We start from the raw sequence: 230,686 nt of genomic DNA, 5'->3' as shown, positions 1-230,686 counted from the left end.
AAATTGGAAGTCTGGCACATCGCTATCGACGGAGACAGCTACCGGAATTTTAACGGCCTTCGAATACCGGTGAAAAGTCAGGTGAGCTGGAATCTTGAAGAGGGCGAATTTCTTTGGTTAAAACTTGAGATCACCGATCACCTGGTCAATGCCTCTCCCGATTTATAGGCTGGGATTATTTTTTCAGTTGCCGGTGGATGCCCCAGTCCAGTACTCTGGCCGGTACCAGATAGCGCACCAGTATCCAGTCACTGAAATAATTTTTGACAATAGCGTAGCGGGTTTTGGGGCGTTTCTTTTCGGAGATGGCCACTACCTTATTAGCAAATTCATCGGGATCCATTCCCCTCTTTCCGGTATTTAGGGTGATGGTGCGGAAATTCTCCAGGTACTTACCAAATATGGAATTCCGGAAGCGGTCGGGCACTCCGCTGCTACTATTCTTCTTCCAGATGGGCGTACGAATACTGCCCGGGGCAATGATGATTACATCGATCCCGAACGGGTAAAGTTCCCGGCGCCAGGAGTTGGATAATCCTTCCAGTGCGTGTTTGGAGCTGACGTAAGGCCCCAGATACGGATAAGCCACCTGCCCGGAAATGGAGCTGATATTAAGGATCCTTCCCGGCGGATGATCCGCATTTTCCACTGCTCCCAGCAGCGGCAAACAAGCCTTCGTCAGGCGCAGTACACCGTAGAGGTTGACGTCGAACTGATGGTGAAAATCCTCCGTATCGATCAGCATAAGGGGTGCACTCACCGCAACTCCGGCATTGTTGATCAGCAGATCGAGCCCTTTGCCGTCCAGGTGCCGGCGGACTACTTCGATTCCTTCCCGGATAGCTGATTCGTCGGTAACGTCGAATAGCAGTGGAACAAAATCGGGAAATTCACTGAGCAATCGTTCGCGATCACTCTCCCGGCGAATACTGCCGAATACTTTGTAGCCCCGCCGGTAATAGGCCTGCAGGAGATGGTAACCAATACCGGTGGACACGCCGGAAATCAATACGGATCTGGTCATGGTAAACGGAATTAATACGGTTTGCAATATAAATGCGAAAAGGTGAACAAGAGGAACCTTTACCCAATCCATTGGCTGTACTCCTTTTATTCACCTTTTCACTCCCGGCGCTTAGCCCCGCCGGTGCTTGATCTATCGCTACTTGATACCGACCTCAATCGGCATTTAGGCTTATTCGTAACTGTAACTAAAACTATACTGGCCGGATCCGACCTCCAGCAGCAGCTTATCGTCCATTTCCTCGACATTTTTCAGATCAGCATTTTCTCTGACCCCCTGGCCGTTGGCCTGTACGCCGGTAATCGTGGCTTTGGGCAATTCGATGATCGCGGCGGTATTCGGTGGTATGGTGACGTTGACCTGCAGTTGGCCATCTTTTAACGTCCAGCCGGAAGCGATCTCGCCGTAAGAGCTGTCAAAAGTAGCGCGGGCGAATTCCAGCCGTTCGTCCGGATGCGGCTGAATGCGGATCTGTTTGTAACCCGGCGCGCCGATCTCAATGCCGGCTACTACCCGGTACATCCAGTCGCCAATGGCTCCGTAGGCATAGTGGTTGAAAGAGTTCATGCCTTTATCCTGAAAAGTGCTGTCGGTTTTCTGGCCATCCCAACGTTCCCAGATAGTGGTGGCGCCCATCTTTACCGGATACAGCCAGGATGGGTATTCCTCCTGCAGCAGCAGGTCGTAACCCACATCGGTATAACCGTTATCGGAAAGGACGTGGCACAAATAAGGGGTTCCCAAAAATCCGGTGGATAAATGATTATTGCGTTTGCGGATATTGTTTACCAGGTGCTCAGCCGCTTTGGGCCGCAGCTCGTCGGATAACAGATCAAACATCAGGGCCAGTACGTAGGAAGTTTGCGAATCGGATGCAATCCGGCCCGAACCGGTTACGTAATTATCCTGAAAAACGGATTTGATCTTTTGGTACAGCTCGGCGTAGAATTTGGCGTCGGCATCTTTCCCCAGAACTTCGGCAGCCTGGGACAGCAACCTGGACGAATAGGCATAGAACATGGTGGCGATCATATCCGGATTGGTATATCCGTCCGGTTCGGTATGGCTGGTCATTTTAGGTTTGTAGTACAACCAATCCCCGAATACGCTGCCGCCGGTCCATAGGTAGCTGTCGCCGGATTTTTCGCGGATGTAATCCACGTATGCTTTCATGGAAGGGTACTGCGTGGCCAGTAGATCCTTATCGCCGTATACCAGATACATGGTCCAGGGAGCAATGGTGGCTACATCACCCCACCCGGCGGACACGCCGCCCTGACGCAAAGCGTTCGGGATCACAAACGGTACGCCGCCGTTATCCAGTTGATCGGCGCTCAGGTCCTTGAGCCACTTGGTGAAAAAGGCAGAAACATCCATGTTGAAAGCAGCCGTCCGGCAGAAAGCCTGGGCGTCGCCTGTCCATCCGAGGCGTTCGTCCCTTTGGGGGCAATCCGTGGGAACGTCCAGAAAATTGCCCTTCTGACCCCAGACAATATTGTGCTGCAGCTGATTGATCAGGGGATTAGAGCATTCAAAAGTTCCGGTCGGTTCCATGTCCGAGTGGATCACGACGGCGGTAATATTTTCCGGGCTCAGCTCTCCGGGGAATCCGTCAATTGCGATGTAGCGAAAGCCCATGAAGGTGAAACTTGGTTCGTAAACTTCCAGTCCGTCGCCCTTCAGCGTATAGGTCAGGGCCGCTTTTGCCGCCCGTAGGTTTTCGGTATAAAATTCGCCGTACTTATCCAGTACTTCGGCGTGGCGAATGGTGACGGTCGTACCGGCTGGCCCTTCCACTTTAAGCTTGATCCAGCCCACGAGGTTCTGCCCCAGATCCGCTACCAGGGTGCCCTTGGGCGTTTTCCAGACCTTTACCGGCTGGATCTCTTCGATCTTCCGTACGGATACAGTTTCGGTAGCGATCAGCACTTCCTTGGAGTGATCCGCGACGGTAACATCGTCCCAATCCTTCATATTAAAACCGGCTTCATTCCAGCCATTCATCTCTTTGCGGGCATCGTACGTTTCTCCGTTGTAAATACTGTTCAGAACAATGGGGCCCTCCTGACTGCTTTTCCAGCTTCCGTCGGTCACGATGGTTGCCTGCTGACCATTGGTATAGGTTACCTCGATCTGACAGATAGCGCCGACTGCCTTGCCGTAGATCGCCCAATTGTCCATCCAGCCGAGGGCACCGCGAAACCAGCCGTCACCGAGATGAATGCCTACGGCATTTTCTCCTCTCTGCACCAGATCGGTCACATCGAATACCTGGTATTGAATACGGTCGTGGTAGACGGTCCATCCGGGGGTGAACACTTCGTCCCCAACCTTCCGGCCATTCAGAAAAAGTTCGTACAAACCCCGGGCGGATACGTAGGCCCGGGCGCTGGCGATGTTGCGGTTCAGGCTGAAATCCTTGCGGAGTAAATAGGCCGGGCCGTCCTGCAGGGTATCCTGTTTAGGCTCGATCCATTCAGCCTGCCAGTCACTGGTGTTGAGCAATCCGGTTTCCCAGAATGCCGCTTCGCTCCAATCGCTTTCCTGCCCCTGGTTATCCCAGATCTTGACCTGCCAGTAATAACGCTGGCCCGACTCCAGGGCCGCTCCCGCATAGGGAACCAGCACGGATTGACCAGAATTTGTCTTGCCGCTGTTCCATACCAGGCTCTTCCGGTTGAACCGCATATCGGTGGCCACCCGGATGGCGTAAGCCGTTTGCATAATACCGTTTGCCCGGTCTTCCAGTTTCCAGCTCAGACGGGGCTTTGCCGCTTCTATCCCCATTGGATTGACCTTATGTTCACAGCTAAGGTCATAGACGGAAAGCGCCTGTAAGGGTAGGGTGAAAAAGCAGAGCCCGATCAGGGCTACTAAAGAAAGGTATCTCATGTAATAGTTGGTTTTTTCGCTTTGTTCAATATCAATTTGCCGGGAAAAGGTAATGAAAAAATCCCTAATTACTATCCAATACAGGATGGTTAGGCCTTTCCAAAACCTTAACTTTATTCGGTCTCACCGGCAGTTTTTACGCTCAGACCGGATTGTAAGATCTAAGCTCCCGGATAAAACGAAGCAAGATGAACCTTAATAAACTTTACCCGCTGATCACTTCCATTCTGTTGGCTTCCGTTTGGTACAGCTGCCAGCCGGAACCGGACGCTTCATCCGGTACCGACAACCATGCTGCGTATCTGGCCCTATCCCTGGAAGAGCGACAGGAAGCCCAAAATGCCACCGGATCATTCGAAACCGCCGAAGGCCTCAAGGCAACTTTATTCGCCGGAGAACCCATGGTAATAAACCCCACCAATATGGCCATCGATGAACGCGGCCGGGTCTGGGTCTGCGAATCCTACAACTATGCGGTGCCCGAAAAAGAGCAGACCGAAAAAGGGGGGCGTATTATTATCCTGACGGATACCGACGGCGATGGGCGGGCGGATGAGCGCAAAGTCTATTACCAGGGGGAAGATGTCCATCTCGCACTGGGGATCAATAAACTGGGTCGACATTTATACGTTAGCCGAAGTCCCAATTTGCTGGTCTTTACCGACCTGGATGGGGATGACCTGCCCGACCGCAAGGATACGCTGTTTACCGGCATGGGTAATCCGGGAGATCACTCGGCCCACGCCCTGGTCTTCGGACCGGACGGCCGCTTTTACTTCAATTACGGCAATGCCGGCAAACAGGTGCTCCTACCCGATGGTACTCCGGCGGTGGATTACCGGTCCGGCCGGCAAGTCGTCGCCAATGGACAACCATATCACGGCGGCATGATCTTTCGCTGCGAACCGGACGGCAGTAAGCTGGAAGTACTTGCACATAATTTTCGAAATAATTACGAAGTAGCCGTCGACGCTTTCGGCAGCCTGTGGCAGTCTGACAACGACGATGACGGCAACCGGAGCGTCCGGATCAATTACATCCAGGAATACGGAAATTACGGCTACCTGGACGAACGCACCGGTGCCCACTGGAGCGCAGTACGTACCGGCATGCACGATTCGATCCCCCAGCGCCACTGGCACCAGAATGATCCGGGCGTAGTCCCAAATATGCTGATCACCGGTGCGGGCTCGCCGGCCGGTATCACGGTCTACGAAGGGGAACTGTTGCCGGAACGATTCCGGGGGCAGCTCATCCACGCGGATGCCGGACCGAACGTAGTTCGCGCCTATCCCGTCCGTGCGCAGGGCGCAGGATACCGGGCAGAGACTTTACCGTTGCTGAAAAGCCCGTATGATCAGTGGTTCCGGCCGGTAGATGTGGCAACCGCTCCCGACGGTTCGCTGATGATCGCCGACTGGTACGATCCAATTGTAGGTGGCGCAGCGGCCGGAGACCACGAAAAGGGCCGGATCTTTCGCCTGGCCCCCACGGATACCTCCTACCGTTGGAGTGAGCCGGACCTGAGCACTATTCCCGGTGCGATCACCGGTTTGCAAAATCCCAATGAATCGGTACGTTATCTTGCCTGGCAGACTTTACACGAGGCCGGAGCGGAAGCGGAACCGGCACTGCTGGAACTCTGGAAGCAGCAGGACCGGACCCGGCATCGCGCCCGCGCGCTCTGGCTGCTGGGACAGCTACCGGGCAAAGGAAACGAATACGTCGGGGCGGCCATCCGGGACGCGGAAGAAATGATCCGGATCAGCGGGCTTCGGCTGGCCCGCCGGCTGGAAATGGACCTGCTACCGGTGGCCCGGCAACTCGTACGGGATCCCAGTCCAGCCGTACGCGCCGAACTGGCGATCGCACTCCGACATACGGACGGAACGGAGGCCGCAGCGATCTGGGCCGAATTGGCCGAACAATACGACGGCGCAGATCGCTGGTATCTGGAAGCGCTGGGTATCGGAGCGGATCCCCACTGGGAAACTTTTTTTTCGGCCTGGCTGGATCGGGTAGGAGAGGGATGGAAGCAGGCCGGTGGCCGGGACATCATTTGGCGGTCCCGCTCCCGGGCGGCCGCTCCCTTACTGGCGGACCTGATTGCCGATCCGCAAACCTCCGAAACGGAGCGTTTGCGGTATTTCCGGGCGTTTGATTACCATTCCGGAAAGGATAAAAATAAAGCCTTGCTCGGGTTACTGGAAGCAGATCATCCCCGACAGGACGCAATTGATGCACTGGTCCTGCAGCATCTGGAAACCGAAGACCTGGTGAGGAGTCCGGCGTTGAATAATGCCCTGCAAAGAACCCTGGATAATCTGAAAGGAGGCTGGCAGTACGTCGATCTGGTTGCCCGCTATCAACTCCGGGGACGGAAAGAGGAATTGTTGCAGATTGCCGCCAGTAGCGGTGAACCGGAAGCGGCGGCCCTGGCGGCCGGCGTGCTGATCGATCCGGCTACGTTCGATGGCATGGAATTGATAAAAGAAAGGATCTACACCGACGATGCTTCGGCGCCCGCACTGATCCGGGCCATCCGGGCTACCGGTCGCAAAAGTGCATTTGAATTACTTCAATCTATTGTACTGGACAGCACCCTGAGCCTGGAGACGCAAAAGGCAGCCGTTACGGCTATGAGTCAGACCTGGACCGGTGAAGATTATCTTCTGGCCAGTGTGCAGGATGAGGCCTTCCCGGATGCGCTCAAACCGATGGCGGCGAGTATTCTGTTTAGCGTTTACCGTACGTCCATCCACGAAGAGGCCGCCGCTTATCTGGACCGCCCCGCAAATATCCGGGAGGAAGAACTGCCGCCTATCCGCGTGCTGGCGGCAACGGTTGGGAATGCGGTTCGTGGTCGCGCATTATTTGAGAACCAGTGTCAGATCTGTCACCGGGTAAACGGCCAGGGCGTGCAATTTGGTCCGGATCTGTCCGATATCGGGAACAAACTGGACAAAGCCGGACTTTATCGCTCAATTCTCTATCCCAATGAAGGGGTTAATTACGGCTATGAAACCTATAAACTCAGCCTGCGCTCCGGCGGAGTAGTGGTCGGATTACTGGCCAGCGAAACGGAAACGGCCATGGACCTGAAAATTATGGGCGGAGATGTACAATCTTATCCCCGGTCGGATATTGCTGACCTGGAAAAGATGGATAATTCCCTGATGCCCAATATCTCGCTGGCCATGGAACAGGAAGAACTGATCGATCTGGTGGAGTACCTGGCGGCATTAGGCGTTGCAAACACACTCTAAAGAAAGGAATTTAGGAAGTTTTAATAATGTGAAGGCTAACATCATGACAACAAAAAAACGAAAAACACTATTCATCGCTCTATTAGTGGCGCTCTGGAGTACGATGATCGTACCCTCGATGGCGGCCCAGGAGTCTACCCGCCTTATTATCCGGGTGGACGATATGGGCTGTTCCCACGCGACCAATACCGGTATCGTCAAAACATTTGCCGACGGTATTGCTACCTCCGTGGAGATCATGGTACCCACTCCCTGGTACCCGGAGGCCATCGCTATGCTGGCGGAAATGCCGAACGTGGACGTCGGTATCCATCTGACCCTGACCAGCGAATGGACCAACGTCAAGTGGCGGCCGCTGACCGGTCCGTCCAGTATCACCGACGAACGCGGCTACTTTTACCCGATGATCTGGCCCAATGAACGTCTGGGTAAAGGTGCCGCGATCCAGGATCACGATTGGTCGATCGGAGATATGGAGCGGGAACTCCGGGCGCAGATCGAAATGGCCAAACGGGATATACCGCAGCTCTCTCATATGTCGGCGCATATGGGTTGCCTAAATATCAATGAAGAAACCAAAGCATTGTATAACCGACTGGGTAAGGAATACGGCCTGGATATATTTTTGGAGGACCACGAGGTGCAACGCATGCCCGGACTGGGAGATAATACACTGCCTCCCGAGCAGCGGGTAGTCAGGTTTATTGAAAACCTCAAAGGCCTGCAGCCCGGTACCTGGCTATTTGTGGAACATCCCGCAGATGATTTTCCCGAACAGCAGGCTATCGGCCACCCGGGCTACGAGCACGTGGCCCAGGACCGCTACGGGGTAATGCAAATGCTGACGGACAAGCGTGTAAAAAACGCTATCGCCGAGCTGGGTATTGAACTGGTCAGCTATGGTGATCTGAAAAAATAAACCTGGCAAAAATCTGAAAGGTCAGCGGAGCTTTTACAAACTCACCGGTTTTTGCTTCCGGGCGGATTCGTAGATAGCTTCCATGATCCGTACATCTTTCAGTCCTTCCTCTCCCGGAGTTTTGGGCTCGCGATCTTCCCGGACCGCACTGGCCATTTCATCCAGCATGGCGGCGAATTGGTTGGCCAATGGAAAGGAAAAATGCTGTTGGGGCCCTTCCGCGGGTTGGAAGGTCAGGTTGCGTTCGAAATAGTCGGTAGCCGGGTTCAGGCTCACGGTCCCTTCCGCTCCGTAGATGTGCATCAGTTTGCCCTGTGCTACCAGATAGCTGGTGGTACAGGTAGCTACGGCTTTGGAAGGAAACGCCATACTCCATTCCACGCCTTCCTCGACCGTTACTTCCGAACGGCCGCTGCCTTCCCGGAAACGGGCCATCACTTCGGTTGGTTCTTCGTCAAACATATACCGGGCTCCGTTCAGGGCGTAGATCCCAATATCGTACAGTGCACCGCCACCGGCGAGTTCTTTTTTAGCCCGCCACTGGTCGCGCGTATGATCCAGATTAAGCAGGCGGCCGTGATCGGAGGTGAAAAGCCGAACATCCCCGATCTGTCCCGGTTTCCCGTCTTTGCCCCGCACCAGCTCGATCGCTTTCAGATTGTAGGGATCGTACTGGGCCCGGTAACCGATCATCAGTTTTTTTCCGGCGGCCTTCCCGGCCTGGATCATAGCCTCACAATCTTCGACGGTAATGGCCATGGGTTTTTCGCAGAGCACGTGTTTACCGGCAGCAAAGGCGCGTTCGGTCATACTACGGTGCAGGGTGTTGGGAAGAATGATGTAGACCACATCGACGGTGTCGTCCAGAGCGATGCGGTCAAAATTATCGTAGTCATAGATATGATCGGAACTGATGCCGTAGGCCTTACCTACCTCCCGGGCTTTTTCAGTATTACCACTCACCAGCGCCGTCAATTTTGCTCCCTGGGTGTTGGCCAGATTCGGGATGATCTGATTGAGCGCATAAGCTCCCAGTCCGACAATCGCAAAGCCAATGCGTTCTTCGGGCGGCTTGGGCATGGGCACCAGAAGTTTCGGCACCGGCCGGCCCGTCAGTTTGGGATCGGGAATCGTATTGCTGAAGTTGCGGGTCGTTTCGGCGGTCGCATAAAGACCGGCGGTGGAAGCGGCGAGGTCGCCGGAATGACGTAAAAAGCCATGCAGAGAAGCGGGATAGAAGACCATATCTGTTATCTTTATTTTCTTTCCAGAACCGGAATTCTCGCAGCTGTGTTCGGGAAAAAAGGGCAGGACGTCCGGATGAGGAAATGTTATAAGGGCGTATTTTGACCAGTTAAATTGCGTGATCTTCCCGGCCGGTAAAGCCTGATCAGGTATCCGAGCGAAATCGTATCGGGTCGTTTTTTAACGAATTTCGCCTAGGATCAATCTAATTTTCGGGCATTTTACCGGTAAATGTCCTAATATGCAGGAAATTAAACGTACTAGCTATGAAGATCCAAGCAAGCTCTGTTCGTGGTAATTTTAAAGTGGTGAACGGCAACTGGGAGATCCTGGAGTTGAAATACGAAAAATGGTTTTCTACTAAAGCCAGTGCGCGTTATCGCAGTCAGGATATCCGGATCCAGGCCAAAGATTTCTGGGGAAGTAAATACATGATCCTTAAAAATAAAAAAGAGATCGGTGAAATTTCCTTCAACTGGAAAGGCCATGTGGTCATCAAGCTGACGGATACCGACGGTGTAGATCACGAATACGTGATGAAGGGTAAAGGCATGTGGAAACTGCGTTTTGAGATCTTTGATGAAAATGAAGATCTGGTTTTGAGCATGTTTTCCATAAACAAGTGGAATAAACTGAATCTGGATTACCGGATTGAAAAGACCGAACACGAACCGCCTTTCGATGAGCATGAATTTCTGCTCTATTGCGGTTATGCCGCCAATCTGTACGTGGCGAGAATGGGCGCTTCTTAAGCTCCTTATTCTACGAATTAAATAACGCCATGGCCGGCTCGCCGGCCATGGATATCTTTTTCTAGTCTGTCTGTTTCAAAAGACAAATGCTGATAGAAACAAGCGGCCCTGGGGTGTTGCCTTAAATCCGTAATTTTCGATAGAAATGAACGATACAGCACCTTAGAGGCTTTCACAACACCCAGATAGAATACTACCCTCATCTCCAGTCATCTCCGCAAATTGCGTATGAAAATTTTGCTTACTGCTGCCATTTCCGCTTTCCTCCTGGGTAGCCTGACCGCTCAGGACTTTCAATATGTAAATGCCTTCAACGGACTACTCGTGCGCGATGCGCCGGATATCACCGCCAGTCGTCTGGATAAACTTCCCTTTGCCGCCCGGGTGAACGTACTGGAAAACTCCGGCAAAGCCTACACACTTTTGGAAAATGGGAAAAAGATAAGCGGAGAATGGGTCAAAATAAAAGCTTATGATGACCGCCGTTTCCGGCAGATCACCGGTTATGTTTTTAACGCCTTTCTCACCCAAGAAAAGATTTTTCCTCTAAATCGGATCGACTTCGGCGGCCTTTCACTGGAAATGGAACATCTGGAGCTTTTCGATGACCTCGGCCCCAATGGTACCGATACGTTGCATTTCCTGTTGGAACCAGGCGAAAGCCCCGAAACCAAACGACTGCGGATCACGCGGAATATTTACCGGAAGATCGAGATCCTGCAGCGTTACGAAACTACCGTAACGATCATGGACGAAGGTCCGCACTGCGACCTGATTGAATGGGAACATTTCTATTCAGAATGGGAACCATTGACCTATCTGCCGTCTATCAATGCCTATCAGGTCCGGCAATACTCCGAAAGTGAAAGTAGAAAATTTATTGACGTCACTCCGGAAGAATTGCAACGGGCGGTACTCCAACATTGCGGTGAGCGGTGGGCTAAACTGATTCCTTCGGATCAATCCGTCGGGACCTATCCCAGCGGTATTGATATAAGCCGCATCTTTCTGAAGCTGGTGTTGACCGATCAAGACGGGCAGGTGTCCGAAAAGCTATTGATCTTCGAGTTACCGATGGGTTGTTAAACGACTTGCCGGGGCTACCAAAAATAAAACGGCACCCCCTTTGGCACGTTCCGACCTGCCGGTCCGGCAGCGATCTTACCAATGGAGATGCCGTAAGGCGTTGACCTTTATCCGATCACCCCATCCACTACTTTCTGGGCTTCCTGCTGCAACTGCTTCAGGTGGGCTTCTCCCTTAAAGCTTTCGGCGTAGATCTTATAAATATTTTCTGTTCCGGACGGACGGGCGGCAAACCAGCCGTTCGCCGTAGTCACTTTCAGGCCACCGATATCCGCTCCGTTTCCGGGGGCTTTGGTCAGAATGGCCTCGATCTTATCGCCGGCCAGTTCCGAAGATGTGATCTGATCCGGAGAAAGTTTTTTGAGTTTATCTTTTTGTTCCGGCGTGGCGGGCGCATCAATACGGTCGTAAACCGGCTCTCCGAATTCTTTGGTAAATCCTTTATAGATCTCTCCGGGATCCTTACCCGTCCGTGCGGTGATCTCGCCGGAAAGCAGGGCAGCGATCAAGCCGTCCTTATCGGTCGACCAGACCTTGCCTTGAAGATCTAGGAAAGATGCCCCGGCACTTTCTTCTCCGCCGAAGCCCAGCGATCCGTCAAACAGGCCGTCTACGAACCACTTGAAGCCCACCGGTACTTCCACCAGTTTCCGGCCCAACTTGGCCGCTACCCGGTCGATCATCTGGCTGCTCACCAGCGTTTTGCCGATGCCCGTATCCGGCCCCCAGTTCGGGCGGTTCTGGAACAGATAGTCGATCGCCACCGCCAGATAGTGGTTCGGTTGCATCAATCCGCTGCTCCGCGTAACGATCCCGTGCCGGTCGTGATCGGTATCACAGGCAAAAGCGACGGGAAAGCGGTCTTTCAACTGGATCAGTCGTTGCATGGCGTAACGGGAAGAAGGGTCCATCCGGATCTTTCCATCCCAGTCCAGTGACATAAAACGGAAAGTGTGGTCTACCTCTTTATCCACTACGGTCAGATTCAGCTTATAGCGATCGGCAATTCGTTCCCAGTACCGGACACCGGCACCGCCGAGTGGGTCTACGCCCATTTCGATACCGGAAGAGCGGAGCAATTCCATATCGATCACCTGATCGAGATCACCCGTGTAGGCATCCAGGTAGTCATAAAAATGGGTCGTATCGGCCTTGAGAGCTTTTTGGAGCGGCATGCGTTTCACCTGCCGCAGTCCATCTTCCAGCAATTCGTTGGCCTTGGCTTCGATCCAACCGGTCACGTTACTTTCGGCCGGTCCGCCGTTGGTCATATTGTATTTGAAGCCGCCGTCATCGGGCGGGTTGTGGGAAGGCGTAATCACAATGCCGTCGGCCAGCCCGCTGCTGCGGCCCCGGTTGTAAACAAGGATGGCGTGGCTCACCGCCGGGGTCGGCGTATAGTCATTATTATCGGCGATCATGATCACCACCCCGTTAGCGGCCAGTACTTCGATCGCGGAGGCCTGGGCCGGTTCGGAGAGGGCGTGGGAATCGATGCCCATGAACACGGGGCCGGTAATTCCTTCCTTCTCCCGGTAAAGACAAATAGCCTGCGTGGTGGCCAGGATGTGCTGTTCGTTGAACGATTTGTGTAAGGACGAGCCCCGGTGGCCGGACGTACCGAAGGCAACGCGCTGCTCGCGTACCGAAGGATCCGGCTGGTCCGTGAAATAAGAAGTAATGAGGCGTGGAATGTGGGTTAACTGATCAGGGTTGGCGGTCTTGCCTGCTTGTGGATGGACTCCCATAGAATTTATGTGTTTTTATGATAGTTGTCGGCAGCCTCTGGTCGCCAGTCGACGGTCAGCCTTATCACAAGGCTGACTGCTGACCACGGGCCGGGATCTGTCGAGATGTTCCAACATCGATAAAAATAGTCTCATTGATCGGGTTGCCCAAAAAAGCTATTAAGAATTTTTATAGGATCAGTTTTCTCCGGCCTGTATTTGCACTTTAAAATGGCCGTTACCGACCGGTAAAAGGATGAGGTCGCCGGGAACCTCATGGGCTTGCAGCCGCTCTGTGGTCCGGATGTCTCCCCCGGAAAAGATCACCTGATCATTCACGCGGATCTCGGGCCGTTCGAAACCGCTAAAGGGGATCTCGAGGATGGCGTCGGTATTGGGTGGGATCCGTACTTCCCATTCCAGCATCTGATCGGTCCGCCGGTATTCACTGGAGACAATGCCGCGAATGGATGTATACTGACCGCTGGCCGACGGGATCTGTTCCGTCAACTGTGGGCTCAGTATCCACCGGTCGCAGGCAACGGCATCCTCGGTGGGATTAATACCCAGCACCGAGCGGTAAAACCATTCGGAGATGGAACCGAACATTGGGTGATTGTGGGACGGACCGTTGTTTTGCCCACGCCAGGATTCCCAGAGGGTAGTGGCTCCGTTGGCAAGCATATTTCGCCAGCCGGGAAAGTCCGGTTGATTGGTTACTTCAAAGGCCAGATCATCCCGGTAATCCCGGCGGAAAACGTCGAGCATCATCTTGGTGCCGAAGATGCCGGTACTGAGATGGCCGTTCCAGGTGGTACGGATGGAATCTTCCAGCCGTTGCCAGGCCATTTCGCGCTCCTCTGTAGGCATGAAATCATACCAGAGCGCAACGGACTGAGCGGTCTGATTGCAATTGGCAAAACAGCCATTTTCGGGATTGTACTCCTCCACCAGGATCACATCGTGGATGGTGGTGGCCAGTTGCTCGTACTTTTCGGCATCCTCCGGGTGCTCCAGGATGCGGGCGAAGCGGGCCGTCAGTTGAACAATATGGTAATAAAAAGCGGTACTGGTAAAGGCTTCCGGTTTTTCATTGAGCAGTGCGTGGTCGCTGAGGCCGATATTGATCCGGTTGTTTTCCGCCACACTTTCCAGGAAGGCTACCAGTCTTTTGCAGGCCGGATAGTGGCGTTCCAGCAGTTGCCGGTCGCCGTAAAAGCGATACAGGAGGTCCTGCAGGAAGGGGAAAGCGAGTTGCCAGCCGATGGGCCCCGAACCGTCACCCAGCGTTTTTGAATCAATGCCTACATCCGGGGCGATCTCCGGCATACCTCCGAGGGGACGGACATCATCCGCAAAATCCTGAACGGCCTTTCGATAAAAATTGGCCATATCGTAATTGAAAATATAGGCCTCACCGGCGGTGACCATATCGCCTCCGTAGCCGAATTTTTCCCGGCCCGGGCAGTCGGACTCAATGCTGAATACGTTGCTCATAAACGTCCAGTCGCACACTTCCTGCAGTCGGTTGAAATCCTCGTTGCTGCACTGGAACTGCCCGGCTTGCGGCAGATTGGCGTTGAGGCGCAGGCCCTCTATGTCTTCGGTCCGGAGGTCACCGGGATAACCCCAGATCTGAACGTACCGGAAGCCATGGAAGGTAAAATGCTGCTGATAAACTTCTTCTTCCTGACCCCCGATGATGTAGTTGTCTTCCTGCCAGGCGGTAGGCGGCACACCCGGTCCGCCCTTCAGTCCAAAGGCCTCTTTGAGTTGGGTGGCTACGGTAGTCAGGCCGTTAACCGAACCATCCTCGTGCAGCAGTTCCCCGTAGCGCAGGCGGAGCGAATCCCCGGCTTCTCCCCGCACCTGCAGACGGATCCAACCGGCAAAATTCTGTCCGAAGTCCACTACGTGCACGCCCGGCGCCAATTGGGTCACCTTTTGGGCGGGAAGCCGTTTTGTGATCTCGATGGCCGGTTGTAGTTGCGGGACCAGCCTGCCGCCCGGAGCAGTAGTCGTTGAGGCAGCGGGCCAATTTTGGTCGTCAAAATCGGTAGCGGCCCAGTTGTCGATCTTCCGTCGCCCATCCTGGCGTTCTCCCAGATAGACATCATTGTAGAGGATCCAGCTATCGCCGTGTTTCCAGCTGTTATCCGAAACGATCACCTTTTTTTGACCGTCGGGGAAAGTGAGGTGAAGTTCGGCGATGAGTTTGGGTTGTCCGATGGTGAGGATCTCCCGGAGGTTCCAGCGGGCAAAGTGATCGATCGGCATGGGATTGTACCAGCCGTTGCCCAGCATCACGCCCAGGGTATTGGCCCCGGTATGAAGTTGCTCCCGGACGTCAAAGGTGGAATACAGTGTGCGTTCCCCGTAGTCGGTCCAGCCGGGATCGAGCACCGCGGCTCCGGTCTTTTCTCCGTTGAGATAGGCTTCGTAATAGCCCAGCCCGACGATATGGAGGCGGGCTTCGGACGGCATTTCCTCCAACTCGAAGTTTTTTCGGAAAAGAGGGGAGGGATGGTCCGCAAAAAAATCCGCCCGATCCTCAAAAGGTTCGGAACCGTCACTGATCCAGGACGCCTGCCAGCTGTCGGGCCCGGTTTCCCAACTGGCGATGGCACTGTAGGCAGAGGCCGCTTCCTGTTGGTCCCAGGTGCGTACCCGCCAGTAGTAGGTTTGATTGCCGGCCAGTGCCGGCCCCGCGTAATGGGCCTGGATCTCCCGGCCGGAATCCTGCCGTCCGCTGTCCCAGAGCAAATTCTCTTCGGCCAGCAGTGCGGTGGAATCCGTAGCTACCTGGATCTGCCAGCCGCTTTGGCGGACATCCTCTTTACCGGATTCCATCCACCAGGTAAAAAAGGGGGCTTCGACGGTGAGGCCCACGGGATTGGTTCGGTACATGCATTGCAGATGGGTCGGAGCTGAGGTGTCCATTCTGGATGAGGCGCAGGCCAACAGGCAGCAGCTGATGATCAGGGCTCCACTTAGGTTTTTCATTTTGTATTGTTCGGTGTGGCTTACCGCGATCGCGGTAAACTAAAGTTTATTCAAAACTAAAGGTAGTCGAAGGTGTATGGGAGGCTTTCATCTTAGCGAAACCTTCCCGTACCAGTTCCGGTTTTTCGGCGGACAGGTCCCGGGTCTCTCCCAAATCAGCCGAAAGATCGTAGAGGAGAGTATCCGGCTCCCGGCCGGGCTTCAGGCCCAGTTCGACCAATTTCCAGTCGCCCCAGCGCACGGCCTTTTTGCCGTCCTGTTCGTAGAATTCCCAGTAGACGTGATCGTGTTCCGGCTGTTCGTCACCCAGCAGCGTCGGAAGGAAAGAAATGCCGTCGGTCTCTTCCGGAATAGCGGTGCCGGCGATCTCGGCCAGCGTCGGCATGACGTCCCAGAAGGTAGATAGGTGATCACTCTCGGTTCCCGGGGCTACTTTGCCGGGCCAGCGCACGATCATAGGTACGCGGATGCCGCCTTCGTAGAGATCGCGTTTGGTACCCCGCAACGGTCCGTTGCTGTCGAAAAAGTCAACTTTTGCTCCGCCCTCTTCGTGCGGTCCGTTATCACTGGAAAAGATCACGATGGTGTTTTCGTCAATTCCGGCATTCTGTATCGCCTCGATGATCTGGCCGATATAAATGTCGAGATAGCTGATCAGGGCGGCGTGGGCCTTCTGGGCTTCCGGCCAGTCTTCCTGAGCGTACACGCCCAGTTTAGGTACTTCGATACCGACTTCATCGTAGTAGTGCGATTCATTATTGGCGTGGGGAGCGGTGAACGGTAGATAGAGGAAGAAGGAAGTGTCCCGGTGGGCGCGAATGAAATCGAGGGCCTTGTCCATAAATACATCCTGGGCAAAGGTGTTCTTTTCCAGCGCGATGCCGCCGACTCCTTTGGCGTAGGTTTCGGGAATAATGGTAACTACGTTGTCCAGCGAATCTTTAGTCTCGTTTTCCCACAGGTAATCCGGGTAGGAGTTGTGGGCGCGGATCTGGTTGAGGTAACCGTAAAAATAGTCGAAGCCCTGCCGGTTGGGAATGCCGGTACTGCCGGCTTCGCCCAGCCCCCATTTTCCGATGACGGCGGTCGCGTAGCCGGCGTCTTTCAGCATTTCTCCGATGGTCAGATCCTCCGGTAATAAGGGAACCACTCCGTTGCCGCGGATGCGGGCGTGGCCGGTATGTTTGCCGGTCATCAGAACACAACGGGAGGGGGCACACACGGTGCTCCCCGCGTAGTGCTGGGTAAATCGCATGCCATCTTCGGCCAGTCGCCGGAGATAAGGAGTTTTGATAGTTTCCTGTCCGTAGGGTTCGATATCGCCGTAGCCCAGATCATCGGCCAGGATATAGACGATGTTAGGTTTGCCGGGTTTTTCTCCGGATTCCGGTGTGGTCTCCGTTCCGCAGGAGGAGAACAGGAACAGTAACAGTATTGGCAACAGGTAGGCGGGAAGCCGATAGGTCTTCATTGCTCGAATTTTTAGGTTTGCGGGTTTACCGGTCACTAAAGTAAAGAAAGATCCGGCATTCATCATCCTGCTCATTCAGGTATTAAAGTGTCCGGCTCATCGGGACAAATTGCCCGTTCGGGGAAATATTCTTGCCGGGAGGTGCTTCGGTGCTGTAAATTACCGTTAGCATCCCAAAATAGAAAACAGATGAAGGTAAAGATCAGCAAGCTGCTGCTGGCGATCGCTTTGATGGCCCTGATAGTTTCCTGTAAAAAAGAAGATTCCGTACCGGATGATATTTCCCCGTCTGATGTTGCGGAAACGCTGGTATCCGGCGAATGGGTGATCACTTATTTTTTTGATTCGGACCAAGAGGAGACCAGCCACTTCAATGGTTATGTATTTCAATTCGCGGAAAGCGGTACGCTGACTGCTACAAAAGGTATGACTACGGTTACCGGGACGTGGTCCTCTGGAAATGACGACGGTCAGGCTAAAATCTATATCAGTTTCTCCACCCCGGAAGATTTTGAAGAACTCAGTGATGACTGGTACGTCCTGGAACGTACCAATTCCAAAATCAGACTCGAAGATGTCAGCGGCGGGAATGGCGGGACTGATCTACTGACCTTCGAAAAGAACTAAAACTTTTTAGGGTACTTTGGATTTTTGCGATCCCGAGTTTTCGGACACCGGAAGTTCGGGATCCTTTATTGGACGGATGCGGGTTGTTTGGGCAGACTGAACTTGAAAATACTACCCGTTTCTCCGGAAGTTTCCAGCCAGATCTTTCCGCCGTGCAAATCCACTATCCTTTTGCAAAGTGCCAGTCCCACACCACTGCCCATAAAGGATTTGGAGGCATTTAATTTTTTGAACATTTTAAATATGTCGGTCCAGTAGGCTTCCGGAATACCAAAGCCATTATCGGCAACGGATATTTCGTAAGCAAGTTCCTTATCGGTGATTGATACCATAATACGGGGGAGGTCTGACCGATTGTACTTCAATCCGTTGTCGATCAGGTTATAGAGGACCTTGTAGAGCATTTTTGGGTCGGCTTTTACCGGGAGCAGATCTTGGTAGCAGATCTCTCCATTGACTTCCTCCAGGCGAAATTTTAATTTTTCCCGGATACTGCCCAGCAGGTCATCGGTACGAACCGTCTCAAAGTGCAGGTTGGAACGGGTACTTTCGGCATTTTCCACGATCCCGTCCACAATTCCCCGCAGTTGCAGACTACCCATTTTTATAAAGTTGAGGTAATCCTGCACATCCTGCTCCTGCCGGCCTTTTAGTTTTCGCTCCAGTAATTCGGAAAAGCTAAAGATCGTCCGGATCGGGGTTTTGAGATCGTGCGAAGTGATATAGGTGTATCGCTCCAGAAATTCGTTGGACTGCTGGAGCTCCCTGGTGCGCAGCAGCAGGTGCTCGTTGGTTTCCCGCTGGCGGTCCTGAAATTCACTGCTCGCCTTGAGGAATTTCGAGACCAGGATCAAGAGACCGATCGTATTAAAACTCAGAATGATCAGATTACTCCAGATACTGACGGGGTCTTCGAATACCCGGGGGAAATACAGGGTCAGTTGGTAAGCCGCCAGTTGCAGTAATAGCAAATAGGAAATGATCAGAATGCGGTAAAGTCGCCTCTGGAACAGTATTAGAACGACCACGATGAATACAAACACGGTGTAATCCAGTTTCAGGTCATTGCCGTACATGACCATGATCGGGAGAAACAGCGTAGGGAATACCAGGGTGAGTACGATCTTGCCTATCCGGGGATAATCATAATAATTGAACAGCAGGGATCCGAAAGATAAAATGACGAATGCGATGGCAATGAGCGGGGTGTGGTTCGGACGAAAAAAGATGATGTCCAGTGTCAGTAGGATACAGGCGGTACCTACCAGGAAAAAGGCCCGATTAACCAGCCGGAGCTTGAATTCCTCCAAAAAACCGATGTTTTCCCGTACACCGATATTAGCGATCTTTTCGATCCAATATGATAGCGCATTAACCATTCGAGTAGTAAGAAGGTAGTACAAAAATTAGGCGAACAAAAATATATACCTAAACCGGCCCTGAGCTCTATCGAAGCAAATGTATCTAAGAACATATTTAAATTTCATCTTTTGGACTGCCCATACGGGCCCGTCCTGGGCAAATAATCATCTAATGAACCTCACTTTGGCATTTTTGAGCTCCGACTTCGCTGTAGGCCCCTAAAATCCCACAGCTCGTGTTGCTACGAAGCTCAAAAATACCTTCGTGAGAACCATTACCTGATCACTTTCGCCATCAAAAACGAATTTTAAAAATGTTCTAACTTCCCGAAGTTAATCAGGATTCTTTGGGAATAATGAACCGAAAAGTACTGCCGCCGGGTGCCGGATCTTCCAGCCAGATCTTACCGCCGTGCAACTCAATGATCTTTTTGCAGAGCGCCAAGCCCACACCGCTGCCGGAAAATTCCTGCACCCCGTGGAGCTTTTTGAACATTTTAAAGATATCCTGACTGTACCGGCTCTGGATCCCGATTCCGTTATCCGATACGGCAAATTCGTGTTCCTGTTCCCGTTCCGTATAGCTGATCGATACGCTAGGGGCCGGTGAGTCGTTGTATTTCAGTCCGTTATCGATCAGGTTAAAAAATACTTTTTGAAGCATCATTTTATCCGCACAGATTCCCGGTAGTCCCTCGTAAATGATCCGTCCGTTGATCTCCGATAATCGGATCTCCAGTTTGCGCTCGATGTCGCTGATCATCTCCCGGCAATCCACCTGTTCAACTTCCAGACTGGACCGGTTGCTCTGGGCATTTTCAATGATACCGTTCACGATACTGTTGATCTGCAGCGCTCCGGACCGGATAAAGGCAAGGTAGTCTTTGATATCCTCATTGTCCACCTCGCCCAGCTTTTTCTGCAACAATTCGGAAAAACTGTTGATGTTGCGGATTGGCGTTTTCAGATCGTGGGAGGTGATGTAAGTATAACTTTCCAGAAAATCATTGGCGCGCTGCAATTCCTCGGTGCGTTCCTGCAACTGGCGGTTCAGCATTTCTTTTTCGGTGATGTTCCTTTTCAGTTCCCGGTTCTTGAGATCGAGGTTTTCGGCATAAGTCTGCTGGTGATCCTGAAAAGCCTTACTGATGCGGATAAACTGATAGGTCAAAATAAAAAGCCCAAAAGTCGTACCGGTCAGCACGATGATACTGTCGAAGTAGTCGACATAAGCGGCATAGGGGCTCGTGAAATTGGAAATAAAATAAAAACTGAAGAACTGCAGGACGATCAGATAAAGGATATTTATGATCCGGATCCGGGAGTTGTCGTATAAGGTAAGTACCAGTACGATAAAGAACGAGATGGTATAATCCAGCTTTAGCGTAGGGCCGTAGAGATAAATTATACCGAGAAACAGGGTGGGGAAAAAGAAGCTCAGTACCAGGAAGGAGATCTTAAAATATCCGCGATGATTGAGCAGCAATAGGCCCACCGAAATAGCCATCAGGATCACCGGAACCAGGGTGACTTTGTTCTGCTGATTCCAAAACCCTTCTAAAATGAGTACCAGACAGAAGAAGGCGATCAGAAAGTAGGTTCGATTCAGTACCCGCTTCCGAAACCTGACCAGGTAGGATTCTCCATCTTTGATTCCCAGAAAGGTAACCTGATTGACCCAGTGAAGTAGTTGGTTTAACATAACCCTGGTTATGAAAATATGGTTGTACGGTGTCTTATGCGTGCTGCAAATGCACGCAGAAGGGGAGGATCTTTTGATCAGAGATATTCAGAAGCCGCTTTTTAACAGCATCTCTTAACATGGAGATATTGTGTGGAATGATCCGGCGAAATAGAACGGTTTCTTTTATGGGTAAAGGTTTTTTTACCGGATTTCCTGAAATTTGTTTCACGGTGAAAATACATTTATTTCCCGAAAACTGCTCCATTAGCTTTTAGCAATCTACCGACCGAAAGTAAGATTAAAGCCGATTTTAGAAATATATCGGAGAAGGAGACCGGTAGCAGCTACCGGCCTCCTGATCTTACCAATTTATCGGATGGTGACTTTCCGGTTATTCTTTTTGTTTTTCCGTCCGCTTTCGTTGATCTGAAACCGGCGATGCTGCTGTTTGCGTAGGTCCGGGCGATCCGGCAATTGGGGCCTGAGCCGGAATTGCCTTCTTTCCGCTTTGGTCGGATTCATTGGGCCGTAATGACGCTGGTCGTGCGGCATATCCGTGCTTACCGTAGTGATCCTCCGGGCCCAGGGGTTGTAGCGTTTGAGGTAGCCTTTCGGGGTAACCACAAAACCGATGTGTCTATCTCGCGTGATGCCTTTGATATCCGCTTTGGAAAAATTGTTGTTGTCGTATTTCTCCAGTTCCGCACCGTGGGTATGGATGTCACCGATCGTACGGGTACGGGCGGGAGCGGGAGCCTGGGCCGGGTTACTGGCATCTACGGTGCCTCTGGCCGGCCGGGAATAGCCGTAGTAATAACGGCCGTTGCGCTTAACCTCGTAGATAGTAGCGGCGTATTCCCGGTTTCGCTTAATGGAAACGGGATTGTACAGCCTGCCGAAATCTTTGGCCGCATCCGTTGGTGAGCGGAATAACTGGTAGGGAGCCTGCCCGTCCGGATCGGAGTAGGTAAACGGGTTCTGCAGAACGTAGGCATAGGGCGACCAGGCCGGATAGGCTGCCGCCAACGGATCGATACTTTGCCAGAGTGAATGCCGGGCGTCGTAATAACGGGCACCGTAGTAGTAGAGGTCCGCCGCCCGGTCCAGTTCTTTCCCGTTGAAGAGATAAGACTGTGCGATATCGGTACGCTGCTCTTCCACAAATACTTCCCCGAATGGAAAATATTCCACATGCTGGCGGACATCTCCGTTGTAATCGGTTACGTAGGTGCTGCTGCCCAGGTGATCACGGTGGAAAAAGAACTGTTCCACTTCCAGGAAGACCCCATTGCCGTAAAACCCGTAACCGGCCGGTACGTTGTCATTATTCAGGTCATTCCCCGCAAACCAGACCGGAGGGCCGGGAGGGCCGCTGGGATCCGGTGGTCCGGCCGGACTGGTCGGCCAACCCAGTGGCGGGTTCGTGTACGTACCGATGGAATCCGCCGGCAGTGGGCCACCGGTATATTCCGGTTGGGCGTAATAACCGGGAAGGGTAGGAGGTCCTGGAGGCACACCCAGTTGGGCGTAGTAGCTCCAGACGGTTTGTCGTAGTTGCTGGATGCGGGAAATGAAATTCTGATTGCCGGCCGTAATACCCCGCCCGAACCAGTATTTGTTATTGAATTTTCCGGTGCCGATCTTACTGAGCACGCGTTCTCCTTCAACATAATAGTGCTTGGTAAATCGATCTTTTTCGGCGGTGAGATAGGGACTCACGTAGGCGGTGTAATTGTCGCGATGGCTGATCAGTCCGGCCGGCGCTCCGTCCGTAAATACCCCGCGGATACCGCCGTGACTTTTGATGGCCCGTTCACTCTGAGCATCGTAAGTGTACTGGCTGATGTAACCGTCGTTGGAGACTCCCATGAGACGGTCTTCTTCATCCCAGAGAAGCTGCCGGTAGGTCGCGGATCCTTCCGTTTCCCGGAAACCGAGCAGGTTGCCGTTGCCGTCGGCTTGAAAATCGCGGGTGCCGATACTGCTGGGTACGTGGGGCTGGGGCCCTTCGTAGCGATATTCCCAGTCGAACGTACTGGCTTCCACGTCCCGGCCGTTCATCCGGTGGGTGCGGGTTTTTCGCCGGATATTGTGCAAATTGTCGTATTCCATCTGAAGGGAATAGTCTGCTTCACCGCCGGGTCCCCGCCAACTGCCGTCGGCCCGGATCAGCCGGTAAGCCGCATCGTACTGAAAATCATGACGGCTGCTGCCCCCAAGATTACCGCCGGGGGCGGAATTATTAAAACTTAAGACATTGTCCATGGCATCGTAGGTGTACCGGCCGTCCATAACCGCCTGCCCGCCGCCGTTGCGAACGGCCAGGTGCTCCAGCCGGCGGCGATCGGGTTCGTACTGATAGCTGGTACTGCTGCCGTTGCCGTATTGCAGGTAGACTTTGGCTTCAAATTTATCGTAGCCGATCTGGTCCACGATAGCGTAGGAACGCGTCCATTTTTCACTGTTAACGGAATGCAGGCGACCGGCCCGATTGTAGTGATAGTCGACCACCTCACCGTCCGGGTAGATCAATTGCTGGAGGCGCCCCCAGGTATCGTAGGTCGATTCCATAACGTAGGTGACCACATTGGCTTCGTTGACCAACAGCGTGCGAATGGATTTTTCAATTTCCCCCAGCGGACCGTAGAAATATTCCTCACCACCACTGGCATCCTCGCGGAACCAGACCCGGCCGGCCCGGTTGTGGGCAGCGTCGGGACCGCCGTAGTGCAACTGTACCCGGTTTTGAAAGTTTTTCGGATAGTCGATCTGGACCAGCCGTTCGTATTTATAACTGTAGCGGACGGCACCTTCGTCGGGGATGGTTTCGCGGATATTCTGGGTGACTTTTTCCAACAGGTTGTCTGCGGCATCAAAGGTGTAGGTCGTGAGGCCGCCGTCGGGTTGCCGGGTGCCGGTGCGGCGTCCGAAAGCATCGTAAGTATAGCGGGTCTCGTTGCCGTCATCATCGGCACTGACCGTCAGTTCGGAAAGTGCGTTGTACGAGAATTCGGTCCAGATCGGTCCGTCCGGGCTGTTTTGATTGATGGCCTGTACGCGTTCCCGGACATCCGTAAAGGTTTCCTGAAGATTGCCAATTGCGTCGGTGCGCCGGGTCAGAAAAGCCGTGCGCCCGGTACGGTCCTCAGCGATCTGATAATCAAATGTCGTTTCCGAACCGTCCGGAAGCCGGATCCGGGTCGGCCGGTCCAGGATATCGTAATCGGTATCGGTCGGCGGTACGGCATCTATCGCCACGTTGAGTTTGGGCCCCTGACTGACCGCCCCGAGGGTCGGATAATAATTGGACGTCATACGCCCAAAAGCATCGTAGGAATCGGCACCCGAAACGATGAGTTGCACCTGATCTTCCTGACCGGGCCCCTGGTAGATCGCCACGGCCTTTTTCGTCTGCACCACCCGCTCCAATCCATCTATAAACTGGTAGGTTTCGATATCGCTTTCGTGTTCGGGATCGTAGTGTCGGGTTTTGGCGTAGGGAACTTCCGCATCGGGATAATATTCGAAAGCGATAGTATATTCCTGTCCGGCCGCCAGTTCGTGCGGCCCGGTAACGCTAATGACTCGTCCGCGATCATCGAGCGTGTAAACGGTGCGCTGCCCGGTGATGTCAGTGCTTTCCAGCAACTGGCCGTTGGTGTAGTTATAAGCCCGGGTAGAGGTATAGCCGTAGCTGTCTTCGGTTTGCAGCAGATAGGTGTGTACTTCATCATCGTAAGTATAGGAGTAGCTCATCCGTTCGCCCCGGTAATTGGCCGGCCGCGTGAGTTGGGTCAGATTGCCGTAGTTATCGTAGTCAAGCTCGAATTCAGCTACACTGCCATCGGCCAGAAAGCGCCGGATTGCCAGGATGTCACCCTGGGCGCCTACCCTTGTTTCCCGGTGCCGGAGCAGACTCTGATTGCCGTATACTTTAATCGAGGCGGGCACATTTTTCAGGTATAAGTCCGGGAAATCGTGATAAGTGTAATCGGTTGTAAGCTGATCTTCCGGCGTATTATTTCCAAAATCCGTTACCGAAAGGATATTTCCCCAGCGGTCGTAAGTAAAATTCATCCGGCTTTGCAGTTGAGCGGTTGTATCGCCTTCGTAAAACAACTCGGTGGTGGTGATCCGGGCCGGAAAAGCGCTCCCGTCTTCGGCCTGGCCAAAATCAGCGGGAAGATCAATACCGGTGGCCGGGTTCAGCAAGCGGTAGGCATGCCGGGTTTCCGTGTACTTTCGGCCCGCGGCGTCGAGCATAAATTCCGCGAGTAAGAGGCCCTTCCTGTAATAATTGCTGTTGTCGTATTCCCGGACCTGCGTGCGGTATAAGGCATCGTTCTGTTCGGTGTCGAGCTGTTGTTCTTTGACGGTGCCGAAACCGTAAAATTCCCGCTCGTGCCGATCGTAATGTCCATTTTCGTAGACATAGCTCATGCTGATCCGCTCCGCTCCGTCGCCGGGAAGACCGTCCCGGAGATCGATGCGGCTCATGACCCACTGGTGGTAGGGCAGACCGTAGGTATTGCCGGCCGGAGCGTAGTCCAGTGTGAAGGAGCCGCCGAGTGGCCGGCGTACCTCACGCAGCAGATTGGTCCGGCCGATAGATGACGACTTTACCGATAGATTCCCATCCTGATCGGATCGCAGGTGATCCGGATAACCGTCTCCGTCAATATCCTCGATCTGGGTCAGCACCCGGCTGACGCCCTGCCCGATGGACGTGCTGGGATTGATGCAGAAGCGCACCAAAAAGATCGGTATGCACACCGTAAAAGCCGCATTTGCGGATTCGGCGGTAGCATCTCCCTCGTCGAGTTTTTCGGCACCCGGCCAGTTGAGTTCCGGTCCGAAACCGGTACCGGTGTTGAGCCGCACCAGTAGTCTCGGGTCATCGTAGCGAAGTAGATCCAGCAGTCCGTCTCCATTGACATCCTGAAAACCGGCCGTGGAATGATTGTCCGTGCGGGACATCCCCACGCCCGCGGCGAAACTGTTGTTGCTGATGTTGATCCCGACGCCTGCGCCGTAATCCATACTCACTCCGGCTCGGATCTCACTAAAATCCCAGGGCTCCGGCGGCCCGAAGCGATAGCCGAAATTGAGCGCTACCCTTCCGTCGCGGAACAACTTATCGGGCAATCCGTCACCGTTGATATCCAGCCAGGAATGCTCCGTCCAGTCGTTATCCTCCGTGAAATTGCCGCTGATACCGGCCGAGTTTTCGGCCGAGCGGTTGGCCGATTGCGATTTTTTTCCGGAATTGTTCACCTTCGCTTTGGTCCGCGAGCTGCGTTTCCGGGAGCCCTTACCGGCCGAGGCACCGGCATTGGAGGGGCTGGAATTGACGAATCCACCGCCGAGGGTCACGCCCGTAGCTTCACTTTTGGCAATGTGGGTTCCGAGGGTATGACTGATCGCCTGACTGCCCAGACCGCCGCTGGCATTGGAATATTGGATTTTCTTAGGGGTAATTACATCCGGGTAGTTATCGCCGTTAAAGTCTTCGACGTCGAGCAGGTTACAGGTCTCATTCCAAGCCTGACTGGCACCTAAACTTCCCGGCCCGGCGGATAGCCCTCCGGCTACTGCATTGATATTCGCCTTGGACATCAGGCTGGGTGCACGCGCGCCGGTACCGCCATTATCGGGTGGAGGGGCGAGGGAGATGTCATCTTCTCCCATGCGTGAGCTACTGATGCGGTCGGCCCGGAGATAAGTCCGTTCGTCGTATCCACGCCAGGAAGCGGTTTTCGGGTCGGAATACATGACGATGAATTTAGCTTTGGTTGGATCACCGACATCGCCCAGATCGTCCGGATCGTCAATTTCATCCAACTGGGAAGTATCGATCTCGATATCCGGCAGTTGGAGGTCGCCTTCCAGAATGGGCAAAGATGCACGATCGCGGTTGCCGTTGTAGACAAATTGACCCCAACCCCGGTACTGCGGCCCGAAGATCAGATCGTCTGTCGGCCGATTGGCGTAAATGCCTGCGGCTATCATTGTGGTATCGGTCTGACCGACGGCTACCACTTTTACCTGATTGAGATTAGCGCCGGTGGCTATTCGCCGACCAATATCGGGCCCCCAAACGTGGTATTCAAAGTATAAAGTATCACCGACATCGGCGGTAAATTCCAGTTTCTGGAGTGGCAGCAGCAAGCCGGCCGTAACCGGGGCATCCGTTTTGGCATACAGCCGCTGGTGACCTTTGGCGCTCAGACTGAGTTGTCCGTTATTGAATGGCCCGTAATTGGTAGCGGCTAATCCGCCCGCCGGCCGCAATTGATAATCGCCGCTATCCGGAGCGACCCAGATCTGGCTCTTTTCCCAAACATCCGTATACATCCGGTAGTCCACCGCCGGACAGTAGTCCAGCAGCGGTTTTCCATTCCCATCGATCACCACCGATCCGTCGGTGGCAGAGAGATAGTACATCCGCGGCATCCACTGAATGGCGGACCAGTCGATATTGGTGCCGGCTGAAAGCCGAAACGCGAGCTCTTCCCCTTCCAGTCCAAATAGCGAAGGGATCTCGATATTCAGATTGGCCACACTGTCCCAGGGAAAGGTATCTACACGGATGACCTCTTCGCTGCTCCCCTGCAAGCGCAGGATCGACAAGACTACATCATCGGAGGTAACGGGCTTTTGGAAATTCCCCTCGATGCGCAGATCACCAGTGGTCGGCAGGGCCGTCGTCTGGCAGGACGACAGCAAAAAATCCTCGGACGCCCGGTACCGGAAATCACGCTTCTCATTGGGATCCTGTTTGTTGGGATCCTGATTGAGGTAGGTGATCACCGGATCCCAGAATACTTCATCGTAAGCACCGTCGAAAACGGATTGGACCCGGAAATAAATGCGGTCCCCTTTTTGCACCGGAATATTACCGACCCCGGTGGGCGTCTTTGGAGTGAAATCATCACCGGCAATGGTCGTAGACCAGCGTTCCGTCGGGCCGTGCTGAATGGCTACCCGGACGCCGTCCTGTCGTCCGTAGGCTGTAGCATCCGGGCTGTTATCTTCTATCAGATTAACCGCGCCGCTGATGGCTACGATACCCGCGCAGGGCGCCTCCCAGGACCGCACTACATCGTGCAGCGGATTTTGATCGATCAACATTTCTACTTCCGCGGGGTCTATCTCAAAGAGGGTGTTATCCAGCGGAGCACTGGTGCCGATCGGGCTGGGGGTATCACCGCTATTATTAGTGAATACCGGATGCCCCGCTTCATTGAGGTGATTAAAATAAACCACCCCTTTGGAGACGATATCGATCAGATCATCTCCATTGAAATCGGAAAAATAGACCTCGGTGGTCGTGCGCTCGGAAGTGTGCTCGTAGCCGACAAATACCGGAGTGACATTGGCCTCAAAACCGACCGAGTTGAAGTTGGTCTTACTGACGCTGAAATTTTTAATACCCTGAATGGGGAATTTATCGCCGAAAGCCTGTTGTCCTCCCAGGTTGGGACGGTAAAACAGTTGATCATTCTGTCGAAAGACCTTGTCCGGCAATCCATCGCCGTTGATGTCTACCAGGGCGATCAGCCCCGTGGCGTCGGATTTACCGATCGCGAAATTTCCACCGACCGTATAATCCTTGGTCGCCAGACTACCCAGGGGACCGACCGTAGCCGCCGACCCACCACTGAAACTCGAGGAACCCGAACCGCCGAGCAGCGAGGTATTGCCCTGAAACAAGGGTAGGGGATTAATGAAGCTGACTTCAATGTTATCATTGGGTACCTGCCAGGCCTGCTCGTTTTTGAATGGCTGGTAATTTCCATCCTGCCGTACCTCATCGTAATAGCTGAATTCATGCTGGTAGAACAGTTCCCCGTTCCGGTCGTATTCGCCAATATTGCGCAGCAGGCTTTTGTAAAATGCACCCTGGGTGTAGCTAAGCTCATAGGTCCGCAGCACCTCATCGCCCCGCCGGACTTCAATACGCCGCAGCAGATCGGCGGTGACCTGTTTAAAGCCCAGTCGGGCATCCAGGGTTTTGTCCGTCCTTAAGGATTCGCCCAATTGGCGGTCCCGCAGGAAATGAATGCTGAAAGGCCCTTCCGCTTCCCCAAAGCCAGTGTAGGTAATGTGGTCCAGGTACAATTGCCGGCCATCTACGCTGCTGGAGGACAGCCCCGGATCACTGACTACTTCGTGGTAATAACGCATAAAATTGCCATTCAGATCCCGTACTTCCACCAGCGCCCAGCGGGCAATATTCCCGTTGTCATCGCGGAGAACGGCACCTTCTACCGGAGCCGCGGAAGCCGGATCGCCGCCGTAATGGCCCACCGTGCCGTCGGTGTAGGTGACGGACCACCAATAGTTATTCGGATGGTCACCGTGCCGGATAATGCGGGCAAAATCCCCTTCCACCCGGGGACGAAAGGTTTTTTCAGACTGCCGGTCCTGCAATTCGGCCCGGTGCGCTACCGGACTGAGTTGACCTCCTTCCAGCAAATAGGTCTCCGTTTCTTTTTCGGGATCGTAGCGCGGTACTCCCCAGCGGGTATCGATGTCGATAGCCGGGAGGTAGACATCCCAGTCCAGTCCCAGCCAACCGTTCCCGCTGCCGCTGCTGTAATCGATGCTTACATCGGGTTGCATCCCCTGCCGCCCGGGAGGCAGCTTCAGTGGAAAGTTGAGGTTGGCCGTACCCTGTTCGGAGGCCTGCGGGGCGTCGATGAGAATAATACCGGTTGCCGGGTTGGCTGCCTGCAGGTCCTGAATGCTGTTGGGGGTATAGGCCTGCGTCGTGGGGGCTTCGGGCAATAGATCGCTGTCCGTTTGCTGGCTGTCGTCGGGCGTAACCGCCGGAATTGCCGGGGAAAGTAGCGGCATCTCCTGTTTTGGATCGGTAACTACACGCTCCGGTTGCGGAAGCGCTTCGGGAAAAAAAACGGGTCCGTTCTCAGCCAGGAGCATCCACTGGAACAGACTGATGATTATGAGTGATAGGAACTTGGTTTTCATAGTATCGGGGATTATTGGACAATGAATGGGATGGTGAGTTGATCGTTTTGCGAGGAGAATCGGATCAGGTAAGTGCCTTTTCCGGAAAGTTGGGCACCGGTGTGGTAATAATCGCCGCCACGATGTTCGCGTTGCAGCAGCAAACGGCCGTCGGGAGAAAAGACACTCCAGTGCAGCTCAGCGGAATGTTCCAGGTGAACACGTGCCCGAAAATGACCGTCGGAACTGGGATTGGGAAATAACTCAACGCGGCGGAAATTGCCCCGGGGAGCGGGCTCCACCCGAAAACGCTGCCGGGAAATGCAGGCATTCCGGTCGATCAGTAAAATGTATTCGCCCGCCTGGGTAATGGAAATTTGCGGCGAATGGTGAGTTGTACCGTCCGGGAGCTGCCATGTATAGGTCAGGTCCGTTGTTGACGCCAAGGATGCATCCAGGAAAAGCGGCTGATCGGCGGGTAATTGGTAGACACCGGCGAGAGAAATTTCCGGCGCATCGGCGCTCTGGAAATAGAACGTTTCGCGATAATGCTTGCCGTCCGCATCGCTAAGTAACAGTTCATAAGCATCCGCCGGGAGATCCGGAATTTCCAGGATCTCCGCCGTCTGACCGGTCCATTCCACTACCAACTGATCGTTCCGGCGCAATTGGAACTGATAAGGTGCCCTGCCGCCAACAGCTTTCAGTCTGAGATTGCCATTCTCCGCCGGAAAACAATTTGGAGCGTCCATTTCGGCCTGAACGAATAATTCCGGTCCCGTAGCCAGCGTGAAAACATCCTGTCCCGAGCCATCGGTATCCCAACGAATGTCCCGGAAGTGCGCCCGGCCGTCGGCCCAGAGCCTGTACAGCGGATAATAATCGACGGAAGCGATGCCCCCGAAATTGCCCCGGGCGCTTCGATCTACGACCAGCCAGTAGGTTTCTTCCGGCCCGGCCGGGGTGCGCAGTTGGTGGGTATCAAACGCTAATGCTACAGACTGATCCGACCAGTTGCCGGTTACCTGTGCCTGCCATTGCCGCAGCAGGGTGGTGGGTTGCAGGACCTGCTTTTCGGCCGGCTCCAGGGGCGCGTTGTTATCCGCCCAAAGGAGAAAGTTTTGATCGGGGAGTATACGAATTCCGGAGGTGTTTTGATCTGTGATCTCGTCCAGGCCCACGGTCAGTAGCCCGGGAGCATAACTGCTGGTCGACTGCCGCTGGTACAGGCCGGAAAGATCATCCCGCCCGATACCGGTCACGCGATAGCGGAAATCATCGGAATTGGCCGGCGAAAGCAAGACCTGCCCGGAAGCATTCAGGTAATCCAGTTCCTGTTCGGGAGCCAGATGAGTGCCGTATTTGATGGAGAGGTAGGATGCTACGCGCTGTCGTTCTTCGGGAGACAAAACCCGCTCGTAGAGGATAATCTCGGGCATTTTTCCGGTGAAGCTGTTGACGGGTAGTTGCCGGTCGTGGGGTTTTCGGGCCAGTTGGAAACTGATTTCCGACTGGCTCGTGCCGGCCTCTTTTCCCCGGTGGTGCAGATAAGTGCTCACCCGGGGGTAGTTATGTTGGGGGTGGGAAAAGTTGAGGTATTCAAACTGTCGAAGGTCGGCCATTCGGTGGGTGGTCAGGATACCCTCGGTGATGCCCGCCCGGCTGAAACTCCAGATACTTTGCTCGTTGAAGGTATCGCGGGGCTGATAGGTGGTGAATAATGTCCATTTCTCCGGCTGAATGACGGTGGCCGGCAAGTTTAAGCCGGGAAATTCCCGATCAAAGGTGAAAGCAGGATTGAAATTGAGCCAACTTTCGGCATTTTCTTTTTGCCGGGATATGACTTCCCCGCTGAGTATATCTTTCCAGATGATCTCGCCGTCGGCGGTAGATTCGGCGGCGTACCAGAGTTTTGGAGTATGTACTCCTCCGGGATAGATGGCCTGGGCGAATAGCCCCGACTGCGCTAGGAGGCAGAAGAGGAAACACAGGAGGTAAGAGCCGACTGTAAATAGGAAACCCTGAACCTTGATGGACGGGTGTAAACAGGTATAGCATTTCATAATTGGGTCTTTGGCGAATGAAAAAGAACCGGGTGCAGATTGTTGAAGCGGTGGCCGCTTCCAGCCGGAGTTTAGTAGGGCTCAAAAGGAATGATCCAGCCTACCGTCACCTGGTATCCCTGAGTTTTGTTGCTGTTCTCGATGAAGTTAAAGCCGTTGGCGAGGGTTTCGATCACATCCTTCATACCCAGACTGTAGCGCGCTTCGATACAGAGGCCGAAGTCAAAATCATATCCCAGTCCGAGGTTGACATTGATATCGGTTTCTCCTTTAAGCACTTCGCGCAGACTTTGCTGGATCTGCAGGTCGGGACCCAGGTCCGGCATATTGGAGCGGTAATTGATGTTAGTGTTGGCGACGTTGAAGCCCACCTGGGGGCCGGCGTGAAAATGGAAACCGGCAAAGGGATATACCTTGAGCAGCACCCCCAGGTTGACATACTGATAATTAAAAGAGATGGTGTAATCTAGGTCATTGATATCCGTATAATTAAAATCACTGCCCTGCATGGCGAAGAGGACCTCCGGCTGTATCGCCGTGCGCGAACGGGGAAAACGGTGGTAGAAATACACCCCACCCACAAATCCGATCCGGGGCGCGGTCTCTACGGTGTAAGTTTCGGCGGCAAAAACGGGAGGAATGATGGTGGTGGCAATGCCGTCGATGGAATAATAATTGGCTCCGGCTTTGAAGCCGTAAAAATATTCGTCATCGATAGGTTGGGCAAATAGGCCCGTGGTGATCAGCAGCAGCAAACATAGGTGCCATGTTCTCAACATAGTATTTGGTTTTTGGTGGTTATACTCTTGCTCAGGAAATACAAAATTTACCAGGGGCCTCCGTTAGTTCTAGGAAACCGGCTTTTGCAAAGAGATGTATTTCCCGCAGTAGTTATATATCACCGATGATGTAAAAGTTACCAGTTATGTTGAAAAGGCCGTTTTCAAAATAGTTTTTAGGTATGTAGCGCCAACTTTCAGTCGACAAATTTCATCGGCTTGAATGTCTTGCCGAATTCCAATCAGCAGGTTTTATCCGATTGGAAGTCGAATCTACGTACCGACTGATGACTTTACAAATAGATGAATTTTCCAGAAATACTGCATATCACTTATGCTGTAAAAGATGAAAACTATGTTGAAACGGAGGATTTTGTCATCGAATCAGTAAAGGCTGACTCATTTTTTTAGCTAGATGGCACTGACTCGCAATGTGTTGATCGACAGGATCTTCTTGCCCGGAATGAAATCGGATAAGCTCCTTGACACCATTTCAGCGCTGAATACTCCGGATCGCTGCTCCGAAAGCTGCATCTTTTCACAAAAAATAAGTGTGGGACCGAAAAAACTCGGTATTTTATCAACAGATATCTGATCGTGGCATGAAATTTTGGAATGCCGGCATTTTGGGAGAAACTGTTCCCAAAATTGTTGGCCCTGAATGATGGCAATGCAAACAGATATTGGCCACACTGCGATTCCGGCACATCTTTTCACCATTAAATCAAACCCGATGATGCATCGCAAACAATTCTTGAAACAATTATCTTTTTCGGCATTTGCCGTAGGCGCTTCTCCGCTGATTGCCGGCGCAACCTTACCCGTCAATGATCCCCAACTCGATAAAGAGTTGGTGCAGTCCTTCGTCGGGGCTGGACACAGCGACATGGACAAAGTAAAAGGCTTACTCGAAGAACATCCAACCTTACTGAATGCGGCCCACGACTGGAAATACGGCGATTTTGAGACCTGCCTGGGAGCCGCCAGCCACGTCGGCTTTAAGGAACTGGCCCAGTATCTGATCGACGCGGGCGCCCAGGCAAATATCTTTACCGCCTGTCTGTTCGGAAAGATAGAAGTGGTCAAACCCATGCTGGAAGCCTTCCCCACACTGATAAACGCGAAAGGCCCTCATGGATTTACCTTGTTGCACCACGCCGTCCGGGGTGGTGATGAGGCGCTGGAAGTGAAGGAATATCTGGAGTCCTTGGGCGCAACCGAAACGAAAATTGCGCTCTATTGATTTGTTGACAAAAAAGTAAACTGGAACAGGACTCAACGGCCGGGTGATCCCGGCTGCGAGCCCTGTTCCAATTGAGTAAAGACCGGATAGTTCAGACAATTATCTACTGAATATAATTTCCGGCCGCGTCACGCCTTAATTATGCCCTTTTCCCCGTACGGGCAGCAGAGGACATTCGAAATAAGTAGTCGTAGACACGAAATCTTCGGTATCAATATCTTCCACGGAACAGGCTTCCAGGTACTTATCGGGATCAACTCCTGCCTTGAGCGTATTCACGTGCCAGCGGCCGCCGTTGAAGTCCTGATCGCCGGGCTTAGATTCGGAAATGGCTCCGAGTCCACCGGCGAAGTTGGCACCGGTATACAGTTCGTCAAAATTACCGGAGGAGGGTTTAAAACTGGTGGGCGTGCCGATGGTCGCAAAACCTTCACAATCCGACCAGATGGCCAGGGATTTACTGGCTTTTGCTGCCGATGAGCCCAAAACGGGATCCACCGGAATACTTTGCGCAAGGGGAGCGATTCTTTGATCAATTTCCAGGTCATCCGTGGCGGAAAAAGCACTTTCTTTGGTGCAGGCGGTAAAAACGAGGGCAATTGCGGTTAGTAGGAACAAGGTTTTGAGTAATTGTGCCATTAGACTGTAATTTTAGATGATTGAAAAATATATCATCCAAGTTAGCCGCAGCGTATCACAAGAGGATCACAGATGTTTCACATTTGTGGATGGGTGGGGGTTGGTACCCAAATGTGTAGGATAGAAAGGGTCTTTGACAAATCTGTTTTTCTGAAAACGGCCCCTGGGGCAGATACGTCAAAGGAATAAAAGCATTATTTATAGGAAATAGATTATCGCTGTCATAATGAGAAATTAAAGTATCTAATTGAATAGAATATTGGACCATTTACTGATCAAGAACAATAAGGAACCATTTGAAACAATGACCCACGGTCGGTAACGCATCCGCAACAATAGCCGACATCAGCCTGCCCGGAAGCTCCCAACTTTGTCATGACTTCAGCGCTGAAGGATTTTTTTCATCTAAATCCTTCAAATCATGACAACTCGGTATATAATCAGCAGCCTGCTGATGGTAAGCATGATCTTTACGGCATCGGCCTCTATTAAAAGTATCCCATTTAAACTAGTTCGTGGAGTGATGGTGATCCACGCTACCGTAGATGGGCAAACCGGCAATTTCATACTGGACAGCGGTGTGCCGGGAGTAGTGCTGAATGCACGCTATTTTACTGGTAAAAAAAGCTACGCTATTAATTGTAGTGGATTTCAATTTATCGGGGGAATATCCGAGGAGTGTCAGGGTAGGGTGATCCGAATGAGCCTGGGAGAAGTTTCCTATCGTGGTTACGCTGCAGTAGTAGACCTTCAACCTGTTGAAAAAGCCAAACGCATGAATATTCTGGGTATGGTTGGGTTTAAAGCTTTTAAAAAGTATGAAGTTGTTTTTGATTTTCATTTAGAGGAGATCCAATTGTACGAATTGGATCAAAAAGGTAACAGAACATCTCCTGAGCACTATGTATTACCCGATGCTACCCTGAACCTTCGTTTTTTGGAACACCTTCCTTACATCTCGGCGCGAATCGGTAGCCGTGAAATCAGACTTGGATTAGATACCGGGGCTGAAGTTAATATCCTGTCTGAAGAAATTTATGAGGATAATGGAAAACTGGTAGATAATATACGTTCCAAAAGAATAGTAACCATGGGAGGAACTTTGGAAACGCTTATCTGTGGTAATGTCCGATCTCTTCGGATAAATGGACAACTCCTCCCCGAAATGCAGACCATATTTATGTCGCTGGATCAACTCAATAAATTATCTGGTCCCGATTTGGATGGATTAATCGGACCGGAATTTCTCAAGCATTTCCGAACGGCCTTTAACTTTAAAAGAAAGGAGATCTACTTCTGGAAAGGGGATGATAGGCTTAGAGCCGCGCGTAACTGAAGCAGACTTATAAAGAGGTCGTAATATCCGCGATGAAAGAAACAATAGGCAACACTTTTGAACAATATCAAATTCATTCCAACATATATGTTACGATAGCCAACATGCTGCAGATATACTACCTGCAACTTTGTCATGACTTCAGCGCTGAAGGATTGTTTCACATAAATCCTTCAAATCATGTACAAAGAAAAAATATTTTGGATACTGATTATTTGGGCAAACCTATTCTCCTCTTTGCTTGCAAATTCAAACTCCTCAATACCCTTTCGCCTGGTTGGAAAGCTAATTATTATTCAGGCAAAAGTAAATGGCCTCACCGGAAACTTTATTCTGGATACGGGGATATCTGATGTTTTACTTAATAGCAAGTATTTTAAAGGTAAACCAACTGAAAGAGTATTTGTAGGGGTGAATGGCGATAGTGAAAATATTAACGAGTTATTGCCTTCTCTTCAAATAGGTAATCATTATTGGGAGATTATATATGCCGAAGTGCTTCCCATAACCCATTTAGAAAAATCGAAAGGCATTCCCATACACGGTCTTTTGGGCACAAAAATTTTTGGAGATTATATACTACTTATCGACTACCCAAAGCGGCAAATTGAGTTATTCCAAATGGATGACCAGGGAAAGAATTCCAACTTTTCTCAAATGAAACCTGACTTGAATAAGGTGGAATTTCTGGTGAAAGGCAATATGCCTGTAATTGTAGCGGAGATTGGTAAGAAAAAATTAAGTTTTCTCGTGGATACAGGAGCAGAGATCAATTTAATTGATAATCGCTACGCCAAAAAACTGTCTAAACAATTGCTTGACAAAAGAGAACCTATTCAAAGAATAAGTAGTCTTGGTAAACACTCAAAAAAAATCACCCCGGTAAAATTAGTTGCTATTAGGGTGGGAAATTATAATCTAAAGGAAATGAGAATTGCATTTATCAGATTAGGACATTTTAATTATAGGGTTCCCGGTCCTCCTGTAGATGGCATACTTGGATATGAATTTCTGAATCAGCTTCGGGTAGCCTTTGATTTTAAAAAGCATGAAATGCATTTTTTGGTTACTGAAGAATAGGGTAATAGGGTTGATACATAATTAAGAAAGATTGTAACAAATAGAAACAATAACCAAAAGGATGGAACAATATCTAACAAAGGGCTATCTGTAAAGCCTTATCTTTAGAAAGCGATGTATATCCCAACCTGTCGGTGTTTAAACCCAATAGTTTATTTAAATGCTAGTAATGAAACCCCTCCTTTTCTCGGTTTTGGTGCTGATGCTCCAGTTGTCAGGAAAAATTGGACACGCTCAAACTTTAGATCAAAAACCATTTCTGCAGTTTAAGAATATCTCCGGTAAGCGGGGCGCACCAGGTGAATGGGCCCGGTATATACTTCAGGATAGTCTGGGATTGATGTGGTTTGGGACAGACATTGATTTTAAATATTACGATGGTTACTCCTACCGCAAGTATGCGCTGGAAGAAGGAGATATCATGGTTACGAGCATGCTGGAGGATCACCAACATGATATATGGGTGTTTGCCAGTGCGGATGCGCTTTATCATCTCGACCGTAAGAGAGATAAGGTTACCAGATACGAAATTGCTGGTGAACAAAAACAAACGCTGAATGAAGTCTACCCGCTAATTCACCTGAGCCGCTGCCTTTTTGAAGACCACGATAATAATTTGTGGCTGAGTACTTACCAAGGGTTTATGCAATTTGACCGGGAAACTCAGCAAATGAAATTAATAAGTGCCAGGCATGATCGCTATTTGGGCTGGCTGATTGAAGATGACCAGCAGCGATTGTGGGAAGTTATGTCGGATGGACTAGGGTTGTTTCAGGATCCGGATAGCCTTTTCATCCCGTTTATCGACAAGCGGGGTGAACCCCAGCAACTACTGGGCGTGAATTGGATAATTCCGGTCGAATCGGGCAATTTTTGGATTTCTACAGAATATAACGGAGCCTATTATGTGGAAGCTTCTTCCGGTCAAATAACTTCCTACCGTCACGACCCGGATGACCCTCACAGCCTTGGCTGGAATAAGGTCAACCATATTATGGAGGATGACCAAAATAGAGTTTGGCTGGCCGCAGATTTGGACGGGATCAACCTACACAGTTCAAACAATAAAGGCTTTCATCATTACCAGCCAAATTTTCGGAACACGGATGAATTATCTACTTATCCCACTTTCCTGTTTCAGGATCGCAACCAAGGGTTTTGGGTCAGTAATTATTCGGCCGGCATCACTTATGCCGGTTATTTTGACAAACCCTTCATCGCTCATAAACCTAGGATCGGAGATCCGAAAAGCCTGGACTTCCCTTATGTCACCAACTTTTTCGAACGTCCGAACGGCGATATTTGGATCACCATAGATGGTGGAGGCCTGAATCTCTGGCACCGTGAAAAAGGCGAATTTTCTCATTTCAAACATGATCCGTTCAATTCTAACAGTCTGGGATATGATAAAGCTTTTCAGGTTATAGAAAGTGTAGAAGGTGACGTCTGGATACGCCATGGGAGGGGAATAGACCGCATGGATGCTAATACTGGGATATTTAAACACTATCCTATTTATGGGGTTCTTCATTTTGTCCGGGAAAATGAACTGTGGTTGATGAATGAAAACCGTCGCCGACTGTATCAATACAATTCGTCAACTGACTCTTTTGAACTGAAATTTGAGGGAATGTCGGACCTGTATGCCGATCGCGAAGGGAATATCTGGGTGAAATATCCCGAAGGAAATTGGTGTAGATTTAATCTGGAAAATGGTAGAAAGAGCCAATGTTTTGAAGCCAACGGCCAGGAAATAGCGGAAGACGCTTTAGGCAATTTCTGGATATTATTAGGCGATCAGGGCGATACTTTAATTAAGTATAATCCTACTCTCCAGGAATATTCGGACCCCTTAATCCTGCAAAACTCCCGTGATCACCTGCGAAACAAGCTTGTTATCGACGACAACAACCATATTTGGTTGGGCACCAAAGACGGATTGTTTCGCTACAAGCCGGCATCGGGCGAACTAAAACACTACGATTATTCGGATGGTTTATCCAGCGAGTTTTTGCGAACCGGGTCGCCTCTCAAAACCCGAAAGGGAGAGTTGCTCTTCGGCTCCAGTAATGGTTTTACCATTTTTCACCCGGATAGTATCCGGGAAAATACCTTTGAACCCCCGGTTTTGATCACCAGTTTTAAGATCGGTGGTCAGGAAGCCTTGGTTGCGGGCCCAGATCAGGATAATAAGGGAAATGCCACATTGGCAAATCATATTCATTTTGTCGAGTCGATACAGCTAAAACATTTTCAAAATGATATCACCTTTGAGTTTGCGGCATTAGACTATACTAATCCCGAAAAGAATAAGTATCAATATAAATTGGAAGGTTATGACAAGCATTGGACTGATACTGATGCTTTCCGTCGTATAGCCAACTATACTAATCTCCCTCCGGGTACTTATACCTTCAGGGTGCGCGGCTCCAATAACGACGGCACATGGAATATGGAAGGGGACACGCTGGTGCTAACGATTACGGCACCCTGGTATTGGTCAACCTGGTCTAAACTCCTCTATCTCCTAATTGTTTTGGGGATTATTTACACGCTCTATCATTTTCAATTACGACGTCAGTTAGCCGCGGCCGAAGCGCAGCGTTTACAAGAACTGGATATCGTCAAAACCCATCTTTATACCAACATAACCCACGAATTTCGCACGCCCCTGACCGTTATCTCGGGTATGGCCGATCAGGTGCTGGAAGATCCTGCTAAATGGTTTCGAGAGGGTTTGCAGATGATCAAACGAAACAGCCGTCATTTATTGAAATTGGTCAACCAAATACTGGACCTGGCCAAACTGGAATCCGGGAACCTCCCGGTGAATATGGTGCAGGATGACGTCATTAAATTCATAAAATACCTAACGGAGTCTTTCCACTCCTACGCTGAGACCAAAGACATACGGTTGCATTTACTCCCGGAAATAGAAGAACTGTACATGGATTTCGATCCGGAAAAAGTGCAGGCTATTTTTACCAACCTGGTCAGCAATGCGATCAAGTTCACTCCGGCTGGCGGAGATGTATATATCACGATTGCCGGTGGACAGTTGCCGGTGGACGGTGATTTCCTGGAAATTTGCGTAAAAGATAATGGGATCGGCATTCCGACGGAACAGCTGCCCTACATTTTTGATCGCTTTTACCAGGCGGATAATTCTTCTACCCGCGAAGAAGAGGGTACCGGGATTGGTTTGACTTTGACCCGCGAACTGGTAAACCTTTTGGGAGGGAAAATATCGGTAACGAGTCAACCCGGGAAAGGCACCCAATTTACGGTTCTGCTGCCTGTAACCAGCGGTGCTGAAAAGGGAAGAGCAAACGCAAATTATCAAAACGATTGGAATACCGAAACGAAAACAGCGCTTCTATCTATATCTGAGATGACATTTCCGGACGACAGCAATCCAAAACCGCTGGTCTTATTGATCGAAGACAATATAGACGTATTGCAATATCTGGCGGCCTGCCTGCAAGACCAATACCGTCTGGTAATTACCGAGAATGGTCAGGAAGGCATTAAACAAGCGATTGAACAGGTGCCGGATATAATTATCAGCGATGTTATGATGCCGGTAAAAGACGGTTTTGAGGTAGTTAAAACGCTAAAACAGGATGAGCGCACCAGCCACGTTCCTATCGTTCTACTAACGGCCAAAGCCGATATGGGATCGCGGCTGGAAGGATTGGAACAGGGAGCGGATGCCTATCTAGCCAAACCCTTTCATAAAGATGAATTGGAAGTGAGATTGCGTAAGCTGATCGAAGTCCGGGAACGCCTGCAAAAGCATTACCGTGCGCTGGCACCGACAAATGAGGATGCAGAATCTTCCGTTGATAAAGAACACGCATTTCTGCGGAAAATCCGGGAACGGATCGAAGCCCGATTAAGTGATGAAAATTATGGCATTTCGGAGCTCTGCGCTGATCTCGCTATTAGCCGTACCCAACTCCATCGAAAACTCAAGGCCCTTACCGGGAAATCTACTTCTTTCGTCATTCGAACCATTCGTCTGCAAAAGGCTATGGAATTACTGGAAAATTCGGATCTGAATGTTTCCGAAATAGGCTATGCGGTGGGTTTCAGTAACCGAAGCCATTTTACAACCGCTTTCAAAGAAGAATTCGGAAAAGCTCCGAGCTTTTTTAGAGACGAAAATGGATCTGGTTAATAGATAAAGTAGGTTTTGTGAGTTTCAAAAACTTTTGATCCTTTAGGCTTTGATAAAGATCCCAAACAACTCATTCCCCCGCCGCGGCTTGATCGAATTGTAGCATTCCTCAAAAGTATGCACGCGAAACAAGGGCTCAAAATAGGAAAGGTATTCGGCTTTGGAACCTCCGAAAGGCCGTTGTTCCAGGTCGCCCGTGAGGGGAAAGCTGAACCAGACTCCGACCAGTTTGCCGCCGGGGCGCAGCAGTTCGGAGACGTGTTGGGCGTAGGCCCGCCGGTTTTCGGGCAGGGGAGGGAAGGAGCAGAAAAAAGTCTGTTCCACTACATAATCGTACTGCCCCCGGTGCTCGAAAGAATTAGCGTGCAGCAACTGTTCTTCCGGAAAATCCGGAAAGCGTTCTTTGAGGGCATCCAGCGGCGGCCGGGCAATATCCAGCACAAAAACATTTTCGAAGCCCTGCCGGTAGAGGTATTCCGCTTCGTAGGCATTGCCGGCCCCGGGTATGAGAATCCGGGCCGATTTATCTGCTACCTGATCGAAATACTCCGTAATGGGCGGAGCGGGATAACCGATATTCCACCCGGTGGTGCCCTGCTCGTAGCGCCGGGTCCAGAACTGTTCTTCTTGCGCAGAGTTGTAAATACTTTTTTCCATAGTCTCTGAGATCCGCAGTGTTTGGATGATCCGACCGAGACCCGCCCTGCACTGCTTAATAAAGAAATCCTACCACCGGCTCATAAAAAAATTGTTTCAGGAACTAAATTGTCCCGCAGGTGGTATGTCATTGGAAACACCAAATTATGATCGCCCGTACCGCACAGTTGTATCGCAATGCGTTTGCCGGACTATCCCGGGATATCTGGTTACTTTCTCTGGTAACCTTTATCAACCGGGCCGGTACCATGGTTATTCCTTTTATGACCATCTATTTAACCTCCCAGCGAAATTTTAGTTTTCGGGATGCCGGTTTTGTGATGAGCAGCTTCGGCATCGGCTCCATTGTGGGGTCGCTGGTGGGCGGTAAACTGACCGACCGTTTCGGCTATTATCCGGTACAGTTCTGGACGCTGGCGGGCAGCGGTCTCATCTTTTTCGCCCTGATGCAACTCAGTACCGTAGCGGCCCTGTGTATCGGCACGTTTGCGCTGAGTTCCGTAGCGGATGCTTTTCGTCCGGCCAACCAGACGGCTATTGCTTTTTACAGTCGCCCCGAGAACCGGGCCCGGGCCTTTGGGCTGATGCGTCTGGCTATTAACCTCGGCTTCGCCGCCGGCCCCGTACTGGGTGGATTGCTGGCCCATTCGCTCGGCTATAAGTGGCTGTTTGCGGTGGATGGCCTCACCTGTATTTTCGCGGCCGTGTTGTTTCGACTGAGCCTGGATCCGAAAGGGCAGGAAAAACTCATCGCTACCCAGGAACCGGAGCCGGAACTGGCCCTGCCGAACCGCTCGGCCTACAGTGATAAATATTTTATGTTCTTCCTGTTGATGATCGTTATGGGGGCGGCAGCTTTTATGCAGTTCTTCAGCTCATTGCCGGTATTCCTGAAGCAGACCTACGGATTTTCGGAAGCGCAGATCGGCGGTCTGACCACGGTGAACGGACTCATCATTGTGGCCATGGAAATGCCGCTGGTGTACGGTATCGAAAAGCGTTTGTCGTCTCTGCAGGCGGTCGCTTTGGGAAATATACTTTTTGCCCTGGCCTATTTCATTCTGGCCGGCGGTAGTTATCACCTGCTGGCCCCACTCGGGTTTATGGTGGTCCTTACCTTCGGGGAAATGCTGGCCATGCCGTTTTCCAGTACTTATGCAGCCAGCCGGGCGCATCCCAGTCGCCGGGGGCAATATATGGGCCTCTACAGTATGGGCTGGGGGCTGGCGTTTATCATCGCGCCAACGGCCGGACTGTGGGTTGCCGAAGAGTATGGATTCCTGAATCTGTGGTGGGCGGCGAGTTGCCTGTGTATTATCAGTACGATCGGTATGGCTCTGCTGGGCCGGATGAAGGAGTAAAAAGAAAGCCACGAATTCGTCGGTGTACACGAATTATAGCATTTATATCTTGTAGTGTCAATGATTAATCAAACTGCTTAAATGCTATAAGCCCATTTTTCCGGGCAAAAGATATTCGTGATACGCCGCCTTATTCGTGGCTTAGTAATTCAGTCGGGTAATTTAAGGCGTCACAAATATAGTTTTTAATGAGATAATTTCAAATGAAATTAATTTTTTATGCTCAATTTGTCGGCTAGCTTTCCAGATTCTCCACCATTTGGTGCAGTAGGCGGGATAAGGACTGCTTGTCAGACGTGGAAAAATTCTTGAGCGCCAACTGGCGGTAGGCCAGTACTTCCGGCCAGAGTTCACGAATGAGTTTTTTTCCTTTTGGGGAAACAAAAATCTGATGACGGCGCCGGTCAGTTTCCGACAATTGTTTATCGATGAGTTTTTTTCTGGCCAAAGTGTCGATCGTTCTGGTCATTTTGGCCGGACCGGTCAGGGTGGACCGCGCCAGCTCGATCTGACTACACCCGTCGTTCTCACTCACCTGTTTCAGTACGATCCATTCATCTACGCTAAGTCCGGTCTGGTAGCGATCCAGGGTTTCTCCGGCAATTTCCCGGTATTTTTGAATGATCTGTTCCATTAAGAATACATAGAGTTTCTCAATGGGTTGTTCAACTAATCCATTGTTATCCATCCGAGCTGTTTTTCATACTAGCACCTTCCGGAAAAGATCCTCTGTCTACAGGGATCCGGTCCTTCCGTGCACTAACAAATGTAGCACAAAAAGCTTGTATGCCGTAATCGGGTCCCAACTCTTCCGACGCCTGGGAGGGAAGCGGTCTTTAGCTTCTGGGAGAAATCGCTATCTTGTAGATCAACCCGGAGTGCCGACCCGATATGGCTCTTCGGTTAAACAAAATCCAAAGCGCTATGATCAAAATTTACAAGACATTATTCTCACTTTTATTGCTCTCCCTGACCGTTCTGCCAATAGAAAGACCATTGGCCCAGACGTCGGCTGTTTCCATTTCCGAACCTATTCTGTTAAGTCCTACTGCTCCCGAAAATGTAGGGATCTCCGCTCCCCGTCTGAATCGGATCAATACCCTGCTGGAACAGGCGGTGGCCGACCAATACCTGCCGGGAGCGGTAGTCATGATCGGGCGTAAAGGCCAGATCCCCTACCTGGAAACTTTCGGTTATCGGGATGTAGCCGCCAAAGATCCGATGGCGGCCGATGATATTTTTCGCATGGCCTCCATGACCAAACCGGTCGTTAGCGTGGGGATTATGATGCTCTACGAAGAAGGAAAATTCCTGCTGGACGATCCCATCGCCAAATTTGTTCCCGCTTTCGCGGAAATGGAGGTGCTCGACGAATGGAACGAAGCGGACGGTAGCTATACCACCAAAGCGGCCACCCAGGCGATCACTTTTCGCCAGTTGCTGTCGCACACATCCGGCATCGGTTATCCGTTTATCCATCCGGCACTGGGCGCGATCGCCCGGGAGAAAGGCCTGATCCAGGGCTACTCCACGCTCGATGTATCACTGGAAGAAAATATGAAGGTGCTCAGTGAAATGCCCCTGGTCCACGAACCGGGAGCGCGGTGGACCTACGGACTGAGTACGGATCTGCTGGGTTACCTGATCGAAGTGATCTCGGGGCAGGCGCTGGATGAATATCTCGCCGAACGCATTTTCGAACCCCTGGGGATGAAGGATACCCATTTTTACATGTCGGAATCGAAAGCGGACCGCCTGGCCGGACTCTATTTTCACAATGATGCGGCTCAGGTGCAGGTCAATCCTGATCCCAACGGCAAATTTCCCTATACCGGTGCCCGGCGTTATTTTTCGGGTGGGGCCGGACTGGTCTCCACCGCGACCGATTACGCGGCATTTCTGCAGATGTTGCTCAACAAAGGAGATTATAACGGACACATTCTACTCGGCAAAAAAACGGTGGAACTCATGACGATGGATCACCTGCACGGTACGCCGGGCGGCCCGGAAGCCTTCGGTCTGGGTTTTGCTATCACCACGGAGCGGGGCGCGGCCCAAAAGCTGGGTTCGCCGGGTAATTACCGCTGGGCGGGTATTTTCGGAACGGATTTTTGGGTGGATCCCCAGGAAGAACTGTTCGGGATCATCATGACGCAGGTATTGCCTTTTCAAAATAAAGATGCCTTTTTCGCCCGGATCCAGAATGCGATTTATCAATCCATTATTGATTAAATCGTCTGGATAGATCCGTAGCATAAGCAAACAAACTATGTCGTATCCAAAACTATTCCTTCCGGGCTGGCTGGCATTGCTGGTCCTTTGTACTTCCTGTACCAGCAACGCCCCGGTGGGTGGGAGTGATCCCGAGCCGACGGAAGAGGGACTGGCGATCTACGCCGAAAATCCGGCCTACTGGAGTTACAACGGCCGGCCTACGGTGCTGATCGGCGGTAGCCGCGAAGATAATCTCTTTCAGATCGACGGGCTGGAAGCTCATCTGGAAGCGCTGTCGGCCGCCGGGGGCAATTACATTCGTAACACCCTGAGTTCGCGGGATACCGGCAATGTCTGGGCGTTCGCCCGAAACGAAGACGGACTGTACGACCTGGAACGCTTCGATACGGCGTATTTCAATCGCCTGCAACGCCTGCTGGAGTGGACCCACGAACGGGATATCATCGTTCAGTTCGAAATGTGGGACCGTTTTGATTTTGCCCGTGATCCCTGGTTGAGCAATCCCTACCGGCCGGCGAATAACATCAATTACGATACGACGGCCAGTGGACTGCAGGACCTGTACCCCCGGCATCCGGGCAGTAATGACAATCCCTTTTTCTTCGCGGTGCCGGCACTGGACAGCAACGCCCTGGTTCTGAAATATCAGCGAAAGTACATCGATAAGGTATTGGAGATCGCTCTGAATTACGGTCATATCCTCTACTGTATGGATAACGAGACCAACGGGGATCCGGCCTGGGGCGCTTACTGGGCGCAATATCTAAAGGAGAAAGCTGCTGCCCGGGGCAAAACCATTTTTACCACCGAAATGTGGGATGCCTGGGACCTGAAAGACGAAGAGCACCTCGCCACCTTCGATCATCCGGAACTGTACGACTTTATCGATATTTCCCAGAATAATCACAATAAGGGACAGGAGCACTGGGATAACCTTCACTGGGTACGGGAGTATATTCGGGACGGAAAACGACCGCTTAACCACGTAAAGATCTACGGTGCGGAAACTTCCCGCTACGGTAGCGAGCGGGATGCTCTGGAACGCTTCTGGCGCAGCCTGCTCGGCGGCGCGGCATCCATCCGCTTCCACCGTCCGCCTTCCGGTCTCGGGCTCAGCGCTCCGGTACAGCAATCCCTGCGGGCGGCCCGGCTACTGCTCGATAGTTTCGACCTGCATGAGGCCCAACCCGATGTAACTTCCGAAAAACTGCTGAACCGATCCGATAATGAAGCTTTTCTTTCCTACATCGATGGCCGGACTTACCTGCTCTATTTCCCGGATGGAGGAGCCGTCGATCTGGACCTCACCGGTCACGAAGGCACCGCCCGGGTACAGTGGCTGTCTATCCTGGATGACCGCCCCCACTGGCAGCAAGCCGCAACTATTGCCGGGGGAAAACCGCAGCCGCTGGAAGTACCCGGCAGCGGACACTGGCTGGCTTTGGTGCAATTTTAGGATGAAACGATGGGCGTTTATTTTCACCAGGCAGCATAAAACCCGGTGTAATGACCCTGCCGGAAAATACGTATCGTATCCACATCGTTGGTATAGTTCTATTGAGTGAAATAGATTTTACGATGGCAAACTTTCCATTACAGATCCCGGATTGTAGAAACAGGCCAAATTAGGCATTCTTCCGGCATCATTTTTTGCTGGTTTATCCGGATATTTGTTACTGTGGGACGTTTCGCCCCGGAATCCTGCCGAAGTTTTGGAACCGGTAGATTGAACGGGAAAAATTCGGGCGATAACCACCTACCCGACCGTCTAAGTCAACGACTGGATCCACCCGAAGGAGCCGACTGTGCAGGATCCCAATAGCCGATAGCCATATCTAAACCCTGAAAATATGTCAAACATCCCTATGTATTACAAACTTATTCTTTCCTTTTGCCTGCTATTGTCCACGCAATTGCTCGCGGCTCAGGCCAGCCGGGCCGTAAAACTCATCGAACAGGGCGCATTGACCGAAGCGGAGCCTTTATTGCGTTCCGCATTACCCGATGAAAAAGACCGGGTGATCGGCTACTACGGCCTGGCCTACATCTATTCCGAACCGGAATTTCCGAAATTTCGTCTGGATTCCGCCTACAGTTACATCGAAGCCGCCCGGGAAGCCTACAAGGCCCTGGACTATAAGGATAAGGGAAAGATCTCCAAAGACGTCAGTTCTTCCCAGATCGGTCGCCGGCGTACGGACATCCTGAAAGCGGCGCTGGCGAAAGCGGAAGAGGAAAATACCCTGGCTGCCTACCAAAAGTTCGTGGAAGACTTTCCGGGTTCGGGTACCCGCTACGAAGGCAAGGCGATTTCCGCGCGCAACCGGCTAGCCTTTGAAAATGCCCGCTCGCAGGACACCGAACTGGCCTATACCCGACTGCTCGAAGACTACGGCGAGGAGTTGAAATCCAAAGATCGGGATCTGTACGACGCGGCGGAACGTTTACAGTTTGAGCGCTACATCGATCGGCAGGGCTGGGCGGGTTATGCGGCTTTTGCCGAACAACACCCGGATCATGTGTATGTCCGCGATAGCCTGTTCGAAGAATTTCAGGCCCTCTGGTACGGCCCCGTGACCGGGTACCGGGATTTTATCGCCAATTATCCCTCGGCCCCAATCACGCGCTACGCAGTAGACAGCCTGGGTATGCGGCTGGTCCAGCAGGCGGATACAGTCCTGAGCCGGCAGTTTCTGGCCGATTATCCGGATCATGTCGCCCGTGATCAGGTATACGGCACCTGGTACGAAAGTCTGAAGGTCCGCTTCAACAGCATCAGTGATCTGGACCGGTTCAGAACCAATAATCCGGATTTTCCCTATCCGGAACGCTTCACTGCCGATGAAGAAGTGTTCCTGGATCGTTCTTACGAAAAATTGCAGGTCGGCAAAGCGCTGGGTGCGTTTCGGGCCTTTATCGATAAACATCCCGGGTATTCCAAGATCGATTCGATCTGGTGGCGGTATTACCTGACCTATAAGCAGGAGCGGCCCGGGGCCGAAAATCTCGATCGTTTTTTAAAAGTGCATCCGGAGTTTCCTTTTCCGGATTCGATCGCTGCGGATCAGATCAGTTTTCTGGCGGAAGCCGAACGCTCCGAGTGGGAACGCCTGCAGGCAGGGGAGGGCACGCCCGAACTTTTCCGCTTCCTCAAAGCGAAACCGGAAAGTCCTTACCGGCAGCAGGCCATGGACCTCCTGGTAGAGCGCCTACTGGCGGATGGGCAGTATCAGAGTGTGGAAGGATTCCTCAAGGACTATGGGGATCACGAGCGGCGGCCGGAACTGCTGGTCCGTCTATGGCAGACCTTTCCCGAAAAGGAAAGTGCCCCGGCGATCAGCCGTTTCATGGAAAACTATCCCGATTATCCCAACTTCGGTGCGTTGGAAGACGCCCTGGCCACGGTGCCCCTGACGGACGAAGAAGTCCTGAGCTACAGCGCCGACAAACACGACGGTTTTGTCCGCTACATCCGGAGCAATGCGCCCGCACTGAAGGCCTTCGAAGCACTCTGGCTAATGCTGGAAGATTATTTCGAGGCCAGGGACTGGGATGGCGCCTACCAGACCCTGCAGCAATACGCAGGGGATTTCGGCAACCAGCTCCCGGAATACTCCCGTTGGCTGGAAACTTTTCATCCGACCCGCAGAGCGGAACCGGAAGGGATCAGTTCCCGGATCAACACCGAACAGGAAGAATACAGTGCAGTGATCACGGCCGACGATCAAACCATCTACTTCTGTCGCAATACGGGCACCGATAAGATCAATGAGGACATTTTTGTCGCTACCCGGGATGAGCGGGGCAACTGGCAGACTGCTACCCCGATCAGTGAGCTCACTACCGAAGATAACGAGGCGCCGGAAGCGGTCTCCGCCGACGGCAACCAGATGCTCGTCTTCTTTGAGGGCCGGATCGGTACCAGCGTCAAGACCAAAGACGGATGGTCCAAGCCCAAACCGCTAAATAAAAACATCAACCGCTCCCACTGGCAGGCGGATGCGCGGGTAACCGCGGACGGGAAGGCTATCATCTTCACTTCGGAAGTCGGTGTGCTGCGGGGCAATAAGGACATCTACGTTTCCCTCCTGCAGGAGGATGGCAGTTGGGGGCCGGCCATGTCTGTCGGTGACAGCATCAATACGGACAAGGACGACCGGAGCCCTTTCCTGCATCCGGATATGGAAACGCTCTATTTCAGCTCCGCCGGGCACCGGGGTTTGGGCGGTCTGGACATCTTTGTGAGTAAACGACTGGACGATAGCTGGACCAACTGGAGCGAGCCGGTCAATCTGGGACCGGGCTTCAATACCCGGGCCAACGACTGGAGCTTTAAGGTAACTACGGACGGCAAACAGGGTTATTTCAATATCCTGTCCCGCAACGGGGTGGGTGATATTTTCATAATGCCCCTACCGGAAGCCTATCAGCCAAAACCCGTGGCCACCGTCAGCGGCCTGCTGACCAGTATCGACGGTGAACCGATCGAGGCGATGATCAACTGGGTCAATTTGGAAACCGGCGAGGTGATCCAGAATACCGCCAGCGATCCGGGAGACGGCACTTTCTTTGCTACTTTGCCGAGTCTGGGCCGTTACGGGTACACCATTAAAAAGGATGGCTATTTTCCGATCTCGGGCAATCTGGATTTTAGCGAAAAGCTCTACCACCACCGGCTGGAAAAAGCCATGACCATCATTACCGTCGAGGAAATGAAAGCGAAAGACCTGGCCGTACCGCTGAACAACCTCTTTTTCGAAACGGCCAAATACGAGATCAAACCGGAATCTTTCCCCGAACTGAATGGACTGGCCGAATGGGTGAAGGACAATGATCTCTCCATCGAGGTGCACGGCCATACGGATACGGTGGGCGATGGCGCGGCTAATTTGCTGTTATCCGAGAACCGGGCCAAGGCGGTTCGGCAATACCTCATCGGTCGTGGCCTGGAAGCCGACCGGCTGGAGGCCAAAGGTTTTGGTGAAAACAAGCCGGTAGAATCGAACGATACTCCGGAAGGCCGGGCCCAAAACCGACGGGTGGAGATTAAGATCGTGAACTGATCACTGCGATCCGAAGATTTTTCTGCAATTAAAATAGAAAACATGACCAGTCGCTATCGATGGCTCCTGATCCCATTGCTGTTTTACCTAAGTATGCCGGTGGGAATAAGTCAGGGCCGGATCCGGATAAACCAGGAGCAGGCCCGGGTTATGGAGGCGGCCCTTCGCTACGATCTGGCGAAGGATTACGTTTACGATTCCACCGTTTACCGAACGCTGGTACTGGACAAGCAGGTGCGAAAGCAGGGACTGGCGATACTGGAAATTACGACCAATCCGGATTCCATCCTGTATTATTCGGTTTCCTACGGCGAAAGTGAACTGGCCGGTATTATTGCCGGAGACAGCTCCTGGTTGGATCTGATGCTCGCATTCAATGATCGGGAAGGCGAACTGAGCCGGATAAAGCAAGGGGATCTGCAATTGCCGGAATACAACCTGCAGTTGCGGTCCAACCGATCGCTACGGCGGCAGTTCAAGGGCAAACGCGGATGGGAGCGATTCTACGCGAGGCATCCCGGATCGAACGGGCTCTACCGGATCTCCGCCCCGCTTATCCGGGACGATATGGCCATCCTTTATCTCAGTCATACCCGGGGAGGACTGAGTGGTAGTGGCGTGATCTTATTACTGGAGAAAAAGCCACAGTGGGAAGTGATCCATCTGGTGGAGTTGTGGGTGAGTTAGGCGCCAAAAACGGCAGCAAATAGAGAAAGCCGGCAACGCCTGCGAATGACCGATAATAACTCATTTCAGAGTGAAGGTAAAATCCGCAATTTATTCTTGCACATCTCTAACATAAAGGTTATCTTTGCAACCGCTTTTAAGAAACGATCCTGTTTAAGGGCCATAAGTGGCTCTAAAGAATAGGAAATCAAGTAATTGACATGGATGCTCTTATTTCGTATACCCTTCCTGTAAAAGGATTGGGAATAGGCATTCACCGGTTCGATTATAAAATCGACCAATTGTTCTTTGAGCATTTTGAAAGTTCACCCATTCGGGAAGCGGACATTGATCTGCACCTGGATTTTGACAAGCGTATCGATATGTACGTGCTGGATTTCCATATTTCCGGTACCGTACGCACCGAATGCGATCGCTGTCTGGCTCCGATCAACCTACCGGTAGCCAGCGAGCAGCAGTTGATCGTCAAGTTTAGTCATGATCCCGGTGATGAAGAAGCAGAGATTGTTTACGTGAGTCCGGATATCGAGCAGTTCAATATCGCCCAGTACATTTATGAGTACGTCGTATTGAGCCTGCCGATAATAAAGGTATACGATTGCCAAGATGATGATCCGGTACCCTGTGATGAAGAAATGCTTGATCGGCTCGAAGCCGAAGAAGACGAGGATGCAACCCCCAACCCAATATGGGACGAACTTCGAAAGCTAACTGATAACGATAATTGATCATTTTTAAAATATTTTGCAATGGCACATCCCAAGAGTAGAACGTCGAAAATGCGTAAGCACAAGCGGAGAACGCATCTTAAGGCTGCCATCCCGCAGATCTCTACTTGCTCTAAAACGGGCGAGAAGCATATCTACCACCACGCCTACTACGACGACGAAGGAAATATGTACTACCGTGGTAAGTTGCTCGTGAAGTCTGACTTCGCTGAGTAAAGCTCCGGTATAATGAAGAACTAAAAAGCTCCCATCCCGTAACTGTGGTGTGGAGCTTTTTGTGTTGGAGATTATCGGTGTTGATGTGTTAACGTGTTGATGTGTTAAGGTGTTAATGTGTTGATGTTGGCGATCGGGAAACCGAAAGCGATATGGGATCAAGAAAATGTATATGAATACTTGCCTGACCTTCACCTTAAACGTGTAAACTCCAACACCTCCCAACCCCATCACTCCAACACATTAACACTTTAACACTCCAACACCTCAACACATCAGAACACATGAAGAAGATCATCAAATCCGATAAAGCTCCGGCGCCCATCGGGCCGTACAATCAGGCCGTTATCCACAACGGTACGCTCTACGCTTCCGGCCAGATCGCCATTAATCCGGAAAACGGAGAACTGGTAACCGACTCCATCGAAGCGGAAACCCGCCAGGTCATGGCTAATATCAAAGCCATTCTCGAAGAAGCCGATCTCACTTTTGACGATATTATTAAGTGTTCCGTATTTGTGTCGGATATGAATAACTTCGGCCGGATCAATGCCGTTTACGCCGAATATTTCAACGAAAGCAATGCCCCGGCCCGGGAACTGGTGGAAGTGGCTAACCTGCCCAAGTTCGTTAATCTGGAGATCTCGGTGATTGCGGCGTTTGATTAGGGGTTGAGGTGTCAGGGAATCAGGTGTCGGGGGAGAGGTGTCAGGTGTGAGGGGGCAGGTGTCAGGTAAGAGGGGCGAGGTGTGAGGAGTCAGGATTTGGGGGTTGGGCTGGAACTAATCGCTTCCCGAAAGCATTACATTTTCCGATAAATCATTTATAAAGCAAGCATAAGCAAAATCATTTCATGAAAAAGCGAGTACTCTCGGGTATACAACCTACCGGAAATTTGCATTTTGGCCGTTATTTTGGAGCAGTGAAGAACTGGGTGACCATGCAGGATGAATACGAAGCCGTTTATTGCGTAGTGGACTACCACGCGATGACAATGCCCTTCGTTCCCGCCAAATTGCGCGCCAATAGCTGGGAGTTAGCGACCAATCTGTTAGCCGTCGGGATCAAACCGGAAAACCTTTTCATTCAGTCACTGGTACCCGAGCATACCGAATTGGGATGGATCATGAACTGTTTTGCTTCCTACGGTCAGCTGACCCGGATGACGCAGTTTAAAGATAAGAGTGCACAGACGCAGGAGAAAACGGGAGAAAGCTTTATTTCTGCCGGACTTTTCGACTATCCGGTGCTGCAGGCTGCGGATATCCTGATCTACAAGGCCGACTACGTGCCGGTAGGTAAGGATCAGGAGCAACACCTGGAATTCACCCGGAATATTGCGCAGCGGTTTAACAATCAGGTCGGCAAGGAATACTTCGTATTACCCGAACCGCTGTACACCGAGATCCCGAAAGTGATGTCTACCGCCGATCCGACGCGCAAGATGAGCGCCAGTCTGGGCGAAAAGCACAATATCGACGTCTTTGCCGATGAAAAACGCATCCGCAAGCAGGTCCGCTCGGCCGTCACCGACACCGGGGAAACGCCGGAAGGAGAAATGAGCCCGGGTGTGGAAAACCTGTTTAGTCTGCTTCGTGCCGCTGAAAAGCAGGACGTACACGACAGCCTGATGGGCGACTACAATAGCGGTAATCTGCGCTATGTAGACCTGAAAGATGCAGTGGGCGACGCATTGGTTGAGCTCAGTACCGGATTCCGGGAACGCAAAGCCGAGCTCAATGCGGACAAAAAAGCCGTGAAAAACCTGGTGAAGGCTTCCAGCGCCGAGATCCGCAAGCGGGCCCAACAGACGGTTAAAGAAGTGAAGGAACTGATCGGTTTGCTCAACGTGAGATTCTAGCCGGAGCCGGTTAGCCGGCATCTTCCACTGTTATCCGCTGCGCCGGCACCAACAATGACTATCAGATCCTGCCGGTTTGCAAGATCGGCCGGATCCGTTCTATATCGAAAACTATCCAAAATGCCGGATATCTGATCCGGCACTACCTGCCGTATGAAAATTATCTGCATCGGACGCAACTACGCCGAACACGCCAAAGAACTCAATAATCCGGTTCCCGAACGACCGGTGGTATTTCACAAACCGGCTTCGGCGCTGCTGGTAAACGACAAGCCGCTCTATTTTCCGGAATTCACGAAAGACCTGCACCACGAGTTGGAGATCGTGCTGAAGATCGGCAAGAATGGCAAATACGTGCAGCCGGAATTTGCGGATGATTACTACCCCGAGATCGGTCTGGGCATCGACTTCACGGCCCGCGACCTGCAATCCGAACTAAAAAAGAAGGGACAACCCTGGGAGATCGCCAAAGGCTTTGACGGTTCGGCGGTACTGGGAAAATTCGTTCCGCTCTCCGAAATACCCGATACGAACGCGATCGAATTTGAACTGCACAAGAACGGTGAGGTCGTTCAGCGGGGAAATACCCGCGACCTGCTGTTCTCATTTAATGACATTATCGTTTATGTTTCCCAGTTCTTCAAGCTGCAGATGGGAGATCTGATCTACACGGGTACGCCGGCCGGCGTGGGTCCCGTTCAGATCGGCGATGTGCTGGAAGGATTTCTGCAGACAAAGTCGGGTACGAAACAATTACTCCGCTGTGAAATCAAATAAGGTGCCCGCGATAAGGTAACATTTTCTATTTTTGGGCCCGAATTGATTATCAGGATCAGCTCACCTTTCTGCTTCCCGGATCTCATGGGTTATCGTAAAACCAACGGGAGCATGATATATTTTTAGAAGAATCATAAGTATTCATAAAACGAACAGATCAAATGCCGTACTTATTTACCTCAGAATCCGTTTCCGAAGGACACCCGGATAAAGTGTCCGATCAGATATCCGACGCTTTAGTGGATCACTTTCTTGCCTTTGATCCGAGTTCCAAGGTAGCCTGTGAAACCCTGGTCACTACCGGACAGGTGGTGCTGGCCGGAGAAGTGAAATCTCAAACCTACCTGGATGTGCAGGAGATCGCCCGTCAGGTGATCCGTCGCATCGGCTATACGAAGTCCGAATATATGTTTGAGGCCAACTCCTGTGGAGTGCTGTCCGCCATTCACGAACAATCTCCGGATATCAATCAGGGGGTAGAGCGTGCAAGCCCGGAAGAGCAGGGCGCCGGCGACCAGGGGATGATGTTCGGGTACGCCACCAGCGAAACCGAAAACTATATGCCGCTGGCACTGGACCTTTCCCATAAGATCCTGCTGGAACTGGCCGCCATTCGCAAAGCCGGAACACCACTGGCATATCTGCGTCCCGATTCCAAATCTCAGGTAACCATCGAATATTCTGATGATAATGTACCGCAGCGCATTGACAGTATCGTGGTCTCCACGCAGCACGATGCCTTCGATGAGGACGAAGCCATGCTGGCCAAGATCCGCGAAGACATCATCAAGGTGGTGATCCCCCGCGTCAAGGAGCAACTGAAACCCGAACTGCAAAAGCTGTTCACAGATGATATCACCTATCACATCAACCCGACCGGTAAATTCGTGATCGGTGGCCCCCACGGCGACGCCGGCCTGACCGGCCGGAAGATCATCGTAGATACCTACGGCGGTAAGGGAGCCCACGGCGGTGGTGCTTTCTCCGGAAAAGATCCTTCCAAAGTAGACCGTTCGGCAGCCTACGCTACCCGTCATATCGCAAAGAACCTGGTGGCTGCCGGTGTTTGTAACGAAGTACTGGTACAGGTTTCCTACGCTATCGGTGTGGCCAAACCGACCAACATCTACATCAATACCTACGGAAGCGCCAAAGTAGATCTGAACGACGGACAGATCGCCGCTAAAGTGACCGATATTTTCGATATGCGTCCCTACGCCATCGAAACCCGCCTGAAATTGCGTAACCCAATCTATTCGGATACTGCCGCTTACGGCCACATGGGACGTACCCCAGAAGTAAAAGAGGTGGAACTGGTAAATGGTTCCGGTGAGCGCAAGCGCATGACCGTGGAGACCTTTACCTGGGAGAAACTGGATTATGTGGATCAGGTGAAAGCCGCTTTTGGTTTGTGAACAAGAGATTAGGAGACCGGGAGACCGGGAGACATGGAGACCGGGTGATGGGGAGAGTGGGTGCAACTCACGGCTCTCCCAATCTCCCCCTCACCCAGTCACCAAGTCTCCCCTCACCCAATCTCCCCGTCTCCCAATCTCCCCCTCACCAAGTCTCCCCCTCACAACCCCCGTCTTGCAACTTACCCTAAAATATCCTAATTTACCGGTGCACACAAAGCCGGTAGGATGAAGCAGTTACCCATGTTCGATGATACCGAAGATCTGAAGCGGTATTACAGCATCGGCGAGGTCGCCGAAATGTTTGATATTTCCAAATCGTTGATCCGATTTTGGGAAGGCGAATTTGATTTCCTGCGGCCGCATAAGAATAGCAAGGGCGATCGTCGGTTCACCCCGGAGAATATCGAACAACTGCGCACCATTTACATCCTGGTCAAAGAAAGAGGCTTCACGCTGGAAGGTGCCAAACGGGAACTGAAAGAACAAAAAGTCCGCCAGAAGCAGCGGGATGAAATGATCGGCCGGCTGCAGGAGATCCGTACCTTTCTGGTTGCCATGAGAGATGAGGAGTTGGGAGAGGTCGGGCAGGAAGGGTGAGTAGAACCGTTCCCTTACTCCGCCCGAATATCCGATTCAATTCAACACCGATAGTACTTCCCCGCCTTTTTCAAAAATCGCGCCCATCACTTTAGCCATTACCGATACGCCATTATCACCGTTGGTAAAAAGTACGATCCCGTCCTGCGATTGTGGGAAGAGGATCGCAATCGCCCGCACGCCCTGGTCCCCACCGGTATGCATGAGGGCATAGGAACCGTCGCTGAGATCTGGAATGATCATCCAGCCGAGACCAAAAGCAACCCGATCGTTGGCCTGTACCTGCGGACTGACCATATCCGCAAACACGGCATCGGACAGCCCTTCTTTTTGCATGACGCCCATCACGAACCGACAGTAATCCTCCACACTCACCAACAGATCATCCGCGGCGTTGGCATTTTCCCTCTTAAAGGTTTCGTAGGCCACACCTTCGACATTGTGTCCGGTAGCAAAGGGTTGATCTGCCATGTCGGCATCCCAGATCAGGCGGCTATCCTCCATGCCGTAGGCCTGGAATAAGTGATCGGCAACCAGTTGATCCAGCGTTTTCCCGAATTTATTTTTCAAAGCCCGGCGCAGGTATTCGTAGCCTTCCCCGGAATACTGAAATTTCGTACCCGGCTCAAACTCGAAAGCCAGCTTTTGATCGTCGTACATGCGTCGCCAGTTTTTGAAACCGGTCTGGTGGCTCAGCACATGCCGGGTGGTCAGTTTTTGGGTCAGAGGATCATCGGCGATATCGGGATCGGTCCAATAGCGGGCCAGCGGCTCGTCGAGATCCCACTGCCCGTCGGTCACCAGCTGCAGGGTAAGAACGGCAACAATGGGTTTGGTGAGCGAAGCCACGTTGAAGATCGTCTGATCCGGGGCCGGCGTTCCGGCTTCCAGTTCGCCAAAAACCCGGGCCATTTCCAGGCTGCCGCCTTTGATCAGTCCGATGCCGATGGCGGGGACGTTTTCTTCCCGGAGCCAGTCGTTTATTTTTTCGGGCACATCCTGCTGAGCGAGGATGTTACAAGTAAAACAGAAAGTGAGTAAGGTGGTAATGAGGAATTTCATATGGTGAATTTCCGATTGGGACGCTGACATGGGTACATATGGTTACAAAATCCTGATGATTAATCCGAAAATGAACTCTTCTGACCCAAATATCTGTTGGGTCTAGAGTAGAAACATTTGGACAGATAATTAAAAATGAAAAAGAGAATTTGCATCATCGGATTAGAGCGGGAACCAAGTCTGGCGATTCGAAAAAATTATTTCGGGCCAACCATGTACCACGAGATGTTACCGAAATTCCTGGTAAATGATGGCCGGTTGTTCATTGAACGGACCAATGGCATCGGTATGCTGCCGGTCGATATCGTGGTCTTTCACGGTATTTTCGAAAATGATCTTGATCTGCTGACCGGTCTTGCGATTTGGGGCGGCCCCTGTTTTCCCAACGCTCTGGCCATGATGAATTGCCGCCTGAAACTGCCCTGTCTGGCGAGGGCTCTGCAGGTGAGCCGGTTCAATACCCGTCGAGGTTTTCTGCCGGCGCAAGGGACCATCCAGGTGAACCGTACCAGCGTGGCGAAATGGGGAAACTGGCACTGTGGAGAAAATAAACAGAAATTTTCGGGGGAATGGACCGGCCGGGAAACCAGTGTGATCGAGCCCTTTTTTCCGGGGGAATCGGTCCGGGTGGTGGCATTGGGTGGCCATCAATTTCAGATCCGGCTGGCGGGTGAAAGTTGGTTAAAATCGATCGATGATGAATCTGCCGCTATGATGGAAATGGATCCGGAATTGTTGGAAGATACGTTGCGGATTAAAAAGGCTTTCGGGATGGACCTGATCGCCAATGATTATATTATCGACAACGAGGGAAACAAGCACCTGTTGGAGGTCAATCATATTCCCAACATGGTGAGATTCAAACAACTGCAGGATAGCTACATCCAAGTGGTCAATTCCTGGATACATTCACAACTTTAATTTGAAATAATATCATGCACTACATTATCCTCGACCTCGAAGCGACCTGCTGGGAGGAAAGAACCAAAAATAAGAACGAGATCATCGAGATCGGAGCCGTTAAGATCAACGCCAATGCCGAACTGGTCTCCGAATTCCAGACCTTCGTCCGACCGACCCAGCACCCGGAACTGAGCGAATTTTGCAAGTCGCTAACGTCCATCAGCCAGTCGGATGTCGATGCGGCACCGCATTTCCCCGAGGCACTGCAACAATTCCAGGAATGGTTTGATTACGGTCGAGCAAGCTACTTGCTATGCTCCTGGGGATTCTACGATAAACGACAATTTAAAGACGATTGCAAATTGCACGGCCTGGATGCCGATTGGGTAAAACCCCACATCAGCGTAAAACATCAGTACGGTATATTCAAAAAACTAGAACGTCCGGTCGGAATGAAACAGGCGCTCCAAATGGAGGGTATTGCACTGGAAGGTACGCACCACCGGGGTATCGATGACGCCCGTAATATTGCGAAGATCTTTGTGAAGTATTTTGGGGAGTGGGAGGTGTCGGGGGTGAGGTGAAGGGCGAGGTGAGAGGTGTCAGGGACGAGGGGTCAGGGGCAGGGAGTCAGGTACCGGAAGCCAATAACTGCCCCTGCCCCCTCGCTCCTGACCCCCTCTCACCTGACACCTGATTCCTGACCTCTCGCCCCTCTCACCTCGCCCCTCTACCCTCACTCCACCCGAAACCCATACTCCAACACTCCCTTCTCCCGCGGATTTTTCAATTTCAGCTGTACCCGGTACAAGGTATCTCCCCAGACCGATAGTAACCGGCGATCCTCGATGGTAATCGATTCGGAGCTTGCCTCAAACTGTTTGGGATCGTATTCTAAGGCCATAGTAAATGCACCGGAAGCATCACGAAGTTGTAAGACCCCGGCCTTGGAGGTTTGCGGTTGGCAGGGAGTAACGAAAAAGAGACTCGTCTCGCCGGAGACCCGATCCAGTTCGTAGCTTTCGGTGATGTCGATGGCTTTTCCCCGCTGGAAATCGATCTCCCGCAGCCAGGTCTTTACTCCTGCCTCCTGTGGGTAGGCACCGGCAATGTCCAGCGAGAAACGCATGGATTTGCCGTCCGCATCGTATTGGACCGACCTGGCGGCGTAATTCCGGCCGTTCTTTTGCATTTGACCGTTAATAGTGGGCAGGGTGTGGTACTGGGATTGCATGGTCCAGATGCTGTAGCGGTCGCTGCTGAAGGTCTCTTTCCGGTATTCCTCCACGCCCACATCGATGATGGCCGGCCGGCCGTTGTAAAAAATGATATAGTTACCCACATCATTGTGGTTGTGGCTTTCGGCATTATGGCCGCCTTTTCCCGCCAGGAGGAATCCATCGGCGGTATTGTCCTGATCCCGGGCAATGTATACTTCCAGGTCCGGGAACCAGGCATTAGCCGGAAGCGGCTCGGCCGGGGTGGCGTCCAGTACGTCCTGGTAGTGGAAAATGCTGTTGAGCGTACGGCCGAAAGCATAGGAGCCGCCGAAGTTCACACCGTTCTCCTGATTCAGGAAGGCCGCAAAGGACATCATATCCTGATCCTTTACCGCCTGTCCGTAGCGGAAGACCGTGATGGGATCCGGCTTGGTCATGGCCGAAGCATCGGCAAAATTCAGGTAATAGGGTTGTTTGATGTAGGCTTTGGTAATGTAGGTCCCCGTTTTCCGGATAAGCGGTTCGTCAAAGATATTGATCCTCCCGGCGCTGGCGGAATGCAGGATATCAAGGCAGTCGAAAAGTGAAGCGCCCGCCCGCCCCCAGTAGCCGGGACCTTCGTCACATCCGCCGTCTTCCGGTTGTTGGTTAATGAAATTGTCCAGACATACCATGGCTTTATGGACGTGCTGGGCCCGGTATTGCGGATCGCGTTCCAGCAGGAGCGCGGCCGTCAGCCAGTTGGAGATTACCCAGGGATTCCAGTTGTTGACGTTTTTGCGTTCCCCCAGGCCCATCCACCAGAAGTCGATCCGGTTGCGGATGGGTTCCAGGATGCGCCGGTCCATTTCGGACTTGATCCGCGCGTTAATGGCGGGAGTCACCGCATCGAACTGATCGTGCAGCAAATAGTGCGTCCAGGCTACCAGCGTACCGGTTTCGGCCGCAAACAGATCCACCACTTCTCCCTGCTGATCGGGTAGGGGTGTATGTCCGTTGGCCTGTAGGTAGAGGTGGGCCGGGATACACCAGCTGCTTTCCTCGGTGACGGCCCAGAGCCCGTCGATCACCTGATCCAGATATTTTCCCGAAAGGGTGAGCGCTTCGGCGGCGACCAGATCGGCCAGCCGGGAGCGTCGTTCGAAGTAGATGGCCTGATAATTTGACCGGTTGCCGTTGCGGGCAAATTCGAGATAGACCGAAGCCGGCAAATTGGGCCATTCGAAGGAAAGCGCTTCGTCGCCCCGGGAAATGATACTTTCTTTTACTGCTGCCGGCAGCCCTTCCCAGGCTGCGCGATCGGAAGTCGGCGGAAAGTAGTGCCAATTATCGATGGGTAGCAGGTCGGCGGCTACTTTTTCCACCGTCAGGTCAGTAGACAAAAGGTTGCGGGGGCCGTCCTGGGCAGAGATCAGGACCGGTATGCAAAGGAGCAAAAAGGTAAGGCGATACATAGGTTTTGGTTTTTTCGTTTGCCTGGAAGACGAAAAAACCGGAGCTGCACTGTACACGGTAAATTGACTTACAGCATAAACTCGAAAGCCTTATGCTTTTAAAGTCTTACGACTACCATAATTGAAAGTTTATAGTAATATATTTAGATAAAAATCGAATTAAATTTTGCTTTCTCTTTAGCTTACACCATATTGTATATAGCACAACTTTGCGATAATATCTAAAACTATTTCAAAATGGAACGGAAAACCATACTGTTGCTGGCGCTATGCCTGCTCACGGGCTATGCTTTTGCCCAAAGGACAGTGACCGGAGTAGTGACCGATGGAGAATCGGGCACAGGACTACCCGGTGTCAACCTCATTGAAAAAGGCACAACCAACGGAGCGTCGACGGATATCGACGGAAATTACTCCATCACCGTCGGCGAGAATGCCATTCTTCAGTTTAGCTATATCGGTTTCCAGCCGCAGGAGATCGAAGTTAACAATCAGACTACGATCAATGTGACGCTGCTGACCGACTCGGAAACCCTCGACGAGGTCGTCGTGATCGGTTACGGTACTCAACGAAAAAGCGACCTGACGGGCTCCGTCAGTCAGGTAGGCGGCGAAGATCTGCAAAACCTGCCGGCCGCCCGGGTGGATAATATGCTCCAGGGGCGCGCCGCCGGGGTACAGGTCTCCCAGATTAGCGGCGAACCCGGCGCGGCGACCACGATCCGTATCCGGGGTGGGAACTCCATTCAGGGGAATAACGAACCACTGTGGGTGATCGACGGCGTAATCGTCGGCACGGATTACAACCTGAGCAACCTGAACACCAATGATATCGAATCCATCGATATCCTGAAGGATGCCGTTGCCGTATCCATTTACGGTACCCGCGGGGCCAACGGGGTGATCCTGGTGACTACCAAGAGCGGTGCTGGTGCGCAAGGGACCAATGTGTCCTTCAACCTCTACCGTGGGCAGCAATCCATCGTTACCCAGGTTGATTTTCTGGACGGTCAGGAACACGCTGCTTACGCAAATGAAGATGCGGAATTCCGGCAGTCGGCCGTTCCTTTTCCCAATCTGAACGAAGTGCCGGACATCGACTGGATCGATCAGGTGACCCAGTCGGCACCCGTACTGAATGTAGATGCCTCGGTCTCGGGGACTTCCCAGAACGGTCGCGTCAATTACTATATTTCCGGCAACTACTTCAATCAGGATGGACTCGTGCGGGCCAGCGGGATCGAGAAATACGTATTCCGGGCCAACATGGACATCAAGCTGTCGGATCTGTTTAAAGTGGGATTCCGGGCCAACCTGTCCAGCCTGCGGCAGGAAAATCCCAAATTCAATATCGATGGTCTGTATCTGAGCACCACACCCACCCGCGCCATTTACGATGCCGACGGTAATTTCACCGCGCTCGACCCGATCACCGATGGGATCTCTTCCAACTACGAAGCGGATATTCAATTGCGGCAGAACCACGATCAGGTAACCAACCTGTTGGGTAATGCCTATCTGGAATTTACACCCGTTCAAAATCTGATCTTCCGCACCACGATCAGTCCGGAGATCAATAACTTTAAGCAAAACGTTTTCAATCCCGGGGCCCTGCCAAACAACCTGATCATTCAGAACGGCGGTAACGCGACCGTGAATAACTCATTGCGGAAAGGCTGGATCAACGAAAACACCCTGACCTACAATCTGGATGTGGGGCAAAATGACCGACTGACCGTACTGGCGGGTTTTACCCTGCAGAAGACCCAGTTTGAATCCAGCTTCGCCCGCTCGCAGGGCTTGTCCAACGATGTGACCGGCTTCAATAATCTGGCCTTCGGATCGGATCCGACCCGGAATGAAGTCGGCTCCAGTTACAATTCCTTCCAGCTGTTGTCTTACCTGGGGCGGATCAATTATTCCCTCAACGATCGTTTCCTGTTTACCCTGGTCGGTCGTCTGGACGGCTCCTCCCGTTTTGCTCCGGGCAACAAATACGCCTTCTTCCCCTCCGGCGCTTTTGCCTGGAGAATGATAGAGGAAGATTTTATTCAGAATATGAACCTGTTCAGTAATCTGAAATTCCGGGCCAGCTTCGGTCTGTCCGGTAGCCAGGCCATTCCTTCCTACCGGACCCTGGCGGTACTGAATGCGGCCAATACGACCTTTGGCAACGTGGAAAAACCGGGAGTGGTACTCGGGCGTCCCGAAAACCCGGAACTGAAATGGGAGACCACCCGGCAACTCGACCTGGGCCTGGAGATGGGCTTTTTGGACAACCGCCTGGCCGTGGAGATCGATTATTACCAAAAAACCACGGAAGACCTCCTGCTGAACGCGCAATTACCGCGGCAGACGGGCTTTGTAAGCAAATTGCAGAACATCGGAAAGATCGAGAACAAAGGGATGGAGTTGCTGATCAACAGCGCGAATGTCCGGAATAACGACTTTAGCTGGTCCACCACGCTGACCATTTCCGGCAACCGGAACAAGGTAGTCGATCTGGGTGGCGTGGATTTCATCAATCTCGTGACCCCGGCCCAGCAGGGTGGCGTGGGCGGTCGACTGATCGTCGGCGAAAGCGTTCCCGTGTTTACCGGTGTGAATTACCTCGGTACCTGGAAATCCCAGGAGGAGATCGATCAGGTCGGACTCGGTGGCAACCACGACGTGGGCGGACCGCGGTTCGAAGACACGAACGGAGACGGCCAGATCACCGAGGAAGACTTTATCGTACTCGGTAGCCCGCAGCCGGATTTCTACTTCGGTATCGGGAATACCTTCAATTTTAAGAATTTCGAACTGGACATTTTCTTCCAGGGTACCCAGGGCAACGAAGTGTTCAACAGTCTTACCCAAACGGCGCTGTTTGGGCGGCCGGAAACTACCAAGTACAAAGAGACGCTGGATCGTTGGACGCCGGAAAACCCAACTTCGGATATTCCCCGCGCCGGTACGGTAGCTTCTTTATCCGAGGTGTACAACAATTCGGCGATGATCGAGGACGGCTCTCATATCCGTCTGAAAAGTCTGCGGCTCGGCTACACCTTCTCGGGTGATCAACTGGGACTGCGCGGCGTAAAAGGGATCAACGTCTATATCACCGGTTCCAACCTGTTTGTGATCTCGGACTTCAGATTGAAAGATCCGGAAACCAGCCAGTTCGGCCGGAACAGTGATAACCTGTCTTTCGGTTTCTCGCGGGGGCAGTATCCAAGTTCCCGGATTATTTCCGTTGGCGCCCGGGTTGACTTTTAATTGTTGAAACACTAAAAAAAAGATCATGAAAATCGATATAAAATTTACGTCATTGCTACTGATCCTGGGGCTTGCACTGGCCAGTTGCAATAACTTTCTGGACGAGGATCCCCGGGATCTGGTTTCCCCTACCAACTTTTTTAATACGCCGGCCGAATTCGAGCTGGCCATTACCGGCCTGTACAATACTTATAAACAAAATTCCCTGCACGGGAAGATTGGGCTGGACCGCTACTACGAGAACGGAGCCGACATCATTGGCCCCAACCGGGTATTCGACCAGGTTGAACCGACCCAGTCTTACTCGCTCAGTGAAAGTAACATCAGTGCGATCTCTCAGGGTGGCGGAGCGCCGCTGACCTGGCAGAACCTTTACGCCATCATCCTCAATGCCAATACGATATTGGCTCAATTGGAGATCAATGAAAGCCTGAGCCGGGACCAGAAGGACCTTTACGGTGCGGAAACACTGTTTCTAAGGGCTTATGCCTACTACCACCTGACCAATCTCTGGGGCGACGTACCTTACTATCGGGATAATTTACCGATCTCCGAGATCCAGGTGTTGCCGCGGACGGATGTACAACGGATCCGGACGGAGATCCTGCAGGACCTGCAACAGGCCCAGGACGTCCTGCCGGATACCTACGGTGCCGACGGTTTGGGCCGGGCAACCAAATGGGCCGCGGCTACGCTGATGGTCAAGATCTACCTGATACAGCAGCAGTGGCAACCGGCCCGGGACAAGGCGTTGGAGATCATCAACAATTCTCCGCACCAGCTCCTGGATGACTATGCGGCCATTTTTGATCCCAATAATGAATTTAACGCCGAGACCATTTTTGAGATCAACTTCGTGAAAGACATCAATCAGGATGACTGGGTCGACCACTTTACGCCGCGTATTCGCGATGAACCTAAAGATCCTACCAAGCGGGGTGAACTGAGTGCCGCTCTGGCAGCAAGAAATGAAGGTTTCACGGGTTACGGTCTGGCTATTCCCATCCCGGATTATGTAAACGAATTCCCGATGGATGACCTGCGTCGGTCTTCCAACGTGGTCACTGAATACCTCGGCTTCGAACTGAACTTTGCCTACATGCCGAAAATGTGGAACGTAGACCAGATCAACTCTCCCCGAGGCAACCACGGTGATAACAAGATCATCTTCCGGCTGGCCGATGTGTACCTGATGGCGGCCGAAGCGGAAAACGAACTCAACGGGCCGGACAATGCCTACCAGTACATCAATCGCGTGCGCGAGCGGGCCTACGAGCCGGATCAGCCGTTGTCGGGCATGACGCAGGAGGAATTCCGGCAGGCCATCTACGACGAGCGCCGCTGGGAACTGGGCGGTGAAGGCCACCGCCGTATGGACCTGATCCGGTGGGGAATCCTGCTGGATGTGGTGCGGAGCACCGAATACCGCATCTGGAATCCGGCGGATAATATTCAACCCAGACACGTCCTGTTGCCGATCCCACCGGAGGAGTTTAACTTGAACCCTGCACTCCTGGAAAGCGACCCAACGAACAACGGGTATCGCTAGAGAGTGCCGGGCCTCCACGATACCATTAACCGGGCGGGAGGAACACTGATCATTGCGCAGGTATACGATCGTTGAATCTACGATTTAGGGTGATGATGTAGCATTTTCTGCTTAAAAAATGCAAAATCATGCCTTTGCAGTAGTACGATCGATCCTGTTTTGCGGAATATAAGAGCAGTGTTCCTCCTTAAGCCCCGTGGGGATCCAACTTTTACAAAGCCATTAAACAAGGAGAATGAAACTATCGAATCGCAACGGCTGGAAACTAATTCCGGCCCTATTGTTACTATTTACTGCCCAGGGGGTAACTGCACAACAATACGAACTCAATTCAAAAGACGAACAAACCCGGATCAGGATCCAGGTAAATGACCGGATCACCTGGTCAGTCAGCAAATATGGCCAGGTCGTGCTACCGGAAGTGGTGATCGGCATGACTGTCAACGGAACCGTACTGGACGAGGATCCGGAAGTGACTTCCCGCAGGGAATCCGAGACGGCCGAAAGTTTTGAAGCGGTTTTGCCCGTCAAGAGTCGCATTATCGAGAATGATTATCGCGAATTACAACTCAAATTTGCCAACGATTTCGAACTCCACTTCCGCGCCTACGATCACGGCGTAGCCTACCGCTTTACCACGAGCCGGTCCGGCAACATCGAAGTGGACAGCGAAACCCTGGAAATAAGTTTTCCCGCCGGCACCACCTCCTATTTCCCCCAGGAAGAATCCATGTACTCCCATTACGAGCGCTCTTATCTTTTTAAAGGCATTGATACGATCCGAACCGGTGAATTTGCGTCGCTCCCTATCCTGTTCAATACGAAGGATGACCTGCGAATCCTGTTTTCGGAAGCTGATGTTTTCGATTATCCACATCTATTCCTGGCCGGTAGCGGTTCCAAAACGCTGCACGCCCAGTTTCCGAAAGGAGTAGCGGCTACCAAACCCGATCCGAGCAGTGCGGACCGCAACGTGATCATTACCGAAGAGGAACCCTTCATTGCGGCGACAGAAGGAACGCGAACTTTCCCCTGGCGCTTTTTCGTAATCACCAATGACGATGCCGATCTGATCCGGCAGAACATGGTGATGCAACTGTCGCGTCCCCAGATCCTGGAGGAAACGGACTGGATCCAGCCCGGAAAGATCGCCTGGGACTGGTGGAATGCCAATAATGTTTTCGGGGTGGATTTCAAATCCGGTCTGGATACCCGAACCTACAAGTACTACATCGATTTTGCGTCGGAATACGGATTGGAATACCTGATCCTGGATGAAGGCTGGACCAAATCCACAACCGAGATCCTCGAGTGTAATCCGGACCTCGACGTAAAGGAACTGATCCGTTACGGCCGGGAAAAAGGTGTATCACTCATCCTATGGTGTCTCTGGAAACCGCTGGATGATAATATGGAGGAGATCCTGGACACCTACGCCGGCTGGGGCGCTAAAGGAGTGAAGGTCGACTTCATGCAGCGCGCCGATCAATACATGGTCAATTCCTACACCGAAATTGCCAAAGCCTGTGCGGACCGGAAAATGCTGGTCGATTTTCACGGGGCTTTCAAACCGGCCGGCCTGCGGAGCGCTTATCCCAACGTGATCAGCTACGAAGGCGTACGGGGCAACGAGCACAACAAATGGGCCGACTACATCACGCCGGAACACAACGTCACACTGCCCTTCACCCGCATGGCCGTCGGGCCGATGGATTATACGCCGGGAGCGATGCACAATGCCCAGGAGATCAATTTTAGTGTCAGTTTCGGTCGGCCGATGAGTCTGGGTACACGCGCCCACCAGGTGGCCATGTATGTGGTGTACGAATCTCCCCTGCAAATGCTCTGCGACACTCCGAGTGCCTATATGCAAGATGAAAAAACGGCCCGTTTTATTTCCGGCATTCCGACGGTATGGGACGAAACGAAAGTGCTGCACGCAAAAGTGGCCGAATACGTGGCGGTAGCCCGCCGGCAGGGAGACGACTGGTACATCGGCGGCATGAACAACTGGGATGAGCGGAGCCTGGAGATCGATCTCTCCTTTCTGCCGGCCGGTACCTACGAAATGACCATTTTTCAGGATGGCATCAACGCCAATACTTACGCCGAGGATTATCGGATAGAAAGCCGGACGGTAAACCGTTCGGATCAGCTGAGTATGGATCTGGCTAAAGGTGGCGGCTGGACTGCCGTGCTCCGCAGGAAATGATTACTAATGGTACCAAAGGTGCCTGATGCCGGCGCCGGGCATTCGCGAACGATTGGCGGATATCCGGTTACCGGCTCCTCAATATAGTTATATGAACAGAACGAAACTAACTTTTGCTGCGCTGGCGGTGGCCATGGTCCTGGCGGCCTGTCAAGGTACCGAAACGGAAACACCGCCGCAAAAGCCCAACATCCTTTTTGCGATCATGGACGATGCTACCTATATGCACATGAGTGCGTACGGTTGTGCTTTCGTCAATACACCCAATTTCGACCGGGTGGCGAAAAACGGCATCCTCTTCAAAAACGCCTATACACCGAATGCGAAATGCTCGCCCTCCCGCTCCTGCATTCTGACGGGAAGGAACTCCTGGCAACTGGAGCAAGCTGCCAACCACTGGCCGTATTTCCCCGAGAAATTTAAGGTATTTACCGAAGTACTGGCGGAGAACGGTTACGCCGTAGCCAGCACGGGTAAAGGCTGGGCGCCGGGGATCGCTACCCGCGCGGACGGCAGTAAACGCAACCTGATGGTCAATACCTTCAGCGAGATCAAGACTACTCCGCCAACTTCCAAGATCAGCAATGTAGATTATGCGGCTAATTTTACGGCCTTTCTCGATCAGAAAGGGGAGGAGCCTTTCTTCTTCTGGTACGGTGGCCTGGAACCCCACCGGGCGTACGAATACGGCTCCGGGATTGCCAAAGGCGGCAAACAACTGGCCATGGTCAAGGATAGTGACGTTTTTGATTTCTGGCCGGCGGTAGATTCCGTGAAAACGGATCTGCTGGATTACGCTTTTGAGATTGAATACTTCGACAAGCAACTGGGCAAAATGCTGGATACCCTCGAAGCCCGGGGGCAGTTATCCAATACTCTGGTGGTCATTACGGCGGATAACGGCATGCCTTTCCCCAGAGTGAAAGGCCAGGAATACGAATATTCCAACCACCTGCCCCTGGCGGTGATGTGGGCCGACGGTATTGCCAACCGGGGCCGGAAGATCGATGACTACATCAGCTTCATCGATTTTGCGCCTACCTTTCTGGAACTGGCGGAGGTGCCCGAGGGGGCTGCCGGAATGCAGGCCATTGCCGGCCGGAGTTTTACGGATATCCTGTATTCCGAAAAAGATGGTCAGGTGGATCCCCGGCGGGATTACGTCATGATCGGTAAGGAGCGGCACGATATCGGTCGCCCGAACGATTGGGGATATCCCATCCGCGGACTGGTGAAGGACGGCAAGCTTTATCTGCATAATTTCGAGACCGATCGCTGGCCCGGCGGAAATCCGGAGACGGGTTATCTGAATTGCGACGGAGGCGCTACTAAAAGCGTAGTCCTGAATACCGTCTTCAATCCCGATGTGGCCCGCTACTGGCAAATGTCTTTCGGGAAACGTCCGCAGGATGAATTCTACGATATCGCCAATGATCCCGATTGTATGGAAAACCTGGCGCTATCCGAAGCGCACCGGGAAATGATGACCAGCATGAAAAACGATCTTTTCGGCCGCCTGAAGGAACAGGGCGATCCGCGCATGTTCGGCAACGGTGCCCTCTTCGATCAGTATACCTATTCCGACAAGAAAGGCGTCAATTTTTACGAACGCTATTTCAACGGCGAGGACGTCGGCTGGGGCTGGGTGAACGCCACAGATTTCCAGGACCTGTCGGGCGTGAAACTGCCGGAAGCGTCTATGGATTGATCGGCGGTAGCGGCCGGGAAATTCCCCGGTGACGGGAAATGACGAATTTACCGTACGCTTATGACCGAAATGTCCCCCATCAATTGAACCCGGGCTGGCTATTTTTACCACTACCATTTGGGAACTGCCGGATACTGATCCGGACAGATCGCCAAATTGCTATTCTCCGTCCATTGTCTAAAATTTAAAACTCAAGTATGAAACGCAGAGACTATATAAAGACCTTTCTGCTGGGGTCGACCTTACCTTTGACCACCAATTTTGGTTTTTCCAGAGCCGTAGACCACTTCTTTAAAGGACCACTGGCGGTAGATTTTAAGAGCGACTGGGCGAATTGGCCGGACATGAAATGGGCCGGACCACAGTACTGGGGCAACCGCCTGCAAGACTGGCTCATCCGGGACGGCAAACTGGTTTGTGATGTAGTGGGCAACAACCGGAGTCTCCACCTGCTGACGGTGCAAAATCCGAACGGCGACGCTACGCTGGATCTGTCCGTTAAAGTGGATCGTTTGCACGACGAGCTGGAGCAGTACGAAGCCGGCTGTATCGGTTTTCGCATCGGAGCTAAAGGGCCGTTCGACGATTACCGCTCGGCAGCGGTTTTCGGGAAAGGGCTGGATGTGGGGCTCACACCCCAGGGAAATTTGAAGATCGGGGAGGATGAGATTGAAACCGCCCTGAGTGCATTGCCGAAAAGTTTTCAGTTGCACTTCTCTTCCCGTCCCGCTGATGACAGCGGTCAGATAGTCACTCTGACGGTGCGGAATGGCAACGGGGCCCTGCTGGCCGAAAGAGGTGGCATCCGCGTTGCCGCGGAAGATCTAAAGGGTAATTTCGCACTTCTGTCCCATGTCGGAGGCAAAAGAAGTTCGGAGGAAAAACCGACCGTTGCCTTCTCCGACTGGACGATCAATTCCGGATCGCTTTACGAAAATAAAGACAATCTGTTCGGGCCTATCTGCTTCGCGCAGTATACCCAGAACAAAGGTAAATTGAAACTCACCGCTCAGCTGGCTCCGGTAGAGGAGATCAAAGGGCACGAAGTCGAACTCGCTTTTCAGCGCAATGGTCGCTGGGAAACGGCCGAAACCGCCCAGGTCACGCATCCCGGCCGGGCGATCAATTTTCAACTGACGGATTGGAACGGTTCGGAAGCGGTACCGTACCGCGTCCGCCTGAAACTGCCGTTGCAGGACAGCACCCACCAATACGATTACGAAGGAACGATCGCCGCCGAACCCAGCGATCGGGACCGGGTGAAAGCGGCCGTGTTCAGTTGCAACGCTCAGTACGGTTTCCCCGATGCGGATATTTACGAAGGCGTATCTAAACTGGAACCCGATGTAGCCCTGTTTCTTGGGGATCAGTTCTATGAAAGTACCGGTGGTTTTGGAGCACAGTACGACGGGGATTTCGATAAGACCTGTCTCGATTATCTGCGCAAATGGATGATGTTCGGCTGGTCGTACCGGGAGATCTACCGGAATATTCCTAGTGCTTTCATTCCGGATGATCACGATGTATACCACGGCAACGTCTGGGGCGAAGCCGGCGGGAAAGCCGATATCACCAAAGGTTTCGGATCGGCGGCTCAGGATACTGGTGGTTATAAGATGCGACCGGAATGGGTCAATATGGTCCAGTATACCCAAACGAGCCATTTACCCGATGCTTACGATCCCACGCCCGTCAAACAGGGTATCGGAGTGTATTATACCCACTGGAATTACGGTGGTGTTAGTTTTGCTATTTTAGAAGACCGCAAGTTTAAATCGGCGCCCAAAAATGTATTGCCGGAAAGCGCCCAGGTCCACAACGGTTGGATCCAGAACGACGATTTCGATATCAAGCAATACCGGGATATTGATGCGGACCTGTTAGGAGAACGGCAGGAAAAATTCCTGGCGGACTGGGTAGAAGACTGGTCAAACGGAGCGATGCTCAAAGCGGTACTTTCCCAGACCAATTTCGCTACGGTGGCTACGCTGCCGGCTGCGGCCAAAGATGACTCGGTAGTGCCCGGACTGGATATTCCCGAGGTCGGCGAATACGTTCAAGGTGACCAACCGACTGTAGACATGGACTCCAACGGCTGGCCGATGGCCAAGCGCGATAAGGCTGTACGTACCATCCGCAAAGGTTTCGCTTTCCACATTGCCGGGGATCAGCACCTGGCAACTTTCGTTCAGTACGGTGTAGATGAACACGGCGACAGCGGATACGCCTTCGCCGGTCCGGCACTGAATAACCTCTGGCCCCGCCGTTTCTGGCCGCCGGTGGATAGCTCGAGCCATTCCTACGAGAACCCGGCCTATACCGGAGAACATTTGGATGGCTTTGGCAACCGGATCACGGTAAAAGCCGTGGCCAACCCGCACAATATGCACCAGGAACCGGCTGTCCTGCACAACCGCTCGGTAGGTTACGGTCTGGTTACCTTCGACAAAACAAACCGTACGATCAAAACGGATTGCATCCGGCGTTTTAAGGATCCCACACAAGCCGGGGCTCAGTACCCGGGATGGCCCGTTACCATCGGTCAGGAAGACAATTACGGTAGATCCGCCGGTGCCTGGCTACCGAAAATCCAGGTAAGCGGATCCGTACTGCCGGTAATGAAGATCTACGATGAGCAGCGCGAGCTGGTCTACGCCTTACGTCTGCCGTCGGCGACCTACCAGCCGAAGGTCTTCAAAAAGGGCCTGTACACCGTTCAGCTATCCGTACCGGAAACCGGCTTCGAACAGACCTTCGAGCGGGTGAAAGCGAAGAAGGGCAAGGGCGGTAAGAAATTGCGGGTGGAAGTGTAGCCCGGAAAATTTGTACGTGGCATTAAGCCTTTTTTCTTTTGACGCGTTTTTAAGCTTATGTCTTTCGGGACTATATTTAGGCAGCATATAGATCGTTCCCGGAATAAACGTTCAAAAGAGGTTGTTTATGGAAGAAGTACACGTACTCATGCCAATTATCGGGCTGTTGCTCATCGGTATTCTGGCCATTGCCATTATGCGCAAGTTGAGACTCAGTCCGATCATTGGTTATCTGTTGGCCGGTATTCTCATTGGCCCGCACGCTTTGGGCTGGATTGACGAAAGTGAAACCACCCACCTGCTCGCAGAACTGGGAGTGGTTTTTCTGCTCTTCGATATTGGCCTCCATTTCTCCCTGTCGAGTATCTGGGAAGCACGCCGGGATATCCTCGGCCTCGGGCCCCTGCAGATGATCCTCTGCGGACTGGGGTTCGGCGGTATTGCATTGGTACTCGGCTTTAGTCTGGAAATGGCCATCATTCTGGGTGGCGCTTTTGCCCTTTCCTCAACCGCTGTGGTTGTCCAGACGCTTAGTGAACGGCGGCAGCGTAACTGCCCGGTCGGGCTGACCGGTACGGCCATCCTGATCTTTCAGGATATCTGCGCCATTCTGATCCTTATTCTGGCGGCATCGATGGAAGGGGGAGAGGCCGCTGCGGGTGGCGGTATCGGAGAAGCATTAATGCTGGCGATCGGTAAGGCGGTAATCGCCTTTATCGCCTCCGTTCTGATCGGTCGTTATCTGATCGATCCCTTATTTCGCCTGCTTTCCCAAACCCGGAACGAAGAAGTCTTTACGGCTACGGCCCTGCTGGTGATCCTGGCTGCGGCCGCGGCTACCGGAGAGGCCGGTCTGTCCCTCACTCTGGGGGCTTTTCTGGGCGGTATGATCATTTCCGAAACGCCCTTCCGGCAGGTCATCCAGACGGAAGCTAAACCCTTCCGTAACCTGTTACTCGGTTTTTTCTTCATCACGGTGGGCATGTCGTTGGACTGGCACGTACTGATCGGCAGTTGGGCGGAGATCCTGTTGTTTCTCGTCGCCCTCATTCTAGTTAAAGTGATCATGACCAGTATTGCCGCCCGGCTATTCGGCTGGACAGTACCGGGGTCCCTCCAACTGAGTTTTTTGCTGGCCCAGGGCAGCGAATTTGTATTCGTTATTCTGGCCATGCCCGTGGTGCGGGAAGCAATGGGCGAAAACGCTTTCGGCGTACTGATCACCGGTACAGCCGCCAGTCTGGCCCTGACCCCGGCGATTGCGCAACTCGGAAATCGATTGGCCAGATTGTACCGAAGAAGGTTCTCGGTGTCGCTGCCGGCCAGCGAGACCCAGGCCCGGGGGCACCTGGCCCCGGTGGTGGTATTTGGCATGGGAGAGATCGGCCGGACGGTGGTGGATGCACTCAAAGCAAACGATATCGCCTACGAGGCGATCGAAATGGATTACGAACGCTTCCTTTCTGCCAGTGCTGATGGCTACTCAGTATTGTTCGGTGATCTGGCGGATACCCGCCTGATGGAAACCCTGGCGCTGGGAGATCGCAATGCGATCGTGGTAACGATTGTCCGCTATGAGATTTCCGAAGCGCTGAAACCGATCATGCAAACGCGGTATCCGGAACTGATCCGCTTTATTCCGGTAGAGGATGAGGATGAAAAAACCAGATTTGAAGCGGTGGGCATGCATGCGGTCGTGAACCGGAGTTTTCCGCGCGGGCTCGATCTGGCGGCGGAAGTACTTCGCGCCCAGGATATCGAATGGGAAAAGATCCAATCCTGGATGCAACGGCAGCAGGAGCGGGCGTTGCCCGCTGAGGATCTGGTATTGGAGGTGTAGTGGGTTTATTATTGCCAGGGCTATGCCCTTCCTGTGCGTTTGTTGATTTTTTCTACAAATATATCAGGGCTACTTCTACAAATATTTCAGGGCTACGCTCTTTCGGTTATGAAAGTTGTTTGACTTGATTAGGGCAATTGGTACGACGTATTTTGCGAATAGGTATTGGCGGTGTAATGGGGTTTAATATTGCCAGGGCTATGCCCTTCTTGTGCGTTTGTTGATTTTTTCTACAAATATATCAGGGCTACGCCCTTCTGCTTATGCAGGTTATGTGCTTTGATTAGGCCAATTGGTGCTGTGTATTTCAGGAATAGGGGTTGGAGGTGCAATGAGATTTACTATTGCCAGGGCTATGCCCTTCTTATAGACTTATTGATTTTTTCTACAAATATTTCAGGGCTACGCCCTTACGCTTTTGTAGGTTGTTCGATTTTATAGGCCAATTGGTACCAGGTATTTCGCGAACATATGCTTTTCCTATAATCAGATTTTACAATGGAAGGGCATCGCCCTGAAATCTTTGTAGCTTTAGCGATAGTAAAATATGAAGGGCGTAGCCCTGGAGATATATCTTGAGAAAGATAGAGTTTCTTTGTTCAAATATCTAAACAAGACTATAATGGCAAACACCTATACCCAATGCTACATTCAATTGGTATTTGCGGTAAAAGGGAGAGAACACTTAATTCCCCAGGCCAATAAAGATGAAGTTTATAAATACATGACGGGTATTATTCAAGCCCACAAACATAAACTACTTGCCATCAACGGGATGCCGGATCACGTACACCTATTCATTGGCTGGCATCCTGATCAAAGTTTATCCAAATTAGTTTACGAAGTCAAAACTTCCACAACCAAATTCATTAAACAGCAGCATTGGATGCCCTTTGCTTTTAGCTGGCAAAAGGGATTCGGCGCTTTTTCCTATTCTCGTTCCCATATTGATTCCGTTTGTAAATACATCGCCCGTCAGGAGGAGCATCACCGAAATCGAAGTTTTAAGGATGAATATCTGGAGATGTTAAAGAAATTTGCGGTGAATTACGATGAAAAATATTTGTTTGAGTTTACATAATAGTTTCTTACTTGCTAAAATTGGACCCTGCGCATCGAGCGCCTAAAAAGGAACGGTCGCCTGGTAGATCAAAGAATGGCCGACTTACTGTGAAATCTTATACGAAACGAAAAAACCAATGCAAAAGACAACCTTACTGGTAGCTTTAGCTACTATTTTTTTGCTGATCTCCTGTCAACAAAAATCCGGCGAATGGGTCGTTAAAGAAGATCAAAACGGTGTACTCATTCTAGAAGGAACCGATAGCGTGCTTTTCTTCCAGAAAGCGACCCGATCCTTGAACGGAGAATTTCCTCGAGCTAACTACATCCATCCCTTGTACGGACTGGACAACAACCGAATGACGGAAGATTTTCCGGCCGATCACCTGCACCATCGCGGCATCTTCTGGGCCTGGCACCAGAATTACGTCGGAGAAAAAAGCGTAGGCGACGCCTGGGCTTTGGAAAATTTTTCCTGGCAGGTTGATCAGGTAAAGGTAGATCCTTCTTCCGGAGGTTGTAAGCTGGAGACGGTCGTATACTGGAAATCCCCGCTCTGGCTAGATGCCAATGGGCAGCAGCAGCCGTTCGTGGAAGAACGGGCCGAGATCAATATCCATCCGGCGCAGGGGAACTACCGCATTATCGATTTTGCCATTGAACTGGAAGCACTGGTGGACGGCTTTGCGATCGGCGGTTCGGAAGACGTCAAGGGATACAGTGGTTTTTCCTGGCGGATCCCTTTACCCGGGGACGTTAATTTTCGGGGTGTTAACGGGAATGTCAAACCGCAAAATGAAGCACTTGAAGCCGGCCCTTATATGGATATCAGTGGCAACCTCGACGGCCGTCCCGGTCGGGAAGGTGTGGTGGTGATCGATGATCCTGCCAATCCCGCATATCCCAACCCCTGGATCTTGCGTAGCGCCAGAAGTATGCAAAATGTGGCCTTTCCGGGGCGTGAGAAATATTCCATCCCGAAAGACCAGCCCCTGCTCCTGAAATACCGGATGATCGTTTATAAAGATGAATTGGATCCGGGACTCTTTCACCCCAACCGGCCTTAAGATCGATCCTGATCAGTTCCCGTTCCGGAAGGTCGGTACCATACGGTGTTTTGTGCCCTGCTCGTACGCGTAAGCCAGGGCCAGCAGGGTCGGTTCACTCCAGGCCCGTCCGAAGAAAGATATGTTGAGCGGAAGACCATCCATGCTGCCCATAGGTAACGTTACACTGGGATACCCCGCCCGTGCTGCCGGGGAACTGGAAAATACCCCGAATTTATCGCCCAGGGTCAGATCCGTTTTCCAGGCGGGGCCGCCGGTGGGCGCTACGATGGCATCCAGATTGTTTTCGTCCATGACGCGGTCGATGCCATTCTCCCGGTAAGCTGCCAGCATCGATTCCAGAGATTCCTGGTATTCGGCCGTTTCCAGATCACCCAGTTTGGAGGCCTGCACGATCAGGTCGTGATCGAAGTACTGCATGGTAATGGAATCCGCCAAAGTTGCCTCCATGAGTTCCTGCATGTTTTTGACGGGAGCATCCGGGCCGAGGGAAGCAAAATATTTATCCATGCCGTCCTTGAATTCGTACAGCAATACCTGAAACGAAGCCCGTCCGACGTTCCCACTTTCGATCCGATCGATTTCCACCACAGTAGCGCCTTGACTTTCCAGATACGCTATCGCTTCCTTGACAATGGTATCCACCCGGAAGTGCTGACCCAGAGGCGCGGTATAGAACCCGATGCGCTTGCCGCGAATGGCGTTGGCATCCAGGAACTGTGTGTAATCGGTATGCTTGTTTTCCGCACTGGCCAGGGTTTTACTATCCGTGCTGTCTACCCCCACCATCGCACCCAGGCAGATGGCGGCGTCGCTTACGGTACGCGCCATGGGACCGGGCGTATCCTGGGTAAAGGAGATAGGAATTATACCCGAACGACTCAGTAGCCCTACGGTCGGTTTGATCCCCACAATACCATTGTTATTGGAGGGGCAAACGATGGAGCCGTTAGTCTCCGTACCGATCGCAATGACGGTGAGGTTGGCAGATACTGCAACCCCCGAACCCGCACTGGACCCACAGGGATTGCGCGTCAGATCAAAGGGGTTTTTGGTCTGGCCACCCTGACTACTCCAGCCGCTGGAAGAAAAGCTACTGTGAAAATTGGCCCATTCGCTCAGATTGGCTTTGGCCAGGATCACCGCCCCGGCTTCGCGCAGTCGCTCTACGATGTAGCTGTCCTGCAACGGTCGGGAACCGGCCAGCGCCCGGGCACCACCGGTAGTGAACATCTGATCGTGGGTGTCAATATTGTCTTTCAAAACTACGGGAATACCGTGCATGGGGCCACGCGAATTGCCGGCCTGCAACTCCCGGTCCAGGGAATCGGCAATGGCCAGCGCATCCGGATTGACCTGGATAATAGCGTTGAGTTCGGGGCCGGCATCATCCAGCGCAGCGATTCGGTCCAGGTAGGTCTGAACGACTTCGTGGATAGTGAAGGTACCCTGTTGGTAGCCGTCCTGCAATTGCTGGATGGTGGTTTCTTCCAGCTCGATCGCGAACTCGGGAGTGGTGTTGGGTTCCGTTACGGGCGCCTGACGACAGGCTAGCAGTAGCAGCAGCGAGGCTACTAAAAAAGTTTGGCTTAATTTCATGGCAGGTATAGCAACTAGTGAGTAGTGAAAGAGCTAAGATATTAACTTTTCAGACGTTCCTGTAAATTTCCAAAAAATTACCGCCCGCTCTGGCATTCGGTTTTCCCCGGTCATTTTCGCCTCATGGAAAAATTGCCGATATTAGCCGTTCAACCGATTAGCACCGCATGCCAGATACCCGAACCATACTTCCCGGAGAAGAACTGCCCGTAGACCGGCTAAAGCAGTACCTACAGGAGCAGTGCCTGATCCAGGACACCAACAGTCCGCTGGAAGCCGTCCAATTCGCCGGCGGCTTTTCCAACCTTACGTACCTGCTAAAGATCGAAGACCGGGAACTGGTCCTCCGACGACCACCGCACGGAGCCATCAAAAGGGGACACGATATGGGCCGGGAATACCGGGTGTTATCCCATTTATATCCTCATTTTCCGAAAGTGCCGAAAACATACGCTTATACGGAAGACCCGGAGGTGTTGGGTGCGCCATTCTATCTGATGGAAAAGGTAGAGGGCATCATTTTAACCGGGAAGGAGGTGAAAAAACGGGAGCTATCTCCATCTGATTTTGGCGTCATTTCCCAAAGCTGGCTGGATACTTTTATTGAATTGCACCAGTTGGATTACGAACAGGCTGGATTAGGGGAACTGGGCCGTCCGGAAGGTTATGTTGAACGCCAGGTGCGCAACTGGAGTAAACAATATCTGCGAGCGGCGACGGCCGAGGTGCCCAGCGCCGAAAAGGTGATGGCCTGGATGGAAGAACACCAGCCCAAAACCTATGATTTCAGCCTGATCCACAATGACTATAAATACGATAATGTAGTTTTTGCGGACGATAGCTGGACGGAGATCCGGGCCATTTTAGACTGGGAAATGTGTACCTTAGGCGATCCGCTCATGGATCTGGGTACTTCGCTGGGTTATTGGGTGACCGGAGAGGATCCGGAGGCCATGCAGGCCGTATCCTTATCTCCGACCACCGCGCCGGGAAATCCCAGCCGGACGGAGATCGTTGAGGCCTACGCCCGTTTAAGTGGACGCCCGGTTCGTCATCTGACCTTCTACTATGTTTACGGATTATTTAAAATTGCGGTGATCGTACAGCAGATCTTTTATCGCTACCAAAAAGGATATACCCAGGACCCGCGTTTCGCTCATTTGGATCAATTTGCAAAATTGCTTTGCGATACCGCCTGGCAGGCCATTCAAAAGGACCGGATCGATGATCTGTAGGTAAATTATTTACATCCGCACTTAAGCAAATGATCATCACATTATCAAATCATCAGACAATCAGATCATCAACACCATGAATCAAAAAATACACAACCAATTTGACCTCACCGATAAGGTAGCCATTGTGACCGGAGCCAGTAAAGGCATCGGAGCGGCGATTGCCAAAGGACTGGCCGAGTTCGGCGCCAAAGTAGTCGTATCCAGCCGTAAACAGGAAGCCGTGGATGAGGTGGCCGATGAGATCAAAGCTACGGGCGGAATGGCCACCGGCATTGCCTGCCATGTGGGAGATGAGGCGCAAAGAAGCCAGTTGGTAGAAAAGACGGTGGCTACTTACGGTCGGATCGATATCCTGATCAACAATGCCGCGATCAACCCGGTGTACGGCCCCCTGGCGGAGGTGACGGGAGAAGTTTTCGACAAGATCATGGACGTAAATGTGAAAGCCTGTATGCTGCTGACCAATCTCTGCTATCCCCACCTGAAAAAACAGGGCGGCTCCGTGGTGAATATTTCTTCCGTGGAGGGACTAAAGCCGGGTTTTGGTCTGGGCGTATACAGCGTGAGTAAAGCTGCACTGATCATGCTGACCCAGAATCAGGCCCGGGAATGGGGCGGTGACGGTATTCGTTCCAATGTGATCTGTCCGGGATTGGTGCAGACCAAATTTAGCGCCGCCCTCTGGAACAACGAAAAAATGCTGGGCCAGTACGAACGGCACATCCCGGCGGGGCGAATGGCCCAACCGGACGAAATGGTGGGCCTGGCCCTGTTTCTGGCATCCGACGCCGCATCCTATTCCACCGGTGGCGTATTTACAGCGGACGGCGGATACGTGATCTCGTAACGCCAACCTCCGATCGGCGAAAACCCACAAACGCACGTAACGCCGACCTCCGGTCGGCGAAAATCTGGCAAAACCCACCAATCCACGTATTGCCGACCTCCGGTCGGCAAAATCCACCAATACTCGTATGAAAAAATACCATTACGCCCTAATTGCCCTCCTACTAATCGGACTGATCATTTACCTGATTCCCGTCCAGAAACAGACCTTTTCCGAATTGTACGATGAAGACCCCGGTACCCCCCAGTTGCTCGCTCAATTTCGGGAAATCCCCGTCAAGGAATTGGAAATAGAGGGTGTCGACTGGACCTACCTACTTACCGGTAAAGGCGACCGGAAACTGGTTTTCCTGCACGGCATGGGCGGCGCCTACGACATCTGGTGGCAGCAGATCGAAAACCTGAAGTACGATTTTCAGATCATCAGCATTACCTTGCCGGAAGTCCATTCGGTAGAAGAGGCGGTGGCCGGTATCCTGGCCATCCTGGATGCGGAAGGGATCGATAAGTCGAGTATGGTCGGTACTTCCATGGGCGGATACATTGCCCAGTATTTCCTGCTCACGCATCCCGACCGGCTCAATCGACTGGTGCTGGGCAATACCTTTCCGCCCAACCATTACATCGCCGAAAAGAATGCCGGAATGCGCCGTACGGTGCCCTTTCTGCCGGAGTGGTATCTCATGCGCAAGTTTAAGGAAAATGTGAGTCAGGTGGTGGTTCCCGCTTCGGGCAACAGTGCGCTGGTGGAAGCTTATTTGCACGAGCAGTATTCCGGTTATATGAGCAAGCAGCAATTCATCGGCCGGATGGATGTGGTCATGGATTACTTTGAGCCGAAATATAATATCGTCCACGTGGATGTACCAAAGCTCATCATTGAATCCGATAATGATCCGCTGATCACGCCGGAATTGCGGAGCGAGTTGCAATTCCTTTATCCGGAAGCCGCCGTATTTTCTTTTGCGGGGCAGGGCCACTTCCCGTACCTCAACCAGCCGGACGGTTACACGCAGACGCTGCGCCGGTTTTTATACCGCTGATGGAACATCATTTCCCACCGGCGTAAATTCGATCCACAGGTTTTCCGGATACATCGTAAACTCAAACTGCTCGTTCACCTCCTGTGGGTCAACGGCCAGGCGGAAGTCAAACTGCTTGCAGAGGGCCGAGAGTAAAATGAGCATTTCGTTGATGGCCAGGTACTTCCCGGGGCAGAAGCGGGGTCCCGCGCCAAAGGTCTTCACCAGATCGGGCGAGTGATTTTGGTGGACGGGGCATTCGGATTCGAGCCACCTTTCCGGAAGGAATTCGTGGGGCCGGGTGAAGTATTGCGCTTCGGTCTGGGCCACTTTGTTCTGGAGAATGATCCGGGTATTTTTGGGAATGCGCAGATTTTCGAGCACAACCTCTTCGTTGGATTCCAGATAGAGCTGGGGAGAAGTAGGTTTTATCCGCAGGGCTTCCTGCACCACGGCATGGGTATATACCAGCCGGGACAGATGTTCCTGACTGGGGGCCACATCTTCTCCATTGTAAACCGCAATGGCTTCCTCCCGGATCTTCCGGACCAGATCCGGATGTTGCGCCAAGTAAAACACCGCCCAGGAAATGGAATTGGACGTAGTGTCTTCTCCGGCCAGCAGCATGGTGAACACATTGCTGTAGATATCCTTATCACTGAAATTGTGGGCTTCTTTATCCACCAGCAGACTCTCCAATAGATTGGTTGGGTTTTCCCGCAGTTCGGGCTGCTTTTTGATCCGCTCCCGCGCCTCGTTTATGAAACGATGTACGATGCCTTCGATGACCTTAAGCGAAGTTTCCAGTTTTCGGTCCTTCTCCTGCTTGAAGACCCGCCAGACTGGGAGAGGAGCCGAGATCCGCTCGTTGATCATCGGGAAAATGGTTTTCAGGTGATCCTGAAATTCATCTTGCTGTTGATTGATCATATCCATTTCGTAGCCGAAAGCAATGGAGGTAGTAACGTCAATGGTAAACAGCATGAATTCCTCCTGGACGGCAACCTTTTCTCCCGTAGCGGCGCGGTCGCTTAGTTTTTTCAGAATACTCCCGGTTTTCGCCCGTAATACCGGATGGAAGGTCCGGATCCGGCGGGCATTCAGGGCCCGGGCAATCGGGATACGATGACGTCTCCAGGTCTCACCTTCGGCATTAAACACACTGAGTACCCCCATTTCTTCGATGATCTCCGCCATCTTGGATAAGCGCCTGAATTTTTCGGGCCGCAATTTGAGCACCTTATGATTGAGCTGAGGATTGGCCGAAACGATCAGCTTCATACCTGCAAAATGGATGCGGTACAATTCACCGCATTCTTCCACCCAGCGCTCCAGCACCTGGTGTTTATTGGCCGTTTTGTGAAATTCGGGCAAATGCCCCAGCAGCAAATGGCCTTTGGGCGTTGGCAGGTCTTTTATTTCGGTGGGTTGTTTTGCAGTGGTCATTTGGCGGTGGTTTTACAGGCCGTTACCTGAGCTCGACTTTAGAGACTGTTTGAAAACCTCTCACTGGGTTGCCCATACGGGCCCGTACCGGGCAAAACGCGGCTTTTACCGCCACTTTGCACCTATTTTTAACTCCGTAGCTGGGCTATGCAGTGAAAAATAGCTTTCAATTGACGGCAAAATCCGGGTTTTTCTCCGACAGCAGAAGTTTTCAAACAGTCTCTTAGCATTTTCAGTGAACTAATTTTAAAACGTACACTCGTAAACCGGATGTCTTAAAATCGCTCTTTGAATTCGCCGTCTCATTTGATGGAGAAATCCCATTTTATTTCCAGGGCGATGCCTTGGCCGGGTATTAATCCAGAATGTCCGTTCCCTATTCTATTTGCTGGACCCAGCATTAAATGCTAAAGTCGAGTTGAGAAACTGTACAGAAAATGTATACCGGTTTGCGAGGCGCGCAACCGCTGTACTATTTTCGGATAGCTTCCGAGAAACCAGGTATAAAGAGTGACGGAATATGGAGTTAAAGAACATGGCGTTCATTACTCACCGTGCTCCATTTTTATCTCTTTTCCAGCCACTCCCGGGCATTTACAAATGCCTGTATCCAGGGAGAGATCTCATCCGTACGATCTTTCGGGTAGTTGGCCCAGTTCCAGGGGAAGATGGAACGTTCGATATGCGGCATCAGCACCAGGTGCCGTCCGTCCGCACTGGCCATCATAGCGGTATTGTAATCACTGCCGTTCGGATTGGCCGGATATCCTTCGTAGCCGTATTTGGCCACGATATTATACTGATCTTCTCCCAGTGGCAGATCGAATTTACCTTCTCCATGACTGATCCAGACCCCGAGTTTGCTACCGCTCAGGCTGGACAACATTACCGAATTATTTTCCTGGATCTCCACCGAGGTGAAGCCGCTTTCGTGTTTGTGGGATTCATTGTAATCCATGTGCGGCTTCTGCTGGTGTGCGGGATTAATGAGTCCCAGTTCTACCAATAGTTGACAGCCGTTACAGATGCCGACGGAAAGCACGTCCTCGCGGGCGTAAAAATTCTCGAGCGCTTTGCGAGCCTTTTCGTTGTAGAGGAACGCCCCGGCCCAGCCTTTGGCGGAGCCCAGTACATCCGAATTGGAAAATCCACCCACCGCACCGAGAAACTGGATATCTTCCAGCGTTTCCCGACCGGAAATGAGATCCGTCATGTGTACGTCGCGTACATCAAAGCCGGCCAGGTACATCGCGTGGGCCAGTTCCCGTTCGGAATTACTGCCCTTTTCCCGCAGTACGGCGGCTTTCGGACGTTTGCCGGCCGGAACGGCGGCGGGCATGGTACCGTTGAAACCTTCCGGGAATTGGTAGCGAAGCGGCTGGTCTTTGTAGTTCTTATAACGTTCGTCGGCGAGGCCGTTGGCCGTTTGTTTCTGATCCAGCAGCCAGGAGGTCTCGTACCAGATATCCCGCAGGGCCGGGATGTCGAAATTATGGGTTTCATCTCCGTTAAGAACCGTTAGACTGTTGCCTTCCCTCACCTGGCCAATGCAGAAGCAGGTAATGGGCAGGAGCGTAGCCAGCTCGGGAGCCAGGGAGTCGTCCTTCAACTGAAAGACAAGACCGGAATTTTCCGAGAATAGAAGCTTAATGGTATCGGCTTCACTTAGTCCACTCAGATCGATATCCGCAGCCAGGTCTTTATCGGCGAAGCACATTTCGAGCAGGGTCGTGATCAGACCACCGGCGGATACATCGTGCCCAGCCAGGATCTTACCTTCGTGGATGAGCTGCTGAATGGCGTTGAAGGTAGCGGCAAACTTTTCCGGATCGGTAACGTCCGGCGCTTCCGAGCCAATTTTATTATTGACCTGGGCGAAGGAAGAACCACCCAGTTTGAAATGATCAACGGAAAGATTGACGTAATAAATAGAACCGCCTCCCCGCTGAAATACCGGTTCGACGATGGATCGGATATCATCGCAAACCCCAACGGAGGAAATGATCACCGTACCCGGAGCCAGCACCTCGTCTTTGGGATATTTTTGTTTCATGGACAGTGAGTCCTTTCCGGTGGGGATATTGACACCGAGGGCAATACAGAATTCGGAAGCCGCCTCTACGGCCTGGTACAGCCGGGCATCTTCTCCTTCGTTGCGGCAGGGCCACATCCAGTTGGCAGAAAGCGAAACGGATTTAATGCCTTCTTCGAGCGGGGCCCAAACCAGATTGGTCAGTGCTTCGGCCACCGCATTGCGGGAACCCGCAGCCGGATCGATGAGGGCATTCACCGGAGCGTGCCCGATGGAGGTAGCTACTCCGTAGGTCGTATCAAAACCCAGCGCCATCACGCCCACATCATTGAGCGGTAGCTGGAGCGGCCCCGTGCACTGTTGTTTAGCTACCAGGCCACCTACGCAGCGGTCCACTTTATTGGTGAGCCAGTCTTTACAGGCTACTGCTTCGAGGCGCAGTACGGCTTCCAGATAATCCTGGACCTTATCGATCTCGTATTCGATGTCTTCGTATTGACGGTCCACCATCTGGTCATCCATGATGGTCTTCGGAGAACTGCCGAACATATCTTCCAGCGCCAGATCCATCGGTTTTTCGCCGGTACTGCTGGATTCAAAAACAAAGCGGCTGTCGCCGGTCACCTCACCTACCACGTACATGGGAGCCCGCTCGCGCTCGGCAATGGCGCGGAGCATATCCAGGTCTTCCGGGGAAACGATCAGCCCCATTCGCTCCTGTGATTCGTTGCCGATGATCTCTTTCATGGAGAGGGTAGGGTCGCCGACCGGGAGTTGGTCGATGTCGATCTTACCGCCGGTTTCCTCCACGAGTTCGGAAAAGCAGTTGAGGTGCCCGCCCGCTCCGTGGTCGTGGATGGCGACGATGGGATTTTTCCCGCTGTCTACCAGCGCGCGGATGGTATTGGCTACCCGTTTTTGCATTTCCGGATTGGAACGTTGTACGGCATTCAGTTCGATGCCCGAGCTGAACGCTCCGGTGTCCGCGGAAGATACCGCCGCGCCACCCATACCGATGCGGTAGTTATCCCCGCCGAGCAGCACGATCTTGTCGCCCGGTTGGGGAGCATCTTTCAGGGCCTGTGATTCTTTACCGGAACCGACCCCGCCGGCCAGCATGATCACTTTATCGAAACCCAGTTTACGGGCGTGTTCTTCGTGTTCGAAGGTCAGCAGGGAACCGGCGATCAGCGGCTGACCGAATTTATTACCGAAATCAGAAGCCCCGTTGGAAGCTTTGATGAGGATATCCATAGGCGTCTGGTAGAGCCAGGGCCGGGCGGGCATGGCTTTTTCCCAGGGGCGATCCTCCCGGAGCCGGGAGTAGGAAGTCATATAGACGGCGGTACCGGCCAGCGGTAGCGATCCTTTCCCACCGGCCATCCGGTCCCGGATCTCACCACCCGATCCGGTAGCGGCCCCGTTGAAGGGTTCCACGGTGGTGGGGAAGTTGTGCGTTTCCGCTTTTAGGGAAACGACCGAATCCATATCTTTTCGTTCGTAATAATCGGGCTTGTCCCCGGTTTTGGGCGTGAACTGCCGCACCTTGGGGCCTTTCAGGAACGCCACATTATCCTTGTAGGCGGAAACAATGGAATTGGGATGCGCCTTGGAGGTCTTTTTGATCAGGCTGAAGAGCGAATGCGGCATTTCTGCCCCGTCGATCACGAAGGTACCGTTGAAGATCTTGTGCCGGCAGTGTTCACTGTTGATCTGGGAGAAACCGAAAACCTCCGAATCGGTCAGTTTGCGCCCGATCCGCTGCGCTACCTCTTCCAAATAGGCGATCTCTTCTTCGCTCAGGGCGAGTCCTTCGGTCTCGTTGTAGGCGGCGATATCTTCGATGGAACGGATCGGTTCCGGTTTGATATCGATCCTGAAGATCTCCTGGTGCAGTCCGGCGTACTTTTGGGACAGCATCGGATCAAATCCTTTTTCGGCGGAAAAAGGCGCAAATCTTTCGATCCGACGGATACCGTCGATGGCCATATTCTGGGTGATCTCCACAGCATTGGTACTCCAGGGAGTGATCATCGCTGCCCGCGGACCGACAAACTGGCCGTCGACCCGCTCGCTATCGATGCGGTCCCGACCGCCGAACAGCCATCTCAGTTTGGCGATGTTTTCGGCGGAGAGTGAGGAATCTACCTGAACGGCAAAAACAGTATCGGAAGGACTTCCAAAGAAAAGGATCATCGTACTTGGATTTGAGTAAGCCGCAAAGGTCGCTTGTTCCGGCAAAAATCCCAAGTTAATCCGAAAAATATGTTGCTGAAGAACCTATCCTGAAATCATCCTCCCCCAGGATCGGCTAGGTGTCCGGCATTTCCTCCGGATCAAAAACCTCCGGGCGCCCTTCGTCCTGTTCCTGAAACAGGGTACGGAAAGCCATCGTCGCCCCGCCGAACAGGATGATACCGGCAAACAACATCACCGCGAGCCCCGATCCGGAAAGCCCCTCAAATCGGATCGACAGATCCTGGCGTACGCTTTGGGCGTCCCCTCCCGAGCGATCCAGATAGGACAGGGAGACCAGTCCGGGTTCTTTGGAAGCCCACTCCATACTGGTAGCGGGTGGGTTATTGACCAGCACTTCGGTCTTGGATACACTGGAATTCGGACGGTAGGTCACCGTCAGGGAGTCCACGGGGGCGCTGAAGGTGAGGGTAATCGTTTCCCCTACTTCCGGCGAATGGTTCGATACCTCGATGGACGCCCGGGCCTCCGGGCTACCGGCAATAAGCAGGATGAGCAACAGATATATCAGACGCATGCGGATCATTTCTTGTAGGGTTTGTTAGTGAGGTAAAAGGAGAAGCTTAGGCTGACGGCCAGCCAGAAGATGGGAATAAACCAAGGCAGCCAGTTGAAGCTGCCCAGATCGACATTCGCTCCGTACAGTCCAGTACGCTCATTCCACAGGCTGGACAGGATCACTGTAAGTAACACGATGGGGATCACGAACTTGATCAGGGTGTTGAACCACTTACCCAGGTTCCATTTGGAATGCTGGTTCAGGGCCATCCGCAGTTTGTCGGCCCCCAGGATCCATCCGATGGCCAGGGATTCTACCAATCCGACGATCAGCAGACTGTAGCTGAATACCCAGTGGTCGGTAATATCCAGAATGCTCAGCCCGAGCGTACCGTTGCCGGCCAGCCCTTTATCAATGATGATCGGCAGGGTACAGAGTACCGAACCAATAGCGCAGGGAATAGCCACGATGGTCAGCGCTTTCTTCCGGGTGATCTTGAGTTTGTCCATCATGGCGGAAGCCGGGCCTTCGATCAGGGAAATGGAAGACGTAATACCCGCGATGACAATTAAGAAGAAGAATAGAAAGCCGAACAGCCTTGTGATCCAGGGGATGGTGGACAATTCGTTGATGCCCTGGGGGATCACAAAAAAGGATAAAGACAAGGTAGAACCGGCCGGGTTAAGCGTAAAAACAAACAGGAGCGAAAAAATTGCGATACCGGCAATGAATTCGAAACTACAATTCAAAAAAGAGACCAGCATGGAGTTGTTGACCTGATCGGCATCTCTGGGCAAATAGGACGCGTAAGCCGTCATCGTACCTAATCCCAAAGACAGGGAAAAGAACATCTGGCTGAAGGCGCCCCGCCAGACACTGGCGTCGGAGATCCCCTCAAAGTCCGGCGTGAAAAGGTACATAACACCGTCGAAACCACCGTCCAGGGTCAACCCCCGGATCACCAGGCCGATCATGAATACCCACATCAGCGGGACGAAGATCCGCACGGCCTTTTCAATGGAAGAAGCCCCTTTGCGCAGGATCAGGAGATTCAGGCCCCAGATCACGAAGATGAAGAGTACCGGCCACCAGGTAGCCAGCAGGTTGAAGAAATAAACCATGGCGCTGGGACTGTCCGTGGGCGTCTCAAAGGGCGTAAAGGGCGCGCTGATCCCGGGCTCAAATAAACTGCCGAACGCTCCGACCATCATGCCGAAGGCCCAGCCCAGGATGGCGATATAGTAAGCCGTGATGAACATGGCGCTGCCGATACTCCACCAGCCGACGAATTCGGCGCGTTTGCCGGCGAGTTCCCGCAACGCCAGGGGAAAAGATTTCCCGGTCAGCGTACCGATCCCGAATTCCACCATCATAATGGGCAGGCCGAGTACGAATAAAGCGATAAAATAGGGAAGATAGAAGGCTCCGCCTCCGTATTGATAGGCATTGGAACTGAAGAAAACGATGTTCCCCAGTCCGATCGCCGAACCGCTCGCGGCGAGAATAAAGCCGAGTTTACTGTTCCAGTTTCCTCTTTTTGTAGACACGTTCTGCTAGGTTTTAGGTTATTGGCCAGTTAAGGTAAGAAATTAAAGTTTAATCCATTCCGTCCGCCGGACGTTAGACTTTAGTACGACAATTGTAAGATAAAAGAAGTCGATTATTTACCAAAATACCGGGCCGGCAATCAGGTAGCCGGCAATAAAAAAGGCGGTATTAGCTTCGTTCAGCTAATACCGGCCAGGAATCGTTTGGAATATGTTTAAATACTTTAGAAGTAGTCACAAAGGTAGGAACAGCCCCCATTTGCGGACCAAGCAAACGAGTGTGCGGTCATCATTTTGAGTAATTGCGGGCGGTGCCCGATCAATCCGTTACCGGCGGATCATCACCGGCCGGGTAGCTATCTCCTGGGTAGTTTTTAGTTGGAGGTAATAGACTCCGTCCGGTACATCCACGAGCTTGATCCGGATCTGGTCCTGTCCGGGTGATACCGGTGCGGCGTAGATCAATCTTCCGGATGCATCGTGCAGTGTCAGCCGGCCACTATCCCTTTCACCGGCGGGCAGCTCGAGCGTGAACTGGCCGTCATTAGGGTTGGGATAAACCCGAACGGGTATACGGGCCAGGCGGTTATCGGCCACCTTATTGACGATCTCGTAATAATAATATACCCTTTCGGAGGGTTCCCAGACGTCATTATACCAGAGGAAACTGGATCTCAGGGTCGGTAAATTATCATCGTTATATTCAAAAGTGGTCCGGAAATCGTTGATCCAGGTACTGTCCCAAATGGCCCAGTCCTGACTTTCCAGGAAGATCAGATTATCATGATCATCGTAGCCGGAGCGGAAAAGGTAGCTGTTTTCCCATTGGGCTTCCAGCCAGTTCTGCGAGACATACAGCGTTTCATTATTTCGGGTATCGTAGTAAGTTAAATACTGGTGACTGTTCTGCCACTGATCTTCCACCCAACGCTGACTCAGCTCGTGGGTTTGGTTATTCCGTTCATCGTACTGGTAGACGGACTGCATGGACAAACGCGGCTCAACCGGGCTGTGGTCATAGGTTGTTTCCAGAATGAGGCGGTCCAGGGTGTCGTAGGTGTACAGCGTTTGCCGCAGATACATCCATTCCGACCCCATGCCGAGATCGTAGCGGTATTCCGTCCGGTTTCCTTTTTCATTGTAACTGTAGGAATAACGGCGACTATTGTTCCAGTAATTGTCGTAACCATCCTCGATGGCCCATTCGATGAGCAGCTCCTGATCGTTGAACCGCCGGGTATCCCGCCGGATACTGTTCCATCGGCCCTCTTCCCAGCGTTGGAAGGTCTGGATGTAATACTTTTCGGAAGTTCCGTAATAGTAGATCTCCTGCTCCGCATTTTCCCATTGTTCATTATTCCATTCCTGAGTAAGGAGTTTTTCCGGTTGTTGTTCGGCATTGTATTCGGCGAGCAGCAGGTCACTATTTCGCCATTCTCCCTCATCGAAGGTCAGGACCTTAATGGTTACCGGTAACCGGGCTTCATTGTAGGTGATCTCGAGGGAGTCCCCGCCGGTCCAGGAAGTTTCTTCCCAGAGGTCCTGGCGGACCCCGCTAAGGCCTTCGTAAGGAATGAGTTGGGCGGCGCCGTAGGCGGGCCACAAAAACAGTAATACAAAACAAAGGGCGTAAGATTTCCGGGAGCTCATGTGTGTAGGATTTGTGTTTGAAATGCAGGAAACTCCTATAAATTCCGCACAAATCCGCAACCAGGCAATGACGGTAGTCACCCCCGGAAATGATCTCAGGGACTGGTTGAAAACTTCTGCTGCCGGAGAAAAACCTGGATTTTGCCGTCAATTGAAAGCTATTTTTCACTGCATAGCCCAGCTACGGAGTTAAAAATAGGTGCAAAGTGGGGGCAAAAGCCGCGTTTTGCCCCGGTACGGGCCCGTATGGGCAACCCAGTGAGATTTTTTCAAACAGTCTCTCAGGGAAAATGCAGCTTCATGCCCTCGTGGGAGGCTTTGAAGCCCAGCGATTCGTAAAAGCGGATCGCATCCGGTCGGTTCTTATCGGTGGTCAGTTGCAGCAGATGTGCCCCGCGGCTTTTGGCCCGTTCGATCGCCCAGAGGAACATCTCCCGGCCCAGGCCCTGCCCCCGCTGGTCTTTCCGGATGCGCACGGCTTCGATCTGGGCGCGGATGCCGCCCCGGTAGGTCAGATAGGGAATGAATGTAAGTTGCAGCGTGCCGATGAGCGCTCCGGTTTCGTTCGCCACCACCGTCAATTCCTGATTGGGGTCACGGTCGATCCGGTTGAAGGCTTCGGTATAGGCTGCCGGGAGGGGATCCCGGAGATCTTCGCGGAGCCGGCCCAGTTCATCATCGGCGAGCATACCCACGATAGCGGGGAGGTCGGCTGCGGTTGCTTTGCGAAAGTTCATTGGTATGCGTTATTAGTGGAATGGTCTTAGTATCTTGAAGCAAATTTAAAGATTAAATAGTTTCTCAAATGAACCGCTCTCTACAATTCTTCTGCTCAGTATTACTGGGCCTTTTTTTCTTGTTGCCTGGTCTTTCTGCCGCATCACATCCAGCCATCGCTAACGCTAAGCCATCCGGAAATGCCGGCTTCGCTTTTTCTCCGGAAAGGGAAGCGGATTCGCTGGTGCTGGTCACGTTGTATAACGCAACCGATGGGCCCAACTGGAGGAACACCTGGGATCTCAATCAGCCGATGGATACCTGGTACGGTATTCAGCTGAATGCGGCCGGTCAGGTGGTCTGTATCGATATGGACGGTGTGGTTTCCTGTGCCGGACCGCACGAACTCGGGGCCGGCAACGGGCTGAAGGGAACGCTGCCGGATCTGGATCTCCCGCAATTACGATATCTGAACCTCTGGCGTAATAACGTGTCCGGCGCACTACCGAACTTTACTTCCCTGCCGGAACTGGTATTTCTGGACCTTGGAGAAAATAATTTTGATTCGCAATTACCCGCTCTGGATCTGCCCAAGTTGGAAACCCTCCTGATCGACCGGTGTAATTTTTCCGGACCGTTCCCCACCTTTAACCTGCCGGCTTTGAAGGAACTGGATATTACCAGTAATAATTTTACCGCAATTCCGGATCTGGTCGGGGTGCCCGCGCTGGAACGATTGACGCTTTCGGGGAATAATTACACGGGGAATATTCCCGACTTTTCCAATATTCCCAATCTGAAATACCTCTTCCTCGGATATACTACCATTGAAGGGCCTATTCCCGACTTTTCCAATTTGCCGATATTAGAAGAGTTCACCATTGCAAGAAGTAATATTAATGCGCCTCTGACCGATTTTTCCAATTTGCCGAACCTGAAAAAACTGGAAATAGGAGACAGTAAAATTTCGGGGACTATATCCGATTTTTCTAATCTCCCGAATCTAACCCGTCTTTCCCTCCGGCGCAATCAACTGGAAGGCGCAATACCGGATTTTTCTAACCTACCCAATCTTATTTTTCTTATTGTCGAGTGGAATCAATTAACCGGCTCTATCCCGGAATTTTCCAGCTGCCCTAAATTGCAGTGGATCGTTTTATCTTATAATCAGCTAAGCGGGCCACTTCCGGCGCTTGCCAATTTGCAGCAGTTGACGCACTTTTTTGTGGGGGGCAATAACCTGGAAGGATTGGTACCCGATTATCAGTATTTATCGGCGTTCTTCTATTTCATAATGGTAGAAAACCATTTCACTTTTGAAGATATTCTTCCAAATTTCGAAGCTTTAAGTACAAATCTGACCGGTGGTTTTACCTATTATCTCCAGAAACCGATCCTGCGGGACACCACGATCACCGTACCGGAAAACACCAGCTATTCCCTGGAACTGATGATTGATGATACGGTTTCGACCAATGTGTATACCTGGTATAAAAACGATGAACTCCTCCGCACCATTATCGGTCAGAATACTTTAGATTTCGCCAGTTTTCAATACGGAGATGCCGGTAATTACCGCTGTGAGGTAACCAACCCGAATGCGCCGGAGCTGACCCTGCAGACCGAAAATATTCAGCTGGAGATCTCCAATTTAAGTTGCCGTACGATGGATTCTCTCACTTTGGTCTCTTTTTACGAGACCACCAACGGTCCTAACTGGATCAATACCTGGGATCTGACCCAACCGATGGCTACCTGGTTCGGAGTGGAATTGAACGAAGCGGGCTGTGTGTACCGAATTGATCTGGATGGCATAGCCGATTTTGGTAATTTTACCGGAGGCTCCGGAAACAACCTGATGGGGGAGATGCCGGATCTGCAATTACCCCATCTGATCTATCTCGACCTGGGAGCCAATGCGCTGGCCGGCGCGCTTCCGGATTTTTCCGGTATGGGGAAGCTGCTTTATCTGTATTTGGGAAACAATAATTTTACCGGGAATTTGCCCGATTTCTCCATGCTGCCGGAATTGGTCATTTTGGATGTTAGCGTCAATTTCCTTACCGGCAGTATTCCGGATTTTTCTAATCTTCCGCAACTCCAACGACTAGAGCTCATCAGTACGCGCTTTAATGTTCCGATGCCGGACTTTTCCGGTATTCCCAAATTGGAGCGATTGAATATTACAAATAACAATATGCCGGGACCGATCCCCAACTTTTCTAACTTGCCGGTGCTCAGATCACTATTTATGGGAGCAAATAAATTTACCTGCCTCCCGGATTTTAACCTTTGTGATTCACTGTCTTTAATTTACATTCACCAAAATGAATTGTCCTGCTCTCTTCCGGACCTGACCCATTTACCGCTTTTTAGGAAATTGTGGATCCAAAACAATGATCTGACCTTTGAGGATCTGCTCCCGGGCTTTGATCAGTTGGCGGGGCAATTTCCCAATCCGGATAATTTCATTTACGCACCGCAGCGAATTATAACTTACGATGATCCGGATCGGCAGGCGGTCGAGGGAGAACTGGCCACGATCAACCTGGAATTCGACGAGGAAATTGCTTCCAATATTTATAGCTGGTACAAAGATGGAGAACTTTATCGCGTCATTGAAGGGACCAACAAATTGAGCTTTGTTCCCGCGGAGTTGGAAGACGCGGGAGATTATTATTGCCTGATCACAAACCCGAATGTACCGGATCTTACGCTGCAAACCACTATTTTCAGTCTGAGTGTCCAACCGGTGGAAGGTCTGATCTGTGATGATGAAGATCTGACGCTGGGCCCGGGATCTATTCCTAACGATATTTACCGGGCTGCCTTTACTCTAGACGCGAACGGCCTGATCAGTCCGGATACCACGGTGGGAATGGTAGCCGGAGAACAGATCCGCCTGCTGCCCGGCTTTCACGCTGCGGCCGGGGCTACCTTCCGGGCGTTTATTGAGCCCTGCGAGATCATAACTCCACCCCAGGCCCGCACCTTGCCGGAAGTACTCCAAACCGATCAAAAGGCAGTTTCCCGCCTGGAGATCTTTCCCAATCCGGGCAAGGCGCGTACGACCTTGCTGTATCGATTGCCCAAAACGACAAATGTCAAGATCTTACTGGTCGATCTGAATGGCCGGTCCAGAGTTATAAGCGATAGGTCGAACGCATCAGCGGGTGATCATGAATTATCCATTGATCTGCGTGAACTCCACGCTGGTATCTATGTGGTCCAATTGATCACCGATGAAGGAAAAAAGGATCTGAAACTGGTGGTTCTGGATTAAACGGCCGCAGAGAACAAAAGGCTCCCGGGAAACCCCCGGAAGCCTTCGCAATAAATGTACTACCTAAAATTAAACTATGCTATAACAAGGTAAAAGGATTTACACGCTGCAATTTTTGACGCAAATGGTCGGTGCGATAAGCGTTGATCCGAATCTGTCGACGCTTAGGTTATTTCATTGATTTACGGTATTGATCCGGAAAAAGGGTAGGAGCGTGCCGGCCAAACCGGTCACCGCATTATTCAGGCTGATGGAAACAGCCAGACTGGTTGGAACCCACACGCTGAGCAAGGCATAAGGCCCGATGACCATAAACCTTACACGTCCGGATTATCGAATGGACGTTTCCTACCCCAAATATTGAAAATGAAATTGGATTAGCAATCCAGCTTGAGCGATTGAAAGAGGATGTACTTCTTGCAACCGGCGTCCGATGCCCGGGTGCTTGTTACCCGTGGTTGGGCGTGGGAAGTTCGGTCGGCACTCAGGGGGAAATTGGCGGTGTCGGTCAAACCCGAAACAGACTGATGACCGGCCTCTTCCTCCTGGCTGTCTTCCTGATTGCTGTTTTCACTGACTTCGACCAACAGAAAGTGCTGCGGAGTTTCAGCCTGGGGCTGATTACCGAAGATCGGATGGCCGTAGTTTTCTTGAAAGGTGATGCCGGCAGTAGAGAGATCCGGCTCGTTCAGTGGCGAGAAACCAAGGCACACAATGCTCCCCAGAAGCGGGAGGATGATGAGCCAGCGGTAGAAAAGATGATCGGTAAGAGATCTACACATTTCTAATTTCTCGTTTTGAACTAAGAAAGGCCAATGTAGGCATTTGAGCGTGGATTTCAATTTTTATCGCGTTAAAAAATTGGCGGGATTTTTATATTCATACTTTCTCCACAATCTCTCTCCAACTTTAAATGCTCCGGTCTTATCACCCGATTTTTGTCGATCCGAAATGGACAAAGCGCCTTCGGATTCCCTGAAAATGACTAGTGGCCCTGCCGCTCCGGGCAACAGGACCACTAGTTAATTGCTTATCTTTTTATCTCATCCCTTAATCCCGGGCAACGATCAACCGTTTGGTCATCGTATCTCCGGAAGGCAGGTAGATGGTGATCAGGTAAACCTGACTCTGACCGGACCACGCCTGCGTATTCAGCAGCAGTGCATCCTGCTCCTGGATCTCGTAGCTGGCTACCTGGGCGCCCTGCAGATTGCGGACGATCACCCGGGCTTCTTCCAGCGTAAGGCCGAAACGCAGCAGAGATTGTCCCGTAGTGGGGTTCGGGTACAGTTTCAGTTCGCTTTGATCCGGCGCATTGCCCGGTAACAGCAGATTCCGCGGGAAACTGGCGCAGGACACCACTGTACTGAGATCTATGCTGAGTACGGTAGAGCTGGCCCCGCCGTAAGCATTGCGCAGGGTAACGGTAATGCTTTTTACCACTTCCGGTATACTCACGTTTACGGTACTCTGGGTTTCACCGCTGAAAGTGCCGTAAGGAACTGTAGTGTCCGTGGCATCTACATAAGTGACCGTCACTTCTTCGATAAAGCGGAGATCGGGTTTACCGCCGGTCCGCGCGGACAGATCACTGATGGTGAAGTTAATGCCGGAGTGCGTACCGCTGAAGTTCAGCGTGGAACTGGCCGACCCGGTACCGCTGTAGGAAAGCGGATTGGGGCTAAAGGTGCTGGTGACTTCATTGGAACAATTGCTCGGATCACAGGCATCGGGGATACCGTCGCCGTCACTGTCAATTCGGTCATCGCCACCCGGGCAGACATCTTCCCCGTCGCAGACGGTGTCATTATCACTATCGGCATAAACTCCGGTACAATTACAATCCGGTCCGTAAACATCGTCTATCGTACAGGGATCGCCGTCATCACAGGGCATACCGATGAGGCTGTCATCCAGACCAGGACAAACATCTTCCGTATCACAAATACCGTCGCCGTCAGAATCCAGGCAGGATGGGAAAGGCACACAGTAATCAATAGCGCTGAGATTCACGGAAAGGGTAACCGGCGCGGAACCGTCATAACCGTCGCTCAGTTCAACCGTGACCGATTGGATGCCGTCGGAAATGGATACAACGACCGTACCATTACTTCCTCCGTCAAAAGTACCGTAGTTCTGGGTGTTGCCACCGCCATCGATATAAGTGATGGTAACCAGCTCGGCGTAGCGACCCCGTGGGTTACCGCTCAACTCGCGATCCAGACCGCTGATGGTGAAAGCTGCATCCTTGCTGCCGGCCTCAAAAGTAAAAGTGGTACCGGTCGCTCCGGTTCCGTCGTGCACGAGCGGGTTAGCCGGGAAGTCACCTACCGCCGGATTACAATCACAAAAGTCGGGAATACCGTCGCTGTCACTGTCCAGGCTATCATCGCCGCCGGGACAAATGTCATCTCCGTCGCAAACCCCGTCACCATCGGAATCCGTAAAGGTACCGGCACAATTACAATTTGCATCCATGATGTCTCCGGTAGTACAACTTTCTCCGTCGTTGCAGGGAGCGCCGGGATAGGCATTGGCGTCATTGTCATTACAATCCGTATTGTCGGTGACATAACCCGCCGGAGGAACACAATCGAGAACCGTCACATTGGGATCCCCGAAACCATCCCCGTCCGCATCGGCATAATAGCTGGTACGGGTAGAGCGGGTAAAGTTGGAAGAGGCCGCGTCGTTGGTAGTATCCTCATCCTGCACACCATTGGGCGAAGTGGTGTAAGCTGAGAAGAAATGACCGCCTTCGGCGAAGGCGATATCCGGCAAATTCACCTGGGTAGAATTCCCGATGGCCAGGTTGCCGGTCCAGTTAAAACTACCGGCGGGTGATCCGTCCACTTCGTAATTGATCGTCACACTGGTCAGGTTATCGGTGCCGAAGTTGGACAATTCCACCGTAGGCGTCACGGTCTCGGTACAGATGGTTCCGCTTGGCGTAATAATACTGGTAATACCGGCATCATTTACCGTGGGCGCGCCACAGGCGATCAGGCAGGAAGAGTTGTAGACCCGGCTGCGGATCAGGTCTCCCGGCTGCGGACCAAAACCCAGGGCCAGGTCAATGCCGACACCCCCTACGAGGTGGCAATAGCTCATTATGGTTCCCTTCGAGGGGATAGGGCCGTTGCAGCCTTCACTGTAGCCGGCCGCCGGTCCGCAACCGTCAATCGCGGTATTGTCGCCGTTCCACACACAGGCGTGGGTATGGCTGGAGCCCAGGTTATGGCCGATTTCGTGGGTGACCACTTCAATGGTCCAGCTGTAAGTAGGTACTTCGTTGAACGTAGAATTGATATCGCTGTAACCTACTCCGTAGAAGGAATTACAAAGTACATTCAGGTAGGCGATACCGCCACCTCCATTGTAACCTACGAGATGGGCGAGGTCACCGTTATATTCTCCGTTGAGATTATTGCGGAACTGGGTCAGGTAGTTGCTGGTGGAGGTACCGGTGTAGGGATCGACGACATCCCAGACCACTACTTCGTTCAGTACCAGATTGATGGCTTCGTTGGCGTACAGAATGGACACCTGGTTGAAGACAGCGGTAACATAATCGGCAGCCTGGGTCACACCTCCCCGGCTTTGATAGATGTCGTAATCCACTTCTACATACATCCGCACACAATTGTCGGCGGCTTTGGTATAGGCAGTCACCGAATCGTCGTGTTTGCCCCGGCCGATATTGTGTTCATCATCATCCGTGAAGCAATTGGACGGCGGCGTCTGCTGCAGGTCTTCGGCCCGGTAGAAAACATGGAGGCCGTCTTTCTTGCCTTCCATACGCCCCAGGTTAAAGGTCGAACCTTCGAGGTGGACCAGACCGGAAACTTCTCCATCGATGACGGTGATAGCCGCCAGCGATTCGGGATGCCCGTCTACGATACCCCAATAATAGGCTCCTCCCTGGTAATCCAGGGGACGGCTGCGGTCGGAAGCGGCATAGACGTTAAAATTGTCACTGAAGATGTCGGCGCGTTCCAGGCGCAGATTGATCGATTCCCCAACCGGGTTGGGAAGGCGGAGTTTGAGCACCTCCTCCGGTCTTTCCAGAAGAGTGGTCACGGCCGTCTGATCCATCCGCAGGTAACTGGCGGACCGGAGATTACCGGCTTGTTTTTGCTTAACCTCCTCGGGTGCGGGGACCTCTGTCAGCAGAGGAGTAACCGGCGCACGGGTCAATGCTGCTTCCTTGGTGGCAATGGATTTGGCGATACTCAGGGTAGTTGGTTGGGCCAGTAGATCGCCGGCAGGCCGGAAGACGGCTACACATACTGCGAGGAGAAACAGTACAATCTTGCAATTATTCATAGAGACTTTTATAAAGAGTGTTAAGAAATAACAATTCCAGGTCACTTCGTGCCGAAGCAACTAAGACAACGCTAATGCATTGCACGATAAGTCTCTCGAGTAATGTTTAACTCAAAAAAAATGCTATTTGAAAATATGGGGAGGTAAGATGCGTGTTACCTATTTATTTGGGTGGAGGAGGGGTATAAAGACAAACATAATAAAAAAAATCATAATTATCCGAAAAAGCCGGGCGAAGAATGGAAATTAGGAATCGTGGTTCTGCCACTCAAGCGGCAGAACCACGGTTCGGTTATTTTTTGACGACCCGGCCGTTTCGGCCCATGAGTTTTCCGGATTGCCAGGCGACCTCACCGTTAACGATCACCCAGTCCATACCTTCGGACCACTGGTGGGGTTCGCTGAAGGTGGCTTTGGCCTCGATCCGCTCGGGATCGAAGATGAGCAGATCGGCAAAATAGCCCGTCCGGAGGTGCCCGCGGCCGGCCATACCCAGGGTTTCGGCGGGCAGACTGGTCATTTTGCGGATAGCCTCGGGCAGAGAAAACAGTTTTTCTTGCTGTGCGTAGGTGGTCAGGATCTTGGTGAAACTGCCGTAGCCACGCGGATGCCGCATGGTTGGGCTGCCGTCCGAGCAGATCATCACGTGGGGATCCTGTAACAGCCGGGCTTGCAGGTCTTCATTCATCACAAAATAGGCTCCCGAAGCGCCGCCGGGGCCGATGTCCAGCAACACCTCTTCAAAAGGGCGCTCCTGTTCCCGGGCTACTTCGGCCAGGGTTTTACCGGCAAAGGGCGCCGTACCGAAGAGTGTGGCTTCCGGACCATTGCGATCGGTGATCTTCTGCCGGAGAAAGGCCAGCAGTTCCTCCCGCCGGGCCTGTTTGACGTCTCCGTAAATATTGGGCGGTTTGGCCCACTGCGGGAATACGATCCCGATACCGGTATAGCTGGCGGTATAGGGATAAACATCGGCGGTGACCGTATGGGTAGAGGCCCGGCGGGCGGAATCAAGCATGGCCAGGACCTCTTCGGCGCGCCCGGCTCCTTTTCCGTAAACCACTTTCAGGTGGGAGGCCTGCACATTGGCGTATTGCCCCTGCCGCAGCAATTCGCGCAGCGAGGCTTCGATCGCATCGTTGTCTTCATTGCGCATATGGCTCATGATGAGCCCGTTCCGTTGGCCCACGATTTTGGCCAGGGCGATCAGTTCCGCATCTCCGGCGTAGGTGCCGGGTGTATACTCCAGGCCCGTGGTCATGCCGAAGCAGCCGGCATCCAGGGCGGCGCTCAACAGTTCTTCCATTCGCCGGAGGCCGTCCTCGCCCGGTTCCCGGTCGTAATCCACACCGCTGAGGCGGCGCAGCGTACCGTGGCCGGCAAAAAGCGCGATATTCACTCCGGTTCGGATGCTGTCCACCTGATCCATCCAGGGGCGCAGGTCCTCAAATCCCGGACTGCCGCCGTCCTGCCCCAGGCAGATCGTGGTGACGCCCTGAGCCAGAAAATTCTCAAATGCGGGCGTTTCCGTCGGATCGCCGTGCGCGTGGGTATCGATAAAGCCGGGAGTAACATATTTGCCTTTGGCATCGATAATCTGCTTAACCGAGACCAGCGCCGTATCGATCAGGCCGATAAAAACAATGGAATCCTGTTGGATAAGAATGTCGGCCCGCCGGGCTACGCTGTCGGTGCCGTCCAGTACCTGACCACCGCTGATCAGCAGATCGTATTCCTGCCCACCGGCGGCGAGAAATTCCTGGAACGGATCGGTAGACGTACAGGCCGCGAATAGGATGTTGGTGAGCAGAACAAAAATTAAAAAGCGAGTTGAAAATACGGATGGTAAGGAGATGTGCTGCATGTTGTGAGTTTAAAGATGGTTGTAAATTCCTACACCGCAAGCCCGGGCAGAAGGCTGCATTGGGACGGGTAAGGAAAGATGCCTTGGGTCTCGCTTCGGTTTTCAAATGTAGCTATTCTTCCCAGGAATCGAACGCAAATTTCGCTCATTGTATCCGGAGGGGATTTTCAAAAAGCGCGGTCGGGGGCTTTCATTGAAGCTTCCGCAGAGGCTTTGTGACGATGCTCTCGTTGAGGTTCTAAAGGAACAAAAGAAATTAGCCGTTCTGGAATTTTAGCTAACCAAATGATGTTCTAGAGGGTTGGATGGATTCAGAAAAATTAGAACATGGAAATCAGATTGATCGAAAGAGATGGAGCCACCATCGCTCTGCCGGCGACCACCCAATACCGGATCCGCAATGCGCAGGATGCCGCCGAGCTATTGGTCAACAGCCAGTATGCGGGGACCAATAAAGTAGTCCTTTTTGCGGAGCAGCTGGTGCCGGAATTTTTTGAATTGAGATCGGGAATTGCCGGAGAGATCCTGCAAAAATTCTCCACTTACAACGGATATCTCGCCATTATCGGCGATTTTTCCGGCTACAACAGCCAAAGCCTGCAGGATTTTATCTACGAAAGTAACCGGCAGCGGCGGATTAACTTTGTGGCTACGGAGGACGAGGCCTTCCAGGCGCTGATCCGTTAAAAGCAGAAGTGTCGATTCCATGCTGGATGATCATCGGGGCACCGGAAAGTTTCCGATGCCCCGAATGTCAACATGATACCCACATGATCGGCTAACCCCAAAACCGGTCTGAAACCGGCTGGTCTTTAGCCGTTTCCCTTTTTCTTTTTGGTTTTCGGTACTATCCGGGGTGGTACCTTGGGCGCCATCCGGGGAGTCGTTCGTGGCGTCACCCGGGGTTGGGGCGTTTTGGATCGCTCGATAGTTCGCCGGTGCTGATCCACCCCTTTATTAATTTTCGGCACTTCTTTTTTGGGAGGCGTATCGATCCTTACCCTGGGAGTGATACGGATCCGGTCGGGTTCCACCCGCCTGGGGACGGTCTGCCGGGGAGGTGTACTTTGCGGTGCCGTACGCGGCACATTAGTGTCCGGGCGCGTGATCGTCCGAGTGGGCGCACTCCGCTTTGCGTTGGTACGGTTGAGTTCTGGATACTTATTCCGGTGCCGGTCCAGGTATTCCGTCGGCGAGAGTTCTTTTTCCAGTTTTTTGCGGTTGTACTGCGCACGGTCCAGTTCAAATTTGCCGTATTCCCGGAATCGTTCAATACTGTTGCGATCATCCTGCAGCCAGGCTTCGGTGATCACTTCCCGGTTGTTTTGCTGCCAGCTTCGCACATTTACTGCAATGCTGCTGGTTCCGGGTCGGGGACCGTAGTAGGTGTGTCGCACAAATTGCCGCGACAGGTGGGGATAGTAATAATGGTGGTATGGCCGGTTGAAATACCAGAAGGTAAAATAAAAGGACGGCAGCCGGTTGATGATAAAGGTACCATCCAGCACGACATAAAAGCCGGATTCGTACCAGATCGGGTAGGGGCGCCAGCGTGGATAGTAATACCAGTTAGGAAATCCGAACCAGTAGGGATAGTTGTAGTAGAAATATTGCTCTATCACGTATTTATCGCGGTCCGGCTCCTCTTCGGCATACATATCGTCATAGGCATAATACACGTCATCGTAGCCGTATTCCTCGGCAAATTCCTCGGAGGCAGTGCGGAGTTCGGCCATCACCTCCGGATCTTCACCGACGCTTTTCTGCCAGGTTTCCAGCTCGCGGGTATTGGCTTCCGCCACTACCAGATTGAGGCTGTCCATCTGGCGATTGAGCTGTTCCGGATCTTTTCGGTACAGATCTCCTACCAGGATGGTCATGCGGATATTCTCCGTCAGCAGGCTGAGCACTTCCGGCAGATCGACCAGGTCGAGATAAGCCTCTCGGGTATCGGAAGGATAAGTAGCGATGAGGACATTGAACTGGTGATCCGCGGCCAGATGCATTTCATCCATTTCCAGCAATAGTCCTCCGTACCGGCGAAAAGCCTGCCGGGCCCGGGCGTGGATCACTTCCGGGTAATCCACCAGAATGTCTTCAATATTTCGTGCGCCGATCTCTTCGGCCAGGGCCAGACGGGAGACCAATCCCGGATAACGGGCCAGGTCATACAGGGTATTTTGCTGATCCTGATCCAGAGATGCGATCAGTTGCCGGAACTGGCGGCTGGTCTTGTTCTGCAGGCTTTCGATCTTGATCAGCAGTTCCGGATATTTCGCGGCTTCCAGAATATCCGAACGGGTATCCTGCGGATACATGACCAGGGCCTCGATGGCCGCTTTATCATTTGCTTCCCATCCGTCGAACAAAGGCGGGTCGGGTTGAGCGGAGAGCAGGAATGGGAAGAGGATCAGCCATCCGAATATCCACGGCAGGAATGCGATTTTTGTTTTCATGGCTTGGTTCTTTTTGGTGCTCGGACAATGGTTTTCAGACTATGGAATTTACTGGATTTTTTGCGGTGGTATAAGGTCATTTGTCATGTTTTGCAATGATGGTTATCAGTTGAAAAACAGGCAGATAGCGCGAACTTTAGACAGGTAGTAATGCTCTTAGACGGATAATTGCTTTCGGGTAAGATCCGCTCAGCGAAAAACACAAACACCAATGAAAAGAAGAACCTTCCTCGAAAAGAGCGCTCTGGCCACATCCGCCATGCTGGTCGGACCACAAATTTTTGGAGACACGGCGGGAATTGCCAAAAACGATGTACTTCAGATCGGGGTGATCGGTACCGGTGATCGCGGTGGCGGACTCATTCGCACCCTACAACAATTTCCCAAACTGAAAGTAGTAGCCGCTTCGGACATCCTGCCGTTCCGGTTGGAAAAGGCGATCGCCGATGCCGGCAGCGGTACCAAAGCTTATCCCGACTACCGGGAGCTGCTGGACGATAAGGAGGTAGATGCGGTCATCATTGCCACGCCGCTTTCCATGCACTTTGAGATGTCCAAAGCCGCGCTGGCCGCCGGCAAACATGTCTACCAGGAAAAAACAATGACCTATCAGATCCGGGAAGCACTGGATCTGGTCCATCTGGTAGAGCAGCACAAAGGCCAGGTATTTCAGGTTGGCCATCAGTACCGCTACCTGCCGCTTTACTTCAAGGTAGCCGAAATGATCCGCGGCGGTAGCATCGGTGAAGTGACGAATGTCTACGTCCAGTGGAACCGCAATGCCGACTGGCGCCGTCCGGTACCCGAACCCGGTTACGAACGCCTGATCAACTGGAGAATGTACCGCGAATACTCCGGCGGCCTGACGGCAGAACTGCATTCCCACCAGATCGATTACATCAACTGGATCTTTAATTCGCATCCGGAGAAAGTCACCGGCTTCGGCGGTATCGATTACTGGAAAGACGGCCGGGAAACCTTCGACAATGTGAACTCCCTGCTGCGTTATCCCAACGGTATGAAGGTCAACTGTATTTCCCTGACCGCCAACGCCCACAACGGTTATCTGATGGAATTCCGGGGTTCCAAGGGCACCATCAGTCTCGGTATTGACAAGGGTCGCCTGTTCTTCGAACGCCCGAACAGTAAAGTAATGGGTACGGTCGACGGCGTAAGCGGCGCGACCATGAAAATGATGGAAGCCAATCAGGGCATGGAACTGAATGGTGATAATACAAAGGAAGGTTGGGAAGGTACCCACTACGCTCTGCAGGAATTTTACGAATGTATTCGCGATAATCACCAGCCGGTTTCCAACATCTACACCGGGGCCCGGACGGCGATCAGCGTGCGTATGGCCATTGACGCCATGCGGAACGAGGAAATGCAGTTTTGGCAACCGGAATACGAAATTTGATCATCCGCGGATCCTGAACGAAGACAGGCAAAACCAGAATACCGGAGCTCATTATGAACACCGCTCCCGCGAAAATATCGACCGTAAAAGAAATATACGCCCTGCCGTTAGCAGCGTATCTGATGACGGCATCCGATGTGGTTCATTCATTGGAAGTGTCAATAGACACCGGCCTGACCACGGAGGAAGCGAAAAGCCGTCTGGAGCAGGTTGGCCCCAATGAATTGGAACTCTACCGTCAAAAAAGCCTGCTCCAGCTATTCCTCGAACAATTCAAGAGTCCACTGGCCTGGGTACTGGCGCTGGCATCAGCGCTGGCGTTCGGTTTTGGTGAAGACCTCGAGGCCATCGCCATTCTGGTGGTCATCCTGATCAATGCCATTATCGGATTTGCCATGGAATGGCAGGCCATGAGCTCCATGGAAGCCCTGCGCCAACTCACCCAAACCTTTGCCCGGGTCTACCGCAATGGTAAACTGGTAGAAGTAGAAACTGCCGGTCTGGTACCCGGAGATGTAGTGTACCTGGAAGCCGGAGATATTCCCGCCGCCGATATGCGGTTGCTGGAAACGGTCAATCTGGGGGTCAATGAATCCGCCCTTACCGGGGAGAGCGTTGCGGTCAGTAAGCAGATAGAACCGATTGCCGCCACCACGGTTTTGGGGGATCAACGAAATATGTTGTTCCGGGGTACGGTGGTAAGTCGCGGGAATGCCCGGGCGGTGGTAGTGCGTACCGGCTCTCGGACTGAGATCGGTAAGATCGCCGACCTGGCGCAACGCGCGAGCAAGGAAGTAACCCCGCTGGAGAAAAAGCTGAGTAAACTGAGTCAGAAGTTGATCTGGCTGGCGCTGGCCCTGGCCCTCATGATCCTGGTGATCGGTCTGCTCCAGGGCCGCGATATTTTTCTGATGATCGAAATGGCGATTGCGCTGGCGATCGCAGCGGTGCCCGAAGGTTTACCGGTCGTAGCTACGATCGCCCTGGCCCGGGGCATGTTGCGGCTGGCGCGGCAGCAGGTGATCGTGAAAAAGCTCAGTGCGGTAGAAACCCTGGGTGAAACCCAGGTGATCATTACGGATAAGACCGGCACCCTGACCGAAAATCAGTTGTTGCCGGATGTCATGGGTTTTGAATTCGGCACCGCCGGCGTTCATTTTCAGGGAGAACAACTGGTGTTGGATGATCCCGCGGATCGGTATCTGTTGCAGACCTACGCCCACAGCCAATTACAGCACGTGGCGGTACTCTGTAATAATGCCAGCCTGGATGAACACCCCTCCGGACCGGGTACCGGTGATCCGCTGGAAATAGCATTGCTGAAAATGGTAGCGGGAAGTGATACCGCTCCCGCAGCGATCCGAGACGCTTACTCCCGGATCCGCGAAATCCCCTTTGACAGTGAACGCAAGATGATGGGCACCCTCCACAAAAACGGTCGACGACCGGATTACCTGGTGTGCATCAAAGGAGCCATGGAGATCCTGCTCCGGGAAAGCGATTACATATTGACCGTGGACGGGAAGATCCCACTGTCCGAAACACAACGACGGGCCTGGATGGATAAGGCGGATACCCTGGCGGCCAAAGGCCTGCGGGTGTTAGGTTTCGGATACAGTGAAATCCCCGTACCCAAGGCAGATTTTTTTGAAAACATCGTCTTCATCGGTTTTGTCGGCTTTCTCGATCCTCCCCGGCAAACGGTAAAAAGTGCGATCGATCGGTGTAAGGCAGCCGGGGTGCAGGTCGTTATGGCCACCGGGGATCATCCGGAAACGGCCAAAAATATCGGTTTGAAAACCGGACTGATCGGTTTCGCCGAAAGCCCCGTGATCAAAGGCCCGGACATTAAACCACCGGCCGAGCTCAGCGAGCGGGAGAAACAACGACTCCTCAGCGCCCGGATCTTTGCCCGGGTCAATCCGGCCCAGAAGCTGCACCTCGTGGACCTTTTTCAGCAGGAAGGTTTCATTGTCGGCATGACCGGCGACGGCGTCAACGATGCGCCGGCCCTGAAAAAAGCAGATATCGGCATTGCCATGGGCAGCCGGGGTACCGAAGCCGCCAAAGAAGCTTCGGACCTGGTACTGAAGGACGACCAGTTTGCCTCGATTACCGAAGCGATCCGGCAGGGGCGGGGCATCTTTACCAATATCCGCCATTTCGTGATCTACCTCATCTCCTGTAATTTAAGTGAGCTGCTGATCGTGGCCGGGGCCTACCTCTCCAATCTCGCACTGCCACTGTTCCCTCTGCAGATTCTGTTTATGAACATGGTGACGGATGTATTTCCGGCCCTCGCACTCGGGATGAACCGGGTCGATGACGGCGTCATGGAGCGGCCGCCCCGGGGTAAAGGAGAACCCATCATTACCCCACACGCCTGGCGGGCAATCATCGAATACGCTCTGGCCCTGACCGTTGCCACCATAGGAGCCTTCCTCTGGGCCATTTATTATTTACAACTGGGGGATGCACCGGCCAATAATTTTGCGTTTTACACCATAATTATCGCTCAACTCTGGCACGTCTTCAATCTGCCGGACCCGCACCAGTCCTTTTGGCGCAATGCCATCACCCGCAATCCTTATGTCTGGATGGCCCTCGCCGGCAGTATTCTCATTATGCTATTGGCTTACTGGATAGCGCCCTTACAGGCAGCTCTGCACCTCGTACCTTTTCGGATGGAATGGCTGGGCTGGGTACTGCTGTTCAGCATAACGCCGGTAATGATGGTCCGGATCGCCCGATTGCTGAGATTATAGGTGTTAATGTTTTAAAGTGTTAAGGTGTTGATGTTGGTGTTCGGCGACTAATTGCCTGGCTATTATGTTGACGGCCTTTCTTTTGCTGTTGGATTGGTGGTTTGGGAGCAGGGGGGAGGTGTTAGTTGTTTAGGTGTCAGGTGTCAGGTGTCAGGTGTCAGTTAGCAGGAGTCAGGTGTCAGGTGTCAGTGTTAAAACTTAACCGACACTGTCCACAACCGTCAACCGTCCACCTTCGACCGTCAACCGTCACCCATCGACCGTCTACCAACACCGTCAACCGTCAACCGTCCACCTTCGACCATCGACCGTCAACCGTCCCCCACCCCTTCACCAACTCAAACCAAAGCGTCGTACCCGCCCCCACCGCCACGGCAATCCCCAACTGCAGCCAACTCAGCGGCGCGATGCCGAAAAAGGCTGCCAGGGGCGGCAGATACACCATGAGCAACATCAAACTAATGGTCAGAAGCAGGATCCAGACCATGCGACGGTTCTTATAGCGGATCGTTTGGAAGATGGAATAATAAAAGGAGCGGTTGACCAGCGTTAAAAAAATATTAGCGATCAGTAGTGTAAGGAAGACCAGACTGCGGGTAGTGGTCTCGGATAGCCCCTGCGCCAGGCCGTAGCCGTAGACACCCAGTACGCCGGCCGTGATCACCAGGCCCTGCAGAATGCTGGTGAGCAATTCCCGGGTGCCAAAAAAAGTCTGGCCGATGGCCCGTGGCGGTCGGTCCATGGTATTGGGTTCCATCGGTTCGTTTTCGTAGACGATTGAACAGGTCGGGCCCATGATCAGTTCCAGGAAGATGACGTGCACCGGACTGAAGATGGCGGCGTATTTCCAGTTGAGCAATATGGGAATGGTAACGGTAAGAATAATGGGAATGTGAATGGAAATGATGTACTGGATCGCCTTTTTGAGATTGTCGTAAATACGGCGTCCTACGGCGACGGCTTCCGCAATGGCATCCAGTTTTCCGTTTACCAGGATCAACGATGCGGCCCTGCGGGCGATCTCGGTACCCTGCAGCCCCATGGCAATACCGATGTGAGCGGCTTTGAGGGCGAGCCCGTCATTGACCCCGTCACCCGTCATTCCCACGATCAGGCCCTGATCTTTGAGCGACTGGACAATCCGGAGTTTTTGTTCCGGCGCGATCCGGCAGAATAGTTCCGTTTCGCGGGTGGTTTCCGCCAGCTGCTCCGGGGAAAGTTCATCCAGCTCGGCCCCGGTGATCGGGGGATGGTCAAAAACAAAACCGCTCTGGCGGGCAATGGCGGTCGTGGTATTAATGCTGTCGCCGGTGATGATCTTGAGCTGAATACCGGCCCGATAGAGCCGCTGGAAGGAAGCCTGGATATCTTTTTTGGGTGGATCGTAGAATCCCACCAGACCGAGGAATTCGAAGGTAAGATCCTGTTGTTTTGCCGGTAGCGTTTCGGGGATCTTGTCGACCCGCCCTACGCCCAGTATCCGTAGCCCCTGGGCCGATAGCCGGTCGATCTTTTCCCGGATGTGTTCTTTCTCGGTTTCGCTGAGCCGGGTACAAGCCAGTACCGCCTCCGGGGCACCTTTGGTGGCGATGATCTCGGGCCGGTCCGTACGGGAAAATACGTGGGTCATCATCGGCGGTTTGCCGGAAAGCGGATACTCATCTACCATGTGGTAAACGCCTCTCTCGTCTGTGGGCGCAAGCTGCTCGTAGGCCCTGTGCAGGGCCTGTTCCATAGGATCAAAAGGAGTTGTTTCACTGGCCCACATGGCCGTTTGGATCAATTCCAGATCAGCTCCGGGGCCGGCTTCCCGGCTGCTCTTGATGGTATCGTCCTGATAGGTGTAGAGGTGCCGCAGTTCCATCCGGTTTTCGGTGATGGTGCCGGTTTTATCCAGGCAGAGCACATTGACCGACCCCAGCGATTCGGTTGTATTGGACCGTTTGACGATGATATCCTGTTTGGCAAGGCGAAATGCTCCCAGCGCCAAAAATACCGTAAAGGCCACGGGGATCTCCTCGGGCAGCACGGACATAGCGATGGTCAGACCTTCCAGCAGGCTGTTCAGGAATTCCCGGGTGCGGAAAAAATCCACCAGCAGGATGAGGAAGAAAACAGCCGTACCCAGTATGGCCATTCTTTTAACGAAGCGCTCCACCTGCAGCTGTAAGACCGACTTTTGCTGGTCGAGTTCGTCGATCGCCCGGCCGATCTGGTGCATACGGGTCTGCTCGGCAACGGCAGTAGCGCGGACCACCCCCTGACCGGACAGGGCCAGGGTTCCCTGAAAGATCTGTTGTTCTTCCGCATTCCCTTCTACCTGTTTGGATACCGCAAAAGCCTCTCCGGTGAGAATGGATTCGTTGACGCTGAGGTCATTGGCCAGCACGAGTTGCCCGTCTACCGGTATCAGGTCACCTTCCGTGACCACCACGAAATCACCCGGTACCAGCGCCTCCCGTTTGATCTCCAGCAGGCGATTGTCCCGGATCACGCGGACAAGCACCTGGGTGTAGGCGTTCAGCGCATCCAGAGCCTGCTGCGCCCGCGAGCTCTGATACCAGGAAATGGCTGAGATAAGGGCAATAGCGCCCAGCATGAAAAAAGCTTCGGTGGTTTCCTGCAGAATGAAATAGATACTGGCGGTAACGATCAGGATCAGGAACATCGGTTCGGTAACGATCTCCCGGACGATCCGCCAGCCCGGACTTAGTCCCCGTCGGCTCTCTTGTTCCCCCCGGGAAGCGCGGATACGGTCAACTTCGGCCGTGCTCAGGCCGGGGAGCGGGTACGGGTTTTCTGTGTTACCCGGCGACAAGGATGTACTCTTTGTATCCAATGCGGTCATTTTATTAACGTGTCTTCCCTTGCGGGATCCACTACGATATTTCAGCCAGCGGCAACTTCCGATCGGTTAAAGTCGGTAATCCGCTTTAGATCAGACTCTCCAGTTCGTCGAAGCGGTTAGCAACCGTAGCGGCCAGGGCCTCTTTCAATTGTTCATCTTTTACCGGTCGCCCCGCCAGTTTGCGGACCTGCCGCGCCAACTCATCATCGTGAATTACCTCGGTCAGCCATTTTTCGAAATCATGTCTTTCGAGGTGAAATTTAATGGTTTTAACGGGAAGTTTGGGAAGCGCCTGCCGGAATTCCCACAAACTTGCTGCCGGACGCACTCCGGGATCCGGGGCGGACACGTGAAAGTAGAATTGTTTGTCCGTCGGCAGCGGCGCCAGGAGGTATTTGTGCAGGTGCCTTACGTGCTGGGTGGAGCGGTTGACGCCGTCCAGCCGAACGATGCCCGAAGCGGGCGCTGACAACTGCGGAGTATCCCCCAGGCAGAGGTACAACTCTCTGGCGTTTAGTTGCCGGAGCTCGTCGAGATCACAGCTCTTTTCCTGTGGTCGGATATTTTTGCGCAACACGTTGATCGTGGCCTGGTGATTGATCTGGGTGAACATCCAGTGATCGATCCCCTGGAGCAATTTTTTCGGCAGGGCATCCGGGTAATAAGTGACAAAGGTGAATCCTCCCCGTTGGGCATTTTCCAAAAACAGGTCCGACAGATGTTCCCCCTCGGTATGACAGAAATAGTGCGCTTCATCGATCAGGAACCAGTGCGGAAGTCCCCGTTTGGCCCGAATGCCACTCAGGGCCTGCATGAATTCCCGCACATAGGTGATCTTTTCATCTCGCTTATACAAGGTCAGGTCCAGAATGATACTCACCCGGGCGTACTCCAGTAAGGTAATGACGTCGCCGACGGAAGGTGGCGAGCTGAAATCACTGCCGAGTACGATCGTACGGGGAAAGGCCCGAATGGAACGGTAATCTCCTTCGGGGTCGATCACACAGACCTGGTAGCCGATCCGGAGCAGCTGTTCCATGATCATTCCGGCCAGCCAGGATTTACCGGTGCCGCTGGATCCGACGATCCCCCAATTACTGTCCAGGAGATTAAACGGGCTGAGGCAAACCGGATCGCCTTCGGTATTTTGTCCCAATTGTATCCGGCGTTGCGGCCGGCAACGGTAGGGAGGGATCTTTCCCGCCAGCAACTGTCCCATCATCTGCCGGCTACCGGCTCCGTTGGGTTGGTTCAGTACCGTATCGGCCAGATCCCGGATGGCGGGAATGGCATTGGCTACCGCCACGGAGAGGTCCGCCTGCTCGAACATACTGCGGTCGTTTTCCGCATCACCGCAAGCGATGACGTTACGGGTGGAATAGCCCAGTTCTTCCAGTGCATACTTTAGTCCGGAACCCTTGGTTGCCCCCGGAGGCAGGATCATAACGGCGCCTTTATTGTACTCGACCGTAGCGGCGTAGCCGGTGTCCGATAGAATGTGAAGTACTTCACGATCGTGGGGGATCCAGGTGGCGGCAATAGCTACGCCGAATTCGATCTCCCGGCCGAGTCCTTCGAGCTTTTGGATAACTTCGGGAGCCAGCCGGCCGAATGGAGTGACCGTTGTATCACTACGGGGGAAATAGATGGTCGCCCCGTTTTCAGCGATAACCGCTTCGCAGATCTCATCGAATGGGCCGATTCCGGGAATGACACTCAGTCGCCGTCCCGTCACCAGGATCAATACAAAACCGGCGGCCTTCATATTGCGCAGGGCCTGCCAGGTCTCGTCGGCTACGATCCCGTCTTTGGCCAGTGTTCCGTCCAGATCCAGTGCTAATATATTCAGGTGCATGGTATCGGGGTATTGGTGAAAAAAGACTGAAACGCTGCTATATATCGGAAGTCGTTGAAAGGTCTTCAACCAAATGCAGTCAGGATCTTACCTAACCGGTTATCTAAAACCGAAGGATCATGATGACGTCCTTCGTATTTATCCCCCATCAACCGTCCACCATCGACCTTCAACCGTCCACCCTCGACCGTCCACCTTCGACCGTCAACCGTCCACCATCAAACCCCCAACGCCCCATAATAAGCCGCACCCAGCAGCGGCGCTTCACTGTTCATGATCACGCTCACCGGAATAGCCTCCACGAGATCCCGCAGTCTACCCGCCTGAAAGAAATGATTCAGGAATGCTTCTTCCCGCAGTTCGTGGTGGATCTTCGGGATAATGCCGCCACCGATGAATAGACCGCCGACCGCTTTGGTCTTCAGACAGAGGTTGGCGGATTCCTGCGCCAGGTATTTGATGAACAGCCGGATCGTTTCCTCACAAATGGGGTATCCTTTCTGGGCGTATGCGCTGATCACGGCCGGTGGGTCGCCGGCGTTAATAGCTTCGCGCAGATCATCGGGGACATCCCACTGCTTATCGACGCGCAGGAAGGTGAAAATATTCTGAATGCCGGGACCGGATACGACGCGTTCCCAACTCACGTGACCGAATTTTCGACGCAGGTAGCGGAACAGATCGAGGTCCAGGTCATTCCGGGGGCCAAAGTCCGTGTGGCCGCCTTCAGTAGCGAACGGGTGGAAGTATTCGCCGTCCCAGTAGAGCGCCGCTTCGCCCAGGCCGGTGCCGGGAGCGATGATGGCGGCATTGCCTTCGATCTCCTGGTGCCCCGCGTACAGTCGGTCCAGTTCCTTTTCCTGGAGGGCAGCGATCCCGTAGGCATTCGCCTCCAGATCATTGAGGATAAAAACTTCCGCCACCTTCAGTTCGCGGATGAGCACTTTGCGGTCCACTTCCCAGTTGAGGTTGGTGGTGGTAGCTTTCCCGCCGATCACCGGGCCGGCAATGCCGATGCTGATGCGATCCGGTCGCTCTTTACCCTGCAGAAAGTCCTCCGCGATGTCGACGAAAGAATGGTAATCCTGGGAAGGGTAGGAGGACTGTTCGATCAGGCGGATCTGCTCGTCCCCAACGAGGAACAGGCCCACATTGGTCTTGGTACCACCGATGTCGGCTGCCAGTACCCGCAGCGATTGGGGGAGTTTGCGACCGCGATTGGGAAAGGCGATCGGGAAATCGGGAATGGATGTGAATGAGTTTTGCCAAATGGCCTCCATGGTTTTCATATGTCTTGCTTTGAAAATGTCGGCTTTGAGTTCACAACATGAGTCATGCGAATCAGGGATTAAACTTGGAATCAATGTGCCTTTAGGCACAAAATGGAGGTAGCAAAATGACCACTTCCCGGCTTAGCGTGCCGTAGGTACGCCATGTAAAACCCATATTGCGTACCTACGGCACGCTGAATCTCTATTGGACGGGCTACCTATAGTTCGTCCCTACGGGACTTTTAACTCCTGATTCGCATGATTCAGGTTGTGCTATACTTCCAGCTCGCTGGCTTCCAGCGGGGCAGTTACTTCGGTCTCCGTTTTCTTACGCAGCAATTCGCTCAGGATCGCGCCGAAGGTGGTAGCGATTGCCATCAGGGAGATCAGCCAGCCGAGGAACGGGATCCAGGAAACTACTTTCAGCAATACGAAAACGCCGGTAGCAACCAGGATCACTTTCCCGTTTTTCCAGCGTACCTGCTGGTATTCCTGCCACCAATAAGTAACAAGAATGGCCGTCAGAATGTGCGCAAAACCAAGGCTTAATCCGTAGGTCGCCAGTGAAAAAATACCCACCGGAATACCGATGATGGAAACCAGTGCGATCAGGATCAGCAGCGGCACGCCCAGGAGATAGAGCATACCGTAGCCGAGGCTGACGGCGTAGTGTCCGATCAGATCGTGGGCCGTATTGCGGAAAAACTTACGGAAGGCCCAGACGAGAATGATCAACAGGACTACAGCCGACAGGATACGCCCTACGGTAAACAGCGCCGAACCGATACCGAAGGCGCCGTGCCAGGAGTAATCATCCTGGTCGGTGCGCAGGGTTTCGTCAAACTGGGCGGTAGCTCCGTCTTTTTGGGCGAACTGAAGATCCACCGGTCCGTCGGCGGTCCAGTAATGGACCTCCTGGTAGAATGCCGCCCGTTCGGTCAGATTCAGCTTTTCGGTGCCGATCCGTGCCGGACCGCGAATGGTACCGGAAAGGTTCAGGGTGCCGGCTTTGATATTGGCAGCCTGCTCGGCAGTACCGTCAAAGAATACTTCCCCGCCGGCGAGTTCTATGTCCCCGAGGACAGTTCCGTAGAGGTTGACGGTGCCGCCACCGGCAAAAAGGTTCCCGTGGATGCGCACATCGCGGTCAATATGCACGGTACCGCCGCCGATAAAAAGGTCCCCGAAGATGTCGGCCCGGATATGGACCTGGCCGGCCATCAGGCGGGCATCATCCATTACCGGAGCCTCCAGGAATAGTTCCTGGGCAATAAGGATGGCGTCTTCGTGGATGGTATCCTGAACGTAACAAAAGCGGGCTGCCGCGATCAGGTCGCCGTAAATAGGGGCATTGATCTTTACGCTATTGGCTCCGACGTAGAGATCATCGTGCACGGCCGTCGTCACCAGTACCTGTTCTCCTTTGCGGATGTCCGTTGCGGATAATTGGGGCAAGGAGAGCAGCAGGAAGAAGATCAGAGCAAATGCGGTTCTCATTTTTTTGATATTTAAGGGGTTATGAGGTCATACGAATGTCGTTTTATTATAGCCGAAACGCCATGACCTGGATCACTCGGGCCGGTGATGTGGGTAAAAATAGCCAGGGTAGGCCGGTCTTCTACGGCGATCCGGAACTGAGCAAGATCATAAGTCATGCTGGTTGCGGTCATATCCGGGAGACTAAAAAAGGGGTAGCTTTTAACTGCCAAAAACCATGTGAAATGAAAAAGATATTAGTGCCTACCGATTTTTCCCCCTATTCCCAGAATGCGCTGAACTACGCCATTGGCCTGGCGCGGGATATGGGAGCATCGCTGCACCTGTTGCACACTTACCTGGTGCACGCTTCGGCGGATATGCTCATTTCCATCGAACGCTATATTCGGGAAGATGCCGAAAGAATGATGGAAGACAACCGCCAGTGGATCCATAAGCAATGGCCCGGACACCCTCCGGTCACTTATGACATTATCAAAGGCAATGCGATCCCGGTGATCGCCGGAATGGCCGATCAGTACGATCTGGTGATCATGGGTACCCAGGGCGCTTCCCGGTTCAAGGACATCTTCCTGGGTTCTACTACCAACGGCGTCTGTAAGGCTACCGAGACCCCGGTGCTGGCTATCCCGGAAAATGCACGCTACCGGCCGTTACGCAAAATCGTTCTGGCCGTCGATGATTACGAAGTGACGGGTAGAAACGTTCTGGAGCCTCTGATCGATCTGGCCGAGTTGAACGATGCCGATATCAAGATCTTCCACACGGATCTGGGGAATACCGATCTGGGCGTAGATCCGATCATCGGCATGTATCTCGCCGGGCAGGATTATTCCTTCCACTACGCTCCGGCTACCGTCAAGGTAAACGAGAGCATCCACACCTTTGTGGAAGCGGAAAAGGCCGATATGTTATGCCTGATCGGTCGTAAACGAGCCTGGATCAACGAGGTGTTCCATCGCAGTGTCACCCGGCGGGAAGTTTTTCAAACGGAGATCCCGCTGCTGGTTCTGACGGATATTGCAGTGATCACGGATTACTGAGGACTGCAGGACGGTTGGGGGCCGGGGTATTTTGACCTGGAAGTTTTGGAAACCGGAATGGGTATTCAGGGCCCCAACCACCGAACGTCCCGCTCTCACCCACATCAAATTTTTTGTCATTCACATCAACCATCCAGGGCCGTCTTGGTTAATAATACAGATTTCAGTATATTCAGGTTTGTAAGGGAGGATCTTGCCCTACCCTGAAGACTTTTTTTACCAGACACCTCTCATAATTCACATCTAATCACGCTTATTATGGCTATTTATAATTTGAAGATTAACGGAAAAACCCAAGAAATTGACGTGGCTCCGGATACCCCCGTATTGTGGGTATTAAGGGATCACGCCAAATTAACCGGAACCAAATACGGTTGCGGTATCGGTCAATGCGGTGCCTGCACCATTCACATTGACGGTACTGCCATGCGGTCCTGTTCCCTACCGGTCTCCAGTGTCGGAGACAAAGCTATTACCACCATTGAAGGCTTATCCGAAGCCGGCGACCATCCCCTGCAGGAGGCCTGGGTGGAACACGACGTACCTCAATGTGGGTATTGCCAGGCCGGACAGATCATGAATGCTGCTTCTTTACTCAAGAACAACCCAAGCCCGAGCGATGCGGATATCGATGCGGCCATGAACGGCAACATCTGCCGTTGCGGTACGTATCTGCGGATCAAATCCGCCATCAAGACGGCTTCCCAGAAAATGGGGTAATTTCTGATCTCTCCTTCGCTTAAAAAAAAACACATTATGACCTTGATTAAAACAAAACATAATAGAAGATCTTTCCTAAAGGTGTCCAGTCTTGCCGGTGGCGGGATGGTCCTGGGTTTCAGTTGGCTGGCCGGTTGTAAGCCGGAAGGCACTGCTGAAGCCGTAGAGGCCATTATAATGCCCGATAACTGGTACGACGTCAATGCCTTTCTGAAAATAGGAAATAACGGAGTGGTGACCATCATGTCACCCAATCCGGAGATCGGCCAGAACGTCAAAACCGCCATGCCGATGATCGTGGCCGAAGAACTGGACGTCGACTGGAAAAACGTGATCGTTGAGCAGGCCGGACTGAATACGGAGAGTTTCAGCCGCCAGTTGGCCGGGGGTAGCCAGTCCATTCGCCAGGGATGGAAAAGCCTGCGTATGGCCGGGGCCACCGCCCGCCGGATGCTTATGGAAGCTGCGGCTAAGGAATGGGAAGTTGATGTTGCCGAACTCACCACCGCATCCGGGGTGATCACCCACGAAGGCAGTGGCCGGTCGATCGGATACGGTGAGATCGCATCATCCGCAGCCGGTATTGAGGTACCGGAAGAAGTGGAACTGAAGGACCCGAAGGATTTCAAGATCATCGGCGTGCCGACCAAAAACGTAGACGGTAAAAAGATCGCTACCGGACAGCCGCTGTTCGGCCTGGATTACCAGCAGGAAGGAATGCTGATCGCGATGATCGAGCACCCGCCTGCCTTTGGTATGACTCTGAAATCAATGGACGCGGAAGCGGCCAAAGCCATGCCCGGCATCGTTGATATTTTCACGATCGACACCTATCCGGAAGATGTGGAGAAGCAGTGGTCTGATACCAGCGCTTTCTCCGAGTTGGTGGCGATCGTCGGCAACACGACCTGGGAAGTATTGAAAGCCAAAAAGGCGCTCAAGCTGGAATGGGAAGGCAAGGATGCCATTGAAAATACATCGACTATCGATCAGGAACTGGAAAAACGCTTGCTGGCTGCTGCCGACGACCCGGCCAGATCCCGTAAGGACGGCGATCCGGAAGCGGCATTCCGTGATGCGGCGCAGGTGATCGAACGCACCTACAGTGGTCCCTTCCTGGCGCACAATACCATGGAACCGATGAACTTCTTTGCGCATGTAACCGCGGACCACGCGGAACTGGTTGGTCCGATCCAGACGCCGGAATTTATGCGCAAGACCGCAGCGGCCCGTCTGGGACTACCCGAAGAAAAAGTATCCATCATGATGACCAGAATGGGGGGTGGTTTCGGACGTCGTCTGTACGGTCACTTCGGGATCGAAGCGGCGGCGATCTCCCAGAAAATAAACGCTCCGGTCAAGCTGATCTATACCCGGGAGGATGATATGACCCAGGGTACCTATCGGCCGACTTATAAAGTGACGTACCGCGCGGCTCTGGATGCCGATAATAACCTGATCGGTTTCCACGTGAAGGGTACCGGTGCTCCCGAAAGTCCGGTTTTCAATAACCGTTTTCCGGCCGGTACGGTAGATAATTACCTGGCGGAAAACAACAGCCGGGAATCCAATATTTCTACCGGAGCCTGGCGGGCACCCCGCTCTAATTTCATCGCTTTCGCCGAGCAGTCCTTCCTCGATGAGGTAGCCGAAGCGGCCGGAAAAGATCCGATCGATTTCCGTTTGGGACTGTTTGACCGGGCCATCAGTGATCCGGTAGGGGATAGCAACGACTACGATCCGGAGCGCTACGCCGGGGTATTGAAACTGGTGAAGGAAAAAGCCGGATGGGGCCAGGACAAGCCCGGTGTTCACCGGGGAGTATCCGCTTACTTCTGCCACAACTCCTACGTAGCGCAGGTGGTGGACGTAGTAATGGAGGGCGATAAGCCGAAGATCGAAAAAGTATGGTGCGCCGTGGATTGCGGTATTGTGGTCAACCCGGAAGGTGCCCTCAATCAGATCGAAGGGGGTATCGTGGACGGCATCGGTCACGCACTGTACAGCAACATGACCTTCAAGGACGGCAAGCCGGAACAAAACAACTTCGATAAATATCGCCTGATCCGCCATTCGGAAGCTCCGAAGGAGATCGAGGTATTTTTCGTGGAAAACGGCGTCGACCCGACCGGTCTGGGAGAACCTTCGCTGCCGCCGGTAGCGGCTGCTCTGGCAAACGCTCTGGCCCGCGCTACGGGAGAACGACTCTACAGTCAGCCGTTCGTGGGTACCCAGCAAGTACTTGGATAAGACAAACAATAGGGGAGCGGCAGGCCAGCTTTGGCCTGTCTGCCCGTATCTGCATAAAAGTCGCAAAGGTTTCCGGGCTAACCGGGCCTTTGCGGCTTTTTTTGTGTCGGTAGCGGAACTATTGTGGCGTGGGGGAGTGTTGTGGGATCGGTTGGAAAAATCACTACCGCATGATCGATACCATTGACGAGAATTTTAACCGGCATGCCCGACAGGTGCCGGAACGGACGCCGGGCATGATCGTAAATGAACTGCCGGGACTTACCTATGTGGATAGCGGACTATCCTGCGATACCTTCAATATCCTGCACATTTCGAACGGCTCAGCCCTAAGCGCCGCCACCCTGGAAGCGGCCGTTACTTATTACCGAAGCCGCGGTCTGGATTACTGTATCTGGATCGGCCGGGAGCAGCTTACAGCGGAGGTAGGCGGCTTTTTACAACAAGCGGGGGTAAGCCGTCAGAACGAAGAAGTAGGGATGATCCTGGATCTGGGGGATTACGCGATCCGGCGGCATCCGGATCACCGGAACGTAAGGATCGCAGATCAGCCGGACCGGATCGCGGATTACGCCCGGGTACTTGCGCACAACTGGACCCCGCCCGATCAGAACGTCGTCCGGTTTTACGCACGGACCGCCCCGGTCTATCTGGCTAGTGACAGCGATATTCGTCTGCTAGTCTATTACCAGGAGGGAAAGCCGGTCGCCACCCTTGAACTTTTCCCTTCCGATGCGGAAACGGTCGGTATTTACGGTTTTGCGACCCTGCAGGATTTCCGGGGGCGGGGAATTGGTTCCACCTTGTTTACCTTTGCCCTGAATTATGCTCGATCAGCCGGCTACCGACGGGTGATCCTGCAGGCATCCGAGGATGGCCTGGGCATTTACAAGAAATACGGATTTAAAGCAGTAACTACCTATTATGAGTACGCCTAAAACATCGGGGAAAATTGAAGTCATCGCTTTTGACGCGGACGACACCCTCTGGGTAAATGAACCCTACTTTCAGGAGACCGAGCACAAATTTTGTGCTTTACTGGAAGATTTTTTGCCCCACCATACCGTATCGCAGGAGTTGTTTAAAACGGAAATGGAAAATCTGGCCCTCTACGGCTACGGCGTGAAAGGCTTTATGTTATCGATGATCGAAACGATCTCCAAAGTGACGGAAAACACGGCCGGCCTGGAACTGGTCAACAAAACGATCGCTCTCGGGCAGGAATTGCTACAAAAGCCGATCGAACTGCTGGACGGCGTGGAGGAAGTACTCACTAAGCTCAACGGACGGTACCGCCTGGTGCTGGCTACCAAAGGGGATTTGCTGGACCAGGAGCGCAAACTGGTCAAATCGGGACTGGAGCATCACTTCCACCACATCGAGGTCATGAGCGATAAAAAAGAACGGGATTACCGGAAACTGTTGAAACATTTGGATTGCCGGGCCGAAAATTTCCTCATGGTGGGCAATTCCATCAAATCGGATGTATTGCCGGTCCTGGAACTGGGGGGCAATGCCGTCCATGTGCCCTACCACACCACCTGGGCCCACGAAAAAGTCAGTCACCGGATCGAGCATCCCAATTTCCTGGAAGCAGAGAACATATTAGCGGTACTCAATATGTTAGACTAGTAAAAAATAAGTATATTTAATTTTCATTAGAACCTTTCGGACTCTCCCACTTGCTATCAAAGCTACATTCACAGGACAACCTGGGGATTATTTCACCATTTTGGACACGTAAAGATGGAATGGCAACGCATGGCATCCGGCCAATGACAATGGAGGCAACTCCCTAAGCGGCTGATCGATGTAAGAGACTGTTTTGGTATTCCAGGAAGTTAAAGTATTCGCATTGAGCCTTCGATGCCGGAGGCTTGACGTACTGACTGCTGACCAATGTCCAACCATACAGTTAAAATCATGAAAACCTAATAACCTATGAAAAGTAAAATTTTCAACGCAATTTTCATTCTATTGTTAGTGGGGAGTGTCGGCCAATTACCGGCCCAGTTGTCTTCCAAATTGACGCCCTCCCAACTAACCTTTTCCGATCAGGGGAATCTACTGTCAGGTCTGACCATGAGCATTGGCGGCCTCAACGTGCAGAATGGCTTCAATTATTCGTCGATCACGGACAATTCAATATCGGCCGGTGGTGACCTGCAGCGCACGATCTCCGACGGCAGTGGACTGACTGTCCGGAATTATGCCGCTTTCCCGGCCAGCCGGAGCAATCTGGATCTCAAAGAGCTCACATTTATTACTTCGGGTTCCGGCTTAGGTGGCGTGGATCAGGAGACCTGGACCTTCGGCATCACCGATGTCGGCGATTTTGATAACAATGATGCGGTACAATCCGCCCTTTCTTTGCGATACACCCGGGTCATTAATGATATCGCCGTTTTTTACCCCTTGCTGTTTGTCAATCCGGAGGAGGGCAATATGGGAATGGGGACCTACACCGAGGATTTTAATGCCCAGTTGTACGTACAGGAGTTCGGCCAGGACCAGATCGCCATCTCCGGTAATAATACCAGTTCTTCCAACCAACAACGCTGGGGACTCTACGGGATCTGCCAGGGATCCGGTACCGGTATACGCTATGGCGTAGTGGGGCAGGCTTTTACCACATCTGGTACAAGGTATGGGGTGCTGGGCACGGCGGATCCGGACTTTGGGTATGCGGTATACGCCAGTGGGGATATGGCCTATACCGGAACGCTCACTGATGTGTCCGATCGAAAGCTTAAAAAGAACATTTCGGAATTTTCCGCTCTGGAAAAAATTATGCGATTGCGGCCGAAAACCTATGAGATGAGGAGGGAGGAATTTAAGCGCATGCATCTCGCCGGTGGTAAGCGCTTTGGATTTATTGCCCAGGAGTTGCAGGAAGTTTTTCCGGAATTGGTGAGCGAACAGGTTCACGCCGAGCCTTATCCGGACGGGGATAGTCTCAGTGTAGAGCAGATCGATTATCTGGGCGTGGAATACGTACCGATGATCCCCATCCTCACCCGGGCGATGCAGGAACAACAGGTACAGATCGAAGACCAGGAGGAAACACTCGCTCGCCTGGAGCGCGATAACGAGCAGTTGCAACGGGAAAACCGGGTACTGCAGGACCGCCTGGATCAACTGGAGGAGCTGGTCAAACAGATCCAGCAGCAGACCTCCGGCGGGGAACCTACCAATACCGTTTCGGTCTCGGATGCCCGCCTGGAACAGAATCAACCCAACCCCTTCGGTACCAGCACCAGCATTCCGTATTTCATTCCGGAAGGCATCCAATCGGCTCAACTGGAAATATCCGATGCCCAGGGCCGGGTGCTGAAATCGGTAAATATTTCCGCCCGGGGAGCCGGCAAAACAATTCTGGAGACCGAATTCCTCAGTGGAGGAGTTTATTTCTATTCCCTCGTACTGGATGGCAAAGCCGTGGATACGAAGAAGATGATCTCAGTGCGCTAGGATCTCTTACCTTTTGTTAGACTTCTCCAGCGGCAGGAACTCTTTTCCTCCTACCACAGTTAGGTGATAAAAAAACGAAAAATATGATCATCCAACTTGCGGAAGGCTTACTGAGAACCAAATACGGAGAGTTCCGGGAAGTCCTCTTCTACGACGGACAGAAGGAATCTATCGCCCTGTTTATGGGCGAAATTGCGGGCGCTGAAAATGTATTGTGCCGCGTGCATTCTTCCTGCATTTTCGGCCACTATTTCAACAGCATAGAGTGCGATTGCCAGGAACAACTGAATAATGCCCAGGCCAGGATCCAGGAAGCCGGCCGGGGCATTATTATTTTACTGGATCAGGAAGGCAAAGGCAACGGGCATTTTGCCTTGTTGAAAAGCGTGGAACACAAAAGAAAAGGTGTGCAGCAGGCGGATGCCTACGAAGCGGTCGGTTTTTCCCGGGATGCCCGTGATTTTAGAGCGGCCGGAAAGATACTGAAAGCATTGGGGGTAAAATCCGTAGATCTGATCACCGACAATCCGCGAAAAATAGCTACTCTGGTGGAAAATGGGGTTCCGGTAGCCGAATAACCGTACTGCTGAGTATAAAAAGTCGTTTTTTCTTGACTTAATGTAAAGTTTGTTTTACATTTGAATTCAGGAAAAAATTACTACTATGCCTGCTAAACCATCGTCCTTCTTTTTTGTCTATCCGAATAAAATGAGGATACTGGGGATCATCCTGATCCTGGGAGCTATCCTCATTTTTATTTATCGGATGACCAGTTTCAATATTGTCGATCTGTCGGGAGCCAGTTTTCCCGTAGCTTTCGGTCTGATCCTGATCTTTTTTTCTAAGGAAAAGGATTCGGACGAGCGCACGGTCTATCTGAAATTCAAAGCCCTGGCGCTGGGCGTTCCGCTGGCTGCGGTGATCGTCATGCTCATTAATTACTATTATAATTTTGCGGGATATTCCATCGAAACGGATAGCTGGTATTCGATCTCGGCTTTTGAATACCTGTCTTTAGCTTTAATCCTGGCCCTGGGGGCTTTTCACTATTTGAAATACAAGGAATAATTTCTTCCATGCAGAATACGATCAAGGTCGAAAGGGCCAAAATGGAACTCACCCAGGCGGACCTGGCCGAAAAGGTGGGCGTTTCCCGGCAAACGATCAACTCCATTGAGAAAGGACGATTTGTTCCGTCCACCCTCCTGGCGTTAAAGATCGCCCACGTATTCGGTGCGAAAGTAGACCATATTTTTTCACTGGAACCGGAAGACTGGGACGAGGGCTGATCGGCAGCCGTCGTGGACAGTAGAAACCCAGACTGCGTTTACTATCTTTGACGGTCACCTTTTAATCAGGAACATGCAAGTCAATTTCGAACTCGCCCACCGGCAGGATATTCCGACCATCCTTGGAATGATGGAGCGTTTTTACCAAATTGACGGTTACCCTTTTCGGGAAGCAAAGAGCCGTCACAATCTGAACCTGTTTTTATCCAATCCCGAACTCGGTCGCTTTTGGCTGATCCGGGTAGCGGATGAGGTTGCCGGGTACATTGTCCTGGCTTACGGCTTTAGCTTTGAATACGGCGGCCGGGATGCCTTTATTGATGAATTTTTTATTGAAGCCCCGTATCGCGATCGGGGCATTGGTCGGCAAACCATCGAATTTGTTGCCGAAGCGGCGGTGCAGTTGGGCGTCCACGCCATTCACCTGGAAGTGGAAAATCACAACGATAAAGGAAATCGCCTGTACGCACGGCAGGGCTTCGAAGGGAAGGAGCGGGCCATGTTGACCAAATGGCTTTTAACATAAAACAAGCAAGGATCATGGGGGGTAATTATTGGCAAGGTACTATTGTTCGACTTCGGGGTATCGAACCGGAAGATGCGGAATTTTTTTACCAATGGAACCAGGAAACCGAAACCCAGCGATCATTGGACCGGATCTGGTTCCCTTCCTCTCTGGAACGGCAGCGGGAATGGACGGCCAAAAAGGCCACCAAGGCGCTGGATGATGACGGCTATTTTTTTGTAATTGAAAATCCGGAAAGGATTCCGGTCGGCATGGTGCATACCCGCGATTGTGATCCCCAAAATGGTACCTTTAGCTATGCCGTAGCGCTTAAGGCCGCGCACCGTCGAAAGGGATACGCCCGGGAAGCCGTTAAAATGATCCTGAATTATTATTTTCAGGAATTGCGTTATCACAAAGTAACGGTGGATATTTATGATCATAATTTGGCCTCCATCGCACTCCACGAACATCTGGGTTTCTCCCGGGAAGGCCGGCTACGGCAGATGAGATTTGCCGGCGGTAAGTACTTTGATGTGCTGAAATACGGATTGTTACGTAAAGAGTTTATTAATTTCCACTCCGATTCGGCTTAACCAACTTTTCCTTATTTTGGAGCCATTTCCCACTATCCCTATCCAGAAGGACTGAACAGCCTGGCCGCTCGCTTACTACCTTCCGGGAAGCAGCGCTCGGGGCGCCCTGATCCGGGCTGCCGGGTCTTTCTGAATAACCAAATCTCAACGTATGAAATCTTTACACCCACTGTTACTATTTACCTTTTTGCTCCTGGCGGCATGTGCCGGGAACGATCCCGCTGCTGATGTTAGCGAAGAGATCAACGCCATTGAAAATGGGTTACTCCTGCCGATCGCGGTCAAAGGTGACTCGACACAGGGCATGAATATTGAAGAACGGATGGCTTTTCACCGGGTGCCGGGTATCAGCATCGCAGTAGTCGAGGACGGGGCCGTCAAATGGGCCAAAGCTTACGGTATCGCCAATACGGATACCGGACAACCCGTAGATGTGCAAACCCTGTTTCAGGCCGGATCGATCAGCAAACCGGTAGCGGCTCTGGCGGCTTTAAAATTGGCCGAAGAGGGAAAGGTCGATCTGGATGAAGATGTCAACACCTACCTGAAAGGCTGGCAGATACCGGATAGTAAATTTACCGCCGAAGAGAAGGTGACCCTGCGTCGTTTGCTCACCCACAACGCCGGTATGACGGTACACGGATTCCCCGGCTACACCCAGCAGGATGTTTTTCCCTCCATTATCAGCGTTCTGAACGGAGAGGGCAATACCCCGGCTATTTTTGTGGATACCCTGCCGGGAAGTATCTGGCGGTATTCCGGGGGCGGTTATACCGTAATGGAAAAAGTGGTCGAAGATGTGAGCGGGCAACCCCTGGAGGTTTATCTGGCCGAAAATATTCTTCCGCAATTCGGTATGACCCACAGTACCTACGAGCAGCCCCTGCCGGAAGGTCGGCACGGTGAAGCCAGCGCCGCCTACGATAACCAAGGCGAACTCATCGATGGCCTTTGGCACAACTATCCGGAACAGGCAGCCGCCGGCCTCTGGACCACCCCCACCGATCTGGCCAATTACATCATCACCGTTCAGGAAATATTAGCGGGCAAAAAAGAAGGCGCGCTACGCAAGGAAACCCTCAAGGCAATGCTCACCAAACATAAGAACGACTGGGGGCTCGGCCCCTCGCTGATGTGGGATGGCGATTCCCTGCTGTTTCGACACGGGGGCAAAAATGCCGGCTTTACCAATGAAATGATCGGCACTGCTTACCAGGGGAAGGGCATGATCGTGATGACCAATGCGGATAACGGCGGACGCCTGATGGGAGAGATCATTCGGGGTATTTCCAGTTACTACGACTGGGGGATCAGCCAGCCGCGCGAAGTGGAGCTCGTCTCCTTGTCGGAAGAGGAATTGGCCAGCTTTGCGGGCCGGTACAAGCTCAATTTTCAGGTGGCCGGCATTGGCGATTATTGGGTGGATGTAAACGTAAAAGACGGACAATTGGAAGTCGATGATCCGAATAACGGCGAAATCAATTATCTGAGCCCGCTGGAAGCCATGAAATTCATTGATCTAACGGTTGGTGATGAAGTGCTATTTTCCCAGTCTGCAAATCAGGATACCCTCGGCATGCTGTGGAACGGTCGTTTTCAGTTCTACAAGGTGGATGAGACCACTGCCGCCAGTACGGACGAATAGTGATGCGGGACGGGACTATACCGCGATCAACCCAGGAACTTTAAATGGGATCCATGATGAAATATGCGCTCGGCATTATACTGTGTTATGGGGTGACGGTGTTCCTGTCAGTTCCGGGGCTGCAGGCTCAGGAATATAAACCTCCTCCACCGCCGCCGCCACCTCCGGAAAAATGGGTGGAGGATACTATTAAGGGCGAGAGTATGCAGATGAGGCTACGGCCTCGTTTCCCGGGCTGTGAAGATGAACCGAATCCCCACCGGAGATGGGAATGTGGGGATGAAAAACTCAAAGTTTTACTGTCCAAACGTATAGTCTACCCGGTCGGGGCGATCGAAGCAGGCGTCAGCGGTACCGTTCGGCTTACCTATGTCATATCAAAAAATGGCGAGTTGAATACCGTGAAAATCGTTGAGGATATCGGCGGTGATTGTGGCAAGATCGTGAAAGCCGCATTGGAGACACTGTCCCGGGAAGGGATCCGTTTTCAGCCGATGGGCACTCTTGGCGGGCGTTTAAGACCGATGGCAGTGCAATTTGAATTATCGGTCCAATTTGTGGATGGTATGGTGAAAATTGGCAATTGAGCCTTTACCAAACAGATACCGGAAAATCCCGATTAGATGGCGATCAACACCGTGCTCTTCTTCTTAATTTTACTGATCCCCGGTGGGATATGCGCGCAGGCTAGACCACCGTAAACACCATCGCCACATCAGGTGCTGGTTATGGATCTGCCACGTTTTCCCGGTTGTGAAGAAGAGGCGACTAAGGAAGCCAAAAGATCCTGTGCCGACCGGCAGTTGATGGCCTTTTTTTATGACCATTTCCAATATCCGGAAAATGATCTGGCGAAGGTTATCACCGGGGTGGTTCGCGCCAGTTTTACGGTAAAAGTGGATGGCAGTATTACGGACATAAAGATCCTGCAGGATATCGGTGCCGGCTGCGGAATGGCAGTACGGGAGGCGCTGCAGGCAATGCCCCGGAGCGGCATTCGCTTCACGCCGGCAAAATTCTGGCGGGGTGTAAAGAATATAACATTTCAGCTCAAAGTTACATTTAACAAGGGCTCCGTAAAGATCGGAGCGTAATTACGGTTAATTCTAAATACATGAGGAAGACTCAACGGCGCAGGATCCTGCGTTCCTATTATCAGTTGCTTATGTTGCTACCCTTTCTTTTCCAGGCTTGTACCGAAACCGGACCGCCCCCCGAGATACCGGAACCCGGGGTCTCCTGGGAATTGGCGGAGCACCGCAAAGCGACACTGACCGACCTGCGGTATACTCTGAATGTCAGTGTGCCGCGCCTGCGTGCCGAACGCCTGCACGGTACCAATACCGTCCACTTCCAGCTGAATTCCGCTGCGGAAGCGATTGTGCTGGATTTCAAAGTGCCGTCCGCCGATTATCTACACGGGGTGAGTCAGGCCGGGGAGGCGGTCGAATACATTTTTGAGAACGGGCATATCGTAATTCCGGCCCGCTATTTTCAGGAAGGAGAAAATGAGGTCAGCCTGGAATTTGATCTGGGGGACCAGTCCCTGAACCGGCAGGAGGAGTTTCTATATACCCTGTTGGTACCGGATCGGGCATCGACGGCCATTCCCTGTTTCGATCAACCCAACCTAAAGGCCCGCTACCAGCTTACGCTCAATATCCCGCAGGAATGGGAGGCACTGGCCAACGGGGCATTGGAGAAAGAAACGATCCAGGATTCGGTCAAGACCCTGCAGTACGCAGCAACCCGCCCTTTGCCTACCTATCTGTTTGATTTTGTGGTGGGAGATTTTCAGACCATCACTTCCGAGTTGGGTGGTCGGAAAATGACCATGTTGCACCGGGAAACGGATACGCTCAGCGTATTGCGCAACGCCCAGGCCATATTTGATCTGCACCTGAGCGCACTGAACTGGCTGGAGGATTACACGGGTATCAAAATGCCGTTTCAGAAGTTTGATTTTGCCCTGATCCCGTCTTTCCAGTACGGTGGGATGGAGCACCCGGGAGCGATCACCTATAAAGCTTCCAGCCTGTTTCTGGATGAGAACGCTACCCAGAACCAGGAACTGGGGCGCGCCAGTCTGATCGCCCACGAAACGGCCCATATGTGGTTCGGGAACCTGGTGACCATGAACTGGTTTGACGATGTATGGATGAAGGAGGTATTTGCCAATTTCATGGCGGCCAAGATCGTTAATCCCTCATTCCCGGAGATCAATCACGATCTGCGCTTCACGCTGGCGCACTATCCGGGCGCCTACAGTGTGGATCGCACGGCCGGCACGCATCCCATTCAGCAACCGCTGGCTAATCTCAAGGATGCGGGAACCCTGTACGGGGCCATCATTTATCAGAAAGCCCCCATTGTGATGCGGATGCTGGAAAAGCAGATCGGGGAAGCCGCCATGCGGGCGGGCCTGCAGAAATACCTGACGACCTATTCCTACAACAATGCAACCTGGGATGATCTGATCGATATCCTGGACCGGCAAACGGAGGACGATCTGGATGCCTGGAACCAGCAGTGGATCAAACAGGCGGGCATGCCCCATCTGGCCTTGGATACCGAAGGAGAAGACGGCATCAAAAGTATCCGGATGCGCGTAACGAATGCCGGAGGGTCGACCATGTGGTCCCAACCGCTGCAGATCACTACTTTTGACGAAAATGGGACCAGTACTTACCAAATGGAAGTCAATCAGGCCGAAAATACACTCGAATTGGGCGAGCTGGCTCCCCGGCCGGAAATGATCATTCCCAACGCCGGGGGCTACGGCTACGGCTATTTTCAACTGGGGGCAGCCAGTAAGACCTATCTGCTGGCCCGGATCAATCAGCTCGAAGAACCGATGTGGCGGGGCGTAAGCTGGATCAACCTCTGGGAAAACCTGCTGAACGATAATCTGGAGCCCACTTCCTTATTACCTACCATGCTGGAAGGTATCAGTGTAGAACCCGATCCGCTGTTGCGACAACGTATCCTGGGCTATCTAAGTAGCTTATACTGGAACTTCCTGCCCGAACCCGATCGCAAATCGGTGAACGCTCAGGTGGAAGCGGCACTGTGGACGGCCTTCGAACAGACAGAAGACAAGCGTTTAAAAACCGCGCTTTTTAATACCTACCGTTCGGTGGTGGAGAGTCCGGAAGGCGTGCAGCGACTGCAGGCCATCTGGTCCAAAGAGCTGGAGGTAGAAGGACTCAGCCTGTCGGAGAACGATTATATCGAGCTGGCTTTCCAACTGGCCGTGCGGGATGTTCCGCACAGTGTAGACCTGATCGATCAACAGATCGACCGGACCAAAAATGCCGACCGGCAGGCGCGCATGCGCTTCGTCAAACCGGCCCTATCGCCCAATGAAGCTACCCGGGATGAGTTCTTCAACAGCCTGAAACAGGAAGAAAACCGGCAGGTAGAATCCTGGGTGCAGGAAGCGCTGGGCTGGCTGCACCATCCCCTACGAGCCGCAAGTGCGGAGAAATACATTACCCCGACCCTGGAAATGCTGGAAGAGATACAGGCTACGGGAGACATCTTTTTTCCGAAAAGGGTATTGGACAATACTTTCAGCGGCCATCGGTCGGAATCGGTAGTGGAAGCCGTTAAACAATTTCTCGCGGATCGCCCGGATTATCCGGAAAACCTGCGCAATAAGATATTACAGGCGTCGGATGAGACGTTTCGGGCGGTGGGTAGGTAGGTCGTGGTTCTGCCACTCGAGTGGCAGAACCACGACCTAACCGCCTAGCGCTCCAATTCCGCCACCGCCTCCCGGGCCGATGGCAAATCCGGCTGGATCTGCAACGCCTTTTTGTAATACTGCAGGGCTTTAGATTTGTCACCCTGCTTACGCCAGGCTTCTCCCAGGCTGTCCCATACGTTGGCTATCTCGGGGAACAGTTCCGTGTTGAGGGTGAAGAGTTCGATCGCCTGTTCGGTTTCCCGGGCATCGTCCGAATAGAGTAGGTTATAGCCGATCATGTTGAGGATCATGTCCTTGGGATCGGCCGGGTGCCAGTTGGTAGATAGCTCTTCGAAATGGTCACGGATGTAGTCGATCCCCTTTTCGCGGTAGGTTTGGAAGATGAGTAAATGGGCCGGTTGCATCGCCTTCTTTGGTGTTTTACCGCGGATGATAGCCAGGATGCCGGCTGCGATATCTTCCGCTACGATCTCATCCCGGTTGGCAAAAACGATCACGGAGATCTGATCGCGCAATACTTCAAAATGAGCCGTACTCGCCCCGGGAAACCCTCCGGCGTGGGGGATGGCGCCACCGGTAGTGCGGTGTTCCTGCAGAAAGGGATACATCGGATCGAGTTGCCGGGTAGCCTCGTCCCAGAGGGCGTCGCCGTAGTGGTAGGCGCGGTAAAATTTCAGGATGTCGGAAGTAGTAGCGTAAAAACCGCCGTCCGGTCCCGGAGGATCCTGAAAATAATCATTGGCCTCCAGTTCACCGCGCATGGTCCGGGTGTAACCGATGGCCCGTTCCGGAGTATTGTACTTATCGGTGAGATACGTTTCCCGCAGTCCCAGATGATCTACGATACGCTCCTGGATGAAACTGAAATAATCTTTGCCCGTCACTTTTTCGATGATCGCGCCGAGCAGAACGTAACCGGCATTACTGTACTCCTGTTCCGTGCCGGGTTCAAAGAGGAGAGGCATCTGCCGGATCAAGTTCACCAGGGCCGCCATATTTTTCCCGGCATAATCGAGATCCCAGTAGGCAGAGTCATGGTAATCGCCGAATCCCGAACGATGTTCCAGCAATTGCTCCACCGTCACTTTTTTCCCGGCTACGGGGCCGAAGCCGTCTAGGAATTTATCCAGTGGGTCATCAAGGTGAAGTTTTCCATCCCGTACCAGACTGAGTACGGCCACTTTGGTGAAAGCTTTATTCATACTACCAATGTCAAAATGGGTATTCAGGGTATTTGGCCTCTGGGTAGTACGGTCGGCGTAGCCGAAGGCTTTGTGGTAAACGGGAGTTCCCCGTTCGGCGACCAGCACCACTCCGGCAAAAAGGTCGAGATCCCGGTATTGCTGGACCAGTGCGTCCACCTTTTGGTCCAGATGGTCAATGGAAGACAACACCGGTGTGGATTGGCCGAAGCTGTTAAGGGTGAGGCAACAAATAGCCATTACAGTCAAAATTCTCATGTTGTTTGGTTTGGTGATTCAATCGGGCGAATGCCATACGGTTCCCGGCAAGATTAGTCGAAGTTTGGCCATTAAAAAGAAAGATGTGAGCTATCGTGCGATTCCCGGTAGCAATGGGTTGGAATTTGTGATCGGGCCGCCGGCAGGCCGTTCCTACCAAAATTGCGGGTCTTCCTCCCAAATTCCAGGCGAAAAGTCCCGATTGTTCTAAATTGCGAAGATGAAGCGCAAAGGGATCGAAGTTTTACTCAATCTGTTGTTTTGGGGAGTAACGGCCTGGTTTATTCTGACCAGTTTTGCTATTCTCAGTCAGGAGATCGAGATCATCAACGAGGTAGAAACGGTTCGGACTACCTGGAGCGGCAGCATTATTCTGCTGTTGTCGATCCTGCTGGTGGTCAGTGCCGGCCTGTTCTATTTCAACCTCTGGAACATCACACGACTCATCCGCGGCATCTCCCGGACGAAAGTTTTTGCCTATGGCCTGGGTGCCTATTCGCTCAGCCTGCTGATCTATCGGGTGATCCTGGCATTACCGGTGCTGAGTACTTACCCGAAGTTGAGCCAGGGACTGGTCTTTAGTATTTTGCTTTTTTATTTTGCCGTTTCCTTCGGTTACGGTATCAGTAAAGTATGGCTGCAGAGTGAATCCCGGAGGCAGCAACTGGAACTGGAAAAGAAACAGGCCGAACTGGATCGGCTGCGTTCCCATCTGCAACCCCATTTTCTATTTAACGTACTCAACAACCTGATGTCGATGGTGGATCAGCACCAGCATCCCAAACTGGCAGATTCCATTGATCGCCTATCGGGCCTGTTGCGGCACGTCGTTTACGATTCGGGGCTGGAGCAGAATCCGGTGGAAAAGGAGATCGATTTTATCCGCAACTACGCCGAATTACAGCTCCTGCGATTCGAAGCGGGAGAGGTGGATTTTATCCTGACGGTGGAGGGCGATCATGCACACCGCGTAGAACCGGGGATCTTTCTACCCTTTATCGAAAATGCCTTCAAACACGGAGCGGCCCCGGAGGAAGCATCAACGATCCAGGTGCATTTTGACCTGAGCCGGGAAGACCGCATGCGCTTCAGCGTGTCTAACCCAATACTGCCGGCACTACCCGCCGGGCAGAAGGGAGGAACGGGGCTGAAGGCTACCCGGCACCGACTGGAACTGGTGTATCCCGACCGGCACCAACTAACGATTGCATCCGGAACTACCTACCGGGTCGATCTGGAGTTAGTAAGCCGGTCATTAAAGAACTCAAACCCCGCATCATGAAAACGATCATCGTTGACGACGAGCCAAAAGCCATCGCTCTACTGGAATCTTATCTCCGGCATTTTCCGGAACTGGAACTGGTGGGAAGCTTCCGGAACGGTTTGAAAGCCTTGTCCTTTCTGAATACCCGGCCGGTAGATCTGATCTTTCTGGATATTAACATGCCCCATATTTCCGGCATGGCCCTGGCGCGGATACTGGATGAACGCACTCGGGTGATCTTCACCACCGCTTATTCGGAATACGCCGTGGAAAGCTACGAACTGACTGCGGTAGATTATTTACTGAAACCGATCACCCTGGAGCGTTTTGCCAAAGCGATCAGGAAGGTGATCCAACCAGCACCCGCTGCAGCGGAACGCCATTCTTTAGCAAAGCCGCAAACCATAATGGTGAAAAGCGGATCGAAAACCTACCAGCTCGATCCCGCCCGGATCTATTATCTGGAAAAGGATCACAACTACATGCTGTATCATCTGGAAGAAGAAAAGATCCTGGCCCGCCAGTCGGCCGCTGAAGCCCTGGAAACCCTTCCGGAGAATTTTCTGCAGATCCACAAATCCTACATCGTCAATCGTGATCACATTCAGTATTTCGACCGGCACGAAATTTCCGTAAAAGGAAGAACCCTTAGCCTGGGACTCAGCTTTCGGGAGCGTTTTTTAGCGACCATGCAGGCGTAGCACTAATCCCAAAGGTCTATTCTAAGAAGCACTGCAGCTCTTCCCGCTGCCCCCGGTGTTGTAAAAGCAGGTCGTAGGTCTTCTGCAAATCCTCGAGACCGGAACAGGCCACCTCCCGGTTAGCAGTGTTTTGAGAATTGGGGCCGTCATCCACCGAAGACCTGGTGGTGAATTTCTTTTCCAGGCACTGGACCGGCTCGTTGTCGATCAGGTAAAATCGTTTCTCCGTAATGTCGCTTTTGGTAGCTCCCTCTTCGTCCGAATCCGGGTCAAAAATCCAGGACTCCTGATCGTAGAAAACGAAGAAGGGTTGATCGTCGAGAATATAATAGCGATCGATGGCCGAATGATGGCTGTAGGCGTAGGAAGCGTGTCGGATCATCCGGAGTTGGCCCCGATGGGAAAAATAGGTCACGGTTCCCCCCGTTTCACCGTGACAATCGTATTTAAAAGCGGTGGAATCCAACTGGCCGTTATCAATTTCGGAAGTAATGAATGCAAAGGTCGTTCGGATGTCTTCTATATCGTTCAGCTCATTCGGCATGGCTGCAGTTGGTTCCTCGTTTGGAGTGGGCGTATCCTGTGTGGGTGTCGGCTCTTCCCGGCTGGCAGCCGTAGTATTTTCTCCGCAGGAGATCAGTGACAGGAAAGCGGCTAAATAAAGGATAATTCTCATGATCAGGTGATTGTTGGTCTTCGGTTTGCAATATGCTATACTCAAACTGTTTTGGATTGCCCAAACCAATTTAACGTCAGCATAGCTTGAACCGACTACGTAAAGCCGGAGTTCAAAGGAAACTTCAAAAACCAACTGATTACCGAGCGCAAACGGGAGCCTATTCCCGCTTACCGGCCGCCCGGATCGTGTTTTTACCCAATTGATACAGATGCACTTCATCCGGTCCGTCCGCCAGACGGAGAATGCGGGCCGCCGCGTAGAATCCGGCCAGTGGCGTATCACTGCAAACGCCCATCCCTCCGTGGATCTGAATGGCCCGGTCGATCACCGTGCAGGCCATTTGCGGGGCCACTACCTTGATCATGGCGATCAGGTCCTTAGCGGCTTTGTTTCCGGCTTTGTCCATCTTATCGGCCGCCGCCAGGGTGAGCAGGCGCGCCTGCTCGATCTCACAACGGGAGCGGGCGATCTCCTGCCGGATACTGCTGAAATCCTGCAATTTGCGTCCGAAAGCTATACGCTCGGTGGCGCGTTCGCACATCAGTTCGAGGGAGCGTTGGGCCATTCCGATCAGCCGCATACAGTGGTGGATACGGCCCGGCCCGAGTCGGCCCTGAGCGATCTCGAAACCGCGACCTTCGCCCAAGATGATATTTTCCACGGGCACCTTCACGTTTTTTAGGCTGATCTCCGCGTGTCCTTCGGGCGTATCCGAATAACCGAATACGGAAAGCGGGCGTTCTATCGTCACCCCGGGCGTATCCAGCGGTACCAGTACCATACTTTGCTGCCGGTGCCGTTCGGCCTCCGGATCGGTCTTCCCCATAACGATGGCAATGCGGCAGTGCGGATGCATTGCTCCCGAAGACCACCACTTCCGTCCGTTGATCACATAATGGTCTCCCTGGCGGACAATGGAAGTTTGAATATTGGTGGCATCCGAGGAAGCCACATCCGGTTCCGTCATCAGAAAGGCGGAACGGATCTCGCCGGCCAATAGCGGTTCCAGCCAGGCCTGTTGCTGGGCGGGACTGCCATAGCGGGCCAGTACTTCCATATTGCCGGTATCCGGGGCGCTGCAGTTGAACACTTCACTGGCAAACCGGAGTCGCCCCATGAGTTCGGCCAGCGGCGCGTATTCCAGGTTGGTGAGGCCGGGGCTGAGTTCACCGTAGCTTTTCGGTAGAAACAGATTCCAGAGGCCGGCTTTGCGGGCACTGACTTTCATGTCCTCCATGCCGGGCCAGACCTGCCAGGCGTTGGCCGGGTCCTGGTGGAAGCGGTTGACGGTGTTTTCAATAGGGTAGAGGTGGGTGTCCATAAACTCCTGCAGCCGGGAGCGCAGGGCCTGGGTGGAGGGAGAAAGGTCGAAATCCATATTTTTAATTTTGTTAGGAGCAGACCCTAAGTTATCATAAGATTGGGTATCTTGGTTTATCCTTTTGGAAAAACGCTGCTTTCTGATGAAAATATTCAACTGGCTTTCCCGAAAATCCCCGGCACCGGGTGATCCCTACTGGCAATTCGACCCACAGATCCACTTCCTGCCGCGCCTGAACAAAGGCGACTTTTTCCGGCTGTCCGGATTTGACTTCGGACACTTTATCCGGCAACCCATCGCACAGTTTATGCAACATCGCGATCTGGAGATCGAAAAGGGCCGCTCCTTATCCTACGCTCAAAAGGCACTTTATTACTGGTGGTACCTGGATGCGCAGGTGACCAACGGCGGTTTTGTGCAGTTTTACTACAATGGCTACGATCCGTATGTGTCCACCATCATTCGGGGGCTGGAATACATCGGCGATCAACAAATGGCCGGGCTGATAAAGAAGGCGGATCGTATTTACCGCAGCAACCAGGCACTCATGGAAAAAGCCCGGACCGAAGAGCTATTCGAAAGCGATCTGTACGATCGACTGGAAGGATTGTCCCGGCTCGATGATCAGTATTACGAATGGAAAGATCAGACCATGGCCCGGATCGAAAGCTACCTTAAAAGTCATCCTGCAGAAGTAGGCGTGGATGAACACGGGGAACCGTTTGACCATAATTACTCCGGCCCCTGCCGGACCGCTTATCCGGACGGTAGCGATCAGACCGTGTTTACCCTGGAGAATGGACAGGTTGACGGCTGGCTCCAACGTTTCTATCCGGATGGCATCCTCCAGGAAAAAGTTCATTACATCAAAGGAACTCCCAGTGGCGCAAAGGAAGAATTTTATGAAAACGGAAATCTGAAGTATCGCGTGGAGAACGATGCCGCACAGCAGCAACAAAAGCACCAGTGGTACTACGAGAATGGACATCCGCAGAAACTGGAATGTAAAAATATGCTTACCGGAGATCGCGCGGGTGATTTCCGGGAATGGTACGAAAACGGGCAACTGGCAAAGAGTGGTTACTTCGTTTCCAAATTTGAACGCACCGGCCCGTGGCTGGAATACTATCCGGATGGAAGGCAGAAGATCGTGGGCGAATTTAAGAACGGGGAGTATCTGTTGCAGGATTTCTGGGATGAGAATGGGGGGCATCTATTACAAAACGGTACGGGATTGTACATTCAGGAAAGCACCAGGTATGGGGGTCAAAAAAACCGGCAGGAGCACGAGTACCGGGATTTTCATAGGCACGGCGGTCAGAAAACCTACAGTGACGGCGTGCTGAGTCTTTATCAGGAAATGCAAAATGGCCGGGAGCACGGGATCACCCGTACGTACTATGAGAACGGAAATTTGCGGGAGGAATCCATCTACCGGGAGGGTAAGAAAATGTCCGTCCGGGAATTTAGAAAATACGAAAACCCCATTGTCGTCACTTCCATCACGTCCCAATCGTGTGACAACTGCAGCCGGGACGGACTGGATATTCAAATCCCGGATAATGATCCCCAAATATTGAACGGAAAGGAATTAGCGCAAAAATTTGCAGTAGATACGGCTATCTTTGACGCTTATTCGGATGACCACGTGATGACTTACACCTATCAGGTTTTCGTCGATACCGACGGTCATGTCCGGGATTTTCAATTTGTGGCTGCCTGTAACACCTGGCTTTCCGAAGCAGTGGAAAGCAGTATCCGGCAGTTGGTTTTTGAACCAGGCTACAAAGACGGCCGTGCTGTCGCCTTCGCTCATCTGGTATGGCATAAATTCCAACTTGCAGAATAGAAAACATAATGACCAAAACGCTCCAACTGATCACCCTTGCCTTCGTTCTTTTGCTTTCGGCCTGCTCGTCCCTTCCGGACAGCGGGAAAAACGGATCGAACCAACTCGTAGCGCCAGCCGGGGATACCATTCCCTTTCGCCTGACCGACGCCAATAATATGTCCATCCGGGCACTCCTCAATGACCGGGATACGGTGGATCTGATGTTCCACACCGCTGCGGGTTCCATCACCCTGACCAAAACAGCAACGGCCCGCCTGACCAGTGTTGATTTCACCGAGCGGGACACGGTAAGCAGTTGGGGCGGATCGAATGAAAGCCGTTCCAGCCGGGAAAACAAACTACGGATCGGGAAATCAGCGTGGACGAAATTACCCATCTGGGAAAATGACAATTCCGGCCCGGAAACCGACGGGAAATTCGGTCCCCATCTCTTTGCAGACCAGGTGATCCTGTTTGATTTTGACCGGCAACATCTGATCGTTTACGATTCGCTGCCGGTGATCGATCCGGCCTACCAGCGGGCGGAAGCCGATTTTGAGGATGATTTTATCTTTCTATCGGGGCAGCTCCAGCTGGGTGATACTGCCTTATCCAACCGCTTTCTGCTCCATTCCGGCTACGGCGGCACCTTATTGCTGGATGATGTATTCGTGCAGGAGCACGAACTGAGCACGGCCCTGGAGATCATCAGTACCAGTATCCTGAAAGATTCCTACGGGAATGAACTGAAAACCCAAAAGGCCATCCTGCCGGGTTTTCAAATGGGAGCGCTCAAATTCTCCGAGCTACCGGTCGGCTTCTTTGAAGGGGCCATCGGCCGCCAGAAAATGAGCGTACTGGGAGGAGGCCTGCTCAAACGCTTTAATATCATCCTTGATCTGCGGCAAAAGGCGGTCTATCTGAAACCCAACAGCCTGACCGACCGGGCATTTCCGGTTGAATAAAGTAAAAATAGACTTACGGAACGGGTTACGGAAGGGCAAAGCAATAATAGGCATTGCCGGCTTTGGTACCCGGTTTTCCACCGCCACCGGCGGCGATCACTACGTATTGCTTGCCATCCACCGCGTAGGTAGCCGGGGTGGCGTAACCGCCCGCATCCATCTGATATTGCCATAAAACTTCCCCCGTTTCCCGATCGATCGCCCGGAAGCGCTCGTCCATGGCCGCTCCGATAAAGATCAGTCCGCCGGCGGTGATGACCGGGCCACCCATGTTGAAGGTGCCGGTTGGGGGCAGTCCCTGCGCTTCCAGTTCCGGGTAAGTGCCCAGCGGGATCTGCCACCGGACCTGACCGGCATCCAGATCGATGGCCGACAGGGTACCCCAGGGTGGAGCGTTGACCGGGAAGCCATCCGGATCTTTAAATTCCCGGTGACCGGTAGCCGTATAGGGGATCTCCTGGGCAAAACTCAGTTCCAGGTCGGCGGTGGCCAGTTTTTCCTCGTGGCCTTCATCCTTCAGAAAGGCCACCAGCGCCGCCCGTTCATCCTCGGAAAGGGCCGCAAATTTCGGCATACTGCCCTTCCCGTTCAGCAGCACCTGGTGGATCTCCGCTTTGCTCCTATCCCGGGCGATCTGCTGCAGGGACGGTGAGTCCGGTGTTTTAGGATCACCGAAACCGTGACAGGCGGAGCAGATACTACCGTAGAGGTTGCGGCCCAGCTGGTGGCGGGTAATTTCCGCGGGAGGTTCGGCCCGGACCATGGAGATCCACTCGGCTTCATTGCTGGCATTGACGTACAATTCGCGTTGGTGGGGATCGTAGGCCGCACCTCCCCAATCTGTACCGCCATTGAACTGGGGTAAAGTGACCGCACCGCGTTCGCTGGGGGGAAGAAAGATATCTCCGGTATCCATGGAATCGAGCCGGGCCCGAACGAAGGCCGTTGCCTCCGGGGTGCGGCGGGTCACGTTGTCGTGGGTAAAGCGCTGCTCCGTATAGCGAAGCCCAACGGGCGGAAATGGTTGCGTAGGCCAGGAAACCTCACCGGGAATATCGGAGACGGGCACCGGCACTTCTTCGACCGGAAAGATCGGTTCGCCCGTCTGGCGATCGAGCACAAAGAGGTGTCCCATCTTGGTGGGCTGGGCTACGGCATCGATCAGCCGGCCGTCCTTTTCGACCTGCACCAGATTCGGCGGACAGGGAATATCGTAATCCCAGATATCGTGGTGGACTACCTGATAGTGCCAGATCCGTTCCCCGGTGGCGGCATCGAGCGCCAGGATGCAATTGGCAAAAAGGTTTTCACCGAGGCGGTTGCCGCCCCAGTGGTCATAGGCGGCCGATCCGGTACCGCAGAAAACCATTCCTCGTTCCTGATCCAGCGTGAAGCCGCCCCAGGCATTGGCGCCGCCGATGTGTTGCCAGGAATCTTCCGACCAGGTATCGTAACCGAATTCTTCGGGGTAGGGGATGGTGTGGAAGATCCAGCGCATGGCCCCGGTCTGCAGATCGTAGGCGCGGATGTGTCCGGGAGCGGCTGCTGCGGGGCCTTCTCCCAGGGTGGAACCCAAAATAAGCAGGTCGTTGTAAATGATGCCGGGAGTGGCGGCGGTTACCCAGGTTGTTCGGACATCCCGGCCCAGACCTTCGTGGAGATCGACGATTCCATCCCGGCCAAAATCCGTTACGAGCGTACCCGTTTCGGCATCGATGGCGTAGAGATTGGCACTGGCCACGAAGTAGATCCGTTTTTCATTATCATTCGACCAGTAGGTCACGCCCCGGTTGACCCCGCTGGCGCGTTTTCCCGCAAACGGATCAAAACGCCAGCGTTCCGTACCGGTAGCGGCTTCCAGCGCGATCACCTTGAGGCTCGGAGTGGTCAGGTACATGATCCCGTCTACAATGATGGGGTTACATTCAATTGTCGAATTGGTGCGGCCTCCCTGGTCATCGGTCCGGTAGATCCAGGCCGGCTGGAGCTGATCCACATTCCCGACGTTGATCTGATCCAGTTCAGAATACTTAGAGCCGGCGGCATCACTGCTGTAGAGCGGCCAATCGGTTCCGGTAGTTGTGGATTCCGGCCGGCAGGCGAAAAGGAGCAGGCCGGCGGACAAGAGGGCATACAGTTGACGGTAGGGCATAGTGCATTTTTTTTGGTGGCGGAGCGGAGGGACTAAATGGAAGGTGCTTGCCAATTAGCCCTTTAAGCCGGCTCCGCTAATAAAACGCTAATATTTCAGCTGTACCCTTATCCTCCGCTTTACGCGATGCTTACAATTCCTGAACCCTTTGGCGCAAATCCCGTTTATACTTCGATCCAATGATCACGAAAAAACCTTCGCGAAGCAGTTGACAGAAAAGAACGGCGCGCTCTTCCGGTAAAGACAATTACCAATTGATACACCCGATTGTAAATTTTTCATCATGAAGCATCTTGTTTTAGGGCTGGCAATGCTGTACCTGCTCGCCGGCTGCCAGACCTCCTCCAGCCTGGCCTACCTGACCAACCGAACCGGTAATTTTGATATTTTTCTCACGGACGAAGCAGGCAAGGATCACCGGGCGCTTACCACCAATCCCGGTTGGGACTGGTCGCCGCAATGGAATAAGGCCCGGAAGGGCATCATTTACAACTCCAACGATACGCTGAAAAAGTTCAGCATCCGGCTGATGACAGTGGATGGAAACCCGCTGCCATTGGATACCGACGGCCTCGAAGAATACATTCTCTCACCCGACGGTAAATCAGCGCTCTATACCGAATCGGATAGCTCCCTGCGGTACATTTATCGTTTGGATATCGCGAGTGGAGAGCGTAATCCACTGGTAACCGTCAAAGCCTATAACGGCCGGCCCCGCTGGTCGCCCAACGGACAGATGTTCAGTTTTATCTCGGACCGGGACGGCAATAATGAGATCTACCGCTACGATCTGGCCTCCGGGGAGGAGCTCCGTCTTACCAGTACCGCTGCCCGGGAAAAATATACCTCCTGGGCTCCGGACAGCCGTTCTATCGTGTATACTGCCAGTGAAGAGGGCCTGGAATACAATGATGTTTACCGGGTGGATGTGCAGACGCAAGCGATCACCCGTATCACCGATGACCAGAAGCTCTACGAGGAGATCTGCGTTTCTCCGGACGGCAAGAAGATCGCCTTTCACGCCCAGCGTAACGGTCAGCACCATATCTTTACCATGAGCATCGACGGTACGGAGGAACGGCAGATCACCCGGGTAGAAGCATACCACGGGGAACCCGAATGGATCCCGACTAAGTAAAGCGGCCCAGCGGCTCAGTCAATAGGTTAATTAACATCCATTCTCCGCCCGTTAAAAAACATCTTCAAGGTCGGGAGAGTTATACATAAGTACAGTAATGGATAATCCAAGACATGAACGATATACCAATTGGATTTTTAGCAGGTCGGTTTGTTGCTCAATTGCTTATCGATAATCTTCATAAGAATTTGGTCTTCCACAACTTTCACCACACAGTTTACGTGGTGCGCGGAGTGCGGCAGATCAGCGAAAATCTCGGCCTGTCTGAGGAGAATAAGGAAATTTTAAACCTGGCCGCCTGGTTTCACGATACCGGCCTGACGGAGGTGTATCTCGGCCACGAGGAGGAAAGCAAAAAGATCGCCCGTCGGTTTTTGGAAAGGAATGCTTATCCCGAAGTGAGGATACTGCAGGTGCTCGCCTGTATTGATGCGACTAAAATGCCGCAGCAGCCCCAAAACCTGCTGGAAAAAGTGATCTGCGATGCCGATATGTTCCATCTGGCCTTACCGGAATATTACCATCTGCAGCGCCTGTTGCTGGAAGAGTTTCGCCTCGTGATGCACAAAAAGTGTACGGATGAGGAATGGGCCAATGAGAATTTGGCCTTTCTGAACAAACACCATTTCTGGACTCCCTACGGCCAGAACGTACTGCAACGGGGCAAGGATCTGAATATTAAGCTTTGCGAAACGATGTTGGTGGAGTGAGGGTTTAAATGTTGGAACGTTTGAAAGTTAGAATGTTTGAACGTTGCGAGGGTTTCCTGATCAGAGTTTTGGTTATGTCTCCGGTTTCATATGGCCTTAATCTGATTTTTCTTTACAATGAGCGGCGTAAGATCAGTTTGGAAGGGACCACCTCGATGTCCCGCACTTTATTCAGGATCTTCTGTGCCGTCAGTTCTCCCATTCTTTTAAAATCAATTGCTACCGTGGTAATGCCGCCCTCGAGTATCTCCTTGACGTCCGTATCGTTATAGGTGATCAGGCCGATCTGCTCGCCCAGTTGCAGCTTGTGTTTGCGGCAGAGCTTGACTACTTTGACCAGATCGTGGTCGTCTTTGGCCCGGAGGGTAAAGTAGACATTGCCACTTTTGAATTGCTTTTCTTCTATTTCCGTACAGATCTCGGACGGAAATCCGGTCTCCTGCACAAATTGCTCAAAACCCCGCTCCACCTCCGCAAAATGGGAGATGTGGCTGGGCACCACGAGGATCAGTTTGCGGTATTTCGATAGTTGTTCCCGGGCTTCCAGCAGGGCATTGAAAACATTGGCCGCAAAATCCTGATAGACCATGGTGAATTCTCCCTCCAGCCGGTTTTCCCGGCAATCCAGAATGATGCGTTTTTCGGGAGGGATCAGGTTCAGGATCTCCGAAACATCTTCCCGCATGAAGGTGACGACTACAAAGTGCGTATAGTTCTGCAGATTATCCGTGATCAGGGCCTTAAAGATCGCCGGGTTGTGGTGGTGAAAGAACACATCTACTTCGCCCTTATCACCGATGGTCCGGAAAAAGGCCTCGTAGAGTTCTTCCTTGAAGGCCGTCATCTTATCGAGCATCATAAAGATGCGCATCTTGGGCCGCACACTCACCTTTTGAATGAAGTAACCCCTCCGGTTTGCCGACCGGACGATCCCCTTTTCACTGAGGTAGTTCAGGGCCTTAAAGACCGTCTCCCGACTGATGTGCAGTTCCTTGGATAACTGATTGACGGAAGGCAGGCGCTGATTTACCTCCAGGTTGCCCTCATCGATCTGCCGGATGATCTCTTCGGCCAGTTGAATGTACTTGGGATCCTGGGACGATTCCGCTATCTCTAATTCATTGATCATCGAATTGTTTTTTTCCTAGTCGTTTCGTTGCGAAGGTATAAAGTTTAGGCCATTACCACTTTATCAAAGCATATCCTCTGCCCGGAGTTTTCAGCCAAAAATAGCGGCAATTGTCTGGTTGTTAAAGACTAAACCAAATAATTATTCCTATTCGGACTAAAAATTGATCAAAACTTTTGGTCAAAGGTAAAAAAAAGTATTATGTTTGACGGACCAAACCAGACCAGACCAAACTAAACCAGACCAATTTTGTCCAAATCCCACGAAAAATTACGTCTGTAGCCAGCGGTAGTCCGTGTATTTGTCAGGCCTGAAAACAGAGGCGACTCGATCAACATCACCATCTTTTTCGGTACGAACCATCACTGCCTTCCTCCAGACTGAAGACTACGAAAATCCCATCGAACAGCCGGAATATTACTAACAACACAATTTGCGACTTGCAAAACCAACCAACACACTACCCCATTTGATTCGAATTCAAGCAAAACAAAAATTCAACAATTATGGAAAGAAGTTTTTTACTCATCTTCGGTCTGCTGCTCAGTTGGAGCCTGGCTGGGCAGGTCCGGACAGTAAGCGGACTTGTCAAGGACGATAGCGATATGCCGCTCATCGGTGTCAATATTCTGGTAAAGGGTACCGGCACCGGTACGGTCTCCGACCTGGACGGCAATTTCAGTATTGACGTGCCCGGAGATCGGGACGTTCTGGTGTTCTCCTACACCGGCTACGTGGCCCAGGAAGTAAACGTCAGCACCAGCACCCGGGTAGAAGTGGTACTGGCGGAGGATGTTTACGGTCTGGAAGAAGTCGTAGTGGTTGGCTACGGCACCCAGAAAAAGGTCAACCTGACCGGTTCGGTAGAACGGGTCGAAGGAGATCAGCTCGCCCGGCAACCCATCATGCAAACCTCCCAGGCGCTAACCGGCCTGACCCCCGGCCTGACCGCCATTCAGTCCAGTGGCCAGCCCGGTAGCGATAATGCAACGCTGCGCATCCGTGGTGGTGGTTCCATCGGGGCCTCCAACGATCCGCTGGTGCTCATCGACGGGGTGGAAGGGGACATCAACGGGGTGGATCCCAACAACATTGAGAATATCTCCGTGCTGAAGGATGCCGCCGCCGCTGCGATCTACGGTTCGCGGGCTTCCAACGGGGTAATCCTGGTCACCACCAAACGGGCGAAAGAAGGGACTTTCAGCGTCAATTACAACGCCTGGCTGGGTACCCAGCAACCCACCACACTGCCGGAATTTGTCGGAGTGATCGAATACCTGAACCTGATCGGGACCGATCCCGGCGTGGTCGCCAATTATCAGGCCAACCTGAATGACCCGGATCTCTATCCGGATACGGACTGGGTGAACGAACTGTTCACGGAGAACGGATTTCAGCAGTACCACAACATTTCGGTAAACGGTGGCTCGGAAAAGGTGAAAGCTCTGGCGTCCGTGTCCCTGATGGACCAAACGGCTAATATCCCGAATTACGGCTTCAAGCGCTACAATGTACGCCTGAACACGGATATCAAAGCCAATGACCGCATCGATTTCTCTTTTGACCTGAATTTCCGGAGATCCGAGCAGGACAATCCGAATACCGGTTTGAGCAACGTTACGCGTCAGGCTTTCCGGATCGCTCCCGATCAGGTGGCCATCCATTCCGACGGTAGCTGGGGCGACGGCTGGCAGGGACAGAACCCCGTGGCCGCAGTTTATGACGGTGGGCAGAACCTCGGTCAGAACAACTACTTCCGGGGTGTACTGCGGGCCAATGTGCGCCTGCTGGAAGGCTTGACCTTCACAGCCCTGTATTCTCCTGAGTTCTCCGATACCTACGACAAGGATTTCAATAAGCAGTATACCACCATCGTCGACTGGAATACGAAAAATACCCGGATCGTACCGGCCCAGAATAGTCTCTACCAAAACAACAGCCGTTCTTTGACGAATAACGTCAACGCACTGTTGCGGTACAGCAAGACCTTCGGGGATCACGACCTCAATCTGCTCGGTGGTTACGAGTCCATCAAATACAATTACGAGCGTTTTTACGCCAATCGTCGCGACTTCATCCTGGATCAAATCCAGGTACTCAATGCCGGTTCGCAGGATGGACTGGGCAACGGCGGTACGGCGACCCAGAACGGGCTGGTGTCCTATTTCGGCCGGGCCAACTACGCCTTCAAGGATAAATACCTGCTGGAGGCCAACATCCGCCGGGATGCTTCTTCCCGCTTTGCCGAAGATAACCGCGTAGCCATCTTCCCCTCATTCTCTGTGGGCTGGCGGGTATCGCAGGAAGACTTTTTCAATGCCGAAGGATTCCTTTCGGATCTGAAACTGCGCGCTTCCTGGGGACGCCTGGGTAACCAGCAGATCGGTGACTTTCCCTACGTATCCAGTATCTCACTGGGATCGAGCAACTATATTTTCGACGACGTGATCTATACCGGTGCCGTACAGTCGGTACTGGCCAACAACGATATTCGCTGGGAAACGAGCGAAACCACCAACTTCGGGGTCGATCTCGGCATCCTGGAAGGCAAGCTGAACATTACGGCGGATTACTTCATCAAAAATACCGACGATCTCCTGCTGGTACTGCCGATCCCCATGGTGGCCGGCCTGTCCGCTGCGGAATCCAACGCGGCCAGTACGCGGAACAAGGGAATTGATCTGTCCATTAGCTGGCGAGACCGGATCGGGGCCTTCAGTTACGGCGCACGCCTGAACTATTCCGATGTGGAACGCATCGCTACCGATCTGGCCAATGTAGGCCCGCTGATTAGCGGCAGCCAGATCACGGAACTGGGCGGAGAACTGTTCTCCATCTACGGCTATGAGACCGCCGGTATCTTCCAGACCCAGTCGGAAATTGACGCCGCCGCAACCCAGGCCGGAAACCCGACGATCGGTGATCTGCAATACGTCGATCAGAACAGCGACGGCATCATCAACGGGGACGATCGCGTAGTGATCGGCAATCCTTTCCCCCGCCACTCTTACGGTTTCGAACTGTTCGGTGACATCAAGGGCTTCGACTTCTCGATCTTCCTCAATGGGGTCGGCAAAAGAGATGTTTTCCTGCAGGGAGATGCGGCGATGCCGCTGTTCAATGCGGGTAAGATCCAGCGCTGGCACGTGGAAGAATCCTGGTCCGAGACCAACACCGGCGCCAGCTTCCCGCGGATCTTTGCAACCAGCAATAATACCTCCACCAGCAGTACCTGGATATTCGATGCTTCTTATCTGCGGGTGCGCAATATCACGATCGGCTACACCCTGCCGAATAGCCTGCTGGATCGGGTAGGGATCAACAACCTGCGGATCTACGCTTCCGGACAGAACCTGTTCACTTTCGACGACCTGCCGGAAGGTATCGATCCGTTGATCCCCAACGGGACTTCGGGGGCTTATTTCCCGGTCTCGTCGGCGATGACGTTTGGTTTAAATGTAAACTTCTAGACGGAACTTGGAGCCGGCCAGCCCCGGCTCCGACTCGCTCCCGGCGAACTGCCGGATCATGGAAATCAAACCCTTGAACCATCAAATCAAGATAAAATGAAAAAAATAATATTTGCGATTGTCTGTGTTTTCAGCCTCAGCGGTTGCTCTGATGATATTCTCAACCTGGATCCCCTCGCGGAATCCACGTCCTCTACTTTCTTCGCTAATGAAGCCGAACTGGAACTGGCCCTTACCGGTGTGTACAGCGGCCTGTACATGCAGGGCGGTTACGCCATGCCGATGCAAATGATCTCGGATTTCGGCGGCTCCGAACTGGGACTGCTGCGTTCCGGTGGCGTTTTCGGCTTCGACGAGATCGGAGCGGGTACGCACAGTGCCTCTTCCGGCGGTATTGCCGACCTGTACCGTACCCTGTACCGGGCTATTGGTCGCGCCAACAACCTGCTGACCAATATGGATAAAGCCGAGGGCGTTTCTCAGGAACGCATGGATGAGGTTCGCGGCCAGGCCTTGGCCCTGCGGGCGTATTTCTATACCTATCTCGTCAATTTCTTCGGTGATGTTCCCTACATTGATTTTGTACCGGGTTCTCCCCAGGAGAGCCTGCTGCCCCGCACCGACGCCGCTACCGTAATTGACAATGTACTGGCCGATTTTCAAACCGCAGTGGGCCTGCTGCCGGAGAAATTTTCCGTGCCGGGTCGCGTCACCAAAGCCGTAGCGCTGGCACTGCGGGCGAGAGCCGCACTCTACGCCGGACGGTATGATGTAGCGGCCACTTCCGCCAAAGCAGTGATCGATATGGAAGAAGCCGCCGGACTGATCCTGTACCCCGACTACGAAGAACTGTTCACCCCCGCGGCCGAAGGCAATGCGGAAGGCATGTTGATCATGCCTTTCCAGGAAGGATTCCGTACGACCCAATCGCCAACTGCTCTGGGATCCAGAAACCGCGGTTCCTACACCACTTTCGCGCCCTCTCAGGTATTGCTGGATTCTTACGAGGCCATCGACGGTCTGCCGATCGATGAGTCGCCACTGTATGATCCATCCAATCCATTTGCCAATCGCGATCCCCGCTTGCACGCATCTCTGGTCGTACCGCAGGCCGAATGGTCGGGTATCATTTTCGAAAGCCATCCGGACAGTCTGACTTTCCGCAATGCAGACGGTACCCCCGGCGGTGCGAACGCCGATTGCCGCACGGTGAAATGGCCGGCCGCTTTCTGTGGTTACCTGTTCAAAAAATACACGGATGAACCCCGCCAGATGGATCGCAACGGCAACAGTGATCTGGACTTTATGATCCTCCGATATGCCGAAGTATTGCTAACTTACGCAGAGGCGAAGATCGAATTGAACCAGATCGATGATTCCGTACTGGAAGCCATCAACCGGGTGAAGGAGAGAGGATACGGCGGAGAGGCCTTTCCCCGCGTAACGACGACTGATCAGTCCGAGCTGCGCCGGATCATCCGCCGGGAACGGAAGATCGAGCTGGCCGGCGAAGGGACCCGCTATTTCGATATCCGCCGCTGGGGCATCGCCGAAAAGGTAATGCCTAATCTCGTGATCGGCCGCATCCTCGATCCGTCTACCGCTACGCTGGTACCGGCTATCGACGAAGACGGTCACATCACTTACGACAATAGCACCGGACAGTGGGATGTAAATACGGACGCCCGTTTCCCCAATGCGCAGAACCGTCAGTTCGACGCCAGCCGGGATTATCTGCTGCCGATTCCCCAGGCGGAGATCGATACCTACAACGGTCTGGGACAAAGCCTGCGGCAGAACCCCGGATACTAAAAAATAAGTGTTGATAACGGCTGTTGCGGGAATTTCCTGCCGGCCGTTATCGACTATGACTCCGACATCCCGCAACCGATAAGCGTAAAACATGACCATTAGCAAACGAAATCTTCTGTTACCTCTTCTTGTTGTGCTCAGTCTGAACTTGTTCGGTCGGAAGCATACGACCATTTTCCTGGAGGCTGAAAGTTTTACGGAACGCGGTGGCTGGGTGATCGATCAGCAGTCGATGGATGTCATGGGGTCGGCGTATATGCTGGCCCACGGCCTGGGCCAACCCGTTGCGGATGCGAAAACGACCGTAGAGATCCCCCGCCGGGGAAAGTATCGGGTCTGGGTTCGCACCCGCGATTGGGTGGCACCCTGGCAGGTGCCGGGCGCGCCCGGTAAATTCCAGGTCCTGCTGGACGGGCAGCCGCTCGAAACCACTTTCGGTACCGAAGGCGCCGCCTGGCACTGGCAGGACGGTGGTCAGATCCGACTACCGGAAGGTAGGGTAGCGCTGAGTTTACACGATCTGACCGGATTTGCGGGGCGCTGCGATGCGATCATACTCACAACCGATCCCCGTTTTCGTCCCCCGAACGAACTGGAAACGCTCACGGCTTACCGGCAGGAGCAACTGGGTTTCTCCGGGCTGGCCCGATCAGCGGGTTCCTACGATCTGGTCGTGGTCGGCGGTGGTATCGCCGGCATCTGTACGGCGGTGAGTGCGGCCCGACTGGGCTGCCGGGTGGCGCTGATCCAGAACCGGCCGGTACTCGGTGGCAATAACAGTTCGGAAGTACGGGTCGGCCTTTCCGGCCTGATCTATCAGAAACCCTACGTCAATCTCGGATCCCTGGTGGATGAGATCGGTGGAGTGGGGCACTGGACCCTCTGGGAAGCCCAACAGGATTCCAATAGTGTACGCAGTCAGAAGATCCTGGATATCATCCGGAACAATCCGGAAAAGAAAGAACACAATGCCGGTCCGGCCAGTAACTACCGCGACGATAAGAAACTACGCATCGTACAGGCCGAAGAAAACCTGAGCCTGTTCCTGAATACCCACGTACTGAACGCCGAAAAAACGGGAGACCGGATCACTGCCGTCATCGGTCGGAGCATTGTCACGGGCGAAGAATTTCGCTTTGAAGGCCGGCTTTTTGCCGATTGCACCGGCGACGGTAATCTCGGCGCCCTGGTCGACGCTGATTTTCGTGTCGGTCGCGAATCCAAAGCCGAGACCGGCGAACCCCGGGCACCGGCCCGGGCGGATCAACTTGTCATGGGTACGTCCGTGCAGTGGAACTCGATCGAAGAGAACCAAACGGTAAGTTTCCCGGATACCCGGCCCTGGGCGGTAGATTTTACCGAGGAAACTTCTTTGAAAACGAATAAAGGAGACTGGGACTGGGAAACCGGAGCCAATCGGGACCAGGTCACGGAGATCGAAATGATCCGGGACTACGGATTACGGGTAGCTTACGGCAACTGGGATTTTATCAAAAACCGCAGTGAGGCCAAAGCGGATTTTGCCAATCGCCGCTTGAGTTGGGTCGCCTACATCGGTGGCAAACGCGAATCCCGGCGGCTGCTGGGAGACGTGATCCTCAAGGAGCAGGACATTCTGGAAAACCGCCCTTTCCCGGACGGTACTTTTACCACGACCTGGGGTGTAGACCTCCATTTCCCGATCACCAAGAACGGATTCAGCGGAGAACCCTTCCTTTCCCGGGCGGACATCCAGCCGATAACCCCCTATCAGGTGCCCTATCGTTGCCTCTATTCCCGGAATGTGGATAATCTGTTCATGGCCGGACGCAATATCAGCGTCACCCATGTGGCACTGGGCACCATCCGCGTACAGCGTACCACCGGTATGATGGGGGAAGTGATCGGGATGGCGGCCTCCGTCTGCAAAAAACGACAAACCTTACCGCGAGGAGTATTTGCAGATCACTTCGCGGATCTACAGCAACTGATGGAGCAGGGGATCGGCCAGCCGGATTGGGAAAACTACGAGCTCCCCGCGGAAGGGGAAAAATGAGGAATGGCTAATCACCGGTAATTTCCCGGAAATAAACTTTATCGATCGCCCAAAGACAAGGACGATGTACTACATAAAATGGAGTCTGATACTAATGGTAGGAATAACTGGAACGATCTGGCAAAGCAAATCCCGCCCCCGCCCGGCGGAGCCGGCCTTTCAGTATCTCACCAATGACTCCATCACGCTGGACATTTACGAAACTTTCGATGCGGCCGGACTGCTGAACGGCTACCGTACCCACGTACGCACCCCCGTCTGCGAAGACCGGCTCTGCTACGATGCCGAGCTGGATTTTTTCTGGGACCTGCTCGGGAAGTTCACGCACTTCGAAACGGACCCCGCCAAGCCCCTGACCAAGCTGGATCATGTCCCTTTTACGGCGGCCGATTACGAACGGCTCGACCGGATCTTACGGACCGAAAGCCCGGCATTCATCCATCTGCGCCGCAGCGAACTGATCGTTGAGCCGGAACAGGGAGACGAAACAATAGACGGTGTGACCGGCGCTACCGTGCAGGCCGTCCGGCAGGATATGGTTGCGGGGGCGATCTACACCTGCTACACACTCTGGCACATTGCCAACGGCGGCATTACTTTCCGGATCCAGGAGCATAGCCGTAAACAACTGGAAGCGCCCCTGATCCGGAAGCTGCTCCGGGAAGGAAATGCCCGGGAGCATTATTTTTTACTGGAAAATATGGCTCCCGAATACTTCGCGGAATTTCTGGAGCCGGTGCTGGATCTGGCCGATCGCTACCAAGCCTTCTTTGCGGCCCGGATCGGAGAACAGCTTCCGCCGGAATTATTCGGCCGGCCAGAGGTACAGACTTTTTTTCAACAGCATTTCAGCCGACTGGATCTTTCCGCGCAGGAAGTGTGGATCGACCGGCTCGCCGCTGTACCCCGACTGGATGCTTCAACCCGGCTGTTCCTGATCGAACAGCTCACGGCGGGCAACCCGCCCCGGAACCAACAGATCATCAAACTGCTCATCGATAGATCGGAGCCGGAGGAAACGGAAGTTTTTGCTGCGCTCTTTACCCAACTTCTGGATCACGGGATCAGGCCCGCGCCCGGGATTTTGGGATCATTAGACGCGATCGCCGCCGGGGATCGCCAACTGAAAAAAATGCTAAAACGCCTTAAAAAATTATAGCCATATGCAGAAGATCCTCTTTTCCATTATTTGCACTGTACTGTTGCTCTCCGGTCTGCACGCTCAGACCGATATCCTGATCGAAGCGGAAAGTTTCTCCGATAAGGGAGGCTGGATGGTCGATCCTCAGTTTGTTGAACAAATGGGGTCTCCTTATCTGATGGCGCACGGCATGGGGAAACCCGTAGCGGATGCGTCCACCAAGATCAAAATTGCCAAAAAAGGAAAATATAAGATCTGGGTGCGGACCAGGAACTGGGCCCCCGGCAAGTGGGATCCTCCCGGTCAGTTCCAGGTGGCCGTAAACGGCGAAAAACTGGAAAATAAACTGGGCCTGACTCCCGGCTGGGGCTGGGAATACGCCGGTGAGGTAAAACTCAAATCCAAAAAGCCCACGGAGATCGCCCTGGTCGACCTTACGGGATTCAACGGCCGCTGCGATGCCGTGTACCTGACGCAGTCGGAGCAGGAACCGCCGGCCTTCGGCGAAGAGCTGGCCTCCTGGCGCAAGGAAAAATTGCAGGAGCCCCTGGGACCGGAAACGACCCGCACTTTTGATCTGGTGATCACCGGTGGCGGTATTGCCGGTTGTGCGGCGGCCATTGCGGCGGCGGAAGAAGGCCTGCAGGTGGCGCTCATCCACGACCGGCCGGTACTCGGCGGTAATGCCAGTAGTGAGATCCGGGTACATACCCTGGGGATCTACGGCAAGTTTGAACGCATTCTGAAAAAGATCGATACGGAACACTATCCCAACGGTTCGCCCGAGGCCAAACTGGACCAGGAAAAACGGGATGCCAACGTCAAGGCCTACGAAAATATCCACCTTTTCCTGAACTGGCGGGCTTACGACGCTAAATCCAAAGACGGTGTCATCCAGTACGTGGATGCCCGTCAGACGGCAACCGGCGAACGCATCCGCTTCAAAGCGCCGCTGTTCACCGATTCTACGGGCGACGGCTGGATCGGCTACTGGGCCGGTGCCGAATATACCTACGGCCGGGAGAGTGTACACAAATACGGAGAAGCCTGGGACGAATGGGGCGAGCTCTGGAGCCCGGAAGAAGCCGACAATTTCGTGATGGGATCCTCCATCCTGTGGCAGACCCGGATCGCCGATCTGCCCAAATCCTTTCCGGAGGTACCCTGGGCCCTGCCCGTTGCGCAGGAGCACGAGGCGACGGCCGGCGAATGGTACTGGGAATTCTCCCGCAACGACCTGCACCAGATCGAGGACGGGGAAGAGATCCGCGATCACATGCTGAAAGCGATCTACGGTTCTTTTTCCAACGCCAAACAGGTAGCCGGTAATGAAAATTACGAGCTGACCTGGGTATCTTACCTGCTGGGTAAACGCGAATCCCGTCGCCTGATGGGAGACCATATCTTTACTTTTCGGGATGTGGTCGAAGATGCCGAATTCCCCGATTCGGTAGTGGTAGAAACCCGCGAGATCGACGTGCATTTCCAGCAAAACCTGCAGGATGCCGACAAACCGGATTTCCTGTCCAAGGCGCTTTTTTACAAAACGGACGAATACTACATTCCTTACCGCAGCCTCTATTCCCGGAATATCAACAACCTGTTCATGGCGGGCCGTTGCTTTAGCTGCTCCCACGTCGGGTTGGGCGGTCCGCGTGTGATGCGCACTACCGGACAGATGGGCGCGGCGGTCGGTTTTGCGGCTGCTCTCTGTAAAAAGTACGGCGTTAATCCACGCGATATCTACACGGATCATCTGGAAGAATACATGAAATTAATCGAAAACCAGCAATGGAAAAATCCCTAGGGCTCGCTACTTTGCTCTTCTTTTTGCTGCTTGGCATCGTATCGGTCGAGGATCGCAATCCGCCGCTTTTCTGTACCCTGGATCAGGCCTGGGAAGCGGCGGAAACGGAGCAGCTGATCGGCCGTTTTTCCAATAAGGACACGCTGTTGGAACACGACCTGTACCTGCTGTCGGACAGCGCGGGACAGCCCCAGCTCTTTTACGCAGATGTACTTACCCCGGTCTGCATCGACGGGGTTTGCAAACCCGTGTTTATCGAGCTCTACTGGGATCTGACGGGCGGTTATGCCGGTTACGGCGTATATGAAGACAAACCGCTGACCAAGTTCGATCACGATGAATTTCTGCCCCAGGATCATAAAAAGCTCGATCAGTTGCTGGCGGATAACAATTCCGTGCTCCGCCGAAAGGAGCTGTCTGATCTGTTTGACGAACAGGCCACCGCGCTGAAAAAGATCGAATTTCAGGGCGAAGAACTGGACGCCGTCAGCGGGGCCACCAAAAAGGAGATCAAGGAATCCATCGTGGAGGGCGCACTGTATTCCTGTTATACGCTCTGGCACCTCATTCACGGTGAAGCGGCCCGGGACATTGAGGACTACCTGGATTCCATCTATACGGAGGCACTGGAAGAGCGCTTTCTCTTTTCAGATTACGGCCCCTACAATTACTATGCGCTCAAGGCGATGGAGGCCGGTTCTTTTAGTCAATACGGCGACCGGATCGCCACCATTTTCGGGACCACTAAACCGCTGATCAGAACCTATATTCTAAAGAAAATGCCGGCGGATCTGCTGCGCCCGGAAGATTTGAGCCGGCAATTCTATCAGCATTTCGCGGCGGTAGACATCAATACCAAAACCTTATTGATCAATCATTTGCCACAGGCACATTCCAGCGCTTTAACATTACTTTCCACACAATTGGAAATAATGACGAAAAACCAACTCAAAACCTATCTGGAGGTACTGGCGGCAAATGGATCAATGAGTGCCGAAATTCGGAAAAACCTGGAAGCGTCCGCCGGATCGCAGGAATACGCGTACGGCTACCTCATCGGCCAGTGGCTGAGCGGACGCTAGCAACGACAAAACGGCTAACAAACCTGAACATGCATAATCTCGACTATATCGTCATCATCCTGTTTTCCGTGCTGATTGTCATGGCCGGATTATCCTTTCGCCACAGCGGTTCGGATATGAAATCCTACTTTGCGGCCGGAGGCGCGGTTCCCTGGAGTATCAGCGGACTTTCCCTGTTTATGAGTTTTTTCTCTGCCGGTACTTTTGTGGTTTGGGGCTCTATCGCCTACGAGTACGGCCTGGTGGCGATCGTGATCCAACTCACCATGGCGGCTGCCGGCTTTTTGGTGGGCGGCATCATCGCTCCCCGTTGGCGAAAGACCGGGGTGCTGACGGTGGCGGAATTCATTCGCCTGCGTCTGGGAGACCGGATCCAGCAATTTTATACCTACCTGATCCTGTTGCTATCGCTGGCCTATACCGGGGCTTTTTTGTACCCGGTAGCGAAGATCGTGAACGTCTCTACCGGATTTTCCATCAATGCCTGTATCGTGCTGCTGGGGGTACTGATCCTCATTTACACGGCGGTCGGCGGTCTGTGGGCCGTGATCATTACCGATGTACTGCAGTTTGTGATCCTGACGGCGGCCGTATTGATCGTGGTGCCGCTGGCGATAAAAATGGCGGACGGCCTGCCGCGCTTTCTCGAACAGGCACCGGAAACCTTCTTCTCCCTGACCAACGGCGAATATACCTTCGGTTTTATTCTGGCCTTCATGATCTACAATACCATTTTTATCGGTGGTAACTGGGCTTATGTACAGCGTTACACCAGCGTAAAGAACGAACGCTCGGCCCGCAAAGTCGGCTATCTTTTCGGTGGACTGTACCTGATCAGTCCGCTCATCTGGATGCTGCCGCCGATGCTTTACCGGGTGATCAATCCCGAACTCAGCGGCCTGGAAAATGAAGGAGCTTATTTACTGATCTGCAAAGCCGTACTGCCCGTAGGTATGCTGGGACTGATGCTGGGGGGGATGATCTTTGCTACGGCAAGTTCCGTCAATACGACCCTCAACCTGTCGGCAGCGGTGCTGACCAATGACCTCTACAAGATCTTCCGGCCCAATGCCTCCAACGCGCAGACCATGAAGGTGGCCCGCTGGAGTACCATCCTGTTCGGGCTCGGCACCATCGGCGTGGCCTTACTGGTACCGGCGGCCGGCGGTATTGTGGAAGTGGTACTGAGTGTGGGCGCCGTTACGGGTTGTTCGCTGTACGGGCCGCCGATCTGGGCGATGTTTTCCAAACGCCATACCGGCCGGTCTATCCTGGCCTGTACGTTGATCGCACTGGGTATCAACGTTTTCTTTAAATTTATAACGCCATATACCATCGGCCTCAGCCTGGACCGCGCCCAGGAGATGCTGGCCGGCGCGCTCATCCCTTTTATTCTGCTGGCCGGATATGAACTCTGGGCCTACAGCCGGGGACAGATCAGTGCGGATTATCTGGCTTTCGCCAATCGCAAAAAAACGGTCACTACGGCCGCCGAGGAAGCGGCATCCGGTCAACAAAATAAATACGGTCTGAAAGTGCTGGCGGTTATGCTGGGACTTATCGGACTGCTCATTATGGGCCTGGGCGCCATCGCGACCGATGCCCGCTGGCTGGTTATGCTTATGGGCGCCTGTCTGTTGGCGCTATCCGTATGGATGCACCCTAATACGCTGCAACGGAAGTAAGGGTCGTTGCGGAGGACTAATCTTTTACTAAAAAATAATCCATCATGATAAAAAGTGAATTCAAAGGTAGCAGAGCACCAAAAGAAGAAAAACTGGAGGCCGATCTGGTGATCGTGGGCGGCGGTATGTCCGGAGTGTGCGGCGCCCTGACGGCGGCCCGCGCGGGTATTAAGGTGGTGTTGGTGCAGGATCGGCCGGTACTGGGGGGGAATGCCTCCAGCGAGGTCCGGCTCTGGATACTGGGAGCGACATCCCACATGGGGAACAATAACCGCTGGGCGCGGGAAGGTGGGGTGATCGACGAAATACTGGTGGAAAACCTCTATCGCAATAAAGAAGGCAACCCACTGATCCTGGATACCATCCTGCTGGAAAAGGTCAGTGATGAACCCAATATTACGCTCCTGCTCAATACCATGGTATACGAGGTAGAGAAATCCGATGACCACCGGATTGACAGCGTGATCGGTTTTTGTAGTCAGAATTCTACCCGTTACCGCATGCAGGCCCCGCTGTTCTGCGATGCATCCGGCGACGGCATCATTGCCTTTCTTTCCGGAGCCTCCTTTCGTATGGGAGCGGAAAAAGCGGATGAATTCGATGAAGGTTTTGCACCCGATGTGGAGGACTACGGCGAGTTGCTTGGTCACTCCATTTATTTTTATACCAAGGATGTCGGCCAACCGGTGCGATTCGTTGCGCCCTCTTATGCGCTGAAAAACGCCGGAGAGCTGCCGCGGATCCGCAACTTTCAGGTACAGGACGACGGTTGCCGGCTGTGGTGGGTAGAATACGGCGGCCGGCTGGATACGGTCCACCAGTCCGAAGAGATCAAATGGGAACTCTGGCGGGTGATCTACGGGATCTGGGATCACGTTAAGAACAGCGGCCAGTTTCCCGGAACGGAAAATCTGACCCTGGAATGGGTCGGGACCATTCCCGGTAAACGGGAAAGTCGTCGCTTCGAAGGCGATTATATGCTGCACCAAAAGGACGTGGTCGAACAGCGGGAACATTACGATGCAGTGTCTTTTGGCGGCTGGTCGCTGGACCTGCATCCGGCCGACGGTATTTACAGTGATCAGCCCGGTTGCAACCAGTGGCACGCCAAAGGGGTTTACCAGATCCCTTATCGCTGCTATTACAGCAAGGATATCGATAATCTTTTCCTGGCCGGCCGGATTATCAGCGCTTCCCACGTGGCCTTTGGGTCTTCGCGTGTAATGGGTACCTGTGCCCACGGCGCGCAGGCGGTAGCCATGGCGGCGGTGCTGGCGGTAGAAAACAACTGGCTGCCCCGCGATCTGTCCGATCCGGAGCGCATCGTGCTGCTGCAACGGGCGCTGAACCGGCGGGGCCAGAGTATTCCCCAACTGCCCAGCGAAGATCCCGACAACCTGATGCGCGACGCCCGGATCACGGCGGATAGCGCGCTGACTTTAGCCGAGCTGCCATTCGACGGCCCCTGGATGCCGCTCCAATTCTCCACCGGGCAGATGTTGCCGCTGGAGGCGGATACCGCTTACAAATTCCGGGTATCGGTGCGGGCGAAGCGGGCTACCGAACTGAAAGTGGAATGGCGCACCAGTTCCAAAATCCAGAATCATACGCCGGATGTAACGCTGGAAACCCAGATCTTCGAACTGAAGCCCGGCGAACAGGAAGTGACCATCATGGTCAGCAAAACCCTGGACCATCGCCAGTATGCCTTCCTTTGTTTTGAGGCCAATCCGGACCTGGAAATCAGAGGTTCCGAAACGCGCATCAGTGGTATCCTTTCGGTATTTAATAAACACAACAAAGCCGTTTCCAATTACGGACGGCAGGATCCACCGGCCCATATCGGAATCGACGCTTTTGAATTCTGGACCCCCAGTCGCCGCCCGGAAGGCCACAATATTGCGATGCAGATCCAACCGGCCATCGCCTGTTTCGGACCGGAAAATCTGAACAACGGTCGCGTTCGCCCGGAAAATACATCCAACGCCTATGTAGCGGATCCGGACCGGGAGCAATGCGCCATTGATATTTACTGGCCGGAGAAAAAGACTATCCGGGAGATCGTCCTCTTTTTCGACCCCGATTACGATCATCCGCTGGAGTCGACCCTACACGGTCATCCGGAATCGGTGGTGCCCTTTTGCGTACGTGGGTACGAGCTGAAGAACTGCAGCACCTATACGCTGGTGGCGGTAGACGACAATCACCAGGCGATCAACCGAATCCGTCTGGACGAACCGATCGAAACGGATCACCTGCAGCTCATCCTGCAACGGCCGCTGCCGACTACCCCGGCTGCCCTGTTTGAAGTAATGTGCTTTTGAGGCCCGGAACTCCGCTAGCCATTTGTAGAACCATCAGACAATCGAAATAAACCAACCAAACATGCTTTGCGATCTTAAAAGAATTTTCAGCGGGCCAATGACCTACTGGTGCGTTGCCCTGTTAGCCGGCCTATTGTTCCAACAGTGCCGTTCGGCCGAAGAGATCTCCCTGGTCGACAGTGATGACAAGGTAGTGGTGAACACACCGACCTACACCTTTGAACTGGAGAAAGCCGGGTTTCGGTACCAGTTCTCGCGGCCGGATGGGACAACAATTGCTCCGGCCCATACTTCCTCCGGACTTCAAATCGGACAGGGGGAGCAGGAGGCCGAAGCGGTAGCCACTACCCAGCTACTGTCGTCCACAGCCGATCAACTGACCCTGGAGGTAACCACCACCGGCGGACAAAAAGCTACCGTTGCAATAGCGATGATGCCGCATGCGATCAAGCTGGAGGTCACTCCGGCCGAAGCCTCCGGAGAGCACAGCATCATCCTGCGCACGGGCGGTCTGGCCCCGGCTTTCGGCATGGCCGACAATGCCGCCTACGGAGACGGCCGCGGCGATCTGGTGCTGAACAATTTCGTACGGGATCCATTGGTGCGTAACAACGGCTCGGACCGGATGATCAGTAATTTTACCATCTTCCCGCAGGCGGGCTTCGCCGAGGTTAATATGGAGCCGGAACACAAGGTAATCCGGATCACGGATACGGAAAATGCCCAGGGATCCCGCGGGGTTAGTAAGCTGCCGGCTTTCTATTATTTCGTAGGAGATGCCAAAGAGATCTACGCCGCTTTTCTGGACGCCCGCAACCGGGAAGGTTATCCGGTGTACAAACCGAAATCCGCCTGGTTCGGCGTAGGCTGGGAAGCTTTCGGGGCGCTGGCCTGGAACACTAATAGCAAATCCGTTAAAGAGAATATCGACCAGTATCTGGATTACGGCTATCCGCTGCGCTGGATGGTGGTCGGGTCGGGCTTCTGGCCCCGTGGAGTAGGAGAGTTTGACGAACACGGAACCCCCTACACCTCGGAGACCAAATCGGAAGCGGCCAAAAAACTACAGGCGACCACCAGCTTTGGGATGTGGGACCCGGAGATCTATCCGGACCCCAAGGGATTCATTGACTATTTTCACCAGAAGGATCTGATCTTCACCATCGGCCTGCGGATCGGCTTTATCCCCGGTGGACCATTTACCGACGAAGGGCTGGAAAAAGGATATTTCCTGACCGATGAGAACGGCACGGCCGAATTGCAGAAAGTCGGATTTCCCCGCGTTCCGGTCTATCTGCTGAATTCCCGCAAATCGGAAGCGGTCGACTGGTACGTCAACCTGTGCAAAAAATGGCTGGATTACGGGGTGGATGGTTTCAAAGAAGATCTTTTCCACTGGCCCAAAATGCTGCCCGATGACCTGATCGATCCCGTCAACCGGAAATTGATGGACCAGGGCGTCTACATTATGGGGCGCAACAATTACCTGGGTTCTCCGGCTGATATCCATCGCTACGATGATTTCAATTATAATCAGGATCAGGATCGCGGTCCCATCAACGGTCTGGCTTACGCCTATTCCGGATTTCCGAACGTCTATCCGGACATCGTGGGCGGTACCGGTCTGGCCACCGGCCGTTTCGGGGAAGAGTCCCGGGAAAAACTGCGGATCTACCTTATCCGCTACGCCCAGTTTGCGGCGCTCAATCCCTCCATGGCCTTCGGTTTCGGCCCCTGGAATTTTGATGAGGAGGTCAACCGGCTCTGTCTCCAGGCCGCTCATCTGCACGATCGCCTCGTACCGCACATCTACAGTAATGCCGTGCGGGCCACCGAGACCGGCTTCCCGTATCCGATGACGCCCCTGCCGCTCGTCTATCCGGATGATGCCCAGGTTTACGAAGGTATCGATACGACCAATCACCGCTACGAATGGCTGATCGGTGAATCGCTGCTGGCTGCGCCCCTGTTCGGTAATGATTACGACCGGGCGGAAAGCAGAAACATCTACCTGCCGGCCGGGCAATGGATGGATTACGACAACGGGCAGTTCTACGAAGGTGGGAAGATGTTGAAAAATTTCCCGATCCCGCTGAGCAAGGTGCCGCTCTTCGTGGGCGGTACGGGTTTCGTGGTGGAGCGGGAGAATGGCGTGCTTTTCGGCCGGTTGTATCCGATCAACCCCAAGTCCGAAACAACCTTCTGGCATACCGACGGCACGACCCAAAGCGAGATCAGCATCGATGTGAAGGACTGGGAGGCCCTACAGGTGACCAATGCCGCCAGTGGGGATAAGGTGGAAGTAGAACTGGTTCGGCACGCCTACCAGTTTCGGCTGGAACCCGGACAGAATTACCGGATCCGGTAGCAACCGTTTACCCTAATTAAAGTACGGAGCTATGAGAAGCAAAATGCTGATCGTTATTTATTTGCTGTCGTTGGTAGTGGCTAAGGACGCCTTGACCCAGTCGAGCCCGACCGATTATCTGGCGGACGTGAAAATGGAACTGCAAAAGAAATGGCCGCAGAACCGGACCGTCAACCTGGTATTTCACGGCCACTCGGTGCCGGCCGGCTATTTTGCCACCCCGAACGTTCATACGGTGGAGGCCTATCCTCATCTGAGCCTGCAGAAGGTAAAGGAGGTTTACCCCTGGGCGGTAGTCAATGCCATCACGACCGCTATCGGCGGGGAACAGGCCGAATCGGGAGCCCGGCGGTTTTCGTCAGAAGTATTAACCCACCGCCCGGATGTGGTCTTTATCGACTATGCCCTCAACGATCGCGGCATCGGCCTGGAGCGGGCCAAAGTCGCCTGGGAACAGATGATCCGCGCGGCCCTGGACCAGTCGGTGAAAGTGATCCTGTTGACACCTACTCCCGATCTCCGCGAGGACATCCTGGCCGAGCATACCCCGCTGGCGCAACACGCCCGGCAGATCCGTGAACTGGCGGTGCACTACGGTCTTGGACTGGTCGACAGTTACCAAATATTCCGGGAGATCGCCGGGAAGGAGGACCTGCGGGCCTATATGGCTCAGGGTAACCACATCAACGGCCTCGGTCACGAACTGGTGGCCACGGAGATCATGAACTGGTTACAAGATTCTCCTTTGCCAGGCTACGCACTGGAATGGTCCGATGAATTCAACGGTACGATGCTGGACCTCAGTCGCTGGGGCTACCGGAAGGACAATAAACACCGGAGTGTCCAATTGGCCGAAAATGTTTCGGTGCAAGGCGGCGCCCTGGTGCTGGACCTGCGCGTACACGAACAACCCATTGCCGGCAAACGGGCCTCGGGTGCCGGTATCGTTTCCAAAAGGCGTTTCCGCTACGGTTACTACGAGGTGCGCGCCAGCCTCGGTGACGGCCGGGATGAAGATGGCGACGGGAAAACCGATGAGGGCTGGCACCATGCCTTCTGGGCAATGGCGGCTACCTTCGATGAAGCGGGCGCGGTGAATACGACTTATCCGGGCATCCGGCGCACGGAGATCGACGGTTTTGAAAACTCCAGTGAACATCGCCACGATGAAGATCAATCCGGCCTGGATCGCTTCACCCAGCACGTGATCGTCTGGGACGAGAACGGCAAGGAATGGGGCCGCTTACCCCAGCCGCCCGCCGACCTGACCGTACCCAAAAACTTTGATCCTTACGCCTGGCATGTCTACGGTTTCGAGTGGACCGAACGGGAGATCCGCTTTTACGTGGACGGTGCGCTCACACAGATAGCCGACTATCCGGCCGATCGCTTCACCCACGATGAGATCAACGTCTGGCTGACCGCTATTGCTGCGAACTGGAACCGGGAGGATCAGGAACCCAGCCGGGCCCGGTACGATTATTTCCGTTTTTACAAAAAGAACAATCCATGAAAATACTAAGTACTGCCATCTTTTTCGCCATCTCTATCTGTTGTTTTTCCCAACTGCTGAGCGCTCAATCGGTCAAAAGTAAACCGATCGTCAATCAGGCCGGCTATAATCTGGGTGAGGCCAAACGCTTCGTCTGTTACGGGGCTGCCGACGGTACGGCTTTCGAGATCCTACCGGCGGCAAAAACCGGCGGCAAACCGCTGTTTAAAGGAAAAATTACCGGCTATGTAGGTGACTTTACGGCTTTTAACCCGGAAAATGCGACGGAAGAGTTCATCGTCCGGGTACCGGGGCACGGCGATTCCCATCCGTTCTGGATCGCGGATCATTTGCTGGAAAAATTGTCCAGCCAACTGGCCTACCAGTTCTTTATCGATGTGCGGGGTAGCGAAGATCCGGTGTACAGCAATGAAAACCAGGTGGCGGGCGGCGGACCTTCGCGCGATGGAGGAGCGTATACGCTGGAAGCGGTCTACGAGATATTACTCTACGCCTCCAATCCCGCCCTTTTTGATCGCTGGCACGCAGATTTTGCGGATGACTCCGCACCGGACCTGATCAAACTGATCCTCTGGCACGCGGAATTTGCTTTTCAGCACCGGGATTACAACGGACCGACCGCGCACCGCCCCTATGACATTGGCCACCCCGGCGAGCAACTGCAATCCTACGACTACCAGAATACCCTGGATCAACTGGCGGCGGTTTGTGCCGCCTACCACTCCTTTCTGAAACCCTATCTGGATGAGGCTAAATATCAGCGCTACCGCCAGGCCTGTTTGCAAAAATGGGAGGACTACGAGCGGGATCAGGTGGTGCGTTACTGGGTGAAAAGTCAAAAATGGATCGACGTTGGCTGGCAGGAATTCAATGAGATGGGCAATGTATTCGGGCAGGCCATTTTCCGCAATTTATTCATGTACCTCGCGGAAAGGGAAGAAGCCGACGGGCAACCCGAAAAATTCCTGGCTTACGCCCGGGAGGCCGCCGCGGATGTGATTCAGAATTGGGATTTCAACAATCCCCGGCACATGTGGTGGATCCGCAACGGCGAGCACATTACCCCGCAGGCTCTGGCTTTTTTTCTGATGGTGGCTCCCGAAAGCGCCCCCCACGGCACCCGGGATAAACTGGCCGCCTGGGCGGAACACATGAAGCAACGGACCGATAATTTCTGGCACTACCGCAAGCACAACGATACGGAATGGGCCCACCCCAAGACCAAGGAACTGGGTAATACCGGTCTGGGCGGCTCCATGTTCGTCGTTGCCGATCTGCTCGACGATCCCGAACTCCGGGCCCTTGGCTGGTCGCAGGTGAACCAGGTTTTCGGCCTCAATCCGGCCCAGGCCCATTACAGCAATAAAAGTCAGGAACGCCTCGACCTGGACGGCTACTGGACCGGGATCGAGACCGGTTGGCCCGACGCCCACCCCAATGGTGCGGGCAAGCTCGGTCGGGTACGCGGGGCCCTCGACGGCACACCGCTCGACAATATGTTTCCCTACAATCCCGAACCGGATAAGGAAGGCGTGATCAGCTATTACGCCACGGAAGGCTGGGCGGTGACCAATCGCGCCTGGTTGAGTTCGGTGGTCTTTGCTCCGCTCGGTTCTCAGGAGTTGCGGCTACTGGATGCTGCCGGCAAACCGATCGCGCAGGTCAACAGCGGCCAGACGGTAACCATCGAACTGAAAGCTGCCCTGAACCAGGATTGGGACAACGCAGAAGAAGGCTGGGTGCTCCTCGATCAGAAAGATCAGGAAACCCAAAAGATTAGGGTCCGGGAAACGGGCGCCAATACCGGGCTATTCCGGGCGGAATACCGGGTGACGGCCGACGCAGGTACCGAGCTGACCTTTAGTTACGGCTATCTGGGATTTGGTAAACCGCTTGTCCTGAAGGTGAAGTAAGTGAATGTACTTCGCTACCTTTTAAAATTCAAAAGTTCGAAAATGAGATCCTTAATACTGATCCTGTTGGCCTTCACTTTATGGCAGAGTTGTAGCCCGGAAGAAGACGTTCAGCGCCCGCCGAATATCCTATGGATACTGGCCGAAGACCTTTCTCCCGATCTGGGGTGTTACAACTACCCATTGGTGCGGACGCCCAACGTAGATGCTTTGGCGGCCCGGGGGCTGCGCTTTACCCATGCTTTCACGACGGCCCCCGTTTGTACGCCCAGTCGTACGGCGCTGGCCACGGGAATGTACCAGACGTCCATCAATGCCCACCACATGCGGTATCCGGACAAACTCCGCAACGATCTGCCGGAGCCGGTGGTGCCGCTCAATGAACTGCTGCGCCGGCAGGGCTATAAAACGGCCAATATCAAGGATGGTCCCGGTACGGGGAAATCCGACTGGTCCTTCCGCTCGGATGTCGCCGGATACGATTATCAGCACTGGGATTCCCTTACGGTGGATCAGCCGTTTTTTGCGGTGATCAATCTGCGGCTTACCCACCGCCCCTTTGAGCGGGATACCGTCCATCCGGTCGATCCCGATCAGGTAACGATCCCGCCATATTATCCGGATCATCCGGTGGCCCGGCGCGACTGGGCGCAATACCTGGAAACAGTGCAGGTGATGGACGAGCAAGTGGGAGAGGTGTTGGCTACTTTAGAGGAGCGCGGACTGAGCGAAAACACGATCGTTGTGTTCTTTTCAGATCACGGGCGGCCTATGAGTCGGGGCAAACTGTTCCACTATGACTCCGGCTACCGCATCCCGCTCATTATTGCCGGACCGGCGGGAGGTAATGCCCCTGAATATCTACCGGCCGGAACGACGGACGAGCGTATGATCAGTGGGATCGATATTACGGCTACCACCCTGGCGATGACCGGTGCGGACAAGCCGGAATGGATGCAGGGGCGGGTCGTACTCGGCCCGCAAACGGAAGCGGAACGGGAGTACATCTACTGCGCCTCCGATCGCATCGGGGAGACCTTCTTCAAGACCCGCTCCGTGCGGAACCGGCAGTACAAATACATTCGCAATTTCAACCGGGACTTTTCCATCAATTCCGCCGCAACGGCTTACCGCAAACAGATGCATCCGATCTACCACCTGCTCAATATTTACGGAGAGCAGGGCAAACTTACACCGGCCCAACAAGCCATGATCGATCCGATGCCGGAAGAACTGCTGTTCGACCTGGAAGCCGACCCGATGGAGATCCACGATCTGGCTACCGATCCGGAATATGCGGAAGTACTGGTCGAAATGCGGCAACAACTGGCCGACTGGCAGGAAGAAACCGTGGATCACGGCATGGACGAGGATTCGGAAGCGATCCGCCAGGCATTTTACGAATACGGCGTGGAGTCACGCACCAGTCGGGCGGAAAAGATCGAAGCGGTGGAGGCCGCGATCCGCGCGGAGATCGGTGAATAAGGAAACATAACCGGAAGTAAGCGTACACGAAAATCCAAGGGTATGAAGGCGACTCATCTGAAAATAATAGGCTGCACGCTGCTGATCGCAATGCTGGCTTGTCGTTCGGGTCGACAGCAGTCTGCTTCGGAACGCCCGAATATCATCATTCTCTTTGCCGATGATATGGGCTATTCCGACCTGGGATGTATGGGCAGTGAGATCCGGACCCCTAACCTGGACCAACTGGCGCGGGAAGGGGTGCTTATGACCCACTTTTATACGACCTCCCGTTGCTGCCCGTCCCGCGCCAGTCTGATGACCGGCCAGTACGCCCACCGGGTGGGGATGGGCCATATGAATTACGATTGGGAGCTGCCCAGCTACCGGGGATTTCTGACCAACGGAGCCGTCACCATACCCGAGGTACTGCAAACCGCTGGTTACCGAACCCTGATGACCGGCAAATGGCATATTGGCGACGAGCGGCCGAACTGGCCGATTGATCGGGGCTTCCAGCGTTTCTACGGCATTCCGGCCGGAGGGGGCGTGTATTTCTGGCCACCGGTAGGACTGGAACGCCCTGTCTACCTGGATGACCGGCAGATTGAACCGGAGGCCGGCTGGTATTCCACGGATGCCTTTACCACCCAGGCGATTGAATTCATCAAAGTGGCCAAAAAGGAAGAAAAACCGTTTTTCCTGTATACGGCTTATATCGCTCCGCACTTTCCGCTCCAGGCCTGGCCGGAGGATATCGCCCGGTACGCCGGGAAATACGATGCCGGTTACGATGCGATCCGGCGCGCGCGCTATGAAAAGCAACAAAAGCTCGGCGTATTGCCACCCAATCTGGAATTGTCCCCGGCGGATTTTGGGGACTGGGCCGCCGTGGAAGACCCCGCTTTCGAAGCCCGGCGCATGGAGGTCTACGCCGCTATGGTTGACCGGCTGGATCAGAACGTAGGTCGTCTGATGGCGGCTTTGGAAGCGGAGGGACTGGCCGAAAATACCATCGTTTTTTTCCTGTCAGATAACGGAGGCTGCCCCAACGGATTGAACAATACGCCCGAAGCCGATCTGGGAAGCCCGACTTCGTTTGTTGCCTACGGAAAAGCCTGGGCCAATGTCAGTAATACGCCCTATCGTCTCTACAAAGCCATGGAACAGGAAGGCGGACTGCTGACCCCGCTGATCGCCCGCTGGCCGGCCGGGATCCGGCAGCCGGGACGGATTACCCACGAACCGGCCCACATCATCGACTTTATGGCCACCTGCCTGGATCTCGCCGGAGCGGATTATCCGCAAAGCGTCGGGGATGATCCGGTGCTGCCGCCGGTCGGGCGTAGTTTTTTGCCGCAACTGCGGGGAGAAGAGGCGGACGATAAGCGCCCCTTATTCTGGGAGCACGAAGGCAACCAGGCCGTTCGGCAGGGCCCTTGGAAACTGGTGAAACGCCACCGGAAAGCCTGGGAATTGTATAATCTGGACGAAGACCCTACGGAGTTAAACGATCTGAGCGGGCAGTACCCGGAAAAGCAGCGTGCCCTGCTTAGCGCTTATGAAGCGTGGGCCCGGGACAATGGCGTGCGGGACTGGCCGGTACCGCATTGAACTGTCTACGCCACGATAATACCGGCCAATTTCAATGGCTGTTGCAACCTCTTCCGAGCACTGTAGAATTGCTGTCGCCCACCGCCCGTCTATCCGGGAACTGCTCTGGGGAACGATTAATTTTTTGACAGCCGCTTTTAAAAGATCAACAAATTCAATAAATTGCTTTACAATATTTTATAAGCGGACTTTTGCCGGTTTGATAATTATTCCGGATAATTGATCAACGTACGGCCCAAATTACCCGACTCTCGGTGTAATCGTGATAAACACCAACCCCGTTGCTTCCGGTATCAATCCATGGATCCACCCTTTCACCCATTACTCCTATTCCCATCACCTGCGATGCATTCAGGTGTAGGTCTGCCAGCGATCTGGCCTTAAACATTTACCCCTGATTGCTGTTGGGTACCTAGAAAAAAATTTAAGCGCGTATCAAGCATTCGCTGCTTTTGGGTGAAAACGGCCAAATTTTCGCGATGACCGTGACGGTACGCAGCGCATTGCGAAAGCTCAACACACAACTTAAAGATCCCTCAACATAAAACACGGTGTCCGCTTATTTCCGGTAATTCTCCTCCAGGGAAACGGCAGAACGGTTGTACTAAGCAAGATTTATGCTCAACAAAACCCGGTAAAATGGGAATGGATTTATTTGAAAAGGAAAATTTTCTGCAACTGGTGATCGACAGTATTCCGGTATATGTCTTCTGGAAAGATCTGAACAGTGTATATCTGGGGTGCAATAAGAACTTCGCGATCTCTGCGGGATTCAAAAATCCGGAGGAGATCATCGGGAAGACGGACTACGATCTGTCGTGGAGCAAAGAGGATTCGGATTTTTACCGGAAAGTGGATGCGGAGGTAATGTGTTCCGGCATCCCCCAGATCAATTTCGAAGAACCGCAGACGATAGGGGACCAGTCGACCCGGTGGCTGCGGACCAGCAAGATCCCACTGCGGGATGAAAGCGGGGCAGTGATCGGCATGTTGGGGATGTACGAAGATATCACACCCAAAAAGGAAATGGAGCTCCGACTCAAACAGCAGGCCAGTGAGCTGAAGGTTAACAATGAGGAATTGCGAAAAGCTAATATCAAACTGGAGCAGGCCAATATCGATCTGGAACAATTCTCCTATGCAACTTCCCACGATCTGCAGGAACCGTTGCGTATGATCGGAGGTTTTGTGGGTTTACTGAATAATAAGAACCGGGACAAACTGGATGAAAAAAGCAAAGAATATATCCAGTACGTTCTCGACGGGGTCAAACGTATGTCTTCCCTCATCAACGGCGTCATTTCCTACACCCGGCTGGATGGCAGCCAGGAGCGGTTCCAGGAAGTAGAACTAAAAGCGCTGGTAGAGAATAAAATTAAAGACCTGGAGCGGGTCATCCGCTTATCCAATGCCCATCTGGAGATCGATCTGCCGGACCAGCCGGTATACTGTCAGCCGGACCGGATCGGTATGCTGTTCAATAACCTCATCGGTAACGGCATCAAATTTAACGAGCGGCAACCGCTGATCCGCATCAGCTACGAAGAAAAAGCGGATGCCTGGCTGTTTATTGTCGAGGACAATGGCATCGGGATCGAAGCGGATTACGAAGAATACATATTCAAGCCCTTTAAGCGACTGCATACCCGGGACAAATACTCCGGCAACGGGATCGGATTGTCCATTTGCAGACGCATCGTCAAGATCCACGGAGGTAAGATATGGTTTGAAACGAAGGAATCGGGTGGCACCAAATTTTACTTTACCGTTCGGAAAAACTGATGGAATTGGGTTTAGTGCCTCAGCGGTTTCATTTTCCGAAAAATTGTAATTTTAGTAGTGATTACTTACTTTTTATGACCGAGAAGAAAGAGAAAATACTGGAAAGCGCGCTGGAATTATTCGCCAATCAGGGATATACCTCCACTGCTACCAGCAAAATTGCCCGGGAAGCGGGTGTTTCCGAAGGACTGATCTTTCGGCATTTCGGTAATAAAGCGGGTTTGCTCAGAGCGATCATGGAGGAAGGGAACCGCCGACTGCGGGAGCTCATCGCCCCGGTGCTTGCGGAAACCGATCCCGCCGCAGTTGTTCAAAAAACCATTGAGATGCCCTTTGGGGTGCCCGAAAGCGAATACGATTTCTGGCGATTGCAATTCAAGCTTAAATGGGACGAAGAATATTATAATCCGGACAACATTAAACCTTTAACGGAAAAATTGGTTTGGGCTTTTACCGCACTGAACTTTGAGGATCCGGAAATGGAAGCCCAGCTTTTGGTTCAGTACAACGATACGATAGGCGTCGATATGATCCGGGGAGTGATCCGGGACCGGCCGGCCTTTAAAAGTTTCCTGTTGAAGAAATACGAGCTGTAATTTTTTGAACCCTATAGTGAGTGATTGATCACTTACAAATTCGCGATTCACTAATCTTAAACTGTTGACCCAATGAAAAAAGCCAACCACTATTACTTAATAGCTATGCTGCTCCTGGGCGTACTGGTATTCGGCTTCGCTTATCCCGATGGGCAAGGGGAGGGATCGACGGCTGCACCGGCTGCCGAAGCTCCGATGCCCGCCGCTGCCGCTTTTGACCAGATGATGGCGGTCCTGACCCACAAACGCTGTGTGAACTGCCATCCCGCCGGCGACCGGCCCCACCAGGGAGAAGACAGTCATCTCCATCACTTCGGGGTGCAGCGCGGGGAAACGGGACACGGTCTGGCGGCTCTCCAGTGCAGCACCTGCCACCAGGAAACCAACAACAACATATCCGGCGTTCCGGGGGCACCGCACTGGCATCTTGCCCCCCGCAGCATGGCCTGGGAAGGACTCAGCCGGACAGAGATCGCCGCATCTATGCTGGATCCGGCACGGAACGGCGGCCGAAGTCTGGAGGAGATCGTCCACCATTTAACGGAGGACGCGCTGGTGCTCTGGGCATTTGAACCGGGCGTGGACGACGAAGGCAATCCCCGGGAGAAGCCCCCGGTCTCCAAAGCGGACTACATCCAGGCCGTGAAGGACTGGGCCGCAGCGGGCGCTCAGATCCCGAATGAATAAGATCCCCAATCAATTTTAAAATCTAAAAGCATGCAAGTTTCATTCAATATAAACGGTACCCCTCAGCGCGTAGAGGTGGAAGAACATACCCCCTTGCTGTGGGTGATCCGGGATATTCTGGACCTGAAAGGCACCAAATTCGGCTGCGGGAAAGCAGCCTGCGGAGCCTGTACGATCCACGTCGATGGAGAAGCGGTCCGTTCCTGCTCCTTCCCCGTGCAGTTTGCGGAGGGCAAAAACATCACTACGATTGAAGGGCTCGGTACGGGCGATGCGCTCCATCCGGTGCAACAGGCGTGGATCGAAGAGGTAGTACCCCAGTGCGGTTACTGCCAGCCGGGATTTATGATGGCCACGGCGGCTATGCTGGAAAAGATCCCCAATCCGACCGATGAAGATATCGATAACAATATCGTCAATGTGTGCCGTTGTGCTACCTATTACCGGATGCGAAAGGCTATCCATCGGGCAGCTGAGATCAAAAGTGCAAACCTTTAAAAACACCGATCATGAGTCAATCAGAAACAAAAGAAAAAAAGGGTTTTTCCCGGAGAAAATTTTTGGTGCGTTCTGCGGTCGGTGTTGGCGTCCTTTTTGGAGCAGGTTACCTAAGCCGGCCGCTTTGGCGACGTTCGCTGGCCGGTTTCGCCAACTCGGTGGATGCGTTTTATTCCGGAGATACGGAAACGCCACCCCTGTGGTTCGAGATCCTGGCGGATAATACCATCACCCTGCTCAGCCCGAAAGTTGAGATGGGGCAGGGCACTTTTACCAGTCTGGCCCAGATGGCGGCCGATGAACTGGAAGTGGATATCAACCAATTAAAGGTAGTGCACGCGCCGACCTCTTCCGGGAATATTGACGGCTTTTCCACCGGAGGTAGTACTTCGGTAGCCAGCCTGTGGGTGCCGCTGCGCGAACTGGCCGCCACCATGCGGGAAATGCTGAAGAACGAAGCCGCCAAAATGCTCGGTACGGAAGTGTCCGCCTTAACCCTACAAAACGGGGTCATCAGCGGGAACGGCAAGTCCCTGACCTACGGCGAGATCGCCAAGGATGTGGAATCCTGGGAAATTCCCGACGTTCCTCCCCTTAAAGATCGCTCAGCCTACAAGTACATCGGCCAACCGGTACCGCGGGTGGATCTGCGCGACAAGGTCATCGGCGCGCCCATCTTCGGGATGGATGCCCAGATGCCGGATATGCTGTACGGGTCCGTGGTGCGTCCGCACCTCATCGGAGCGACCTTTGTCAGCGCCGACACCAGTGCGGCGGAAAACATGCCGGGCGTGGTAAAGGTGGTTGTGGAGGAAGATTTTGTGGGCGTCGTTGCGGAATCCTACCAGCAGGCAGAAAATGCCAAACAGGCCATCAAGGTGACCTGGGAAACGGAAAAAAACTGGCAACTGGCCGATATCGAAGCCATGGTAGAAGTAGGGAAGGGAGACCCGGTAACGATCCAGAAAGCGGGAAGTCCCGGCAGCATACTGAGCGAAGCGGACGTGATCACCGCCGAATACCGCAGCCCGATCGGGGCCCACGCCCAGATCGAACCCAACGGGGCCGTTGCCTTTGTGGATAGCGACCGGGCCACCGTCATGATCTCGACCCAGGTGGTCAGCATTACCCGTAAGGAAGTAGCCGACCGGCTGGGTCTGGACGTGGAGCAGGTCGATATCCGCCCCACCTATCTGGGAGGTGGTTTCGGTCGCCGTCTGCATACGCCCAACGCCGTGCAGGTCGCTCTGCTTTCCAGGGCCGTCGGTAAACCGGTGAAGTGTTTTTTCAACCGCAAGGAGGAATTCCAGAACGATACCTTCCGTCCGCCGACCCACAATGTACTAAAGGCCAGAATGGATGAAAATGGTCTGATCCAGGCTATGGAGCACAATATTTCCAGTGGGGACGTTATGTTCGGATCAGCGCTTATTCCGGGCATAGCCGGTACGCTGCTGGGGGCCGACGTTGGAGCCTGGCGGGGCGGCATGATCCAGTACGGAAAAATTCCCAACTATCAGGCCATTTCCTGGCGGGTGAAACTGCCCTTTGCTACCAGCTGGTGGCGGAGCCTGGGACTGCTGGCCAATACCTTCGCTATCGAGAGTTTTATGGATGAACTGGCCATTAAAGCTGGAAAGGATCCCGTTCAGTTTCGTCTGGACCAGATCCAGGACGATGAGGCCGGGCACCGGCTGCGGGAAGTGATCAGGGCCGCCGCCGATAAGGCCGGCTGGCGGGATGGTGTGCACAACGGCCGGGCAATGGGGTTTGCGGCTTCCACCGATGCCAATACGCCCTGTGCGCACGTGGTGGAGGTGTCCGTAGAGGGAGATCAGATCAAGGTCCATAAGGTTACCTGCGCGATCGACCCTGGTTTGGCGGTCAATCCCGATCAGGTGCGGGCCCAGTGTGAAGGTAGCATCATTATGGGGCAAAGTGCGGTACTGTACGAAAAGATGACAGTTGAGGACGGTGAGTTGCGACCGGTCATTTACGGGCCGTACCGAATGGCGCTGATGCGGGATGCACCGAAAGAGATCGACGTGGTGATCCTGGAAAATGCAGATGCTCCGGGCGCGGTGGGCGAACCGCCGATGGGACCGATCGGTGCCGCTATTGCCAATGCGGTATTCCGTCTGACGAACAAAAGGTTGCGGGAAATGCCCTTGACCTTATAGTCGAATAAAAAAAAGGGTAAAAAGCAGTGTGCAGAATTTACCTCCGCTTAGATGCGGAAGTAAGGCATGCTACTTTTTACCCTACACTTGGAGCTTGCTTTTAGCATCTCTGAGTGGCAAATAATGCCCATTCCCGAATGGGATCGGACGCTTATCTGCTTATCCCGTGGTGATGGAGCGATCTAGAACTCATCCCACGGATCTCTTTTATACGGTCGACACGACCGTGCGGGCCGCCAGGTATCTTTCTTCAATGACTTTCCAGTCTACTACCTCAAAGAAGGCGTCGATATAGTCGGCGCGGCGATTCTGATATTTCAGGTAATAGGCGTGCTCCCAGACGTCGATACCGAGAATGGGGACCCCTTTGAAGTCATTGACGTCCATGATCGGGTTGTCCTGATTGGGGGTAGAGCAGATGTAGAGATCACCTACCGGTTCGTCTACACACAGCCAGGCCCAACCGGAACCGAACTGGCCGGTAGCGGCTTCCTTAAATTTCTTTTTGAACTGATCAAATCCACCGAAGGCCATCTCCAGCCCTTTGTGGATACGGGTGATATCTTCGGGCTGACCGCCTCCTTTGGGAGACATGGACTTCCAGAATAAACTGTGGTTGTAATAACCGCCGCCGTTGTTGCGCACAGCGGTGGAGTATTTAGATACATTGCGGAGGATCTTTTCGATCGGCTGATTCTCCAGATCCGTTCCTTCAATGGCTTTATTCAGTTTTTGGGTGTATCCATTGTGGTGTTTCTGGTGGTGTACCTTCATCGTTTCCTCGTCGATATGCGGTTCGAGGGAATCGTAGTAATACGGTAATTCGGGGAGCTTGAAAGCCATAACTATTTTCTTGATTTATAGGGAATTAAATAAAATTATTTTTTCAACTTTTAAACATAATCAGGGTGGGTGATGTTCGGTGAAATACCCCTGGATTTGGGGTTTTAACAGTCTGGCCGGAACGAATGACGATAACCCGTCCGGGCATAGGCCGATAAGCCGCTTTATGGTGTGCAGCCAGTGTCTAAAAAGTTAAAGATCAGGATGGTATGGGAAGTGGAACGTCCTTACCCGGCCAGGAAATCCTGCCGCAAGGGCGTGAAGCTGTCCACCAGCCGGGCGTAGGGTGTTAGCAATTTAATGGAATGGGCTTTCCCGGAAGGGACAAAGAACATATCACCCGCTTTCAGGTGCTGATCCGGTTCGCCTTCACAGTAAAAGATCACTTCGCCGGCGGCGATATAGGAAGTCTGTTCGTGCGGGTGGGAATGGGGCGGTTCGGCTTCGTCCCAGGGGCCGTCGGTAAAATCCAGCAGGACGGTCATCAGTTGGTCCAGGTGAATGATCTTGCGCTTCAGTCCCGGGCGGACTTCTTCAAATGCTACTTCGTCAAATTTCAGTACGGCCATGTTGGTGTTGGTTTTGGCCAAAGATAAACAATCTCGGGACGTGTTGAGGTGTTAAAGTGGAAGTGTGTGAATGTGTGAATGTGTTGCGGTATTGTGGTGTTATGGTGTTGGTGTTTGTGGTCTTATGCCGGAGCATTGACGATCAGCTTGTATCCGACGGCCCGGATGTTGACGATTTTTACATGATCATCGGCTTCGAGTTTTTTGCGCAGTTTGGAAATGAAGACATCCAGGGTGCGGCCCACGTAGTCTCCTTCGTCGCCCCAGACTTTTTGTAGTAATATCTCTCTTTCCACTGGTTCATTGGCGTGCGTGTGGAGCAGCAGCAGGAGTTCCGTTTCTTTATTGGACAGTTCCACGGTTTGGCCGTCGAAGGTTAGGGTCATGTTCTTTTTGTCGAATTGCGAGGCGCCGATGGGGATCAGGTTGGGATCCGATGGTAGGGGATCCTTTTTCCGCATCAGATAGCCGAGGAAACCGATCAGGAGAAAAATGGGAACCATTAATAGGGCAGACCGCAAAGGACCGGGCGAAGTTTCCGGCGGGCCCAAAGATGGATGATCGGAGGATAATGCTGCCGTTTCCGAAGATTCGACCGCTTCGAGTTCATCCAGCAGGGTGATGAAAAAGCTGTAGCAATCTTCCGGCAGATCCCGCCCGCCACACGGAAGAATGGAAGAACTGCCGAATACCAGCACATGCACGACTTCTTCGGTGGTGCATTGCTCTACTTCTACCAGATAGCGGGTGGAAGTCTGCGTTTCCGCCATTACCCGGTTGATGACTTTGGCAATATCATCGGGATCCATCCCGAATTCCCTTTCAAAAGAGATCTTGTACCGCTCGTCGATCTTCCGGATCGGAAGCACCCGGGATTCCTTATCGCCCAGGCACAGCAAAAGTTGATGGCCGATCATCCGCATGGCGGCCTCAACGCGCTTGTCCTCCGTTGGCACCTCATCGCGGCTATTTGCCATCGACGGGAGCCACGCGATGAACACCAGAACGAGGATAAAAGTAGACACCGGTTTAAGATTGCTAAAGATCATACTGCAAAACTATTGGATTACGACGCGCTTTTGAAGTGTTTAACGGTCATTTTACACTAATTTACACTAATTAAAACGATAAAAAGGCCTACCGCTCTACCTTTGGATCACGATCCGGTTCGGTAGTTGGCTTATTCCTGTAACGACCGGCACTGATCTTTTACCGTGTACCCGAATTTTAAAATCTTCATCGTATGAAAAATTTACTGCTTACTCTGATTTGCTGCTTATCTGGTGTTACTGGTTTTTCCCAGCAAATGGGTTTTGACGTTTTGGGAACGACCACCGATCCTTACGCCGGCCCCTATTTCCTGATCACGCTGGATACCCTGCAGGATGCCGCCACGCTTAAAGATATCAACGCCAGGTACCGCGAGGACTGGGTAGCCGAATACCTCTCGGTGGCAGTCGCTTCCAACTGCGATGGGGTGGTGCGTAAGGCTGCCGGTACAAATGACCGTCTCACCGCCAGGCAACTGGAGATCCTGAAAACGGCCGTTGCGGGTTGCCGGATCGACGTTGAGGTGGAGTATATCCCGAAAAATAATCTGAGTTATAATCCACCGCGCAAGATGGATTTTTCTCTGCGACCGGTACCGGTCTTTGAAGCCAAATACCCCGGAGGCGCGCCCTCGCTGAAGGACTATCTACAGAAAAACGTTATGGATAAAGTGCCCGGCATCGCCGCCGGTCCGGTCAAACTGGCCAAAGTGAGATTCAACATTGACCCCAAAGGACAGATCACCGATGCGCGCGTGGTCAAAACTTCCGAGAACGCCGGAGTGGATAAAATGGTACTCGATGCCCTTTGCAGTATGCCGGACTGGATGCCGGCGAAAGATGCCCAAGGCATGGCAATCACCCAGGAATTTGAACTCAGCCTGGGTACCGACTTGTTGATGTGTGATTATTACCAGTACTAACACGGGATTGCCCGGGAGCAAATTATTCGATTGTTGAAATGGCAATGGCAATGGCAATTCCAATAGCAATAGCAATTTCAATTACCCCAAATTAAGCGATGAGGTTAACATTGGACCAAACAGCTGCCCTTACCTTGCAATTGTAATTGAATTTGACATTGCAATTCAAAAACTGCCCGCCCATTTTTAGTACTCCACTTAAAGCAGAATGGCAATTCCAATAGCAATGGCAATTTCAATCCCCGCAAATCAGGCGATAAGGTTAATATTGGACCAAACAGCTGCCCTTACCTTGCTATTGTAATTGAATTTGATATTGAAATTTAAAAACCGCCTGCCCATTTTTGGTACTCCACTTAAAGCGGAATGGCAATGCCAATAGCATTGCCAATTTCAATCCCCGCAAATCAGGCGATAAGGTTAATATTGGACCAAACAGCTGCCCTTACCTTGTAATTGAATTTGATATTGCAATTCAAAAACTGCCTGCCCATTATTGGTTCTCCACCTAAAGCGGAACTGCCCTCCGGTACAGTAGGGGCACCCTTCTGGAAAAACGTCCTTATTGCTGGACCTTGACCAGAAACTTTCAAATCAACCATCCAACATGCTGTACCTTTTGCGTTTGCGATACCGGGCAACCTGCCTGCTTTCCCTTAGCCTCATCTGTTGGTGCCTGAACCCCCTGCAGGGGCAAAGCGGCGACCGGCCCAATATCATTTTTATCCTGACCGATGACCAGCGCTTCGATGCGTTGGGGTACGCGGGCAATAAATTATCCCAGACCCCGGAGATGGACCAGTTGGCGAAAGCCGGCACCTACTTCAAAACGGCCATTGTCACCACGCCGATCTGTGCGGCCAGTCGGGCCAGTATATTCACCGGTCTGCACGAACGAACGCACCTCTACAATTTCCAAACCGGGCCCATCCGCCCGGAGTTTATGGAAACGGCCTACCCGAGGGTACTGCGGGAGTCGGGTTATTACACCGGATTTTACGGGAAATTCGGCGTCAACTACGGCAGCCTGGACCAACTTTTTGATACCTACGAATCCTATGACCGCAACAACCGATATCCGGATTACCGCGGCTACTACTATAAAACCCTCGACGGCGATACGGTCCACCTGACCCGCTATACCGGGGCCAAAGCCCTCGAGTTTATTGATCAGGCGCCGGGAGATCGCCCCTTTTGCCTCTCCCTGAGCTTCAGCGCTCCCCACGCCCACGACAGTGCGCCGGATCAGTATTTCTGGCAAACGGAGCAGGACGCGATGCTGGCCGATGGCGATGTGCCGGGCCCCGATCTGGGCGAGGATCGTTATTTCGAGGCCCTGCCCGCAGCGGTACGGGAGGGTTTCAACCGTACCCGCTGGCATTGGCGCTACGATACGCCGGAAAAATACCAGCACAGTGTAAAAGGTTACCACCGGATGATTGCCGGGATCGACCGGGAAATCGGCAAGATCCGGGCCCAACTGGAAAAGAAAGGCATCGCCGACAATACCGTGATCATCCTGATGGGAGACAACGGCTATTTTCTGGGCGAAAGACAATTGGCGGGTAAGTGGTTGCTGTACGATAATTCCATCCGCGTTCCCCTGATCGTGTACGATCCCCGCGTACGGCAGCACCGCGATGTGGAAGATATGGCCCTGAATATAGACGTGCCGGCCACCATGCTGGATGTCGCCGGTGTGGACCGCCCCGCGAGTTGGCAGGGACAAAGTCTGCTGCCGGTAGTGACGGGTAAAGCCCGCGGACTGGACCGGGACGCCATTCTCACCGAGCACCTCTGGGAGTTTGCGAATATTCCGCCCAGTGAAGGCATTCGGACGGACGACTGGAAGTATTTCCGTTACGTAAACGATCGCAGCAGTGAAGAACTTTACGATCTCAGCAAAGACCGGAAAGAGATCAACAACCTGGCCGCTGACCCAACACACCGGGCCAAACTAAATGAAATGCGGGATCAGCTGGAAAACCTGATCGACCGCTACGCCGATCCCTATTCGGGTACGCCGACCGGATTGACTGTAGAGTACATCCGGGACCCGGCCTACACCACCATCAATGATCCGGAACCGGAATACGGCTGGATCTTGCCGGCCGCTGCCGGCGCGCAATCGGCTTACCAGATCCTGGTGGCTTCCTCCCGCGAAAAGATCGATCAACGGCAGGGCGATGTCTGGAACAGCCAGCAGGTGCGTTCCAACGCCTCGGTGAATGTGAGTCACGGCGGAACGGCTTTGCAACCCAATACCACCTACTACTGGACGGTCCGTATCTGGGATCAGACGAACCGGACTTCCGAATACGCCGAACCCCAATCCTTTACCACCGGCAATTTTCAGGGGATGATCTCCAGCGGGAATTGGTTTGAAGAAGAACATCTGGCGCCGGTAGCCGTAACGGAAACGGGCCGGGGTAGCTATTTTGTCGATTTCGGCAAGGCCGCCTTCGGTACCCTGCGCCTGAACTACCGCGCTCCGAAATCAGACACCCTGGTCATACGCCTGGGGGAAAAGCTCGAAAACGGCCGGATCGATCCCAAACCCGGCGGTACCATCCGCTACCAGGAAGTGAAAATGGCCGTGAGCCCGTCCCAAAAGGAATACCGGGTGGAACTGGTCCCCGTCGAACGCAATACCAGTGGAGCGGCCGTACTGCTGCCCGACTCATTCGGAGTGATCATGCCCTTCCGTTATGCCGAGATCGAGCGGGCGGCAACGGAGATCGGGGCGGACGATCTGCGTCAGGAGGCTTATTTCTATTATTTTGACGAAGATGAAAGCCGGTTTCAGAGTTCGGATACCCTGCTCAACCAGATCTGGGATCTCTGCAAATACAGTATCAAGATGACCTCATTCGCCGGTTTGTACGTGGACGGCGACCGCGAACGCATCCCCTACGAGGCCGATGCCTACATCAACCAACTGGGGCATTACGGCACCGACCGGGAATACGCCATCGGCAAGCAGACCATCGAGTATTTTATGGAGCATCCCACCTGGCCGACGGAATGGCTGCTGCATACCGCCCTGCTCTTCTACCAGGATTATCAATATACCGGTGATACCGAACTCATCGCTAAGTACTACGACGAACTAAAGCACAAAAGCCTGATGGAACTGGCCCGGGAAGACGGACTGATCAGCTCTTTTTCGGATAAGGTGACGGATGAATATATGGGTAAGCTGGGCTTTGCCGATGTGTCCAACCGCCTACGCGATATCGTCGACTGGCCGCCGGCCCAAAAGGACACCGGCTGGAAACTCTCTACGCCCGAAGGAGAACGGGACGGCCATGAGATGTTGCCCATCAATACGGTCGTCAACAGCTTTTTCTACGAGAATATGCGGATCATGGCCGAGTTCGCGGCCCTGCTGAATAAGCCGGACGAGCAATTGTATTTCGAATACATGGCCGCCCAGGTGAAACGAGTGATCAACGATAAACTATTCGATCCGGAAAAGGGCATGTATGTGGACGGAGAAGGCTCTGCGCACGGCTCTATTCACTCCAATATGATGCCGCTGGCCTTTGGGATCGTTCCCGAGCCTTATGTCCAGTCGGTCGTGGATTACGTCAAGACCCGCGGTATGGGCTGCAGTGTGTACGGCTCCCAGTATCTGCTGGAAGGCCTGTACCGCGCCGGAGCCGGTCAGTACGCGCTGGACCTGATGCGCGCCACCGATGATCGCAGTTGGTGGAATATGATCCAGGCCGGGTCTACGGTGACCCTCGAAGCCTGGGACATTCGTTACAAGCCCAATCTGGACTGGAACCACGCCTGGGGTGCAGCACCGGCCAACATCATTCCGCGTTATCTGTGGGGCGTGCGGCCGGAAACACCGGGCTTCGGTATTGTCCGCATTCAACCACAATTGGGTGATCTGAATCAAAGCGCCATCACGGTACCGACGATCCGCGGCACTATTGAGGGAACCTATACGCGGGTAAACAACCGGGTACAGCGCTACGAGATCACTTTGCCGGGCAATACTTTTGCGAATCTGGTGCTGCAGGCCAATCCGAACGATGCGGTACTGCTCAACGGGGAACCGGTCAATCTGGCTTTCGGTTCCATCCGGCTGGAGCCGGGCGTGAACCAGATAGAACTGCGGATCAATTCATTCTGATATGAATATCAAAAAGTGCAAATGTTCTGTCAATAATTCCATTTTAAACTGAAAAACAGTTTTTTACATTTGCTAAGAGCCCGTTATTACGGACCTGCTGTAGTCAAAAAATGCAAATTCATCATTAATCCAGATAATGAGTAGAAGGCCGGTAATGGCTCATCAGGCTTTTCGCCGATCCCATAATTGTTGGCGATAGGCCCGGGGAGAATAGCCGGTCTTCTTTTTGAAGAAGCGGGAAAAGTAGTAGGGGGATTCGAAACCGGTTTCCAGAGCGATCTCTTTAATAGGCCGGTGCTCGTCCTGTAACAAAAGGATGGCTTTCTGGATGCGGAGCTGGAGCTGATACTGCCGTGGAGGCATCCCGGTATATTCACAAAACACTTTTCGGAATTTGGAATAACTCATGTGCAGGGTTTCCGCAACGCTTTCTATGGAAGTCTTGTGGGAACTGTTAAGGATGAGCAGCTTGGCGCGTTGCATCAGCTGATCGATGTTGCTGTCCGAAAAGGAATCCCGGCGTTGGATGGCGTGCAGCCAGCCCAGTAATTTGGTCACTTCGCCGGCCAGTACCTGCTGGTAACCGGTAAACTCGGCCCGGCTGGTCTCGATCATTTCCATAAAACAGTGGATCAGCGGTACCTGCTGACCAACGGACAAAAGCGGTTGTTGCCGGGAAACGCCCAGACGGGTAAGCAGATGTTCGGCGATCCGGCCGCGAAAACCGACCCAGTAGGCCTGCCATTCACTTTTCGGAAGCGGTTTGTAGCGATGCCAGGTTTCGGGAAACAACATGACGGCCGTGCCGGCCGAAAAATGGGTGACACCGCTTTCGCGGGTTTCCAGTACGCCGTCCCCTTTGGTCAGGTAGAATAGGTGGTATTCGGAAAGTACCCGGCCGCGTTCCCAGTTGAGCGAATGATGGGCGGGATGATCCCCGGCGGGAAAGTTCATGCCTTCCCCCACATTGGAAGAGCCGCAGGTGGTGATGTATAAACCCCACTGCTCATCGTATTCACTGATGATGAAATATCGACTGAAATTTTCCAAAGGACTGTTTGTTTTTTGGTTTTCGGGTGACTAAAACTTGCACGATCTGCTGTTCGAAAACCCGGAGGATTTACGTACTGCATCGACGGCTCTTTACCCGGACTAACAAATCCTAACCTTATACTTTTGACAACCATGACCGTAGAACCAACACCGGCAAGCGCCAAATTGCAGAGAATCAAACCGCTGACCAGCCGGGTCGGCATCCTGGGGGTCGGTCACGCAGCTTACTGGCCGCAATTCCCGGGGCTGCTCGATCAGCTATTTGAGAAGATGACGATTTTTGAGCAGAAAGTCCTTAACACGGGCGTGGAGGTCATCAACTTTGGGATGTCCGATAGCGCCCGGAAGGCCTATGAACTGCGCGATGAGATCCTGGCGGCCGGACTGGACCTGCTGTTCGTCGATATGGTTACTTACGCTACTTCCAGTACCATCGCCTGTATCTTCCAGAGTGTGCGCATCCCCATTGTGTTGGTGGCCCTGCAACCGCAGCAGGCTATGGATTACGAGAACGCTACGACGCATATTCAATTGTTGAATGACGATATCTGCGCCCTGCCGGAATTTGCTTCCGTGGCGGCCCGCCTGGGACGACCGGTACCCCCAATGATCATCGGTACCCTCCACGACGACCCGGAAGCGGATGCACTGATCCGTGATTACTGCCAGATCGCCAACGTACTGCGCAGCCTGAAAACCGCCCGCATCGGTCAAATGGGCCATGTGCTGGAAGCCATGCTGGATATGCATACCGATTCCACTTTATTGACGGCTACATTTGGTTGTCACCTGGTGCAGGTAGAAGTGGATGACATCTTCCGGCACTACCAGGCCGCCGGCCGGGAACAGATCGATGCCTGGAAAGCGGAGATCCTTGATTTTTTCGATACCCCCGAACCCAAAGTGGATCCGCTCACCCGGAAACTGACCGAGGAAGACCTGGAACAGGCCGCCCGTGCGGGCGTGGCCCTCAACGAATTCATCAAGGAAAAACAACTGGACGGCCTGGCCTACTACTACGAAGCGGAGCCGGGCTCGCCCATGCGGACGCTGGTCACGAATCTGATCGTGGGCAATTCCATGCTCACCGGCCGGGGATTTCCCATGTGCGGCGAAATGGACCTGAAAACCTGCATTGCCATGCTGATCATGGACCGTCTGGAAATGGGCGGCAGCTTCGCCGAATTCCACCCGGTAGATTTCCGGGAAGGTTTTGTGCTGGTTGGGCACGACGGTCCGCACCACATCAAGATCGCCGAGGGTAAACCGATACTCCGCAGTTTGAAAAAATACCACGGCAAGCCGGGCTCCGGGGCGAGCGTGGAGTTCCAGTTGAAGGCCGGTCCCATTACCATGCTGGGACTGACCCAGAAGGCCGACGGAAAATTCAAGTTCGTGATCGCCGAGGGGGAATCCCGGGAGGGCCCCATTCCCGCTACCGGGAACACCAATACGCGGGGATTTTTCGAGCCGGACGTGCGCACCTTTCTGAAGCGCTGGTTTAGCGAAGGTCCCACCCACCATTTTGCGCTGGGACTGGGTCACCGCGCCGAAACCATCCGGACCATCGGCGACTTTCTGGGGATAGAATCCGTGATCATCAATACAGGGTTATGAGTCCGGCGATCATACTGGTACTGATCAGCTGCTATATCGGGCTGCTGTACGTGGTCTCTTATTTCAGTTCCCGGCACGCGGATGCCGATAGTTTTTACCTGGCCGGACGGAGCGCACCCTGGCCGCTGGTCTCTTATGGCATGATCGGGGTAGCCATTTCCGGGATCACCTTTATCTCCGTGCCCGGCGAGGTGGTCAACTCGGGCTTCTCTTACTTTCAGTTGGTCATCGGTTACGCCCTGGGGCTGATGGTGGTCGCCTGGATCTTATTACCGCTGTTCTACCGGAAAAAAGTGATCTCCATTTATACCTATCTGGAAGATCGATTCGGTGACTATACGCATAAATCGGGGGCTGCCTTCTTTTTGCTGGCCCATCTCCTGGGCGCTTCCTTTCGTCTGTACCTGATGGCCTACGTGTTGCAGTTGATCGTGTTTGATGCCTTGCAGATCCCCTTCGCGGTGACGGTTTTTATTACCCTGATGCTCATCTGGCTGTATACCCAGAAGGGCGGCATCCAAACGGTGATCTTTACCGATGTACTGCAAACGACCTTTCTGTTGCTGGCCGCCGTGGTCGGTATCTGGGCGGTAGCAAATGCGCTGGACCTGTCGGTATTGCAGTTGCAGGAACAGGTCTGGCAGAGTGAGACAGCACAATTATTCCACTGGTCGTGGAGCAGCCCGGATAACTTTTTCAAACTGGTGATCACCGGAATGTTGCTCACCATCGTCTCCAACGGGCTGGATCAGGCTATTATGCAAAAACACCTGACCTGTCCGAGTTTGGGCGATGCCCAGAAGAATATTTTCACCCTGAGTATCATCCTATTGGCCGTCAACCTGTTATTTCTGGCGCTAGGTGGTTCCCTGTTCTACTACGTGCAGCAGGCCGGTCTGAGTCTGCCGGAACAGACCGATCAGTTGTACCCGACCCTGGCCGTCGATCATCTGGGTTACGCCGCCGGGATTACCTTCATCATTGGGATAGCGGCGGCCGCCTATTCCTCCGCGGATTCTTCGCTGACGGGCCTGACGACGGCCTTTTGTGTCGATTTTCTGGGCTATCAGACCCATCGGAAGGATAATCCGAAAGTGCGCCGGTTGGTCCATTTGGGCTTTTCCATCCTGATCTTTCTGACCATCCTGGTATTCCGGGCGATCAACGATCAGAGCACCATCAGTATGTTTATCAAGGTGGCGGGTTATGCCTACGGACCGCTGCTGGGGCTGTTTGCCTTCGGAATGCTCACCCGACTGGGAGTAAGGGACCGCTGGGTGCCGCTGGTGTGCATTTCGGCGCCGATCCTATCCCTGCTGCTGGAGCGGTATTCTACGGTATTGTTCGGGGGGTACCAGTTCGGCTACGAGATCATTCTGGTGAATGGCCTGCTCACCTTCGCCGGCCTGCTGTTGATCGGGAATAAGGAGGGCCGCCCCGTTGAAATGAATTAACCGGATCTTTTTAATATTGCTTATCAGATTTGTCTGAACGATCGAAAAACCACAAGCATGCAAAGCAGACATTACACCATCCTCTTAGTGATCCTGGGCCTGCTGGCCGCCACGCCGCAACTACCGGGCCAGTCTACTTCCCTCCGGGACATCTTCGAACATCCGCCCGAAGCGGCCAAACCGCGCGGTTACTGGATCTGGGGGCACGGCAATTACGATTACAGCCGTATGAAGGAAGAACTCCGGGCCTTTAAGGAAATGGGTCTGGGCGGCGTCGATATTTTCGATATGGGGATTGCCGATCCCTACGGCATCATTCCGGCGGGCAATCCGTTTATGGGAGAAAAGATGCTGGATGGGATCGTGTTTGCGGTCAATGAAGCCAAAAAACTGGATCTGCCGCTGGGCTTTTCGGTATCCAACGGCTGGAATGCCGGCGGCGACTGGACAGAGCCGGACGAAATGATCATGCGACTGCTGTTCTGGAAAGACACCATCCAGGGACCGGTGACACTCAGCGAGATCGGTTTCCCGGAAATACCGACCACCTTCCAGAAACCCTACGGCACCTTCGAACTGTTCCCCCAGGTCCGGACGGATGGTTTTCCCGAATATTACGAAGATGTTGGGCTGGTAGCTTATCCGCTTTCGGACAACCCGCTCATCAAAGATCCGGACCGGATCCTTTACTTCGATGTAAATGAGATCAAAGGCAATACGGTGGAGATCAAACTGCCGCGCGGCCAGTGGGTGCTGAGCCGGGCCGTTGTGAGCCCACTTGGCCAGAAGATGTGGATGCGCAGTGATAATTCCCGTGGATTCATCATGGATCATTATTCTAAAAAAGCGACCAAACACCATTTTGAACACGTCATCGGCAAGCTGGAAGAACGCATCGGCGACCTGGGAGCTAGTCCGCTGGAACGCCTCTACCTCTGTAGTTTTGAAGCCGAAGATTACATCATCTGGAGTCCCGAATTGCGCCAGACTTTCTTTGAGCAGCACGGATATAGCCTGGATCCCTACATTCCCGTATTTGCCGGGCAGCAGATCGTAGACCAGGAGACGACCGATCGCTTCCTGCACGATTACCGCTCCACGGTTTCCGAAATGTTCGTCAACAACCACTACCGGCAGGCCCGGGCGATCAGTAATGCACACGGCCTGCAACTGGCTTCGGAATCGGGTGGCCCCGGGCCGCCCCTCCACTACGTCCCTACGGAAGATATGAAGGCCCTCGGAGCGGTGGACATCATGCGCGGGGAATTTTGGAATAAAAAGTCCGAATATTTTGACGAGAACGGCAACGATCTCCTGCAGGTCGTACGCAATATTGCCAGTGCGGCGCACATCTACGGACGCAGTATCGTGGAAATGGAATCCTTCACCAGTCACGAAAAACACTGGCAGGAAAGCCCGCTGGAGCTCAAGCGACTGGCGGATCTCGCTTTCTGTCAGGGGATGACGCGGGTGATCTACCACACGATGCCGCACAGTCCCAAAGAGGCGGGCGTACCCGGTTGGAGTTACCAGGCGGGCACCCATATTTCACCGAAAATGACCTGGTGGGACCAATCCCGGCCTTTCCACAGTTACCTGGCGCGCACCAGTGCCCTGCTGCAGGCCGGCCGCTTTGTGGCGGATGTAGCCTACTATTACGGGGAGCAGATCCCCAATTTTGCTTCCGGCTCCAAATTCATTCGCAAAACCCTGGGGCCCGGTTACGATTACGATGACCTGAATAAAGAAATATTACTCCAGGCATCGGTGACCGACGACGGACAATTACAGCTACCCTCCGGCATGCAATACCGACTCCTGGTGCTGCCCGATGATCCGCAGATGAGCCTGGAAGTACTGCAAAAGATCGAAGAACTGCTACAGGCCGGTGCGACCATCCTGGGTCCTCGTCCCCAGACCGTGCCCGGACTGAGCGATTACCAAAAAAAGGAAAAGACCCTGCGGACCCTGGCGGATAAGATCTGGGGAAAAAAGGCAAGACAGCAAAAGCGATCTTACGGAAAAGGCACCCTGATCACCGGTTTTACCGAACGGGAGATACTGCTGGAAAAGGGCATTTTGCCCGATCTGGAATACCAGGGCGGCCGGCTGGACTATATCCACCGTACGCTAGGGGAGGAAGAGGTATATTTTATTCGCAATCTGGATTCTATAGAAGTACAGTCGGCCCTAACCTTCCGTTCGGACGGTAAGCAGCCCTACCAATTTGATCCGGTGAGCGGCGAGATCCGTCCGCTGGCGATCTTTACGGAGAACGAGGGGCGCACCCACTTACCGCTGGTATTGGAAGGCTACGGATCTACCTTTGTCGTTTTGCTCAACGAGCTGCTGCGGACGCCCTACATCACGCAGGTACGGAGAGATGGGGCAGAGCTTTTTCCCGGCACCCTTGCCCATGGTATTGAGGCCTTTTTTGACAAGGATGGGGAAGTACGGTTTCGGGCAAATAGCCCCGGATTATACCAATTGATCTTTTCCGATGGGAGCTACCGCAATTTCCGCCGGGCGGATGAGTCTATCGTCCCTCTTGATGGTTCCTGGGCTGTACATTTTCCGCATGGCTGGGGATTTGATCCCATTCGGCAATTCGATCAATTGATCAACTGGGCGGAACACGATGATCCGGAACTGGCGATCTTCAGCGGAACGGGTACCTACCACCAGACTTTTACCCTCGAACCGGACTTTCTGACGGCGGACCGAAACTATATACTCGATCTGGGCGAGGTGGGGACCGTCGCCACGGTTTATCTGAACGGCCACGAAGTGGGCACCAGGGTGTTTCCGCCCTACCGCTTCGAACTCGGCGACCTGCTGCGACCGGGGGAGAACACGATCTCCATTGATGTGACCAATTCCTGGCTCAATCAACTGATCGGTGAGGCCGAAAAACCGCTGGCCGAACAGCGTACCCGCAGTAATCTGGGCGGTGGATTGAAAAAACCGGCCAACCGGCCCTGGCGGGGATACGAACCGGAACCGGCGGGTTTGATGGGACCGGTGCGGGTGCTCGCGACGCCGGTGTCGAAATAGACTCACAGGGAATATCTGCGGAAAGGATTTGTAGACGTTGACGGGGATTGCTGCGTCAATGGATTGAACCAACTAATACAAGTCTAACCGTATGAGAAAATATATCTTGATCCTCCTGGTAATGTGTGGAGGCGTGCTAAGCATGCAGGCCACCGAGAGTAAAGACCTGCTGAAAAAAGCGGTCAGTAAAGCGGAACTGAAGGATCTGCTCATCCGGGACCAGGAATGGGTGCCCTATCCGGATTATCAGGACCGCGCCGGCTGGGAGGCCCTCACCGCAGATTTTAAGGGAGAACTGATCCACAACGGGGAAGAATTTCTCGACTACGCCTGGCAGGTCGTGGAACTCAGTGATTTTCTGGAGTACGAACGCAGCGGCAACCGCAATATCATGCAGGATCCTTTCGGCGCCAACAACAACGCGATGATGGCGCTGGTACTGGCGGAACTGGCCGAAGGGAAAGGCCGGTTCCTGGATCAGATCATGAACGGTACCTGGCTGGCTTGCGAAATGACGACCTGGGTGCTTTCGGCCCACTTGCCGGCGTATCAGACGAATAAACGTTCTGTGCCCGACCCGAATGAATTTACCATCGATCTTACGGCCGGTGACCTCGGCTCGTTCTATTCCTGGGTGTATTATTTTTTCAAAGCGGAATTTGATAAGGTGAGCCCGATCATTGCCACCCGACTGCGGCAGAACCTCCAGGAGCGCATTTTGGATGTCTATATGAACCGCAGTGATTTCTGGTGGCAGGCTTTCGATCTGCAACCCGGCGGACTGGTCAATAACTGGAACCCCTGGTGCAATTCCAACGTATTGCTCACCTTTCTGCTCCTGGAAAATGATCCGGACAAACTGACGGACGGCGTCTATCGCACGCTGATCTCCGCGGACGAATTCGTCAACTATACCCACGAAGACGGCGCCTGCGAAGAGGGACCGTCCTACTGGGGCCACGCGGCCGGCAAGATGTACGATTACCTGGATATTCTCTATCTGGCTACCGGGGGTAAGGTGTCCATTTTTGATGCCCCGATCATTAAAAATATGGGAGAATATATTGCCCGCTCGTACGTGGGCGATGGTTGGGTGGTCAATTTTGCGGATGCTTCCGCCCGGGGTGGCGGCGAAGCCTCCGTGATCTATCGCTATGGGAAATCGGTGGACAGTCCGCTGATGAGGCAGTTTGCCGCCTATCTGTTCGAACGCAATGAGCGGGAACACCACATTCCCCGGGGCCGGGATATTTTCCGGGCGTTGGAAAGCATCCGACTGGCGGAAGGCCTGGAGCAAACCCGGGCGGCGCTACCGGAATTCAACCACACCTGGTATCCGGAGACGGAATTCTGTTATCTGAAAAATGAGGCGGGCTTTTTCTTTGCGGCCAAAGGCGGTTACAACAATGAGAGTCACAACCACAATGATGTGGGCTCATTCTCTCTGTACTACCAGAATACTCCCTTCTTTATCGACGTTGGTGTGGGTACCTATACCCGAAAAACCTTCAGCTCCGAACGCTACGACATCTGGACCATGCAGAGCAACTACCACAACCTGCCGCTGATCAACGGAGTGGCACAAAAGAACGGTCGGGAGTATCGTTCCAAGGATGTGCAATTTGATCCTAAGCAGTCGTCTTTTTCGCTGGATATTTCCGGGGCCTATCCCGAAGCGGCCGGGGTCAAAACCTGGCGGCGTACTTACGAACTGGAAGCGGATAAGCTGCTGATCGAGGATGATTTCCAACTCGAAACCGCCGCGGAGCCCAATACGCTCCATTTTCTGACTTGGTCCGAACCCGAAATAACGGCCGATGGGACCGTCCGCCTGCAGCGCGATGGGAAAACTCTGATCCTGACGTATGCTGCCAAACAGTTTAAGCCGGAAGTGGAAAAAATTGACGTGGACGACGTACGTCTGACGCGGGTGTGGGGGGAGACGGTGTATCGTTTTAGCCTGGTAGCGACGAAAGTGGAGAAGCGGGGGCGGTATCGGTTGGCGATTGGGGTGGAGTAGGGGGCGGTGTCAGATAGCAGGTGTCAGGGGAGAGGTATCGGGTGTCAGTGGGGGAGGTGCCATTTTTCTGGGGAGAATCCCTTATCTTTAGAAGGGATGCCGTAAATCTCCTGATTGGTATGAATGCTCGCTATCTCTATTATCTGCCGTTTCTTTTGTTTGGGGCCTGTTTGCCTGAGGCGTCGATTCCCGATGTTTGTGCGGTCGACTTTTCGGGAGCGTATGCTTACCGACCCGAATTCAAGGTGACTTTTCCACCGGAGGTGGGAGCGGATCTGGGACCCTGCACCCGGGCTTTTCCCGACAATGTGCAGGGCTATTTTCTGGCATTCAGCGATGAGATCTGTCCGGTGGAGCAAAACTTCCTGAAGCTCCTGGAAATGGATCCCGCTTTATCCGATCCTCCGGGTTGGCAACTGGATCGGGAGCAGCTTGAAATGTCGGCGCTTCAATACATTGGTATGCTGATCGAAGATCGCAGGTACGTCTATCTCAATGGATTCACTTTTTATTCGGAAGAGGATCTCCAAAATAATTTTCTCAACTGGCGGGATCGATTCGTTCAACCCTGCGATGCAGGCGCCTGGGGCGCATTATTCGATCTGGAAATCGAAACCTTCAGCGACCTGGCCTTTGAAAATCGCTGAGCATGGCCGCTCCTGCACTTTGCGTCAGTATATAAACAGATTGGTATGAAAACAGCGCTCCCTTTTCTTGCATTTTTTTCAATTTTAGTATTCGGCTCCTGCCTGAAGGAAGCCGGGCCTCCGGATGTTTGCATCGTCGATTTCACCGGTGCGTACGCCTATCGGCCGGAATACCGGGTCGTTTTTCCACCGGAAGTCGGCAAAACCCTAGAGCCCTGTACCCGGAGCATGCCGGCGGGCGTTGAAGGATTTTATCAGATCCTGTCCGATGAACTGTGCCCTTTGGAGCAGAATTTCCTGAAGATCCTTGAGATGGACCCCAGCCGGTCGGAGCCGGAGGGTTGGGCCATGGAGGAAGACTACCTTACCGGTTCTTTAATCCAGTATATCGGTATCATCATCAATGATCGAAAGTATGTGTACATCAATGGCCTTTATCTCACTTCGGATGATTTTTTGGAAAACTATGTCGATTACTGGGAAGAACGTTTTGCCCTGTTTTGCGATGGATTGAGCTGGGGTGTGGTGTTCAATCCGGAAACGGAGGCGTTTAGTGATCTGGCTTTTGATCACCGCTAGTGGGACTTAATTTCCCGGTCAAATTGCAGGTATGCCCAAGAAAGTGGAAATTTGCGGTCCATTGTAAATTTTAAAAGTATTCATGGATACGTACCGTCCAGCACTGGTTTTTCGAAATCATCATATTGCCACTGTTTATCCTTCCTTGTTTCGCCGGGTCCGAGCGGTGCGCTACGAAAGGGAACGGCTCACTACGCCTGATGACGATTTTATTGATCTGGACTGGTCGCGCACCGGCAGTAAAAAGCTGGTGATCGGTTTGCACGGTCTGGAAGGTTCATCCGAAAGTCAGTACATCAAGGGGCTGGCCCGCATTTTCAATGATCACCGCTGGGATGTAGTAGCCATGAACTTTCGCAGCTGCAGCGGTGAGGTCAACCGGCAGCGCCGGATGTACCACAGTGGCGAAACTACCGACCTTGATTTTGTGCTAAAAAACCTGATCGCCCGTGACGTTTACGAGGAGATCGCCCTGGTTGGTTTCAGTCTGGGCGGGAACGTAGCCCTGAAATATACCGGAGAACAGGGAGGGCGCATGCCGTCACTGGTGAAAAAAGTTGTGGGCGTATCCGTACCCATGGAACTGCATACCTGCAGCCTGAAAATTGAACATCCCGCCAATTATGTTTACATCAAGCGCTTCATGAACGACCTGAAGCGCAAGTTCCGGATCAAGCAGCACCTCTATCCGGATATTGACGCCAGCAAGATCTTTAACGCCCGTGGATTCTCCGATTTTGATGAAGCATTTACCGCTCCGGTGCACGGCTTCACCAGTGCGCAGGATTACTGGAAGCGGGCCTCCAGCCTACCATTATTGCCCCGGATCAGCGTGCCGACCCTGATCATTAACGCCCAGGACGATTCCTTCTTGAGTGATCAGGCTTACCCTTACGAAGCGGTCGAGGCTAATCCGCACCTGCAACTGCTGGTGCCGCAGTTCGGTGGCCACGTGGGCTTTCACCAGCGGCATCCCCGGGGGTATTACTGGACGGAGGAGCGGATTTTGGAATTTGTGGCGGGTAAACAAGACTCTCGGAAATAAAATTGATCTAACAAGTCTAAAATCCAATACTTTTCCCCACCCTAGGCCAGATTCTCCGTTTCGCTATTATCTTTGTTACAAGTTGAGACAATAGCTGCCCGTACCTAGCGGGAAGTTGATGACTCAACCGAACCGGAAAAGGAACGACAAATGATGAAAGCAGCACTGCTCAGCGAGCCCCGGCGGATCGAGATCAGAGACGTTGATCTACCCGATCCAGGACCGGGAGAAGTTCGCATCCGCCTGAAAATGGTGGGGATTTGCGGCTCGGATGTCCATCTCTTTTTAGGGCATCGCCCGCTGGAAAAGCCGACCATTATCGGGCACGAAGGTTTGGGCCATATCGATAAGATCGGTTCGGGAGTGACGGACCGAATGCCCGGTCAACGGGTGGTGATCGAACCTAATATTCCCTGTCTGCAGTGTAGTATGTGCCGGAGCGGCCGGGGAAACGCCTGTCCCAACAAGCGGGTGATTGGTCTGAACCGTGATGGTTGCTTTGCCGAATACGTTTGTCTTCCCGCCGAATACGCCTGGCCGATCCCTGAGAGTATTACCGACGAACAGGCCGTGACCATTGAACCCACCGCTGTGAGTATTCACGCCCTTTTTGCTTCCAAAGCCCGGCCGGGAGATACCATTGCCGTCATCGGCTTGGGAGCAATTGGACTGCTCCTTACCCATGTGGCCCTATCGCTGGGCTATCGGGTATTTACGGTAGAGATCATTCCCGACAAGCAAAAATTAGCGATGGAAATGGGTGCCGAAGTAATACCTACAGAGCAGGAGATATCCGCCACCGAACTTAACCGTATCTGGACGGACAGCGAGGTCGTTGCCGTTTTTGAATGTGCCGGTGTGGCGCAAACGGCATCGCTCGCCACGGCCGCCGCTCCGCAGGGCGCGGAGATCGTCCTGCTGGGCTTATCGGACCAACAGGCGACTTTTCAACCGCTGAAGATTGCCCGGCAGAGTATTTCCATATTACCGTCTATCGTGTACGATCATCCGTTTGATTTTCGGCGTACCATCCAATTGATCGCCGCCGGGATCATTACACCGGGAATGATCATTTCGAATTATGTGTCTTTACCCGATCTTCAGTCCGGACTGGAACAAGCGGCTGCCGGAGGCGATAGTAAGATTATTGTTAGGATCTGATCTGGAAGTGCGGTTGGATTAGGAATTCGGCGATATTAATCAAAGATCACCGACCACTACTCAACCCCAAAATCAGGTGTAAACCTCCCAATTTAAAACGACAAAACAAGAACAAGTGGAACAGAGCGACATTCGTAACCAACTCAAACAACGCCTGGACGATCGCCCCATGTCCGCCTTTCAGATCATGGTGGTGGCTTTGTGCTTTGTATTAAATATGAACGACGGGATGGACGTGCTGGTCGTTTCCTACACCGGCACGGAGATCATGTCCGAATGGGGACTTTCGAAAAGCCAGTTGGGATGGATCTTCAGTACGGGATTGATCGGAATGACGCTGGGGGCCATATTCATTGCTCCGCTGGGAGACAAGATCGGCCGGAGGAATGTTTTTATATTATCGCTGGTGCTGAATACGGTCGGGATGCTGTCGGTCTACCTGTGTACAGCCTACTGGCAGATCCTGGTATTGCGGGTGATCACTGGTCTGGGGATCGGGGGGATCATTCCCTCCATGGCGACCATCACTTCCGAATATTCCAATAAAAAGACATTTGATTTCAATGTGGGCCTGATCCAGGGTGGATGGCCGTTCGGAGCGATCCTGACCGGCTTTTTTGCGGCCTGGGCGGTACCGGAATTCGGCTGGCGTTTTGCTTACTTGTTTGCCGGCTCGGTTTCTTTACTGATGCTGATCCTGGTCTGGTTCCTGATGCCCGAATCACTGGCGTTTCTGAGCAAGCAGCCGGGGACGGACCAGTTGGGCCGGATCAATCAGTTACTCGCTAAAATGCAGCAGCCACCGCTGACGGCGAATGAGCTATCGGGGGGCAATGCTCCGGTCAGTAACTCGCAATCATCGGGCAATACCCATTGGAAAGCACTGCTGTCTACGGAATTTAAAGGCTCCACCCTGCGACTGTGGACGGGCATCTTCTTCGGCTTTATGACCTTATACACCCTGATGAGCTGGGTGCCGAGCATCGCCACGGACGCCGGTATGCCCTTTACCTGGGCGACTTACGCCGGTATGGCGCTCAACCTGGGAGCATTGATCGGGGTAATCGCGATGGGTTTGTCGGCCAGTTATTTTGGGCCCAAACGGACGATCCTGACCTTTCTGGTGATCGCCTTTGGCATTATGCTCGCCTACGCCAATCTGGATCTGACCTACGCCATCATGTTCGTCCTGATCTTTCTAATCGGATTTTTCGTGCAGGGTGGTTTCAATACCTTTTTTCCGATCGCCGCTCATGTCTATCCATCGGACATTCGGGCCACCGGGGTTGGCCTGGCCATGGGGATCGGGCGTTTTGGCGCCATCCTCGGGCCGCTTTTGTTTGGGGTGTTTTTCGACTGGGGCATGAACATCAGTGTACTGTTCACTATATTTTCGGTACCACTGCTGGTAGCGGCCTTTATGGCTTATACCATACCCTCGAAAGGGCTGCGCTAAGACTTCCCTGCCTGGTAGGCTGGGACATAAATTTATAACCTTTACCGGTCAGTGGTTTCTATTAACAATTTCCCAGGGCCATCCAGATGATGATGAAAACGATGATGGTGCCGAAGCATCCACCACCCAGTTTCTTGGCTCCGTAGCCCGCAATGAGGCCTCTCAGTAGGTTATTCATAGGTTCGGTTTTTTTGTATTTTGGTTTGTTTAAGAACCTGAAAAGCGGGCCTCGTGTTTGCTTTTTCCTTGACAAGCTGATAAATCTCATCCCGATAGTAATGCGGTTGCGATAATAGCGGCACAAAAATAATTTCCTAAATTGGGAGCCGGTTATTTCAGCGCCTGTCCAACTATTGTTGCTTAAGTTATCTTGGATCGGCGCTTACTTTAAACGACTAAATAATTCAACAAAATTATGGCCAATTTTAACATCGACGCCGAAAAGGACGTCACCTATGACGCCATCGTCATCGGCTCCGGTATCAGCGGGGGATGGGCGGCTAAAGAACTCTGCGAAAAAGGCTTGAAGACCCTCGTGCTCGAACGGGGCCGCATCGTAGAACACGTCGTCGATTATCCAACCATGAACCTCGATCCGTGGGATATGGAATTGCGGGGTGGCCTGACACCGGAAGAACAAAAAAAACACTACAAAGGGATCCGCTCCGGTTTCATCGGTAAAGACACCGAACACTTCCACGCCAACGACGAGGAGAATCCCTACACGGAAGACAAACCCTTCCTCTGGATCCGGGCCCACCAGATGGGCGGCCGTTCCATTCTGTGGGGCAAACAGACCTATCGCTGGAGTGATCTGGATTTTGAAGCGAATGCCAAAGACGGTTACGGGGTCGACTGGCCGATCCGGTATAAGGATATCGAACCGTGGTATACCTACGTGGAAAAATTTGCCGGTATCAGCGGTGAACCTCTGGGATTGCCCCATCTGCCGGACAGCCATTTTCTGCCGGCGATGGAACTCAATTGCGTAGAAAAAGACCTGAAACAGCGCCTCGAAAAGCAATTCCCCGGGCGGCATCTGATCATCGGGCGTTGTGCCCACCTGACGGTTCCCCACAACGGTCGGGGACAGTGCCAGTACCGGAATCGCTGCAGTCGCGGCTGCCCTTACGGCGCTTATTTCAGCAGTAATGCGGTGACCCTGCCGGCCGCCAATGCGACGGGCAACCTCACCATCCGGCCGTTTTCCATCGTGCAGTCGATCATCTACGACGACCAGCTGGGCAAAGCGACGGGTGTGCGCATTATCGATGCGGAGACCAACGAAGCGATCGAATACAAAGCCCGCATCATTTTCTGCAATGCTTCCTGCCTCAGCAGCACCCAGATCCTGCTCAATTCTAAGTCCAATCGCTTTGAGAACGGCCTGGGTAACGACAGCGGCGAACTGGGGCACAACCTGATGGACCACACCTACCGGATCGGTGCCATGGGCCGCGTGGAAGGTTTTGACGATAAATACTACAAAGGACGCCGTCCCAACGGCATCTACATACCGCGCTACGTCAATCTGGACGAGGCCACCAAGTCCGACAAATTCGTACGGGGCTTTGGCTTCCAGGGCGGTGCCGGTCGGGCGGGAGCCCGCGAGGCCGCCAACCAGAATTCCTTCGGCGCGGATTTCAAAGAGCAGCTCTTCCAACCGGGGCCCTGGGAGTTTTTCATCACCGGTTTCTCCGAATGTCTGCCGTACCACGACAATCGAGTATACCTGAATAAGGATGTGCTCGACAAGTGGGGCCAACCGACCTTATCGATTGACGCCGAGTTCAAAGAGAACGAAAAAGCCCTTAATGATCGGATCCAGGTAGATGCCGTCGAAATGCTCGAACGCTGTGGAGTAAAGGATATAGTGGGCTTCAACAACCACCACGAAATGGGTTATGGCATTCACGAAATGGGAACGGCCCGCATGGGACGTGACCCCAAAACGTCCGTACTTAACGAATTCAACCAGGTGCACGGCGCCAAGAATGTGTTCGTGACGGACGGGGCCTGCATGACCTCTTCGTCTTGCGTGAATCCCTCCCTAACCTATATGGCCATCACGGCGCGTGCGGCTGACCACGCGGTATCCGAACTCAATAAACAAAACATCTGATCTTATGAATCGCAGAACCGCACTCCGAAATACCGGGCTCCTCACCGGCGGTACCGCTCTGGCGCCCGCCTTACTGAGCCTGCTACAATCCTGTCAGTCCGAAAATCGTCTCGACTGGCAGCCACAGTTTTTCACCGAAGACGAAGCGCTGTTTGTGACCGCTTTCGCCGATACGCTGATCCCGCAAACGGACACGCCCGGCGCCCTGGATGTCAAGGTAGACCTCTTCCTGGATAAAGTCTTTGCCATGGCGTACGATGCCGAAAGCCAGGAGCAGGTCCGGGAAGATATTGCCGCTTTTAACGCCAAGGCCGCCGAAGCATACGGCGCTCCTTTTGCCGACCTCAGCGACGAAGATCGCGCCGCCGTATTCCGGGCCGCCGAAGCGGACTCGGGTAAGTTCAGGGGCCAGGTCTGGGGCACCGCCGTCGGAGAGCAGGAACCCATCGGTTTTTACCGCTCCCTGAAAATGATGGTGATCGGTGCTTACCTTTCCTCAGAAAAGATCGGCACGGAGGTACTCCGCTACGATCCGATCCCGGGCGGCTATGATGGCTGTATGCCGCTGGAATCCGGAGATAGAAAATGGAGTTTGTAAACCGGGAGAATTAGGCAGCGCATATAATGCAGCTGATATACAAGACGCGAAGTGGTTTGGTCCGGACGTGCTGGTTACCGTCAGGATGCTCAAACCGCTTCGCGTCTGTATACATCCATGAAGCTAATTCCCGCTATCCTGGTCCAATACCGCCTCCGCCTCCATCTCCACTAAATACCCGTCCCCCACCAGATCAGCCCTGACCAGCGTATTAGCCGGCTGAATACCCGCAAAACGTTGCCCGTGTGCTCTAGCTACCGCTTCCCAGTCCTCCAGCCGTTGTACAAAGATGCGGGTACGGACCACATCCTCTAATTGCCCACCCAGCGACTGGATGGCCCCGGCAATCTTATCGATCACAAAGTGCGTCTGGGCGGCCGGATCATTACCGCCGATCAGCCGGTCCCCGTGGGTAGCCGTGGTGCCTGAAACCAGGATGCGATTGCCGACGCGGACGGCCCGGCTGAATCCGGCCAGATCTTCCCAAACGGTGCCGCTGAGGGCCTTTTGCCGTCCGGAATGGCTTTCCTGAACCGGATAGGGTGGTGGTAGTTTAGCAATATGATGACTCAGATCCCCGGAAGCGGTGAGAAAGGGTGGACGGCGATATTCATCACCGCAATGGCCGGGAATGGGATCCAATCGGTTCAGACTGGTCTGGATCTCTTTTCGATCTTCGTCGTCCAGCTGGAGCTGCAAGGTTCGTAGATTATTTTCAATATGCTGATGAAGTCCCAGGCGGGCACCGATAATGACACCACCGACCTCCGGCTGCTGCAACAGGTAGCCGGTGGCGACATTGGCGATGGATACCTGATGTTTTCGGGCTACCGCTTCCAGGGTCTTCAGCAGGGACTGAAAAACCTTCCAGCCGCCGGCTACATCGATGAAACGTTTGTATTTCATTTGCGACCAGGTAGTCATCTCATTTGCCGGGATTTCCGGTCGATCGATCCACTTTTCCGTAAGCAAGCCACCGGCCAGGGTGCCGAAGGCCAGGATCTTGATGCCGTGCTCCCGGCACACCTGCGTCATGGCTACGGCGGCCCGCTGATCGATCAGGGAGTAGGAGATCTGATTGGAAACAACCCGGATACCGCTGTGAATGACGAGGTTCAGATGAGCGGCATCAAAGTTAGTGAGACCCAGATGGCGGATCAGACCTTCTTCCCGTAATTCCTGCAACCAAAACAGATCATCCAGCCAGGCCGGATCGGCGTAATTCCAGGCGTGGTATTGGAGTAGATCGAGTTGTTCCATCTGCAGCCGATCCAGTGCGCGCTGGACGGCCTCCCGGACGGTCGCTTTGCTATGTCGGCCGGGAGTGGGGACCCATTTGGTCAATAGCTGTACCTGATCCGCACCGACTTCCTGCCGGAACTTCCCGGCAATGAGTTCGGCCGAGCCGTAATGGTCAGCCATATCGAAAGTACTGAGGCCGGCGGCCAGATAGGGGCGCATGTGTTGGGCCGTCTGCTCCAGATCGATCTGCCGACCATCGCGCTCCATGTCCGCGATCTGCCAGAGACCAGTAAGTATGCGGGAGATCTTTAGATCGGGGGCCAGGTTGGTATGGGTAGATATGGTAGTCATGGTTGTTGTTTTAATTTTTTGGTGGGAGAAGCCCCTTTGGTCGCGTTGCGCTTTCGGCCTAAGCCTCCGCAGATCCCGCTTTACTGATCGGGTAATTTCTTGAATGCGCTCTTTAAGGATTTTCCCGATCTTTTTAATTGCGTGATCTTTCTTAAGAAGATCAGTGAGCCGAGGGCCATGACGAGCAGCCAAACGTATGTGGCGTGGAAGTACCAGGCGGAGACATCGGCCTGTAAATCCTTGAAAGTATGCAGCACCAGGAACAGCGAAAGCAAGGCACTACCGCTGAGTCCGATCAGTAATTGTGTTTTTCTGGATTTAAACAGGCTGATCCTTGCGACCAGCGGCGGATTATAAGTCGGCAGGCGCAGTACGGTCAGGCACATGAGCAGGAAGTTGACGAGCATGGCCGTGACCATTATGTCGATGCCCAGGAAAAAGTCTCCGGCGAAGTGGCTGCCTAATATTCCGACCGTGGCCATGCCGCCGCTGATCAGGATCGCATTTACCGGCGTCTGGAAGCGGGGATGGACTCGGGCCACCCGCTTTGGAAAGACCCCGTCTTCGGACCAGGCAAACATCAGTCGGGAAACCGACAGCAACATCGCCGGCAAATCGTTGATCAGAGCGATGGTGGCTCCCAGGGTTATGGCTACGGTCCATCCGGGTGACAATACATAGCCCAATAATCCAGGGGCAGCAATATCTTTTTCCGCCGCTTCCGAAGCGACAAATTCCCAGGGAACGGCATGGTAGACGGCAGCGGTAAAGCAGAAATAGTAGAGACCAACGATACCGATGGCCAGGCCGATGGCCAATGGCAGGTTACGCTGCGGGTTCCGTGCCTCTCCGCCGGCCTGTGCAATGGAGTCAAAACCAATAAAACTGGCAAATAATAAGGCGGAAGCGGTCAGGAAAGTGGTAATAGATCCACTTTGGGAACCCGTGGGGATCGATCGTCCTTCCTGCAATAAAAGCCCGTTGGCAAAGTCGGCATGATCAAATGAAAAACCGGCCACGATCACAATGGCTCCCAGTCCGAACATGAGGAGCATTAAGGGGACCAGGGTTCGTTCGTAAAATCGCATGCCCAGAATATTGATCACCACAAAAGTCCAGAGCAGCAGGAGGGCCATGCCCACCCGGACAATTCCGGTCTCCAGCCAGGCCGCCCAAACCTCCCAGCCCATTGCCGAGCAGATGTCGCGAAAAAAGGGAATGATGATGTAAGCGATCACCCCAATGACGATCGATAGCCCAAACCATTGGGAAAAACTGGCCGCAAAACCCCAATAGGGATGTAAGCCCCGGCTGGCGTACAGATAACTTCCCCCGGCTCGCGGCATAGCCGTCGATAGGATCGCATAGGCCATAGCCGCCAGGACTGCCGGTAAGGCCGCCAGCAAAAAGGCCGGCAACACATTGGGACCGATACCGGGCACACTGCGCTGGATCATGAAGGGCACGACGTAGATCGACGCCCCCAGCATGGAGCAGATACCGGTGGCGGCCAGGCCGAGAAGCCCTAATCGGCGGCTGAGGCCGGGAGATGATTTGTCGGATACTGATGGTGTTAATGCCATAGACTCGGAAATGAACCGGTTAGAGGAAATGGATAGGCAGGTAAAAATAGAATAGGATAGGGGATTTTGTACTTGTGCGGGTTCATTAACTCTTATTTTTTAATGAATAGCGATTTAAAGTGGAGATGGAGTTAGGGCAATTGCATTAAATTCTCTCCGCTCTTTTTGATCGCAAAAAGAGCCAAAAACTCCGGCCAATCCTATGCCCAACACAAGGCTATCACCCCAGGGCTGTCGAATCTGAAAAAACTTATCTTTAGATTGTTGAAAATCAATATGCAACTGTCAAGAATAGAGCGCTATGCTTGAAGCAGTGGATTGCTCACAACTAAAGGAGTCTCACTTTATGAGTTGTTTTGGAGACCTTGAAGACACACGTGATCCAGTTCGGGTAAGATATCCGGTGCCGGAAATACTGTTCTTGGTGATTTGTAGCGTGGTAAGCGGTTATGAATCCAATCGAGGGATAGAAGATTTCGGCAAATTGAAATTGGATTGGTTACGTCATTACTTCCCATATAAACACGGTATACCTACTCACGAGACGATTGGCAACATCATAGGTTTGATAGATAAGCACGCCTTCGAGCTGGCCTTTCTAAGTTGGGTGGAATTAGAATTTGGTATGGCGGCTAGTCAGTTAATTCATATCGATGGAAAGCGAATTATTGGGAGTGTTGATAAAGAGCTTCAATATAAAGCACCTAGTCAGGGAGGAGATCATGCCGAGATGATTATGAATGCTTATGCTTCGGATACTAATCTGGTAGTAGCGCAGGTGAATGTAAGTGACACCTGGGATGAAAAGCGGGGAGCTAAGCAGATCATTGATCAGTTGCACCTCAAAGGTAAAACGATCACTGGAGATGGGAATTTTTGTGTTAAAGAGATTTTGCAACGCATCCGTAAAAAGCAAGGTCACTATTTGATGACCTTGAAGGGGAATCAGCCCATCTTACGTCACCTGGCAGAGCGCTACTTCGGACAGGTTTGGATTGAACGATCCACTTGTTATACAGAAGACAAAGGGCACGGCCGAATAGAAAAACGAACCTACCAGTGTATAGACGTCAGGTCATCTAAAGATGAAAAACTTAAAGAATATGAAGGATTATGCAAAATCGTTAAGGTCCGGCGTATTCGTAAAGTACTTCGCAAGAATAAGTCATCAGATGAAACCCATTACTACATCACCAGCTTAGACAAAAAAGTAGAAGACCTGGCTGGAATGATCAGAAGTCATTGGAGAATCGAAAATAACTTGCATTGGGTATTAGATGTGGAATTCCTAGAAGATGCCAGTCGTAAACGAACTGGCAATCAGGCTTCTAATTTCAGTCTGATCCGCAAGGTGGTGCTTAACTTGATCAATAAAAACCGAGGCAGTAAATCCCTCAAAGCTATCCGGATGGCTTGCGCCCTCTCGGATGAAGCAAGGCATAACATATTAGGGTTTCCTTGATTCGACAGCCCTGAGGCTATCACCCTCACCCACCGCATTGGCCGCTTCCCAGCCCGCCTAACCTCGACATTTTGTTCCAAAATAGGCCTGTTACCTGACTATTTTCTAGGTGTACATCCTAATTTTTCGAATTTGTTCATTTAATGCGATTGCCCTAGAGGTGGAGCATGCTGCGGGCCTTTTGAATCAACGGGGAAGTATACTGACATAACGAGTCACACTGCTGGACAAAAAGTGAAAGATGGGGCGACTTGGAGATGGGGAGATCGGGTGAGTCTCCTAATTTCCTAATCTGCCAGCTTTGGAACAGAATGTCCAGGTTTGGCGGGTTGGGAAGCGGCCAAAATAGTGGGCGTGGGTGCCGGCCCGTAAGGGTGGGAGGGATAATTTTGGCCGGCATTTTTGTTTTTTTGGGCGTAAAAAAGAAAAATTTAATGCAACAGCCCTAATGCAATTTCAATAATAATTTATTTTTTGTTTTATATTTGTAATTGAAAAACAAAAAATATGAATGCTCCCGCTCCCGGACGCCACCACGCCGATCTCCCGCTGCACTACGGCCGCGTACCCCCGTGGCTCGCCAATCGCATGGCCACCTTGGGCCGCGCCATTGTGGAAGCCATTGTGTTGGAATACGGTAAAGGAGAATTATTGCAGCGCTTGAGTGACCCACTGTGGTTCCAGTCCTTCGGCGCGGTACTGGGTATGGATTGGCATTCATCGGGCATTACCACTTCGGTAGTGGGTGCCCTGAAAAGAGCGATCAACCCCATTTCGAAAGAATTAGGACTCCACGTCTGCGGCGGCCGGGGCCGGCATTCGCGCAATACCCCCCGTGAACTACTACAGATCGCCGATCGCACCGGCCTGGACGGTGATCACCTGGTACTATGCAGTCGCCTTAGTGCCAAGGTGGACAATACGGCCATTCAGGACGGATTCAGTATTTACCTTCACGCTTTTGTGCTTTCGGACGAAGGCGAATGGACCGTGATCCAACAGGGCATGAACGATGCGACCGGCCTGGCCCGTCGTTATCATTGGCACAGTAAGGCCTTTAGCTCGTTCCTGGAAGACCCGCACACCTATATCCTGGGCATGAATCAGGGGCTGATCCTTAACCTTACCGATCAGCAGGCGGGCCAAACCCGACAGGGCATTCTGGATCTTGCCGGCCACCATCCCGTGAAAATGATCCAGGAGATCCGCCAGATCCAAATGCCCCGCCGCCACGATGTACTGGCGGAGGACATCGATCTGAAACGCCTGGGGAGTATCCTGGCTATGGCCTACGAGCAGGATCTGCAGGATTTTGAATCTTTACTGCTGCTACCGGGTTGCGGACCACGAACATTGCAGTCGCTTACATTGGTGAGCGAGGTGATCTACGGTACGCCTTCCCGTTTTACCGATCCGGCCCGTTATTCTTTTGCCCACGGTGGAAAAGATGGTAAGCCGTTTCCGGTGCCTACCAAAGTGTATGACCGCACGATAAACACCCTGCGCACCGCCGTTGACAAGGCCAAGATCGGCCATACCGATAAGCAAAAAGCTATTCGCAGCCTGCACGATACGGCCCGGCGACTGGAAGAGGGGTTTACTCCCAATGATTGCTTTGATCAGCTGATCGAACGGGAGTGGAAGGAATCGCATTTATTCGGCGGGAAGACGGTAATGACGGATCCGGGGCCGCGGCGCCGGAAGCGGGCGAAGGGCGATGAGCGGCAGTTGCGGTTGTTTTGAGAGAATTGGAATTTTCTGGAAGTACCAAAGATCAATGATTAGCCGATCTATTTCAGATGGTACACGGCGAAGGCCGCCCCGTTCAGGGGTTCCAGCCAGCGGATCGATTGATTATTATCAAGCGACCAGAAAAAGTCGCTGTACAGGTGATCCGCTGATTCATCTAGTTGGCCCTCGTCCAGATCATAGTAGCCAATCTTATAAAACGGGAACCGATCAAAGGACCGATAGATAGTTCCATCCTCCGCCCAGATCTGCCATCTCAGACTCAGGTAAAAATCATTGCCGTGGACCTGAATTTTGCCCAGGCGCCCTTGATTGGTTTGAAAGATCAGAATAGATCCGGAAGTAAGTAGGTTGTCCGGATCCCGGGGGCTGCCGTTGATCCGATTAGTAGTTAATAGCATACTGCGCGCATCTGCCGGCCCGACCTGCTGGTAAAAGGAAGCGGTTTGCGCCCAGGAAAAAAACTGTGGCTCAAAAGCACCGGCCTTGTCTTCTATCGCTTTTAATTCCAGTTTCCCACTTGCGCTTACCCTTAAACCTACCGACAACTCCTGATTATCTACTAGTACTTTCATGGGCAATACCGCTTCACGCAGATCCGATTGGCTGTAGGAAAAAAGGCCCGTTTCACAAGCCTCCGTACCACAACTGCTCCAAAGTTGCACCGAGAGCTGGTCTATTGCTCTTTGGGTAATGGTGATCCGGTCGATGCTACCGGCAAAGGCGTTGACGTTTTCCCAGTTTCCAATGTACCCGTACCAATTGGTTTGCGCGGGTGGGCTGATTTCCTTTTTGCAGGAGCTCAAAATGATCAGGAGGGTGATCATTAATCCGAATGTTAATAATGGTCTGCTCATGAGTTTTTACTTTGTTTTTCGGATGGAATCATGGGTTTATTTCGGGCTGGGGATAAGGTTGGGTTCCCCCAACTTAATTGCTGTAGATAGATTATGCAGATATTCACTCTACTGCAGCTTATTAAGGTATCAGCCTGTGGAGAATACAACCGGGAAATTGCGTTTCGGTTTTGGATGTGGTAATATTTACATTGGGTTTGAAGCTTTGGGATGTGGGTTTGATGACTAAATTTTGTGCCGGATCTTCTGGCTTTACTTTTCAATGTTTGATTGAAAAAGGAAGAGCACAGAGGAGAACAAAATATGAAGCCGTAGTTTTGAAACTACGGCCAGCGGGTAACTATTTGCTATGAGGAACGTAAGAATTAGATTAAGGCGCTCGAAAGTATTAGTTCTTAATGCTACTCAAATTTATAGTCCAACTTTAGCTTTTTTACAAAAAGATCACTATGGCAAATCTTTAAAAACGAGCAGTTGAAAAATTAGTGATAACGAATATTGAAAACATGTTTCCAAGTGAGCCTTATAGTTTATACCTAGTTCCTTATCTTAAATTTTAGGGACATCAGTAGGGCGCACAGCTGCACTAGTTTGCAAAACCATTAAATTGAGCTTACTGCTATGATTTAAATATCTAGATGAAATTCTTCTTTCTTTCTAAAATAATGTGATATGGGATTTTCATTCTACAGATCAAAACAATTAGGTCCATTTAAAATCAATGTTTCAACTTCAGGAGTAGGTTTTTCTTTTGGTATTAAGGGAGCTCGTATAAATTTTAGCCCAAGAGGAACTTTTGTTAATGTAGGAGCAAATGGAATTTATTACCGAAAGAAGATTAGCTCTTCCTCTAAGAATCAGGTAAGGAAAAAGCCAGAAGACGCCATACATGTAGATTACTCCCAAACTTATGATAATAAGTTCATCGGAACAATAAATTTTGAGGGATTAACCGATGTGGATTCAAGTGATATAGTTAGCGAAATTGAAAGAAAACGGAAGAAAGTTTCTATGTTGAAATGGATTGGGGTTGTTCCCGGCTCTTTGATTTTTTTTGCATTGTTATTTTCAAAAATCGAAGTAGAGCAAGAAAAAACTAGAAGCATAAGAATTCCCACAGCTCATATTACGGCAGAAAGGGCTAATATTAGAAACGGTGCAACCACTAATAGTAAGATTATAAGTAGAGCATATAAGGAAGACCGTTTTATGTACCTTTCTGAAGAAGCGAATTGGTTTAAAATAACTGGAGGAAGCCTTGATAGTGATACCGCATACATTCATAATTCTTTAATAACAAGGCGCGATTCAATAGCCCAAGAGAAATTCACCGAAATAGTCTCAGAACCCAGAATGAATGAAAATTTACTCTTTATAATGGCGCCATTGTTTTGTATAATTTTTTGTTTCCTTTCGCTATGGGATAAAAAGAGGAAGAGAGTGGAGGTTTATTATGCATTTGATGATCATACCGAAATTTTATACAATAACCTTATAGAGGGATTTAACGCGCTTTTTAGGAGTTACTCAATTTGGTATTATACTCATACATCTAAGACTCGCAATCAAAAGTATAATGCTGGTGCTCACACCCTTGTCACTAGGCATAAAATTTCGAGTAAATCAATAAATGGGAAACCTGCACCATTTTTTAAATGTAATGTATCGATCCCAACAATAAGGGTAGGAAATACCGAAATGTTCTTTTTTCCAGAAAGATTGATTTTGAAAAGAGGTAAAGAATTCGCAGGAGTAATGTACAAGAATTTGTTTGTTGAATCTAAATCAACTCGGTTTATCGAAAGTGAAAGGGTTGTAAGCGATGCAAAGATAGTAGACTATACATTTAAGTATGTGAATAAAGGAGGGGGGGCAGACAAAAGATTTAAAGATAACCCAAGAATACCGATATGTCTTTATTCTGAATATTCAATCAGCTCGAATAATGGTATTAATGAAATAATTGTCAGTTCAAAATTAGGTGCTATGGATCAAGCTATAGATGCAATCTGTGAGATCCAAAATTTTGAAGAAATTTTGAATTAAATATCACTTTTTTAGGAAATAATAAACATTTCAGGATGACTCACCTTGCAGACTTACCTTTCGCCATTCCCCATCCAAGCTCGGCTCATTGCAGAAACGACAGAAGGCCATCCTGACATTATCGTCAGGAAGACATTTACTAGCTTTAGTAGGAATGAGAGGATTTGCTTCGCCCCTCCTCAGGAGCGGGGAGGCCTCAAACCCGCAAAAGATCACGCCCTGTCGGGCTAGCCTTTTGACGTTTCTCTCACTCACCCGAGCGAGCTCGGCTCGTTCCCGAAACGTCAAAAGGCCGTCCCACTGTGTGGAACGACCTTTTGCTAGCTTTGGTCGGGATGAGAGGATTCGAACCTCCGGCCTCACGCCCCCCAGACGTGCACTCTAACCGGGCTGAGCTACATCCCGAATACTGAAAATTTACGATCGATTACCAAACTTTGGGGGCTGGTAAGAGTACCTGCGGTGCAGGTGTAGCGTAAATTTTCAAAACTTGGAGCGCAAATATAAGGCTTGTTTTTCGTCTAAGCAAGTTTTTGGCGATAAGTAAAACATCCTTTTTTGCGGGGGTAGTGGTTGGATGAAAACGCTATACATTGCTTCCACTATAGACTTGCCAAACTTTTGGTGCATGGGGCTGAAAAACAGGCCAATAACGTACCCTAGGCGTTACCCCTATTACTACCGGACCTTTTTACTTCACTACAAATAAACTCAAACCTTCGCGTCTTGGCGTCTTGGCGGTGATTTATCTTTTGTCCAGTAGTATAGTACCCGTCGTCACACTTCCTAGCGACTAACCAAAAACCTCCCCTGCCAGTTCCCCTCCTGCAAATAGACTTTGATGACGTACATCCCGGCCGGAAGCGTTTGCAGGGGCACGGTCTTTTCGTATGCACTTACGGGTAGGTCCCGAATTTTTTCCCCGGAGGGGCTGTATAGTTCGATCCTTTGGATGATCCGGCCCGATTCTACGTAGAGCAGATCCCGCGTGGGGTTGGGGAAAATGCGGACCTGCGCGGTTGTCGACGGCGTAGATACGTCGGTCGTGGTGATGTCCGGCATATTGGCGTCCAGCCAGGCGAGGCGCAGGTTGAGCCAGTCTTTCAGTTTAGTTACTTCCCCGGGGAAGGTGTTGGGAATGGCGTCCACTTCGGGAGCGCCGGTATTTTTTCCGAGGGTGGGATAAGTGTAGTAGTGCCGTTGTTGCGCGGTATCCACCAGGAGGGCAATGGAATCGATAAAGTGGTGGAGGTAGGCATCGCTCAGGTAGCTTTCGCGCAGTTGGCGGTAGCGATTGCCCAGTTGTTCCTGAAAACGCTCATCCTGCATTAGGCGCACCATCCAGCCGGCCGGACTCGGGCTTACACTACACGCACCATTGACCTGATAGGCCCAGCCCGAACCGTCGGTAGCGCGGAAGATGCTGCAATCGGCCAGGTTTTTGAAGGACCAGTCGAAATCCCAAACCGGGCCCGAATGGATCAGACCGCCGTCGCGGTTGCGGTGCTTGAAGAAAAAGCGGCTCTTTTTATAGGCATCCACATTGCGGGAGATCTCGCTGACGATAAAGTAGTCGATGAAGGACCCCACGTCCAGATAGTTGGCGTAGCCCGTGGTCGGATCGGCAAAATCATCGCCGTACAGCACAGACTCAAAGGTGTTGATGTAACTCTGGATGTATTGCTTTTGCTCCGGTTGTAGTTCTTCCGGTTTGGGGTCGTGGTAGACGAAGTGTACGTCGGCCCAGGGATTGTCTACCGGGTGGTAATTGCCCTGCCAGCTGTCTTCTGCATTGTAGTAATCAATTTTGAAAATGTAGCCACCCGTCAATTTATCGCCACTGATGTCATCTGCATCCAGTTTGGCTACCGGTATGCGGTTTTTGTCCCTTTTCAACTTCTCGGTGAACAGGTAGACGCCCCGGTACTGATCGTTGATAAAGACCTCGCAGTGTTTGAAGCGCGGTGCGTAGTGGCCCATCTGCTGGAAGATATGGAAGGCCAGCGCATTTCGGGAAAAGGCCTTGTCGTTATAATTGGTCAGCAGGATCCAGTCGTTCTCCTCCGGCATGTCCCAGAGCGGCACGTTATTGTTATCGCCCTGAGCGTCGCGGGTTTCCAGTCCGTAAGATTTTTGCGGGAAGGTCTGGGAGAAGCGTCCCCTGATCTCGATCCCGATAGGGCCGTCGTAGATCTGCGGGGTATCACTTTTCCGGTTGAAAGTGCCATTGTCCATGATGCGCATGCGGGCGGATACCTTGGGCTCGTCTACAATGTCCGCGCCGTTTTCGGTGTCGATCAGTACGATGGGCAGATTGGACGACTCGAAAGACAGCGGGGGTACAAACCAGTCCGGCGTTTCCCGGTAGGTAAAACTGCCGTCCGTGATCCCGGCCGATAAAAAGGCGCGGGCCGTCAGATCACTCGAACCGGAGGAGACATTGTGCACTTCGATGGCCAGTAGATTCGCTCCTTCGTTTAAGTACGGACCTAACGTATCCATTGATAGCACAAAATCGGTGGGGCGGCCGGTGCGGTACATCGTCGCCTCCCGGTCGGTCGGGGTATATTGATTATAAGCCGGCGGCGAACCGGTGATATTAGCGCGGGCCACTTCCCGGCCGTTGATGTAGGCGACGAAACCGTCATCGTAATCCATACCGAGCAGGAGCTGCTCGATCTTGGATAGCTCTACGATTGAAAAGGTCGTCCGCAGAAAAACGGCCGGCGTGATCATGATAACCGTATTATCGTCATTGTCACCGTAACCAAATCCTCCCGGACCGCTGGGCCACTGGCTGTCGTCAAAATCCGGCAGATTCCAGTCGCTACCCGGAGCGGAATTGGCGGTAGTGTATTTCCAGGTATCCGTTTCGTACACGATGGTTTCCCAGTGGTCGATAGACTGGGCGAAGAGGGGCAGGTTGAGCAGTAGACACAACAGTGGTAACAGGTATTTCATACAGGTCGCTTATGATCAGTAAGAGGGTATACGGTTTTTGGCCGGTTGGGTTCGGGGAAATACTGTAATTGGATGAAAGCGGGCCGGCAGAAAATGGCTTACGCCTCTTCCTCATTGGCGGCGGGTTTCTGCGGCTGATCCTTAAGCATGACGTCCAGGATCATGATCTTCTGCCAGATCTTCCGCGAAAGCTCGTGCGAAAGCATTTCCACCTCACTGACGTTATTCAGTACCTCATTGTTCTGAAAGTTCTGCACGTGCAGGGCCGCCAGCTTGGAGTTGATGGCCAGCAGATCGGTGCATTGGTCGAGATAGCGGATGAGGTCTTCCGGCGTTTTGAAGCGCGGATCGCTGTTGGCCTCCAGCTGCAGTACGTTGTTTGGGTCTTTGGTAAGCTGGTGCATGTCGATGACGTGGGCAAAACTGCGCAGCCGGTGCAGGGAATCGATCGCGGCCCGCCGTTTGAGCCGGTTTTCCAGGGTGGCGAAAAAGATGATCCCGACCGTAAGAAAGATCAGTTCATTGGTAACGCTTTCGATTGCCTGCAGGGTTTCCATGAGGCCGTCCTGACCTGTGGGCGAAATGGTGAGGGCCATGTAAAAGACCCAGACCGTCACCGCAATGAGGCCGGTAATGCCGATGAGCGTCAGTACCCGCAGGGCCCAGATGGGGCGCCGCAATTTGTCGGCCAGCTGGACGATGGAGTGCCCGACTTCCTGCAATTCAGCCGCCACTTTACCCAGACCGGAACCCGGAAAGTGCAGGTTGAGCCGTTCTTCCACACTCTTCAGCGTATGGAGAATATGGACCGCATCGAGCTCGCTGTAACTGCCCTGGGGGAATTTTACGGGGAAAAATTGTCGGTTGATCATCAGCCACGTTTTGGTTAGGGAGGAAGGGGCAGTCTATGCTGACCAAATCAATTCGCGCCAAGTATAGTAAAAATAGTGCTCAAATGAAAAGGCCGGAGGGCCAAAGATAGGGGAGGGGACCGGAATTAACGCAGCCGGATGCGGCCCGTTGCCCGGTAGTAGATCAGACTTTCGAAAGTAGCCCATTCCTGGGGAGGGAGGCGGTCCATATCGTCGACGGGAAAAAAGCGGATATCGCTCACCTCGTCGCTGTCGCTGTAGAACTTACCTTCCCAGCTGTTGGAGTAAAATTCCACCGTGAAATACTGGACCTGATCGCCATTGGGGTAGCGGACGCTTTCCCGCTCGGGGCGACTGCTGATCCCAATCACTTCCAGATGCAGCAGTTCCAGACCGGTCTCCTCGCGTACTTCCCGGCGAATACAGCCCTCAATATCTTCGTTCTCTTCGAGGCTACCGGCGGGCAGACCCCAGGCTCCGTTATCCGTCCGGCGAATCATGAGGATATCGCCTTCATCGTTTTCCATGATGATGCGGGCCCCGGGGTGGATGACCTTGCGGGTACCGATAAGCGTGCGGAGATTTTGGAGGTAACTGCTCATCATAAATTTTGGATATCGATCATTTTTTCCGGCTTCTCGGCGGCCAGCAGCGGATTGAGCAGGGGGCGTCCCATGCCTTTCCAGCTTACTTCCATCACATCGCCGTCCGTCAGTACCAGGCCGCTGCCGAAGCTGAAGGCGCCGGTACCGAAATAGTGAATGTGTACCTGTCCGGGTACGCGGTGGTTGGGGTATTTGAAGTGGTGGTATTCCAGATTGGCCAGGCTGTGGGCCATGTGGGCCTCGCCGGATTTGATGTCCGTGGACCAGATCTCGGAATCGGCGCGGTAAACAGCCACGCGACCGCTGAGATCGGAAAAATCTGAGGTCACGACCAGTTCGGGACCAATGGAACAGGTCCGCAGTTTCGACGGGGCCAGGTAGAGATAGTTCTTGCGCTCCATGAGGTGATCCGAATACTCGTTGCCGGTAGTGAAACCGATCCGGTATACGGTTCCCGCATCGCTGATGATGTACAGGCCGGCGATCTCCGGTTCCTCTCCGCCGTCATTGGCGTAAGCGGGCAGGTCGAGTGGTTCGCCGTGTGCGCGCAGTCCGCTGCCGTTGCCCTTGTAGAACCATTCCGGCTGTACCCCGATCTCACCGGCGGGAGGTTTGCCGCCGGCTTCACCCCACTGGTACATTTTCATGCTGTCGGTCAGATTACCCTGAGCGACGGCCTGGTGCATGCGTTCGCGGTTCTCGGCGCTGGCTTTGTGGGTCAGTCCGGTACCGGAAATCAGGCAGTGCATCGGATCGGTGGGATGGTCGAGCGGCGGCAGTAGTTTCCAGTCGCTTTCGCCCCGGTAGATGGGATCGTAATCCAGCTTGTTCTCACCGCGGTATTTGGTGGCCAGGGCTTCCAGGGTGGTTTGCCCGCTGATTGCACGATTGGCCATACCAAACACCGATTGAAAGTAGTGAAGAACGATCAATTCATCGCCATCCACAAGGGCTACCTTACGCCCGTGGGATGGGTGTTTGATTTGTACCAGGTGCATGTTGTTAAGTGTTTAATTCATACTAATTCACGTCTAAATAAGGGAATAATTTCATTTTTTCAGCATAATCCGGCCCATTATTTTCCGAGAAGAGCGCCACCGGGTGTTAAACTTTAAAAAATAAAATCATAAATACGAAACCTTCCCCGCCGGGCAGCGTAATACTTCTCAAAACTGTATAAGTTTTTTTCGCCATACACTACTATGAACTTCCTTAGACGATAATGAAACCTAACTGACATCGTCAAATAGCTTCAACACTACAGCGTAATCAAACCATTATTTTTACAATCCAACAATCAGACTGGCTAGTCCTGATCATTGACCGGTAAGTCAATTAATGTTCGGGTCCGGCACGTTTTGGCATCGTTTGGACTGATGATACTATGGAAGACATCATCAGAAGGGAAAACTATACTCACATAACATTGATTTGGGAACTCCAAACCGATATGAGTGCAGTATACATTGACCGAAACGGTTTTGGAAGATCCTAAACCACTTTGCGTCGAGTATACCTCTTCTGTTAAAGCTTCACAGTGATCGCTCCTGCGTTTGCACCTTCTCTCTTTACTCATCCAAAAAAGATCTTGTTGAGATCCCGGACGTTTGTGCGACCGGTGGTCCTAACACTGTATTCACCGAACCCAAAAAAAAGGTTGAATTACCATTTGGATTCCTGCCGTCCGGCAGGTCATGGGATTCTTTTATCATTAATTACACAATCAAATAACGATGTTAAGTATTAAGACGAAACTTGTTTTGGTATTAGTAGCAGTAATTACTTTCGGAACGGATGTGATCGGGCAAAGCAGAATGGCGAACGCAAATTTTGAAGCCCTGCCACTGGTTTTTTCCTGGGAAGACAGTGGCGTCCGTATTACTTCCAAAACCGCGAACAACCTCGGCGGCAACCTACTGGAAATGACCCCGTCCCAGTATCTCGACCAGATCGGCAATGATCTCGTCCGCGTAACCATGAATTCCGGGAATACGCCCGTGATCATTGATCTGACGGAATACTACCAGTACAAACGGGAAGGATCCACGGCGGAAGCGATGAACCAGATGATCAACCCCAGTCCGAAGATCAATCTGTTCATGCCCAAGCTGACCCTGGCCGACTACAACGAGCCGAACAGCTTCATTCTCGAATTGCGCAATTTTTCCAAAAGCGTCAATGACGCCCGGCAGGTATTTCTGTTCCGCGGACTGGATGTATTCTACGTCAGCACGGACAACTGCGCCGTACTCTCTTCCGAGCAGAACCGCATTATTGTGGATGTAGAGAAATGTGATGTCAAACACATCGTCCTGAAGGGAGGCCTGCTGGATCTGACCGATGTGGAGCAAAAGATCCCCGATCTGTGCAAGAAGTATAACGACCGCTATTTCAGTCAGGGCGAAGAAGATGCCTTCGTGTGCCTGAAAGACTGCACGGATACCGGTACCGGCAATTACGAAAGACTGAAGCACGTACGGGGCCTGATCACCAAATACAACATCACGGATTACAACGACGAGCCACTTTCTTTCCTGGGTAATCTCCTGCTGACAAAGAAGGGCGTGGGCCTGAACCTGAAAACGGAAGATATGGACAAGACCAAGGTAAGCACCAAAGGTAAAAAAGCGTCCTACAACGCTTACGACAGTTACCGCTTCTTTCCCTGGTACGAATTCATCAACCTGTCTTTCGAGAAATACGTGGATGAAAGCCAGCTGCGGATCACCGATCCCTACAACAACAGCTACATCTACAACTCCAAAGTGCATTTTTCCAATGTAGAATTGATCCAGTTTTTCAACGAACTAAAAGATATGATCTCTGATCAGGTAAATTATTAGAGTGGTCCGTTAGTGGATCCCGGATCCGGCCCCCCAGCTAACACCCTAAAAAACAAATTTGCTAATTATTCCCCCCTTTGGGCGAGCGAATACACCTTACTATGAAAAATAGAATTACACCAGTTCTTTTAACGAAACTTTTGTCCCTTATTGTCCTCTTTTTATGCTGTCTCTCTACTGGTCGGGCACAAACACTGATCCGCGGTATGGTGATGGATAATATCAATAACATTCCCATAGTGGGGGCCAGTATTGAAATAACGGGTACCGAGTCTGGTACCCAGTCGGAAAAAGATGGCTCTTTTGTACTCAATATCCAGGAAAAGCTGCCGACCAAGATCGCAGTGACCTACATGGGATACGAGTTGAAGGAGATCATGATCACCGAAGCCACCGACAACCTCCTGGTATCCATGGTACCGGGCGCGCTGGTGGGGCAGGAAGTCGTAGTCTCTGCTTCCCGGAAACGGGAGAAAGCCCAGGAGGCGCCTTCCGCTATGGATGTTATTGAATTCGATGAACTCAAAGCCGACGCGGTGGTCAATCCCTTCCTTTCCCTGCGCAATAAAGTGGGACTGGATATTTCCCAGACCGGTGTCAATAACGGGCACATCACCCTGCGGGGCCGTTCGGCCGCTTTCCAGACGGAGACCTTTGTAATGGCCGATTACCGGAACCTGATCCTGCCGGGACTGGGTACGATCTCCTACGGTCAGATCCCCGTGGATCCTATCGACCTGGAAAAGATCGAGATCGTCAAAGGGCCGGGCTCAGCACTGTACGGTCCGGGCGTAGAGGCCGGCATCATCCACTTTATTTCCAAGAGTCCTTTTGATCAGCAGGGTACCTCCGTCAGTATCGGTGCGGGTACCCGCAATACACTACAGGCGTCGCTCCGCCATGCGGGCATGTCGGCCAATGAAAAATTTGGCTATAAACTGACGACTTATTATCGCAAATCCCGCGACTGGGAGATCGACTCGACGGATGCCGTGGAGGCGGCCCACCTGGCCAGCTTTCAGCCCCGGGTGGTCAGTAGCCTGACCGGTGAAGTGATCACGGATGTGATCCCGGATTACAATGTAGAATCCGCCGGATTTACGGGTACGCTGGCTTTCCGGCCTAATAAGGAAACGACCATCACCGCGGTGGGCGGCTGGTCGATCGGCAAATCGCTGTTCCGGACGGCGCAGGGAGAAGGCTATCTGCGTATCCCCCGTCCGTTCGGTCAGTTCCGGATCCAGTCCGGCGGGTTGTTTGCGCAGGCTTTCTGGTCCTACCAGGCCGGCGGGGACGGAACGGCTTTCCTGTATCCTACCGGTTTGACCACCATCACGAAATCCCACCAGGTGGAAGGGCAGGTGCAGTACAATTTCACGCTGGAAGACGAAAAGTACAATCTGATCGTCGGATCGGATTACCGGCTGAATACCTTTGATTCCGAAGGCACCATCCACGGCCGCTGGGAAGATCAGGATGATTACACTATTGCCGGCGTCTACGGGCAGGCGGAAGTAAAGCTGAATAAGGTCATGGACCTGGTAGGGGCCGCGCGGGTCGACCGTTTTGTAGCCCTGAAGGAAACTTCCTTCTCCCCGCGATTGGGACTGGTCTACAAGATCTCCCCCAAACACACCATGCGTCTGACCTTCAACCGGGCGATCGGTACCCCGACGGCGCTGAACCTCTTTGCGGATCTGCCGCTGGCGAACCGTGGAGCCTTCCTCCTGCACCTGCTGGGCGGGGCGGACGAAGTGACTTTCGACCAGCCGAGTACCACCAGTTTTATTCCCGGAGTGGGACAGAACCGCGGCATTGGTACCGAGTTACAACCGGTCTACAACCTGGTAACCGCACAATTGGCCCAGTTGGGCGCTTTGCCGGATGACCTGATCCAGTACCTGGCATCCGTGGGCGAACAGATGGACGGCTTCTCTCCGGGAGTGCTGACCCAGGAACCGCTGACCCGCGAACGGCTGAAGTTATCCAGCTCCAATATGTACGAAATCGGTTACAAAGGATTGTTCGAGGATAAACTCGGCGTTGGGATCGATTTTTATTTTAATAATCGAAAAAACGTAGTTTCCGCACCTTTTCAGGCCAGTCCGCTGGTGGTTCAACCTACTCTTGCCAACGATCTTTCCGGCGTAGTGATGAGTAATCTCGATCCGGAAGTACTGGCGCAATATAATCTCAGTCCGGAAGCCGTGGCCGGTATTTACGGCAACGTGGCCCAGGCAATTGCTTTTAATTCCGACACGGGGCAGCCCAACGTACTGGGGCTGATCCGCGCGGATCAGACACCCACCAATTCTCCATTGCCGACGGTCGATCTGGCTTATTACAACATCCGGGAGATCAGTTATTTTGGTCTGGATGTAGCGCTGAAGTACTACTTTACCGGCGACTTCTCCGTCTACGGGAACCTGTCGTGGCTGAGTCAGTCCTATTTCGAGGACGTACCGGTCGGCGGTGGTGACGGCAGTCCCACGACGGACTTTTCGTTGAACGTACCCGATACCAAGGTGAAGTTCGGAGTGGAATTGTATCCGGAATACGGCCTGAACGGTTTCGCCATGCTGCGCTATCAGAATGCCTGGAACAGCGTCAACGGAGTGCCCTGGACCGGGCCGGTCGATGCGTTCTTAGTTACGGATCTGGGCCTGGGCTACACCTTTGATAACAACTTGAGTATCAACGGTACCATCACCAATCTGTTGCAGGAAGAATACCGGGCCTTCTACGGGGCGCCCAAGATCGGACGTCAGTTTATTGCCAAAATGTATTATCAATTTTAACGGTACGGAGGACTGAAGCCTGCGGGCTTGTCGGTTACCGACCTATCCACACTAATCATACGTTTTCTCCACGGCGATGCATCGTTTTTCCTGATCGGAAAAGCGGTGTATTGCTTTTTGGACCAGGATGCGGTGTTTTTCCGCACCCTTAACATGCCTCTAACATTCCGATATCGTTTTCTTTAAATATAAGATCGTATTTTTACCCGGTCAAAGGTCCCGGAGCGGACAGCCGTAAACCTATTTTCCGGGCATCCAATAACGCCTCCCTAATAAACGTTGACCTTAATACAGTTTTCAAGAGCTGGATCTGAACTCCATTAAATTTATCAATTCGAAACTATACTCATGAAAAACAGCATCCTATTTTTGGCATTTTTACTGCTATCATCGGTCGGCCTCTCCGCCCAGAAAGAATACAAAGCCACCCACGAAGGCTGGCTGGTCAATATCGACGATGCTTATGCCCTGTCCAAAAAGACGGGCAAACCCATCCTGGCTAACTTTACCGGTAGCGACTGGTGCGGCTGGTGCAAAAGATTAAGTGCTGCTGTCTTCAACAAGCCGGATTTCAAATCTTGGGCGGAAGATAATGTGGTATTGCTGGAACTGGATTTCCCCAGAAGAAAGCAGATCCCGGATGAGATCCGGCAACAGAACCAGTCCCTGCAGCGTGCCTTTCAGGTCCGGGGATATCCCACCGTTTGGGTGTTTAACCTAGATAAAGACGAAAGCAAAGGCGGGTTCGTTATCGAAGCCCTCGGTAAAACGGGCTATACGGCTACCTTAGAAGAATTTACCTCCGGGGTCGATCAAATGATCAGTAGGGGAGGAAAGGGCAAATAATCATTTCCGCTTACTGCAATTCGTATTTCCGTTCGATGACCTTCCGACCGAAGGTCGTCGACTCTGCTTCTTCCGTCAGCGAAAAGCCATATCTGAGGTAGAGGGCGGCCGCCTCGCGGTGTTCGTGGGCCGTCCACAGATAGGTGGAGTCGTAGCCGCACTGCCGGTAGAACGCCATATACAGATCCATCAGTTTTTTGCCGAGCCCGATACCGCGGTAGGCTTTTTCCAGATAGAAATAACGCAACTGCGCCGTGTTGTTTTCCCGGTGCTGCAGTACCAGAAACCCGATGATCCGGTCTTCGTGCTCGCAGACCCAGGTGCGGTCGCGCGCCGGATCGTAGTGCTGATAGAACTCGTGCACCGTTTTGGCGACGTAGAGTTCAAAAGGAAAGCCGTAGTTGTACTCCTCGGCGTACAACACGCCGTGCCGGTAAATGACAAAGCCGATATCACCCGGTTTGATCTCGGTCCTGATCCGGATGTCAGCAGCGGAAATCGTCGAATTCGCCATAGCTAGCTGCTTTTGTTGATCAAATTTTGGATCCCCTGCATGTGGTTGATCAGCGCCCGGATCTCCGCCATGGAGTAATGCCGGAAGATCTTCCGGATGTGCTCCGAAGAAGCCCGGTCCAATCGTTCGTATTCCGCTTTTCCCGATTCGGACAAACTGAGGTGCACCACCCGCCGATCCTGAGCAGAAACCTGCTTGCGGAGCATCGCTCCTTTTTCAAATCGCTTCAGCATACGACTCAGATAACCCTTGTCTACATCCAGTAACCGGATGAGGTCGGAAGCGGTCAGCCCCGGCTCCCGGTACAACTCGAACAGTATTCGGGCTTCCGGCAGGGAGTAGGCACTGTTGAGCACGTGCTTGTCCAGCAATCCGATAAATTTGGTGTAGAAACGATTGAAAACCCTGATCTCGTTGATTTGGGATTGATCCATGGTGCAAAATAATTGAAATGGTTGACAAAGTCAACTATTTGTCTGTGTGACTGCTTGCTAGGTGAGTGGGTGAGTGGGTGAGTGGGTGAGTGGGTGAGTGGGTGAGTGGGTGAACAAACAGGGCAGGAAAGCTTCCAATTCTCTTTCCTGCCCTGCTCAATGGAGATCAATACTGTGTTGAACCAAGGATCAACCGTCGGCCCGGGTCGGACCTGTGATCCGTTTAATCCATAACGACGATCTTAATCGTACGGAATTCCCGTTCGGTTTCCAGCCGAACAATGTAGAATCCCGCTTCCAGGTCCTGCACATTCAACTGCAACTGATGTTGGCCGGATTCCTGGCGGGTACCGGAAAGTATCGTACGGACCGTCCTGCCCTGGAGGTCCTGCACGGATAATTTAACCGGACCGGTTTCGGCCAGCTCGTACAGAATCGTGGCTTCACCCCGGCTTGGGTTGGGTACTACCGAGATGGTCTTGCCGGCGGGTAGATCCGTTTTATCCAGTGGAAAGTTGCGCCGACTGGCCGTTGCCGGCGGCGCTTCGGTTAAATTGCTGGGAGTGGGGCAGTCTTCGATCAGGGCGTGGAATTCGGCCCCACCCGTCACCTGGAAGCCCGGAGCGAGGGTGATCGAGGTACCCGCTTTGAAAATAACGACTACATCACTACCGTCTATTTCGGCATCGGACCAGAGGGTTTGCGCGCCGTGGTAAGTGCCGGGCGATACCGGACTGTCCGTTACCGTTAGGTCATCTTCCCCGCAGATGGTACTGCAGTAATTGTAGTGCACGTAGATCTCATCCGAAAGCGAAGCAAAAGAGACGAGGTCCGGGGTGCCATCCTGGTCTATGTCCGCCGGTGCGATGAAGGCGTGAAGGGTGCCCGGCCCGAACAAATGGGAGGTAAAGGTGCCACCGTCATTCTCGTACCAGCGGATGGGGCCGCTGCTGATGCTGCCCGTCACCAGATCCGGATCACCGTCCTGATCCAGGTCCGCCGATCCGATCTCGTACGGACCGTTAGGGGTGTCGATGGCGTGTTCGGTAAAAGCCTGGGAGCCGTTGTTCTCGTACCAGTCCATCCGGTCACCATTCCGGTCGATAGATACAACGTCGAGGTCCCCGTCCATATCTATATCTTCGGCAATTAGGTGATTACTGGGCCGGGTTGCGGAAATGGAACGCAACAGGAATGTCTGGCTGCCCTGGTTATCCATCCAGTCGATCCGGTTACTTCCGGTAGAACCCGTGAGGATATCCATATCTCCGTCCTGGTCGAGGTCGACCATCGTAAGCGTCGCGTACTGCATACTCAATACGGATATAGTCTGAGAGGTGAAGTTACCTGCACCATCATTGATCCACCAGTTAATATTGAGTCCGTTTCCTCCCACTATGTCCAGATCACCATCGCCATCCAGGTCACCAATATCAATATTCAGATAAGATACAGTGCTGGAAATAGTATGCTCCGTGTAGGGAGGGCTTCCGTCGTTTTCGAACCAGCTCAGACCCGGCAATGCCGCCGAAGAGGCGATAACATCCGGATCGCCGTCGCCGTCGATATCACCGGCTTCCAGCCAGTTGGTATTGGAGGTGCCGCCGATCAGTGCCGGGGTAGCGAAGGTGCCATTTCCCTGATTGACGGTGAGGTAGACCCCTTGGGTCGGATTGTAATTGGAAAGGATATCGATGTCGCCGTCCATATCCATATCCGCCAGGGTGCCGCGGATGGGGTTATTCGTGCCTCCGGCGTTGATGCTTATGGAGTTGAAAGCGATGCCTGTACACTGCTCGCAGGTATTCTCGAAGAAGGTCAGTCCGCCGTCCGATGGGCTGCCGGAAATAATATCCAGGTCGCCGTCACGATCCAGATCGCCGACCGCCGCCGTTAGTGCACCCGGTAAGTCCTGGGAAACAACCTGGCGATCAAAACTTAGATCTCCGGCATGGCTGTACCAAAAGAGCACCTCAGCGGTCGGGCTGGCTCCAAGGACATCGTAGGTGCCGTCGCCGTTTACGTCCGCTACCGAAACCCAGGCGACGCCCTCGGAACTATTGTCGACCCCTTCGGGACTGAAGTTATTGCTGCCGTCATTTTTGAACAGGATGATCTCCTCATCCGTCGGAATGCAGGCTACGAAATCCGGAGAACCGTCCCGGTTAAGATCGGCTACCTGGAAGGAGGTAACCCCCTGAATGCCACTGGCCAGATCTTCGCCGCTAAACGAAAGACTGCCGTCATTCCAGAAAACGACCACTAGGCCATCGTCGGGCGAGGCGGCCATCAGGTCGACATCACCGTCCTGGTCCAGGTCCAGCGCATCGACCGCACTGGCTCCGGGCACGCTGCTCGATACCGGTACAGCGGTGAAGGTCGGACTACTATTGAGCACATAGCCTACGGTTTTCTGGGAGGGGCTGGCGTAGCCGATATCCCAGTCGCCATCCCGATCGATATCGGCTACATCGATAGAGGCGATGCCAATGATAGTGACCAGGAAGCGGTCCACGAAGGCCAGTGCTTCGCCGAGATTCTCAATGAAATATAGATCGCCATTGCCCGCACAGGCCGCAACAATGTCCGGATCACCGTCCTGATCAAAATCTACGATCGAGATATCCGATACACCGGACATGCTGGTAGAGATGTCGTGCTCGGTAAAGGTTTGCGTACCATCATTTTCCAGCCAGATGACCTTGTTGTCAGAACCGGAGGCCACCACGATGTCCCGGTATCCGTCCATATCCAGATCAACGATCTCGGCGTCGGTCAGATTTTTGACGTTTTTGGAGATTATCTCGGGAGGAAATCCGGGATCGGTACAGAGTTGTGCCTGGAGTAACGGTCCGAAAAGGAAGAAAAAAAATAATAAAAATGTGGGTTTTAGGTGTGTGAATGTTCTCATGCTTTCAGGATTAATAAAATCGTTAGGAACTGTAGGTCTGGTAATACGGGGGTGCCACCAATCGGCTATACCAGACCGGGAATGATCTTTTCGGAGCAAAAATATTCTGGGAGTAGCAGTTATTTTTCACCCATTTGGGTGATTTGTTTTTGGAAGTTCCGGATAAAGCGGCGGGGAGTGAGTAAGCAACTAGTGAGGGACATTAATAGTTAAAAATCGAAAACCAGAAATGACTGAATTTCACCGCGGAGGCACAAAGACGCTAAGCTTGTTAGTGGATTTGCCGTCGTCAAATTCACTAACCTTTGCGTACTTAACCGTTAATGTCGCAAAAGATTGAAAAATTTGCTGAAGCAAATTTTCTCGAAAGAAGTCATTGTAAAACTTCGCGGCCTTCGCGGTGAAGACAAGCTTTATTAATTTTCACTCTTCGGTACTACTTGCTTCCGCACTCCCCGTCTGTTGTTCAACCGGTAGGAAAATGAGCGGTATTGAGAAAGATCGAAATCCGTTAACGGGTGCCGAATTGTTGCAAGGTAAGGATCACCGAAGTGCCGGCATCGTTCAGCTGTTTGGCCATGGGCGTAAGTTCTTCCTGCACGAAGCGATTGTATTCAGCCGCTAGGGAAGCATACTCCTGCTCCGCGATCCGGTAATCCTCCCGCTGGGTCTCCGTGGGGGCGGAACTCGTCCGGTTCGCGGAAGTAGCGTTCCACAGCCGGGACGTGATGGCGGGAGGGATCAACTCCATCTTTTCGGTCATCAGCTCATTGCCTTCCAGACTAAGGCGGAACTGGTGTAGTCTTTTTTCCAGGGTGATCAGTTTTTCGTAAGTTTCCCCGTGCAGTTGGGGCGATCCCAACGCAGCGGAAATAGCCCTGCTGATCTCTTCCGACACGGAAGACAGAATCCGTTGTGACCGGCGAACTTCACTCCGCAAAGCCGTAGCCTGCTGGAGAAAGGCCGTGCGGTCGGCCAGATCACTCGCGGGGATAGTGGCATTTTCCAGCAATTTGACCTCGAAAGATTGGGAGATATCCGTATCCCGCCAAACGCCGTTCACGACCGTTGCGATCCGGGCGGTGTAGGTCCCGGCAGTCACCTTGATGCCGTTATGATCCTCCAGGTCCCAGTGGACGCGGTGGATGCCTTTGGCCAGCGGACCGGTCACCGTGTTGATCTTGTTACCGGCGGCATCGAAAATGGAGATCACTGTCCTGGGCGATTGCTCCATGCGTTCGTCGGCCAGGTCCTCCCAGTCCGGATAATACACCGGATCGCCGGCTTTGACTTTGGCCGCTTCTGCTTCGCGGCGCTGTTGTTTCAGCGTTTTGGTGCCCTCCCTGAGGTAATAGGTGATCTGGGCCCCGAAACGTGGATTGGAGGAACTCATTGCGGTAGCGCCCAGGGATCCGCCACCACCGCTGCCTTCTACGTACTGCAGGGCTTCCCGGACCGGGAACAGGTAGACCTCCCGGTCGAGCATTTCCTGCGTGATCTCCCGCAAAGGCGAATAGTCATCCAAAATGTAAAATCCTCGTCCAAAGGAAGCGGCCACCAGGTCATCCTCCCGCTGCTGGATCTCCAGATCACGAATGGCGATGGTGGGGATGCCGCGGGAAAATTTGGTCCACTGACGCCCTCCGTTCAGGCTGAAGTACAGGCCGTATTCCGCTCCGAGGAAGAGTAGTTCGGGCCGGACATGATCCTGGTAGACAGACCAGAGGTATTCCCCTTCCGGCAGATCTCCCGCAATAGAACTCCAGCTGCGGCCGGCATCATCGCTGCGGTAGATATAGGGGCGGTAATCACCGAATTTATGGTTGTTAAAGACCGCGAATACCGTATTGGGATCGGTCCGGGAAGCGTGCAGGTCGGCCACATAGGTATGCTCCGGTACGCTCCGGATGGGGCCGAGCCGCTCCCAGTTGGTCCCTCCGTCCCGGGTGACGCTGATCTGCCCGTCATCCGTGCCGGCGTAGATCAGACCTTCGGTCAGGGGGCTTTCGTCCAGGGCCACAATGGTGCCCATCGGAGAGGTCCAGACATTTTTGAAAACCGCGTCTACGCCCCAGACCCGATCCATCACTTCCAGGCGGTTGCGGTCCCGGTTGAGGCTGAGATCATCGCTCACGGCCGTCCAGGAATGGCCCCGGTTGTCACTCCGGAAAACGCGCTCGGCGGCGAAATACAAACGGCTGCCGCTGTGGGGACTGATCAGGAGTGGTGCATTCCAGTGCCACCGCAGGGGCGCTTCTCCTGCCCCCGGTTGGGGTTTGATGGAAATGCGCTCCTGGCTTTTCCGGTCGTAACGCACCAGATTACCGTACTGGGACTGGCTGTAGACAATATTGGGATCATCCGGATCGACCCGGGTCTGGAAACCATCGCCGCCCGTGGTCACGAACCAGTCACTGTTCCCGACGCCTCCCCGGCTGATGCTTTGGGAGGGGCCACCCAGGGTGGCATTATCCTGTGTGCCACCGTACACATTGTAGAACGGATAAGCATTGTCGATCCCTACCCGGTAGAACTGGGTGAGGGGCAGATTGTCAAAAAAGCGCCAGCTTTGGGTACCGTCCCAGGTTTCGTAGATGCCGCCGTCATTGCCGATCAGGATGTGGTCCGGATGATCGGGATCGAAGACGATATCGTGGTGATCGACGTGCATATCCCGGTTGTTCATGTTCCTGAAGGTCCGGCCGCCGTCCTCGGTGACGCCGATAAGGGTATTGACGCTGTATACCTTATCGAACTGGTGCGGATCGGGATACAGCTCCATATAGTACTGGGCATCGATGACCATGTAATCGCTCATCTTGGTCCAGTTCTCGCCCAGATTGGCCGAGCGGTAAAATCCTTTGGTATCGTCCGTACCGGCGATCAGTGCGTAGACCACATCCGGCTGTTGCGGAGATATGGCCAGCCCGATCCGGCCGAGATCGCCGCCGGGCAGTCCATTTTTCAATTTTTCCCAGTTTTGCCCCGCATCGGTGGTTTTCCAGATGCCGCCGTCGGGTCCACCGGCCACCAGCACACCCGGATGCCGACGCCGCTGGTAGGAGGAGACCAACAGGATATCCGGATTGCGGGGGTCGAAAATGATCTCGGAAATACCGGTATTTTCACTGATGTGCAGGATGCGCTCCCAGGTGCTGCCGCCATCGGTCGTTTTGTACAATCCGCGTTCGCCGCCCGGCATCCACACGCTGCCCTGCGCCGCCACGTACACTACCTCCGAATTGCGGGGATCGACCACGATCGTGCCGATGTGCTCGGAAGTTTTGAGCCCCATATTGGTCCAGGTACTGCCGCCGTCCACACTTTTGTATATGCCGTCGCCCTTGCTGACCGAACGCTGCGCATTGTTCTCACCGGTGCCGAGCCAGACGATGTTGGAATTATTCGGGTCGATCTTGACTACCCCGGTGGAGTAGGAGCCGTAGTTGTCGAATACGGGATCCCAGGTCACTCCGGCATTTTTGGTGCGCCAGACATTGCCCGAGGCGACCGCCGCGAACCAGATCGCCCGGTTGTTGGGATCGACTTCCAGGTCGGCGATCCGGCCGCCGGTCTGGTAGGGCGTCAGATTTCGCAGTGTGAATCCCCGGGCGAGAGAAGAAGGGATCTCGGTGGGCTGTGCCCAAAGGGTTTGCGAAAACAGGAATAGCAGGCAGATAGATAGTAAGATCGTTCTGGTCATGATTCGGCTTGGATCGTTTGAAAATAATGGATTGAGGGGTTACAATGGAACAATGCTCCATTTTGGAAAGGATGGGTTAAAATAATGGAATTTCGGAGGATGTCCAAGGAATTGGTCTGGACTTACCGCGTTCTCCCGGGAAAGAGTAGGAGGGGAGAAGGGAAGGCTCTGGTGGTCACCGGGGAGGGTGCCAAAAGATCTGAGGGGCCGGTCAGGCAAAAAAATACCGGTGCCAGATCGGCACCGGTATCCGTTTTGTCAATAATTCAACGAAGCAATTACTGCTTGATCAGTCGGACCACCTGGGTCATGGCTCCCTGACTAACCCGGGCGATATAGACACCGGGTACATAGTTTGCTCCGAGCTCCAGGTTTTGCCCGGTCACCGTTGTGCGGGTCTCGATCAGGCGACCACTCAGGTCGATTACCCGGATCGTTACCGGAAGGTCGGCATTACCGTCCAGTCGGAACTGGAATATCGCAGAGGTGGGGTTGGGGGTCACCTTTACACTGAGATCCAGGGACTGTTCACCGTAACCCAGGGCAATTTGCGGATCTTCTACCTTGCTGCCGGCGCTCTTCCCTTTCGCCTCGTGGATAACGATGGAACCGCCGCCGATCGTCGTGGCGGCACCGGAGTTTTCAAAGGCGCCGTTTTGGTTATCGTACACTACACTGTCGTTATTGTCTTTATCCCAGATTTTGATCCGGAACTGGTCCGTGCCGCCGCTGCCGTTGAGGGCACCGTCGATAGCGATGACCACAAAGCCGTAGTTACCGCTGCCGTTTACCGTACCAACACCCCGATAAGTGGCTTTTGGCCCGGAAATAACCAGGGTGCCGGCATCGTGGAAATTGCTCTTGAAGTTGAAACCTCCGGCGGAGAACTGGAATTCGGTATTGCCGTCCACCTGGCTGCTTCCCTTCTTATATTTGGCCACGAAGCCAAAATTAGCTTTACCCGTGATCAGCGGACTGGCTACCAGTGCTCCCTGGGGCGAACTGATCCAGCCACCGCCGGTGAGGAAGCCGCCGTTCGGATCGTAGACCGGCAGGTACACATCCGCGGACTCACCGCAATTGGGCAGGGCCGCGGCCGTAACGCGATAAACGCCTACCGCCAGGGTGCCGATGTTCAGGCTAGCCGTACCCGTACCGTTCGTAAAGCTGGTGCCTTTGGAGACGCCGTCTACCGAAAACTCGATCTCGATACCGCTAACCGCCGGGGAGATCTTTGCACTCAGGGTTATTGCATTGTTGTAGGGTACCGGCGTGCTGCTGGCACTGGCATCCACACTTACCGCGTACACTTCCACTGCCTGATCCTGGTAGCTGACATTTCCGTTGCCATCATCGAATTTCCAGCTAACGGTATACAGGCCGGGTTCATCAAAGTAGCTATTTGCGGTGGTACCGTCGATCGTACCGGCACAGTTGTCCGTGGTGCTGGGTACGGTCAGTTCTACTTCGCAGTAAGCGGTGACCTTGGCCAGCGTGGGTTTCACCGGTGAGGTATTATCCACCACGGTCACACTAAAGTTGCAGGCCGAACCATTACCGGCTGCATCCTGAAAAGTATAGGATACCGCCGTGGTGCCCAGCGGGAAAGAGGTGCCGGGGGTGTGGCTTGCGCTGTTATACGCTACTGCACCGTCGCAGGCATCCGTAGCGGTAGGGACCGTCCAGGTGGCAATTTGCGCACAACTGGTCGGATCGCCGCTATTGCTGAACACCGTGATATTGGCGGGACAAGCGCTGACCACCGGAGCGGTCACGTCTTTAACCGTAAAGTTGGCGGTACAGGAAACGGAGGTTACATCATCCGTGGCCGTAATGGTGATCACATGGGTACCCTTGGCCACGATGGTGCCGGCCGCCGGCGATTGGCTCAGGGCCACGCTGCCACAGCCGCCACTGGTAGTCACGTTGTTCAGGAAATTAGGCACAACGGCTTCGCAGGCCGCATCGGCGTCGGCCATCCGGTCGTCCGCACAGTCGGCAATGACGAGTGTGGCTGCAATGGATACCGTAGTTGTCCGGGGGCTGCTCACGCCGCAGTCATTCGCCGCACTGACACCGATCTGGCCACCGCTGCCACCGAAATTAACGGTGATCGAATTGGTGCCGGCACCGGAAGTGATGGACGCTCCGGCCGGCAGGGTCCAGTTGTAGCTGGTGGCGCCGGGTACAGCCTGGATGGAATAACCAACGCCCGTTTCATTCGGACAAACCGTTGCCGGACCGGAAATACTGCCCGGTGTGGCCGGAGCCGAAGTAACGGCGGTAACGATCGCATTGGAAGTGGCCGGGTTACCGGTTGCACAGAAATCACTGGACGTAAGCACCACTTTTACCTCGTCTCCATCGGCCAGAGAGCTGGTGACAAAGGTATTCTGGTTACTACCGACATTGGAGCCGTTCAGTTTCCACTGGTAGGTCGGGGTAGTGCCGCCGTTGGTCGGGCTCGCCGTGAAGGTAACTGCTGTTCCTGCACAGATGGTATTATCGGCATCGCTGGAAGCAATACTCACACCAACCGGGCTCGGGGTATTGATGGTGATCGCTGACGCATTGGTGGTGTACGGGTATCCGGGACGGCCGCTACCACCGCAGCTGGCGCCACTACTGACCGTTTCGAACGTCACCTGGCAGAAAAAGTAGCGCGTATTCCCAGCGGTAGAACTGATGTTAATCGTACTGCTGGTGTTAGCCGCCGTACCGTTTAGAGACAAGACTTCTACTGTAGATGCCGTAATGGCGTTGCTGTTGGTCGTATTGTAATACCAGGTATAGGTGATCGGTGCGTAATCCGTTGCACCGCCGGATCCCCGCTGGCAGGTAGCGATCGTAGCCGTCAGTTGAACATTGGTACCGCAGGTCGTGACGGATGAACCGGGCAGGGAAATACCGTCCGGGAAAACCACAATGGCATCGGTAAAGGTGGTTTCGGCGTGTCGGTTGGAGGTTTGCCCGTCCGCCGTCAGCAGCAGGGTGGCACCCAGCTCGTCCTCATCGGTCGGCACGCGCCAGGTGGCGTTGATCCAGCCGTCGGTATCCGCCGTTACGTACCAGGGCTGGTGCGCTGTACTGGTTTCGGTATTGCCTTCTCCTACGTGCACGACGCGCAGGCGAACGGATTCGCCGGGTAGAAAGCCGTAGCCGAGAATGTATACGGTTTCACCGGGAGGATAGTCGCTGGCATCTGTGAAGATCTCAGCCTGACCAAAGATAGCGGCCAGGGGGAGGTGGGCCAGCAGGATCAGTAAAAAATAGGGTTTAAGCTTTTGGAACAAATTCGCCGATCCGGACGGAACTGGCAGAAAATAAGACTGAGGAGTTGCCTTCAACCCAGAAGTAGTTGTGTTGAGTTCAGGACTTTTTTGGTTCATTTAGATTTGTATTTAAAAACCATAGAATATTGTGAAGTGATAAAAGATTCCCCTTCCCGCTGCGAGGGTATTTCGCAGGAGGTGAGTTAACGGTACATGTTGTTCCTAAATAGAAGAAATGGTAAACTGGTGTAAAGCCGCTACAGTAAAACTGACCGACCGTACCTAGTGATCCATAGGTGTTTGATTACCAGCTTGGGAATGGGTAAAGAGTTAAGAATATAGATGGGGGAAGGAAAATTGGGACAAATCTGAAAACGTCTTAAACTATTTCTTTTGGAAGCTCTACATCTCTATACTCTGCTTTTTACGGGCAAATGCCGCAAGTGGTGGATTGTCCAATATTACTTTCTACGCGACGCAAAAAACTAAAACGGCCGCACTGAATTTCCAGACAAATATATATAAAATAAAAATTGCTAATCAAATAAATTTTACGTGCTGCGGAAATTTTTTTTCGTGGAATTATTATACCCTAGGGGGCTGGTTTTCAGGCTTTATGGGGGTGGGTTTGACTTGGAGACCTTGGAGACCTGGAGAATGGGAGACAAGGAGACAAGGAGATTTGGAGACCTGGAGAATGGGAGACCATTCGGAGACTTGGAGACAAGGAGATCCGGAGACTCGGAGAACGGTCACCCCGTCACCCCGTCACCTTGTCTCCCCGTCACCCCATCACCCCGTCACCCCATCACCTTGTCACCACGTCTCCCCATCTTCCCTTCACATCGAATCATTAATGGACATTAGCTTCCAGCGCCATAAAACCAGGCTCACAGGACCGCGCCAGCAACTCCCGTTCCCGTTTCGGCAAAGCCTGCCAGTCGGAGCGGGGGCGGCCCACCAGGCGGCAGACTTCCCGGATCTGATCCATGTCCACTCGGTCGGGAGCCAGAAATTCGATTATGGTTCGGAAGGTTCTTTCGGGATATTCGAGCAGGTCTTCGTAGGAGACGGTTAGCAGTTGTTCCGCCGGCATTTTTTGCAGTGTTTCCAGTCCCTGGATCAGTTCACCACTCCAGTAATGACCGAAGAGGGAAGCCTGGGTGTCGCTGTAATTTCGAAAAGCCTCCGGATTGAAGTTTTCGGGCAGGAAATCGACCAGTTC

149 protein-coding genes, 1 tRNA gene and 1 pseudogene (2 of these 151 only partly in view) are annotated in these 230,686 nt (G+C 52.9%); 97 read left to right on the top strand and 54 right to left on the bottom strand.

What is annotated here, in order from left to right:
* Nucleotides 1-168, top strand: partial view of a DUF6544 family protein gene (locus CRP01_RS02850; RefSeq protein ID WP_099148479.1) — the 3' portion only. It extends 936 nt beyond the left edge of the window; the window shows 168 of its 1,104 coding nt (coding positions 937-1,104); its start codon lies off the left edge, out of view; the stop codon is at nucleotides 166-168.
* A gap of 7 nt (nucleotides 169-175) precedes the next feature.
* Here the strand turns inward: CRP01_RS02850 and CRP01_RS02845 are convergent, their stop codons facing one another.
* Both CRP01_RS02845 and CRP01_RS02840 read right to left on the bottom strand, forming a co-directional pair.
* The gene (locus CRP01_RS02845; RefSeq protein ID WP_170110194.1) at nucleotides 176-1,024 is read right to left on the bottom strand and encodes an SDR family oxidoreductase; all 849 of its coding nucleotides are present in this window, start codon (nucleotides 1,022-1,024) and stop codon (nucleotides 176-178) included.
* A gap of 171 nt (nucleotides 1,025-1,195) precedes the next feature.
* Entirely contained in the window at nucleotides 1,196-3,916 is a 2,721-nt protein-coding gene (locus CRP01_RS02840) for a glycoside hydrolase family 78 protein (protein WP_099148477.1), read from the bottom strand.
* 188 nt (nucleotides 3,917-4,104) lie between these two features.
* Between CRP01_RS02840 and CRP01_RS02835 the strand changes: the two genes are divergently transcribed.
* Nucleotides 4,105-7,182, top strand: a complete 3,078-nt coding sequence (locus tag CRP01_RS02835) for a PVC-type heme-binding CxxCH protein (protein WP_099148476.1) — start codon at nucleotides 4,105-4,107, stop codon at nucleotides 7,180-7,182.
* 43 nt (nucleotides 7,183-7,225) lie between these two features.
* The gene (locus CRP01_RS02830; RefSeq protein ID WP_143473237.1) at nucleotides 7,226-8,101 is read left to right on the top strand and encodes a ChbG/HpnK family deacetylase; all 876 of its coding nucleotides are present in this window, start codon (nucleotides 7,226-7,228) and stop codon (nucleotides 8,099-8,101) included.
* A gap of 33 nt (nucleotides 8,102-8,134) precedes the next feature.
* On the opposite strand, the gene CRP01_RS02825 is transcribed toward CRP01_RS02830, so the two are convergent.
* Nucleotides 8,135-9,346, bottom strand: coding sequence for a Gfo/Idh/MocA family protein (locus CRP01_RS02825; protein ID WP_099148474.1), 1,212 nt, complete (start codon nucleotides 9,344-9,346; stop codon nucleotides 8,135-8,137).
* Between the two features lie 266 nt (nucleotides 9,347-9,612).
* On the opposite strand from CRP01_RS02825, the gene CRP01_RS02820 reads away from it, so the two are divergent.
* Complete coding sequence (locus tag CRP01_RS02820) at nucleotides 9,613-10,098, top strand: aminotransferase (protein ID WP_099148473.1); 486 nt, start codon at nucleotides 9,613-9,615, stop codon at nucleotides 10,096-10,098.
* Nucleotides 10,099-10,326: 228 nt separating this feature from the next.
* Complete coding sequence (locus CRP01_RS02815) at nucleotides 10,327-11,184, top strand: SH3 domain-containing protein (RefSeq protein WP_099148472.1); 858 nt, start codon at nucleotides 10,327-10,329, stop codon at nucleotides 11,182-11,184.
* 107 nt (nucleotides 11,185-11,291) lie between these two features.
* Here the strand turns inward: CRP01_RS02815 and pgm are convergent, their stop codons facing one another.
* The 3 genes from pgm to CRP01_RS02800 form a co-directional block, all read right to left on the bottom strand.
* Complete coding sequence (pgm, locus tag CRP01_RS02810; RefSeq protein ID WP_099148471.1) at nucleotides 11,292-12,932, bottom strand: phosphoglucomutase (alpha-D-glucose-1,6-bisphosphate-dependent); 1,641 nt, start codon at nucleotides 12,930-12,932, stop codon at nucleotides 11,292-11,294.
* Nucleotides 12,933-13,109: 177 nt separating this feature from the next.
* The gene (locus CRP01_RS02805; RefSeq protein ID WP_099148470.1) at nucleotides 13,110-15,914 is read right to left on the bottom strand and encodes a family 78 glycoside hydrolase catalytic domain; all 2,805 of its coding nucleotides are present in this window, start codon (nucleotides 15,912-15,914) and stop codon (nucleotides 13,110-13,112) included.
* A 46-nt stretch (nucleotides 15,915-15,960) separates the two neighbouring features.
* On the bottom strand, nucleotides 15,961-17,385 hold the full coding sequence (locus tag CRP01_RS02800) for an arylsulfatase (RefSeq protein WP_099148469.1): 1,425 nt from the start codon (nucleotides 17,383-17,385) through the stop codon (nucleotides 15,961-15,963).
* A gap of 189 nt (nucleotides 17,386-17,574) precedes the next feature.
* On the opposite strand from CRP01_RS02800, the gene CRP01_RS02795 reads away from it, so the two are divergent.
* Nucleotides 17,575-18,012: a hypothetical protein gene (locus CRP01_RS02795; RefSeq protein WP_222845648.1), complete on the top strand. Its 438-nt coding sequence runs from the start codon at nucleotides 17,575-17,577 to the stop codon at nucleotides 18,010-18,012.
* Nucleotides 18,013-18,077: 65 nt separating this feature from the next.
* Here the strand turns inward: CRP01_RS02795 and CRP01_RS02790 are convergent, their stop codons facing one another.
* The 5 genes from CRP01_RS02790 to CRP01_RS02765 form a co-directional block, all read right to left on the bottom strand.
* Nucleotides 18,078-19,322 (bottom strand): sensor histidine kinase, encoded by a 1,245-nt coding sequence (locus tag CRP01_RS02790; protein ID WP_170110193.1) that lies wholly within the window; start codon nucleotides 19,320-19,322, stop codon nucleotides 18,078-18,080.
* Nucleotides 19,323-19,710: 388 nt separating this feature from the next.
* Complete coding sequence (locus CRP01_RS02785) at nucleotides 19,711-21,075, bottom strand: sensor histidine kinase (RefSeq protein WP_099148467.1); 1,365 nt, start codon at nucleotides 21,073-21,075, stop codon at nucleotides 19,711-19,713.
* 351 nt (nucleotides 21,076-21,426) lie between these two features.
* The gene (locus tag CRP01_RS02775; protein WP_099148465.1) at nucleotides 21,427-30,048 is read right to left on the bottom strand and encodes a SpvB/TcaC N-terminal domain-containing protein; all 8,622 of its coding nucleotides are present in this window, start codon (nucleotides 30,046-30,048) and stop codon (nucleotides 21,427-21,429) included.
* An 11-nt stretch (nucleotides 30,049-30,059) separates the two neighbouring features.
* Complete coding sequence (locus CRP01_RS02770) at nucleotides 30,060-32,090, bottom strand: T9SS type A sorting domain-containing protein (protein WP_099148464.1); 2,031 nt, start codon at nucleotides 32,088-32,090, stop codon at nucleotides 30,060-30,062.
* A gap of 71 nt (nucleotides 32,091-32,161) precedes the next feature.
* Nucleotides 32,162-32,869: a porin family protein gene (locus tag CRP01_RS02765; RefSeq protein WP_099148463.1), complete on the bottom strand. Its 708-nt coding sequence runs from the start codon at nucleotides 32,867-32,869 to the stop codon at nucleotides 32,162-32,164.
* 733 nt (nucleotides 32,870-33,602) lie between these two features.
* On the opposite strand from CRP01_RS02765, the gene CRP01_RS02760 reads away from it, so the two are divergent.
* Nucleotides 33,603-34,112 carry an ankyrin repeat domain-containing protein gene (locus CRP01_RS02760; RefSeq protein ID WP_222845647.1) on the top strand — a complete coding sequence of 170 codons (510 nt, stop codon included), beginning with the start codon at nucleotides 33,603-33,605 and terminating at the stop codon, nucleotides 34,110-34,112.
* 135 nt (nucleotides 34,113-34,247) lie between these two features.
* Here CRP01_RS02760 and CRP01_RS02755 read toward each other — a convergent pair whose 3' ends face one another.
* Entirely contained in the window at nucleotides 34,248-34,751 is a 504-nt protein-coding gene (locus tag CRP01_RS02755; RefSeq protein WP_099148462.1) for a hypothetical protein, read from the bottom strand.
* Between the two features lie 421 nt (nucleotides 34,752-35,172).
* On the opposite strand from CRP01_RS02755, the gene CRP01_RS02750 reads away from it, so the two are divergent.
* The 3 genes from CRP01_RS02750 (at nucleotide 35,173) to CRP01_RS02740 (ending at nucleotide 41,347) form a co-directional block, all read left to right on the top strand.
* Complete coding sequence (locus CRP01_RS02750) at nucleotides 35,173-36,087, top strand: aspartyl protease family protein (protein WP_099148461.1); 915 nt, start codon at nucleotides 35,173-35,175, stop codon at nucleotides 36,085-36,087.
* A 180-nt stretch (nucleotides 36,088-36,267) separates the two neighbouring features.
* Nucleotides 36,268-37,167: a retropepsin-like aspartic protease gene (locus CRP01_RS02745; RefSeq protein ID WP_099148460.1), complete on the top strand. Its 900-nt coding sequence runs from the start codon at nucleotides 36,268-36,270 to the stop codon at nucleotides 37,165-37,167.
* 169 nt (nucleotides 37,168-37,336) lie between these two features.
* On the top strand, nucleotides 37,337-41,347 hold the full coding sequence (locus CRP01_RS02740) for a hybrid sensor histidine kinase/response regulator transcription factor (RefSeq protein WP_170110192.1): 4,011 nt from the start codon (nucleotides 37,337-37,339) through the stop codon (nucleotides 41,345-41,347).
* A 42-nt stretch (nucleotides 41,348-41,389) separates the two neighbouring features.
* On the opposite strand, the gene CRP01_RS02735 is transcribed toward CRP01_RS02740, so the two are convergent.
* Nucleotides 41,390-42,004 carry a methyltransferase domain-containing protein gene (locus tag CRP01_RS02735; protein ID WP_099148458.1) on the bottom strand — a complete coding sequence of 205 codons (615 nt, stop codon included), beginning with the start codon at nucleotides 42,002-42,004 and terminating at the stop codon, nucleotides 41,390-41,392.
* 146 nt (nucleotides 42,005-42,150) lie between these two features.
* On the opposite strand from CRP01_RS02735, the gene CRP01_RS02730 reads away from it, so the two are divergent.
* A complete protein-coding gene (locus CRP01_RS02730; protein WP_099148457.1) occupies nucleotides 42,151-43,365 on the top strand; it encodes an MDR family MFS transporter in 1,215 nt (404 codons plus the stop codon).
* 235 nt (nucleotides 43,366-43,600) lie between these two features.
* Here the strand turns inward: CRP01_RS02730 and CRP01_RS02725 are convergent, their stop codons facing one another.
* Nucleotides 43,601-44,053, bottom strand: coding sequence for a MarR family winged helix-turn-helix transcriptional regulator (locus CRP01_RS02725; protein ID WP_099148456.1), 453 nt, complete (start codon nucleotides 44,051-44,053; stop codon nucleotides 43,601-43,603).
* Between the two features lie 236 nt (nucleotides 44,054-44,289).
* Here CRP01_RS02725 and CRP01_RS02720 point away from each other — a divergent pair, with 236 nt between their 5' ends.
* The 11 genes from CRP01_RS02720 to CRP01_RS02670 all read left to right on the top strand — a co-directional run bounded on the left by CRP01_RS02720 (nucleotide 44,290) and on the right by CRP01_RS02670 (nucleotide 56,947).
* Nucleotides 44,290-45,597 (top strand): serine hydrolase domain-containing protein, encoded by a 1,308-nt coding sequence (locus CRP01_RS02720; protein ID WP_170110191.1) that lies wholly within the window; start codon nucleotides 44,290-44,292, stop codon nucleotides 45,595-45,597.
* Between the two features lie 37 nt (nucleotides 45,598-45,634).
* On the top strand, nucleotides 45,635-47,056 hold the full coding sequence (locus CRP01_RS02715) for a hypothetical protein (protein ID WP_099148454.1): 1,422 nt from the start codon (nucleotides 45,635-45,637) through the stop codon (nucleotides 47,054-47,056).
* A 394-nt stretch (nucleotides 47,057-47,450) separates the two neighbouring features.
* Nucleotides 47,451-50,663 carry an OmpA family protein gene (locus CRP01_RS02710; RefSeq protein WP_099148453.1) on the top strand — a complete coding sequence of 1,071 codons (3,213 nt, stop codon included), beginning with the start codon at nucleotides 47,451-47,453 and terminating at the stop codon, nucleotides 50,661-50,663.
* Between the two features lie 42 nt (nucleotides 50,664-50,705).
* Nucleotides 50,706-51,350: a hypothetical protein gene (locus CRP01_RS02705; protein WP_099148452.1), complete on the top strand. Its 645-nt coding sequence runs from the start codon at nucleotides 50,706-50,708 to the stop codon at nucleotides 51,348-51,350.
* Nucleotides 51,351-51,550: 200 nt separating this feature from the next.
* Nucleotides 51,551-52,078 (top strand): YceD family protein, encoded by a 528-nt coding sequence (locus tag CRP01_RS02700; protein ID WP_099148451.1) that lies wholly within the window; start codon nucleotides 51,551-51,553, stop codon nucleotides 52,076-52,078.
* 21 nt (nucleotides 52,079-52,099) lie between these two features.
* Complete coding sequence (gene rpmF / locus CRP01_RS02695; protein WP_099148450.1) at nucleotides 52,100-52,294, top strand: 50S ribosomal protein L32; 195 nt, start codon at nucleotides 52,100-52,102, stop codon at nucleotides 52,292-52,294.
* Between the two features lie 284 nt (nucleotides 52,295-52,578).
* Nucleotides 52,579-52,962: a Rid family detoxifying hydrolase gene (locus CRP01_RS02690; RefSeq protein WP_099148449.1), complete on the top strand. Its 384-nt coding sequence runs from the start codon at nucleotides 52,579-52,581 to the stop codon at nucleotides 52,960-52,962.
* Nucleotides 52,963-53,147: 185 nt separating this feature from the next.
* Nucleotides 53,148-54,155: a tryptophan--tRNA ligase gene (trpS, locus tag CRP01_RS02685; protein ID WP_099148448.1), complete on the top strand. Its 1,008-nt coding sequence runs from the start codon at nucleotides 53,148-53,150 to the stop codon at nucleotides 54,153-54,155.
* 153 nt (nucleotides 54,156-54,308) lie between these two features.
* On the top strand, nucleotides 54,309-54,932 hold the full coding sequence (locus tag CRP01_RS02680) for a fumarylacetoacetate hydrolase family protein (protein ID WP_099148447.1): 624 nt from the start codon (nucleotides 54,309-54,311) through the stop codon (nucleotides 54,930-54,932).
* A 161-nt stretch (nucleotides 54,933-55,093) separates the two neighbouring features.
* On the top strand, nucleotides 55,094-56,347 hold the full coding sequence (metK, locus tag CRP01_RS02675) for a methionine adenosyltransferase (protein WP_099148446.1): 1,254 nt from the start codon (nucleotides 55,094-55,096) through the stop codon (nucleotides 56,345-56,347).
* A gap of 228 nt (nucleotides 56,348-56,575) precedes the next feature.
* Nucleotides 56,576-56,947 (top strand): MerR family transcriptional regulator, encoded by a 372-nt coding sequence (locus CRP01_RS02670; protein ID WP_233752612.1) that lies wholly within the window; start codon nucleotides 56,576-56,578, stop codon nucleotides 56,945-56,947.
* 36 nt (nucleotides 56,948-56,983) lie between these two features.
* Here the strand turns inward: CRP01_RS02670 and CRP01_RS02665 are convergent, their stop codons facing one another.
* Nucleotides 56,984-58,009, bottom strand: a complete 1,026-nt coding sequence (locus CRP01_RS02665; RefSeq protein ID WP_170110190.1) for a serine hydrolase domain-containing protein — start codon at nucleotides 58,007-58,009, stop codon at nucleotides 56,984-56,986.
* A 135-nt stretch (nucleotides 58,010-58,144) separates the two neighbouring features.
* On the opposite strand from CRP01_RS02665, the gene CRP01_RS02660 reads away from it, so the two are divergent.
* Nucleotides 58,145-58,930, top strand: a complete 786-nt coding sequence (locus CRP01_RS02660) for an ATP-grasp domain-containing protein (protein WP_099148444.1) — start codon at nucleotides 58,145-58,147, stop codon at nucleotides 58,928-58,930.
* A 14-nt stretch (nucleotides 58,931-58,944) separates the two neighbouring features.
* Nucleotides 58,945-59,496, top strand: coding sequence for a 3'-5' exonuclease (locus CRP01_RS02655; protein ID WP_099148443.1), 552 nt, complete (start codon nucleotides 58,945-58,947; stop codon nucleotides 59,494-59,496).
* Nucleotides 59,497-59,648: 152 nt separating this feature from the next.
* Here CRP01_RS02655 and CRP01_RS02650 read toward each other — a convergent pair whose 3' ends face one another.
* Nucleotides 59,649-61,586 (bottom strand): heparinase II/III family protein, encoded by a 1,938-nt coding sequence (locus tag CRP01_RS02650; RefSeq protein ID WP_099148442.1) that lies wholly within the window; start codon nucleotides 61,584-61,586, stop codon nucleotides 59,649-59,651.
* A 237-nt stretch (nucleotides 61,587-61,823) separates the two neighbouring features.
* Here CRP01_RS02650 and CRP01_RS02645 point away from each other — a divergent pair, with 237 nt between their 5' ends.
* The 8 genes from CRP01_RS02645 (at nucleotide 61,824) to CRP01_RS02610 (ending at nucleotide 77,095) form a co-directional block, all read left to right on the top strand.
* Nucleotides 61,824-64,844 carry a SusC/RagA family TonB-linked outer membrane protein gene (locus CRP01_RS02645; RefSeq protein ID WP_099148441.1) on the top strand — a complete coding sequence of 1,007 codons (3,021 nt, stop codon included), beginning with the start codon at nucleotides 61,824-61,826 and terminating at the stop codon, nucleotides 64,842-64,844.
* A gap of 25 nt (nucleotides 64,845-64,869) precedes the next feature.
* Nucleotides 64,870-66,393, top strand: a complete 1,524-nt coding sequence (locus CRP01_RS02640; RefSeq protein ID WP_099148440.1) for a RagB/SusD family nutrient uptake outer membrane protein — start codon at nucleotides 64,870-64,872, stop codon at nucleotides 66,391-66,393.
* A 235-nt stretch (nucleotides 66,394-66,628) separates the two neighbouring features.
* A complete protein-coding gene (locus tag CRP01_RS02635; protein WP_099148439.1) occupies nucleotides 66,629-68,605 on the top strand; it encodes a glycoside hydrolase family 97 protein in 1,977 nt (658 codons plus the stop codon).
* A 91-nt stretch (nucleotides 68,606-68,696) separates the two neighbouring features.
* Nucleotides 68,697-70,313, top strand: a complete 1,617-nt coding sequence (locus CRP01_RS02630; protein WP_099148532.1) for a sulfatase family protein — start codon at nucleotides 68,697-68,699, stop codon at nucleotides 70,311-70,313.
* A gap of 197 nt (nucleotides 70,314-70,510) precedes the next feature.
* A complete protein-coding gene (locus CRP01_RS02625; RefSeq protein ID WP_099148438.1) occupies nucleotides 70,511-73,126 on the top strand; it encodes an alkaline phosphatase D family protein in 2,616 nt (871 codons plus the stop codon).
* 127 nt (nucleotides 73,127-73,253) lie between these two features.
* Nucleotides 73,254-74,966, top strand: coding sequence for a cation:proton antiporter domain-containing protein (locus CRP01_RS02620; RefSeq protein ID WP_099148437.1), 1,713 nt, complete (start codon nucleotides 73,254-73,256; stop codon nucleotides 74,964-74,966).
* 622 nt (nucleotides 74,967-75,588) lie between these two features.
* Nucleotides 75,589-76,047, top strand: coding sequence for an IS200/IS605 family transposase (gene tnpA, locus CRP01_RS02615; RefSeq protein ID WP_099148436.1), 459 nt, complete (start codon nucleotides 75,589-75,591; stop codon nucleotides 76,045-76,047).
* A gap of 118 nt (nucleotides 76,048-76,165) precedes the next feature.
* Complete coding sequence (locus CRP01_RS02610) at nucleotides 76,166-77,095, top strand: DUF6807 family protein (protein ID WP_099148435.1); 930 nt, start codon at nucleotides 76,166-76,168, stop codon at nucleotides 77,093-77,095.
* 12 nt (nucleotides 77,096-77,107) lie between these two features.
* On the opposite strand, the gene CRP01_RS02605 is transcribed toward CRP01_RS02610, so the two are convergent.
* A complete protein-coding gene (locus CRP01_RS02605) occupies nucleotides 77,108-78,694 on the bottom strand; it encodes an amidase (protein ID WP_099148434.1) in 1,587 nt (528 codons plus the stop codon).
* A 167-nt stretch (nucleotides 78,695-78,861) separates the two neighbouring features.
* Here CRP01_RS02605 and CRP01_RS02600 point away from each other — a divergent pair, with 167 nt between their 5' ends.
* From CRP01_RS02600 to CRP01_RS02590, 3 genes are all read left to right on the top strand, one after another.
* Nucleotides 78,862-79,929, top strand: a complete 1,068-nt coding sequence (locus CRP01_RS02600) for a phosphotransferase family protein (protein ID WP_099148433.1) — start codon at nucleotides 78,862-78,864, stop codon at nucleotides 79,927-79,929.
* A 76-nt stretch (nucleotides 79,930-80,005) separates the two neighbouring features.
* Nucleotides 80,006-80,779, top strand: coding sequence for an SDR family NAD(P)-dependent oxidoreductase (locus CRP01_RS02595; RefSeq protein ID WP_099148432.1), 774 nt, complete (start codon nucleotides 80,006-80,008; stop codon nucleotides 80,777-80,779).
* A 127-nt stretch (nucleotides 80,780-80,906) separates the two neighbouring features.
* A complete protein-coding gene (locus CRP01_RS02590; RefSeq protein ID WP_099148431.1) occupies nucleotides 80,907-81,821 on the top strand; it encodes an alpha/beta fold hydrolase in 915 nt (304 codons plus the stop codon).
* On the opposite strand, the gene CRP01_RS02585 is transcribed toward CRP01_RS02590, so the two are convergent.
* From CRP01_RS02585 to CRP01_RS02555, 6 genes are all read right to left on the bottom strand, one after another.
* Nucleotides 81,810-83,246 carry a cytochrome P450 gene (locus CRP01_RS02585; protein ID WP_099148430.1) on the bottom strand — a complete coding sequence of 479 codons (1,437 nt, stop codon included), beginning with the start codon at nucleotides 83,244-83,246 and terminating at the stop codon, nucleotides 81,810-81,812. The two genes, CRP01_RS02590 and CRP01_RS02585, sit on opposite strands and share 12 nt — an antisense overlap.
* Before the next feature lie 565 nt (nucleotides 83,247-83,811).
* Nucleotides 83,812-87,474 (bottom strand): phosphoribosylformylglycinamidine synthase, encoded by a 3,663-nt coding sequence (gene purL / locus CRP01_RS02580; RefSeq protein WP_099148429.1) that lies wholly within the window; start codon nucleotides 87,472-87,474, stop codon nucleotides 83,812-83,814.
* Nucleotides 87,475-87,589: 115 nt separating this feature from the next.
* On the bottom strand, nucleotides 87,590-88,051 hold the full coding sequence (locus CRP01_RS02575) for a hypothetical protein (protein ID WP_143473236.1): 462 nt from the start codon (nucleotides 88,049-88,051) through the stop codon (nucleotides 87,590-87,592).
* A gap of 5 nt (nucleotides 88,052-88,056) precedes the next feature.
* Nucleotides 88,057-89,580 (bottom strand): sodium-dependent transporter, encoded by a 1,524-nt coding sequence (locus tag CRP01_RS02570; protein WP_099148427.1) that lies wholly within the window; start codon nucleotides 89,578-89,580, stop codon nucleotides 88,057-88,059.
* Between the two features lie 327 nt (nucleotides 89,581-89,907).
* The gene (locus tag CRP01_RS02565; RefSeq protein WP_099148426.1) at nucleotides 89,908-91,230 is read right to left on the bottom strand and encodes a T9SS type A sorting domain-containing protein; all 1,323 of its coding nucleotides are present in this window, start codon (nucleotides 91,228-91,230) and stop codon (nucleotides 89,908-89,910) included.
* Nucleotides 91,231-91,511: 281 nt separating this feature from the next.
* A complete protein-coding gene (locus CRP01_RS02555; protein WP_099148424.1) occupies nucleotides 91,512-91,967 on the bottom strand; it encodes a GNAT family N-acetyltransferase in 456 nt (151 codons plus the stop codon).
* A 68-nt stretch (nucleotides 91,968-92,035) separates the two neighbouring features.
* Here CRP01_RS02555 and CRP01_RS02550 point away from each other — a divergent pair, with 68 nt between their 5' ends.
* On the top strand, nucleotides 92,036-95,230 hold the full coding sequence (locus tag CRP01_RS02550) for a 3-coathanger stack domain-containing protein (protein ID WP_099148423.1): 3,195 nt from the start codon (nucleotides 92,036-92,038) through the stop codon (nucleotides 95,228-95,230).
* A gap of 377 nt (nucleotides 95,231-95,607) precedes the next feature.
* Here CRP01_RS02550 and CRP01_RS02545 read toward each other — a convergent pair whose 3' ends face one another.
* From CRP01_RS02545 to CRP01_RS02535, 3 genes are all read right to left on the bottom strand, one after another.
* Nucleotides 95,608-96,012, bottom strand: coding sequence for a hypothetical protein (locus CRP01_RS02545; RefSeq protein ID WP_099148422.1), 405 nt, complete (start codon nucleotides 96,010-96,012; stop codon nucleotides 95,608-95,610).
* A 268-nt stretch (nucleotides 96,013-96,280) separates the two neighbouring features.
* Nucleotides 96,281-99,556, bottom strand: a complete 3,276-nt coding sequence (locus tag CRP01_RS02540) for a M12 family metallo-peptidase (RefSeq protein WP_099148421.1) — start codon at nucleotides 99,554-99,556, stop codon at nucleotides 96,281-96,283.
* Between the two features lie 292 nt (nucleotides 99,557-99,848).
* Nucleotides 99,849-101,420 (bottom strand): N-acyl-D-amino-acid deacylase family protein, encoded by a 1,572-nt coding sequence (locus tag CRP01_RS02535; protein WP_099148420.1) that lies wholly within the window; start codon nucleotides 101,418-101,420, stop codon nucleotides 99,849-99,851.
* A 327-nt stretch (nucleotides 101,421-101,747) separates the two neighbouring features.
* Here CRP01_RS02535 and CRP01_RS02530 point away from each other — a divergent pair, with 327 nt between their 5' ends.
* Complete coding sequence (locus CRP01_RS02530) at nucleotides 101,748-102,107, top strand: DUF4180 domain-containing protein (RefSeq protein ID WP_099148419.1); 360 nt, start codon at nucleotides 101,748-101,750, stop codon at nucleotides 102,105-102,107.
* Nucleotides 102,108-102,232: 125 nt separating this feature from the next.
* On the opposite strand, the gene CRP01_RS02525 is transcribed toward CRP01_RS02530, so the two are convergent.
* Nucleotides 102,233-103,876: a hypothetical protein gene (locus tag CRP01_RS02525; protein WP_099148418.1), complete on the bottom strand. Its 1,644-nt coding sequence runs from the start codon at nucleotides 103,874-103,876 to the stop codon at nucleotides 102,233-102,235.
* A gap of 211 nt (nucleotides 103,877-104,087) precedes the next feature.
* Between CRP01_RS02525 and CRP01_RS02520 the strand changes: the two genes are divergently transcribed.
* Nucleotides 104,088-105,293 carry a Gfo/Idh/MocA family protein gene (locus CRP01_RS02520; protein WP_099148417.1) on the top strand — a complete coding sequence of 402 codons (1,206 nt, stop codon included), beginning with the start codon at nucleotides 104,088-104,090 and terminating at the stop codon, nucleotides 105,291-105,293.
* A 53-nt stretch (nucleotides 105,294-105,346) separates the two neighbouring features.
* Nucleotides 105,347-108,058, top strand: a complete 2,712-nt coding sequence (locus tag CRP01_RS02515; protein WP_099148416.1) for a cation-translocating P-type ATPase — start codon at nucleotides 105,347-105,349, stop codon at nucleotides 108,056-108,058.
* Nucleotides 108,059-108,341: 283 nt separating this feature from the next.
* Here CRP01_RS02515 and CRP01_RS02510 read toward each other — a convergent pair whose 3' ends face one another.
* The 4 genes from CRP01_RS02510 to CRP01_RS02495 form a co-directional block, all read right to left on the bottom strand.
* Nucleotides 108,342-110,897: a cation-translocating P-type ATPase gene (locus CRP01_RS02510; RefSeq protein ID WP_222845646.1), complete on the bottom strand. Its 2,556-nt coding sequence runs from the start codon at nucleotides 110,895-110,897 to the stop codon at nucleotides 108,342-108,344.
* Between the two features lie 94 nt (nucleotides 110,898-110,991).
* Nucleotides 110,992-112,761, bottom strand: a complete 1,770-nt coding sequence (locus CRP01_RS02505) for an HAD-IIB family hydrolase (RefSeq protein ID WP_099148414.1) — start codon at nucleotides 112,759-112,761, stop codon at nucleotides 110,992-110,994.
* 218 nt (nucleotides 112,762-112,979) lie between these two features.
* Nucleotides 112,980-114,050: a glucokinase gene (gene glk, locus CRP01_RS02500; RefSeq protein ID WP_222845645.1), complete on the bottom strand. Its 1,071-nt coding sequence runs from the start codon at nucleotides 114,048-114,050 to the stop codon at nucleotides 112,980-112,982.
* 255 nt (nucleotides 114,051-114,305) lie between these two features.
* Nucleotides 114,306-115,529 carry a bactofilin family protein gene (locus CRP01_RS02495; protein ID WP_099148413.1) on the bottom strand — a complete coding sequence of 408 codons (1,224 nt, stop codon included), beginning with the start codon at nucleotides 115,527-115,529 and terminating at the stop codon, nucleotides 114,306-114,308.
* Between the two features lie 224 nt (nucleotides 115,530-115,753).
* Between CRP01_RS02495 and CRP01_RS02490 the strand changes: the two genes are divergently transcribed.
* The 15 genes from CRP01_RS02490 (at nucleotide 115,754) to CRP01_RS02420 (ending at nucleotide 130,754) form a co-directional block, all read left to right on the top strand.
* Nucleotides 115,754-116,572: a universal stress protein gene (locus CRP01_RS02490; protein WP_170110189.1), complete on the top strand. Its 819-nt coding sequence runs from the start codon at nucleotides 115,754-115,756 to the stop codon at nucleotides 116,570-116,572.
* Nucleotides 116,573-116,830: 258 nt separating this feature from the next.
* Entirely contained in the window at nucleotides 116,831-117,292 is a 462-nt protein-coding gene (locus tag CRP01_RS02485; protein ID WP_099148411.1) for a (2Fe-2S)-binding protein, read from the top strand.
* Between the two features lie 36 nt (nucleotides 117,293-117,328).
* A complete protein-coding gene (locus tag CRP01_RS02480; protein ID WP_099148410.1) occupies nucleotides 117,329-119,542 on the top strand; it encodes a xanthine dehydrogenase family protein molybdopterin-binding subunit in 2,214 nt (737 codons plus the stop codon).
* 170 nt (nucleotides 119,543-119,712) lie between these two features.
* Entirely contained in the window at nucleotides 119,713-120,480 is a 768-nt protein-coding gene (locus tag CRP01_RS02475) for a GNAT family N-acetyltransferase (protein WP_099148409.1), read from the top strand.
* A complete protein-coding gene (locus CRP01_RS02470) occupies nucleotides 120,467-121,174 on the top strand; it encodes an HAD family hydrolase (protein ID WP_099148408.1) in 708 nt (235 codons plus the stop codon). Before CRP01_RS02475 ends, CRP01_RS02470 begins: the two co-directional genes overlap by 14 nt.
* Before the next feature lie 309 nt (nucleotides 121,175-121,483).
* Entirely contained in the window at nucleotides 121,484-123,013 is a 1,530-nt protein-coding gene (locus CRP01_RS02465) for a tail fiber domain-containing protein (RefSeq protein WP_099148407.1), read from the top strand.
* Between the two features lie 83 nt (nucleotides 123,014-123,096).
* Nucleotides 123,097-123,591, top strand: coding sequence for a GTP cyclohydrolase II (locus CRP01_RS02460; protein WP_099148406.1), 495 nt, complete (start codon nucleotides 123,097-123,099; stop codon nucleotides 123,589-123,591).
* 85 nt (nucleotides 123,592-123,676) lie between these two features.
* On the top strand, nucleotides 123,677-124,081 hold the full coding sequence (locus tag CRP01_RS02455) for a hypothetical protein (protein WP_143473235.1): 405 nt from the start codon (nucleotides 123,677-123,679) through the stop codon (nucleotides 124,079-124,081).
* An 8-nt stretch (nucleotides 124,082-124,089) separates the two neighbouring features.
* Nucleotides 124,090-124,302 (top strand): helix-turn-helix transcriptional regulator, encoded by a 213-nt coding sequence (locus tag CRP01_RS02450; protein ID WP_099148404.1) that lies wholly within the window; start codon nucleotides 124,090-124,092, stop codon nucleotides 124,300-124,302.
* A 73-nt stretch (nucleotides 124,303-124,375) separates the two neighbouring features.
* Nucleotides 124,376-124,828 (top strand): GNAT family N-acetyltransferase, encoded by a 453-nt coding sequence (locus tag CRP01_RS02445; protein ID WP_099148403.1) that lies wholly within the window; start codon nucleotides 124,376-124,378, stop codon nucleotides 124,826-124,828.
* 14 nt (nucleotides 124,829-124,842) lie between these two features.
* Nucleotides 124,843-125,403 (top strand): GNAT family N-acetyltransferase, encoded by a 561-nt coding sequence (locus CRP01_RS02440; protein ID WP_170110188.1) that lies wholly within the window; start codon nucleotides 124,843-124,845, stop codon nucleotides 125,401-125,403.
* Between the two features lie 151 nt (nucleotides 125,404-125,554).
* Nucleotides 125,555-127,048 (top strand): serine hydrolase domain-containing protein, encoded by a 1,494-nt coding sequence (locus CRP01_RS02435; RefSeq protein WP_099148401.1) that lies wholly within the window; start codon nucleotides 125,555-125,557, stop codon nucleotides 127,046-127,048.
* Nucleotides 127,049-127,101: 53 nt separating this feature from the next.
* A complete protein-coding gene (locus CRP01_RS02430) occupies nucleotides 127,102-127,635 on the top strand; it encodes an energy transducer TonB (RefSeq protein ID WP_170110187.1) in 534 nt (177 codons plus the stop codon).
* 141 nt (nucleotides 127,636-127,776) lie between these two features.
* Complete coding sequence (locus tag CRP01_RS02425; protein WP_099148399.1) at nucleotides 127,777-128,142, top strand: energy transducer TonB; 366 nt, start codon at nucleotides 127,777-127,779, stop codon at nucleotides 128,140-128,142.
* Nucleotides 128,143-128,162: 20 nt separating this feature from the next.
* Nucleotides 128,163-130,754 carry a M1 family metallopeptidase gene (locus CRP01_RS02420; protein WP_222845644.1) on the top strand — a complete coding sequence of 864 codons (2,592 nt, stop codon included), beginning with the start codon at nucleotides 128,163-128,165 and terminating at the stop codon, nucleotides 130,752-130,754.
* A gap of 44 nt (nucleotides 130,755-130,798) precedes the next feature.
* Here the strand turns inward: CRP01_RS02420 and CRP01_RS02415 are convergent, their stop codons facing one another.
* Nucleotides 130,799-132,217, bottom strand: a complete 1,419-nt coding sequence (locus CRP01_RS02415) for a serine hydrolase (protein ID WP_099148398.1) — start codon at nucleotides 132,215-132,217, stop codon at nucleotides 130,799-130,801.
* Nucleotides 132,218-132,437: 220 nt separating this feature from the next.
* On the opposite strand from CRP01_RS02415, the gene CRP01_RS02405 reads away from it, so the two are divergent.
* Complete coding sequence (locus CRP01_RS02405) at nucleotides 132,438-133,499, top strand: sensor histidine kinase (protein WP_099148396.1); 1,062 nt, start codon at nucleotides 132,438-132,440, stop codon at nucleotides 133,497-133,499.
* The gene (locus CRP01_RS02400; RefSeq protein ID WP_099148395.1) at nucleotides 133,496-134,182 is read left to right on the top strand and encodes a LytR/AlgR family response regulator transcription factor; all 687 of its coding nucleotides are present in this window, start codon (nucleotides 133,496-133,498) and stop codon (nucleotides 134,180-134,182) included. Before CRP01_RS02405 ends, CRP01_RS02400 begins: the two co-directional genes overlap by 4 nt.
* Before the next feature lie 16 nt (nucleotides 134,183-134,198).
* Here the strand turns inward: CRP01_RS02400 and CRP01_RS02395 are convergent, their stop codons facing one another.
* Both CRP01_RS02395 and CRP01_RS02390 read right to left on the bottom strand, forming a co-directional pair.
* Nucleotides 134,199-134,858, bottom strand: a complete 660-nt coding sequence (locus CRP01_RS02395; protein WP_099148394.1) for a hypothetical protein — start codon at nucleotides 134,856-134,858, stop codon at nucleotides 134,199-134,201.
* A gap of 160 nt (nucleotides 134,859-135,018) precedes the next feature.
* Nucleotides 135,019-136,239 (bottom strand): acyl-CoA dehydrogenase family protein, encoded by a 1,221-nt coding sequence (locus tag CRP01_RS02390; protein ID WP_099148393.1) that lies wholly within the window; start codon nucleotides 136,237-136,239, stop codon nucleotides 135,019-135,021.
* An 85-nt stretch (nucleotides 136,240-136,324) separates the two neighbouring features.
* On the opposite strand from CRP01_RS02390, the gene CRP01_RS02385 reads away from it, so the two are divergent.
* Entirely contained in the window at nucleotides 136,325-138,031 is a 1,707-nt protein-coding gene (locus tag CRP01_RS02385) for a DMP19 family protein (protein ID WP_099148392.1), read from the top strand.
* Between the two features lie 8 nt (nucleotides 138,032-138,039).
* Nucleotides 138,040-138,978 carry a hypothetical protein gene (locus CRP01_RS02380; RefSeq protein ID WP_099148391.1) on the top strand — a complete coding sequence of 313 codons (939 nt, stop codon included), beginning with the start codon at nucleotides 138,040-138,042 and terminating at the stop codon, nucleotides 138,976-138,978.
* A gap of 25 nt (nucleotides 138,979-139,003) precedes the next feature.
* On the opposite strand, the gene CRP01_RS02375 is transcribed toward CRP01_RS02380, so the two are convergent.
* Nucleotides 139,004-141,130, bottom strand: coding sequence for an outer membrane protein assembly factor BamB family protein (locus tag CRP01_RS02375; RefSeq protein WP_099148390.1), 2,127 nt, complete (start codon nucleotides 141,128-141,130; stop codon nucleotides 139,004-139,006).
* Between the two features lie 283 nt (nucleotides 141,131-141,413).
* Between CRP01_RS02375 and CRP01_RS02370 the strand changes: the two genes are divergently transcribed.
* Nucleotides 141,414-142,268: a TolB family protein gene (locus CRP01_RS02370; protein ID WP_099148389.1), complete on the top strand. Its 855-nt coding sequence runs from the start codon at nucleotides 141,414-141,416 to the stop codon at nucleotides 142,266-142,268.
* Nucleotides 142,269-142,381: 113 nt separating this feature from the next.
* Nucleotides 142,382-142,978, top strand: coding sequence for an HD domain-containing protein (locus tag CRP01_RS02365; RefSeq protein WP_099148388.1), 597 nt, complete (start codon nucleotides 142,382-142,384; stop codon nucleotides 142,976-142,978).
* Between the two features lie 112 nt (nucleotides 142,979-143,090).
* On the opposite strand, the gene CRP01_RS02360 is transcribed toward CRP01_RS02365, so the two are convergent.
* Nucleotides 143,091-144,107, bottom strand: coding sequence for a GntR family transcriptional regulator (locus tag CRP01_RS02360; protein ID WP_099148387.1), 1,017 nt, complete (start codon nucleotides 144,105-144,107; stop codon nucleotides 143,091-143,093).
* A gap of 506 nt (nucleotides 144,108-144,613) precedes the next feature.
* On the opposite strand from CRP01_RS02360, the gene CRP01_RS02355 reads away from it, so the two are divergent.
* From CRP01_RS02355 to CRP01_RS02270, 18 genes are all read left to right on the top strand, one after another.
* Nucleotides 144,614-147,577, top strand: coding sequence for a SusC/RagA family TonB-linked outer membrane protein (locus CRP01_RS02355; RefSeq protein WP_099148386.1), 2,964 nt, complete (start codon nucleotides 144,614-144,616; stop codon nucleotides 147,575-147,577).
* A gap of 96 nt (nucleotides 147,578-147,673) precedes the next feature.
* Entirely contained in the window at nucleotides 147,674-149,389 is a 1,716-nt protein-coding gene (locus tag CRP01_RS02350; protein WP_099148385.1) for a RagB/SusD family nutrient uptake outer membrane protein, read from the top strand.
* Between the two features lie 91 nt (nucleotides 149,390-149,480).
* Nucleotides 149,481-151,424: an FAD-dependent oxidoreductase gene (locus CRP01_RS02345; protein ID WP_099148384.1), complete on the top strand. Its 1,944-nt coding sequence runs from the start codon at nucleotides 149,481-149,483 to the stop codon at nucleotides 151,422-151,424.
* A 94-nt stretch (nucleotides 151,425-151,518) separates the two neighbouring features.
* Nucleotides 151,519-152,583: a hypothetical protein gene (locus tag CRP01_RS02340; RefSeq protein WP_099148383.1), complete on the top strand. Its 1,065-nt coding sequence runs from the start codon at nucleotides 151,519-151,521 to the stop codon at nucleotides 152,581-152,583.
* 4 nt (nucleotides 152,584-152,587) lie between these two features.
* Entirely contained in the window at nucleotides 152,588-154,372 is a 1,785-nt protein-coding gene (locus CRP01_RS02335) for an FAD-dependent oxidoreductase (protein WP_099148382.1), read from the top strand.
* Nucleotides 154,357-155,454, top strand: coding sequence for a hypothetical protein (locus CRP01_RS02330; protein WP_099148381.1), 1,098 nt, complete (start codon nucleotides 154,357-154,359; stop codon nucleotides 155,452-155,454). Before CRP01_RS02335 ends, CRP01_RS02330 begins: the two co-directional genes overlap by 16 nt.
* A gap of 29 nt (nucleotides 155,455-155,483) precedes the next feature.
* Nucleotides 155,484-157,139, top strand: coding sequence for a sodium:solute symporter family protein (locus CRP01_RS02325; protein WP_099148380.1), 1,656 nt, complete (start codon nucleotides 155,484-155,486; stop codon nucleotides 157,137-157,139).
* A gap of 44 nt (nucleotides 157,140-157,183) precedes the next feature.
* Nucleotides 157,184-159,463 (top strand): FAD-dependent oxidoreductase, encoded by a 2,280-nt coding sequence (locus CRP01_RS02320; RefSeq protein WP_099148379.1) that lies wholly within the window; start codon nucleotides 157,184-157,186, stop codon nucleotides 159,461-159,463.
* Between the two features lie 61 nt (nucleotides 159,464-159,524).
* The gene (locus CRP01_RS02315; protein WP_099148378.1) at nucleotides 159,525-161,831 is read left to right on the top strand and encodes a TIM-barrel domain-containing protein; all 2,307 of its coding nucleotides are present in this window, start codon (nucleotides 159,525-159,527) and stop codon (nucleotides 161,829-161,831) included.
* Between the two features lie 31 nt (nucleotides 161,832-161,862).
* Nucleotides 161,863-163,344: a GDSL-type esterase/lipase family protein gene (locus CRP01_RS02310; protein ID WP_099148377.1), complete on the top strand. Its 1,482-nt coding sequence runs from the start codon at nucleotides 161,863-161,865 to the stop codon at nucleotides 163,342-163,344.
* Entirely contained in the window at nucleotides 163,341-165,257 is a 1,917-nt protein-coding gene (locus CRP01_RS02305; protein WP_099148376.1) for a hypothetical protein, read from the top strand. Before CRP01_RS02310 ends, CRP01_RS02305 begins: the two co-directional genes overlap by 4 nt.
* Before the next feature lie 42 nt (nucleotides 165,258-165,299).
* On the top strand, nucleotides 165,300-166,742 hold the full coding sequence (locus tag CRP01_RS02300; protein WP_099148375.1) for a sulfatase family protein: 1,443 nt from the start codon (nucleotides 165,300-165,302) through the stop codon (nucleotides 166,740-166,742).
* Nucleotides 166,743-166,784: 42 nt separating this feature from the next.
* The gene (locus tag CRP01_RS02295) at nucleotides 166,785-168,335 is read left to right on the top strand and encodes an arylsulfatase (protein WP_099148374.1); all 1,551 of its coding nucleotides are present in this window, start codon (nucleotides 166,785-166,787) and stop codon (nucleotides 168,333-168,335) included.
* Nucleotides 168,336-168,974: 639 nt separating this feature from the next.
* Nucleotides 168,975-170,117, top strand: a complete 1,143-nt coding sequence (locus tag CRP01_RS02290; RefSeq protein ID WP_099148373.1) for a PAS domain-containing sensor histidine kinase — start codon at nucleotides 168,975-168,977, stop codon at nucleotides 170,115-170,117.
* Between the two features lie 74 nt (nucleotides 170,118-170,191).
* The gene (locus CRP01_RS02285; RefSeq protein ID WP_099148529.1) at nucleotides 170,192-170,713 is read left to right on the top strand and encodes a TetR/AcrR family transcriptional regulator; all 522 of its coding nucleotides are present in this window, start codon (nucleotides 170,192-170,194) and stop codon (nucleotides 170,711-170,713) included.
* 72 nt (nucleotides 170,714-170,785) lie between these two features.
* Nucleotides 170,786-171,400: a hypothetical protein gene (locus CRP01_RS02280; protein ID WP_099148372.1), complete on the top strand. Its 615-nt coding sequence runs from the start codon at nucleotides 170,786-170,788 to the stop codon at nucleotides 171,398-171,400.
* A 30-nt stretch (nucleotides 171,401-171,430) separates the two neighbouring features.
* Nucleotides 171,431-171,898: a (2Fe-2S)-binding protein gene (locus tag CRP01_RS02275; protein ID WP_099148371.1), complete on the top strand. Its 468-nt coding sequence runs from the start codon at nucleotides 171,431-171,433 to the stop codon at nucleotides 171,896-171,898.
* Between the two features lie 11 nt (nucleotides 171,899-171,909).
* Entirely contained in the window at nucleotides 171,910-174,078 is a 2,169-nt protein-coding gene (locus tag CRP01_RS02270; protein ID WP_099148370.1) for a xanthine dehydrogenase family protein molybdopterin-binding subunit, read from the top strand.
* Nucleotides 174,079-174,285: 207 nt separating this feature from the next.
* Here CRP01_RS02270 and CRP01_RS02265 read toward each other — a convergent pair whose 3' ends face one another.
* From CRP01_RS02265 to CRP01_RS02255, 3 genes are all read right to left on the bottom strand, one after another.
* Nucleotides 174,286-174,921, bottom strand: a complete 636-nt coding sequence (locus CRP01_RS02265) for a superoxide dismutase (protein ID WP_099148369.1) — start codon at nucleotides 174,919-174,921, stop codon at nucleotides 174,286-174,288.
* A gap of 227 nt (nucleotides 174,922-175,148) precedes the next feature.
* On the bottom strand, nucleotides 175,149-175,490 hold the full coding sequence (locus tag CRP01_RS02260; RefSeq protein ID WP_099148368.1) for a cupin domain-containing protein: 342 nt from the start codon (nucleotides 175,488-175,490) through the stop codon (nucleotides 175,149-175,151).
* Between the two features lie 122 nt (nucleotides 175,491-175,612).
* Entirely contained in the window at nucleotides 175,613-176,539 is a 927-nt protein-coding gene (locus CRP01_RS02255; RefSeq protein ID WP_222845643.1) for a winged helix-turn-helix domain-containing protein, read from the bottom strand.
* Nucleotides 176,540-176,733: 194 nt separating this feature from the next.
* On the opposite strand from CRP01_RS02255, the gene CRP01_RS02250 reads away from it, so the two are divergent.
* Both CRP01_RS02250 and CRP01_RS02240 read left to right on the top strand, forming a co-directional pair.
* Nucleotides 176,734-177,462: a TonB family protein gene (locus CRP01_RS02250; RefSeq protein ID WP_099148367.1), complete on the top strand. Its 729-nt coding sequence runs from the start codon at nucleotides 176,734-176,736 to the stop codon at nucleotides 177,460-177,462.
* A gap of 607 nt (nucleotides 177,463-178,069) precedes the next feature.
* On the top strand, nucleotides 178,070-181,606 hold the full coding sequence (locus CRP01_RS02240; protein WP_099148365.1) for a sulfatase-like hydrolase/transferase: 3,537 nt from the start codon (nucleotides 178,070-178,072) through the stop codon (nucleotides 181,604-181,606).
* 162 nt (nucleotides 181,607-181,768) lie between these two features.
* Here CRP01_RS02240 and CRP01_RS02235 read toward each other — a convergent pair whose 3' ends face one another.
* The gene (locus CRP01_RS02235) at nucleotides 181,769-182,656 is read right to left on the bottom strand and encodes a helix-turn-helix domain-containing protein (protein WP_099148364.1); all 888 of its coding nucleotides are present in this window, start codon (nucleotides 182,654-182,656) and stop codon (nucleotides 181,769-181,771) included.
* A gap of 135 nt (nucleotides 182,657-182,791) precedes the next feature.
* Between CRP01_RS02235 and CRP01_RS02230 the strand changes: the two genes are divergently transcribed.
* The 11 genes and pseudogenes from CRP01_RS02230 to CRP01_RS02180 all read left to right on the top strand — a co-directional run bounded on the left by CRP01_RS02230 (nucleotide 182,792) and on the right by CRP01_RS02180 (nucleotide 198,412).
* A complete protein-coding gene (locus tag CRP01_RS02230; protein ID WP_099148363.1) occupies nucleotides 182,792-184,276 on the top strand; it encodes an L-fucose/L-arabinose isomerase family protein in 1,485 nt (494 codons plus the stop codon).
* A complete protein-coding gene (locus tag CRP01_RS02225; RefSeq protein WP_099148362.1) occupies nucleotides 184,273-185,730 on the top strand; it encodes a sodium:solute symporter in 1,458 nt (485 codons plus the stop codon). The genes CRP01_RS02230 and CRP01_RS02225 overlap by 4 nt, the downstream gene beginning before the upstream one ends.
* Nucleotides 185,731-185,787: 57 nt before the next feature.
* The gene (locus tag CRP01_RS02220; RefSeq protein ID WP_099148361.1) at nucleotides 185,788-188,784 is read left to right on the top strand and encodes a glycosyl hydrolase; all 2,997 of its coding nucleotides are present in this window, start codon (nucleotides 185,788-185,790) and stop codon (nucleotides 188,782-188,784) included.
* A gap of 91 nt (nucleotides 188,785-188,875) precedes the next feature.
* Complete coding sequence (locus tag CRP01_RS02215) at nucleotides 188,876-190,804, top strand: heparinase II/III domain-containing protein (RefSeq protein WP_099148360.1); 1,929 nt, start codon at nucleotides 188,876-188,878, stop codon at nucleotides 190,802-190,804.
* Nucleotides 190,805-190,923: 119 nt separating this feature from the next.
* Nucleotides 190,924-191,451: a hypothetical protein gene (locus CRP01_RS02210; RefSeq protein WP_099148359.1), complete on the top strand. Its 528-nt coding sequence runs from the start codon at nucleotides 190,924-190,926 to the stop codon at nucleotides 191,449-191,451.
* A 45-nt stretch (nucleotides 191,452-191,496) separates the two neighbouring features.
* Nucleotides 191,497-192,030 (top strand): hypothetical protein, encoded by a 534-nt coding sequence (locus tag CRP01_RS02205; RefSeq protein WP_099148358.1) that lies wholly within the window; start codon nucleotides 191,497-191,499, stop codon nucleotides 192,028-192,030.
* Nucleotides 192,031-192,112: 82 nt separating this feature from the next.
* A complete protein-coding gene (locus tag CRP01_RS02200; protein WP_099148357.1) occupies nucleotides 192,113-193,075 on the top strand; it encodes a YheT family hydrolase in 963 nt (320 codons plus the stop codon).
* A gap of 150 nt (nucleotides 193,076-193,225) precedes the next feature.
* On the top strand, nucleotides 193,226-194,236 hold the full coding sequence (locus tag CRP01_RS02195; RefSeq protein ID WP_222845642.1) for a zinc-dependent alcohol dehydrogenase: 1,011 nt from the start codon (nucleotides 193,226-193,228) through the stop codon (nucleotides 194,234-194,236).
* 106 nt (nucleotides 194,237-194,342) lie between these two features.
* Nucleotides 194,343-195,692, top strand: a pseudogene (locus tag CRP01_RS02190) (MFS transporter); the annotation flags it as partial.
* A 415-nt stretch (nucleotides 195,693-196,107) separates the two neighbouring features.
* Nucleotides 196,108-197,814 carry a GMC oxidoreductase gene (locus tag CRP01_RS02185; protein ID WP_099148355.1) on the top strand — a complete coding sequence of 569 codons (1,707 nt, stop codon included), beginning with the start codon at nucleotides 196,108-196,110 and terminating at the stop codon, nucleotides 197,812-197,814.
* 4 nt (nucleotides 197,815-197,818) lie between these two features.
* Nucleotides 197,819-198,412 carry a gluconate 2-dehydrogenase subunit 3 family protein gene (locus CRP01_RS02180; RefSeq protein WP_099148354.1) on the top strand — a complete coding sequence of 198 codons (594 nt, stop codon included), beginning with the start codon at nucleotides 197,819-197,821 and terminating at the stop codon, nucleotides 198,410-198,412.
* A gap of 123 nt (nucleotides 198,413-198,535) precedes the next feature.
* Here the strand turns inward: CRP01_RS02180 and CRP01_RS02175 are convergent, their stop codons facing one another.
* Both CRP01_RS02175 and CRP01_RS02170 read right to left on the bottom strand, forming a co-directional pair.
* Nucleotides 198,536-200,005, bottom strand: a complete 1,470-nt coding sequence (locus tag CRP01_RS02175; protein WP_099148353.1) for an aldo/keto reductase — start codon at nucleotides 200,003-200,005, stop codon at nucleotides 198,536-198,538.
* A gap of 80 nt (nucleotides 200,006-200,085) precedes the next feature.
* Nucleotides 200,086-201,588 (bottom strand): APC family permease, encoded by a 1,503-nt coding sequence (locus tag CRP01_RS02170; protein ID WP_099148352.1) that lies wholly within the window; start codon nucleotides 201,586-201,588, stop codon nucleotides 200,086-200,088.
* Nucleotides 201,589-201,889: 301 nt separating this feature from the next.
* On the opposite strand from CRP01_RS02170, the gene CRP01_RS02165 reads away from it, so the two are divergent.
* On the top strand, nucleotides 201,890-203,050 hold the full coding sequence (locus CRP01_RS02165) for an ISAs1 family transposase (RefSeq protein WP_099148351.1): 1,161 nt from the start codon (nucleotides 201,890-201,892) through the stop codon (nucleotides 203,048-203,050).
* Nucleotides 203,051-203,557: 507 nt separating this feature from the next.
* Nucleotides 203,558-204,793, top strand: a complete 1,236-nt coding sequence (locus tag CRP01_RS02160; protein ID WP_099148350.1) for a DUF763 domain-containing protein — start codon at nucleotides 203,558-203,560, stop codon at nucleotides 204,791-204,793.
* Between the two features lie 47 nt (nucleotides 204,794-204,840).
* Here CRP01_RS02160 and CRP01_RS02155 read toward each other — a convergent pair whose 3' ends face one another.
* Nucleotides 204,841-205,656 (bottom strand): hypothetical protein, encoded by an 816-nt coding sequence (locus CRP01_RS02155; protein WP_143473234.1) that lies wholly within the window; start codon nucleotides 205,654-205,656, stop codon nucleotides 204,841-204,843.
* 672 nt (nucleotides 205,657-206,328) lie between these two features.
* Between CRP01_RS02155 and CRP01_RS02150 the strand changes: the two genes are divergently transcribed.
* The gene (locus CRP01_RS02150) at nucleotides 206,329-207,702 is read left to right on the top strand and encodes a DUF4236 domain-containing protein (RefSeq protein ID WP_099148348.1); all 1,374 of its coding nucleotides are present in this window, start codon (nucleotides 206,329-206,331) and stop codon (nucleotides 207,700-207,702) included.
* A 327-nt stretch (nucleotides 207,703-208,029) separates the two neighbouring features.
* On the opposite strand, the gene CRP01_RS02145 is transcribed toward CRP01_RS02150, so the two are convergent.
* From CRP01_RS02145 to araD1, 5 genes are all read right to left on the bottom strand, one after another.
* Nucleotides 208,030-208,107, bottom strand: a tRNA-Pro gene (locus CRP01_RS02145).
* 381 nt (nucleotides 208,108-208,488) lie between these two features.
* Complete coding sequence (locus CRP01_RS02140) at nucleotides 208,489-210,663, bottom strand: CotH kinase family protein (protein ID WP_099148347.1); 2,175 nt, start codon at nucleotides 210,661-210,663, stop codon at nucleotides 208,489-208,491.
* A 98-nt stretch (nucleotides 210,664-210,761) separates the two neighbouring features.
* The gene (locus CRP01_RS02135) at nucleotides 210,762-211,535 is read right to left on the bottom strand and encodes a hypothetical protein (protein WP_099148346.1); all 774 of its coding nucleotides are present in this window, start codon (nucleotides 211,533-211,535) and stop codon (nucleotides 210,762-210,764) included.
* Nucleotides 211,536-211,660: 125 nt separating this feature from the next.
* Entirely contained in the window at nucleotides 211,661-212,140 is a 480-nt protein-coding gene (locus tag CRP01_RS02130; RefSeq protein WP_099148345.1) for an NUDIX domain-containing protein, read from the bottom strand.
* Nucleotides 212,137-213,138 carry an AraD1 family protein gene (araD1, locus tag CRP01_RS02125; protein WP_099148344.1) on the bottom strand — a complete coding sequence of 334 codons (1,002 nt, stop codon included), beginning with the start codon at nucleotides 213,136-213,138 and terminating at the stop codon, nucleotides 212,137-212,139. The genes CRP01_RS02130 and araD1 overlap by 4 nt, the downstream gene beginning before the upstream one ends.
* Before the next feature lie 816 nt (nucleotides 213,139-213,954).
* Here araD1 and CRP01_RS02120 point away from each other — a divergent pair.
* The 3 genes from CRP01_RS02120 to CRP01_RS02110 all read left to right on the top strand — a co-directional run bounded on the left by CRP01_RS02120 (nucleotide 213,955) and on the right by CRP01_RS02110 (nucleotide 218,627).
* Complete coding sequence (locus CRP01_RS02120; protein ID WP_143473233.1) at nucleotides 213,955-214,983, top strand: hypothetical protein; 1,029 nt, start codon at nucleotides 213,955-213,957, stop codon at nucleotides 214,981-214,983.
* 206 nt (nucleotides 214,984-215,189) lie between these two features.
* The gene (locus tag CRP01_RS02115) at nucleotides 215,190-217,781 is read left to right on the top strand and encodes a TonB-dependent receptor (protein ID WP_170110186.1); all 2,592 of its coding nucleotides are present in this window, start codon (nucleotides 215,190-215,192) and stop codon (nucleotides 217,779-217,781) included.
* A 348-nt stretch (nucleotides 217,782-218,129) separates the two neighbouring features.
* A complete protein-coding gene (locus CRP01_RS02110) occupies nucleotides 218,130-218,627 on the top strand; it encodes a thioredoxin family protein (protein ID WP_099148341.1) in 498 nt (165 codons plus the stop codon).
* Nucleotides 218,628-218,637: 10 nt separating this feature from the next.
* Here the strand turns inward: CRP01_RS02110 and CRP01_RS02105 are convergent, their stop codons facing one another.
* From CRP01_RS02105 to CRP01_RS02080, 6 genes are all read right to left on the bottom strand, one after another.
* Nucleotides 218,638-219,141, bottom strand: a complete 504-nt coding sequence (locus CRP01_RS02105; RefSeq protein WP_099148340.1) for a GNAT family N-acetyltransferase — start codon at nucleotides 219,139-219,141, stop codon at nucleotides 218,638-218,640.
* A gap of 2 nt (nucleotides 219,142-219,143) precedes the next feature.
* On the bottom strand, nucleotides 219,144-219,575 hold the full coding sequence (locus CRP01_RS02100) for a MarR family winged helix-turn-helix transcriptional regulator (RefSeq protein WP_099148339.1): 432 nt from the start codon (nucleotides 219,573-219,575) through the stop codon (nucleotides 219,144-219,146).
* A gap of 223 nt (nucleotides 219,576-219,798) precedes the next feature.
* Nucleotides 219,799-222,486, bottom strand: a complete 2,688-nt coding sequence (locus CRP01_RS02095) for a T9SS type A sorting domain-containing protein (RefSeq protein WP_099148338.1) — start codon at nucleotides 222,484-222,486, stop codon at nucleotides 219,799-219,801.
* A gap of 511 nt (nucleotides 222,487-222,997) precedes the next feature.
* Complete coding sequence (locus CRP01_RS02090; protein ID WP_099148337.1) at nucleotides 222,998-226,189, bottom strand: VPS10 domain-containing protein; 3,192 nt, start codon at nucleotides 226,187-226,189, stop codon at nucleotides 222,998-223,000.
* A gap of 278 nt (nucleotides 226,190-226,467) precedes the next feature.
* Nucleotides 226,468-229,578: an HYR domain-containing protein gene (locus CRP01_RS02085; protein WP_099148336.1), complete on the bottom strand. Its 3,111-nt coding sequence runs from the start codon at nucleotides 229,576-229,578 to the stop codon at nucleotides 226,468-226,470.
* A 736-nt stretch (nucleotides 229,579-230,314) separates the two neighbouring features.
* A protein-coding gene (locus CRP01_RS02080; RefSeq protein WP_170110185.1) for a sulfotransferase crosses the window boundary here: on the bottom strand, nucleotides 230,315-230,686 show its 3' end. 684 nt of this gene lie beyond the right edge of the window; only the last 372 of its 1,056 coding nucleotides appear in the window; the start codon falls outside the window, past its right edge; the stop codon is at nucleotides 230,315-230,317.

The sequence above is a fragment of the Flavilitoribacter nigricans DSM 23189 = NBRC 102662 genome (assembly GCF_002646595.1).
GTDB classification, from domain to species: Bacteria; Bacteroidota; Bacteroidia; order Chitinophagales; family Saprospiraceae; genus Flavilitoribacter; species Flavilitoribacter nigricans.
This window is presented reverse-complemented; position numbering and strand designations above follow the sequence as displayed.

What these genes read in the sequence shown, in the direction of transcription:
- CRP01_RS02845 (WP_170110194.1), bottom strand. Translation starts at nt 1,024, where the DNA reads ATGACCAGATCCGTATTGATTTCCGGCGTGTCCACCGGTATTGGTTAC.
- CRP01_RS02840 (WP_099148477.1), bottom strand. Translation starts at nt 3,916, where the DNA reads ATGAGATACCTTTCTTTAGTAGCCCTGATCGGGCTCTGCTTTTTCACC.
- CRP01_RS02835 (WP_099148476.1), top strand. Translation starts at nt 4,105, where the DNA reads ATGAACCTTAATAAACTTTACCCGCTGATCACTTCCATTCTGTTGGCT.
- CRP01_RS02830 (WP_143473237.1), top strand. Translation starts at nt 7,226, where the DNA reads ATGACAACAAAAAAACGAAAAACACTATTCATCGCTCTATTAGTGGCG.
- CRP01_RS02825 (WP_099148474.1), bottom strand. Translation starts at nt 9,346, where the DNA reads ATGGTCTTCTATCCCGCTTCTCTGCATGGCTTTTTACGTCATTCCGGC.
- CRP01_RS02820 (WP_099148473.1), top strand. Translation starts at nt 9,613, where the DNA reads ATGAAGATCCAAGCAAGCTCTGTTCGTGGTAATTTTAAAGTGGTGAAC.
- CRP01_RS02815 (WP_099148472.1), top strand. Translation starts at nt 10,327, where the DNA reads ATGAAAATTTTGCTTACTGCTGCCATTTCCGCTTTCCTCCTGGGTAGC.
- pgm (WP_099148471.1), bottom strand. Translation starts at nt 12,932, where the DNA reads ATGGGAGTCCATCCACAAGCAGGCAAGACCGCCAACCCTGATCAGTTA.
- CRP01_RS02805 (WP_099148470.1), bottom strand. Translation starts at nt 15,914, where the DNA reads ATGAAAAACCTAAGTGGAGCCCTGATCATCAGCTGCTGCCTGTTGGCC.
- CRP01_RS02800 (WP_099148469.1), bottom strand. Translation starts at nt 17,385, where the DNA reads ATGAAGACCTATCGGCTTCCCGCCTACCTGTTGCCAATACTGTTACTG.
- CRP01_RS02795 (WP_222845648.1), top strand. Translation starts at nt 17,575, where the DNA reads ATGAAGGTAAAGATCAGCAAGCTGCTGCTGGCGATCGCTTTGATGGCC.
- CRP01_RS02785 (WP_099148467.1), bottom strand. Translation starts at nt 21,075, where the DNA reads ATGTTAAACCAACTACTTCACTGGGTCAATCAGGTTACCTTTCTGGGA.
- CRP01_RS02775 (WP_099148465.1), bottom strand. Translation starts at nt 30,048, where the DNA reads ATGAAAACCAAGTTCCTATCACTCATAATCATCAGTCTGTTCCAGTGG.
- CRP01_RS02770 (WP_099148464.1), bottom strand. Translation starts at nt 32,090, where the DNA reads ATGAAATGCTATACCTGTTTACACCCGTCCATCAAGGTTCAGGGTTTC.
- CRP01_RS02765 (WP_099148463.1), bottom strand. Translation starts at nt 32,869, where the DNA reads ATGTTGAGAACATGGCACCTATGTTTGCTGCTGCTGATCACCACGGGC.
- CRP01_RS02760 (WP_222845647.1), top strand. Translation starts at nt 33,603, where the DNA reads ATGATGCATCGCAAACAATTCTTGAAACAATTATCTTTTTCGGCATTT.
- CRP01_RS02755 (WP_099148462.1), bottom strand. Translation starts at nt 34,751, where the DNA reads ATGGCACAATTACTCAAAACCTTGTTCCTACTAACCGCAATTGCCCTC.
- CRP01_RS02750 (WP_099148461.1), top strand. Translation starts at nt 35,173, where the DNA reads ATGACAACTCGGTATATAATCAGCAGCCTGCTGATGGTAAGCATGATC.
- CRP01_RS02745 (WP_099148460.1), top strand. Translation starts at nt 36,268, where the DNA reads ATGTACAAAGAAAAAATATTTTGGATACTGATTATTTGGGCAAACCTA.
- CRP01_RS02740 (WP_170110192.1), top strand. Translation starts at nt 37,337, where the DNA reads ATGAAACCCCTCCTTTTCTCGGTTTTGGTGCTGATGCTCCAGTTGTCA.
- CRP01_RS02735 (WP_099148458.1), bottom strand. Translation starts at nt 42,004, where the DNA reads ATGGAAAAAAGTATTTACAACTCTGCGCAAGAAGAACAGTTCTGGACC.
- CRP01_RS02730 (WP_099148457.1), top strand. Translation starts at nt 42,151, where the DNA reads ATGATCGCCCGTACCGCACAGTTGTATCGCAATGCGTTTGCCGGACTA.
- CRP01_RS02725 (WP_099148456.1), bottom strand. Translation starts at nt 44,053, where the DNA reads ATGGATAACAATGGATTAGTTGAACAACCCATTGAGAAACTCTATGTA.
- CRP01_RS02720 (WP_170110191.1), top strand. Translation starts at nt 44,290, where the DNA reads ATGATCAAAATTTACAAGACATTATTCTCACTTTTATTGCTCTCCCTG.
- CRP01_RS02715 (WP_099148454.1), top strand. Translation starts at nt 45,635, where the DNA reads ATGTCGTATCCAAAACTATTCCTTCCGGGCTGGCTGGCATTGCTGGTC.
- CRP01_RS02710 (WP_099148453.1), top strand. Translation starts at nt 47,451, where the DNA reads ATGTCAAACATCCCTATGTATTACAAACTTATTCTTTCCTTTTGCCTG.
- CRP01_RS02705 (WP_099148452.1), top strand. Translation starts at nt 50,706, where the DNA reads ATGACCAGTCGCTATCGATGGCTCCTGATCCCATTGCTGTTTTACCTA.
- CRP01_RS02700 (WP_099148451.1), top strand. Translation starts at nt 51,551, where the DNA reads ATGGATGCTCTTATTTCGTATACCCTTCCTGTAAAAGGATTGGGAATA.
- rpmF (WP_099148450.1), top strand. Translation starts at nt 52,100, where the DNA reads ATGGCACATCCCAAGAGTAGAACGTCGAAAATGCGTAAGCACAAGCGG.
- CRP01_RS02690 (WP_099148449.1), top strand. Translation starts at nt 52,579, where the DNA reads ATGAAGAAGATCATCAAATCCGATAAAGCTCCGGCGCCCATCGGGCCG.
- trpS (WP_099148448.1), top strand. Translation starts at nt 53,148, where the DNA reads ATGAAAAAGCGAGTACTCTCGGGTATACAACCTACCGGAAATTTGCAT.
- CRP01_RS02680 (WP_099148447.1), top strand. Translation starts at nt 54,309, where the DNA reads ATGAAAATTATCTGCATCGGACGCAACTACGCCGAACACGCCAAAGAA.
- metK (WP_099148446.1), top strand. Translation starts at nt 55,094, where the DNA reads ATGCCGTACTTATTTACCTCAGAATCCGTTTCCGAAGGACACCCGGAT.
- CRP01_RS02670 (WP_233752612.1), top strand. Translation starts at nt 56,576, where the DNA reads ATGAAGCAGTTACCCATGTTCGATGATACCGAAGATCTGAAGCGGTAT.
- CRP01_RS02665 (WP_170110190.1), bottom strand. Translation starts at nt 58,009, where the DNA reads ATGAAATTCCTCATTACCACCTTACTCACTTTCTGTTTTACTTGTAAC.
- CRP01_RS02660 (WP_099148444.1), top strand. Translation starts at nt 58,145, where the DNA reads ATGAAAAAGAGAATTTGCATCATCGGATTAGAGCGGGAACCAAGTCTG.
- CRP01_RS02655 (WP_099148443.1), top strand. Translation starts at nt 58,945, where the DNA reads ATGCACTACATTATCCTCGACCTCGAAGCGACCTGCTGGGAGGAAAGA.
- CRP01_RS02650 (WP_099148442.1), bottom strand. Translation starts at nt 61,586, where the DNA reads ATGTATCGCCTTACCTTTTTGCTCCTTTGCATACCGGTCCTGATCTCT.
- CRP01_RS02645 (WP_099148441.1), top strand. Translation starts at nt 61,824, where the DNA reads ATGGAACGGAAAACCATACTGTTGCTGGCGCTATGCCTGCTCACGGGC.
- CRP01_RS02640 (WP_099148440.1), top strand. Translation starts at nt 64,870, where the DNA reads ATGAAAATCGATATAAAATTTACGTCATTGCTACTGATCCTGGGGCTT.
- CRP01_RS02635 (WP_099148439.1), top strand. Translation starts at nt 66,629, where the DNA reads ATGAAACTATCGAATCGCAACGGCTGGAAACTAATTCCGGCCCTATTG.
- CRP01_RS02630 (WP_099148532.1), top strand. Translation starts at nt 68,697, where the DNA reads ATGAACAGAACGAAACTAACTTTTGCTGCGCTGGCGGTGGCCATGGTC.
- CRP01_RS02625 (WP_099148438.1), top strand. Translation starts at nt 70,511, where the DNA reads ATGAAACGCAGAGACTATATAAAGACCTTTCTGCTGGGGTCGACCTTA.
- CRP01_RS02620 (WP_099148437.1), top strand. Translation starts at nt 73,254, where the DNA reads ATGGAAGAAGTACACGTACTCATGCCAATTATCGGGCTGTTGCTCATC.
- tnpA (WP_099148436.1), top strand. Translation starts at nt 75,589, where the DNA reads ATGGCAAACACCTATACCCAATGCTACATTCAATTGGTATTTGCGGTA.
- CRP01_RS02610 (WP_099148435.1), top strand. Translation starts at nt 76,166, where the DNA reads ATGCAAAAGACAACCTTACTGGTAGCTTTAGCTACTATTTTTTTGCTG.
- CRP01_RS02605 (WP_099148434.1), bottom strand. Translation starts at nt 78,694, where the DNA reads ATGAAATTAAGCCAAACTTTTTTAGTAGCCTCGCTGCTGCTACTGCTA.
- CRP01_RS02600 (WP_099148433.1), top strand. Translation starts at nt 78,862, where the DNA reads ATGCCAGATACCCGAACCATACTTCCCGGAGAAGAACTGCCCGTAGAC.
- CRP01_RS02595 (WP_099148432.1), top strand. Translation starts at nt 80,006, where the DNA reads ATGAATCAAAAAATACACAACCAATTTGACCTCACCGATAAGGTAGCC.
- CRP01_RS02590 (WP_099148431.1), top strand. Translation starts at nt 80,907, where the DNA reads ATGAAAAAATACCATTACGCCCTAATTGCCCTCCTACTAATCGGACTG.
- CRP01_RS02585 (WP_099148430.1), bottom strand. Translation starts at nt 83,246, where the DNA reads ATGACCACTGCAAAACAACCCACCGAAATAAAAGACCTGCCAACGCCC.
- purL (WP_099148429.1), bottom strand. Translation starts at nt 87,474, where the DNA reads ATGATCCTTTTCTTTGGAAGTCCTTCCGATACTGTTTTTGCCGTTCAG.
- CRP01_RS02575 (WP_143473236.1), bottom strand. Translation starts at nt 88,051, where the DNA reads ATGCGTCTGATATATCTGTTGCTCATCCTGCTTATTGCCGGTAGCCCG.
- CRP01_RS02565 (WP_099148426.1), bottom strand. Translation starts at nt 91,230, where the DNA reads ATGAGCTCCCGGAAATCTTACGCCCTTTGTTTTGTATTACTGTTTTTG.
- CRP01_RS02555 (WP_099148424.1), bottom strand. Translation starts at nt 91,967, where the DNA reads ATGAACTTTCGCAAAGCAACCGCAGCCGACCTCCCCGCTATCGTGGGT.
- CRP01_RS02550 (WP_099148423.1), top strand. Translation starts at nt 92,036, where the DNA reads ATGAACCGCTCTCTACAATTCTTCTGCTCAGTATTACTGGGCCTTTTT.
- CRP01_RS02545 (WP_099148422.1), bottom strand. Translation starts at nt 96,012, where the DNA reads ATGTGTAGATCTCTTACCGATCATCTTTTCTACCGCTGGCTCATCATC.
- CRP01_RS02540 (WP_099148421.1), bottom strand. Translation starts at nt 99,556, where the DNA reads ATGAATAATTGCAAGATTGTACTGTTTCTCCTCGCAGTATGTGTAGCC.
- CRP01_RS02535 (WP_099148420.1), bottom strand. Translation starts at nt 101,420, where the DNA reads ATGCAGCACATCTCCTTACCATCCGTATTTTCAACTCGCTTTTTAATT.
- CRP01_RS02530 (WP_099148419.1), top strand. Translation starts at nt 101,748, where the DNA reads ATGGAAATCAGATTGATCGAAAGAGATGGAGCCACCATCGCTCTGCCG.
- CRP01_RS02525 (WP_099148418.1), bottom strand. Translation starts at nt 103,876, where the DNA reads ATGAAAACAAAAATCGCATTCCTGCCGTGGATATTCGGATGGCTGATC.
- CRP01_RS02520 (WP_099148417.1), top strand. Translation starts at nt 104,088, where the DNA reads ATGAAAAGAAGAACCTTCCTCGAAAAGAGCGCTCTGGCCACATCCGCC.
- CRP01_RS02515 (WP_099148416.1), top strand. Translation starts at nt 105,347, where the DNA reads ATGAACACCGCTCCCGCGAAAATATCGACCGTAAAAGAAATATACGCC.
- CRP01_RS02505 (WP_099148414.1), bottom strand. Translation starts at nt 112,761, where the DNA reads ATGCACCTGAATATATTAGCACTGGATCTGGACGGAACACTGGCCAAA.
- glk (WP_222845645.1), bottom strand. Translation starts at nt 114,050, where the DNA reads ATGAAAACCATGGAGGCCATTTGGCAAAACTCATTCACATCCATTCCC.
- CRP01_RS02495 (WP_099148413.1), bottom strand. Translation starts at nt 115,529, where the DNA reads ATGAGAACCGCATTTGCTCTGATCTTCTTCCTGCTGCTCTCCTTGCCC.
- CRP01_RS02490 (WP_170110189.1), top strand. Translation starts at nt 115,754, where the DNA reads ATGAAAAAGATATTAGTGCCTACCGATTTTTCCCCCTATTCCCAGAAT.
- CRP01_RS02485 (WP_099148411.1), top strand. Translation starts at nt 116,831, where the DNA reads ATGGCTATTTATAATTTGAAGATTAACGGAAAAACCCAAGAAATTGAC.
- CRP01_RS02480 (WP_099148410.1), top strand. Translation starts at nt 117,329, where the DNA reads ATGACCTTGATTAAAACAAAACATAATAGAAGATCTTTCCTAAAGGTG.
- CRP01_RS02475 (WP_099148409.1), top strand. Translation starts at nt 119,713, where the DNA reads ATGATCGATACCATTGACGAGAATTTTAACCGGCATGCCCGACAGGTG.
- CRP01_RS02470 (WP_099148408.1), top strand. Translation starts at nt 120,467, where the DNA reads ATGAGTACGCCTAAAACATCGGGGAAAATTGAAGTCATCGCTTTTGAC.
- CRP01_RS02465 (WP_099148407.1), top strand. Translation starts at nt 121,484, where the DNA reads ATGAAAAGTAAAATTTTCAACGCAATTTTCATTCTATTGTTAGTGGGG.
- CRP01_RS02460 (WP_099148406.1), top strand. Translation starts at nt 123,097, where the DNA reads ATGATCATCCAACTTGCGGAAGGCTTACTGAGAACCAAATACGGAGAG.
- CRP01_RS02455 (WP_143473235.1), top strand. Translation starts at nt 123,677, where the DNA reads ATGCCTGCTAAACCATCGTCCTTCTTTTTTGTCTATCCGAATAAAATG.
- CRP01_RS02450 (WP_099148404.1), top strand. Translation starts at nt 124,090, where the DNA reads ATGCAGAATACGATCAAGGTCGAAAGGGCCAAAATGGAACTCACCCAG.
- CRP01_RS02445 (WP_099148403.1), top strand. Translation starts at nt 124,376, where the DNA reads ATGCAAGTCAATTTCGAACTCGCCCACCGGCAGGATATTCCGACCATC.
- CRP01_RS02440 (WP_170110188.1), top strand. Translation starts at nt 124,843, where the DNA reads ATGGGGGGTAATTATTGGCAAGGTACTATTGTTCGACTTCGGGGTATC.
- CRP01_RS02435 (WP_099148401.1), top strand. Translation starts at nt 125,555, where the DNA reads ATGAAATCTTTACACCCACTGTTACTATTTACCTTTTTGCTCCTGGCG.
- CRP01_RS02430 (WP_170110187.1), top strand. Translation starts at nt 127,102, where the DNA reads ATGATGAAATATGCGCTCGGCATTATACTGTGTTATGGGGTGACGGTG.
- CRP01_RS02425 (WP_099148399.1), top strand. Translation starts at nt 127,777, where the DNA reads ATGGATCTGCCACGTTTTCCCGGTTGTGAAGAAGAGGCGACTAAGGAA.
- CRP01_RS02420 (WP_222845644.1), top strand. Translation starts at nt 128,163, where the DNA reads ATGAGGAAGACTCAACGGCGCAGGATCCTGCGTTCCTATTATCAGTTG.
- CRP01_RS02415 (WP_099148398.1), bottom strand. Translation starts at nt 132,217, where the DNA reads ATGAGAATTTTGACTGTAATGGCTATTTGTTGCCTCACCCTTAACAGC.
- CRP01_RS02405 (WP_099148396.1), top strand. Translation starts at nt 132,438, where the DNA reads ATGAAGCGCAAAGGGATCGAAGTTTTACTCAATCTGTTGTTTTGGGGA.
- CRP01_RS02400 (WP_099148395.1), top strand. Translation starts at nt 133,496, where the DNA reads ATGAAAACGATCATCGTTGACGACGAGCCAAAAGCCATCGCTCTACTG.
- CRP01_RS02395 (WP_099148394.1), bottom strand. Translation starts at nt 134,858, where the DNA reads ATGAGAATTATCCTTTATTTAGCCGCTTTCCTGTCACTGATCTCCTGC.
- CRP01_RS02390 (WP_099148393.1), bottom strand. Translation starts at nt 136,239, where the DNA reads ATGGATTTCGACCTTTCTCCCTCCACCCAGGCCCTGCGCTCCCGGCTG.
- CRP01_RS02385 (WP_099148392.1), top strand. Translation starts at nt 136,325, where the DNA reads ATGAAAATATTCAACTGGCTTTCCCGAAAATCCCCGGCACCGGGTGAT.
- CRP01_RS02380 (WP_099148391.1), top strand. Translation starts at nt 138,040, where the DNA reads ATGACCAAAACGCTCCAACTGATCACCCTTGCCTTCGTTCTTTTGCTT.
- CRP01_RS02375 (WP_099148390.1), bottom strand. Translation starts at nt 141,130, where the DNA reads ATGCCCTACCGTCAACTGTATGCCCTCTTGTCCGCCGGCCTGCTCCTT.
- CRP01_RS02370 (WP_099148389.1), top strand. Translation starts at nt 141,414, where the DNA reads ATGAAGCATCTTGTTTTAGGGCTGGCAATGCTGTACCTGCTCGCCGGC.
- CRP01_RS02365 (WP_099148388.1), top strand. Translation starts at nt 142,382, where the DNA reads ATGAACGATATACCAATTGGATTTTTAGCAGGTCGGTTTGTTGCTCAA.
- CRP01_RS02360 (WP_099148387.1), bottom strand. Translation starts at nt 144,107, where the DNA reads ATGATCAATGAATTAGAGATAGCGGAATCGTCCCAGGATCCCAAGTAC.
- CRP01_RS02355 (WP_099148386.1), top strand. Translation starts at nt 144,614, where the DNA reads ATGGAAAGAAGTTTTTTACTCATCTTCGGTCTGCTGCTCAGTTGGAGC.
- CRP01_RS02350 (WP_099148385.1), top strand. Translation starts at nt 147,674, where the DNA reads ATGAAAAAAATAATATTTGCGATTGTCTGTGTTTTCAGCCTCAGCGGT.
- CRP01_RS02345 (WP_099148384.1), top strand. Translation starts at nt 149,481, where the DNA reads ATGACCATTAGCAAACGAAATCTTCTGTTACCTCTTCTTGTTGTGCTC.
- CRP01_RS02340 (WP_099148383.1), top strand. Translation starts at nt 151,519, where the DNA reads ATGGTAGGAATAACTGGAACGATCTGGCAAAGCAAATCCCGCCCCCGC.
- CRP01_RS02335 (WP_099148382.1), top strand. Translation starts at nt 152,588, where the DNA reads ATGCAGAAGATCCTCTTTTCCATTATTTGCACTGTACTGTTGCTCTCC.
- CRP01_RS02330 (WP_099148381.1), top strand. Translation starts at nt 154,357, where the DNA reads ATGGAAAAATCCCTAGGGCTCGCTACTTTGCTCTTCTTTTTGCTGCTT.
- CRP01_RS02325 (WP_099148380.1), top strand. Translation starts at nt 155,484, where the DNA reads ATGCATAATCTCGACTATATCGTCATCATCCTGTTTTCCGTGCTGATT.
- CRP01_RS02320 (WP_099148379.1), top strand. Translation starts at nt 157,184, where the DNA reads ATGATAAAAAGTGAATTCAAAGGTAGCAGAGCACCAAAAGAAGAAAAA.
- CRP01_RS02315 (WP_099148378.1), top strand. Translation starts at nt 159,525, where the DNA reads ATGCTTTGCGATCTTAAAAGAATTTTCAGCGGGCCAATGACCTACTGG.
- CRP01_RS02310 (WP_099148377.1), top strand. Translation starts at nt 161,863, where the DNA reads ATGAGAAGCAAAATGCTGATCGTTATTTATTTGCTGTCGTTGGTAGTG.
- CRP01_RS02305 (WP_099148376.1), top strand. Translation starts at nt 163,341, where the DNA reads ATGAAAATACTAAGTACTGCCATCTTTTTCGCCATCTCTATCTGTTGT.
- CRP01_RS02300 (WP_099148375.1), top strand. Translation starts at nt 165,300, where the DNA reads ATGAGATCCTTAATACTGATCCTGTTGGCCTTCACTTTATGGCAGAGT.
- CRP01_RS02295 (WP_099148374.1), top strand. Translation starts at nt 166,785, where the DNA reads ATGAAGGCGACTCATCTGAAAATAATAGGCTGCACGCTGCTGATCGCA.
- CRP01_RS02290 (WP_099148373.1), top strand. Translation starts at nt 168,975, where the DNA reads ATGGGAATGGATTTATTTGAAAAGGAAAATTTTCTGCAACTGGTGATC.
- CRP01_RS02285 (WP_099148529.1), top strand. Translation starts at nt 170,192, where the DNA reads ATGACCGAGAAGAAAGAGAAAATACTGGAAAGCGCGCTGGAATTATTC.
- CRP01_RS02280 (WP_099148372.1), top strand. Translation starts at nt 170,786, where the DNA reads ATGAAAAAAGCCAACCACTATTACTTAATAGCTATGCTGCTCCTGGGC.
- CRP01_RS02275 (WP_099148371.1), top strand. Translation starts at nt 171,431, where the DNA reads ATGCAAGTTTCATTCAATATAAACGGTACCCCTCAGCGCGTAGAGGTG.
- CRP01_RS02270 (WP_099148370.1), top strand. Translation starts at nt 171,910, where the DNA reads ATGAGTCAATCAGAAACAAAAGAAAAAAAGGGTTTTTCCCGGAGAAAA.
- CRP01_RS02265 (WP_099148369.1), bottom strand. Translation starts at nt 174,921, where the DNA reads ATGGCTTTCAAGCTCCCCGAATTACCGTATTACTACGATTCCCTCGAA.
- CRP01_RS02260 (WP_099148368.1), bottom strand. Translation starts at nt 175,490, where the DNA reads ATGGCCGTACTGAAATTTGACGAAGTAGCATTTGAAGAAGTCCGCCCG.
- CRP01_RS02255 (WP_222845643.1), bottom strand. Translation starts at nt 176,539, where the DNA reads ATGATCTTTAGCAATCTTAAACCGGTGTCTACTTTTATCCTCGTTCTG.
- CRP01_RS02250 (WP_099148367.1), top strand. Translation starts at nt 176,734, where the DNA reads ATGAAAAATTTACTGCTTACTCTGATTTGCTGCTTATCTGGTGTTACT.
- CRP01_RS02240 (WP_099148365.1), top strand. Translation starts at nt 178,070, where the DNA reads ATGCTGTACCTTTTGCGTTTGCGATACCGGGCAACCTGCCTGCTTTCC.
- CRP01_RS02230 (WP_099148363.1), top strand. Translation starts at nt 182,792, where the DNA reads ATGACCGTAGAACCAACACCGGCAAGCGCCAAATTGCAGAGAATCAAA.
- CRP01_RS02225 (WP_099148362.1), top strand. Translation starts at nt 184,273, where the DNA reads ATGAGTCCGGCGATCATACTGGTACTGATCAGCTGCTATATCGGGCTG.
- CRP01_RS02220 (WP_099148361.1), top strand. Translation starts at nt 185,788, where the DNA reads ATGCAAAGCAGACATTACACCATCCTCTTAGTGATCCTGGGCCTGCTG.
- CRP01_RS02215 (WP_099148360.1), top strand. Translation starts at nt 188,876, where the DNA reads ATGAGAAAATATATCTTGATCCTCCTGGTAATGTGTGGAGGCGTGCTA.
- CRP01_RS02210 (WP_099148359.1), top strand. Translation starts at nt 190,924, where the DNA reads ATGAATGCTCGCTATCTCTATTATCTGCCGTTTCTTTTGTTTGGGGCC.
- CRP01_RS02205 (WP_099148358.1), top strand. Translation starts at nt 191,497, where the DNA reads ATGAAAACAGCGCTCCCTTTTCTTGCATTTTTTTCAATTTTAGTATTC.
- CRP01_RS02200 (WP_099148357.1), top strand. Translation starts at nt 192,113, where the DNA reads ATGGATACGTACCGTCCAGCACTGGTTTTTCGAAATCATCATATTGCC.
- CRP01_RS02195 (WP_222845642.1), top strand. Translation starts at nt 193,226, where the DNA reads ATGATGAAAGCAGCACTGCTCAGCGAGCCCCGGCGGATCGAGATCAGA.
- CRP01_RS02185 (WP_099148355.1), top strand. Translation starts at nt 196,108, where the DNA reads ATGGCCAATTTTAACATCGACGCCGAAAAGGACGTCACCTATGACGCC.
- CRP01_RS02180 (WP_099148354.1), top strand. Translation starts at nt 197,819, where the DNA reads ATGAATCGCAGAACCGCACTCCGAAATACCGGGCTCCTCACCGGCGGT.
- CRP01_RS02175 (WP_099148353.1), bottom strand. Translation starts at nt 200,005, where the DNA reads ATGACTACCATATCTACCCATACCAACCTGGCCCCCGATCTAAAGATC.
- CRP01_RS02170 (WP_099148352.1), bottom strand. Translation starts at nt 201,588, where the DNA reads ATGGCATTAACACCATCAGTATCCGACAAATCATCTCCCGGCCTCAGC.
- CRP01_RS02165 (WP_099148351.1), top strand. Translation starts at nt 201,890, where the DNA reads ATGCTTGAAGCAGTGGATTGCTCACAACTAAAGGAGTCTCACTTTATG.
- CRP01_RS02160 (WP_099148350.1), top strand. Translation starts at nt 203,558, where the DNA reads ATGAATGCTCCCGCTCCCGGACGCCACCACGCCGATCTCCCGCTGCAC.
- CRP01_RS02155 (WP_143473234.1), bottom strand. Translation starts at nt 205,656, where the DNA reads ATGAGCAGACCATTATTAACATTCGGATTAATGATCACCCTCCTGATC.
- CRP01_RS02150 (WP_099148348.1), top strand. Translation starts at nt 206,329, where the DNA reads ATGGGATTTTCATTCTACAGATCAAAACAATTAGGTCCATTTAAAATC.
- CRP01_RS02140 (WP_099148347.1), bottom strand. Translation starts at nt 210,663, where the DNA reads ATGAAATACCTGTTACCACTGTTGTGTCTACTGCTCAACCTGCCCCTC.
- CRP01_RS02135 (WP_099148346.1), bottom strand. Translation starts at nt 211,535, where the DNA reads ATGATCAACCGACAATTTTTCCCCGTAAAATTCCCCCAGGGCAGTTAC.
- CRP01_RS02130 (WP_099148345.1), bottom strand. Translation starts at nt 212,140, where the DNA reads ATGATGAGCAGTTACCTCCAAAATCTCCGCACGCTTATCGGTACCCGC.
- araD1 (WP_099148344.1), bottom strand. Translation starts at nt 213,138, where the DNA reads ATGCACCTGGTACAAATCAAACACCCATCCCACGGGCGTAAGGTAGCC.
- CRP01_RS02120 (WP_143473233.1), top strand. Translation starts at nt 213,955, where the DNA reads ATGGCGAACGCAAATTTTGAAGCCCTGCCACTGGTTTTTTCCTGGGAA.
- CRP01_RS02115 (WP_170110186.1), top strand. Translation starts at nt 215,190, where the DNA reads ATGGTGATGGATAATATCAATAACATTCCCATAGTGGGGGCCAGTATT.
- CRP01_RS02110 (WP_099148341.1), top strand. Translation starts at nt 218,130, where the DNA reads ATGAAAAACAGCATCCTATTTTTGGCATTTTTACTGCTATCATCGGTC.
- CRP01_RS02105 (WP_099148340.1), bottom strand. Translation starts at nt 219,141, where the DNA reads ATGGCGAATTCGACGATTTCCGCTGCTGACATCCGGATCAGGACCGAG.
- CRP01_RS02100 (WP_099148339.1), bottom strand. Translation starts at nt 219,575, where the DNA reads ATGGATCAATCCCAAATCAACGAGATCAGGGTTTTCAATCGTTTCTAC.
- CRP01_RS02095 (WP_099148338.1), bottom strand. Translation starts at nt 222,486, where the DNA reads ATGAGAACATTCACACACCTAAAACCCACATTTTTATTATTTTTTTTC.
- CRP01_RS02090 (WP_099148337.1), bottom strand. Translation starts at nt 226,189, where the DNA reads ATGACCAGAACGATCTTACTATCTATCTGCCTGCTATTCCTGTTTTCG.
- CRP01_RS02085 (WP_099148336.1), bottom strand. Translation starts at nt 229,578, where the DNA reads ATGAACCAAAAAAGTCCTGAACTCAACACAACTACTTCTGGGTTGAAG.